Here is a 223,832-nt window from a genome sequence, read left to right as displayed (position 1 = left end):
CTGAACGCCGAGGGCGTGGCCATGCTGACCCGTCAGGTGACGCAACAGGCCAATATCCTGGCCTATAACGACGTCTTCCTGATCATCGCCGCGGCCGCCGGCCTGGGCTGCGCCTGGGTCACGGCCGTCCATCTGCATCCACGTTTCGAGGCGCGCCGCCAGGCGAAGCGCGCCGCCCGTTCCATGACCGCCGACCCAGCACCCGCCGCCGCCCCGACCGCCGCCCCGACCGCCGACTGATCCCCTGAAAGCCCCCCGCACGCCGATGACCGACACGACATCCCCCCAATCCGCTCAACCTGCGCCTTCGCCTGCGTCGCCGCCCGAGCCGGACAAACGCGTCCTCTGGGCCGTGATCGCCGCGGTGGTCGCGGTCTTCGCCGTGGGCCTGGTGCTGTACGCCTGGCAGTTGCCGCCCTTCACCGGCCATGTGCAGCGGACCGACAACGCCTATGTGCGCGGCCAGGTGACGATCATCAGCCCCCAGGTCAGCGGCTATGTGGTCCAGGTCCCGGTCCAGGACTTCCAGGCCGTTCAGCAGGGCCAGCTGCTGGCCCAGGTCGATGACCGCACCTATCGCCAGAAGCTGGAGCAGGCCGAGGCGGCGCTGCATTCCGCCCAGGCGGCCCTGTCCAACTCGACCCAGAGCCAGGCCTCGGCCCGCGGCGCGGTGGCGCAACAGCGCGCCGGCATCGCCGCCGCCCAGGCCGCCCTGACCCGCGCCCAGGCCGACGCCGACCGCGCCCGCACCCTGAAGGCCGGGGGCTGGGTGTCGCAATCCAATGTGGACATCGCCGTCGCCGCCCTGCGCAGCGCCCAGGCCCAGCTGGCCCAGGCCCAGGCCGGCGAAGGCGTGGCCCAGACCGGCGTCACCTCGGCCGTGGTCAACCGCGACAGTCTGGCCGCCGCCGTCGAGAACGCCCAGGCCGCCGTCCGCCTGGCCCAGATCGACCTGGCCAACACCCGGATCACCGCCCCCCGCCCCGGCCGCCTGGGCGAGGTCGGCGTGCGCCAGGGCCAGTATGTCACCGCCGGAACCCAGCTGATGGGCCTGGTGCCCGACGTCGTCTGGGTCACGGCCAATATGAAGGAGACCCAGATGCGCGACATCCGCATCGGCCAGCCGGTCGAGATCGCGGTCGATTCCCTGGGCGGCCGGACCCTGCGCGGGCGCGTCGAACGCATCGCCCCCGCCGCCGGCAGCGAGTTCAGCGTCATCCGCCCCGACAACGCCACCGGCAACTTCACCAAGGTCGCCCAACGCATCCCGGTCCGCATCCGCATCGAGCCGGGGCAGGCGGGCGTGGAGCGTCTCGCGCCGGGGATGTCGGTGGTGGCGAAGGTGGATACGGGGGGTGTGTAGAATAATTGTTTGGCGTCATGGTTAGCCCAAAGCGGCTCATCTCAAGCTCTTCGCCGACGCCAAAATTGCATCTCATCACGCGCGTAAGCTTCTATTTCGCCCGCAGGGCCACTGGTGAAAAATGGTCCGATGGGACGACGATCGCCGATGGATCGTTTCCGGTGTTAGGTTAGCGTGACCCCCTCTGCGATCCGTCCAGCCTGAACCTCTCGGAGAGCGAATGCCTTCGCTCCTTCGGTTAGGATTGGCATGATCTTGAGGCTGAAGGCGCGAAGGTCGTCAATTAGACTCTCCAGTTCCGCTATCGGCACGAGGGTTGATTCTAGCGTGTTAAGCTCCTCCTCGATTGGTTGACCAAGGAGTTGGCTTCGAACCGCAACCAGCGGAAACGTCGCAAAGATGGCGTCACTCATTCTGAGCAACTCTCCTGGATGGTCGTCAGAGATCGCCCACACAGCATGGACTACATCGTTGCGGCGTTTAGCTAGGGATTCAAACTCACCGACTATTTTAATGAAACTGGCCCGTTCGAGTTCGGGGAGACTAACCTTTGCGATTTCCCGTGCTGCCTGCGCCCTAGCGGTCGCGGTTCCAAACCGCTTTAGCAAGGCAATGCTGGGTTCCAAATCTGCCTTCATCATAGTAGCGAGGCAGCCAGCGAAGATGGATTCGATCATTGCCCAGTCCGCTGCGATTCTCCCCACCAAGCTCGCATGGGCAGGTAGAGCCTGCAAAACCCCGGTGCCTAGCGCATATCGCATAGCGCCATTTTCGTGGTTAATTTTCATCAACATTCAAATCTCTCCGAGATACGGCAGGCGGTCAGGGAAGATAGCAACCGGCCGGACCCTCTATTAAAAAACACCGGTCAGCTAGATGTAAATTCGCGGGCTTCGCTGGTTCAGTTGACGCCACTTTTCCGGTTGGAACCCTCCCCCTCCCCCCGCGCTCCTCTCCCAGCAAGGGAGATCCTGATGGACCGTGAACAGACCAAGGGCCGGGAGAAGAACGGCGCGGACCCGGCGGGCAAGCCCGACGGCCTGACCTCCGACGCCGATGTGAAGAAGGTCGGTCAGCAGGAGCGCCGCAGCGCGGGACCGGACGGTCCGGACGCGGCGGAGATCGGCGACACCTTCAAGCGCAAGCCCTGAACCGCCGCCGCGCGCGCCCTCACCCCCGGCTGGGCGACAACCGGGCCGCCAGCAGATGCACGTCGTGGGCCCGCATCCGCTCGAAATTGCCCAGGCCCAGGGCGAGAGCGCGCATCACCTCGGTCTGGCGCGTCTGTTCGGGATGTTCCGGCAGGGACGCCTCCGCCCGCGCCAGTTCCGCATCCAGTTCGGCCATCATATCGGCCAGGACTCCGTCGTTCATCTGTTCCTCCGTCACGCCGCCGACCGCCGCCATCGGTTAAAGCACGAATAGAACAAATCACGAACACACTGACGCATCACAGCTGTGGACGACCGCAGTCACGGCCGCCGGGCTCGGCGCCTCATGCTCAGACGAACGCCGGCGACCGTGAGGCCGCCGGCGCTTGTCATCGTCGAAGCCGTCCCCCGCCCGGGCGGGGGACGGGGGTCGGTCAGCTGTCGGCCTGCCAGCCGCCGGCGAGGGCGCGGAACAGGGCGATCTGGTAGGTGGTGACCAGGGCGTCCGACTGGGCCAGGGCGGCGTCGGCGGCGGCCTGGGTCCGTTCGGCGTCCAGCACCAGCAGGAAGCTGTCGGCGCCGGCGTTGAAACGCTGACGCGACAGGTTGGCGGCGCGGGCGGCCTGATCGCGGGCCTCGGTCAGGGCCGCGCGGCGGTCCAGTTCGTTGGCGTAGTTGCTGAGCGCCGTCTCGGTCTCTTGCAGAGCCGTCAGCACCGTCTGGTCGAAGGTTGCGAGGGCCGCGTCGGAGCGGGCGTCGGCGGCCTTGATCTGGGCGCGGGCGGCGAAGACGTTGGGGAAGGACCAGCTGATCAGCGGACCGAAGCTGAACCGGAAGTTCTGGTCGTCGCCCAGTTCGCCCGAGTCCTGGGCCGTCGAGCCGAGAGAACCGCCCAGGCTGATCTGCGGATACAGATTGGCGGTCGCCACGTTCACGCGGGCCGCGGCGGCGGCGAGGTTCGCCTCGGCCTGGCGCACGTCAGGACGTCGCGCCAGGAGGGCCGCGCCGTCGCCGACCGGGATCGGTTGGCTGAGTTGCGGCGGCCGGACGCAGGCGGCGGCGGCCTGGCTGGCCTCGGCCGGGGTGACGCCCGTCAGGGTGGCCAGCCGGTACAGGGCCTCGTTACGCGAGGCGCGCAGCGTCGGCAGGGTCGCCGCTGTCTGGGCCAGGGCCGCGCGGGCGCTGGCCACGTCCAGGCCGGTGCCCGCCCCGCCGTCGAGCAGGGTCTGTGTCAGCTGAGCCGTATTGCGTTGCAGCCCCAGCGTCCGTTCGGCCACCGCGATCTGGGCGTTGGCCGAGCAGGCGTCGGCATAGGCGCGGGCGGTCTCGGCCGCGACCGAGACCTGGACCGTGGCCAGGGCGGCCTCGGCCGCGCGGGCGTCGGCGCGAGCGGCGCGGATGGTCGATTCCACCCGGCCGAACAGATCGACCTCGTAGCTGGCCGAAAGACCGACGTCATAGGTGTCGATCTCGGGCGCCTTGCCGTCCGCCTCCAGAACCGAGGAGGTGGCGGCCGAGGCGCGGCTGCGCTGGGCCTGGGCGCTGGTGGTCGTGGTCGGGAACCGGCCCACGCGCGCCTCGGACAGCGACGCCCGAACCGCGCGCAGGTTGGCGAAGGCCGCCTCCAGCTCGTTGTTCTCGGCGAAGGCCTGACGGATCAGGCCGTCCAGGGTCGGATCGTCGTACAGCCGCCACCAGTCGTCTCGCGCCTGGGCGGTCGAGACCGTGGTCGAGGCGGAGCCGACGAAGGCGCCCGTCCCGGCCACAGGCAGGTCGGCGGCAGGCGCCTGGGGCCCGACCGCGCAGGCGGCCAGCAGGGCGCCGGATGCTGCGACGGTCAGGAAGCTGAGGGTCTTGGTGCGGGTCATCAGAAGTCCCCTCCCCGCCCGGCGGCCGGAGCCGGCGCATCGGGATCGGTCAGGCTGGAAGTTTGATCGTAGCGGACGGCTTCGGTGAGTTTCGACTTCGGCGTCGGCTTCTTGCCTTGCGGCAGTTTGGACGACAGCCAGCGGGTCACGACATAGAAGACCGGCGTGAAGATCAGGCCGAAGAAGGTCACGCCCAACATGCCGGAGAAGACCGCCGTGCCGAGCGACTGGCGCATTTCGGCGCCCGGCCCGGTCGCCAGCATCAGCGGCACGACGCCGAGGATGAAGGCGAAGGAGGTCATCAGGATCGGACGCAGGCGGGTCCGGGCCGCAGCCACTGCTGCATCGAACCGGTTCATGCCCTCGTCCTCTTCCGCCTGTTTGGCGAACTCGACGATCAGGATGGCGTTCTTGGCCGCAAGGGCGATCAGAACGACCAGACCGATCTGGACCAGGATGTTGTTGTCCAGGCCCCGCAGATTCACCCCGATCATGGCCGCCAGCAGGCACATGGGCACGATCAGGATGACCGCCAGCGGAAGCGTGAAGGCTTCATACTGGGCCGCCAGCACCAGGAAGACGAAGACCACGGCCATCAGGAAGATCATGGTCGTGCCGGAACCCGCCGCCTTCTGCTGGTAGGCCAGTTCGGTCCACTCGTAGCTGAAGCCTTGCGGCAGGGTGCTGGTCGCCATCTGCTCCATGACGCCCAGCGCCTGGCCGGAAGACACGCCCATGGCCGGGTTGCCCTGAAGTTCGGACGCCGGGAACAGGTTGTAGCGGACGATCCGGGACGGACCCGAGTCATTGACCAGGTTCGCCACAGAACCGATCGGCACCATCGCCCCGCTGGACGAGCGGGTCTTCAGGTTGGCGATGTCGGCGATGTCGTCGCGGTACTGGGGCTCGGCCTGCGCCGTCACCCGATAGGTGCGGCCCAGCATGTTGAAGTCGTTCACATAGGACGAGCCCAGATAGACCCCCAGGGTGTCGAACACCGCGCCGGGCTGGACGCCCATCATCAGCGCCTTGTCACGATCCACGTCGGCCGAGATGCGCGGCGAACCGGTGTTGTAGGTCGAGAAGACCTGGCTCACCTGATCCGGGGCCTGGGCGGCGGCGCCCATCATGGCGAAGGTCGCCCCCTCCAGCGCGCGGTAGCCGGCGCCCGAGGTGTCCTGGATCATCATCTTGAAGCCGTTGCCGTTGCCCAGGCCCTGGACCGCCGGCGGAGCGATGACGAAGATCTGCGCGTCCTCGATCTGACCCGTGGCCTGGGTGATGGCCCCGGCCAGGGCGGCGGCGGCCTCTTCCTTGGTCCGGTCCTCGAACGGGCTCAGACGCACGAAGATGGTGGCGGCGTTGGAGCCGAACGAGAAGCTGGCGCCGTCGAGACCCGCGAAGGCCACGGTGCCGTCCACGCCACCCGTATCCTGGATGATCTTGCTGGCGCGCTGCATCACCGCCTCGGTGCGGTCCAGCGAAGCGCCGGCCGGAAGCTGGATGACGCCGATCAAGAAGCCCTGATCCTGCTCGGGGATGAAGCCCGAGGGCGTGTCCACCAGACGCCAGGCGGTCAGGCCCAGCAGACCGGCGTAGATAATCAGAACCAGACCCACGGTGCGCACCAGGCGCGCCGTCAGACGGCCGTAGCGATCCGACAGCCAGTCGAAGCCCTCGTTGAACTTACGCCCGGCCCAGCCTCCGTAATAGACGACCGAACCCAGGACGCCCGGCTTGCGGTCGTTCTCGTGGTCCTTCCTGTGCGGCTTCAGCAGCAGGGCGGCCATGGCCGGCGACAGGGTCAGCGACACGAACAGCGAGATCACCGAGGCCGAGGCGATGACCACGGCGAACTGGCGATAGAAGATGCCGGGGATGCCGGGCACGAACATCGTCGGAATGAACACCGAGATCAGCACCAGGCCGATGGCGATAAGGGCGCCGGAGACCTCCTGCATCGAGCGGTAGGCGGCCTCCTTGGGAGTCAGCCCCTCGCCTATGGCCCGCTCCACATTCTCGACCACGACGATGGCGTCATCGACGACGATGCCGACGGCGAGGACGAGCGCGAACAGAGACAGGGAGTTGATCGAATAGCCCAGGGCCAGCTGCACCGCAAAGGTGCCGACCAGGGCGACCGGGATGGCCACGATCGGGATGATCGCCGCCCGCCAGGTCTGAAGGAAGATCATGACCACGATCACGACCAGGATGACGGCCTCGATCAGGGTATGCTGAACCGACTCCACCGAGGCGGCGACGAACTCGGTCGGATTATAGGGCACGGACAGGTCCATGCCGGCAGGCAGTTCGGCCTTGACGGCCTCGACCTCGGCCAAGACGCGTTCGGCGGTGCCCAGGGCGTTGGCCCCCGGTTGCTGGACGACGGCCAGGCCGACGCCGCGTTGGCCGTCGAAGAAGCCGCGGATGCCGTAATCCTGGGCGCCCAGTTCGATCCGAGCCACGTCGCGCAGATAGGTGACGCGGCCCTGGCTGTCGGTTTTCAGGACGACATTGGAGAACTGGTCGGGGTCGGTCAGACGACCTTCAACCTGAATCGGCAGTTGGAAGGCCGAGGCGCTGTTGGGGAACGGCGGCTGGCCGATCGAGCCGGCGGCGGCCTGGACGTTCTGGGCCCGCAGGGCGGCGACGATATCCGGGCCGGTCAGGCCGCGCTCGGCCGCCTTGGCCGGGTCGATCCAGATCCGCATCGAATAGTTGCCGCCGCCGAAGACCTGGACCGCACCCACGCCCTCGAGCCGCAGCAGACGGTCCCGCAGCGTCGAATTGCCGTAGTTGCCGACATAGTCGTTGCTGAGCGAGCCGTCGGGCGAGGTCAGACCCAGCACCATCAGGAAGCCGCTCTCGGCCTTGTTGACCACGACGCCGGTCTGGCGGACCGCGTCGGGAAGACGGGGTTCAGCCAGCGAGACGCGGTTCTGGACCAGCACCTGCGCGGCGTCGAGATCCGTGCCGGGCTGGAAGGTGACGGTGATGGCCACCGCGCCGTCCGAGGTGGACGAGGAGGTGATGTAAAGCATGTCCTCGACGCCGTTCACCTCCTGCTCGATGGGAGCGGCGACGGTTTCGGCCAGGGTCTCGGCCGAGGCGCCGGGATAGGCGGCGTTGATGGTGATCGTGGGCGGCGCGATCTCCGGATACTGCGACAGGGGCAGAAGCGGATAGGCGAAGACGCCGATGATGGTGATCACCACCGCAATCACGGCCGCGAAGATCGGCCGGTCGATGAAGAAGCGGGATATGTTCATGGCTTAGTCGCCGGTGGAGAGGCTGTTGGCGAACGAGCCGGTCGAGGCCGGAGCCGCCTGAGTGACCGGGGCGTCCGACGCCTGTTCGGCGACGGGAGCGATGCGGCCGTTCTTGGGCGTGACCTTGGAGCCCGGCTGGGCGGCGCGCTGAAGACCGGCGATTATCACGCGGTCGGTCGGGGCCAGACCCGACTTGATCACGCGCAGACCCTGGACGATCGGCCCCAGCTGGACGGCCTTGGCCGTGACCGAGCCGTCGGCGTTGACGACCGAGACGACGCGGCGCGACTGATCGGTGCCGATGGCGGTGTCCGGCACCAGCAGGGCGTCGTAGGAGCCGGCGCCCGCGACCTGGGCGCGGCCGAACAGGCCGGGACGCAGGAAACCGTCGCCGTTCGGCACGATGGCGCGCATGCGGATGACGCCTGACGAGGTGTCCAGCGCATTGTCCGAGAAGTCCAGGCGGCCGGTGCGGGTGAAGCCGCTCTCGTCCTGCAGGCGGATGCGGACCGGGGCGCCGTTGGCGGCGCCGCCGTCACGCAGATATTTCAGCAGGACCGCTTCCGACCCGTCGAAGACGAAGTGGATCGGGCCGCCCGAAATGATGGTGGTCAGGATGTCGCCCGCCGAGGAGCCGCCGGCGATCAGGTTGCCGGGATCGACGCGGCGATCGGAAACGCGGCCCGAGGTCGGCGCGGTGACCCGCGTATATTCCAGATTCAGCCGCGCCGTGCGCACGGCGGCGTTGGCGGCGGCGATATTGGCGGCGGCTGCATCGACGGCGGCCTTGTTGGAATCATATTCGGCCTTGGACACCGCCTGCGAGGCCAGCAGGGTCTCGCTGCGGGCCAGGTTGGCGCGGGCCAGGGTCAGTTGCGACTGCATCTGCGCGACCTGGGCCTGGGCCTGGGCCAGAGCGGCCTGGGCCGGACGCGGGTCCAGGGTGAACAGCAGTTGCCCCTTCTGGACCATCTGGCCGTCGCGGAAGTGGACGGCCTGGATATAGCCGCCGACCCGCGCCCGCACGTCGACGCTCTCGACCGCCTCGAAGCGGCCCGTAAACTCGTCCCAGTCCACCACCTTCTGCTGCAGCGGCGTGGCCACCGTCACCGGCGGGGCGCCGGGCGCCTGGCCTTCGGCCTTGGGGGAACATCCATATAGCGCGCCCGTCACCATGACGGACACGGCCGCAATCTTCAGCCCGCGCATCTGCGCAATCTCCCTGTCGGAGGTAAATCCCTGTCGTGCGGACAGAGGCCGATGGGGAGTCGGCCGTTGTCAACGCGTGGTGACTTAATGATGGGCGTCGTGGCGCTTGTCAACACGCGTTGACAAAGCCATATGGTGTCTACGGTTATTGTTCTGTGGAGTGTCATCCCCTTGTTATGTCCCGGCCCACGCCCGAGGAACGCCGCTGCGACGCGCACGGCCATTCTCGACGCAGCACGCGAAAGATTCGCGGCCGAGAGCTATGACGACGTGGGCATGCGCGACATCGCCCGCGACGTCGGCGTCGATGCGGCCCTGATCAGCCGGTATTTCGGATCCAAGGACGATCTGTTCCTGGCGGCGCTGGACAGCTGCGGCGACGGCAGCGCCCTGATGTCGGGCGAGAAATCCGATTTCGGCCGGCGCGTGGCCCATGAGATCGTGTTCGAACCCAAGAAGGCCGAGAAGCTCAAGGGCATGTCGATCATGCTGCGCTCCATCGGCTCGGCCAAGGCGGCGGACATGGTGCAGACCACCTGCACGGCCCGTTTCTTTGGCCCCCTGGAAGACTGGCTCAGCGGCCCGGACGCCACGGTGCGGGCGCGGCTGCTGGCGGGATTCATCATGGGCATGTCGGTCAGCCGCGAACTGGGCGGCGGCAGTTTCAACATCGAGCCGGCCGAATGCGAGGCGATGCGCGACCGGCTGGCGCCGATCCTTCAGTCCCTGATCGACGGCTGATCACGCCCCCGAAATGAAGAAGGGCGCGGAGGTCGCCCTCCGCGCCCTTTGTCTTGTCCGACGACCGGCCCTTAGTGCGAGGCGACCGTGGTCACTTCCGCCTTGGCCTTGGTGCGCGCGCAGGCGATGGCGAAGACGGTCAGGCCGACATAGCCCGCCATCGGCACCAGGAAGGCCGGCTGAAGGGCGCCGGCGGCGTCGGCGATGCGCGCCGCCACCTGCGGCAGCAGGGCGCCGCCGATGATGCCGAAGACCAGCAGGCCCGAGGTCGCCGAGGTCGGCGCCGTGGACCGCTCCAGCGTCAGGGTGAAGATGGTCGGGAACATGATCGAGTTGAACAGGCCGATCGACAGGACCGCATAGGCCGCCGTCGGTCCGCCGATCTGGCTGACCAGCAGGCAGAGCGCGGCCGCAGCGACGGTGCAGCAGGCCAGGACCACGCCGGGCGACACGCGCGACAGCACCCATGAGCCGATGAACCGGCCGACCATGGCACCGCCCCAGTAGAGGGCGACCATCTTGCCCGCGGTCTCGATCGGGGCGTTCAGGATGTCGGGGCTTTCCAGGAAGTTGGTCAGCATGCCGCCGATGGCCACTTCCGAACCGACATAGAGGAAGATCGCCAGGGCGCCGAAGATCGCCCAGGGCGAGGACAGGGCCTTCAGCGGCGAGACCGCCTCGGTCGCGGCCGGGGCCGCCACATTGATCTTCTTGCGGGCCGTGAAGATGAAGAAGGCCACGACGGCGAAGAAGGCGCCCATGCCCAGGAAGGCCATGTCGATGCTGCGCAGCGACTGGGTGCGGGTCGCGGCCGTGACCACGGCGCCCGCGGCGAAGACGCCCCCCGTCAGCAGCACGTGCGACCCCAGCCACGGTCCGACCGTGGTGCCCAGGGAGTTGAAGGCCTGAGACAGGTTCAGACGGCTGGACGCACCCTTGCGGCTGCCCAGTTCGGCGACCAGCGGATTGGCCGCGACCTGCAACAGGGTGACGCCCGAGGCGATCACGAACAGGGCGATCAGCACGCCGGGATACCAGTCGGCGGCCGTGGCGGCCGGCACAATCAGACAGCCCGCCACCATGACCACCAGGGCGCCGATGATCGACCGGCTATAGCCCAGCCGGCCCAGCACCGCCGCCGCCGGCAGGGACATCAAGCCATAGGCGATGAACCAGGCGAAGGTGGTCAGGAAGGCCTCGGCGTTGTTCAGATCGAACACCCGCTTCACCGCCGCGATAAGCGGATCGATCAGCGAGGTGGCGAAGCCCCAGGCGAAGAAGAGCGTGGTGACATAGGCGAAGGCCAGGGTCGTACCCTGGCGCTTGGCGGCCTCTGGAGCGGACATGAATTCCCCCTGCGGATAGAACTAAGGACGGCCGCGCTTTCCCCGCGCGGTTCTGGTCGCCTTGGTTCGGGCATCGCGGACGCGCCGTCCAGCGGAAAAACACAGGCTGTAACCAAACTTGGGCGGCGGCGACCAGCGGCGGGGGCGATAGGCCAGGGCCAAAAAGAAAGGGCCGCCTCGTTTCCGGGGCGGCCCAAGTTTGCTCAGGGGAGAAATCAGAAGCGGTAGTTCATGCCCACCGCGAAGGTCCGGCCGTAGCTCTGATAATCGATGGTCCGGCGCTCATCGCCGTTCTCGAAGGTCTTGAACGGCTCGTCGGTCAGGTTGTTGACCTGGGCCAGGATGGACAGGCCTTCCAGCGGACCCGACTGGAACTCGTAGCCGACCTGCGCGTCCACGACGGTTTCCGCCGCGACCGAGCGCAGGGTGCGGCCGTTGCCGAAGCCGGCGACCTCGCCCAGATAATCGGACCGGTAGCGCGCCGAGACACGCCCCTGGAAGCCGTAGCGCTCATAATAGAGCGTGCCGTTCATGACGGTTTCCGACAGGCCCGGCATGGTGGTCGGGGCCTGGGTCGGATCCGGCTGAACCTCGCTGTCCGTCTGTGACGCGCTGAACAGGCCGCCGAAGCCTTCCAGGGCCGGATGGATGATGTCGAAGGGCGCGGAGATCGCAAACTCCAGACCCTGGATCCAGCCGCCTTCGCCGTTGTCCGGCGCACCAACCAGACCTTGACGCAGCGCAGGCTCGGGATTGGTCGGCGTGATCAGGCCGATCGGATAGCCGGTGAAGTCGAAGATCTGGTTCCGATTGTAAACATAGGTCTCGAGGTGCTTGTAGAAGGCGGCCAGCGAGACATAGCCCTTGCGGTTGGCGAAATATTTCTCGAACGAAACATCGACCACGTCGGCGATATAGGGCTTGAGCTCCGGATTGCCGCCACCGCCGCTCCACGGCGAACGATTGACGTCCGTCGACTGGTTCAGGCTCGTGTTGTAGCTGTAGTTTCGTGAAGCGCGCATGTCGTCCATGCGCGGGCGCGCTAGGGTGCGGGCGACCGCGAAACGGGCGAACACGTCGTCGCCGACTTCCAGGATGAAGTTCGAGCTGGGCAGGATTTCCAGATATTCGACGCCGCCACTGACGGCGACGGTTTCCGACACGCCGGGACCGACCTGACGCGCCGAGAAGCCGGTCGAGCTCTGATCGGTGTAGACGAACTGCATGCCGACGTTGCCGGTCAGCGGCAGGCCGAACAGATCGTGGTCGATGTTGGCGCGGACATAGGCGGTCGAGACCTTTTCCGTCACTTCCCAGTTGCCGGCGGCGACGTCGGCGTTGGGATTGCGCACCAGATCCAGCAGACCACTGTTGACTACGCCCAGGGCGTCGTAGCTGAGCACCTGCGAGATGCCGAGGTAGCCCAGGTCGGTCGGATCCAGCAGGTATTCCGACGGAACGAACAGGTCGCCGCCGCCGGGGACGCCGATGTAATACTGGTCGTTGACGAAGCTCTTGCTGCGTTCCGAGTAGTTCACGCCGAAGTCGATCGACTTGAACGGGCTCTGGTGCAGGGTGCGGTTTGCGGTGAGACGGGCGGCCTTGATCTCGTCCTCGATGGACGGGGTGTTCATATAGCCGACCTGGCCGCCGGGAATGACGTCCGAGCCCCAGCCCTGGGCCGAGGTAATGCGGATCAGGGTCGAATCGGCGTAGTCCAGCTGGCTGGTGAAGCGGGTGACGCCGTCATCGGTCAGTTCGAAGCCCAGAGTGTCCAGCGCCCCATTGATGTTGCGGCCCGTCCCGGCGTTGGTTTCCAGGATGATGTCGTTCCGCTCGACCTTCGAATAGTTGACGTCCAGACCCAGGGTCCAGTCGTCGTTGGCGACGAACTCGGTGTTCCAGCCCAAGGCCGTGATGTTGCTGTCGCGCTTGTTCAGGTCGTTGCGGACGACGCCCTTGATGTTGTCCCAGGTGCCGGCGACGATCATGCCGTCTTCGACTGTGTATCCGGGGCGCAGCGACGGCGCCGGGCGGCAGAGCGCCGACGGCACGTTCACGGTGCAGTCCCCGGCCGAACCGCCCCAAGCCAGCGGGAACTCGATGCCACGCAGAACCTGGGTGTTCTTGAACTCGGAATAGAAGGCGTCGATCGTCGAGTGGATGCGGTCGTTCGGACGCCATTCCAGCACGCCCATATAACCGTCGCGCTCCAGCTCCGACGACATGACATAGGGTTTGACGCCGCCGGTCAGCAGATTGCCGTCGCTATAGGTCGGATAGCCCCAGCTGTTGAACCGCTCGGACTGATAGGGCGAGCTCATGTGGGCGTAGCCCAGAGCGACGCCCAGGGTCCCGTCCATGAACTGGTCGATGTAGGAGAGGGTGTAGCGGTCGCCGCTGTCGGTCGTGCCCGAGTTCAGGGCGCCGATGTCGTTCCATTCGTGGCGATAGTTCACGGCGATGGCCTGACGGCCGTAGGCCAGGGGCCGGACGGTGCGCAGGTCGACGGTGCCGGCCAGGCCCTGGCCGATCAGGGCCGAATCCGGGGTCTTGTAGACCACGACGCTGCCCAGCAGTTCCGAGGGGAACTGGTCGAACTCGACACCGCGGTTGTCGCCGGTCGTGACCAATTCGCGGCCGTTCAGCAGGGCGGTGGTGAAGTCGGGGCCGAGGCCGCGGATCGAGATGGCCTGGCTGCGGCCGTCGAGGCGCTGCGAGGTCACGCCCGGCAGGCGGGCCAGGGATTCGGCGATGGAGACGTCGGGAAGCTTGCCGATGTCCTCGGCCGAAATGACTTCCACGATAGAGGTGTTGTTGGCCTTGGCCGAGATCGAGGCTTCGATGGCGCGACGAATGCCGGTGACGACGATTTCGCCGACTTCCGCAGGCTGTTCGTCGGCCTGGGTCGTCGCCGCGGCGGATTGCGCCTGGGCGCTGCTGACGGCCACGAGCGCGGCGGCGCCGAATGCGGCGCCCGACAGCAGGCGCACGCGCCGATTAAGACGTTGAGACATTGTCATCCTCCCTGGGGCTGCCGCGATTCTGAATGTCGCAGCCGAAGCCTTCGCAAAAATATGCAAACATCTGGCATTCTTGCAAGCAGTTAATGCGAGGGGCGTAATTTCGCCGCACCAGAACCACCGCAAACAGCCCGTAAACCTTAGCGTTGCGGGAGAGTCATGCCGACTACTTGCTGCAATGCAGCATTCTAATCCGCGTTGACAGGGGCCGCCTGGACTGCAAAATCTTGCAAATCGATCTGGAAGGCTTTGCACTTTCTGGACAGGGAGAACGACAGGATGACCCTCGCCCGACAATGGAAGACCCCGGCGCGCGCCATGATCGCGGCGGCGGCGCTGTTCGCCTCGACTTCCCCCCTGCCCGTCCAAGCCCAGTCGGCCACGCCGGACGTCCTGACCGCCCTGCGCCAGCGCCCGCCCCAGGATGAGGTCATCTACTTCCTGCTGCCCGACCGGTTCGCCAACGGCGATCCCTCGAACGACCACGGCGGCTATGCGCCCGAGCGGCTCAAGAGCGGCTTCGACCCGTCCGACACCGATTTCTACCACGGCGGCGATCTGGCCGGCGTGACCCAGAGGCTGGACTATATCCAGGGCCTGGGCGCCACCGCCGTGTGGCTGGCGCCCGTCTTCAAGAACAAGCCGGTCCAGACCCACGGGAACTACACGGGCGCGGCGCATCACGGTTACTGGATCACCGACTTCACGGCCGTCGATCCGCATTTCGGCGACGAGGCGGCGATGCGCGCCCTGGTCGATGCGGCCCATGCGCGGGGCATGAAGGTCTATCTGGACATCGTCGCCAACCACACGGCCGACGTGATCCGCTATCGCGAGTGTCCCGACCGGCCGTGCGAATACCGCAGCCGGGCCGACTATCCCTACACCCGTCGCGGCGGGCTGGACGGGGCGGCGATCAACGCGGGTTTCGACGGGCGGGACTTCTCGCGCCTGACCCGGCCCGACTACGCCTACAGCCCCTATGTCCCGACGGGCGAAGAGACAGCCAAGGTTCCGGCCTGGCTGAACGACCCGATCCACTATCATAACCGGGGCGACAGCACGTTTGCGGGCGAAAGCTCGCTGGACGGGGACTTCGCCGGTCTGGACGATCTGCTGACCGAGGATCCGGTGGTGATCCAGGGCATGATCGACATCTTCGGCGGCTGGATCGACAAGTACGGGATCGACGGCTACCGCATCGACACCGCCCGCCACGTGAACCCCGAGTTCTGGCAGGCCTTCATCCCCGCCATGCTGGCGCGGGCGCAAGCCAAGGGCATCCCGAACTTCCACATCTTCGGCGAGGTCTATGACCCTGACCCGGCGGTCACGGCGCGGTTCACGCGGGTGGACGCCTATCCGGCCGTGCTGGATTTCCCGTTCCAGAAGACGGCGGTGGACGTCGCCTCGGGCAAGGCGGGGACCGATGCCCTGGCCAAGTTGTTCGCCGCCGACGCCATCTACGCCAAGGGAGCGGAGACGGCCGCCATCCTGCCGACCTTCCTGGGCAACCACGACATGGGCCGGGTCGGCTTCTTCGTGAAACAGGCGAACCCGAACGCCAGCGAGGCGGAGATCCTGGCCCGGGTGAAACTGGCCCACGCCCTGATGATGTTCAGCCGGGGCGTGCCGACCCTCTATTACGGCGACGAACAGGGCTTCGCCGGCGCCGGCGGTTACGGAAACTCGCGCCAGGACATGTTCGCCAGCCAGACGGCTGTCTATGCGGCGGAGCAGCCCATCGGCGGTCGTCAGCCGGCCTATTCGACCGAAGCCCCTCTCTATACGGCCATCGCCGAGATGGCCCGGATCCGCGCCGCCGAACCGGCGCTGCGCCGCGGGCGTCAGGTCGTTCGCGCGGCCGGCGACGCGCCCGGCCTGTTCGCCCTCTCCCGCCTCGACGAGGCCGGCGGCGAAACCCTCGTCCTGTTCAACACCTCGACCGCCGAAGTCACGGCCCAGGTCGAGGTGGAGCCCGGCTCGCGGCGGTGGCAAGCTGTTCGCGGCGACTGCGCGGCCGAGGCTTCGGCCCCAGCCAGCTACGCCGTCCGCATCGCCCCTCTCGACTATCTGATCTGCAAGAGCACGCCCCAGTGAACGCCCACACCCTCGATCTCGCGACCGCCGCCCGACCGGCGACCGCCCACACTGAATGGTGGCGGGGTGCGGTGCTGTACCAGATCTATCCCCGCAGTTTCGCCGATGCGAACGACGACGGGGTGGGCGACCTGAAGGGGATCACCCAGCATCTGGACCATGTCGCCTCGCTGGGCGTGGACGGGATCTGGCTGTCGCCCTTCTTCACCTCGCCGATGAAGGACTTCGGCTATGACGTCGCCGACTATTGCGACGTGGATCCGATCTTCGGAACCCTGGCCGATTTCGACGCCCTGGTGGCGCGGGCCCACGCGTTGGGTCTGAAGGTGGTGATCGACCAGGTCTTCTCGCACACCTCCGACGAACACCCCTGGTTCCTGGACAGCCGCGCGTCGCGCAGCGGGCCGCACGCCGACTGGTACGTCTGGGCCGACGCCAAGCCGGACGGATCGCCGCCGTCGAACTGGCAGTCGGTGTTCGGGGGGCCGGCCTGGACCTGGAACGCCCGGCGCGGCCAGTACTATATGCACAACTTCCTGGCCTCCCAGCCGCAGTTGAACGTGCGCAATCCGGCGGTTCAGGACGCCCTGATCGAGGCCGCGCGCTTCTGGCTGGATCGGGGGGTGGACGGCTTCCGGCTGGACGCCATCAACTTCTCCATCCACGATCTGAAGCTGACCGACAATCCGCCGATCAACGACGGCAAGAAACGCACCCGGCCGTTCGACTTCCAGGACAAGATCAACAACCAGAGCCAGCCGGAGATCATCGGCTTCCTGAACCGGATCCGCGCCCTGACCGACAGCTACGAGGGCCGGTTCACCGTCGCCGAAGTGGGCGGCGACCATGCCGACCGCGAGATGAAGGAATATACGGCCGGGACCGACCGCCTGCACTCGGCCTATGGCTTCCTGTATCTGTACGCCGACACGCTGAAGAGCGAACTGGTCGCCCAGGGCGAGACCATGTGGCCCGATCAACAGGGCGAAGGCTGGCCGTCCTGGACCTTCTCGAACCACGACGCGCCGCGCGCGGTGTCGCGCTGGGCCCAGGGCCGGGACCGCAAGGCCTTCGCCGAGATGGCCCTGCTGCTTCTGGTCTGCCTGCGCGGGAACGTCTTCGTCTATCAGGGCGAGGAACTGGGCCTGCCCCAGGCCGAGGTGCCGTTCGAGCGGCTGGTCGATCCCGAGGCCATCGCCAACTGGCCCGAGACCCTGGGCCGCGACGGCGCCCGCACCCCCATGCCCTGGCATGCGGACCAGGCTAACGCCGGCTTCTCGACCGTCGAGCCCTGGCTGCCGGTCGATGCGCGCCATCTACCGCTGGCGGTGGACGCGCAGGAGGCCGATCCGGCCTCGACCCTTCAGGTGGCGCGCCGGATGATCCGGCTGCGTCATCAGCATCCGGCCTTGCGCTACGGCGGCATGGCGCCGATCGAGACCTCGCACCTGCTGGTGTTCGAACGGCAGGAGCGCGGCGGGAGCGGAGAGCGGCTTCTTTGCGTCTTCAACCTGGGCCACGATCCGGTCGAATGGCGCCCGCCCGTCGACGCGACGCGGATCGAGGCGATCAACTGGACCGAGGCCGACGGCGCCACCCTGCCCCCGCTCGCCGGCCTGGTCTTCAGACTGGCATGAACCGGTCAGCCGCCACAGGTCTCGCGCACGATCAGGTCGGTGGGAACACGTTCCGACCGACCGGCCGTCGCGCCCCCGTGGTCCAGCAGTTTGGACACCATCAGCCGGCCCGCCTTCATCGTGTCCTGGGCGATGGTGGACAGGGCCGGGCGCGAGTAGCGGCTGAAGGGCACATTATCGAAGCCGATCACCGAGACGTCGCCCGGCACGGTCAGTCCGGCGTGCTCCAGCGCGCGCACCGCGCCCAGGGCGATCTGGTCGGAGGCCGCCACCACGCCGTCGAACCGCACGCCCCGGCGAACCAGGGCGTCGACGGCCGCTTCGGCGGACTCGACTTCGAAATGGGCGGGAACGATCAGGTCGGCGTCCACCGACAGGCCCGCCGTCTCCAGCGCCTCCAGATAGCCCCGGTGCCTCTGCATAGCCTCGGGCGGATCGAGGTCGCCCAGGAACACGATCCGCGAGCGCCCCAGCCGCGCCAGATGCGAGGTCGCCCGGCGACCGCCCGAGAAATTGTCCGAGCCGATGGAGCAATAGTCCTGCTCCGGCAGGTCGGCGCCCCAGACCACGAATCGATAATCGCCCGCCGCCAGCCGGTTGAAGGCGCCGTGCAGGCTGGACTGGCCCAGGAAGATCACCCCGTCGGCCCGGCTGGTGTTCATCGCCGCCGCCAGCTCGTCATAGGTGGCGGGCGAAATATGGCTCATCAGCAGGTCGCAGCCGCGTTCGCGCGCCGCCTCGCCCACCCCGGCCAGCAGCTCCAGGAAGAAGGGATCGGAGATCCGGCCTTCCCGCCCCTGGGGTCGCGGCGTCACCAGGGCGATCGTGCCCTGGGCTCCGATCGGGCCAGCCGGCATGTAGCGGCGGAACGGATAGTCGTGCTCCTTCGCCAGCTTCCAGATCAGTTGCTTGGTGCGGTCATTGACGGCGGGGCTGTCGTTCAGCGCCCGCGAGGTGGTGGCGACCGACACCCCGGCCAGGCGCGCAATGTCTTCAAGTCGAGTGGTCTTGCGGCTCAAGGTCGCGGGTCCCCAGCACAGCCTGTTCTGACTGCAAATTTTTCTGCAAACATTTCAGCCACCGTTCGCAGCGGTTGGCAAGAGGCGGCGTAACGGAGTTCACATGATGCAGCGCAGATCCTTCCTGGCCCTCGGCGGCGCCTCGATCCTGGCCTTCGGCGCGACGGGCGTTCGCGCCCAGACCACGCCGACCCACGCCCGCGCCAGCTCGCCCGGCGGCGTCCTGACGGTCGAGGCCTTCACCGACAACGACGGCCGGCCGATGTACGCCGTCCTGCGTCAGGGGCGGATGGTGGTCGCGCCGTCGAAGCTGGGCTTCCTGCTGACCGACGCCCCGGCGCTGGAGCGCGGCCTGGCGATCACCGCCGGCCAGCCCGTGACGGTGGACGAGACCTGGGAGCAGCCGTGGGGCGAGCGCCGCTTTATCCGCAACCACTACAACGAATGGCGGGTCAGCTACGCCGAGACCGCCGGCCTGCAACGCCGCGTGGACGTGGTGTTCCGCCTGTATGACGACGGCCTGGGCTTCCGCTACGAGTTCCCGGACCAGGCCGCGCTGAAGACGGTCCGCATCGGTTCGGAGATCACCGAGTTCAACCTGGCCGAAAACGGCGAGGCCCTGTGGTGCCCGGCCTGGGAATGGAACCGCGAGGAATACCTCTACAGCCGCACGCCGATCAGCGCGGTCGGCAGCGCCCAGACGCCGATGACGGTCAAGGGCCAGTCGGGCCTGCACGTCTCGATCCACGAGGCCGCCTGCATCGACTACGCCGGCATGAACCTGCGGCGGTCGGAGGAGACGAAGTTCCGCGCCCAGCTGACGCCGGGACTAACCAACGCCGCCGTAGTGCGCCAAGCGCCCTTCAACACGCCTTGGCGGACGCTGCAGGTGTCAGACAGCGCGGCCGGCCTGATAGAGTCCAGCCTGATCCTGAACCTGAACGAACCCAACAAGCTGGGCGACGTGTCGTGGTTCAAGCCGATGAAATACGTCGGCGTCTGGTGGGAGATGCACCTGGAGCTGAAGAGCTGGAACTCCGGTCCCAAACACGGCGCCACCACCGAGAACGCGATCAAACACATCGACTTCGCGGCCAAGCACGGCTTCGGCGGGGTTCTGGTCGAAGGCTGGAACAAGGGCTGGGACGGCCAGTGGTTCGCCAATGGTTCGGACTTCAGCTTCACCGAAGCCTACCCCGACTTCGACATCGAGGCGGTCTGCGCCCACGCCCGGTCCAAGGGCGTGCAACTGATCGGCCACCACGAGACGGGCGGCAACGCCTTCCACTATGAGCAGCAGCTCGAACCGGCCATGGCCCTGTACGAGCGGCTGGGCGTCCATTCGGTCAAGACCGGCTATGTCGCCGATGCGGGCGGCGCTCGCGTCGCCGGGCCGGACGGCCGGATGGTGATGGCCTGGCACGAGAGCCAGGCCATGGCCCAGCACCATATGAAGGTCGTCGAGGCGGGCGCCCGGCACAAGGTGGCGATCAACGCCCACGAGCCGTTCAAGGACACCGGCCTGCGCCGCACCTATCCGAACATCATCAGCCGCGAGGGCCAGCGCGGCATGGAATATTCGGCCTGGGGCAATCCGGGCAATCCGCCCGAGCATGAGCCGAACCTGGTCTTCACCCGCCTGCTGGCCGGACCGATGGACTATACCCCCGGCATCTTCGGCATGGAGACGCGCAGCCCCGGCGGCGTGCAGACGACCTGGGCCAAACAGCTGGCCCTCTATGTCGTCATCTACAGCCCGATCCAGATGGCGGCCGACCTGCTGGTCAATTACGAGGCCAATCCCGGCCCGTTCCAGTTCATCAAGGACGTGCCGGTCGACTGGTCCGAGACCCGGGTTCTGGCGGCCGAGATCGGCGATTACGTCGCCATTGCGCGCAAGGACCGGGCGTCGGACGTCTGGGCCCTGGGCGCCGTCACCGACGAGCATCCGCGTGTTCTGACCGCGCACCTCGACTTCCTGGACGACGGGCGCCGCTATCGCGCCGAGATCTACCGGGACGGCCCCGACGCCGACTATCGCGGCAAACGCGAGGACATCGTCATCGAGCAGCGCGAGGTGACGTCGGCGGACACGCTGACACTGGCGCTTGCGCCCGGCGGCGGCCAGGCGATCCGCTTCGTGCCGCTGGGCCGGAGCCGTCGTCGATGAGCGGCATTCAGACCCTCTCCCGCTTGCGGGAGAGGTGGCCCGTCGATCGCGAAGCGATCCAGGGTCGGAGAGGGAAGTCTTCTGATGAAAGAGGACACTTCCCCCATCGTCAGGCGTGTCGCTTCGCGCCACGGCCTGACACTTCCCCCGCAAGCGGGGGAAGGTCATGACAATCCTAGCCCACCGTCCGCGCCTGTCCGGCCTGGCGATCTGGAACATGTGCGTCGGCTTCTTCGGCATCCAGATCGGCTTCGGCCTGCAGAACGCCAACACCAGCCGGATCTTCCAGACCCTGGGCGCCGAGGTCGACAGTCTGGCGATCCTCTGGATCGCCGCGCCGCTGACAGGTCTGCTGGTTCAGCCGATCATCGGCCATTTCAGCGACCGGACCTGGACCCGGTTCGGGCGTCGCCGCCCCTATTTCCTGGTCGGCGCCATCGCCACCACCCTGGCCCTGATCGCCATGCCCAACAGCCCCGGCCTGTGGTTCGCCGCGGCTATGCTCTGGATCATGGACGCCTCGATCAATATCACCATGGAGCCGTTCCGGGCCTTCGTCGGCGACAATCTGCCGGAAGAGCAGCGCACCGCCGGCTATGCGATGCAGAGCTTCTTCATCGGCGCGGGCGCGGTGTTCGCCTCGGTTCTGCCGTGGCTGTTGTCGAACGTGTTCGGCGTGGTCTCGACGGCCGAAGCGGGGGTCGTGCCCCTGTCGGTCAAGATCGCCTTCTATGTCGGCGCCGCCGGCCTGTTCTCGGCCGTGCTGTGGACCGTGCTGAGCACCAGGGAATACAGCCCCGAACAGATCGCCGCCTTCGAGCGCGCCAAACAGGCGGCCTTGGGCGCGCCTGCCGACGACGGCCCCGAGGCGCCGGCGCGCAGCGTGCAGGGCTGGATGACGTCGGGCCTGGTCTGCGCCGTGCTGGGGGGCCTGGGTTTCGTGTTGATCGGCGCGCTGAACCTGGAAAAGGAGCTGCTGGTCCTGGCCGGTTTCTTCGCCGGTTCTGGGCTGCTGCAGATCGCGGTCGGGATGATGCAGCGCCGCCGCATCGTCAACGCCGCGACCGAGATCCTGAACGACATCTTCCGCATGCCCGAGACCATGCGCGGCCTGGCGGTAGTGCAGTTCTTCAGCTGGTTCGCCCTGTTCGCCATGTGGATCTACACCACCGCCGCCGTGACCCGTGTCCACTACGGCACGACCGACACGACCTCGGCCGCCTATGCCGCCGGGGCCGACTGGGTCGGGGTTCTGTTCGGGGTCTATAACGGCGTGGCGGCCCTGGCGGCCTTCACCCTGCCGGTCCTGGCCAAGCGCATCGGCCGCAAGGCGACCCACGCCCTGATGCTGCTGCTGGGCGCCGCGGGCCTGTTCGGGGTCTTCGTCATCCGCGATCCGGGCCTGCTGTGGCTGCCGATGATCGGCGTCGGCTTCGCCTGGGCCTCGATCGTCTCCATGCCCTACGCCATCCTGTCGGCGGCGGTGCCGGACCGGAAGATGGGCGTCTATATGGGCGTCTTCAACATCTTCATCGTCGTGCCCCAGCTGCTGGCCGCCACCGTCCTGGGCCTGATCCTGAAGACCCTGTTCGACGGCCAGGCCATCTGGGCCTTGGTGCTCGGCGCCGTCTCCTTTGTGCTGGCGGCGGCGAGCGCCCTGCTGGTGCGCGAACATTCCCCCTCCCCCACGCCCAACCCGTGAGGCTTCTCCATGCGTAAATTCAAAACCCTTTGCCTCGCCGGCGCCGCCGGTCTGGCCGTCGCCTCGGCCGCGTCCGCACAGTCGGTCGCGCCCGGCGCACCCGGCGACCTGCCGACCTGGTCCAGCGCCGCCAAGACGGGGGCCGGAGCCTCCTACGAGGCCTATGTCGACGGCCAATATCGCGACGGCGGCCCGACCGGGGCGGTGTCCAAGGTCTGGTTCTCCATCGCCGACGGCGTCCTGACCGAGACCATGTACGGCCTGATCCACGAGGCCCAGATCAAGGCCCTGCGCTTCGCCGTCGTCACGCCGGATGGTCTGGCGCTGGAAGGCGACGACACCACGGCCAAGACCGAATACCTGCACGTGGACGCCGAGGGACGCCCCCTGTCGCCCGCCTACAAGATCACGACCCGCGACAAGGCCGGCCGGTTCGAGATCGAGAAGCGCATCTTCACCGACCCCGACCGCAACGCCCTGGTGCTGCGGGTTCAGATCACCGCCCTGAGCGGCGAGGCGACGCCCTATCTGCTGCTCGAGCCGCACATCGCCAATACCGGCGTCGATGATCGCGGCCAGGTCACACGCGAAGGCTTCCACGCCTGGGAAGGCGACACGCACCTGGTGCTGAAGCCCAGCGAGGCCTTCGCCGCCGCCAGCGTCGGCTTCGTCGGCGCCTCCGACGGCCTGACCGATCTGAAGGACGGCAAGCTGGACTGGACCTACGCCTCGACAGGCGAGACCGCCGGCAACACCATGATGACCGGCGCCCTGCCGACCCTGCGCATGGGCCAGAGCCTCAGCCGCGACTTCGTCATCGGCTTCGGCGACAGCGAGGCGGCGGCCGAAGCGGCGGCGGACGGCGCCTTCGCGACCGGCCTGGACGAGGTGCTGGCCCGCTTCAACGGCGAGGGCGAGCGCGCAGGTTGGGAGGACTATGTCGCCTCCCTGACCGAACTGCCCCGCATCGCCGAACAGGCGACCGACGGGGGCAAGCTGGCCTATGCCTCGGCCCTGATGCTGAAGGTGCAGGAGGACCGCACCCACGCCGGCGCCCTGATCGCGTCGCTGTCGAATCCCTGGGGCGACACGGTGGACGCGTCGAAATCCTCGACCGGCTACAAGGCGGTCTGGCCGCGCGACTTCTATCAGGTGGCCATGGCCCTGGCGGCCCTGGGCGACAGGGAGACGCCGCTGGCGGCCTTCAACTATCTGCCCCAGGTCCAGGTCGGGCCGGACACGCCCGGCAACACCGGCGTCGGCGGCTGGTTCCTGCAGAAGACCCACGTGGACGGCGAGCTGGAATGGGTCGCGGTTCAGCTGGACCAGACGGCCATGCCGATCATGCTGGGCTATCGTCTGTGGAAGATGGGCTGGCTGTCAGACGCCGAGATGACCGAGCACTACACCGCCATGCTGAAGCCGGCGGCCGACTTCCTGGTCGACGGCGGCAAGGTCGGGCTGTTGTGGAACGAGGCCGAGATCAAGCCGCCCTTCACCCAGCAGGAACGCTGGGAAGAGCAGCAGGGCTATTCGCCGTCCAGCACCGCCGCCGTGGTCGCCGGCCTGACCGTCGCGGCCGAGATGGCCCGCGCCTCGGGCGACGCGGCGGGCGCGACCCGCTACCAGTCCGCCGCCGACAGCTATGCGTCCAAGATCGAAGAGCGGATGTTCACCACCAACGGCGACTTCGGGAACGGCCGTTACTATATCCGCATCACCCAGAACGAGAACCCGAACGACAAGGCCCCGATCGGCGCCGCCAACGGCCAGATCGCGCCCCAGGAAGACAGGGTCGTGGACGGCGGCTTCCTGGAGCTGGTGCGCTACGGCGTGCGCAAGGCGGACGATGCCCACATCGTCTCCACCCTGCCGGTCTATGACGACCAGTCGCTGGAGCCCCTGTACCGTGTCCGCTACGATTTCGGCCCCGAGGGCGACAAGACGCCGGGCTGGCGCCGGTACGGCGTCGACGGCTATGGCGAAGACCATGTCACGGGCGCCAACTATGGCGTCGGCGGCGAGATGAGCCCCGGCCAGCGCGGCCGGGTCTGGCCCTTCTTCACCGGGGAACGCGGCCATTATGAACTGGCCCGCGTCAGCCTGAACGGCGCCCCCTCCGCCGCCGAAATCGCCGCCATCCGCCAGACCTATGTGCGCGGCATGGAGCGGTTCTCCAACGACGGCCTGATGCTGGCCGAACAGGTCTGGGACGGGGTCGGAGCCCCCACGGCCCACGACTACACCCTGGGTCAGAATACGGATTCCGCCACCCCCCTGGCCTGGACCCACGCCGAATATCTGAAGCTGCTGCGGTCGCTGGCCGACGGCAAGGTCTGGGACCGGTACGATCCGGTCGAAAGCCGCTACGCCCGCTGAACGAAAAAGGCCCCGGAGATCACTCTCCGGGGCCTCCTCAGTTCAGTTCCGAAGGATCAGAACATCACTTTAAGACTGGCGACGACGCGATCCTCGGCGTTCTGAACGTTGTCCACGTCGGTGTCATGATAGCGGACATCGACTCCCAGATTGTCCGTCAGGGCGTAGGTCGCACCGAGGTTCCAGGTCGTGTACTCGTCGCTGTCTTCGTAAGTCTGCAGGCCGACCGCGCCGGACAGGGTCAGCTTGTTCATCGGCGAGAAGCTGCCGTTGATCTCATAGTACAGCGTCTGTTCGTTGAGATAGCTGGGCGAGTAGAAGACCGCCGCGCCAACCGTGGCCGGGCCGACCGCCCGCGATGCGGCGAGCTTGAACTCGGTGTAGTTATAGTCGGTGAAGCTGGGGGCGTTCACATAGCTGTAGGCGATCACGCCGCCATCGACAGCGAAGCCCTGCACCTCGGTACGGTAGCCGGCGTAGAAATCGACTTCAGCATCGGTGTCGTCGCCGAAGTCTACATTCGAGGCCCAGACGCCCGCGTAGAAATTGCCGGCCGTCAGGTCCATGCCGCCCTGGATGGCAGGATCCTCATTAGTCTGGCTGTACCCGCGGTAAACATAGTCGCTGAAGACGCCGACGTTGAACGCGACATCGACCTCAGTGTCGGCCTGGGCCGAGGCGGGAGCGGCCACGCCGATCAGACCCAAAGACACGGCTACGGCCGCGACCGAACTCAAAAACCTGACATTCATTACGCTATCCCCTTGTTTTTATAGATTTGGTTTCAAGAACCGACACGAATGCCGGAAGACCTCGGGCGCGGCCGGCGGGCCGCGCCCGAGAGCGTTAGTCAGTGGTCCAGACTCTCGCCATGCAGCGAGGTGTCCAGACCGGCGGCTTCTTCCGCCTCGCTCACGCGCAGGCCCGTGGTGAACTTGCAGATGATGAGGATGACGAAGGTGCCCACCGCGCTGTAGGCGATGGTCCAGGCCAGGCCCAAGGCCTGGGCGCCGACAGTAGCGCCTTCCGACAGGCTGTTGATCGCGGTGGTCGCGAACACGCCGGTCAGCAGGGCGCCGATCAGACCGCCGGCGCCGTGGATGCCGAAGGCGTCCAGGGAGTCGTCGTAGCGCAGCAGTTTCTTGATCCAGACCGACGAGATGTAGCAGACCGGTCCGGCGATCAGGCCGATGATGACCGCGCCCTTGGGATCGACGAAGCCGGCGGCCGGAGTGATGGCCACCAGACCGGCGACCACGCCCGACAGCATGCCGATCAGCGAGACCTTCTTCTTCTCGATCAGTTCGATGATCTTCCAGGTCAGGGCGGCGGCGGCGGCGGCCAGGACGGTGTTCAGCAGGGCCACGCCCATCAGTTCGTTCGCCGCGCCCGCCGAGCCGGCGTTGAAGCCGATCCAGCCGACCAGCAGCAGCGAGGCGCCGATCATGGTCAGCACCGGGTTGTGGGCGATGATCGGCTCGGCGCCATAGCCCTTGCGGCGACCCAGGAAGATGGCGCAGACCAGCCCCGCGACGCCCGAGTTGACGTGAACGACCGCGCCGCCCGCGAAGTCCAGCACGCCGGCGGCGCCCAGGAAGCCGCCGCCCCAGACCCAGTGGCAGATGGGCGAATAGACCAGCAGCGACCACAGGGCCGTGAACAACAGCAGACCCGAATATTTCATCCGTTCAGCGAAGGCGCCGGTGACCAGGGCCGGGGTGATGATGGCGAAGGTCATCTGGAAGGCGATGAACAGATATTCGGGAATGCCGGTCAGCAGGGTGTTCGCCGTGCCCAGGGTCACGCCGTTCAGGAACAGCATGTCCAGGCCGCCCACATAGGGCTGAAGCGCGGCGTCAGGGTTGGCGCCGAAGGCGATGCTGTAGCCGGCGATGAACCAGACCAGCGAGACCACGGCGAAGACGCCGACCGACTGGGTGATGGTGGCGATGACGTTCTTGCGGCGCACCATGCCGCCGTAGAAAAGGGCCAGACCCGGCAGGGTCATCAACAGGACCAGAGCGGTCGAGGTGCCCAGCCAGGCCGTGCCGGCGCCGTCCAGTTCCAGCACCGACTGGTGCGCCAGCAGGGCCGGCGCCGCCTCGGGCGTCTGGGCGAAGGCCCCGCCCGCATAGAAGAGACCAATGGTCAGACACAGGAGCGCGACGGCTCCCGGAAGTCGATTCCAGACACGCGACATGAGCAAAAATCCCCCTTAGCAATCTCGCAGATGCGAAGGTTTTACTGCAATCGCGTCTTACGCAAGGGGCTTGACCGTAAACGGTGCAACTTTCTTGCAACGGTCATTGAACAAAAGTTAAGCCCCGCATGATCGATGCGTCATGCGGGGCTAAAATATCAAAATCGTGTTCCCGGTAACGATGTTCGCAGTACGAATTTCGCAGCCCGATCAGGTCAGGCCCAGTGCATCTGCACCCGATGCGCCGCCGCCCAGTGGATGGCGCGGATGGCGTCGATCACGGCCTCGGTCGCCGCGCGCGTGCCCAGGGCGCCGCCCAGGTCGGCGGTGACGGCGCCGGCCGCCAGGACTGCGGCGACGGCGGCCTCGATGGAATCGGCCTCGTCCTCGAGCTTCAGGCTGTGACGCAGCAGAAGGGCCGCCGACAGGATGGTTCCGACCGGGTTGGCCCGATCCTGTCCGGCGATGTCCGGCGCCGAGCCGTGGATCGGCTCGAACAGGCCCGGCCCTTCGGTCCCCAGCGAGGCCGACGGCAACAGGCCGATCGAACCGCCCAGCACCGAGATCTCGTCCGACAGGATGTCGCCGAACATGTTCTCGGTCAGGATGACGTCGTATTCGCGCGGCTTGCGGATCAGGTGCATGGCCATGGAATCGACCAGGGCGTGCTCCAGCGCGATCTCGGGGAACTCCTCGGCGTGGATGCGGGTCACCACCTCGCGCCACAGGCGGCTGGTCTCCATGACATTGGCCTTGTCGACCGAGGTCACCTTGCCGCGCCGCTGGCGAGCGGTCTGGAAGGCGGCGCGGGTGACGCGCTCGATCTCCGGCACCGTATATTCGCACAGGTCCGTGGCGCGGTCGGCGGTGCGGGTCTTCTCGCCGAAATAGACGCCGCCGGTCAGTTCGCGGAAGACGATCAGATCGACGCCCTCGACGATCTCCTTCTTCAGCGGCGAACGGTGCGCCATCACTGGCGAGACCTGCAGTGGCCGCAGATTGGCGAACAGGCCCATGGCCTTGCGGATCGCCAACAGGCCTTCCTCGGGCCGGCGCTTGCCGCCGTCCCATTTGGGGCCGCCGACCGCGCCCAGCAGAACCGCGTCGGCGGCGACGCAGGCGGCGCGGGTCGCCTCTGGCAGGGGCTCGCCCGTCTCGTCGATGGCGGCGCCGCCGATCAGATGTTCGGAGAAGTTGAAGCTGTGGCCATAGAAGTCGCCGATCACCGCCAGGACGTCGCGCGCGGCGCGCGTCACCTCCGGTCCGACGCCGTCGCCGGGCAACAGGACGATATTATAGGTCTTGGGGGCGGTGTTGGGCATCAGACGGTCTCTCTCGAACGCTCGTAGGCTTCGATCTCAGGCAGGTTTGATTGCAGCCAGCCCAGGGTGTCCACCCCGTTCAGCAGGCATTCGCGCGCGAAGGATTCGACCGTAAACGACACGGGCTGAGCATTGCCGCGCCGGATCTGGCTGGCCTGGAGGTCGATCGTGACCGGCTGGTCCGGTTGCGACGCCAGATCGTCCCAGACGTCCTGGCTGACGACGATGGGCAGCAGGCCGTTTTTCAACGCGTTAGATGTAAAAATGTCAGCGATCTCGGTCGAGATCACCGCCCGGAACCCATAATCGTACAGGGCCCAGGGGGCGTGTTCACGCGACGAGCCGCAGGCGAAATTCTTGCCCGCCAGCAGGATACGATGCTCGGCCGGATCGATGCGGTTCAGGATGGCCTCGGGCTTCTCCGATCCGTCCGTCTCATAGCGCCAGTCATAAAAGGCCGCCTTGCCCAGCCCCTCGCGCGACGTCGTCGTCAGGAAGCGCGCGGGGATGATCTGGTCGGTGTCGATATTGGCCTGACTCAAGGTCACGGTCTTGGAGGTCAAAACCTGAAAGGGCTCAGACATTTTGCGCTCCTACCGTCTCGCGCGCGGCGCTCGACTGCTTGAGGGCGGTCGCCTCCCGCAGATAGACGCGCGGATCAGTCAGCACCCCGGCCACCGCCGTCGCCGCCGCCGTCGCCGGACTGGCCAGGATGGTGCGGGCGTCCTTGCCCTGGCGGCCTTCGAAATTGCGGTTCGAGGTCGAGACGGCCAGCTGACCCGGCGCCACGAAATCCCCGTTCATGGCGATACACATGGAACAGCCCGGAATACGCCATTCGGCCCCGGCGGCGATGAAGACCTCGTGCAGGCCCTCCGCCTCGGCGTCGCGCCGCACGGCCTCCGAACCCGGCACCACCAGCATCCGCAGACCGGGCTTGACCTTGCGGCCCCGCAGCACCTCTGCGGCGGCGCGCAGGTCGGGCAGACGGCCGTTGGTGCAGGAGCCGATGAAGACCACGTCCACCGGCTGGCTGGTCGTCGCCTCGCCGGCGGTGAAGCCCATATAGGCGATGGCCTTGCGGTCGGAGTCCGACTGGGGCTGGGGCACGGGCGTGCCGATCGGCGCGCCCGCGTCCGGCGTCGTGCCCCAGGTCGCCATGGGACGGATGGCGGCGCCGTCGATGACGACTTCCTTGTCGAAGGTCGCGCCCGGATCCGTGGCCAGCTTCAGCCATTCGGCGGTCGCCGCCTCGTAGTCGGCGGGGACATGCTTGCGGCCGCGCAGCCAGTCGATGGTGGTCTGGTCCGGGGCGATCATGCCCGCGCGGGCGCCGGCCTCGATGGACATGTTGCACAGGGTCATCCGCCCTTCCATGTCCAGCGCCCGCACCGCCTCGCCCGCGTATTCAATGACATAGCCGGTGCCCCCGCCGAAGCCGATGGCGGCGATGACGGCCAGGGCGACGTCCTTGCCCGAAACGCCGGGCTGCAGCCGGCCATCCACCGTCACCCGCATGGCCTTGGCCTTGCGCTGCAACAGGCACTGGGTCGCCAGCACATGGCCGACTTCGGACGTACCGATGCCGAAGGCCAAAGCCCCGAAGGCGCCGTGTGTGGCCGTATGGCTGTCACCGCAGACTACGGTCATGCCCGGCTGGGTCAGGCCCAGCTCCGGCCCCATGACATGGACCACGCCCCGGTCTTCGGAGCCCCAGCCCGCCAGCGGCACCCCATGAGCGGCGCAGTTCTTCTCCAGCCGATGCACCTGGGCCTCGGCCTGGGCGGTGACATAGGGTTTCAGCCCGTTCAGTCCCGCCGGCAGGGTCGGGGTCGAATGGTCCAGGGTGGCGTAGGTCCGGTCGGGACGGCGCACCTTCAGGCCGCGCGCCTCGATCTCGCTGAAGGCCTGAGGGCTGGTGACCTCATGGACCAGGTGCAGGTCGATATACAGAACCCCGGGCGTGTCGGCCGTCTCGGATCGCACGACGTGGGCGTCCCAGACCTTGTCGAACAGGGTTTTTGGATCAGGCATACTGGGCCACCGTCTCCGACACGCCGTCCACGGCGTCGATGATGGCGATCAGCTCCGCGTCGTTGATCTCGCCGATCTGGTCGGCGCGCTGCTTGAAGCCGGCGACCACCGCGACCAGACGCTCGCCCTCAATGGGACGGCCGATGGTCTCGGCGCGCTTGGCGATGGCGTGACGGCCCGAATGCTTGCCCAGCACGAACCAGCTGCCCTCGAAGCCCACGTCCTGGGGCCGCATGATCTCATAGGTGCGGCTGTCGGCCAGCATGCCGTGCTGGTGGATGCCGGCCTCGTGGGCGAAAGCATTGATGCCGACCACCGACTTGTTGCGGGCGATAACCGTCTCGGTGATCTCGCACAGGATCTTGGAGGCGCGAACCAGATGGCGGCTGTCGGCGCCGGTCGTGACGCCGTAACGGTCCTCGCGGACCTTCAGGGCCATGATGACCTCTTCGATCGAGGCGTTGCCGGCGCGCTCGCCGATGCCGTTGATCGCGCCTTCGACCTGACGCGCACCGCCCTCGACGGCGGCCAGGGAGTTGGCGACCGCCATGCCCAGGTCGTCGTGGCAGTGGGCCGAGAAGATCACATGCGGATGGCGCTTGTGGATGCGCGCCGCCAGGGCGCGGAAGGTCTCGCGCACCTCTTCCGGAGTCGCATAGCCGACGGTGTCGGGCACGTTCAGGGTCCGGGCGCCGGCGTCGGCGGCGGCTTCCAGCACATCGGCCAGGAACTCGGGCTCGGTGCGGAAGGCGTCTTCGGCCGAGAACTCGACGTCATCGAACAGGCTGGCGGCGTATTCGACCGACCGCACCGCCGTCGACAGCACCTCGTTGGTGGACATCTTCAGCTTGGCGGTGCGGTGGATCGGGCTGGTGCCGATGAAGGTGTGGCAGCGGCGATGCGACTTGGGCGCCGGCTGCAGGGCCCGGAAGCTGGCGTCGATGTCCTTTTCGTTGGCGCGCGACAGGGAGCAGAAGATCGGCCCCTCGACCTCGCCCGCCACGCGGCGGATGCAGTCTTCGTCGCCGGGCGAGGCGGCGGCGAAGCCGGCCTCGATAACGTCGACGCCCAGGTCCTTCAGGACCTGGGCCATCTTCACCTTGGCTTGGGCGCTCATGGAGAAGCCGGGCGCCTGTTCCCCGTCCCGCATCGTCGTGTCGAAGACGATGACGCGGTTGGGGTCGGCGGCGATCTCCGCGGTTCGGGATACGCCGGATACTCGTACTTTTTCGGCGGTCATTACGCGGCCTCGGATTGAATAATGTCGTTGCCGATGCGGCGCACGCCGAACAGGCGGTCGATCTGGCGGCCCAGATTCTCCATGCACCGGCCGGCGTCGCGGCCGCGCACGGTCAGGGAGATGCGGCGGAACGCCCCTTCGTCGGCCATGTTCATGCCGTCGATGTGGAAGCCGCGGCGCTCCACAAGGCCGATGAGACGCTGAAGCGAACCGTCCGCACGGTCGATCTGGATGTGGATCGTGTCGCTCATCTCAGGAGCCCTCCATCATTTCGGCGTTGCTCTTGCCCGGCGGAACCAGCGGCCAGACATTGTCTCGGGGATCGATGACCACATGGGCCAGGCAGGGGCCGTCGGCGGCCAGCAGGCGCTGGATGCCGTCCGACACCTGATCGCGGCGATCGATACGGAAGGCCTCGATGCCAAAGGCCTCGGCCACCTTCACGAAGTCCGGATTGTCGGACAGGTCGATCTCGGAATAGTTCTCGGCGAAGAACAGCTCCTGCCACTGGCGCACCAGGCCCAGCGAGGAATTGTCGATCAGCACGATCTTCAGCGGGATGCCGTAACGCTTCAGCGTCGCCAGCTCCTGGATGTTCATCATGAAGCCGCCGTCGCCGGCGATCGTGACGACGGTCGCGGACGGATCGGCCAGCTTGGCGCCGATGCCCGCAGGCAGGCCGAAGCCCATGGCGCCCAGGCCGCCCGAGGTGATGTGGGCTTCGGGCCGGGAGAAACGGCAGTGCATGGCCGCCCACATCTGATGCTGGCCCACGTCGCAGGCGGCGACGAAATCATCCCCCGCCGCTTCCGAAACCTCTTTCAGCAGGGCCGGGGCGTAGACCCCCTCGCCCGGCGCGTCATAGCGATAGGCGCCGACGGCGGCGGCCTGGGCGCATTCGACGGCCCACGGCTGGATATCCAGCGCCGGGCCGCCGGCCATGCGCGCCGTCAGGGCCTCGACCCCGTCCTTCAGCTCGCCGACGACGGCGACATTGGCCGCCCGCAGCTTGCCGACTTCCGAGGCGTCGATGTCGAAATGGACGATCCGGGCGTTGGGCGCGAACTCGGCCAGCTTGCCCGTGGCGCGGTCGTCGAACCGAGCGCCGACGACGATCAGCAGGTCGCTGTCCTGGACCGCATGATTGGCGGCGCGGGCGCCGTGCATGCCCAGCATGCCCAGCATGCCCGGCGCATCGGTCGGGATGGTGCCCAGGGCGTTCAGGGTCGAGACCTGCGGAATGCCGGTCGCGGCGACGAAGGCGCGCAGGGCCTCGGTCGCACGGCCGATCTTCACCCCGCCGCCGATATAGACCAGCGGCTTCTTGGCGGCGCGGATTGCGGCCTCGGCGGCGGCGATGGCGTCGTGGTCGATGCGCGGCGTCTCGTTGGGGATATGGAAGCCGTAGTCGTCGCTGGTCGTGGCGAACTGCACGTCCTTGGGCAGATCGACCAGAACCGGACCGGGGCGGCCCGAGGCGGCGATATGGAAGGCTTCCTCGATGGCGGCCGGAACCTCGGCCGCGTCGCGGACCAGGATCGAGTGTTTCACGATCGGCAGGGTGACGCCCAGGATGTCGATCTCCTGGAAGGCGTCGGTGCCCATCAGGCCCTGGGCGACATTGCCGGTGATGCAGACCATCGGCACCGAATCCATCATCGCATTGGCGATGCCGGTGATCAGATTGGTGGCGCCCGGGCCGGAGGTGGCCATGCACACCCCGACCTTGCCGCTCTTGCGCGCATAGGCGTCGGCGGCGAAGGCCGCGCCCTGCTCATGGCGGACCAGGATGTGTTTCAGCTTGGATCCGGCCAGGGCGTCATAGACCGGCATGATGGCGCCGCCCGGATAACCGAACACCATCTCCACGCCCAGCCGCTCCAGGGTGGAGACCAGCAGGCGCGCCCCCGATTGCGGGGCGGCCTCGGCTGAGGATTTGAAGGCGGCGGCGGTCATCAGGGTCATCCGGTCTATCGCTTACGGCTCAGGCCGCTTCGGACTTGGGGGTGTTCAGCCAGGCCATGCGCTCGCGCAGACGGGCGCCGACCTGTTCGATCTGGCTTTCGCGGTCCGCCTTCAGCCAGGCTTCGTACTGCGGCTTGCCGGCCTCGTTCTCGGCGATCCAGTTGCGCGCAAAGGTGCCGTCCTGGATCTCGTCCAGGATGGTCTTCATGCGGGCCTTGGTCTCTTCATTGACGACGCGCGGGCCGCTCGCGACGGCGCCGTATTTGGCCGTCTCGGAGATGAAGTGGTGCATCTTCGAGATGCCGCCTTCGTAGAACAGGTCCACGATCAGCTTCAGTTCGTGCAGGCATTCGAAATAGGCGATCTCGGGCTGGTAGCCGGCCTCGACCAGGGTGTTGAACCCTTGCATGACCAGTTCCTTGGCGCCGCCGCACAGGACGGCCTGTTCGCCGAACAGATCGGTCTCGGTCTCTTCGCGGAAGGTGGTCTCCAGCAGACCGCCGGTCGCGCCGCCGTTGCCCTTGGCGTAGCCCATGGCCCGGTCGCGCGCCTTGCCGGTGACGTCCTTCTCGATGGCGAACAGCGAGGGCACGCCGCGGCCGCGCTGGAATTCCCGACGAACCAGATCGCCCGGTCCCTTGGGCGCAACCAGGATGACGTCCATGTCGGCGCGCGGGGTGATGCGCTCGTAGATGATCGAGAAGCCGTGGGCGAACAGCAGGGCCGAGCCTTCCTTGGCGTTCGGTTCGATGATGTCGCGATAGACGTCGCCCTGGACCATGTCGGGGGTCAGGATGGCGATGATGTCGGCGCCCTTGACGGCCTCGGCCGGCTCGGCGGTCGGGACGCCGTCCTCGGTGGCGTGTTTCCAGCCCGTGCCGCCGTGACGGACGCCGGCGACGACGTCATGGCCGCTGTCCTTCAGGTTCTGCGCATGGGCGCGACCCTGCGAGCCATAGCCGATGATGGCGATGCGCTGGCCGGCGATGGCGCCCGGCTTGATGTCTTCGTTGGTGTAGATGGTGATGGCCATGAGAATTCAGGCGTCCTGAGCAGCAGTGGATTTGTGAGACGCCTGGCCAAAATCGGGAATTTGGGCCGGCGGCGGGTTGGGAATGGTGACCGCGCCCTGGGCCGCCGAGGCGACCGAGGCGCGGTATTTGGCGAAGACACCTCGCGCCGGACGGACCACGTGGGGCGTAAAGCCCGCCCGGCGCGTCGCCAGATCGACGTCGACGTCGATGCGGCGGTTGGTGACGTCGATGGTGATGCGGTCACCATCGCGAATGAGAGCGATCGGGCCGCCGACGGCGGCTTCCGGCGAGATGTGGCCGGCGACGAAGCCGTAGCTGGCGCCCGAGAAGCGACCGTCGGTCAGCAGGGCGACATTGTCGATCTTGCGGCCCTTCAGGGCGGCGGTGACCTGCAGCATCTCGCGCATGCCCGGACCGCCCTTGGGCCCTTCGTAGCGGATGATGATGACGTCGCCCTCGCCGACCGAGCCGTCCTGAACGGCGTGGAAGGCGTCTTCCTCGCTGTCGAAGACGCAGGCCGGACCTTCGAATCTGTCGACCTTGTGGCCCGTCAGCTTGATGACCGCGCCTTCCGGGGCGACGTCGCCATAGATGACGGCGAAGCTGCCGCGCTCCATGACCGGCGCGTCGAAGGTCGTCACCACCACCTGGCCGGGGGTCTCCTCGGCCTCTGCGGCTTCGGCGAACAGGCTGCGGCCGCTGACGGTGGGGGTGTTCACGATCTTGCCGGCCTCGGCCATACGCTGCGTGACCAGACGGGTGCCGCCGGCGGCGAACAGGTGCGAGGCCAGGAAGCGGCCGCCCGGCTTCAGGTCGCAGATGACCGGCGCCTCGACACAGGCCTGGTGGCAGTCCTCGACGCCGAAATCGACCCCGGCCTCCGCCGCGATGGCCGTCAGGTGCATGACGGCGTTGGTCGAACCGCCCGAGGCGGAAACGGCGACGGCGGCGTTCTTCAGACTGGCGCGGGTGATGTATTTGCGGGCGGTGTCGCCGGCGAACACCCGCTCGACGATCAGGCGACCGCAGCGCTCGCCCTGGGCCGCCTTGCCCGGATCGACCGCCGGCACGTCATTGGCGCCCATGGGCGAGATGCCCATGACCGACAGGGCCATGGCCATGGTGTTGGCCGTGAACTGGCCGCCGCAGGCGCCGGCGCCGGGGCAGACTGCGCTCTCGACCGCCTTCAGCCCCGCGTCGTCCAGCGTCCCGGCCGAATGGGCGCCGATGGCCTCGAACACCTCCTGGACCGAGACCTCCCTGGCCCCGATCACGCCCGGCATGATGGTGCCGCCGTAATAGACCAGGCCGGGGATATCCATCCGGGCCAGAGCCATGGCCGCCGCGGGAATGGTCTTGTCGCAGCCGACAATGCAGACCACGCCGTCCAGCTGATGGCCCTCGATGGCCAGTTCGATGGAGTCGGCGACGACCTCGCGGCTGATCAGCGAGGCCTTCATGCCCGCCGTGCCCATCGAGATGCCGTCGGTGACGACGATGGTGTTGAAATCGACCGGATAGCCGCCCGCTGCGACGATGCCGGCGCGCACATCCTTGGCCAGGCGGTCCAGGTGCATGTTGCACGGCGTGACCGTCGACCAGGTGTTGACGATGCCGATCATCGGCTTGTCGAAGTCGGCGTCCTGCATGCCGGCGGCGCGCAGATACGAGCGGGCGGCGGCCCGGTTCGGGCCATGCGTCACCGCCGCGCTGCGCGCATTGGGCTTGTTGGGTTCTGAGGTAGAATCTTGCGTCATCGGTCCGGTTCTTTTTGAACCGCCAAGCACGAAAAACCCCGCTTCCTTTCGGGAGCGGGGTGGTGCGAGGCGATCCTGAGTGTGTTTAGGTCAGGTCGCGTGCATCCACGCCGCTTGCGTAAGCAGGCCGAGAAGTACGAGGAGAATGAGGAATACAGGGCTTTCCAGACCGATCGGCGCGCGAACGGTCGCTGCCGCCTGAGCGGTGCATCCCTTCATCATGTCGCGCGTCATCGTGGCCACGGGTGGCTCCCTCTTCTGACGCCAAGAAACCATATGGACCGGGACCGCACAACCCCTGTCGCAAAAATTTTGCTCAACGAACCGAAAACCGCCTTCGGCAGAGGTGTTTCTTGCCGGACACGCCGCCACCCCCTCTAACCGTAACGCTTGCTCACGCCATGTTAGGGCTAAGGCGCGGCGGCGGGGTTGAAACCGGGGCGCGACAGTTCCATTGAGACGCCAACAACATAATCGTTCAGAGGAGCCTCCCCATGACCGTTCGCGTCGCCATCAATGGTTTCGGCCGCATCGGCCGTCTCGTCCTTCGCTCGATCATCGAGCACGGCCGCACGGACATCGAAGTGGTGGCGATCAACGATCTGGGTCCGGTCGAGACCAACGCCCACCTGTTCCGCTATGACTCGGTGCACGGTCGCTTCCCCGGCACGGTGACTTCGGGCGAAGACTGGATCGACGTCGGCACGGGCAAGATCAAGGTCACGGCCGAGCGCGATCCGGCCAATCTGCCGCATGCCGAGCTGAAGGTGGACATCGCCTTCGAATGCACCGGCATCTTCACCGCCAAGGACAAGGCCAGCGCCCACCTGAAGGCCGGCGCCAAGCGCGTCCTGGTCTCGGCCCCCGCCGAGGGCGCCGACAAGACCATCGTCTTCAAGGTCAACCACGAGACCCTGACCGCCGACGACATCGTCGTCTCGAACGGCTCCTGCACCACCAACGCCCTGGCCCCCGTCGCCAAGGTGCTGAACGACCTGTTCGGCATCGAGCGCGGCTACATGACCACCATCCACTCCTACACCGGCGACCAGCCGACGCTGGATACGATGCACAAGGATCTGTACCGCGCCCGCGCCGCCGCCCTGTCGATGATCCCGACCTCGACCGGCGCCGCCAAGGCCCTGGGCTTGGTCCTGCCGGAACTGAAGGGCAAGCTGGACGGCTCGTCGATCCGCGTCCCGACCCCGAACGTCTCGGTGGTCGACCTGAAGGTCGTCTCCGGCCGCGACACCTCGGCCGACGAGATCAACGCCGCGCTTCAGGCCGCCGCCGACGGCCCGATGAAGGGCGTCCTGTTCACGACGACCGATCCGCTGGTCTCCAGCGACCTGAACCACATCGCTGCTTCGTCCACCGCCGCCCTGCCCCAAACCCAGGTCGTCGACGGCAAGCTGGCCCGCGTGCTCAGCTGGTACGACAACGAATGGGGCTTCGCGACCCGCATGGCGGACACCGCCCTGGTGATGGCGAAGTTCCTCTGAAATGAAGCCGCGCTGGGCCCAAAAGCTTGACGCCCAGCGCGAGCCGGATCGCTCACCGTTTGCGTCTCCCGCCTCAACCGAAGCTCATGTCGGGCTACTCGGCATCGCGGCATTTTTTGGCATATGGGCAGGTCAAGCGGGTGGCTATCTGGCTATCCGCTTCCAACTCCCTGTCGCAGCGAGCCTCGTAATCGCTGGAGTGGTTGTCACCCTGATCATCTGGGCGGCATCCCTTCTAGCGCGCCGCAACGGCTATCTGGTCTTCGGTTTCAGCATCGTATTCGTCATCGCCTTGATGGGCTCAACTGTCCTCAAATTACTCCTGGCTATAAGATCATGACCTTCCGCACCCTCGACGACGCCAAGGATCTCGCCGGCAAGACGGCCCTGGTCCGCGTGGACTTCAACGTCCCGATGGAGGACGGCAAGGTAACGGACGACACCCGTCTGCGGGTCGCCCTGCCGACGATCCAGCGCCTGCGCGACGCCGGCGCCAAGGTCGCCCTGCTGGCCCACTTCGACCGGCCCAAGGGCCAGCGCGTCCCGTCGATGAGCCTGAAGCCGGTCGTGGACGATCTGGAGAACCTGCTCGGCGCCCCCGTCCGCTTCGCCGACGACTGCATCGGTCCGGACGCCGTGGACGCCATCCGCGACCTGGACGCCGGCGGCGTGGTCCTGCTGGAGAACGTCCGCTTCCACGCGGCGGAAGAGGCCAATGACCCGGTCTTCGCCGAGAAGCTGGCCGATCTGGGCGACCTCTATGTCAACGACGCCTTCTCGGCCGCCCACCGCGCCCATGCCTCGACGGAAGGGATCGCGCACCACCTGCCCGCCTATGCCGGCGAATCCATGCGCCGCGAGCTGGACGCCCTGGACGCCGCCCTGGGCAATCCGCAGAAGCCGGTTCTGGGCATCGTCGGCGGCGCCAAGGTCTCGACCAAGCTGGACCTGCTGAAGAACCTGGTCGGCAAGCTGGACCGGCTGGCCATCGGCGGCGGCATGGCCAACACCTTCCTGTTCGCCCAGGGGATCGACATCGGCGGCTCGCTGGCTGAACGCGACATGGCCGACACGGCCCGCGAGATCATGGCCGAGGCCGAGGCGAAGGGCTGCAAACTGCTGCTGCCCGTCGATTTCGTGGTGGCGACCGAGGTCAAGCCCGGCGCCGCATCCCGCCCCGTCATCGCCGGCGCCGCCCTGTCGGCCGACGACAAGATCCTCGACGCCGGCCCCGCCACGGTCGCGCGGCTGCTGGAGGCCCTGACCGCTTCGAAGACCCTGATCTGGAACGGCCCCCTGGGCGTGTTCGAGGTGCCGCCCTTCGACGCCGCCACCGTGACCGTCGCCCGTCATGCGGCGGCCCTGGCCAAGGCCGGGCTGCTGGTCGCGGTCGGCGGCGGCGGCGACACGGTCGCGGCCCTGAACCACGCCGGCGTATCGGACGACATGACCTTCGTCTCCACCGCCGGCGGCGCCTTCCTGGAATGGATGGAGGGCAAGCCCCTGCCCGGCGTCGAAGCCCTGCGCGTCTGATCGGCGGCGGTGCAGGCGGATCACGCCTGCATCCCGGCCTTCCGAATTCCCGCTGAAACGGCTGTAACGCGGCGTGACTTCGTCACGCCTCGCCGCTAGTCTCTTGCCCAATCAAAAAAGACTATTCGGCTCAGGAGACTATCCCATGGCGCGCATCACGCTGCGACAGCTGCTCGACCACGCGGCAGAGAACGACTACGGCCTGCCGGCCTACAACATCAACAATATGGAACAGGGTCTGGCGATCATGGAGGCGGCCCACGAGGTCAACGCCCCCGTCATCATCCAGGCCTCGCGCGGCGCCCGGAACTACGCCAATGACGTGGTTCTGGCCAAGCTGATCGACGCCCTGGCCGAACTCTATCCCGACATTCCGGTCTGCATGCACCAGGACCACGGCAACGGCCCCGCCACCTGCGCCACCGCCATCCAGTACGGCTTCACCTCGGTGATGATGGACGGCTCGCTGGAGGAGGACGCCAAGACCCCCGCCTCCTACGAATACAATGTCGAGGTCACGCGCCGCGTCACCGAAATGGCCCATGCCTGCGGCGTCTCGGTCGAGGGCGAACTGGGCGTGCTGGGCTCGCTGGAGACCGGCATGGGCGAGGCCGAGGACGGCCACGGCTTCGAGGGCAAGCTGGACCATTCGCAACTGCTGACCGATCCCGACCAGGCCGTCGATTTCGTCGCCGCCACCAAGGTCGACGCCCTGGCCATCGCCATGGGCACCAGCCACGGCGCCTACAAGTTCAGCAAGAAGCCGGACGGCGACATCCTGGCCATGAATGTGATCGAGGACATCCACCGCCGCCTGCCCAACACCCACCTGGTGATGCACGGCAGTTCGTCGGTGCCGCAGGATCTGCAGGACATCATCAACCAGTACGGCGGCGAAATGCCCCAGACCTGGGGCGTGCCGGTCGAGGAGATCCAGCGCGGCATCAAGCACGGCGTGCGCAAGGTCAATATCGACACGGACAACCGCATGGCCATCACCGGCGCCATCCGTAAGGCCCTGATGGAGAACCCCCGGGAGTTCGATCCCCGCGCCTATCTGAAACCCGCCAAGGCGGCCATGAAGAAGCTCTGCATGGAGCGCTACCAGCAGTTCGGCTGCGAAGGCCAGGCCTCTCGGATCCGCCCCCTGTCCACCGCCCAGATGGCCCGCCGCTACGCCTCGGGCGACCTTGACCCGTCCTTCCGCGGCGCCGCCGTCAAGGCCGCCTGATCGATCAGAAGACCGGGTAGCGGCCGCTCAGTTCGCCGCGCACCTGGCGCAGGTCCCACTCTGCGCGGTCCAGCGCGTCGCGCGCCTCACGGGCGTTGCGGCGCGCACTGCGGATTTCCCCGCGCACCTCGTCGATCCGGTCGCGAATTCGCTGTTTCTCGTCATCCGTCAGGCCGTCCGACCGGAGTTCGCGCTGCTTGGCGTCCAGCTTGTCCTCCCGGTCCTCGATGCGCGCCTCGGCGCTGCTCAGCGCGCTTTCGGCGCTTGCAACCGCCGCCTCGACCTCGTGCAGCCTGCGCCCGTCATTGTAGGCAGGCAGAAACTCCGCCTCCTCCTCGGGTCGGCAGACGCCGTAATAGGTGTTGCCCGCCCGCCCCTCGGTCCAGCCCCGCTGGAAGGTGCAATAGGTCCTGAGCCCGTCCTCGCGCGCCGATCCATAGGCCGCCGGATTGGGCCCCACCTGATATTTTTCGCAGGCCTTGGCATGATCGTCCAGCCGGCTCATCGGATAGCCTGCCGCCCCGTCGGCATAGCCCTTTTCACCCCAGGCGCCCGCCAGACATTCGTCCTTGCTCATGGTCGAGCAACTGCCCAGCAGCGCCGCTGCGGCGATCCCGCCGCCCGTGATCAGAAAACGCTTCATCGGATTCCCCTACGCCCCCCAAGCTTCACTATCGACCGACGACGGGGCCTCGCGCAAGCCGCGCGCCGTGCTAGGGAGCCCCGGTGTCCGACCCTGATCTGATCGACGAAGAAGACCTGCCCCCGCCCCTCGCCCCCGCCGAGGTGCTGGAGGCCCGCCTCGATGCGCCCGGGGTTCGCCTGGACAAGGCCCTGGCCGAGGCCTTCCCGACCCTGTCGCGCGCCCGGCTCCAGGCCCTGCTGGCGGAAGGCGCCGTCCGTCGCGACGGCCTGGTCCTGACCGGCGGCTCCGCCAAGGCCCAGCCCGGCCTCTATGTCGTCGCCCTGCCGCCCGTCGCCCCGGCCACGCCTCAGCCCGAAGCCATCCCCCTCACCGTCCTCTACGAGGACGCGGATCTGATCGTCATCGACAAGCCCGCCGGCATGGCCGCCCACCCGGCGCCGGGCTGCGAGACAGGCACCCTGGTCAACGCCCTCCTGGCCCACTGCGGCGACAGCCTGTGGGGCATCGGCGGCGTCGCCCGCCCCGGCATCGTCCATCGCCTGGACAAGGACACCTCCGGCGTCATGGTCGCCGCCAAGACCGACCGCGCCCATCAGGGCCTGTCCGCCCTGTTCGCGACCCACGACATCGAACGCACCTATATCGCCCTGACGCGCGGCGCCCCGTCACCGTCCAGAGGCCGGATCGAAACCCGCATCGGACGCTCGACGGGCGACCGCAAGAAGATGGCCGTGCTGAAGGCTGGAGGACGCGAGGCGATCACCGACTATGTCGTCCAGGCGACCTTCGGCGAACCGGCCAAAGCGAGCGGCGCGCCCCTCGCCGCCCGCGTCGCCTGCACCCTGCACACCGGCCGCACGCACCAGATCCGCGTCCACCTGTCGTCCAAGGGTTCGCCCATACTTGGAGACGCGACCTATGGCTCGGGCAGCCCTGCCGCCGCCGTCCGGGCTGCGGTCGCCGAGGCCGGCCTGGCCCGCCAGGCCCTGCACGCGGCTGTCCTGGGCTTCGTTCATCCGGTCACCGGCGAAACCCTCCGCTTCGAGACCCCGCCGCCCGCCGACATGGTGCGGCTCGAAGCCCTGCTCTCCGACCTCTGAGGCCCCCATGCTCGACCCGGACATCCGCGACAACGCCGAGCTCAACCGTTACGAACTGCCCGTCGGTGGCGAGGTGGCGGTCGTCACCTACAACCTGTCTCCGCCGAACCTGATGATCACGGAGACTCTGGTCCCCGAACGTCTTGAGGGCCAGGGCATCGCCAGCCGCCTGGCGAAACACGTCCTCGCCGACGCCAGGGCCCGCGACCTGCTCATCCTGCCGGTCTGCCCCTTCTTCTCCGCCTATCTTCAGAAACATCCCGAATACGCGGACGTCGTCCATCCAGCCTATCGAGGCTTGCTGGGAATTTGAGGCCGTGTGGCCGAGCCAGACTGCACCCGACAAGTCAGTCTTGAATTGAAACTGACTTCGGTTTATACAGGCCTCTGGCCGGCACGAGTGGCGCCCGGGCCACGGTCACGCTTTCGTGTGACCGCCCGCCCCTAAAAACGGCGGCAACCCATCGCTACTTCATCGGTTGAGGGGTGAGACGTCGGCGCACATGGGTGGCCGATGTCGAAGCGCCCGCTCGTTTTGACGGTCGGAGGGACCATATGGCTGCCAATAGTACGCTCGCGGTGATGTCGCCTGAACAAGGCCTGTCGCGTTATCTGACGGAAATCCGCAAATTCCCGATGCTGACCAAGGACGAGGAGTTCATGCTCGCCAAGCGTTGGTCGGAACACCAGGATCCCGAAGCCGCCCACCGTCTCGTGACCTCGCACCTTCGTCTCGTGGCCAAGATCGCCATGGGGTATCGCGGCTACGGCCTGCCGATCGGCGAAGTGATTTCCGAGGGCAATGTCGGCCTGATGCAGGCCGTCAAGAAATTCGATCCCGACAAGGGCTTCCGCCTGGCCACCTACGCCATGTGGTGGATCCGCGCCTCGATCCAGGAATACATCCTGCGCAGCTGGTCGCTGGTGAAGATGGGCACCACAGCCGCCCAGAAGAAACTGTTCTTCAACCTGCGCAAGGCCAAGAGCCAGATCTCGGCCTTCGAGGAAGGCGACCTGCACCCCGAACACCTCGCCGCCATCGCCACCAAACTGGGCGTCAGCGAGGAAGAGGTCACCAACATGAACCGCCGCCTCGGCGGCGACGCCTCGCTGAACGCGCCGCTGCGCGCCGATGGTGAAAGCGAATGGCAGGACTGGCTGGCGGACGACACGGCCGTCTCCCAGGAGACCCAGCTGGCCGACGACGAGGAAAAGGGCATCCGCATGAGCCTCCTGCAAGAGGCCATGGAAGAGCTGACGGACCGCGAGAAACACATTCTGACGGAACGCCGCCTCAAGGACGATCCCGTCACTCTGGAAGAACTGGCCGGCCAGTACGGCGTCTCGCGCGAGCGCGTCCGTCAGATCGAGGTCCGCGCCTTCGAGAAGCTGCAGAAAGCCATGCGCGCCGCCGCCGAGGAACGGAACCTGGTCGACGCCTGACACACGGCTGTCGCGCCTCCCGCTCAAGCGGCGGGGGGCGCGATAGGGTCTCTCAGGACGCTCGCGCCATCTGCGCCGGCGCCGGCTGAACCAGGGCCATGATCGCGCCGATGGGCTGGGCCAGACCGCCCTTTGTGACGGCGCCGGCGCCCATGAAGGCTTCCAGCCCGCCCGCTGCGATCGCCAGCTTGGCGTCGCCGGTCTTGACCGCCACGGTCTTCAGCGTCTGGGCCTGTTGGCGAATGGCGCGCATGGCCTGAGCCGGGTCCTGATCAAACTGGCTCATCGCCGCCACCAGGATGCGCAACGCCTGATCCTTGACGTCGACAGGCCCGTCTGTCGATCCGTCGGCCCGGCGCTTGCGTGCGCCTGAATATTCGCCCGAGTTGAACCGGCGCCGATCCGGCCCGACATAGCCGACCGCCTCGACCCAGGGCCGTGACTTCAATGCGACGTTCTCGACCCGTTTGAACAGGTCGCCGGTCGTATAGGGTTTGCGCAGAAACTCATGCACCCCGGCGTCGCGCGCGCCCTTGATGGCGGCGGCGGTCGCCTCGCCCGTCACCATGATGACCGGCGCCATACGGCAGCTCATCGACGACCGACGCACGCGCCGCGTCAGGGTTTCCCCATTCAAGGCCTCGCCCGAACGTTCGGTGAAGATGACGCCCGGCTCGACGTCGCGCAGCAGCTCCAACGCCCGTTCTTCATCGCTCTCGGTATAGACCTCGCGCGCGCCCAACCCCTTCATGATGTCGGACAGCAACCGCGCCGACGCCGCGTTCGGTTCGACGATCACGATCCGCCGCACAGCGGGTTCGAGACGGCTCAGGGTTCTGGCGTCGGCGGTGAACAAGGCTTCTGCTCCGGTTTCACCCGCAGGCTTACCGGTTGCTGGTTAAGGCCCGTTGAATCGGGGGTCGTTTGCCCTCAGCCCTGGAAGGGATCTCGCATCAGGATTGTGTCGTCCCGTTCCGGGCTGGTCGACAGCAGGGCCACCGGCGCGCCGATCAGTTCCTCGATCCGACGCACATATTTGATGGCGTTGGCGTTGATGTCCTTGAAGCTGCGGACCCCGGCGGTGCTTTCGCTCCAGCCTTCCAGTTCCTCGAACACCGGCTCGGCGGCGGCCTGGGCCTTCAGGCTGGACGGCAGATAGTCCAGAACTTCGCCATCGACCTTGTAACCGACGCAGATCTTCAGCGTCTTCAACCCGTCCAGCACGTCCAGCTTGGTCAGGGCGATGCCGTCGATGCCGTTGATCGCCACCGACTGGCGCACCAGCACGGCGTCGAACCAGCCGCAGCGCCGCGCCCGTCCCGTATTCACCCCCACCTCGCGGCCCACGGTCGCCAGATGCTGTCCGACCTCGTCGTCCAGTTCGCAGGCGAACGGGCCTTCGCCGACGCGGGTCGTATAGGCCTTCACGATGCCCAGCACATAGCCGACGCCGCGCGGCCCGACGCCCGACCCCGCCGCCGCCTGTCCGGCCACGGTGTTGGAGCTGGTCACATAGGGGTAGGTGCCGTGATCGACGTCCAGGAAGGCGCCCTGCGCGCCTTCGAACAGCACCCGCTTGCCGTCCTTCTGCGCCTGGTCCAGCACCCGCCAGGCCGGCTTCACATAGGGCAAGATCTTCGGCGCGATCTCCAGCAGCGACGCCAGCAGCGCCTCCGGGTCGATCGGCTCCAGCCCCAGGCCCGCGCGCAGCGGGTCATGGTGCGAGCGCAGACGCTCGATCTTGACCTTCAGGTCGTCTTCATTGGCCAGGTCGCACACCCGGATGGCGCGGCGGCCGACCTTGTCCTCATAGGCCGGGCCGATGCCCCGCCCGGTCGTGCCGATCTTGGCGCCCGGCGCGCTGGCGGCCGCTTCGCGCGCCACGTCCAGCGCCGGATGGATCGGCAGGATCAGGCAGGCGTTGTCGGCGATGGTCAGGATGTCGGGGCTGATGGCCACGCCCTGAGCCTCGATCTTCTCGATTTCGCCGACTAGGTGCCAGGGATCCACGACCACGCCGTTGCCGATGATCGACGGCTTGCCCTGAACCACGCCCGAGGGCAGCAGGGCCAGCTTGTAGACCTTGCCGTCCACGACCAGCGTATGACCCGCATTGTGACCGCCCTGGAACCGCACGACCATGTCGGCGCGGTTGGACAGCCAGTCCACGATCTTGCCCTTGCCCTCGTCGCCCCACTGGGCGCCGACCACCGCTACGTTCGCCAAAGTCCGTACTCCGCCTTAGCGTTCTCCTCGGAGACCGCGTCAAAACCAGCAGGCGCCGCGGCAACGCGACGGTCTGAATGCGGGCGCAGCCTATAGCGGGGGAATCGTCCGGTGTCGTCCCGAACTGTCGTATTTTACGACAGTTCCCCCACCGCCGTCTCGAACGCCCATTCCAGCCACGGGGTCGCCGCGACCACGTCGGCGACCTCGACCGTGCAGCCGCACCACAGCCTCAGTCCCGGCGGCGCGTTGCGGTGGGGCTCCATGTCGAACACGGCCGCCTCGCCTTCCAGCAAGGCCTTGAACCGCACGACGAAGGCCTTCTGCGCCTTGGCGTCCAGGGCCGCGATGCGCGGGTCGGTGAATTTCAGACAGACCGAGGTGGTCGAGCGGATCTCGGGCCGGTCGGGCAGGAAATCGATCCAGTCGGTCCGCGCCACCCATTCGGCCAGGGCGGCGTAGTTGGCGTCCGTCCGCCGGATCAGTTCGCTCAAGCCGCCGATCCCTTGCGCCCACTCCAGGGCGTCGATCCAGTCCTCGATGGTCAGGATCGAGAAGGTGTTGATCGCCACCCCCTGCCCCAGGGCCCGGTCGAACCCCTTGCCGTCCGTCAGCCGCAGCAGCTTGGGAATGGGCCGATCCGGCCGGTACGTGTCCAGCCGCGCCACCGCGCGCGGCGACAGGGCCATCACGCCGATGCCCGCCTCCCCGCCCAGCGCCTTCTGGAAGCTGAAGGTCACGACATCCAGCCTGTCCCACGGCAAGGCCATGGCGAAGGCGGCCGAGGTGGCGTCGCAGATGGCCAGCCCCTCACGGTCGTCGGCGATCCAGTCGGCGTCCGGCACGCGCACGCCCGAGGTCGTGCCGTTCCACGGAAACACCACATCCTTGGACCAGTCGGCCAGGCTCAGGTCCGGCAGTTCGCCCCAGGGCGCCGTCAGCGCCTCCGGCTCCAGCCCCAGATGGTCCTTCACGTCCGCCAGCCAGGTCAGGCCGAAATTCTCGAACGCCACCACCTGCACCGGTCGCGCCCCCAGCATCCCCCACAGGGCCGCCTCGACCGCCCCGGTGTCGGACCCCGGCGTATAGACCAGCACATGGCTCTCTGGCACTTCCAGAACCGCCCGCGTCAGCCGCAGGCCATGGGCGAACCGCTCCACCACCTCCGGCGCGCGAATGCCCCGCCCCAACAGGTCCTGCGGCAGGCCCGCCAGACTATAGCCGGGCCGTTTGGCCGTCGGCCCGGCCGAAAACCACGGCCGCGCCGGCTTCACATCAGGCTTTGCGATCATGGCTTTTCCCTTGTGCTGCCGCGCTTGGCGCGGCTTGAGCGCGGCTCAACGCCCCGGCGTATACGGCCGCTTGGCGCGCCAGTCTTCGGCGAATTTGACCAGGGCCGCGTCCGGCTCGTCCGGCAGGGTCACGACCAGCCGCGCCAGCAGATCCCCGCGCCGTCCTTGGGCGAAGGCGCCCCGCCCCTTCAGCCGCAACAGCTTGCCCGAGTTGGAGCCGGCCGGAATCGTCATCTGCACCGCCCCCTCGGGCGTCGGCACCCGCACTTTGGCGCCCAGCACCGCATCGGGAACCGACACCGGCAGATCCATGGTCAGGTCCGCTCCGTCGCGCTTGTAGATCGGATGCGGCTCGATCTTCAGCTCGATCAGGGCGTCGCCGTTCTCGGCCCCGCGTCCGGGCGCGCCCTGTCCGCGCAGCCGGATGGTCTGACCGTCCGCCGCCCCCTTGGGAATGGTCACGTCCAGGGTCCGGCCGTCCGAGAACTGGATCCGCTTGGTCGCTCCGGCGATGGCGTCTTCCAGACTGATGTCCAGCGTCGCCTTGACGTCCTGGCCACGCGCGGTGAAGTCCCGCGCGCCCCGCTGGCGTCCGCCGCCCCCGAACATGCCGAACAGTTCGTCCAGATCGACGCCTTCGAAATTGGCCCGGCCGCCCGGCCCGCCGCCGAACCCGCCGCCCGCGCCGCCGAACGGGCTGCCGCCCGGCCGCGCCCCGCCGCTGAAGCCGCGATATTGCTCGTTGCCGTCGTTATCCAGCTGGCCGGCGTCGTACTTGGCGCGTTTCTCGGCGTCGCCCAGGATGTCGAAGGCCGCCGTCACCCGCTTGAACTTGTCCTCGGTGATCTTGTCGCCGGGGTTCTTGTCGGGGTGCAGCTCCTTGGCCAGCTTGCGGAACGCCTTCTTGATCTCGTCCGCGCTCGCGCCCTTCGAAACGCCCAGTTCCTTGTAGGGATCGCCTGCCACGTGCGTTGCCGCTCCAACTGAAAACACCAAGAGGCCGTCAGTTAAGCCATGCTCCCGCCCCCGCAAAGGGCCGGACCCGGCATATTTGCTCAGATCAGGCCGATTTCCGCCTCCACGCCCCAGCCGAACCCCTCGCCCCACTGCGCCACGCCGATCCGCGCCGTCGGGGTCACGCCCCCAGGAAAGTCCGCCCCCATATCGGCGGCTGAATACAGAACCGCCGCCCCCTCGACCTCCATCGTTCGCCGCACGCCTTCGGCGTCCGTCACCCGCACCCGGAACCGCATCGGATCCACCCCCGCAGGCTCCCCGTCCCATCCGTCCCCATACAGGCGCACGCGCGGCGTCCACCGCACCGTCCATCCTTCCGCACCGGCCTCCACAATCAGCCCCGCCGGCGACCACGGCCGGGCGTACAGGCCCTGCAAGGTGAAGCCGGCCTCGCGAAACCCCGCCCCGCCCGGCGCCGCCCCCGCCGGTCCGACGCGACAGATCAGCGGCAGACCCCGTTCATTGCGCCCGATTTCGGCCCGCGCCAGCCGCTCGTCCAGAAACACCGCCACCGATCCCGCCGCCGCCCCGGCCTGCATCTCGACCTCGGTGCCCTGCTGTCCGCGCAACAGGCCCGTCAGCCGCCAGGTCTCCGCCCCGACCAGGGTCGCCGACCGATATTGCACCACCTCCCATCCCGCCGCCGTCTGGACCGCCAGAGCGTTTGCCCCGCCCAGCACCGCCTGCGCCGAGGCGCTCTGCGGCGCCGCCCCCTCGACCCGAACCGTCAGGGCCTGCACCTCGTCCCACCGGTAACGAATCCCCGCCCCCAGCGGCTCGACCAATACCCCGACCGTCGCCGCCGTCTCCATGTCCGCGCGCACCGTCAGGGTCTCCGCCCCGGCCCCGGCGTGCAGTCGCATCGACCGCCACGGTTCAGCCGCCGCCGCCACGACCGGCCGCCCGTCGTCCTCGCCGCCCATCAAGGGCGGCAGGTCCATCACCCGCACAAAGGGCGCCCCGACCACGGCCGGCGCCTCGCCGCCGCGCCCGCCGCCCTGATCCTCAAAGGTCCGCCTGACCCCGACCGGCTCCAGCACCGCCGACGGCGTCTCGTCCGCCGTCGTCCGCGTCACCCGCCAGTCGCCCTCGCGGCCCTCCAGCCGCACCACATCTCCCGGCTCCAGCCGCAAGGCCTCCAGCGGCCCCAGCGCCAGGGTCGTCGTCTCCGCCGCCGCTCCGTCCAGGGCCCGTTCCGCCGCCGCCCGCGCCAGGCCGCCGCCGCACGCCAGCGGCAGATCCAGATCGACCCCGCCGCCGGTCGCGGGCTCACCGATGTCCGTCCGCACGACCACCGCCCCGGTCTGATAATCCGCCGTCTCGTCGATGAACCGCACCCGCGCCTCGCCGGGTCGCGGCTCCAGCGCGCGCGTCGCCGTCTCCGCCGCCCCCTGATCCGGCAGGGCCAGCGCCTCGCGCCTCAGGTCGGCGCAAGCCGCCGTCCGCCCCAGCACCGCCACCCGCCCGTCCCGCTCGGCCGCCACCGCGTCGAACGCCGCCAGCAGCGGCTCCAGCGCATCGCGCGTCCGCATCGGCCGGTCGATCACATAGCCGGCCGCCGCCCCCTCGACGCCCTCCACCGACATTTCATCAGCCGCCAGACCGCCCCGCGCCAGCACCGCCGCGATCAGGTCGCGCCCGTCCCCCGCCAGGCGTCCATTCAGCCAGTGCCCGGCCCGCCACGCCCCCGCATCAGCCCACACATCCCCTCGCGCCGGAAAGGCCGGGTAGGGACGCGCGTCCCAGCACCAGGCGTCCGCCCCCTCCAGCATCGGCCCGCCATAAACCGCCGACACTGGATTGTTCTCAGCCGCCGCATAATGCCCCAGCACCGCCTCCAGCGCCGCCCGCTGCACCGCGTCGTCGCGCGCCCCGGTCGATCCCGGCGGCAGGCGGCTCTCGCTGCTCTTGGGGTCCTGAAACAGGTTCGGCGCATTGCCGCCCCGGTCCACCGCCGCACAGCCGAACTCCGACAACCGCACCGGCTTCATGCCGGGAACCCAGGCCGTCGGCGTCGCCGACCGCGCGCCGCCCGGCCGATCATGATGATGGTTCGACCACCACCCCTTCAGGTCCTTGGGCCGGAACAGCCAGTCTTCGCCATGCGCCGTATCGACGATGGGGGTCCTTGCCTGCGCCGCCCGGTCGGCCTCGTCTGCATAGAACCAGTCGAACCCCTCGCCGCCCGCGACGCCCGCCGCCAGATAGGCCGGGTCCGCCGCCCCATCGAACACCGCGGAATCCACCCCGCCGTCGCCCTCGCGCCAGTCGGTCAGAGGAGGATACCAGTCGATGGACACATGATCGATGTTCGGATCGGCCCACAGCGGGTCCAGGTGAAACACCACCTCCCCGCCCGTCTGCCGTCCAAAATATTCGCTCCAGTCGGCCGCATAGGACAGTTTCACCCCTGGCCCGACCACCGCCCGACACTCCGCCGCCAGCGCCCGGAACTGCGCCACCGCCGGAAAGCCCCCGGCCGCATCCCGCGTCCAGGTCACCCCCCGCATCTCCGACCCGATCAACAGGCCGTCCGCCCCCTCCTCGGCGGCGATCCGGGCATAGTGCAGCGCCATCCGCCGCAGCCCCCAATCCTCGGCCCCGCCGAACAGGGCCGCGATCTCCGCTGTCGCCCCCGCCCCATCCACGCCCGCCACCCGTCCGCGCCACGGATAGCCGGGGCAGTCCATGAAGACGAACGGATACAGCGTCACCTCCAGCCCCCGCGCCTTCAGCTCGCGGATCGCCTGCCGCACGCTCTCGTCCGACGGCGTCCCGCCATAGGCCGGGGCAGATCCTCCCCCGCTGGGGGAGGTGTCGGCGAAGCCGACGGAGGGGGCCCGACTGACCTCGTACGCCTCATGCCTTTCCACGCCCGCCACCGACCAGTCCATCGGTTCGGTCGGCTTGTCGCGCCGCTCCACCCCCGGCCGCACCCGGCAACGCCCGGCCCGCAGATCATCCCCGAACCAACCTGTCACCAGACTGACCCGTTTCAGATTCGGCAGCTGCGCCTGCAGCTGGTCCAGCGACACGACCAGGTCCGCCCGGCCCTCGCCGTTGTGGACATTCTCCGCCGCCGTCCGCGTCAACCCCTCGCGCCGCATCACCGTCTCGGTCGCCAGGGCGAACTCCCCCGCGCCGGGGATCAGACACACCCCCTCCAGCATATCCTCCAGCCGCGCCTGTTCCCCGCGCGGTCGCCGGAACACCTCGAAACTCAACTGCGGAACCCGGTCCCCGAACGGCCCCAACGGCAGGTCCTCGAACACCACATAGGCCGTGCCCCGATAGGCGGGCGCCGCCCCTTCGACCGCCTCGATCAGCGGATCGGGCGTCTGGTCCTCGCCCCCGCGATACACCCGCATCGCCACGCCGTTCAGGTCCATCAACCGCCCGTCGGCCCAGACCCGGCCGATCCCGTCGATCTCCCCCTCGCACAGGGCCACGGCGAAACTCAGCGAATAGACATAGTCGACCGTCTTCGGCCCGCCCTTGCCCGCCCGTCCCCTGGCCTTGTCCTCCAGGAACCGCGCCGCCCAGATCACCTGCCCTGTCACCCGCGCCCGCCCGAACACACAGGCCATCGGCGCCCCCTCCGCCGTCCCCTGCACCTTCAGGGCCTCCAGCCTCGGCCCGACCTGCCGCGCCGGCGACAGCGGCCCGACCACCCGATTGTCGATCGCCCGCCCGATCGTCGCCCCGATCACCCGCCCGACCGGCCCCCCGACCGACTGCCCCACCGCGCTCAGTACGACTTGCGCCATCTACGCCTCCTCAAATCGTCTCCCTCCCCCGCGGGGGAGGGGGGCCGCGCAGCGGCCGGGTGGGGGCGGCCCGGCAAGGCCGCACGGACCGAGCGTGTATCGCCTTGCCCGCCCCACCCGGTCTCGCCTACGGCTCGCCTGCCTTCCCCGGTTGGGGAGGGAGATATTCAATCCGGAAACCGGAACACCGCCGCCAAACGCCTACGCCACCACATCCCCATCCAGCTCTCCACCACCGCCCGTCCCCAATAGGCGTGGATCATCCTCGGCTCCGGCCCGCCGGTGTCGCTCAGGATGGCGCAGTGTTTCGCCGCCGCCCCCGGCGACATCCGGAACAGCAGCACATCCCCCGCCCGCATCGCCTCGACCGGGACCGGCCTCAACCACCGCCCCGCCGCCTCCATCAGGGTCTCGCGCCCGCCGGTCTCGGCCCAGTCCGGCGAATAGGCGGGCAGCCCCTCCGGCTCCTCGCCCACCACTTCGCGCCACACCCCGCGCACCAGCCCCAGACAGTCCGCCCCCACGCCCTTCATGCTGGCCTGATGCCGATACGGCGTCCCCAGCCAGGCCCGCGCAACAACCGCCGCCGCCGCACGCCCCTCTCCCTCCCCCTGCGGGGGAGGGGGGTCGAGCCGGAGGCGAGACCGGGTGGGAAGGGCCAGGCGACCCGCGTCCGCTGCCCCTGCCGCCCCCACCCCGTCATCGCTGCGCGCTGACGCCCCTCCCCCGCAGGGGGAGGGAGAAATCACCGTCGTCGCTCCCCTCACCGCCGGCTCCCGCCGTCGTTCCGCGCGCCTCCCGCCGGATAGGCCGTCAGGAAGTCATCCCCCGGCACGTCCGCGAACCCCCGGAAATTCACCCCATTCCCGAACGTCCCGACACAGGTCTCCCACCGCTTGTCACAGCGCCGTCCGGCCGCCGCGATCCCGCAGCGTTCATCCCCCAGCCGCGCGTCGCACATCCGGCCATAGGTCCGCCCGACCACCCGCTCCAGCTTCGCCAGCGGCCCTTCCAGATCGGCCAGGAACCGCCCCTCCTCGCGGCGTATCCGCGCCAGGGTTCCGGCCCACAGCCGCACCTTCAGGCTCGGCTCGGACCAGTCCACCCGCCACAGCTCGACCGCCGCCCCATCGAACCGCCCCGCCGCCACATCCGCCTCGGTGATCGCCGCGTCATCCAGCGCGCCCGCCGCCGAGACCGACCCCGCCGCCAGGCCCGCGGCGCTCTCGGCCGCCCCGGCGGTCCAGCCGCTCCCGGCCCGACAGACCAATCCGTCCACCGCCAGGTCCCGGTCGTGATCGGTGAACCCCGTCACCGCCCCGTCGGCCCGCTCCAGCCGCCAGACATGACAAAGCCGCGCCGCCCCGCTCTCGATGCGGGCGGCCATTTCGTCCGGTATGTCTCTCATCGTCACCTCTGTCGTGAGGGCGTGAATCGTGAGGGCGTGACTCGTGAATCGTGAGCGGCGGCCTGCCGAGCCACGCCGCCCTTCCCCTCACCATTCACCCGCTTCAGACCCGCACCTCGATCAGCGGAACCGCCGCCATCCGCCCGGCGTCGAAACTCTCCAGGGTCGTCTCGATCCGGTCCGTGTCGAACCGCACCGGGGTGTCGAACTGAAAGCCCGCCGTCACCGCAACGCCCGCCCCCGGCGCGACCGCCAGGCTCACCGCCCCGGTCGCCGCGTCCACCGCAAAGCCCGAAGTTTCGACGCCCCCGACCGCGACCCTGACCGTCCCCTCGACCGGCTTGACGATGGGCCGCTCCACGTCGCCATAGGCCTTGATCAGCGGGAACACCGTCCGCATCCCGTCGCCGACGCCCAGCGCCTGATCCCCCGCCGAGACCATCCCGCTGGGCGCGCACGACTTGAAATCGGCGAAGTCCTTGAACCGGAACCCGTACAGCCGCCCCCGCCGCGCCTCGAAGAAGGCGATCAGCGCCGCCATATCGTCCAGCGACCTCAGGTTCGCCCCGATCAGATACCGCCGACGCCCCATCGCCCAGGGGCTGGACCGTCGCTCGAACCCCGACCCCAGAGTGGTGATCTCCGTCCTCCGCTCGACCCCGCCGGTCGAGCCGAAGGCCAGCCGCGCGGGCAGCCGCACCTCATGGAAGGCTGTCATCTCAATCTCCTGTTGTGCTCCGCCGCGCGTCGCGCCAAATCTGGGCAGCGGCGCTTCCAGCCGCGCCTTCCCGGACACGGCCTTGCGCGGCGAAATCCTGACCTACGATCCTCAGACCGGCGCAGGCTTGGTCAGCGGCGACGACCTTCAACGCTACAGCTTCAGGTCCCACCTCTCCGGCCTCGCCGTGGGTCGTCGCATCGATTTCGTGATTGACGGCCTTGAAGCCCGCGAGCCGGTTCTGCTTCCGCCCGGCCCGGTGGCGCAACGCTTCGTGTCAAAGCCCGTCGTGTCTAAGCCCGTCGTGTCAAAGGATGCGCCGATTGCGGTGAGCGCGGCGATTACGCCACGCGACTGGAAAAGCCGCCTCTTCTCCTTGAGCGGTCGAATGGAGCGCGCCTACTTCTGGAAGGCGACCCTGATCATGACCTCGATCCACGTGATCGCATGGGGAGTCGCAATCCTATTTCCTCAAGTTCGCCAGGTTATTCCGATCACCTTTCTGGCGTGCCTCTGGCCTTATCTGGCCATCACCACCAAGCGTCTCCATGATATCGGTCGAACGGGCTGGCTCGTCGCCATCCCCCTTGGGTTGATCGTTCTGGTGCTGAAAGTCGCTTTGTTCATCGCAGTCTTGGGAGGCCTCTATGGGATACTGGCGATCAGTATCGACACGGGCCCATCCACGCAGGCATTTCAGGGCGTGGCCATGGTCGCCATCGGCGCTGTGCTGCTCATCCTCCTCATTCACCTAGCCTTCGTCATTTTGATCGGTTGTCGGAAAGGACAGCCTCACAACAATCGCTTCGGCGCGCCACCTACGGGAACGGCTCCAATCGCAATTTGAGAGAGACTCTCAGGAACCGTTTGCCAAGCTTGACCTTTCAGTCTTGCCCGGCGCACGTCGCCCGGTGATGTTCGCAAAATGCCGATTGACGGCGACAACCAAGGAGACATCCGTGCGCGGCGAAATTCTCAGCTACGACGGCGCGACAGGCGCTGGTCTAATCAGCGGCGATGACGGCGCACGCTACGACTTCACCTCGGCCGCGCTCCAGTCGCCTGCCTTCCCCGCCGCCGGCGTCCGCGTCGACTTCGTCCCCGAAGGCGGCGCCGCCACCCAGATCCTGATCCTCGCTGGCGCTGCGACGCCCACCGGCGTCGCCGGCGGCTACGTCGCCTCGGCCGCCGTCGGTTCGCCCAGCTCAGGCTTCGACTTCCAGTCCGCCATGTTGTCATTCAACGGCCGCCTGCGCCGCTCGCACTTCTGGATCGGTTTCCTGATTATCTTCGGCGCTAGTTTGGTGTTGGGCTGGATTCCCTTCCTGGGCGGGCTGATTTCGCTGGCGCTGATCTGGCCCAACCTCGCCATTTCGGTGAAGCGTCTGCACGACATGGGCAAGAGCGGCTGGTTGGTCGCTATCCCATGGGCGACCTCGACCATATTGGTCATCATCGGCTTCGTGGTAATGTTCGCTGGCATCGTAGCCAGCGGCATGGACGAGAGCTATTACGAGGATAACCCAATGGCCGCGCTGTCCATCATGGGTCCGGCCGTCGGCGCCTTCGCTATCGCTACGCTCATAAACCTCGCCTTCCTTCTGTGGATCGGCGTGACAGACAGCCAGAAGGGCGACAACCGCTTCGGCCCGAACCCCAAGAGCGAATAGCCTCATTGCCTGAGTGACTTCAGCGCCGCCCCGTCCTTGACGGGGCGGCGTTTCTACATCCGCCGCGCGCCCAGGCTGACCGCCCGCGCCAGCATCTGGGCGATCTGGGCCTCGGACCGCAGCAGGGCCGGCGCCCCGCCGTCCACCGCCACATTGACCGTCACCCCGCCGCCAGAGACGGGGCCGACCTCGCCGCCGGTCGCCGGGCGAAACACCTCCGGCCCGCGCTCCCCGACCAGATAGGCTGCACCGCCCAGCACCGGCCCCCCGTCGGCCCGCGCCCCGCCGAAACTGCTCATCGCCGCCTGGATCGCCGTGCTCAGTCCGCCGCCCGATCCGCCCGACCCCGCCGCCGCGTTCACCGCATCCAGCACCGCCTTCGCCAGTTCCGACAGCGACACCTCCCCGTCCGCCGCCGCCCGCGCCAGCGACCGGGTCAGACTGTCGCCCGCCCGTCCGAACGCCGCCTCGATGGCGTTGGCCGCATCCTCGGCCGGTCCTTTCAGCGCCTCCAGCGCCGCCCCGGCCTCAGCGGTCTTCAGCGGCAGATCCTCGATCCCGCCGCGCCCGAATTCATCCGTCATCCGGCCAGTCCTCCATCAGTTTCGTCAGCCCCGGCCGACCCATCGGCGCCGTTCCGCGCGGCGCCGCGGTCAGCATCCGCCACTCCTTCAGCGACAGCCGCCAGAAGGCTTCGGGCGCGATTCCCATCCGCATCGCCGCCCGCAGCATCTCGCCCCACGGGGTCTCCCCCGAGTTCACCGCGCCGCCGCCTCGAACGCCGCCGCCACCGCCCGCGCCGCCTCGCGCGGCTCGACCCCGGCCACATCCGGCGCCGTCTCTCCGCCCCCGCGCAGCACCGCCGCCAGCACCACCATCAGATCCCGCGCCGACAGAGCCTTCATCCGCTCCGCCGCCGCCGCCAGCCCCTCGACCGCCAACCCGGTCTCGATCTCCGCCAGCGCCCCCAGGGTCAGACACACCCGACGCCGCACCCCGCCCAGCACCACCCCCGCCTCCCCGCGCGCCCCAATCTCCCCCCCTTGGGGGGAGAGGGCCGCCCCGCGGCCCGAGGGGGGCCAGTCCCCGCCGCTCATATCGCCGAAAACCCGATCTCGCCCGCGCTGGCCAGACTCAGCGCAAAGGTCGCCTCCCCCTCGTGCTCGCCGGCGTATTCCAGCGCCGCCACCAGGAACGGCCCCTCCAGCACGCCGAAGTCCGGCACCACCAGCCGCCACCGTTTCGCCGCCTGATCGAAGAAGGCCTCGCGCACCAGGGCGTCCGACGCCGCATCGCGGAAGATCCCCTGCCCCGACACCGCCGCCGACTTGACCCCCGCGCCGGCCAGCAGTTCGCGCCACCGCCCGGCGCTGTCGCCGTCGGTCGCATCCACCGTCCGCGCATTCAGCGAAATCGTCCGCGCCCTCAACCCCGCCACCGTCGTGAACACGCCCGGCGCGCCCTCGATCTTCAGCAGCATGTCCTTGCCCGCCTGTGCGGTCATTTTCGTCCTCGCTTTGCTGTCATTAGTGAGTTGAGACTCGTGAGTCGTGATCGGCGGCCGGCCTCAATCGGGGCAAAAACCCCGAGTCACGAGTCACCATTCACGCCCCGCCCACCTCCTCCGTCACCGCCCTCAGCCGCACCACCGCATAGGTCCGCCGCCCGTCCCTCGCCCGGAACACGTCGGCGAAATTCGCCCTCAGGGTCGCCGTCCGCACCCCGTCCGCCTCCAGCACCGCCTCGTGCAGACACGCCCGCACCGCCGCCGCCACCGCCTTGGCCTCTTCCGATCCGGCGAACCGCGACACCCCGGTCAGGGTCAGCCTCTGCTCCACCCCGCCCCCGTCCGCCGCCACCGGTCGGCTCTCGCACCGGCCGATCACCAGATGCGGATGCTCCGCCCCTTCCGGCGCCTGATCGAACACCCGTCCGCCCACCAGGGCCGCGACCGCCGAATCGCCTTTCAGCGCCACCAGCACGGCCTTCTGCAGCGCGCTTTCATGATCCCTCATCGCCGCCGCTCCAGCCCCAGCTTCACCCGTCCCGGCCGCAGATCCTGAACCGACGCCACGCCCCAGTCCGCCCCGCCGAACCGCAGCACCCGACCGACCGTCAGCCGCCCGTCGGCCCGCGCCTCGGCGTCCAGGGTCTCCACCGCCCGCCTCTGATCCCCCTCGCCCCGCTCGCTCCGCCGCCGCGCCCCGCATTTCAGCCAGGCCGACCCGACCGCCTCGAACGTCACGCTCCGCCCGCCGTAAGGCGTCTCCGCCTCCACCGCCCGGAACAGCCCCGCCAGCGTCCTCATGCCGGCGCTCACAGCCGCACCACGCGATACGGCGCGACCCAGGCCTCGACCGGTTCCACCTGAATCTCGGCGTCCCCCCGCTCATAGGCCCGCAGCACCAGCATCAGGATCGCCAGCCGCAACCCCGCCGGCGAGGTGGACGTCAGGCTCAGCCCCACATCCCCCTCCACCCGCGCCTGGGCCGCCGCGATCAGGGTCTGGATCAGACCATCCTCCGCCTCGTGCTCGACCCGCAAAAACAGCTTCGCCTCCGCCACCGTCACCGGCTGCGCCATGGCAGTCTCCCATTTCGAATTCAGAACTCTCCCTCCCCCACGGGGAGGGGCGTCGCGCAGCGACGGGGTGGGGCGGGCCAGGCGACCCGGGCTCGGTTTCCCTGCCGCCCCCACCCGGCCGCTCACGCGGCCTGCCCTCCCCCGCAGGGGGAGGGAGAAACGAGCGTCACGATCAACCCGCGCTGAACTTCATCACCTTGATCGCGTCGAAGTTCTGCACCCCGCCGCCGACGCGCTTGGTGGTGTAGAACAGCACATAGGGCTTGGCCGAATAGGGGTCCCTCAGCACCCGCACCCCCGCCCGGTCCACGATCAGATACCCCCGCTGGAAGTCCCCGAAGGCGATGGACAGACTGTTGGCCGCCACATCCGGCATGGTCTCGATCTCCGTGACCGGATAGCCCAGCAGCGACGCCGTCTCGCCCAGCCGCGTCGCCGGCTGCCAGATGTAGTTGCCGTCCGCGTCCTTGAACTTGCGCACGGCCGAGACCGTCTTGCGGTTCATCACGAACCGCCCGTTCGGCCGGTACTGGGCCTTGGGCGCATAGACCAGGTCGATCAGCCGGTCCGCCGGACTGGTCGGCGCAAACCCGCCCGCCGCGCCCGACGCCACAGAACCGATCTGCCCCCAGGCCTGATCCGTGTCCGCCACGGTCGGATAGGTCAGGAAGCCCTTGGGCTTGTTCACCCCGTCGCCGTTGACGAAGGCCTGGGTCTCCTGGGCCGCGAAGGCGTCCTCGACCTCGGCCGCCAGCCATTCGTCCAGATCGACCACGGCGTCGTCCAGCAGGGCCTGGGTCGCCGCCGGATTGGCGTACAGATCGGCCGAGGGGAACTCCAGCAGGGCCAGGGTCGCCGGGTCCGTCTCGGGCCGCGCCGCCGTCTCCGCCACCCAGCCGCAGGCCACGCCCGCCGTCGACACCGGCTTTCTGAACACCCCGGCCGCCACCGTCCGCACCGTGGCGATCTCGCGCATCGGCGACGCCGCCATCAGCCGTCGCTCGATGGCCCGCTCGGTCTCATAGGGCACGACATAGCCGCCCGAGGTCGCCCCGCCCGACAGCCCCGCCTTGACCTCCAGCGCGCCAGCCAGTTGAGACGAGTGGCCGGTCTTCAGATACCCGTCCCACGCCGCCTTCGCCTCCGGCGCGCTCGCCGGCTCGACCGGCTCGCCGCCGATAGTCGGACGCCTGGTCTGGCTCATCACCCGATCCAGCCGCGCCTGCGCCGACGCCACCGCCTGGTCGATGCGCGCCACCTTCTCCTCCAGCAGCACATCGGCCGCCGCCTTCTTCTCGATCTCGCCCAGCCGGGCGTCGTTCGCCCCTTTGAACGCCTCGAAGGCCGCCATCATCTCGCGCACGACAGCCTGCGCCTCCGGCGAGCCGGAAGCCTGTTTGGTCTCTTTCATGATGTCTCCGTTGAATGCGCCCGTCGTCGGCGCCTTGTGATCCGGGCTCGCCCGAAACCTGTGATTGACGGCTGCCGCCCGTCAAAAAGCGTGCTACGCCCCGGTCAGATCGGGGAGTTTCACGCATGTTCAGTCTTGTTCTGGCCTTTTCCGGCGCTCTGGCGTTTCAAACCCCGCCTGACGTGTCCACCCTGCCGCCCGAACAGGCCGCGCAGGTCAGCAAGGTCTTCGCCGGCATGACCCGCATGTTCGAAACCCTGGGGACCTGCGAACGTCAGTTCCCACCCGAAATCGGGGCTCGCATCCGCGCCTCGATGACCGCCGAGACCGACGACCCGGACAAGAAGGCCGCAGCGGCCTTCTTCCTGGACGCCTATGACAAGGGCAAGGCGTCCCCGCGCGCCGCCACCATCTCATCCGACGAATGCACTGCGGAAATGCAGGCCATCACCGCCGAGATGCAGGCGCTCCAGACCGAAATCGAAGCCGCCGCGCCCAAAGACTGAAGGGTCTGAAACGCGAAACGTCTATCATCTTCGAGACGACGGTCCGGTCTGAACAGCCCTAAACCGCGCCCCCGGCAGCATCGGGAAGGTCACCAGCGACACCTCCCACAGTTCCACCCCGCTCAGCACCCGCAGCCGGCCCTGACGCCGCGCCCGCGCCGTCCGGTATCCGATCGACAGCCCGTCCATCGCCCCCGCCCGGCTCAGGGCGGCGGCGAAGCGGGCTTCGGGCGACCAGTCCGCGATTCGTCCACGCACGAACAGGCCGCGCGCGTCCTCCATGATCCGGTCCCAGACGCCGACCGGCGCCCGGCCGTCGTGCTGGCTCAGCATCCGCACCCCCTCGGCGCCCGTCTTCGCCAGACTGTCCGCAAACGCCCCCGCCTGCACCACATCCCCGTTCAGATCGGCCACGCCCCACAGGGAGGCGTAGCCTTCGATAAGTAGCGACCCGCCGCCTCTCCCTCCCCCTGCGGGGGAGGGGGGTCGAGCCGCAGGCGAGACCGGGTGGGAAGGGCCAGGCGATGCATTCCCCGTCTGTGCGCCCTTGCCCTGCCGCCCCCACCCGGTCGCTTCGCGACCCCCCTCCCCGGAACGGGGAGGGAAAAGATCGTGCGCCAATCCCCTCATCCGCCCTCCAGCCTCCGCTCGATCCGCTCCACCGCCGCCGCCGTCGCCTCCCCTTGCGTCTCCAGCCGCGCCAGCCGTTCGGCCACCAGCCTCTGCTCCCCGACCCTCTGTTCCAGGGTCGCGATCCGCGCCGCCGCGCCCCCGGCCCAGACCAGCCCCCCGACCGTCTGCACCGCCAGGGCGGCGATCAAGGCCGCGACGGCCTTCTTCACCGCATCGCTCATTCGCCCACCCCCGCCATCCGCCGCCGCTCCTCCTCGGTCAGGAAGCTCGCCGCCTCCAGCCGCGCCCACAGACTGTCGCGTTCGGCCTGAAGGGCCGGCACGGCCTCAAGGTCAGCCCGCACCTCGCAGCCGGGGAACCGCCCGCCCAGCCAGCCCGTCATCGCCCCCGCGGCCTTGCGCACCAACGGCACGACCGTCTGCCGCCAGAAGGCGGTGTTGGCCTCGCGATAGTTGGCGTAGGTCGCGTCCCCCGGTATCCCCAGCAGCTGCGGCGGAACCCCGAAGGCCAGGGCGATCTCGCGCGCCGCCGCATGTTTGCCGGCGACGAAATCCATCTCGGCCGGCGTCAGGCTCAGCGGTTTCCAGTCCATCCCGCCCTCCAGCAGGATCGGCCGCCCGGCGTTCTCGGTTCCGGAATAGGCGGACGACAGCTGATCCTTCAGCGCCTCGAACTGCCCGGCCGTCAGCCGCTCGCCCTTCTGCGCCCCATAGATCAGCGCCCCCGACGGCCGCGCCGCATTGTCCAGCAGGGCCTTGTTCCAGGCGCCCGCCGCATTGTGCGCGTCCACCCCCTGCGCCGCCGCCTCCAACGGCGACAGCCCGTACCAGTCGTCCAGCGGGTGCCACAGCTTCAGCTGCATCACCGGCGCCCAGCCGTCGGCGGCCCGCCCGATCCGCGCCGACCGCCCGTCGACGCAATACTCCCACGCCTCGGGCCAGCCCGACCGGCCGGGGACCACCTTCACCCGGTCCGACCTCAGCGCCCACAGCTCTTCGGGGGCCTCGTCCCCGACCGCCTCGACCCAGGCGTTGCCCGACACCTGCAGCGCCCCATAGACCGCCTCCATCAGCTCCGCCCCCGACTGTTCGGGATTGGGCCGGTGGATCAGCCGCGCCAACGGATGGGCCTCGTCCCGCACCCCCTCGACAAAGACCGCAAAGGGCGCCGAGGCCGCCGCCTCCGCGATCATCCGGATGCAGCGATAGGCCACCGCATTCTTCTGATACCCCTCGCGCGCCAGGCTGGCGTAGTCGTTGGGCGTCCACCGCGCCCGCCCCACGCCCGACAGCAGCACCGCCGCCCGACTGGCCTTTTCTTCAGGCGCCCCCCGATTTGGCGCACGCCCGCGCCCGCCCTGGCCGAACGGCCACCGGATCGAAACCATCACACTCTCCCTGAAACCTATTTCCCCCGACGAGGTGGAGCCGCCGGATCGGCGCTCAGTTTCGGCCCGCCCCGTGTCGTGCTAGTCTTCACCCATGACGATCCACGTCGACATCGCCCGGTCGCACGCCACCCTGGCCGAACTCGCCGCCCAGGCCGAGAACGGCGAGGAAATCGTCCTGTCCCGCGACGGTCACGCGGTCGCCGTCATCCGCGCCGCAACGGCCCCTGAAACGCCCCGCCCCAGCTTCCGCATCGGCGCTCTCGCCCACCTCGGCCCGCTGACGGACGAAGAAGCGACCCTCTTCCTTCAGCCGGACCCAGAGATGGAGCGCCTGGCTCGTTCGGAAGACGAAGATCATTTCTACCGCTGAATGGCGGTTCTGCTCGACACTCAAGCGCTGATCTGGGCCCTATTCGACGACGCCCGGCTGTCACCCGCCGCCTCACGGCTTATCGCCGACAGCGACCTCGCCTACGTCAGCGTCGCCAGTATTTACGAGATCGACTTCAAACGACGCGACCCTAGCCGCGCCCGCGCGCAACGTGACGACCTTCTCCTGAGAGTGCCGCATGACTTACCGGCCTTCTTGCCGACCCGTGACTACAGGCTTGTGCCCATCGGCGCCGAAACGGCGCAGCTGGCCGCAGGCCTGCCTATTGATCATGGAGATCCGTGGGACCGCATCATCCTGGCCCAGGCCCTTCTCCTCGGCGTGCCGTTGATAAGCGCCGACCGCGCCTTGGAGCGCTCAGCCGCTGTTCATCCCCAAACATCCGGCGTCATAGTCTTCTGATCCTCGGCCCCTCCGCCGCCTTCCCCAGCATCAGCCGCGACACCGCCCACACCAGGGCGTCGGCCCGGTCCGGGCTCGGCCCGCCGTCGCACCCCAGGGCCAGCATCTCCTCCTCCAGGGCCGGGAAGTCCCCGCAATGCACCACCCGCCCCTGCTCATAGAGCAGGGCCACCGGCTCGGCCCGCGCGGCCTTGGACCGCGAGGCGTGCATCAGTTCGACCGGCGCCGGACAGTCGGATTGTCTCAGGACGTTGCGCACCATCTCCCCGCCCTGGTTGGCCTCGGCCGCCACCTCCTGGGCGTCGAAATCCCGCGCCGCCCGACACACCGCCGCCGCCCAGCCGCCGGGCGACAGTCCCCGCACCGTCCGGTCGGCCAGGATGAAGGCCCGCCGGTCCTTGCGCCCCGCCACCACGATGCCGCAGGCGTCGCCGTGCGCGCTGGCGGGCGGATCGACCGCCACGATCACCCGGTCCAGTTCGGCCGGCCGGCTTCCCCGCGCCCGTTTCAGATCCTCGACCCCGAACAGGGCGCCCTCGCCTTCGACCACCTGTCCCTCCAGCTCCTGCGCCGCCAGCCGGGTCCCGCCGTACACATCGGTCAGATGAGCCAGAAACCCCGGCGACAGATTCTCGGCGTTCAGGGCCGTGGCCGCCCGATCCACTCGTGTCCCCGCCTCGGCCATCAGCCGCCGCAGCGCGGGGATCGGCCGGGGCGTCGTCGTCACCGCCAGCCTGGGGTCATCGCCCAGACGCAGGCCGAATCTCAGGTTCGACAGCACCGCCTCGGGCTTGCGCCAGACGCAGAATTCGTCGGCCCAGGCGGCGTGGAACTGCGGCCCGCGCAGACTGTCCGGATCCTCCGCCGAAAAGGCGTAGGCGGCCGAGCCGTTCTTCCACAGCAACCGCCGCCGCCCCGCCTCCCAGCGCGGCCGGTCGCCCGGTTCGGCCAGGGCCTTGATCCCCGACGCGCCCTCGACCATCACCTCGCGCACATCGTGCAGGGCGGGGCCGACCAGGGCCAGATTGACCTTGGACTTGCGCGCCAGGGTGTCGATCCAGACCGACCCGGCGAAGGTCTTCCCCGATCCCCGCCCGCCCAGCAGCAGCCAGGTGGCCCAGCCGGGTTCAACCGGTTCGATCTGGTGACGGTTCACCAGGGCCTTGCGGGCTTCCCGTCTCAGGATGGCCCCCTCCAGCTTGTCGATCTCGCTTGCTCTCGATGATCGCTTCGATCCGATCGCAGTTAGCGGCCAACTCGCGTCGCAGTCGCTCGTCCTCTTCGGGGTCGTAGATCCGTCCACCCATCCCGTCCTCTTCGCTGTCTTCGGCCTCGACGCGCGGGCGGATCGCGTCCACCAGCTTGGCGGCGCGCGCGATCACCCCGGCGCGACGCGCCAGCTTTTCCGCCTCGTCCAGGGTCTCGGGTTCCTCGCTGCAGATCATGTCGGTCGCACGCTCGACCGCTGTCTTCAGCCGTTCGAACAGGGCCGCCAGCCAGCTGCCGCCCGTTCCGCTCTCTTCGCCTTTTCCCGCCATGCCCAAACCATAACGCACCAGCGTCCTCAGGCTGGAAACTCGCCCCGAGAAAAGCATAAGCGTTTGTATTTAAGCGATTTTGACCAGCGTCATTGTAACAGTTGACGCCGAAAGCCCGACATAACCGGCCTCAGGCAGCGCGAAGCGCGGTAGGCCCAGAAACGCGGCCTCAAGCAGCGCAAAGCGCGATAGGCCCAGAAACGCGGCCTCAAGCAGCGCGAAGCGCGGTCGGCCCAGAAACGCGGCCTCAAGCAGCGCAAAGCGCGATAGGCCCAGAAACGCGGCCTCAAGCAGCGCGAAGCGCGGTCGGCCCAGAAACGCGGCCTCAAGCAGCGCGAAGCGCGGTCGGCCCAGAAACGCGGCCTCAAGCAGCGCGAAGCGCGGTAGGCCAGCAAAAAGCCTCTACCCGCGTTCGACCGCCCACTCCGGCGCCTCGAAATCCAGCGCATCCTCCGGCTCGGCCAGCGACAGCTCCGAGATGGTCTGCCCCCGCACCGACACCCCGGCTGTATGCACCGTCTCCGGATCGCCCGAGACCAGCGGATGCCAGGCCGCCAGCGGCCGCCCCTCGTGCAGCCGGCGATAGGCGCAGGACTTGGGCATCCACGCCAGGGCCTGGATATTGTGCGGCGTCAGCTTGATGCAGTCCGGCACCTGGGCCTTGCGGTTCGCATAGTCGGCGCAGGTACAGGCGGCGGAATCGAACAGTTTGCAGTGGACCCGCGTCGGGATCACCGCGCCCGAATCCTCGTCCTCGAACCGGATCACGCAGCACAGGCCGCACCCGTCGCACAGTCCCTCCCACTCGGCCGTGGACATCTCGACCAGGGTCTTGGTTTCCCAATAGGGCTGAAGCGGGGACGGAACGGGGATCATGGGACGGCGCGCCTAATCGGTGGATGCGGCGATCAGATGGCGGCCGCGACTTGGACCGGCCCATAGCATCCCTGTTTCGACAGGTCTCTCCGTTCGCCCACGCCCTCGGCTCAGTGACCAACGGTCTTTGAGAACAGGTTGATCACCACCACCCCGCCGATGATCATCGCCAGGCCCGCGATCGCCGGCCAATCCAGCCTCTGGCGCAACGCGACCACCCCGATCACCGAGATCGCCACCACCCCCAGACCGCTCCAGATCGCATAGGCGATCCCCACCGGCATCTGTTTCAGCGCGACCGACAGCAGATAGAAGGCCAGGCCGTAGCAGACCGCCATCCCCGCCGTCGGCCAGACCCGGGTGAACTGCTGGCTCTGCTGCAACAGGGTCGTGCCCACGACCTCCAGCCCGATGGCCCCCAGCAGGGCGGCCCAGGTTATGGGGCTCACGCCTCGTTGGCCGTGATCAGATGGCCGGGCGTCAGCAGCGACAGCAGGGCCCGCCGCTGGTCCAGCGACACCGCATGCGTGCCGAAGATGTCCGACATCCACAGTCCGTCCGCGATAAGCCTTAGCATCAATGCGTCGTCCGCGCCGACCGGGTCGCTGGGATCGTCGATCTTCACCTTGGCGATCCAGCCGTTCCAGCGTTGCGCCAGTGTGGGTTCGATGGCGCAGGCGGCCATGACAACCCGTCCGATGCTGATGTCCTGAGGCGTGAAGGGCTCGATCACCGTGGCCCGCAGATAGGCCCGCGCATTCCGACCATAGGGCTCCGGGTCCCGGGCCGCCTCGGCCAGGACGCTGTCGGTGTGCATTTCCCCCAGATGGTCGATCATCCCCTCCAGCAAGGCGATCTTGCTGGGGAAATGGTGCAGCAAGGCCCCCTTGCTGACCGTCGTCCGCGCCGCCACCGCATCCAGGGTGAAGCCCGACGCCCCCAGTTCGGCGGCGACTTCCAGCGCCTTTTCGATGATTTCGGCCCGGGTGTCGTCGGGGGCGCGGCGGCGTGTCGTGATGTCCATGACCGTTACATACCGTCTGGACGGTATCTGTCAAATCCCAAAGGCCGTGGCGGATCGACCGTCCCTCCTCTATATGGCCGCCAATGGCAGCCAGACCCCCCCTCGTCGCACTCAAGGACGTCCGCCTTCAGGACGGCCAGCGCCCCCTCTTCGACGGCGTCGACCTCGCGGTAGAACCGCGCAGCCGCGCGGCCCTCGTCGGCCGCAACGGCGCCGGCAAGTCCACCCTGATGAAGGTGGTCATGGGCCTGATCGAGCCCGACAGCGGCGACCGTTCGGTCCAGTCCGCCGTCCGTTTCGCCTATGTGCCGCAGGAACCGGACATCACCGGCGAAACCCTTCTGGACTACGCCTCGTCCGGCGAGGCCGAGACCTGGACGGCCGAGAGTTGGCTGGCCACCTTCGGTCTGGACCCCGAAAAATCCACGCAAGGCCTGTCCGGCGGCGAGACCCGACGCGCCGCCCTGGCCAAGGCCTTCGCCGAAGAGCCCGACCTGCTGCTGCTGGACGAGCCGACCAACCACCTCGACATCCTGGCCATCGAACTGCTGGAGAACGAGCTGATCCAGGCCCGGTTCGCCCTGCTGGTCGTCAGCCACGACCGCGCCTTCCTGAACCGCGTCACCAATACGGTCCACTGGCTGGAGAACCGCCGCGTCCGCACCCTGAACAAGGGCTTCGTCGAGTTCGACGAATGGTCGACCAAGGTGCAGGAGGAGGAAGCCGAGGCCCTGCGCCGCCTGACCAAGACCATCGAGCGCGAGACCGTCACCTTCTACAGCTCCATCACCGCCCGCCGCAGCCGCAACGAGGGCCGCGCCCGCTCGCTGGACGCCCTGCGCGCCGAACGCGCCGAAAAGATGAAGGACGCCCCGCGCGAACTGTATCTGGGCGTCGATTCCGGCGGCACGTCGGGCAAGCTGGTCGCCGAGATCAAGGGCGTGTCCAAGGGCTTCGCCGGCCGCACCCTGTTCAAGGACCTGACCACCCGCATCATGCGCGGCGACCGCCTGGGCGTCGTCGGCCCCAACGGGGCGGGCAAGACCACCCTGGTCAAGACCCTGCTGGGCGAACTGGCCCCGGACGAAGGCACCGTCCGCATGGGCTCCAATCTGGAATCCGTCTATCTGGATCAGTCGCGCGAGGGGCTGAAGTCGGACATGACCCTGTGGGACGCCCTGACGCCGGGCGGCGGCGACAGTATTCTGGTGCGCGGCGTGTCCAAACACGTCGCCGCCTACGCCAAGGACTTCCTCTTCTCCGAGGCCCAGCTGCGCCAGCCGATCTCGACCCTGTCGGGCGGCGAGCGCAACCGCCTGCTGCTGGCCCGCGCCCTGGCCAAGCCGGCCAATCTGCTGATCCTCGACGAACCGACCAACGACCTGGACATGGACACGCTCGACAAGCTGGAAGAGCTGCTCGAGAACTATGACGGCACCCTGATCCTGGTCAGCCACGACCGCGACTTCATCGACCGGCTTTCCACCTCGACCCTGGCCCTGAACGGCCGCGGCGACATCGTCGAGACCCCCGGCGGCTGGACCGACTTCATCCGCCAGAACCCCGGCTTCCTGCGCCCCGGCGCCAATCCCCGCCCTCAGGACAAGGCCGCCGCCCAGCGCGCCGCCGAGGCCCCGCCCCCCGCCGTCGCCGCCAAGAAGGTCGGCAAGCTGACCTTCAAGGACGCCCACCGCCTGAAGGAGCTGGAGGCCCTGATCGACGCCCTGCCCGGCCAGATCGCCAAACACGACGCGACGCTGGCCGACCCGGGCCTCTACGCCCGCGACCCCAAGGCCTTCGACGCCGCCATGAAGGCCGCCGACAAGGCCCGCGCCGACCTGGAATCCGCCGAACTGGAATGGCTGGAGCTGGAAGAGAAGAAGGCGGCCCTGGCGGGCTAGCCTTCCTTTTCGTCGTCGCCTTCCGCGGGGGTCTTTGATCCCCCGCGGCGGTTCTGAGCCACGCCCACGGCGATGAAGGCGACGAGGCCGAAGGCGAACCACAGGCCGAAATCCTTGGTCAACAGGCCGATCAGCCCGAAGATCAGAAGCACGCCGAACGGAGTGAGCTTTTTCATGGCGTCGACCTTATGGCGGATTTCAGCGTTTGGCGAGTTGGCCGGCGCCGCCGCCCCTTGAAACCAAACCCGCTGTCACCCACTCCACTGACATGACCCTGCGCACCCATGTCGTCGACTTCGCCCCCGCCCAGCAGGCGGCCGTGCGGCGGATCAACGCTGTCCTGGCCCGGGCGCCGCGCCTGCGCACCGACGCCTGGCGGATCGACGCCGGCCAGCGGCTGTCGCTGTGGCTGGACGCGGCGGCCGGGGCGATCACCGTGCCGCGTCTCAGGAAGCGCGGCGTCACGGTCGAGATCGTGCAGACGGAAGGCGACCAGCCCGTCCCCTTGCGCATCCTGCGGCCCGAAGGTCCGCCTCGCGCCGTCATCCTGGACATCCATGGCGGCGGCTGGGTGCTGGGCAGCGCCGGGCTGAACGACCGGCTGAACGCCCATCTGGCCCGCCACGGCTTCTGCGTCGTCTCGGTGGACTATCGCTTGCTGTCCGAGCGGCGCGGAATCTATATCGAGGCCGCCATATCCGACTGTCTGGCCGCCGCCCACTGGGCCGTGACCAATGTGGACCGGCTGGGCGCGGCGACCGTCTTCCTGACCGGCGAATCCGCCGGCGCCCATCTGGCGGCCCTGACCGCCGTGGCCCTGCGCGACCAGGGGCTGATCGACCTGGTCAAGGGTTGCGTCTTCACCTACGGCGTCTTCGACCTGTCGGGCACGGAAAGCGTCCGCTCGGCCGACCCCGACACCCTGCTGTTCAACGGTCCCACGATGCAGGCCGACCTGGCCCGCCTGGCGCCCGAGCGCGACGAGGCGGGCCTGCGCCGTTCCGACGTCTCGCCCCTGTACGCCGACCTGACCGGCCTGCCGCCCGCCCTGTTCCTGGCCGGCGAATACGACCCGCTGTTCGAGGACAGCCTGTTGATGGCGACCCGCTGGGGCGAGGCGTCCGACACCGACCTGATCCGCGTTCCCGAAGTCCCCCACGGCTTCCTGCATTTCGGCGGCCCCGCCGCGCGGGGCGCGCGGGGGGCGATCCGGCATTGGCTGGACGCCCGGCTCGCCCCGGAGGCGTCCTAGTTCGCTTTCGCATTGTCGCTGGGCGCGATTGCGACTACCGCAATAGGAACGTCACGTCGGCGGTACGGATCGGGGAGCGGTTCTTGAGCCCAGCGTGGTTTCGCAGCAATCCGGCCTATGGCTACGGACTGGCGATCTGCGCCTGGCTGACGGCCTTCTGCGTCCGCCTGGCGCTGGCCGACTGGTTTCCGCCCGGCTTTCCCTACCTGACCTTCTTCCCGGCCGTTGTCGTCGCCGCCTATTTCGCAGGCCTGTGGCCGTCGGTGCTGACTGCGGTCCTGTCGGGCCTGACCGCCTGGTGGTTCTGGATCGGCGCGCCCGGTTTCGACTGGAGCACGGCGACAGGCCTGGCCCTGGCCTTCTACGCCTTCGTCATCGCCGTCGACATCTTCTTCATCGTCGGCATGAACTCCGCGACCGACAATCTGCGGCGCGAGGTGGCGCGCAACGCCGCCCTGGCCGAGAGCCGCGACCTGCTGCTGAAAGAGGTCCAGCACCGCGTCTCCAACAATATCCAGGTGGTCAGCGCACTGCTGCGGCTCGAAGCCGGGATGTCGAAGGATCCCGCCGCCCGCCGCGCCCTCTCCGACGCCTCGGCGCGCACCGCCATGATCGCCAATGTGCAGCGCAGCCTGCTCGACGCCGACGGCGCGGCGGCGCCCTTCGACGACCTGGCGCGCCGGCTGGTCTGCGACGCCCTGAACGCCGCCGGCCGCACCGACGTGGCCGTCGTAGTCGAGGAAGCCCGGCACGCCCTGACGGCGGACGAGGCCACGCCGGTCGTCCTGATCCTGTTGGAATGCGTCAACAACGCCCTGGAACACGCCTTCCCCGACCGTCCCGGCCGCATCCACGTCCGCCTGTATGAGCAGGGGGCGGAACGCCGCCTGGAGGTGCGCGACGACGGCGCCGGACCGCCGCCGGGCTTCGATCCCGCCAAGGGACGCAGCCTGGGCCTGCGCATCGTCCTCGGCCTGACGGATCAGCTTCACGGCCGCTTCAGCATCGTCGACGCCGCCCCCGGCGCCCTGTGCGTTCTCAGCTACCCAAAGCCCGCCGCGCACTGACGTCGCGTTTCTGTGGACAATACAAACCGCTGATACGCCAAGGCGAATTTGATCCGTCCACCGATGTTCACAGACTTGTCCACCGCCGCCGGGCCAATCGTGCACATCGGGGCGAGTTCGGGCGCTTGCCTCATACCGGGTTTCGCGAGAACGTCAACGGGCCGAGGGACACGGCGGCGCGGAAATCGGGGGAGACCCCGGCCTCAAGCGAACCGGCCCGGCTCTCCGACCCGGCGTGATCGGGCGATCTTCGGATCGTAACGTGCGCCAGGCGGGATCCACGGCCCCGGTCTTCGACGGTCTCAGGATCGACGAAAGGCGGGGAACCGGATCGGGATCGACGGACGACGCGGCCGCAAGGCCGTGGAACGCCAGAGACCCGGAGCGCGACAGGATACAGCCGACCGCCCTTTCGGGTTCGCTCGAAACGGCGCTGAGGCCAGGGTCCGACCCAGCTGGCCAAGTCCAACCCGGACTTGGCGAGGGGACGAAGTCGACGGGTTTCCCGAACGCTTCGTCCCCTCGCTCAATTGGGGCCGAATTCACAGACTTACGCTAGACAGACGCCGCCCCATCTGCACCCATGCCGTGCAGTTGGAGATCGTCATGCGCGCATTACAGACCGCCCTGTGCATCCTGGCCGCCGGCGCCGTAACGACGGCCGGTTCGGCGAAGGCCGACCCACGGCTGCAGGACGCGGGGCCGCCCCCACCGACGCCCTCGCCCATCAGCGTCAGGCCCGGCGTCCTGATCGGGCCGGCCCCGTCGGTCGAGAACACCATCCTGCAGCTGCCACAGGCCGAAGCGACGTGCGAAGGCCTCACGGTTCAGCCCCTCTACGCCGACGACCTGCCGGCGCAGCAGGCCGCGCGACGGGGGATGTCCGACGCAGAGACGATCCTGGCCTTCTCGGTCGCGTCGGATGGGCGCACGGTGGATATCCGTCCCGCCGACGCAGCCCCCGCAGCCTTCGACACCCTGCAGGCCGGTCTCGCCGCCTGGCGGTTTCCCGCCCAAGCGCGCAAGGATTGCCGCCTGACGATCCGCTGGCGCAGCGTTCGACTGGACGAGGCGGAAGTCCCGGACCTGCTGAACTATTTCGCCGTCACCCGGGCCACCGGGGCCCTGCGCGACGCCGTGGCGAAACGCCTGGGCGGACAGGGCGCCGACTGCGGCGACCGGTTCGGCGGCCGCCGACCGGACACGGTTGTGTTTCCCGACTTTGAAAAAGGGCGCAAGCCCCCGCCCGGCGGCCGCAGTTGGTCCGTGACCCGCTGGAACATCGACGCCGATGGCCGCGCGACCGACGTCGAGACTCTCGGCTCGTCGGGCGACGTAGACCTGGACTCCGAGGCTCGCCGTGCGGCGGCCGAGACCCGGATGCAGCCCGGACCGGCCCGGACCGGCTGTGTCTACAATCTCTATCGCTCGGGCGGGACCCTCGCGGCTCCGCCGCTGACGCCGGAAGATCAGCGTGAAGACCCGCTGCAGCAATGCCCGCCGGCCGTCGCAGACCGGTTCGCCGTTCGGGCCAATCCCGTATTTCCGACCGTCTTCAACGAGCGCTCCATCGAGGGCTGGGCGTTGATCCGCTTCGACATCGCCCCCTGGGGCCAGATCGGCAACGTCTCGGTGATCGAGGCCCAGCCGGCCGCCGCCTTCGGCGTCGACGCCCTGCGGCTGGTGCAGTCGAGCCAGGCCACGCCGGGGTTCGAGGCCGGCGTCCGGTGCGTTGTTCCCGTCCGCTACAAGCTGCAGGACGAGACGGCCGCGCCCGACGTGGATCAGAACTGAACCCCCGCCTTCCCAAGGCCTGCATCCCCTCGTAAAGCAGGGCCATGATCCAGCTTGGGAATCGCCTGCTGACCCGTCGCCGCGCCCTGCTCGCGGGCGGCGCGGCCGTGGTCGGGGGCGCGGCGCTGGGCCTGCGCGCCTGCGACCGATCAGAGGCGCCGGTGGATGAACAGGGCCGGGTGCGGCTGCGTTTCGCCACCGACTGGCGGGCTCAGGCCGAACAGGGCGGCTTCTATCAGGCCCTGGCGACCGGCGCCTATGAGAAGCGCGGCCTGAACGTCCAGATCGTGCAGGGCGGGCCGGGCGTGAACGTGCCGCAACTGCTGGCCTCGGGCGCCGTCGAACTGGGCATGGGGTCCAACAGCTTCATCCCGATGAACCTGGTCGCGGCCGGGGCGCCCGTTAAGGCCGTCGCCGCCTTCTTCCAGAAGGACCCCCAGGTCCTGATCGCCCACCCGGACCCCGCGCTGGAGACCATCGCCGATCTGAAGGGCCGGCCCTTCCTTCTGGCCGACGCCTCGATCAACGCCTTCTGGGGCTGGCTGAAGGCCAAATACGGCTTCACCGACGACCAGGTGCGCAAATACACCTTCAACCTGGCGCCCTTCCTGGCCGACGAGCGGGCGGTGCAGCAGGGTTATCTGACCAGCGAACCCTACACCATCGAACAGGAGGCCGGGTTCGAGCCCAAGGTCTTCCTGCTGGCCGACGAAGGCTATCCCTCCTACGCGGCCATGGTCCTGGCGCCCAACGCCTTCGCGCGGGACAACGCCACGGCCCTGCGCAGCTTCATCGCCGCCTCGGCCGAGGGCTGGCGCGACTATCTGCGGGGCGATGCGGCGCCGGGCGACGCCCTGATCCGCAAGGACAATCCGGAAATGACCCAGGCCATCCTGGACCAGGCCCGGCAGAAGCTGCGCGACAACGCCATCGTCGACGGGGGCGACGCCGCCCTGTACGGCCTGGGCGCTATGACGGCCGACCGCTGGCAGGCCTTCTTCGAGGTGGTCAGCCAGGCGGGGGTGTTCGACCCCGGCCTGAACTGGCGCGAGGCCTTCACCGACAACTATCTGCCGGGCCGTGGCTGATCCCATCGCCGCGCTGCGGGGGGTCGTCGTCGACTGGCCCGGCCGCGCGCCGCTTGGCCCCATCGACCTGAGCGTGGCGCGGGGCGAGATCGTCGCCCTGGTCGGGGCCTCGGGCGCCGGCAAGTCCACCACCCTGCGCCTGCTGGCCGGGCTTCAGACGCCCAGCCGGGGCGAGGTGATCCGCGCCCTAGGGGTCGGCCGCACCGGCTTCGTCTTCCAGAGCCCGACCTTGATGCCCTGGGCCGAGGCCCTGACCAATGTCGCCCTGCCGCTGGAGCTGGCGGGCGTGGCCCGGCCCCAGGCCCGTTCGCGCGCGGCCCAGGCCCTGGGCGCGGTCGGCCTGGGCGACCGGCCGGACGCCCGGCCGTCGCAGCTGTCCGGCGGCATGGCCATGCGCGTCGCCCTGGCCCGCGCCCTGATCACCGCCCCGGACCTGCTGTTGCTGGACGAGCCCTTCGCCGCCCTGGACAGCGTCACCCGCCGCCGCCTGATCGAGGATCTGCACGCCCTTTGGGCCGCCGCCGAGCCCCGGCCCGCCATGGTCTTCGTCACCCATGATGTCGAGGAGGCCGTCTATCTGGCCCAACGGGTCGTGGTGCTGGCCGCCGCGACCGGGCGGCCCGTCGCGGACCTGCCGACGCCCGGCCCCCTGCCCCGCCCCGCCCGCTGGCGCGCCGATCCCGCCTATCGCCAGACGGTCGAGGCGATCGCAGACGCGCTGGAGGCGGCCATGCGCCCAGAGGCCGCGCCATGAGACGCCTGACCGAACTGGCGCCGCCCATCGGCCTGGCCATCCTGCTGCTGGCGGTGTGGGAGGCGGCCTGTCGCCTGCTGGACCTGCCCGTCTATTTCCTGCCGCCGCCCAGCGCGGTGGCCGTGGCCCTGGTCGAGGCGGGGCCGCGTCTGGCCGCCTCGGCCTGGATCACCTTCGGCATGGCGGTTCAGGCCCTGGTCCTGGCCGGGCTGGTCGGCGGGGGGCTGGCCCTGGCGGTGTCGCTGCACCCGGCGGCCGAGCGGGCCGTGCGGCCCCTGGCCGTGGCGCTTCAGGTCACGCCGGTCGTGGCCGTCGCCCCCCTGGTGCTGATCTGGGCCGGGCTGGACCACGCCGACCGGGCCGTGGTGGCCCTGGCGGCCGTCGTCGCCTTCTTCCCGCTGTTCTCGGGAATTCTGACCGGGCTGAAGTCGGCCGATCCCGACCTGGAGCGGCTGTTCGACCTGTATGGCGCCACGCCCCTGCAAAGACTGTGGCGGCTGCGCCTGCCCTCGGCCCTGCCGTTCGCGCTGGAGGGTCTGCGGGTCGCGGCGGGCCTTGCGGTCATCGGCGCTGTGGTGGCCGAATTCGTCTCGGGCTCGGGCGCGACCCAGGGTCTGGCCTGGCGGCTGCTGGAGGCGGGCAACCGCCTGCGCACGGCGGAAATGCTGGCCGGGGTCCTGTGCCTGACCCTGCTGGGCCTGGTGCTGAACGCCGCTGTCGGGGTGATCGGACGATTCCTGTTGCGCCGTTAGCGACGGGTTAAGCGATATCCGCCTAGGCTGGGGTTGTCTTTTTGTTCGTGCGAGACCCGCCCCTTGCGACACGCCCTGATCCTGTCGACCGCCCTGATCGCCGCCTGCGCGGCGTCGGGCGCCGCCATGGCTCAATCTTCGGCGAGCGGCGCAGGCGGCCTGCGCTACCTGTCCTGGCCGGGCAAGCCGCCGGTGGCGCAGGGCGCTGCGCCGACGCTGCGCCGCATCCCGCAGCCGACCCCGGTCGCCGCCGCCGTCGATACGCCCGTCAGCTTCATCCCGCCGGCCCGCCTGTCGGCCCCGGCGCCGGCGTCGAAGCCCACGCCCCATCGTGGCCTGACGCCGGCCAGCGACTGGATCGCGCCCGTGCCGACGATGGCGACGACGCCCCAGCCCTATGTCGCCGCGCCCGCCCCCGTCGAGGCCGCGCCGTCCCCTGTTCAGGCCGAAACCGTCGTCGCAGCCCAGGACCCGGCGCCCGCACAGTCGCCGCCACACACCCAGACTCAGGCCCAGGCCGAAGCCGCGCCTGAGCCCGCCTTCGATCCGATGGCCCCGCGACGCGACGCGCCGATCTTCCGCCTCCAGCGCCAGACGACCGCCCAGACCGCGCCCGAAACTGCGGCCCAGGCCCAGGGCGGGACCAAGGGTGAGACCGGGGCTGAGACCGCCTCCGCCGCGCCGCCCGCCATGCTCCAGGCGGCCCTCGCCCCGGTCCAGGGCGCGCGCTTCTATTCAGTCCATCGTCAGGCCGGCCATCAGCCGGACCGGATCAACCCGGTCCAGCCCATCTATCTCGACGCCCTGCCGGTGGCGATGACCCAGACCCCGTCGTCCGCCGACCTGGCGCAACCCGACGGTCCGCCCGCCCTGCAGCGCAACAGCGACGGCTCGGTCCGGGCCATGCCCCAAACCACGGGGGACGACCTGCCATGACCGAACCCTCCGCCGAAGAACGGGCCATCATCATGGGCTCGCGCCTGCCCGATCTGATCGCCCTGGCCAACGAGGCCTCCAGCGAGAAGCGCCGGCTGCTGCTGCGCGAACTGACCGACCACTTCCTGGGCGGCGTCGAGCACAGCGTGGCCGAGACCGAGCTTTACGGCTCCGTCCTCGAAACCCTGTCGGAGGAGATGGAGACGGCCGTCCGCGCGGAACTGGCCGCCCGTTTCGCCGAGGCGCCCAACGCCCCGGCCAGCCTGATCCGGCGCCTGGCCGAGGATCAGATCGACGTCGCCGGGCCGGTCCTGCGCGCCTCGACCGTCCTGACCGACGCAGACCTGATCGACGTGGTCAGCCGCCAGGGCCAGGACCACATGCGCGCCGTCTCCGGCCGTACCGAGGTGTCCGAGGCCGTGTCCGAGATCATCGTCGAACGCGGCGACGACCACACCCTGGGCGTCCTGCTGCGCAACGACGGCGCCCAGCTGTCGCGTGCCGCGTCCGAGACTGCGGTCGAGCGCGCCAAGAACAACCCCGACCTCCACGCCCCGGCGGTCGAGCGCAAGAGCCTGCCCGCCGACCTGCTGAACGACATGTATTTCGTCGTCGAGGCCCGGCTGCGTCACCAGATCCTGGAACAGAACGCCCAGATGGATCCGGACCTGCTGGAGGCCGCCCTGGCCGCCGGTCGCGCCCGTGTCGCCACCGACGACGGCGCCCTGCCGGCCGACTACGCCGAAAGCCTGGCCTATGTCGACGAGCTGCACGCCGCCAACCAGCTGACGCCGCAGGTGCTGATCCGCTTCCTGCGCTCCAAGGGCCGCACGGCCTTCCTGGTCGCCCTGTCGCGTCTTTCGGACGTCGATTTCCACACCGCCCGCAACATCGTCGATCGCCGCGACCTGGACGCCCTGTCGATCATCTGCAAGGCGGCCGACATCGATCGGGCGATCTTCCTGACCTACGCCGTGTCGCTTCTGGGCGGGGATTCCAATCCGATGGGCCGGGCCGCCGCCTATGGCCGGATGTACGGCGAACTGACCCGCGACGCCGCCCAGCGCACCCTGCGCTTCTGGCGCATGCGCCGCGTCGCCCAGGCGGCCTAAAACGCACGATTTCTCCCTCCCCCTGCGGGGGAGGGAGATCAAACAAAAACGCCCGCCTCCTTGCGGAAGCGGGCGCTTTCCACCGGTAAGGACCGGGCTTATTTCTTGGCGCGGGCGACGCGGGCCGGCTTGCGGCCGCCCTGGCCCAGGCCCATCTGCTTGGCCAGTTCCGAACGGGCCTTGGCGTAGTTCGGGGCGACCATGGGATAGTCTTTCGGCAGACCCCATTTGGCGCGATAATCTTCGGGGCTCATGTCGTACTTGGTGCGCAGGTGGCGCTTCAGCGACTTGAACTTGCGACCGTCTTCCAGACAGATCAGGAAGTCGGCGTTGATCGACTTGCGGATCGGCACGGCCGGTTCCTTGGGTTCCGGCGGAACCTCCACGGGACCGTTGGAGACGCCCGACAGAGCGGCGTGAATATTGGCGATCAGCGCCGGCAGGGCTTCCGCCGTCACCGTGTTGTTGCCGACATAGGCCGACACGATGTCAGCGGTCATTTCCAGCAGTTCGGGCTTCTCGTCCATTCGCGGCGTCTCTTTCATAATCTATTTGCTTCGACTGAAACGCCAGCCGAACCTACCCTTCCGGCTCTTAGGGTTGTTTGAATGCAAAAGCAATCCGGGCGTTATGCGAACGACAAGGCTCTATATAACCACACTTGTGGTCATGCTGACCTAGCGTTTCAAGTCTTCGGTCAGGACCATCATGGCTGCACGTTCCGGCGCCGAATATTCATCGATCACCTCATCCTCGCCCTCACGAATCGCACGCAGGAGACTGGGGGTCAGGGCCGATGACAGAGACCAGTTCCAGTAACGCAATACGGTCTGCGCCCGATCCACGGCCAACATTTCATAGGTGATCTGCACACGTTCAAGGTCAGGATGCAGGCCGCCGTCGGCCGTCGTCTCCGGCCGACGCATCGAGCGCCACAGATTCAGCAGGTCCGCACGCGACAGACCCGTCGCCTTGCACAGGATCGCCAGGGGTTCGCCGCCCGGATCCCCCAGGATCTTTGCGCCGGTCAAGGGTTTGACGCCCGCCAGGAAGGCGATCTCCGACGCCGTCTCGCGCGACAGGCCGTCTTGCGCCGCCACCGACAGGGCGTGTTCCAGCCCGTCAAAGGGGCTCTTGTCGATGGCCGCGCGGTTGCGCTGGCGTCGCTCGATGAACTGCAGGGCCTTGCGCGCGACGGGGTCCGACCAGCCCTCGGCCGCGGCCATGGCGAAGACGTCCTCGGTCACCTCCTGCATCACCTCGCGCGACACGGCGAACCGCTGCAGGATGGTGCGCCGGTCGTCCGGGCCGCACCACCAGAACATCACATAGGCGCCGGCCGGTCTCAGCTCGGGCCGTTTCAGCAGCAGGCCGGACAGTTTCGGATGCGTCCGGCTGAGGCCGACCACGGCCTCGACCCCGACCTGGGACAGGCGGGCGGTAGGGTTGCGCAGCACCGCCTCCATCACCTCCATCTCGCCGAAGCCGAACAGGGTTTCGGTGACGATCTCGGACAGACCGCGACGCTCGGCCATGATCAGCCGATGCTCGGGTCCCGCGTCCCGCGCACACCCGACCAGATCCGCGTCGCTCAGCGACGCGCACTGTTCGATCAGCAGACGGGCGACCTCGGGCTCGTCGCGCAGCAGCAGGCGCGCGACGCTGCTGGGCAGTTCGGCCAGGGGCGCCAGCCGCGCCGCCACGCGCCGACGCTCCTCTGTCGATCCCAGCCGCAGCATCTCGACCAGCAGGTCGCCGGTCACGGCCCGTTCGAAAGCGTTGATCCGGCTGGCCGGCAGGGAGACGACGTCGGCCAGCCGCTTCAGCAACGCATGGCGCGCCTTCAGCGACGGCGGAGCCGCCTCTTCGTCATTCAGGGCCGACGCCTGGGTCATGGCGCCAAGACTAGGGTCTCAGAGTTAACCCGACGTATCAGCGACGCTCGGCTTTACAGGCCCTCGAAAAGCGCCGTCGACAGGTAGCGTTCGGCGAAGGACGGGATGATGACCACGATGGTCTTGCCCGCATTCTCGTCGCGGGCGGCCAGGCGGAAGGCCGCCGTCAGGGCCGCGCCCGAACTGATGCCGACCGGGATTCCCTCGACGCGGGCCGCCTTGCGGGCCATGTCGAAACTCTCGTCGTTCGACACCTGTTCGATCCCGTCCACGACCGAGGCGTCATAGATGGCGGGGGTGAAGCCCGCGCCTATGCCCTGGATCTTGTGCGGGCCGGGCGCGCCGCCCGACAGGACCGGCGAAGCCTCGGGCTCGACCGCGATCATCCGGATCGAGGCCTTGCGGGCCTTCAGCGCCTGGCCGACGCCCGAGATGGTGCCGCCGGTGCCGACGCCGGCCACCACCATGTCCACGGCGCCGTCGGTGTCGTTCCAGATCTCCTCGGCCGTGGTCGCGCGGTGGATGGCGGGATTGGCCAGGTTCTCGAACTGCGACGGGATCACCGCATTGGGGGTGGTCTCCAGCAGTTCCTGGGCGCGGGCGATGGCGCCCTTCATCCCCTTCTCGGCCGGGGTCAGCTCCAGTTGGGCGCCCAGCAGGGCCAGCATCTTGCGCCGTTCGATCGACATGCTCTCGGGCATGCACAGGATCAGTTTCAGACCCTTGGCGGCGGCGACGAAGGCCAGGGCGATGCCGGTGTTGCCGCTGGTCGGTTCGATCAGCACGGTGTCGGCCTTGATCCTGCCCGCATCCTCCAGCGCCTCGACCATGGCGACCCCGATCCGGTCTTTGACCGAGGCGATCGGGTTGAAGAACTCCAGCTTGGCCAGCACGGTGGCCTTGGCCCCGTATTCGGCCGACAGGCGCGGCAGCCGCACCAGGGGGGTGTCGCCGATGGTGTCGATGATCGAGTCATAGACCTTGCCCCGCCCCTTCTTCAGATGGCGGGACGCGTCGTAGCTGAAGTCGGACATGGGGGCTCCGGTAAGGTCGGGTCGTTCAGGGTGCGTAACAGACAGGCGGCGAGATCGATCCGCAAGGGGGCGACGACGATGATTTCTGTCCGCCAGGATCAGATCCGGCGCCGCCGACATCCTGGATCTTCGCAAACATCCGCTGCACTGGGCGCCTCCAGCAACCGACGCAACTCACTCCTGGACCTTCACCGATCAGCAGTCGTCTCACTCTGAGCGGCGCGCCTTTCACGCAAACGTTAAGAGCATTGGAGATTATTGTGGGTTGCATCGCATTCGGGTCAGCTGTCCTCTCCAGGTGGGAGATAGGCTCCCCTGGAGGTTTACGATGAAGCTGAAATCGACCGTCCGTCTCGTCGCCTTGGGAGCCGTTCTCGGGGCTTCCGCATTCGCCGCCGCCGCGACCGCGAAAGCGCCCGGAATCATGTATTTCCGGACCTTCTACAGTGATGCCACCCTGACCACTCAGGTGGGCTTCTACAGGGACCGGTGTTCGAACGGGAATGTCGTCGCCTCGCCTGTGAATGGCACGACTTCGCCCTTTTACACCTTGGAAGCCATCGGGTCCTGCCCCGGCGGATACTGGTAACCATCATAGAGCTCGAACGCCGCCGCCCCCGATTCGGCGGCGTTCGTTCGTTGGGTTTTGCAATGACAGCGGGGCTCCAGGGCGGATCGTCGGCCCTCCAGAAGCGCCTCAATCCCGGGGTCGGTTCTTCCGCCGGCCTCTGTAACGGCGGCGAAGGAGACGCCTAGAAGGACTCCCACCCGTCCGCGTCGGGCTCCGACGCCGGCGCCAGGGCCGCGCCGCCGCGGCCGACGGTCTTCAGGGCGGCCACGGTGCGGGCGGAAGAGGCGGCGGGCCGGGCCGGAGCGGGGGCTGAGGCGGCGGGGCGCGCGCCGACACGGAAACGGGACACGGCGGCGGCCAGACCGTCGGCTTCCTGGGACAGGGAGTGGCTGGCGGCGGTGGACTGTTCGACCATGGCCGCATTCTGCTGCGTCATCTGGTCCATCTGATTGACCGCCGTATTGACCTGCTGCAACCCTGTCGCCTGTTCGGCGGCGGACGAGGAGATCTCCGTCACCAGGCCTTCGATCTGGGCGACATGGGCCACGATCCGGTCCAGCGCCTGACCGGTCTCGGTCACCAGTTTCACGCCCGACCCGACCTGTACGGTCGACTGGGTGATCAAGCCCTTGATCTCCTTGGCCGCATCGGCCGAACGCTCGGCCAGGGCCCGCACTTCCGACGCCACCACGGCGAAGCCCCGGCCGCTTTCGCCCGCCCGCGCCGCCTCGACCCCGGCGTTCAGGGCCAGCAGATTGGTCTGGAAGGCGATCTCGTCGATCACGCCGATGATCTGGTTGATCTGGGCCGACGAGCGTTCGATCTCTCCCATGGCGGCGACGGCGTCGCGCACCACCGCGCCGCTCTTGTCGGCGTCGTCGCGCGCCGCCTGGACGGCGCCGGCGGCCTGGATCGCCCCTGCGGCGGTGGCTTTGACGGTCGCTGTGACCTCGTCCAGGGCGGCGGCGGTCTCTTCCAGACTGGCCGCCTGTTGTTCGGTGCGGCGCGACAGGTCGTCGGCGGCCTTGGCGATCTCGGCGGCGCCGGCGTTGATCGCGCCCGTATTGGCGGCGATGGTGCCGATGGCCTCCTGCAAACCCTCGACGGCGGCGTTGAAATTAGTCCGCAGCTGTTCGTAGGCGGGCGGGAAGGCGTCGGTGATGCGCACCGTCAGATCGGCCTGGGCCAGGGAGTCCAGCCCGCGGGTCAGTCCGGTGACGACGATCGCCTGCTCCCGGGCGGCGGCCTCGCGCGACTGGTCGCCGACCGCGCGGTCCTCTTCCTCCTTCGCCCGGCGCCGGCCGGCCTCGGCCGCCTCGGCCTCGGCGCGGGCGACGATCAGGGCCTGGATGTCGACGACGGCGCGGGCGATGTCCCCGATCTCGTCCTTGCGGCGGGCCTCGCCCAGCTTCACCTCGGTCTGGCCCTGGGCCATGGCGCGCAGGCCCCCGGTCAGGCGGCGGATCGGCGCCACCAGGCCGCGCGACCCCGCCAGGATCAGGCTGATGCTGATCAGCAGGCTGGCGAGCACGGCGGCCATCATCACCATCTGTCCCGTCCTGGCCTCAGCCTCGGCGGCGGCGCGGTTCTTCTCGGCCGCGGCTTCGATCCTGTCGGCCGCCGCGCTCATGGCGGTCTCCAGGGCCGTGAACTGGGTCAGGAAGTCGGTCATGCCGCCCTGGGCCGCGACCGGATCGTTGGCGGCGAGTTCGACCATCCGGGCCGCCGCCGCGATATAGGCCTGAAGCGGCGCCTCGACCGCCTTCAGGGCCGCCTGGATCTCCGGGTCCGTCGCCAGGGCGTTGTTTTCCGCAATGGCCTGTTCGAAGATTTCGCGGTGCTCGGCCAGATCGGCCGTCACCGCATCGATATCGACGCCGTTGGCGGGATCCTTGGCCAGCATGGCGCCGAACACATCGGAGCGCAGGGCGTCATGCATCATGTCGGCCTGCATGTGGTTGCGCAGCACGCTCGACGACACCGACGCCCGATCCAGCGCCCCGGCCAGCTTGGCGTTCATCACCAGACCGACGCCCGCCGTGCCCACGGACAGCAGCAGGACGATGATCCCCGTGGCCGTGACCTTCTTGCCTATCGTCCAGATCATGACCGCTCCCGCCAACCTGACATTCCTTCGAACGGCGGTACACGAATTCTGGTTAATGCAAGATTTTCGGCCGCCTACGTCGTTTCCTCATGGCCGCTTAAGGACGATTTTCATTCCGCCGGGATTACGCCGCTCTTTGAACAGAACGGACGTATGGCCATGCAGAACGCTAAGCCCTCGGTTTTCAAACCCCTCGTCGCGGCGGTCGCCGCTGCCTGCGCCGCAATGGGCGCCGCAATGGGCGCCGCCCCGGCCCACGCCCAGGACCAGGCCCAGGACCAGGCCCGCGCGGCGGAGCCGGACTGGACCCTGTCGGCGGAATATACGGCCGATGTTTCGGGCGTGGTGTCAGGCGGCGCGCAACGGGCGGGCCGATATCTGGACAATCTGAGCGTCGAACTGGACGGCGATCTGGAACAGGCCTGGGGCTGGCGCGGGGCGCGGCTGCACATGTCGGGCCTGTATAACGGCGGGGGCGAGCCCAACGCCCTGGCCGGCACTCTGCAGGGCGTGGACAATATCGAGGTCGGGGCCCAGGGCGCCCGCCTGTTCGAGGCCTGGATCGAACAGGATCTGGGCGGATCGGCCACGCTTCTGGCCGGCCTGTACGACCTCAACAGCGAATTCTACGCCACCGAGGCCTCGGGCCTGCTGATCTCGCCACCGTTCGGCATCGGCTCCGAACTGGCCTCGACCGGCCCCAACGGCCCGGCCATCTTCCCCTCCTCGTCCCTGGCCGCGCGGCTACGGGTCGGCGACACCGACGGAACCTATGTCCAGGCCGCCGTCGTCAACGCCGACGCCCGCACCTTCGGCGATCACGGCGGGGTGGACACGGACCTGGACCACGGCGTCCTGGCCATCGCCGAGTTCGGCAGCCACGCCCCCTTCCGCTACGCCTTCGGCGTCTGGCGCTACAACCAGCGTCAGGACGACATCCGCGACCTGACCCCCGACGGCGACCCCGCCCACAGCATCGCCCAGGGCGCCTACGTCCTGGCCGAGGGTCCGGTCTGGGGCGCCGCCGCCCCCGACGGCCCCCAGATCGACGCCTTCGCCCGCCTGGGCGTGTCCGACGGCGACACCACCGACTTCAAGGGCGGCTGGCAGGCCGGCGTTCTGGTGCGCCAGGTCTTCGCCGCCCGTCCCGACAGCCAGCTGTCCTTCGGCCTCCACCAGGGCTGGCTGTCCGACAAGGCCCGCGCCAACCTGACCGACACGCCCGCCGACCCCGCCCGCTACGAAGAGGGCCTGGAGCTGACCTACGCCGACCGCATCGGCCGTTTCACGATCCAGCCCGACATCCAGCTGATCCGCGATCCCGGCGGCCTGAAGGACGTCGATGACGTGGTGGTGGTGTCCCTGCGCGTGATCACGCCGCTGTTCTGAGCCTCTAGCGTTCCAGCGCCACGCGGGCGGGATCGAAGCCGACGACTTCGCGGATCACGATCATGCTCTTGAAGCCGCGCACACCCTTTTCGGGGATCAGTTCGCGGATGCCGAAGGCTTCGTAATCCTGCATCGAGCGCACGGCGACGGTCAGCAGATAGTCGGTTTCGCCCGTCACGTCCCAGGCGCCCTGGACCTCGGGACTGGCCCTCATGGCGTGCTGGAAGGCCTCCATCACCTTGCGGTCCTGGGTGTTCATCTCGACCTGGACATGGAGGACGATGCGCGGCTCGACGCGAGCGGGATCAATCACGGCGACGTCGGCGACGATGACGCCCTCGGCCCGCAGCCGACGCAACCGGCGCAGCACGGCGGATTCCGACAGGCCCACCGCCTCGGCCGTCACCCGCGCCGGCTCAAGATTGTTGCGCCGGACGCGCGCCAACAGCCTATGGTCGAAATCGTCAAGGGTGACGAAATTCGTCATTTCATGGCCTTTCATGACGAAATCCGGCGCATGAAAGCCGAAAATCGCCGGGAAGCGCAAGCTGAATTGCAATAGGTTCAGGCCATGACCTCCGTGGCCCTGAAACAGCACCTGACCTCGCCGCTGGCGATGCGCCTGATCCCCTATCTGGCGCTGTTTGCAGGCATGGTGACGCTGGCGGGCGGCACCTCCTTCGCCAAGACCCTGTTCCCGCTCATCGGGGCGCAGGGGACATCGGCCTATCGCGTCGGGATTTCAGCGGTTCTGCTGGTGGCGGTGTTCCGCCCCTGGCGATTCCGGCTGAGCCGCGCGGATCTGGGGGCCATCGCGCTGTACGGCGTCGTGCTGGGGGCGATGAACCTCAGCTTCTACATGTCGCTGCGGACCATTCCGCTGGGCCTGGCCATCGCCATCGAGTTCATGGGGCCGCTGACCCTGGCCCTGATCCATTCGAGAAAGCCGATCCATTTCGTCTGCGTCGGCTTTGCGGTCCTGGGCCTGGGCCTGCTGCTGCCGCTGAAGGCCGGAACGGGTGCGCTGGATCCGGTCGGCATGGCCCTGGCCGCCTTCGCAGGCCTGTGCTGGGCCCTCTACATCGTGTTCGGCAAGCGGCTGTCGCACATCCATGCGGGCCAGTCCGTGGCCCTGGGCATGAGCGTTGCGGCCATGGTCGTCGTGCCTTTCGGCGTGGCCCATGCCGGCGCGGCCCTGCTGAACCCGGCCATCATCCTGGCCGGGGTGGCGGTGGCGATCTTCTCCAGCGCCCTGCCCTATTCGCTGGAGATGGTGGCCCTGCGCGGCATCCCCAAACGCACCTTCGGCGTGGTGCTCAGCGCCGAGCCGGCGGTCGGCGCCCTGGCGGGTCTGATCGTGCTGCACGAACACCTGACCGGCCAGCAGTGGCTCGCCATCGCGGCCATCGTCGTCGCCTCGGTAGGGGCCATCGCGACGACGCGGGAGACGCCGGTCGCCGCAGAACCGGTTTAACCGCCTTCACCCCCCGTTAACCACGATGGCCCATCTGGTTAACGCCTGTTCCTGGGGTCCGTCTTGCACACTCTCGTCGCCGCCGTCGAAGCGATCGATCCGCTGGTCGTCACCGGCAAGGTCGCGGGCGTCTCGGGCCTGCTGATCGAGTCGCGCGGCGGCCTGTCGCGCCTGGCGGTCGGGGCCCGGGCCGAGATCAGCCGGCGCGGGCAGACGGCCCTGCCGGCCGAGGTGGTGGGGTTCCGCGACGCCAAGGCTCTGCTGATGCCGTTCGGCCCTGTCGAGGGGGTGGCGCCCGGCGCCGAGATCCGCATCATCGACCAGGCCGCCAGCGTGCGCCCGACCACGGCCTGGCTGGGCCGGATCATCGACGCCTTCGGCAATCCCATCGACGGCAAGGGCCCCCTGCCCCAGGGGCCGGTCCCCTATCCGCTGCGCGCCCCCCCGCCCCCGGCCCATTCGCGCGGCCGGGTGGGCGAGCGGCTGGACCTGGGGGTGCGGGCCATGGACGTCTTCACCACCACCTGCCGGGGCCAGCGTCTGGGCATCTTCGCCGGCTCGGGCGTGGGCAAGTCGGTGCTGCTGTCCATGCTGGCCAAACAGGCCACCTGCGACGCCGTCGTGGTCGGCCTGATCGGCGAACGGGGCCGAGAGGTGCGCGAGTTCGTGGAGGAGACCCTGGGCGAAGAGGGGCTGAGACGCGCCGTCGTCGTGGTCGCCACCTCGGACGAGCCGGCGCTGAAACGCCGCCAGTCGGCCTATATGACCATGGCCATCGCCGAATATCTGCGCGACCAGAACCTGGAGGTGCTGTGCCTGATGGACAGCGTCACCCGTTTCGCCATGGCCCAGCGCGAGATCGGCCTGGCGGCGGGCGAACCGCCGACGACCAAGGGCTACACCCCCACCGTCTTCACCGAACTGCCCAAGCTGCTGGAGCGGGCCGGGCCGGGTCCGGTGCGGCCCGACGGCACCACGGCGGCCCCCATCACCGCCCTGTTCACCGTCCTGGTGGACGGCGGCGACCATGACGAGCCCATCGCCGACGCCGTGCGCGGTATCCTCGACGGCCATATCGTCATGGACCGCAAGATCGCCGAACGCGGCCGCTTCCCCGCCATCGACGTGCTGAAGTCCGTCAGCCGGACCATGCCCGGCTGCCAGACCCCGCCCGAGCGCGAGCTGAACAAGCGCGCCCGCCAGGCCCTGTCGGCCTATGCGAACATGGAAGAGCTGATCAAGATCGGCGCCTATCGCACCGGGGCCGACCCCATCGTGGACCGCGCCATCGCGCTGAACCCCGCGCTGGAAGATTTTTTGAGCCAGGACAAGGACGACGCCACGCGTCTTACCGATTCCTTTACCCGGCTCGAGCACATCCTGAACCAAGGCATGATCAGAGAGTGACGAAATGACCGCTTGGGCCCAATCCCTGATCCGCATCTCCAACTACGAAGTCGAGACCCTTCAAAAACGCCTGGCCGAGATCACGTCCCGCCGCGCCACCGCCGAGATGCGCCTGGCCGTTCTGGACGCCGAGGTCGAGATCGAACGCGAGCGCGCCCGCGCGGACGCCGACGCCGGCATGATGCTGGCCGCCTATCTGAACGGCTGGAAGGCCCGCAAGGCCGCCGCCGAGGGCGACCTGACCGTGGTCGAAGCCGAGGAGGCCGGGGCCCGCGACGCCCTGACCGGCGCCTTCGAAGAGCTGAAGAAGTTCGAACACGTCGCCGAAACCACCCGCCTGAACAAGCTGCTCGCCGTCGCCAAGCGCGAAACCGCCGCCTTCGACGAGCTGGGCCTGCGGAAACGTGCGGTCTGACGACCGACATGCGTCTCCCTCCCCCTGCGGGGGAGGGGCGTCGCGTAGCGACGGGGTGGGGACGGCAAGGCGCCGTCGCACGGATTTGAGGCAAGCCAAGTCAGTGGGGCATTGCCCGGCCCGCCCCACCCGGCTTCGGCTACGCCTTCGCCCCCCTCCCCCGCAGGGGGAGGGAGAATAGAATGTCGATCTCGCGCCGCACTGTTCTCGCCTCGGGCCTCGCGCTTCCTCTGGCTGCGCCCCTGGCCGCCTGCGACCGCATCTCGGCCGAACCGACCCCGCCTGCCATCCCTCCGCTGAAATCCGTCGCCCCCTGCCCGTTCGGCGCGGCGATCAAGGCGATGCAGATCGACGACCCCGACTGGGTCGCCCTGGCCCGCGCCAATGTCTCCCAGCTCACGCCCGAGTGGGAGATGAAGATGGAATATGTCCTGGCCGACGGCCTGGACCGGCCGAACTTCGACCGCTCGGACGCGATCGCCGCCTTCGCCCAGGCGAACGGCATGGCCCTGCACGGCCACACCCTGATCTGGTACTCGCAGGGCAAGGAAGCGTTCGCGGGCCTGTCCGGCGCCGCCTTCGACCGCGCCTTCGACGGCTATATCGCCGCCCTGGCCGGCCGGTATCGCGGCAAGGTCCGCAGCTGGGACGTGGTCAATGAGCCGATCCTGGACGACGGTTCGGCCCTGCGCGACTGCCACTGGAGCGCCCGCTACGGCCACGACGGCTATATGCTGCGCGCCTTCGAACAGGCCCGGATCGCCGACCCCGACGCCGTCCTGTTCCTGAACGAATACAACCAGGAATCCGTCCCGGCCAAGGGCGCCCGGTTCCTGAAACTGGTCGAACGCCTGCTGAAGGCCGGCTGTCCGCTCCAGGGACTGGGGCTGCAGTCCCACCTGTGGATCGACATCCCCGACGGCGTCATCGCCGCCTATATGCGCGAGATCGCCCAGTTCGGCCTGCCGATCCATGTGTCCGAGCTGGACTGCACCCTGCGGACGGACAACCCGCTGGATCTGCGGTCCCAGGCCGACCGGCTGGCCCGCCAGTCCGCCCGCGTCACGGAACTGGCCGAGGCCTTCACCGCCCTGCCCCCGGCCCAGCGGTTCGCCTTCACCGTCTGGGGCCTGCGCGACACCGACAGCTGGTATCGCCAGGGCGACAAGGACGACGGCCGCGACAAACCGCTCCCCTTCGACAGTTTCGGCCGGCCCAATCCGATGGCGGCGGCCCTGGCGGAAGCCTTCAGGGCCTAGACGCAGCGACGCCCGCCGGCCTGGGGCCGACGGGCGCTGTACGACGGAGGTGGGGGCGTGCGTCCGTCTTACTTCCTGCCGGGCTTGGCCGGCTTCACCTTGGCCGGGGTTTCGGCGCGGTGGTGACGGGCGCTGCGGGTCTGGTGCTGCGGACGGGCGCTCGAGGTCGCGGCCGGGCGGGCGGTCGCGGCGGATGCGGTCGAGGCAGGCACGGTTCCGGCGAAGGCGGCGCCGCTGGTCAGCAGGACGGTGGCGACGGCGCCCAGGATGGCGGGGGTGCGGAAGGATTTCATTTCAGGTCTCTCTGGTTGAGAACGTCCGGCCTCGTGTCGGACAGTCACTGTTTCGCGCCGCCCTCGGGCGGGTTCGCGTCCGTTCGGTGTCGCCGCATGTCGTCGGCGAACAGATTTGTGTCCGACTGTATCCGCCGCGCTTTGGCCACGAGCCGGGACGACAGATCGCCGTCCTTTCCTGCGCCGAACGCCCATGTCCCAGACCGCCGTCTTTCCCGTCCTGCTGGTCGTCGACGACGACCGCGACATCCGCAATCTGTTGTCGGAACACCTGGAACAGCAAGGGTTTCGCACGGTGAAGGCGGCCGACGGGCGGGCGATGCGGGCCGCGCTGGAGGCCGGGCCGGTGGATCTGGTGGTGCTGGACCTGAACCTGCCCGACGAAGACGGACTGAGCCTGTGCCGCGCCATCCGCGCCACGTCGCGCACCCCGGTCATCATGCTGACCGCGCGCGGCGATCCCATCGACCGGATCGTCGGGCTGGAGATGGGCGCCGACGACTATATGGCCAAGCCGTTCGAGCCGCGCGAACTGGTGGCGCGCATCCGCACGGTCCTGCGCCGCGCCGGCCCTGACCGCGGCAGGATCGAGGGCCGCCACGCGGACTTCTCAGGGTGGTCGCTGGACATCGCCGCGCGCGCCCTGACGGCGCCCGACGGGCGGCTGGCGCCCCTGTCCAGCGCCGATTTCGACCTGTTGCACGCCCTGGTGCGAAACGGCGGCCGGCCCCTGTCGCGCGAGCGGATCCGCGCCCTGTCCACCGTGGCCGACGCCGACGACCGCGCCATCGACCTGAGGGTCAGCCGCCTGCGCCAGAAACTGGGCGACGACGCCCGCAACCCGGCCCTGATCCGCACGGTGCGCAGCCTGGGCTATATGCTGTCGGGACCGGTGACATGGCGCGCCTGAGCCGCGACGTGGGCCGCGCCGCCGATGGATCGACCGTGCGGCTGTTCCTGCTGCTGCTGGTGGGGGCGATGACGGCGGCGGCGGTCACGTTTCTGGCGCTTCAGGTCGGTCACCATCGTGGACTGAAGCGGGCGCACGAGTTCACCACGGCCGAGCGGATCGGCGACCTGGCCCAGTCGGACGACGATCCGGCCGCGGGCGTGGCCGCCGGCCTGCCCCCGGCGCGGGGCCAGAGGCTGGGACCGCCCGACGCGGCCCTGACCCAGGCGGTGGCGGCGGCGCTGGACCGGCGCGGCGTCAGCGGCGTGACCGTGCGGGCCTATGAGGCGGCGGACGCCGTCTGCGGAGCCGATCCGGGCGAGCGGCTGCGCTGCCGCATCCTGACCCTGACGCCCGACGGCGGCCCGGCCATGGCCCCCGTAGCCGTCAGCCTGCCCGCCGCGCCGCGCCCCTGGAGCCTGGGGCGCGAGAGCGCCGCCCTGCTGGCGGCGGGTCTGGCGGCGGTGATCGCCACGGCCTGGCTGGCCTCGCACCGCGCCGCCGCCCCTCTGGCGCGGCTGTCGGCCGGCGCCCTGGCCCTGGGCCGCGACCTGGACCAGCCGCCCCTGGTCGAGGAAGGCGCGCGCGAGGTGCGCCAGGCGGCGGCGGCCCTGAACGTCATGCAGACCCGGCTGCGGGCCATGATCGCCGAGCGCACCCGGGTCCTGGCCGCGGTGGCCCATGACCTCCAGACCCCGCTGACCCGGATGCGGCTGAGGGTCGAGAAGATCGGCGACCACGGCCTGCGCGCCCAGTTGATCGCCGACCTGGCGGCCATGCAGCATCTGGTGCGCGAGGGGCTGGACCTGGCGCGGATCGAGACGGCGCCCGAACCGGTGGTTCCCGTCGATCTGGACGCCCTGTTGTCGGCCCTGTGCGAGGACGCGGCCGACGCCGGCCAGCCGGTCGTCTTCGCCCAGGGGTGCGGCGCCGTCCTGCCCACCCGCCCCCAGGCCCTGCGCCGCTGCCTGACCAATCTGATCGACAATGCGGTGCGCCACGGCGGGGGCGCGACGGTCTCGGCGATGGTCGAGGGGACGACGCTCCGGCTGATCGTGCGCGACCACGGGCCAGGCGTGCCCGAGGATCGGCTGGAGGCCCTGTTCGAACCCTTCTACCGGCTGGACCCGTCCCGGTCGCGCGACAGCGGCGGCACGGGCCTGGGCCTGACCATTGCGCGGCGCATGGCCGAGGTCGCGGGCGGGCGGCTGACCCTGGCCAACGCCGGGGACGGCGGCCTGGAGGCGGTCGTGGCGTTCGACGCCCCCTGACGCAAAACGCCCGCCGTTTCCGGCGGGCGTTTCAGGATCAGGTGTCGGCGGCTTTTCAGGCGGCGACGCTGTTGGCGCCTTCGGCCGGGTCGCGCAGCACATAGCCGCGGCCCCAGACGGTCTCGATATAGTGTTTGCCGTCGGCGGCGGTGGCCAGCTTCTTGCGCAGCTTGCAGATGAAGACGTCGATGATCTTCAGCTCGGGCTCGTCCATGCCGCCGTACAGGTGGTTCAGGAACATTTCCTTGGTCAGGGTGGTGCCCTTGCGGAGCGAGAGCAGCTCCAGCATCTGGTATTCCTTGCCCGTCAGGTGGACGCGGTGACCGTTCACCTCGACCGTCTTGGCGTCCAGGTTCACGGCGATCTCGCCGGTGTGGATGATCGCCTGGGCGTGACCCTTGGAGCGACGGACCACGGCGTGGGTGCGCGCGATCAGCTCGTCCTTGTGGAAGGGCTTGGTCAGATAGTCGTCGGCGCCGCCGCCGAAGGTCTTGACCTTGGTCTCGATCTCATGGCTGCCCGAAAGGATCATGACCGGCGTATTGATCTTGCCGACGCGAAGCTGGCGCAGGACCTCCAGGCCGCTCATGTCGGGCAGGTTCAGGTCAAGCAGAATGAGGTCGTAGTCATAGATCTTACCCAGATCGATGCCTTCTTCACCCAGATCGGTCGTATAGACATTGAAGCCTTCCGACTTGAGCATCAATTCGATGCTTTGGGCAGTTGCGTGATCGTCTTCAATCAACAGGACGCGCATTCGTGCCCCTCCAGGCAAAAGCTTTGCGGTAACCACCCAGCCACACGGTTGGGTAACCTTGTTCGCAGGTTAAGACCCGAAAACCTTAAGAAGGGTTAACGCCGAGCCATTGAGTCGTTCCTAAGCTGATTTGCGAATCGCCGTCGAGAGTCTGGAGTCAACGATTCGAAATTAATTAACCATGTTTCCCTCCCGCCCCCCCCCGCGCCGGCCCCGGTTTCGCATTCGCGGCTCCGAGGCCCAGGTCGCCGACCGGGCCGATCACAACCCCAAGGCGGTTCTGGCTTCACGTCCGCTTCTGACGTCGAATAGGATCATATTCCTATCACAGGCGCCACGTCGATCTAGGATGGCGCATCAGGTTTGTGATGGGAGAGAGTGATGCTGGAGGATTACAGGGCGCCGGTCGGCGAGGAGGACCGGACCAAGGCCGGGCTGGCGGTGCATCTGGTGGCGGCGCGCACCGGCGCCCTGCCCGATCGGATGACCGCGCGCGGACGGCTCGACCCGCTCAGTTCACGCGCACGCTGGCTAGCCATGTACCTGTCCCATATCGCCTTCGGCTGGACGCTGGAACGGGTCGGCCATGTGTTCGGCATGAACCGCACGACGGTCAGTGCGGCCTGCCGCTGGGTGGAGGACGAACGCGACAGCCGCGCCATCGACGACCTGCTGGAACAGCTGGAGGCCTGTATCGCGGGCCTGTACGACGCGCCGCGCTGGGAGATGCCGCAATGAGCCGCGCGGTCGAACGCGCCCGCGACCTGCTGGTCCGGTCCGGCGCCTGGCTGTCGGCCGAACACGGGGTCTATGCGCTGCGGCTGGGCGCCGACCGGCGCGGCCGCGTCAGCCTGACCCTGGCCGAGCCCGAGTTCCGCGCCCTGATCGACCGGCCCGGCCTGCGCCGTCGCCCCCAGGGCGGCTGGGTCGCGCGCCCGTCCGGCTGCGAAGGCCCTTCCGCCCCGCCGGGCCGACCCGGCGTCATCGACGGCCAGCGCACCCTGATCGACGCAGAGGGCCGCATGATCCGTCACGCCGCCAACCTGGGCGAAAGCCCCATCGCCTGGCTGGCGCGCCGCCGGGACGCGGCCGGCCGACCCTGGCTGACCCCGGCCGAGGCCGCCGCCGGCGAACGCCTGCGCACCGAGGTGGAACAGGCCCGCGCCGGCCCGTCCCTGACCATGCGCTGGGACGCCCTGCCGCGCGCCGGAGCCGGTTCTGCGGCGCGGGTCGAACCCGGCGACCGCGCCCTGTCGGCCGGCCGGCGCGTCGAAGAGGCCCTGACCGCCGTCGGCCCGCGCCTGCGCCCCATGCTGACGCGGATCTGTGTTCACGGCGACAGTCTGAAACTGGCCGAAACCGGCCTGGGCCTGCGCCGACGCCAGGGCAAGACCCTGCTGAAACAGGCGCTACAGGCCCTGGCGGACCACTATGGGATCGGTTGAGGTCACAGGTATTTCATCCAGGCGTGCGGGCTACGCCGTTTGACGCCGGCGAACCAGCGGCAGGCGTACCAGCAGGGGACGGCGACCCCGGCGGCCAACAGCCACAGCCAGGCGACGTTCGGCACGCCGAAGCCGTCGCCCTGGTTGGCGCCGAACAGGGCCAGGGCCGACAGATAGACCAGGTGCAGCCCGTAGATGTGGATCAGATAGAAGAACAGCGGCGCCCCGCCGAACACGGCCAGAACGCCCGTCAATCGGGACGGCGCCTGTTCCAGGCCTGCGAGAAACAGGGCGCCGAGGCCCAGCGTCAGCAGGATGAAATCGGCCGACGGTGGATATTTGGTCAGGTTCAGCACGCTCATGACGGTGTGCAGCGGCGTGGCCTGGACGGCCCAGGGCGTCGGGTCGCCGTAGACATTGAGGCCCCGTAGCACGATCAGCAGCGTCAGGGCGGTCAAGCCGGTCAGGACCAGTCGCCGCAAACGCAGCGACGCATCCCCGACGAACCACGGTCCGATCCCGTACCCCAGGGCCGCCACCCCGATCCAGGGCAGCAGGGGATAGGAGGTCCGCACCTGACCGCCCCAGGGCAGGTCGATCAGGGTGCGGTCGTGCAGCACCGCCCACAGGACATGACCCGGTTGGCCCGCTGCGATCGTGATGGGATCCAGCAGATTGTGGCCCAGGACGATGACCAGCCCCACGGCGATCAGGGCCGGACGCGGCAGACGCACCAGGGCGGCCAGGGCGATCATCGACAGGCCGATGGCCCAGATGACCTGAAGATAGATGATCTGGGGCGTGAAGGAGAAGCTCCAGCCGAAGCCGACCAGCGTCAGCTCCAGCACTACCAGAAACAGGCCGCGTTTCAGCAGGAAGTCGGACGCCGCCCGCGCGCCGACCGCCCCTCCCCCTCGGCCGTTGCCGTACAGCCAGGCGCCCAGTCCCGTCAGGGCGATGAACACCGGCGCGCACAGATGGGCCGACAGCCGGGTGAAGAACAGGGCCGGAGACGTCGTCTCCAGGTTCATCGGGTCCGAGACCTGGGCGTGGATGAAGAAGAACTCCCGCGCATGGTCCACCAGCATCAGCAGGATGACCAGGCCGCGCAGGGCGTCGATGGAACGGATACGGCCGCCCGAACGAACCTGTTCGGGCGGGGCGACGGAAGCGGGCGCAAGCGTTGCGGCGGTTGACATCATCAGGCGGAAGCGGATAGCCGATACTTTATAACGTTTCAACGGAGTATCACGTGTCCCTGCTTTCGAGCTGCGCCAGCCTGTGCCTTCTGGCCGCCGCCAACGCCGAAGCCGTCCCTGTTCTGGAAGCGGCGCCGGAACCCGCAGAAGCCACGACGGTGGGCGAGATCGTGGTTCTGGGTCGTCGCACGGCTCCGCACGACCGGACCCTGGGCGTCGGCGCCGTGACCGAGCGGATGTCGCCGTCCAGCCGCTCGATCGAGACGGACCTGCTGCACGCCGTCGGCGCCACACGCCTGTCCGACGCCCTGGAGCTGGTCAGCGGCGTCAGCCAGCAGAACAACCGCGGCGGGGTGATGGACAATTTCGCCGTCCGCGGCTTCCTGGGCACGCCCGACGGCGGGGCCGAATATTATGTCGATGGCTTCCTGGCCAACCGGGGCATGGCGCCGCCGCGCGACCCGGCCACGGCAGAGCGGATCGAGGTGCTGAAGGGGCCGGCCGGCGCCCTGTTTGGCGACATCGACCCGGCGGGCCGGATCAATATCGTCTCAAAGACCCCGCGCTTCACCCCCGATGCGGTCTTCACCGGCACGGTCGGCTCCTTCGGCCTCAGGCGCGGCGAACTGGACGTGACCGGCCCGATCTCGGACAGCCTGGCCGGGCGGCTGGTGCTGGCGGGCGAGACCAGCAGCGGCTGGCGCGACCATGTCGGGATGGATCGCACCTCGGTCGCCCCGTCCCTGACCTGGCGGCCCCATGACGCCCTGCGCCTGACCTATGTGGGCGAGTTCACCGTCTTCTCGACCCTGTTCGACCGAGGCATGCCGGCGGTCAACGGCGACGCCCTGGCCCTGCCGGAGTCGAACTACTACGGCGAGCCCAGCGACGGCCCGACGCGGTTCCGCAACGAACGGCACCAGATCACGGGCGAATACCAGATCAGCGACGGCTGGAGCCTGAACGGCGGCGTGGCCTGGCGCGGCGGTTCGCTGCGCGGCCTGTCCAGCGACCATTCGCGCCTGGTCGGCGAGACGCTGTGGCGCCAGCGCCGGGGTCGCGACTTCACCGTCGAGGACCTGTCGGCCCGGCTGGAGTTGAACGGCGTGGTGGCGACCGGCCTGGGCGTGCACACTCTGGGCTTCGGCGTGAAGGCCTATCAGCTGACCTATGGCGAGAAGTGGCTGCGGATCAATCCGACGGCGGCCAACCCCTATCCGATCGACCTGTTCAACCCGGTCTATGGCGCGGTCGCCAGCCCCACGCCCCTGCCCTTCACCGACAATCTGGAAACGCGCGAGGTCGTCACCCTGTACGCCCAGGACCTGTGGGAGGTGAACGACCGCCTCAGCCTGGTCGCGGGCCTGCGCTGGGACGACTACAGCCAGACCATCCGCAACAACCGCACCGGCGCCGTGGGCGAGACCAAGGACAGCCCGGTCGATTATCGCTTCGCCGCCCGCTATCGCCTGACCGACAATCTTACGGCCCACGCCAGCTATGGCCGGTCCTTCGTGCTGAACTCGGGCACGGGCCGGACCGGCGCCGGCTTCGCCCCGGAAGAGGGCAAGGGCTACGAGATCGGCCTGTCGGGCGCCTGGGAGGGAATCGACCTCGCCGCCACCGTCTTCGACATCGAGAAGACCAATATCCTGACCAGCGACCCGGTGGACGCCAACTATCTGGCGCCGGTCGGCAAGCTGACCTCGCGCGGGATCGAGCTGGACGGGTCGGTGCGGATCGGCGAGGCGTGGCAGGTGGTCGCCAACTACGCCTGGACCGACGCCAAGGCCGACGACAAGGCCTTCGCCACCGACAATGTGCTGAACGTGCCGGAACATTCGGGCTCGCTGTTCGTGGTCGGTCGTTTCGCCACGACCCACGGCACGGACTGGTCGATGACGGCCGGCGCCGCCTATGTCGGCGACCGGGCCGCGACCCTGACCACCGACGGGGTGCGGCTGCCCGCCTACTGGAAGGCCAAGGCGGCGGTAGAATATGGCCTGACGCCCCAGGTCACGGCGCGGGTCGAGGTCGACAACCTGTTCGACGAACGCTACGCCGCCAGCTCCTACAGCGCCCTTTGGATCTTCCCCGGCGCCCCCCGCAGCCTGCGCGCCTCGCTGCGGATCGCGCTATAGGCTTTCCGCCTCCCGCTCTCGTTGGAGAGGGTGGGGCGGCCCATCTGATCTCCGGTGCGTTGTGAAAGATGGGCGTGCGTTGAAGGCTTTCGACCTCAACCGCATGAGGACGCCATGAGCACCCGAACCATCAAGGCCATCGCTGGCCAATACGTCGTGATCTACCGCGGGTCGGTAGAGAAGCGATTTCCGTCACTGGCCGAAGCCGAGGCCTACGTCCGAGCAGGCAAGTTTCCGTCGGTATTCACTAGGCGCGGCCCGTCACCATTCCGGCGCCGCTGATCCAGCCATTCCGGCAGGGACGCCCCCGATCAGTGAGCACGAAACCCCGACCGTGCGGGTCGGGGCTGATCGGGCGCGTTCTACGCTAATGGCGTGCTCGGGCCAGCCATTGGCAGACCGGGGCGCGGCCGCTAACAGCGGTAGGATACGGTTCAGGGGAGGCGCGAATGGGACTGGGAGCACGAATCAGAGGCTGGTTCGGGGCGCGCTCCGCCAAGGCGCGGCGGATTCGCGGCCTGCCGGATCGGCGTGTGATGGCCGAAAGCTATGTGCCCGCCCTGGCCGCCGACGGCGGACGCATCCTGTGGGTCGGGTGTCGCGAATATACGCTGGACGACTATGCGGCGCTGGAGGCGAACGGCGGCGAGGTCTGGACCACCGACATCGACCCGTCCGCCGAACGCTGGGGCCGCCAGGGCCGCCACCGCACCGGCGACGTCTGCGAGGCCGACGCCCTGTTCGGCGACCTGACGTTCGACGCCGTCGTCTGCAACGGAGTGCTGGGCTATGGGGTGGACAGCCCCGAGCAGCAGCAGCAGGCCCTGGCGGCCCTGGCGGCGGTCTTGCGTCCCGGCGGGCGGCTGTTGCTGGGCTGGAACACCGACAAGATCGACGACCCGGTGGCGGCGGGCCTGACCGCCCCCGCCTTCGCCCCCGCCCCCCTGGGCGATCGGCCGACGCGGGTGGGGTTCGACGCGGTGACCCACGTCTACGACAGTCTGATCCGCCGCGCCTGATCCGGCGTCAGGGGAAGGAGCGGCCCCTGCGCGACACGCCCAATCCGGGCAGCGCCGACGGCCAGAACCGCCGCTTCCGGTGCTGGCCGGCGCCGGACCGGTCCGCCAGGGTCTCGCGCAGGGCGTCCAGTTCCGCCGCACGGGCGGCCGGAGAATGGACCTGTTCGACGAAGGCCTGGCCGCCGCGCGCCAGGGCCAGACGCGCCTGCGGGTCCTCGATCAGCCGGTTCATGGCGTCGGCCAGGGACCGGGCGTCCTCGACCCCGACATAGACCGCATGGTCGCCGCTGGCCTCACGCAGGCCGCCGCGTCCCGACGAAATCAGGGCCGCCCCGGCCGCGTGCGCCTCGAGCGCGGTCAGCCCCATGGCCTCGCGGACGCGCGACGGCGTGGCGGCGATGGCGGCGCGGCGCGTCACGGCCTGCACCTGGACCAGCGACGCCGACTTGTGGATCTCGACCCGATCGCCGAACCGGTCCAGCAGCCGCACATGGGGCTCGGCCCAGTCGCTGTTCCGGTCCCATTCGCCCAGCATCAGGGCGCCGCGCCAGTCGGGATGACGGTCCAGCGTCTCGGCCAGAGCCTGGCAGAACAGGTCCAGCCCCTTTTCCGGCAGGGCGCGGCCGCAGAACAGGATCAGTTTCTCGCGCGTCTCGGGATCGGCCCGCCAGGCCTCGACGTCGATGGGATTGGACACGACCGCCACCCGGTCCGCCAGGCGGGGATAGTCGGCCGCGAACTCCTGACCCGCGGCCTCGCTGACGAAGACCAGACGGTCGAAACGGGCCAGCCGACGGCCGTAGCGCCAGGCGTCGATCGGATTGTGCGCGGGTCGGATCCGCGTGTGGCGGTACAGGACATGGGTCGCCTGGGGCAGGCTGCGGGTCATTTCGGACGCCGCCTTGAGCTGCTGGTGGTATTCGACGACGGCCGGGTTCAGGGTCGTCAGAATCCGCCCCACCGCGGCATTGCGCGCCTTGCGCCCCAGGCCCGCCGGAACGGTCAGGGTGTGCGTACCCGCCGGCGTCGGGCCGCCCGCGTCGCAGATCAGGGTCACGGCCGCCTGAAGCCGGCTGTAGCCCGACAGGGTGCGGACCACGGTTTCCATCGAATTGCCCTTCTCAGGGCAGAAGTCGCAGCCTCGCGGCAGGATGACGGCGATACGCATGGCCTCAGTCTTCCTTCCGACCAGGGGACGCCGTGAACATCTCGGGGTAGGCGACGGCCCCCGTGGCGCGCCGCCCGCGCGGGCCGTTCACGCCCAACAGACGCCGCAGCTTGAAACTGGCCTTCAGCCAGGGCTCGACGGCGGACCGGCGCTCGGCCTTGACGTCGATACAGGTGACGCCGCCCAGGCCGGACAGGGTGTGCAGCCCGTCGGAGAAGCCCGGCGACAGATCGCCCGGCTCGAACCGCCGCACCGTCGAGGCCGCGAACGTCCGGGGCGACAGGGCGTCGATCCGCAGCAGATTGATCGCCACGCCATAGGCGGCGGCGCAATCCTGAACCGGCAGATGGACGGCGCCGTCCTGCACGAAGGCCGTGCCGCCCGGACGCGAGACGTCCAGGCCGCGCATCACCGGATTGCCGGGATGGGGCGTCCAGGGACCGGTCGGGGTCTCGGCCCAGGCTACATGGAGTTCACGCATCGCCCGGTCTTCCGGCCCGGCCAAGGCGTAGAACAGCCACCACCGGCCGTCGTGGCGAACCACGGTCGGGTCGATGGCCGCCGCCTCACCCAGGCGCGCGACGGCCTGCCACTGATCGGGAAACCGGACGCAGCGATACAGGATCAGGCCGCCGCTCTTGTAGCCCTCAGGCAGCATATAGAGGGCGTCTCCGTCCTGGATCAGGGTCGGATAGGACAGGTGCCAGGGCTCCGACAGGGCCAGGCCCTGGTCCACCAGACGGTCATCGGCGTCGTACCGATAGAAGCGGATCCGGCCGCGACGGAGGTGATAGTCGAACGCCTCGACGAAGACGGTCAGCCCGCCGTCCCGCTGGATCGCAAACGGATCGGCCAGATAGGCGTAGGGGCCGACATCCGGCAGCCAGACGATCTCGTCCGGGCGAGGCGGGCGATCCACGACATCGGCCAGGGGACGTCGGATGAAACCGGAACGCCACAGGTCGAACATGACGCGGTCCTCAGCCGGCTTGAGGCGGCGGGGCGGCCGACCGGTAGTGTTCTGAAATCACGCGCATTCTGGTTCCGGCCCGACATTCCTGGACGCTCTCGATCAAGCTTTACCTTAGGAAAGGAGTCGAGAACGAGGCGTGGGGCGAAATAAATCCGCGCGGCCTCACCCCGCCGCCCCGTTCGCGATCTGGGCCGCCTCTCGGATCCGGCCGACCATGCTGTTCAGGCCGTTGGCGCGCTGGCGCGTCAGGGCCGAGGGCAGGCCCAGACGGTCCAGGGCGGCCTTGGCGTCGAAGGCCAGGATCTCGGCCGGGGTGCGGCCGGAATAGAGTTTCAGCAGCAGGGCGATATTGCCCTTGGACAGGGCGCTGTCGCTGTCGGCGGCGAACCACAGGCGGTCGCCCTCGACCTGGGTCGCCAGCCAGACCCGGGCGGCGCATCCGGGCACCTGGTTGGCCTCGATACAGTCGGCCGGGTCCAGCGGGGCCAGGCCCTTGCCCAGTTCGATCACATATTCGATCCGCTGCTCCCAGTCGCCCAGCAGGTCGAAATCCTCGGCCAGTTCGGCCAGGGTCTGGTCAAGACTGTCGGTCGGGGGCGTGCGCTGGGTCATGGCCGCCAGATAGGCCGCGCGGCCGTTAACGACAACCGGCTGTTTTGTCCCCCGATATTCATGGTGAACGCGGGTTCGGATATCGCCTGGAACGGGAGCGGCCTCGCACCGACTCGGCGGCCGGTTTAGGCTCCAGACGAGCAACAACGGCCAGAACGCTTGTACGTCCACCCGCCACAGTCACGGCAGACCCCCTCCACGACGAACGCCGCGCGTTCGGCGACAGCGGTCCCGTCATCGCTGTTGGCCCTGTGGCACGCCTGCTGGGCGGTGGCGGCCAGCGTGACCGCCTTTGCGGCCCAGAGCCTCGGCGGACTGCCGGACAATGTGCTGGCCGCCCTGCTGCTGACGGCCCTGCCCGGCATCGGCGGGGTGATGCTGATGGTGCGCGATTCCATCGGCCTGAGATTCGTCCTGATGGGAAGCTGGCTGCTGGCGTCGGTGGCGGCGGCCGGCCTGACCGGCGGGGCGACCGGGGCGGTTCCCGGCCTGCTGGTCATGCCCCTGGCCGCGGGCATCGTGCTGGACCACCCGCGGATCGGCGACGACCGTCTGACCCGGCTGGGGATCGCCGCCCTGGTGCTGCCGCTGGTTTCGGGCCTGATCTCGTCGCTGCTGAACGGCGCCGAGGCCCAGCCGCCGGTCCTGGCCGCCGTCTCCGGCCTGCTGGCCGTGGCGGCCACCGCCTCGGCCATCGGCCTGACCTGGAACGAACGCCGCAAACGCCTGACCCTCGCCGAGGCGAACAGCCGCCGGGTCGAGGCGGTGCTGAACGCCCAGCCCGGCCTGACCCTGCTGCTCGATCCGGCCGGCCGCGCCGTCGCCGCCTGGGGCGCGCCGCCGCCGTCGGTCTCCATCGACGCCCTGGTGAACCAGGGCCTGATCGCCGCCGTCCACGCCCCCGACCGCCCCGCCGTCGCCGCCGCGCTTCAGCGGGCCGCCGCCGGCCAGACGGCCGAGATCCTGTTCAGCCCGCGCCTGGCCCTGGACCGGCGCGTCGTCATGATCCTGCGGCGGTTCGACCACGGCCAGGATTCCGGCGGCGATTCCGGAGGCGACCCGCCGCGCCTGATCGCCCAGGCCTTCGACGGCACCGCCCAGTTCGCCCGTGAACTGGGCCTGGAGAGCGCCCGCGCCGAGGCCGAGGCCCAGAGTGCCGGCAAGACCCGCTTCCTGGCCAATATGAGCCACGAGCTGCGCACCCCGCTGAACGCCGTGATCGGTTTCGCCGACATCATGCGTCAGCGCCTGTTCGGCCCCCTGCCCGACCGCTACGCCGGCTACGCCGACTCGATCCATCAGGCGGGCGGCCATCTGCTGGACCTGATCAACGACGTGCTGGACCTGTCGAAGATCGAGGCCGAACGCTACGAACTGGCCCTGGAGTCCCTGGACGCGCGCGACCCCGTGTCGGCCGCCGTCGCCCTGGTCCGCGTCCAGGCCGACGACAAAGGGGTCGATCTGGCGCCGGTCCTGCCGTCCATTCCCCTGACGGTCCAGGCGGACGCCCGCGCCCTGAAGCAGATGGCGCTGAACCTGTTGTCGAATGCGGTCAAATTCACCCCGACCGGGGGGTCGGTCACCCTGACCCTGGACGGGGTCGGCCCCTATCTGGAGCTGGTGGTGTCGGACACCGGCGTCGGCATCGCGCCGGAGGATCTGCGACGGGTCGGCCGTCCGTTCGAACAGGCCGGGGGCGCCGACCAGAAGGCCCAGGGCACCGGCCTGGGCCTGTCGCTGGTCCGGTCCCTGACCGAGCTGCACGGCGGCCGGATGAGCATCGACAGCACCCTGGGCGAAGGCACGGCCGTGATGGTGCGTCTGCCGGTCATCCCCATCGAACCGGTTGAGACGCGGGGCGAGGCGCGGGGCGAGGCGCCGGTCGAAGACCTCGTCGCGCCCTGACCGTCTAGGTCTGCCCCATCGACAGGAAGGCGCGGCCGGCGGCGAAGTCGCCGGTTTCGAAGGTCGAGCGGGCCACGCTGCCGTCGCGGAACAGGAATTCGACGGTGAAGATCTCGCGCGGATCCAGGGCCGACAGGGCGTCGGCCGCCGAGGTCGGGAAGACCCACATCTGGCCCGCCTCTCGCCCCTCGACCAGCAGACCGGCGTCCGCCGCCGAGACGCCCGAGGCCCAGACGGCGCGCCGCTGGGTCTGGGGCGGCAGTTCGCGCGCCAGCCAGGGCCGCGGCGCCACGGTCGCGTCGCGCATGACGATCCGCACCCCGGTCGGCCGTGACCGGCCCTGCCAGGACACCACGGCCGCCAGCTGGTCCGACCGGCCCGTCCCGCCGACCATGCCGAACCGCACCGGCGAGGCGCCCGTTCGCGTCGCCTGCATCAGCCGCCAGGTGGGCCGGGCGTAGGCGGCGCGATCAGCGCTCCAGCCCGCCCGTTCGCCGGGAAAATTCATCCGCGCCATCCGCGACCAGCCGGAGAAGGCGTCGCGCACCCGGCCGCTGACCGTCTTCAGATCGGCGGAGTCGCACCGGGTCGCCGCCGCCCGCGCCCGGGCCCGCGCCGCCGTCTCGGCCAGGTCTCGGTCATTGCCCCCCGCCCGCAGCGCCGCGCCCCGCGCCTGCCAGGCGGCGGCGGTCAGGGCGGCGGTCAGTTGCGGCTGGAACAGACCGCAGCGGGCGTTGGCGGCCAGGACGAAGCTGCGCTCATAGTATCGATCCGTCGGAGCCGCGCCCGCCATGCCCGGACCCGCCGCCACCGGGGCGGCGATCAGGGCGGCGGCGATCAGGGCTTGGGTTCGCCGGGTGGAAGAGCCTATTCTCATCCCCTCACCCTGGCACGTCCCGCCTTTGGGTCTGGTTTCCGTACAGGGTTAGCGAATTGCTTCTATCCAGCGACCTGTGGGTCAGCGCCCTGATCCGCCGCGCCGAGCTCGAGGGCGCCTACGCCACCGTGGTCAAGAAGGGCGACGACCGCGCCGGCTCGGTCATCGTCAAGGCCTACGACACCTCGACCCGCACCGCCAAACTCTACACCGAGGCCTTCGGAAACGACGGCGAACCCCTGTGGATCCAGCCGGTGACCAGCGACAGCGAAGCCGAACTGGACGCCTATATCGCCCGCCAGCGCGGCTACGACCCCGACCTCTGGGTGGTCGAGATCGAAGACAGACAGGGCCGGCATTTCATCACCGAGAAGGTGCAGGGCTAAGGCGCGAAATCACCCGGCCGCTTTCTCCTCAGCGGTCGCGAGGGTCTGGTTCTATGGCGGGCCCCTGTTGCATAAACCGGCCCTTGGCAGACTCAATTTGCATGCGATTGCGGTGTAAGGCCTCCGAATGACCAGCGAAACAGTCACCCTCGCCGAAGCCGATCCCGCCGAGTTCGCGATCTTCAAGAAAGAGTTGCAGGACGCGTTCGCAGTGGCGGTCGTCGATGAGTTCGGCGACCTTCCAGACGGGCCGATCCCCTCGGACGAGGTGTTGGACGGCGCCGTCAAATCCCCTGGCGCGGTGGCGCTGCGCATATTGTGCGATGGCCGGAAGGTCGGCGGCGCCGTCGTCACAATCGACCCCGTGACCCACCGCAACTCTCTCGACCTCTTCTTCCTGAAGGTCGGCGAGGAGGGTCGGGGGCTCGGCCTCAAGGCCTGGCGCGCCATCGAGGACCGTTTTCCCGAGACGATCGCCTGGCAGACGCACACGCCGTATTTCGAGAAGCGGAACATCCACTTCTACGTCAACAAGTGCGGCTTCAGGATCATCGAGTTTTTCAACAAATATCACTCCGACCCTAACAATCCTGAGGCGCAAGACGATCTTCCCGGAGACGGGGACGCTTTTCAGTTCGAAAAGATCATGAGAGCGTCAAGTTCAGAGCTTTGAGCAGGTGGGGGTGGACAGCTCCCTCTCGGACCTTGCGTCGCCCGCTCTGCATCGGCCCCTACCCCTTTCGCGCGTCGAACGCCGCCCGCGCCGTCTCGATCCGGTCGATATTCTTCTCCGCCCACGTCCACACCCCGCAAAACGCCTCGGCCAGGGTGAAGCCCAGGTCGGTCAGCCGGTATTCGACCTTGGGCGGGATGACCGGATGGACCGTGCGCACCACCAGGCCGTCGCGCTCCATCTGACGCAGGGTCTGGGTCAGCATCTTCTGGCTGATGCCGCCGACCAGTTCGCCCACGCGCGTGAACCGGGTCTCGCCGTGTTCGGCCAGGACCTCCAGGATCAGCATGGTCCACTTGTCGGCGACCCGGCCGATCACCTCGTTGACCAGGGCCTCGACGCGCGGATCGGCGACCTCGCCGGTCTCGGGGTGTAAAATTCTTGCGGGCGGAACAGCCGTCATATCCATTTCTTCCTTCGCGGTAAGTATGGCGGTTTTCAGTGCCTACTTTCCAATGGAGAGTGACCGTCATAACTGAGTTTCCGCACTGACGCACCCCTGAGGAGAGCCCCATGAACATCAGCGGAAACACCATCCTGATCACCGGCGGCGGCACCGGCATCGGCCGCGCCCTGGCCGAGGCCCTGCACGCCCGCGGCAATCAGATCATCATCACCGGCCGTCGCGAAGACGTGCTGAAGGACGTCGCCGCCGCCAATCCCGGCATGGCCTGGGCCGCCCTGGACGTCGCCGATCCCGCCGCCGTCGCCGCCTTCGGCGAACAGGTGGTCAGGGATCACCCGACCCTGAACGCGGTCATCCTGAACGCCGGGATCATGAAGGTCGAGGACCTGAAGGCCCGCCCCTTCGACTTCGCCACGGTCGAGGCGACCATCGCCACCAATCTGCTGGGTCCGATCCTACTGACCGCCGCCCTGTTGCCCCACCTCCAGGCCCAGCCCGCCGCAACGATCATGACCGTCACCTCCGGCCTGGCCTTCATCCCCCTGGCGGCGACCCCGACCTACAACGCCACAAAGGCGGCCATCCACTCCTGGACCGAGTCCCTGCGCCATCAGCTGCGGGACACGGCGATCGAGGTGCTGGAGCTGGCCCCGCCCGCCGTCGCCACCGACCTGATGCCGGGCCACGCCGAGAACCCCGCCTCCATGCCCCTGGCCGACTATACGGCTGAGGTGATCGGCCTGATCGAGCGCGGAGACACCCCGCGCGGCGAGATCCTGGTCGAACGGGTCAAGCCCCTGCGCTTCGCCGAGGTCAACGGCTACGCAGCGGTGTTCGAGATGCTCAACGGCTGACGCATTCTCCCTCTCCCTCCCCCTGCGGGGGAGGGGGGCGGAGGCGGAGCCGACGCCGGGTGGGAAGGGCCGGGCGACGCATCACAGCTTGCAAAAACAGGTGCGCCCGCGCCCTGCCGCCCCCACCCCGTCGCTGGCGCGACGCCCCTCCCCCGCAGGGGGAGGGAGAGGCCGTCTAATCTCCCACCGTGATCTCCAGGGGCCGCGACATGAACAGGCGCGGCCCGCCCAGGTCCAGCGCCAGCCGCCGATCCTCGAACGCCCCCATGCCGATCAGGGCCTTGGGAAAGCCCGGCACGGGCACGTCGTCATAGATGGCCACCTCCGCATTGCGGTACAGCTCGTCGGCGAACGTCAGCGTACGGACCGTCACCGCCTCGGCCCGCACCACTCCGCCCAGCACCAGGCTCTGCCCCGGCCGCCGTTCTCGCCCGTCCAGCAGGCCCGCCGCCTGGGCCGTCTCGCGCGTCACGGCCAACACGGCCGAGGCGCCGGTGTCGATCACCGCCTCCACCGTCGCCCCCTCGACCGTGATCCCCGCCTGCAGCGCCTTGCCCGCACGGCTCACAGCGACGGCGGCCATGTCCGGGGTCGGCGTCCAGACCTCGTGCTTCAGGAACCGCATCCGCCGTCGCCCGGTGTCCAGCTCCAGCACCAGTTCGCGCAGCACGTCCTGCCCCAGGATCAGCGGAGCCCCCAGCCCCTGATCGCCCGCCAGCGGCCCCAGGTCCAGTATCGCCGCCCGCAACCCGTCCAGCCTCAGCCGCCCGACCTCGACATCCAGGGCCGCGCCCCGTCCCATCTGCGGCTCGCCCCCGACGCCGTAGGCCACCATCGGAATATTGAAGACATCGGTCAGCCCCAGGGTCTGCACCAGCGACCGGTCGATCACCGAATACTGGGCCCCGGAATCGACCAGGGCCCGCACCGGGGTTCCGTTCACCGTCACGGCGACCGTCGGGGTGACGGCGCGGCGTGCGGCGTAATCCAGCCAGCCCGACGCGCCGTCCGCCGGAAACCCGACGCCCGGCGCCTTCCACAGCACATGGTCGCGCAGCCACCAGGCCCCGCCCACGGCGCCGGCGACCAGGCCCAGCCGGATCAGAAGATCGCGTCGTCTCATCCCCCAGACATGGACCGTCCGGCGCTCAGGCGCCAGCGGGGACGATGGTCGCAGGAGCGCGCCCGAGCGCCCAGGCGGCATGAATTTGTCGCACGGGCGCATCTCCGCCGCCCACCCGACAATTTCCTCCCCCGAACGACCAGAAACCGGGTGACGCCGCCGCCCCGGCTGGTTACGACCAGACTATCATGAGCACCTCCAGCGCCCGTTACGTCTCCACCCGCGGTCAGGCCCCCGAGACCGACTTCGCCGACGCCCTGCTGCGCGGCATCGCCCCCGACGGCGGCCTCTATATGCCGACCGCCTGGCCGACGTTGTCACCCTCGGCCTGGGACGCGACCGCCGATTACAAGTCCATCGCCCTGGCCGCCGTCGCACCCTTCATCGGCGACGCCCTGCCCGCCGGCGCGCTCGACCGCGCCCTTGACCGCCTGGCCGCCGGCTTCGCCCACCCGGCCGTCACCCCCCTGGTCGAGCTGGAGCCCGGCCTGTTCGTGCTGGAGCTGTTCCACGGCCCCACCGCCGCCTTCAAGGACCTGGCGATGCAACTGGTTGCCGCCCTGACGGACGAGGCCCTGGCGGCTTCCGGCGAGCGTCTGACCATCCTCACCGCCACCTCGGGCGACACCGGCGCCGCCGCCGTCCGCGCCTTCGCCGGCGCCCAGTCGGTCGATCTGGTCGTGCTCCATCCGCTGGATCGCGTCTCGCCGGTGCAGCGCAAGCAGATGACGACGGTTCAGGCCGACAATGTGCTGAACCTGGCCGTGCGTGGCGACTTCGACGACTGCCAGCGCCTGGTGAAGGGCCTGCTGGCCGAGGAGTCCCTGCGCGAACGCGGCCGTCTGTCCTCGGTCAATTCGATCAACTGGGCCCGGCTGGCCGGCCAGATCCCCTATTATGTCTCGGCCACGGCCCAGCTGGGCGGCCCGGCCACCTTCGTCGTCCCCACCGGTAATTTCGGCGACGCCTTCGCCGGCATCGCCGCCACCAAGATGGGCCTGCCGTGCAACGGCTTCGTCGCGGCGGTGAACCAGAACGACGCCCTGGCCCGCGCCATCAACGACGGCCTCTATTCACGCCGTCCTGCGGTGGAAAGCGGCAGCGTCTCCATGGACGTCCAGGCCCCGTCCAACTTCGAACGCCTGGTCTATGAGGCCACCGGCCGCGACGGCGACCGCACCCGCGCGGTGTTCGAAACCTTCGCCCGCGACGGCGCCGTCGCCTTCGATCCGGATCTGCTGGCCGCCCTGCGCGCCGCCGTCTCGGCCGTCTCGGTCGATGAGATGGAAACCCGCGCCGAGATCGCCCACGCCCACGAGACCTGGGGCCGCGTCGTCTGCCCGCATACGGCTGTTGCGCTGGCCGCCGCCCGCCGCGTCGATCGCTCGACCGGCCCGGTCGTCGCCCTGTCCACCGCCCACCCGTCCAAGTTCGGCGCCTTCGTCTCCGCCGTCCTCGGCTTCGAACCCGAGCCCGCGCCCGTCATCGCCGCCCTGGGCGACCAGGCCGAACGGATGACGATCATCGACGGCACGATGGACGCGGCCCTGGCGGCGATCCGCGCGCGCTGACCCATAAATCTCCCTCCCCCGCGGGGGAGGGGCGTCGCACAGCGACGGGGTGGGGCGGCAGGGCGACAACGCACCGACCCAATCTAACAGATATCTGTGGGCCCTTGCCTTGCCCGCCCCACCCGGCTCCGCGTCGCTTCGCCCCCCTCCCCCGCAGGGGGAGGGAGAGCGTTTTATTACCTACCGCCGCCGCGTCAGCATCCCGAGCAGCATCAGGCCGACGCCCGCCACCGACAGGGTCGTCACCAGCGGCCGCTTGCGCGCTTCGCCGGCCACGGCCCGCGCCTTATCGCGATAATCGACCGGGGTTTTCTCGACCAGCCGATCCACCGCGTCCATCGCCTTGCCGAAGGTGTCCAGCGACCGGCCCTTGGCGTCCTCGAACGCCCCCTCGACCTGCAGCTTCTGGTCGCCGACCAGCTTGCCGAAACCCTTTTTCGTCTTACCGGTCGCCTCATACGCGGCGCCCTCGATCCGTTCGTCGGTCATATTGAAATCTCGTCCTCGGGGAGCGCGACCCTCATGGCCGCGTAACCAAGAAAATCCCGGAACCCTCTTCCGTTCCAGCGACAAGGCGGCGCAGGCGCGGCTGTTCGGCTTTTCGATCCGACAGCCGGTTCCCGCCAGCCTTCGCTAGGCGCTCGGTGCAAAATCCAGCTGACCCGACGACTGCGGGGGCAGCCTTCATTTGCAAAGAGAATTCTCCATGTATCACCTCAAAGACAAAGTCGCCGTCGTGACGGGCGCCAGTTCGGGCATAGGTCACGCCGCCGCCCGACTGTTCGCCGCGCTCGGCGCCAAGCTCGTGGTCTCCGGCCGTCGTGACGCCGAACTCGCCGACCTGGTCACGATGATCGAGGCCGAAGGCGGGGAAGCGGTCTCGGTCGTCGGCGACGTCCGTGACGAAGCGACGGCCGTCGCCATGGTCCAGGCGGCAAAGAACCGGTTCGGCGGCCTGGACATCGCCTTCAACAACGCGGGGATCCTCTCCGAGATGGCGCCGACGCCGGACCTGTCCCTCTCCGGCTGGCGCGACGCTCTCGACGTCAACCTGACCGGCGCCTTTCTGTGCGCCAAGCATCAGATTCCCGCCATGCAGGCGCGCGGCGGCGGTTCGATCATCTTCACCTCGACCTTCGTCGGCCACACCGTCGGATTTCCGGGCATGGCGGCCTATGCCGCCTCCAAGGCCGGACTGATCGGTCTGACCCAGGTCGTCGCAACCGAATTCGGTGCGCAGAAGATCCGCGCCAACGCCCTTGTTTGTGGCGGCGCAGACACCCCGATGGGCCGCAGCGTTGCCGACACGCCCGCAGCCCTCGACTTCATATCTGGGCTCTACGCCCTCAAACGGGTCGCCCAACCCGAAGAAATCGCCCGCGCGGCCGCCTTCCTCGCCTCCGACGCCTCCAGCTTCATGACCGGAACGGCGACCCTGGTGGACGGCGGCGTGTCGATCTGCCGGACCTGATCGGGCCCATGTTGATCGCCTCTCCCCGTCAAGGGGAGGGGCTGCGCCCGCCGCCGCCCCGGCGAACTTGCACTCTTTTGCACGTTGCACCGTCTTTTCCGCCCGATGCAATTTCATCGCCGCGCGAAACATTAGACGAAAATAGACTCCATTTTCTTGAGCCTAATCAGGCCGTCTCCAGCGCCCGCCAGTGGTCCATGCGACGCAGGAAGACCGCCGGATCCTTGGGCGTCACCAGTTTGGACGGGTCGTGGAAGATGCGGTCGTGCAGGCGGGTGACGGTGAACCTCAGGGCCGCCGCCTCGCCCAGGCGCGGCAGGGCCGACCGTTCGGCCTCGCTCAGCGGCCGCACCGCCTCATAGCCGCGCTGGAAGGCGGCCAGGGCGTTGGGCATGGCCCGGCCCTCGGCGTCGAACCCCCAGGCCGACAGGGCGATGGCCAGGTCGTAAACCAGGGGGCCGGTGCAGCCGAAATAGAAGTCGATCACGGCTGAAACAGCGCCGTCTTCGAACAGGATGTTGTCGGGGAAATAGTCCGCATGGATGGCCCCGACCGGCAGATCGTCCGCAAACGGATCATCCAGCCGCGCCAGCGCCGCCTCGACCTGGTCCAGCAGCAGCCGGTCCTCGCCCGAGGCGCCCGCCGCGCACCGGTCCGCCAGCCGTCGCCACATGGCCGGACCGACCGGGTTCTCCCGCCGCCCGGCGAACCCGGACGCCGTCTGGTGCAGCCGCGCCAGCACCGCCCCCGCCGCCGCCTGATCGGCCTCTGACGGGTTCCTCAGCCAGGCGCCGGTCTTCCACTCGATCACCGCCGCCGCCCGGCCGTTCAGCCGCCCCAGCCAGCCGCCGGACCGGTCCTCGATCGGGGTCGGACAAGGAAAGCCCCGCCCCGCCAGATGGGCCGTCAGCCCCAGGCAGAAGGGCAGCGACGCCTCGTCCGTCCGCGCCTCGAACAGGGTCAGGACGAACCGCCGGCGGGCTGCCCCCTGCCGGGTCTCCAGCCGGTAGTTGGTGTTCTCCACCCCCTCGGCGATGGCGGTCAGTTCGGCCACCTCGCCCAGGTCGTAGCCGGCCAGGAACCGCCTGGCCTCGTCCAGCGATACGGGGGTGAAGACGGCCATGGCCTAGTTCAGGCCCGCGTCGGCGCGGCGGGCGCGCACGATCTCGGCCAGGTCGGCCATGATGCTCTCGGTCGTGGACCAGCGGCCTGCGCCCCGGCCCCGGCAACGCCACACCCGACCGTCGGCGCCGTAGACCTTCAGCGCATTGCCCTCGCCGCGCAGGCTGGAGAACAGCGGGTCGCCGTGTTCGCCCGTCAGCCTGACCGACGGCGCGATGACCCCGTCCTTCAGATGGGCGGCGCCGATCTGGCGCACCCCGCCGTCGGCCGATGTAGCCTCGGACAGATGGTCGCGCGGCACCTCGCCGTCGGGCGAACGGCCGAAGGCCTCGTGGCACAGCAGTCGCACCTTGGCGGCGGCGTCCAGACCCTCCAGGTCCGCCGACGGATCCTCCTCGGCGAAGCCCGCCGCCCGGGCGTCGGCCAGGGCCTCGGCGAAGGCCGCGCCGTCGCCCAACCGCTCCAGCATGAAGTTGACCGTGCCGTTCAGCACCGCCTCGAACCCGACCACCTCGCCGGCGGCGCGGGCCGCGCGCACCGTCTCGATCATCGGCGCGCCGCCCCCGACCGAGGCCGACCAGAAGATCCGCCGGCCATGGGCCTTGGCCAGATCCTGCAAGCCGCCGGGATCGCGGCTGACCGCCTGTTTGTTGGCGCTGGCCACGTCGCAGCCGGCCTCCAGCGCGGCGCGGATGACCGCATGGCCCGCCTCGCCTTCCGACAGGGCCTCCAGCACGATGTCCGGCTTCTTGGCCCAGAGGACGGCAGGATCGGCGGTGAACAGGGACTGGGGACAGGCGACGTCGCGGACCTTCTTCGGATCGCGCACCAGCACCCCGACCACGTCATAGCGCGGGTCGCTGAGCAGCCGGGCCAGGACCCCGCCGCCCACCACGCCGCAGCCGGCGACCGCCACCTTCAGCGGCGGCAGGGCCGGGGCCGGTCCGGGCGGCGCCGACTTCTTGCCGATGACCGTGCCGTCGGCCCTGTCCAGGGCCGCGACCTCGATCTCCACGCCCCGGCTTTCGCCCAGGTCGATGGCGTCGTGCTGGACCAGGGCGCCGCCCAGCTTGCGCGCCACGTCCCAGGACGCCCGGCGATAGCGCAGGGCCGGGGCCGTCCGATCGTTCGGATCATGGTCGTACAGGCCGTCGACATCCTTCACCAGACGCACCTTCTTCAGGCCCAGTTCCGCCGCGAGGAAGACCGCCGTCAGGTCCGAACCGCCCCGGCCCAGCAGGGCGATCCGCCCGTCCGGCCGCACCGCGCCGAAGCCGGGCACCACCACCACCTCGTGTCGGTCCAGCGCCTGTTTCAGATGGTCGGGCCGCAGGCCGCAGGGGCGCGAATGCTCGGGCTCGCCCTCGGCGACGATGCCCAGTTCCCGCACCGACAGGGCGCAGGCGTCCAGGCCGATCCGGTCGCAGGCGATGGCCACCAGGGCCGCCGACTTCTCCTCCCCCAGGGCCACATAGCCGGGCAGCAGGTCGTTGGAATGGGCCAGGCCCAGCGCCCGCGCCTCGCCCAGCATCTGGTCCGTCGCCCCGCCGAAGGCCGAGACCACCGCCACCACCTTGCGCCCCGCCCGCACATGGCCATAGACGGCCGAGGCCACCAGCGGCGCCTCCGCCGGGCTGCGCAGGATGGACGAGCCGAACTTCAGCACCACCACTTCGGCGGCGGCTGCGGCGGGCCGACTGCTGGGATCGGGGTTCTCGGATTTCTCTACGACGGCGAGGGAGGCGGACATTGGGGTTTCTCGGGAATGTTCGGAAGGGGTGGGGTGAATAGAAAAACCCCGCCAGGCGGACCGGGCGGGGTTCGGGTTCTGCGGTTGCCGGGGTTCGGCGCGCTAAACTCGTCCCGCCCGTGAGGGCATGGTGATGGTGGTGGTTCCGCCGGTGGTAATCATGCCGAAGCCCGTCGCGGCGAGGCCGGCGACGGTCGAAAGTTCGGCGATGAGGAAGCGCTGTTGCACAGGGCTGGTCCGGTTGAAATCTGCCCCTAGGGTGGTCGGGGCGCCCCCACACTGTCAAGTCGCATTGGATGATTTTTTCACGACAGACGGTTTTTGGTCCGATTCAAGCCCGACGCCCGCAGCGGCCGTCGCGACCGGGGTCGAATTTTTCGCTTGACCGGCGCCATGGGTTTCATCAACGTAAAGTCACTCATCAAGACCGGCTGAGGGATTAGGCCCTTTGACGCCGGGGCAACCATCGGGTTTCACCACCCGAAACGGTGCCAACTCCTGCGGGGTCCTTCGGGGTCGCGAGAGATGAGTGGAGCATCGGTCGAGTCGACGCTCCACGATCTGTCACCGCATCGAGCCTTGCTGAGGCGAGACCGATGCGGAAGACGATTGATGACCCTGGCTGAAACATCCCTGCTTGAAGAGCCCGCCTGTCGGCCCGCGCCGTCGGCTGCGCCCGTTCGTGAACGCGGCGGCGCCCGCGACGTCATCGTCTCCATTCCCGCCGACTTCCGCCTGGCCTCGGGCGAAAAACTGAGCCAGCCCAATATCGTGGGCCGCATCCACGGCCGCGCCGGCGCCCCGGTCGTCGTCGTCGCCGGCGGCATCTCGGCCGGCCGCTTCGTGCACCGGACCGAGACCAACGGCCTGGGCTGGTGGTCGGGCGCCGTGTCGGTGCGCGGCCCCATCGACCTGTCCCGCCTCCAGGTGCTGGCCGTCGATTTCGCGCCGGGCGCCGAGTTCTCGGACACCCCCGTCACCATCACCACCCACGACCAGGCGCGTCTGCTGGCCCTGGTGCTGAACCACCTGAAGGTCGAGCGGGTCGCCGCCTTCGTCGGCTGCTCCTACGGCGGCATGGTCGGCCTGGCCTTCGCCGAACTGTACCCCGACTGGGCCGAGCAGCTGATCGTGGTCTCGGCCGCCCACCGCGCCCATCCGCAGGCCACCGCCTGGCGCGGCATCCAGCGCCGCATCCTTCAGTTCGCCGTCGCCGCCGGCCGCCCCGAGGAAGGCGTCGCCCTGGCCCGCGAACTGGCCATGACCACCTATCGCACGGCCGAAGAGTTCAACGACCGGTTCGAGACCACCGCCCCAGACGCCGTCGGCGGCGCCTATCCCGTCTGCGACTATCTGACCGCGCGGGGCCAGGCCTACCGCACCCACACCACCCCGGCCCGCTGGCTGTCGATGTCCGATTCCCTGGACCGCCACAGCGTGACGCCCGAGGCCATCTCCACCCCCGTCACCCTGATCGGTTTCACTTCCGACCGGCTGGTGCCGATCGACGACATCCGCGAACTGGCCGCGCGGTTGCCGACCCTGTGGCGCTTCGTCGAGGCGCCCTCCCTGTATGGCCACGACGCCTTTCTGAAGGAGGACGCCTTCGTCGGCGACATCCTCCGCGCCGCTTTCAAGGACATCAAAGCATGACCGCCCGCCGCCCTGCCGACCCGCACACCATCGCCGCCCGCACGGGCGTGGATACGGACACGGCCCACGGCGCGGTCATGCCGCCGCTCTATCTGTCGTCCAACTATTCCTTCGCCGGTTTCGAACAGAAGCGGAAATACGACTACAGCCGCTCGGGCAACCCCACACGCGACGTCCTGGCCGAGACCCTGGCCGAGCTGGAGAGCGGCGCCGGTTGCGTCATCACCGCCACCGGCATGGCGGCGGTCGATCTGCCCCTGGCCCTGCTGGAGCCGGGCGACCTGCTGATCGCGCCGCACGACTGTTACGGCGGCACCTGCCGCCTGCTGAACGCCCGCGCCAGGAAGGGCCATTTCGACCTGCTGCTGGTCGATCAGGGCGATCCTGTCGCCTTCGAGGCCGCCCTGGCGCTGAAGCCCAAACTGGTCCTGGTCGAGACCCCGTCCAACCCCCTGCTGCGCCTGGTCGATGTCGCCGAGATCTGCGCCCGCGCCCATGCGGCGGGGGCCAAGGTGGTGTGCGACAACACCTTCCTGTCGCCGGCGCTTCAGAACCCGATCAAGCTGGGCGCCGACTTCGTCGTTCACTCGACGACCAAGTTCATCAACGGCCATTCCGACGTGGTCGGCGGCGCCGTGATCTCGGCCGACGCCGAGGATCATCAGACCCTGGCCTGGTGGGCCAACTGCACCGGCGTGACCGGCTCGCCCTTCGACGCCTATCTGACCCTGCGCGGGGTGCGGACCCTGTTCGCCCGGATCGAGCGGCAACAGGCCACGGCGGGCAAGATCGCCGAACGGCTGGCCGCCCACCCGGCGGTCAAGGTGGTTCACTATCCGGGCCTGGCGTCCCACCCCAACCACGCCCTGGTCGCCGCGCAACAGGCGGGACCGGGCGCCATGCTCAGCTTCGAGCTGGAAGGCGGCACGGACGCCGTGCGCGACCTGGTCGAGGCGCTGGAGATCTTCACCCTGGCCGAATCCCTGGGCGGGGTCGAAAGCCTGATCGCCCACCCCGCCACCATGACCCACGCCGCCATGACGCCCGAACAGCGCGCGACCGCCGGCATAAGCGACGGCCTGTTGCGGCTGTCGGTCGGGCTGGAACATGTCGAGGACCTGATCGCCGACCTCTTCCCCGCCCTGGACGCCGTCATTCCGGCCAAGGCGCAGGCCGCCTGATTTTTTGCTTGCAGAGGGGGCCGAACCGGGGCAAATGCGCCGCCCCGGCCGCGGTCCCTTCGTCTATCGGTTAGGACGTCAGGTTTTCAACCTGAAAAGAGGGGTTCGACTCCCCTAGGGACTGCCACCGGGTTTAAGGCGTTTGCAGGCGGGTGCGCCGCGTCGAGATCGGCAACCTCAGCTCAGTTCGCGGGCCAGGCGTGCCGCATCGTCTGACAGCTCAATCCTGACCGCGGACGAAGCCTCTTCGAAGGGGGACTTCCCCTTGGCGGTTCCGGTTCCGACAGCGCTTTGATCTTCCGGCTTCAGCGCGTCCGAGTGATCCTTGGCGTTCAGCAGCAGGGTCAGGGCGGTGCTGGCCCTGTCCGTCGGGTTTTGCGCCATAAGGGCCTTGGCGTCCTCAGAAAGGTCGATCTTGACCGCCGCCGGGCGGTCGTCGAACAAGGCGTTGGCCTTGGCGACCCAAGCCTTGGTCGCATTCCGATCCACCTTGTCGAGTTTGTCGAACTGATCGCTGAGCTCGATCAGCGCGGTCAAGGCGGCGCTGCCCTTCCCCGTGGGCCTGCCTTCAAAACTCAGTTCGCCGCTTTCACGCGCCGCTTCGATCCGCTCGACCATCTTAAGCTGAGCCTCAACCCTCGCCAGCCAGTCGCCGGGCGTATCGCTGTAACCCATTGTGTAGGTGAGCTTGTCGTCATTCGACATGGATTTGAAATGACTGATCTGAAGCTTCAGCCTGTTTGAATATCCATGAGCCGAGTCTTCCGGAAGCGACTTGGACATTTGATGAATCTGGGCTCTTAGTTCGGATCCACGCTTTACGAAACTTCCAGAGGTAAAACTGTTGCTTCGCATGTAATCTAACGTCGCGGCGTTGTATTTGGCCTTAAAATTCCACCCTAGCTTGGTGAAGCTCTGGTAAGCGGCGGCCTTCTCCTCCGCAGTCACCGTCCCGGTCTCGTCATTCATGGTGTCGAGCATCGATTTTACGGCAGGATCGACCTTGCCATTGTCGCCCCAGGTCGGCGCAACGGTTGTGGCGCTTGTAATCGTGGTCATCACGAAGCCTCGCTGTCGAAATCAGGCGCTGGCGCGCAGTGCTGCGACCATAGACCTCAGGTTGCGCTTCGAATGTTAAAAGGAAATGATCGGATCTGAATTCGGCGGCGTAACTGCGAGTGCGTTCGCGGACGTCCTGACGACGCACTCTGCAATCCCTCCGACCACGGTTAATCAATCCCCAACCCCTTTGGCCGGATTGAGGCAGCAAGCCTTTCGATTCGCGGACCTTTTTCGGACACGCTCGGGAACTATCCACAGAGGGAGTGGTTCATCCACAGACCCCTGGTGCAGAAGCGCCCCCTCTCCTCATCCCCAAGAGTGGTTCATGTTCATCGCCATCGCCCGTCCGGCGGTGGAGCCCCAAGGCCCCGATCTCGTCGCTGTCCCCGGCTCTTCCGCCATCCCCGAACCGACGCCCCGCGCCCTGCACGCGCGCCTTCTGGAAAACGCCGCCCTGAGACGGATGCGTGGCCAGGAACGCCGCCGCGAGCAAAGGCTCGATGACGCCGACTACTGGCTGCACGCCGCCCCCATGGCGGTGCAGAAGGCCAGCGCCCTGCGCGAGGACAAGAGTTTCGCGCCCCTGCCCTAACAGAAAGCCCTAACGCAGTTCCGGCGTCCGCCGCCGCAGCGAGGCCGTCAGCTTGGCCAGCTTCTGGCCGGCCGACTTGGGCCGGACCCGTTTGCGGTGTTCCAGTCCGCCGCCCCAGCGGTCGTGAACGGCCGTGTCCAGGTGGGGATGGCGGTCGTGCTGGTGGACGATGGGGCTGATCGTCCCGTCCGGATTGACCACCTGGCCGTCGCGGAAGCCCAGAGCCTCGCCGGGCGTCAGGCCCAGGGTGGCCGCGCGGCCGTAGTTGGGCCGGAGGATCGCGGCCGTCAGCCCCTGATGGATCGCCATGTTGAAGGCCGCCTGGTCGGCGCCGAAGGCCCCGCCGATCTCGGACCGGGGCGTGGCCGCCAATGACAGGATCAGCCGCGACAGACGCGCGACCTCGGCCCGAGGCCCCAGCACGGTCCCGACGCACAGACAGGGTTTGTCGCCCAGTTGCGCAGCCTGGGCCTCGCCGAACAGGGCGCGCAGATATTTCATGTTGAAGCCGTGGTCGGCCAAGGGCGTCTCGGCCTCGATGAAGGCTTCCAGCCCGTGCGGCGCGGGCGAAAAGGGCGCGGCCTGGAAGATGACGTCACGCACGTCGCAGGCCAGGCCCGCGCCGGGCCGGTCGCCCAGCAGGCCGGCGAAGGCGACGAACCTCTGCATCACCGGATGGGGCGCCCAGCCCCGCCACACCGGCGCATCGACGGCGGTCACGTCATTCTGGGCCAGGAAGGCGCGCAGGTCGGGGTCGGCGTCGACCACCAGAGCGACCGGGCCGTCGAACACCGCCCGCAGGGACAGGACGAAGGGGGCGATGTCGGCGGCGTCATAGCCGGTGGCGTAGCCGACCACCGCATCCCCGTCAGGCAGGGGTTCGGTCCGGCGTCCGACCTCCAGCGCCTGGGCCAGCCAGTCCAGATAGTGCGACCGGACCGCCCCCCGTCTCATGACATCAGCTTCATGGCGTCAGCGCGGACCCATCAGGTCGGCGAACCGGTCGAACAGATACAGGCTGTCGGCCGGACCCGGCGAGGCCTCGGGGTGGTGCTGGACGCTGAAGATCGGCTTGTCCTTGACGGCGATGCCGCAGTTGGTGCCGTCGAACAGGCTGACGTGGGTTTCGGTCACGGCGTCGGGCAGGCTGTCGCGATCCACGGTGAAGCCGTGGTTCATCGACACGATCTCGACCTTGCCGGTGGTCAGATCCTTGACCGGATGGTTGGCGCCGTGGTGGCCCTGTTCCATCTTCACCGTCCTGGCGCCCAGGGCCAGGGCCAGCATCTGGTGGCCCAGGCAGATGCCCATCAGGGGCTTGCCGCTGGCGACCAGTTTCTGGATTTCAGGCACCGCGTATTCGCCGGTCGCGGCCGGATCGCCCGGTCCGTTCGACAGGACGACGCCGTCGGGATTGCGGGCCAGAACCTCTTCCGCCGTCGTCGTGGCGGGGACCACGGTGATCTTCGCGCCGGTCGAGGCCAGGGCGCGCAGGATGTTGCGCTTCACCCCATAGTCGATGACGACCACCTGCTTGCGGCCTTGGGTCTTCGGGTGGCCCTCCGGCCATTCCCACAGACCCTCGTCCCATTCAAACGCTTGCAGCGTCGAGGCGGGCTTGGCCAGGTCCAGACCGACCAGGCCGGTCCAGGCGCGGGCCTGGGCGACCAGGGCGTCCAGGTCGAACTCGCCGTTCGGGTCATGGGCGATGACCGCGTGCGGCGCGCCCTTGTCGCGGATGATCTTGGTCAGGGCGCGGGTGTCAACGCCGGCCAGGCCGACGACGCCGCGCCGCTTCATCCAGTCGTCGAAACTGGCGTCGGACCGATAGTTGGCCGGATCGGTCGGCACGTCGCGGAAGATGGCGCCCCGCGCCGAGGTGTCCGAACCGCCGCCCATCTGCTCGATGTCTTCGACGTTCGTCCCCGTATTGCCGACATGCGGGAAGGTGAAGGCCAGGATCTGGCTCATGTAGGACGGGTCGGTCAGGATTTCCTGATAGCCGGTCATGGCGGTGTTGAAGACCACCTCGCCCAGGGCCGATCCGACCGCTCCGACGCCGATTCCCTGCAGGACCGTGCCGTCGGCGAGCGCGAGGACGCCAGTTGCGCCCGGAAGAATCTTGGTCGTCATGGGCGCGCTCCTACACACGAATCCCGCCCATATGGAGGCGGAAGACAAACGGCGGGGTCGTTAAGCCCTGCCGTGCGCCGGGTCAACGACCATCCGCATTCTACGCCGGGCCGACCAGACGGAACTGGGCCGCCGAACCGCCCTGGGCATGGGGCGCCAGCCAGAGATCGAACAGGCCCGGCTCGATCCGATACGTATTGTCCTCGCCGATGAAGCCCAGCTGGCGGGTGTTCAGGGTGAAGCGCACCGTCTCGCTCTGGCCCGGCCGCAGCGTCACCCGCTTGAAGTCCTTCAGCAGCCGCCCCGGCTGGGTCAGGCTGGCGACCCGGTCATGGATATAGAGCTGGACCAACTCCTCGGCGACATGGGCGCCCTGGTTGGTGACGGTCACGGCCACGTCCAGCGTGCCGGCCCAGGCCAGCTGGTCGCTCGCCATCTCGACCGGACCATAGGCGACCTCGCCATAGGTCAGGCCGTAGCCGAACGGATACAGGGCCGTATTGGTCGTCTCGCGATAGCGGGCCTTGTATTCCTCGATCGGCAGGTCCGGATTGGCCGGGCGGCCGGTGTTCTTGTGGTCGTAGGAATAGGGCTGCTGGCCCGACTTGTGCGGGAAGCTGACCGGCAGGCGGGCCGAGGGGCCGTGTTCGCCGAAGACGACGTCGGCGACGGCGTTGCCCATCTGCTCACCCAGGAACCAGGTGACGACGATGGCCTGGGCGTTCTTGACATTGCCCTCCAGCGCCAGGGCCCGGCCGTTGCGCAGCAGGATGACCATGGGCTTGCCCGTGGCGGCCATGGCGTCGACCAGGGCCTGTTGCGGGGCCGGGACGACGATCTCGGTGCGCGACTGGGCCTCGCCCGACATCTTCTGGCTCTCGCCGATGGCCAGGACGATGACGTCGGCGTTGGCGGCCGCACGGACGGCCTCTTCGATCCCGCCGTCCAGCGGGGTCTCGACGCCCGAGCCGCGCGCGACGGTCAGGGCTTGCGGATCGGTCATGGCGGCGCGGAAGCCGGCTTCCAGCGAGACGCGGCGTTCGGGCGCGCCCCAGATGGTCCACGGCCCCCAGACATTGTCCACGTCGTCGGCGAACGGGCCGACCAGGGCGATCTTCTGGCTCTTGTTCAGCGGCAACAGCTGATTGTCGTTCTTCAGCAGGACCACCGACTTGCGGCCCGCCTCGCGCGACAGGGCGATGTGTTCGCGCGACCCCACCACGGCCTTTTCACGCACCGGATCCGTGCCGCGATAAGGATCGTCGAACAGGCCCAGGGCCGCCTTGGTGGTCAGGAGACGGCGCACCGCCTCGTCCAGCCGGGCCATCGACACCTCGCCGCTGGCCACCAGGCTGGGCAGGTGTTCCAGATACAGGCCCGAGACCATGGACACGTCCACCCCGGCGTTGAAGGCGAGGCGGGCGGCGTCGCGGCCGTCCTCGGCGAAGCCGTGGGCGACCAGTTCCTGTTCGGAGGTGTAGTCGGAGACCACGAAGCCCTCAAAACCCCATTCGCCGCGCAGGATGTCGGTCAGCAGCTTGCGGCTGCCCGAGGCGGGCACGCCATTGACGTCGTTGAAGGCGCTCATGATCGACAGGGCGCCGGCGTCCACCGCCGCCTTGAACGGCGGCAGATAGACCCCGCGCAGCGTCTGTTCGCTCATGTCGGTGGTGTTGTATTCGACCCCGCCGATGGCGCCCGAATAGGCGGCCATGTGTTTGGCGGTGGCCAGGACGGCGTCACGGTCGTCCAGTCCCTTGTCGCCCTGGAAGCCGCGCACCCGGGCGGCGGCCAGCAGGTTGTTCAGCAGCACGTCCTCGCCGGCGCCTTCGACATTGCGGCCCCAGCGCTGGTCGCGGGCCACATCCACCATGGGGGCGTAGGTCTGGTGCACGGCCGAGGCGGCCGTCTCGACCGCAGCGGCGCGGGCGGTGCGATAGGCCAGATGGGTGTCGAAGGCCGCGGCCTCGGCCAGGGGCACGGGGAAGATGGTGGACAGGCCGTGGATCACGTCCGCCGCGAACAGCAGCGGGATCTTCAGCCGGCTTTCCTCCATCGCCACCTGCTGGATGCGGCGGCCGGTCTCGGCGCCGATGCCGTTGAACAGGCTGCCGACCTTGCCTTCGCGGATCAGGGCGGTGACGCGCGCGGGGTCCCCCGTGCCGTCCAGCGGGTTGACTGCGGTCGGCATCCAGCGGAACGGGTCGGCCAGCAGGTTCAGCTGGCCCGCCTTCTCCTCTACGGTCATGGCCGCGATCAGATCTTCGATCCGCTGGCGATGACGCTGAACGGCGCGGGCGGTTTCGGCGGTAGCAGGCATGGGGAAGACTCCGGCGCCCATCAGGGCGAGAAGCCCGAGGCCAGACAAGAAGTTTCGACGGGAAGCCGAAGGTTTTACAGGTCGCGTCTTCATGGGGCGCTCCTTCGGAAGGTCGGGCGGAAGATCGGCGGCGAGATCGACGGATCAGGCCGGGGAGGCATGTGGCCTAACCTCTGGCGCATGCCCCCGTCCAGACCCGCGCCGGATGTAAATGATGTAACTGACACGTCGGCGACCACCGCGCGCCCGTCAACCCAGGGCGATATCCAGGAACATCATGCCCACCAGGCCGATCATCAGACCGATCATCGAGCCGTCCCCCTTGGACTGTTCGCGGGTCTGGGGAATGATCTCGGCGGTGACGACATAGATCATGGCGCCGGCCGCCAGGCCCAGGCCCCACGGCAGGGCGCCGGGCGACGCTCCCACGACTCCGGCCCCGATCAGACCGCCGACAGGCTCGACCAGACCCGACGCCAGCGCGGCCAGGAAGGCGGCGCCGCGACCATAGCCCAGCGAGGCCATGGCGGCCGAGACGGCCAGGCCTTCGGGCATGTTCTGGATGCCGATGCCCAGGGCGGTGGCCAGGCCCTGGTGCATGTCGCCGCCGCCGAAACTGACGCCGACGGCCGCGCCTTCGGGGAAGTTGTGCAGGGTGATGGCGATGATGAACAGCCAGATGCGACGGGCGAGATGCTTGGACTGGGCCGGGCCTATGGCCAGCATGTCCACGGGCGCGAACCGGTTCATCAGGCCGATCACCGTGGCCCCGATCAGCACCGCCGCCGCCATGGTCCCCGCCGCCCAGCCCTGGGACGCGCCCCCGGCCTGAAGCACGTCGACGCCCGGAATGATCAGCGAGAAGAAGGAGGCCGCCAGCATCACCCCGGCGGCGAAGCCCAGCAGGACGCTCTGGGTCTGTTGTCCCGGCCGTTTGACGAACAGCATGGGCGCCGCGCCGACCGCCGTCATCATGCCCGCCGCCAGACTGCCCAGGGCGCCGGCCGCGATCGGGGAAAGGGATTCCATCATCCGCCTGCTGTGGCGGTGGATACGGCAAGAGACAAGCCCGAACAGTCGCGTTAGAGAAACCTTCATGTCCCAGGCCGCCGCCCTCCCCCCGCGCCCAGACTCCGCCGCCAGCGCCGCGTCGGCCCTGGGGGCGGCGCGGCGCATCGTGGTCAAGATCGGATCCTCGCTGCTGATCGACGCCGAAACGCGGCGGCCGACCCGCGACTGGCTGGCGGCCGTGGCGTCGGATCTGGCCGCGCTGAAGGCCGAGGGGCGCGAGGTCATCGTGGTCTCGTCCGGCTCCATCGCCCTGGGCCGGGGGCGTCTGCCGAAACTGGGGGCGCGGCTGGAGGACAAGCAGGCGGCGGCCTCGGTCGGGCAGTCGCTGCTGATGGCCGCCTGGTCCGAGGCCCTGGCGCCCCACGACCTGGTGGTCGGCCAGGTGCTGCTGACGCGCGACGACACCGAACGGCGCCGCCGCTGGCTGAACGCCCGCGCCACGGTCGAGGCCCTGCTGGGGCACGGGGTCATCCCCGTCGTCAACGAGAACGACACCGTCGCCACCGAAGAGATCCGCTATGGCGACAACGACCGGCTGGCGGCGCGGACGGCCCAGCTGGCGCGGGCGGATCTGCTGATCCTGCTGTCGGACGTGGACGGCCTCTACACCGCCGATCCGCGCCGCGATCCCAGCGCCGCCCACCTGCCCCTGATCGAGACCCTGAGCCCCGACATCCTGGCCATGGGCGAGGGCGCCAACGCCCAGGCCGGGGTCGGAACCGGCGGCATGGCGACCAAGCTGGCGGCGGCCCAGATCGCCCGCTCGGCCGGGTGCGCCACCATCATCGCCTCGGGCCAGGCGCTGTCGCCGCTCAGCGCCGTCCGGGCGGGCGCCCGCGCCACCCTGATCGCCGCCCCTGACGGACCGATGGCCGCCTATAAGCAGTGGATCGCCGGTAGTCTGTCGCCGGCCGGATCCCTGACGCTGGACGCCGGAGCCGTCACGGCGCTGAGGGCTGGCAAGAGCCTGCTGCCCGCCGGGGTCACGGCCGTCAGCGGCGACTTCGAAAAAGGCGACTGCGTGCGCCTGATCGACCCCGAGGGCCGGGCCGTAGGCGTGGGCCTGGCCGCCTACGCCGCCGACGAGGCCGCCCGCATCCGCGGCCGCCGCTCGGACGAGATCGAGGCCATCCTCGGCTATCGCGGCGCCTCGGTTCTGATCCACCGCGACGACATGGTTCTGGACGACCGATGACCGATCTTGAGACCCGAATGATGGACCTGGGCCGACGCGCCCGCGCCGCCGCCGTCGCCCTGCGTGACGCGCCGGCCGGCGCCCGCACCCGCGCGCTGGAGGTGCTGGCGCAAAAGCTGACGGCGGCCGAGGCCCAGATCCTGGCCGCCAACGCCCGCGACGTGGACGCCGCCCGCGCCAATGGCATGACCGAGGCCCTGATCGACCGGCTGGCCCTGACGCCCGCCCGCGCCAATGGCATGACCGAGGCCCTGATCGACCGGCTGGCCCTGACGCCCGCCCGCGTCGCCGGCATGGCCCAGGCTGTGGCAACCATCGCCGCCGTGCCCGATCCCCTGGGCGTCGAGACCGAACGCTGGACCCCCGCCAACGGCCTGGACATCGCCCGGGTCCGCACCCCTATCGGCGTGCTGGGCGTCATCTATGAGAGCCGACCCAACGTCACCGCCGACGCCGCCGCCCTGTGCATCCGCTCGGGCAATGCGGCCATCCTGCGCTGCGGCTCGGACTGTCTGCAGTCGTCGCTGGCCATCGCGGGCCTGATCGCCCAGGCGCTGGACGAGGCCGGCCTGCCCGCCGATGCGGTGCAGCTGGTGGACACGCCCGACCGCGCGGCGGTGGGGCTGATGCTGACCGGGCTGGACGGTGCCATCGACGTGATCATTCCGCGCGGGGGCAAGAGCCTGGTCGCGCGGGTCCAAGCCGAGGCCCGGGTGGCGGTGCTGAGCCATCTGGAAGGGCTGAACCACACCTATCTGCACGAAGCCGCCGATCTGGCGGTGGCGCGGGCCGTGGTGGTGAACGCCAAGATGCGGCGGGTGTCGGTCTGCGGCGCGACCGAGACCCTGCTGGTGGATCGGGCGGGGGCGGAACGCCTGCTGCCGCCCGTCGCCGCCGACCTGATCGCCGCCGGATGCGAACTGCGCGGCGACGCCGAAGCCCTGGCCCTGGTTCCCGCCGTGATCCCGGCGACGGAGGCCGACTGGACCACCGAATATCTGGCGCCCATCCTGGCGGTGCGGATCGTCGATGACCTGGACGGCGCCGCCGACCATATCGCCCGCTACGGCTCGGGCCACACCGAGGCGATCATCACCACAGACTCAGACGCCGCCGAACGATTTGCGGCGCGGGTGGACAGCGCCATCGTCCTGATCAACGCCTCGACCCAGTTCGCCGACGGGGGCGAGTTCGGCTTCGGCGGCGAGATCGGCATCTCCACCGCCCGCCTGCACGCTCGCGGCCCGGTAGGGGCCGAACAGCTGACCACCTACAAATACGTCGTGCGCGGCCAGGGCCAGATCAGACCCTGACCTTCTCCCTCCCCGTCCGGGGAGGGTGGCTGAGCCGCAGGCGAAGCCGGGTGGGGCGGCCCAGCAAAGCATCCCTGAACGAAAAGAGGCGGCTCGTTTCCGAGCCGCCCCCACCCGGTCGCTGGCGCGACCCCCCTCCCCCGCCGGGGGAGGGAGAAAACGCCTCAACCGCGTTGCGGCAGGGCATAGGCGATGACGTAGTCGCCCCGCGGCGTCTCCATAAAGTGGTGGCCGCCCGCCATGATGACGAGATACTGGCGGCCGTTCTGCTCATAGATCATCGGATTGGCCTGACCGCCGGCCGGCAGGACGTCGGACCAGACCGTCTCGCCCGTCTCGATGTCGATGGCGCGGATCAGGTCGTCGGTGGCGGCGGCGATGAAGATCAGTCCGCCGGCCGTGACGACCGAACCCCCGTTGTTCGGCGTGCCGATCTCCAGCGGCAGGTGCGAGGGAATGCCCCACGGCCCGTTCTTGCGCGCCGTGCCGAACGGACGATCCCACAGGGTCTGGCCCGAGCGCAGGTCGATGGCGGTGATGCCGCCGTAGGGAGGCTCCTTGCACAGCAGGCCCGTCCACTTCACGCGCCAGCCGGCGTTGACGTCGATCGCGTAGGGCACGCCGATCTGCGGATCGCCGGCGCCCTCGCCCTTGGACAGGCTGCCGCCGCGCACGGTCGCTTCCTCCTGCTGGGCGATGTAGCGGGGGTCGTCGCGCGGGAACCAGCCCTTCTCGTTGGCCTCTTCACGCGGCACCAGGCGGTTGTAGTTCGGCATGTCGTTGTAGTTGGCGATGATCACGCCCCGCACCGGATCGACCGCCACGCCGCCCCAGTCCGAACCGCCGTTGTAGCCCGGATAGTTGATGTAGTGATTGGTCGAGGGCGGGGTGTAGTAGCCCTGGTAGTTCGCCTTCTTGAAGTTGATCCGGCACATCATCTGGTCGATGGGGGACATGCCCCACATGTCGCGCTCTTCGAGGTTCGGCTTGCGCAGGGTGGCGAACAGCGAGAACGGCTGGGTCGGGGCGCGCTGGCCCTGTTCGGTTCCGCCCGTGGTCGGGACCGGGCGTTCCTCCATCCCGTGCAGCATCTGGCCGGTGGCGCGGTTGAACACATACATGTCGCCCTGTTTGGTGGGCAGCAGCAGGGCCGGCACGACGCCGCCCGCCGTGGGATAGTCGATCAGGGTCGCCTGCGAGCCCAGGTCGAAGTCCCAGACATCCTTGTGAACCGTCTGGAAATGCCAACGCGGCTTGCCCGTCGTCACATCGAGCGCGACCAGGGCGGTGGAGTATTCATTCTCCTGCGGGCGACGCGAGCTGGACCAGTAGTCGGCCGCCGAATTGCCCATGGGCAGATAGACCAGACCCAGGGCCTCATCCCCCGTAGCCGTGGTCCACATATTGGGCGTGCCCGGCGTATAGGTCTCGCCCTCGGGCGGCAGACCGGTGCGGTCGGGGCGCATCATGTCCCAGGCGAAGCGGAGTTCGCCGGTCTCGACGTCAAAGCCCTGGATCACGCCTGAGGCGTTCCATCGCTTCTGGCCGTCCAGCACCTGATGCCCGGTCACGATCACGCCCCGCACGATGACGGGGGGCGAGGTGATCGACACCATGCCGGGATAGGGGTCGCCCATGCCGCGCTTGATGTCCACGGCGCCGTTCTGACCGAAGGCTTGGCAAGGCCGGCCGGTCTGGGCGTCGACGGCGATGATGCGGCCGTCCAGGGTGCCTTCGATGATCTTGGTGGCGCAGGGCTGGGCCGGTTGGGCGTCGGCGCGGACATGATAGGTCACGCCGCGGCAGGCGGCCGTATAGGGGATGTTCTCGTCCGCGACCTGGGGATCATAGGCCCATTTCTGCTGGCCGGTTGCGGCGTCCAGCGCGAACAGCTTGTTGCGCGCGGAACAGAGATAGACGGTGTTCCCGATCTTCAGCGGTGTGGTCTCGGCGCCCCAACGCTCCTCCGGCAGATCGCCGGTGCGGAAGGTCCAGGCGCGTTCCAGCCGGCCGACATTGTCCTTGTTGATCTGGGTCAGCGGGGAATAACGCTGGGCGCTGTCGGTGCCGCCCCAGGCGGGCCAGTCGGCGCCGGTTTTCAGCAGGGCCGGATCATTATAGGCGCCGCGCGGTCCCGGCAGCCGGTTCTCGACGCCGGCCTGGTTGGCCTGGGCGACGACAAACCCGAACACCACGGTCAGAACCGCCAGCCCCAGGGCGCCGCCCCCGGCCAGACGCCCGCCGCCGTGCGGCTTCAGCACCGGCAGGGTCGCCAGAACCAGGACCATCAAGACCAGAGGCCCCACCAGCCGGGGCACCAGGGCCCAGCCGTCCAGACCCGTCTCCCACAAGGCCCACACGAGGGTGAAGAGGAAGGCCGCGCCATAGACCCACGCGCCCCTGACGTCCCGCAACACCAGCAGGGCGCCGGCGACGATCAGCATCAGGCCCACGACCAGATAGTACCAGGAACCGCCCAGGCTCAGGAGCTGAACGCCGCCGACGGCGAGGATCCCGCCGATCAGAAAAATCAAAACACCCAGGAGGAGGGTCAACCACCCACCCCATCCGCTCGGCGTGGTCCATCGCGGCATGGCGGTTCCCTTGAGAAATTAGAATGGAAAGCCAACGACCGCGAGCCGGGGAGGTTCCGGCAAAGATTGGAGACGCCTGAAACCTGTTTCCCCAACCCTACCGATAGCGCAATTTGCTGTCGCGAATTTCGACATATCAGGATGTATATTGCAACTTGAGCAGCCGCGAACGGGTCTCAGCAATAATATTTGCCTAGGCCGGACCATTCGCGGCATAAGCGCGTCATGCACAAGACCCTGAAGCAAGGCGGGACTTTCGTCGTCGAACCACGCCGCCTCTCGAAGGCCACAGCCGAACTGCGCGCACGCGGGTTCGGCGAGATCACGATTCCGCCCTCGACCGAGACGGCCGAGAAACAGGCGTCGCGCTGCACCGACTGCGGCGTGCCGTTCTGCCAGAACGCCTGTCCGCTTCAGAACAATATTCCCGACTGGCTGCGCCTGTCGGCCGAGAACGAGCCGCGCGAGGCCTGGCGCGTCGCGTCCCTGACCTCGACCATGCCCGAGATCTGCGGCCGCATCTGTCCGCAGGACCGGCTGTGCGAGGGCGCCTGCACCCTGAACCAGTCCGGCTGGGACGCCGTCACCATCGGCTCGGTCGAGGCCTGGCTGGGCGACCAGGCCTTCGCCAACGGCTGGGTCGAACCGATCCGCCCGGCGGCCGAACGCGGCGAGAGCGTCGGCATCGTCGGCGCGGGTCCGGCCGGCATGGCCGCCGCCGACCGTCTGCGCAGCGAGGGCTATCAGGTCACGGTCTATGACCGTCACGACCGGGCCGGCGGCCTGCTGATCTACGGCATCCCCGGCTTCAAGCTGGAGAAGCACGTGGTCCAGCGCCGCGTGGACCGTCTGACCGACGGCGGCGTCCAGTTCGTCCTGGGCTGCGAGATCGGCAAGGACGTGACCCTGGCCGAACTGCGCGAGCGTCATGACGTGGTCCTGCTGGCCATGGGCGTCTATCAGCCGCGCATCCTGTCGGCGCCCGGCCGGGGTCCGGATTCGACCGTCGCGGCCCTGTCCTATCTGACGCACCAGAACCGGCGCGACCTGGGCGACGCCGAGGAAGACGGTTGGCACGAGGCGCGCGGCAAGCGGGTGGTGGTGATCGGCGGCGGCGACACGGCCATGGACTGCGTCCGCACCGCCGTTCGCCAGGGCGCGGCGTCCGTCACCTGCCTGTATCGGCGCGATCGCGAGAACATGCCCGGCTCGGCCCGCGAAGTGGTCAACGCCGAGGAGGAAGGCGTGGTCTTCGAATGGCTGGGCGCGCCCAAGGCCCTGCTGTCCCAGGGCGACCGCGTCACCGGCGTGCGCGCCGCGCGGATGCAGCTGACCGAGGCGGCCCCCGGACAGCGTCGCGATATCGTGCCCGTCCCCGGCGCCGACTTCGACATTCCGGCCGACATCGTCATCGAGGCCCTGGGCTTCTCGCCCGAGCCGTTCGCGGCGCATGAGCCAAATCTGCGCCTGCGCGACGACGGCACGATCAAGGTCGGCTCCGTCAGTTTCGCCACCAGCCTGCCCGGCGTCTTCGCCGCCGGCGACGCGGTGCGCGGCGCCTCACTGGTCGTCTGGGCCGTGCGCGAGGGCCAGGACGCCGCCGCCGAAATCGACCGTTACCTGAAGACCCGCACCGAGGAGGTCGCGGCATGACCGATTGGCTGAACAAGTACGAAGAAACCCGCGAACGCCTGGAAGCCGGCCACGCCTATGACCGCGCCTCCGAGCGCGACGCCTGCGGCGTGGGCCTGGTCTGCTCCATCGACGGCAGCCCGCGTCGCGACGTGGTGGAATATGCGATCCGCAGCCTGAAGGCCGTGGCTCACCGCGGCGCGGTCGATCCCGACGGCCTGTCGGGCGACGGGGCCGGCATCATGGCGGAACTGCCCCAGGGCTTCTTCGCCGAACAGGTGGCCTCCATCGGCCAGTCCCTGCGTCCCGGCCCGATCTGCGTCGGCCAGGTCTTCCTGCCGCGCACCGACCTGGGCGCCCAGGACCGCGCCCGCGCCATCGTCGAGACCGAGGCCCTGCGCGCCGGCTTCTGGATCTACGGCTGGCGTCAGACGCCCATCGACCTGTCGGTGGTCGGGACCAAGGCCGGGGCGACCCGGCCCGAGATCGAACAGATCATGCTGGCCCCGCCCCTGGACGACGCCGGTCAGCCGCTGGACGGCGAGGCGCTGGAGCGCGAGCTGTATCTGTGCCGTCGCCGCATCGAGAAGACGGTCAAGACCGAGAACCTGGCCGCCGTCTACATCTGCACCCTGTCCGCGCGCTCCATCGCCTACAAGGGGATGGTGCGCGCCGAACTGCTGGGGAACCTGTACCCCGACCTGGAGGATCCGCGCTTCGTCTCGGCCTACGCCGTCTTCCACCAGCGCTATTCGACCAACACCTTCCCCGAATGGAAGCTGGCCCAGCCCTTCCGGATGATGGCCCACAACGGCGAGATCAACACGCTGAAGGGCAATCTGAACTGGATGAAGTCGCACGAGATCCGCATGGCCGCCCAGGCCTTCGGCGACCGCGACCGCGAGGTGAAGCCGGTGGTCCAGCCGGGCGGATCGGACTCGGCCGCCCTGGACAATGTGATGGAGGTGCTGGTCCACGCCGGGCGCCCCGCGCCGATGGCCAAGGCCCTGCTGATCCCCGAAGCCTGGGCCAAGGACGATGTGGTCATGCCGCCCGAACACCGGGCCTTCTACGCTTACTGCAACGCGGTCATGGAGCCGTGGGACGGCCCGGCCGCCATCTGCGCCGCCGACGGCCGCTGGATCGTGGCGGGCAAGGACCGCAACGGCCTGCGCCCCCTGCGCGCCGTCGAGACCGTCGACGGCCTGCTGATGGCCGGGTCGGAAGCCGGCCTGGTGCCGATCCCCGAGAGCCGGGTGAAGCGCCGCCTGCACATCGGCCCCGGCAAGCTGATCGCCGTCGATATGAAGCACGGCCGTCTGTACGACGAGCACGAGGCCATCGACGCCCTGGCCGCCGCCCACCCCTATACAGAGTGGCTGGACAATATGGTCGATCTGGAGCCGATCATCGGCCCCGGACCCGAACCGCGCTCGACCTCGGGCGAGGACCTGACGCGCCGTCAGATCGCCGCCGGCTTCAGCCGCGAGGATCTGGACCTGTTGCTGGACGCCCTGGTGCGCGACGGCAAGGAGGCGGTCGGCTCGATGGGCGACGACGCCCCGCCGGCGGTGCTGTCGGCCCTGCCCCGCCCGCTGAGCCACTATTTCCGCCAGAACTTCAGCCAGGTGACCAATCCGCCCATCGACCCGCTGCGTGAAGCCGGGGCCATGAGCCTGAAGACCCGGTTCAAGAACCTGGGCAATATCCTGGCCCAGGAAGCGGCCCAGACCGACGTCTTCGTGCTGGACAGCCCGGTGCTGACCAACGGCATGTATGAGCGGATGGTCGAGACGGTCGGGGCGGGTTCGACCGTGGTCATCGACTGCAGCTATGACACCCCGTCCGAGGACGCGCGGCCCGGCGCCGGCCTGCGCGCGGCACTGGACCGGATCATGGACGAGGCCGAGGCCGCCGCCCGCGACGGCGCGGCCCTGATCGTGCTGACGGATCAGCAGGGGTCGGCGGGGCGTCTGGCCGCGCCGATGATCCTGGCCACGGCCGGGGTTCACGGCCGCCTGACCCAGGCGGGTCTGCGCTCCTATTGCTCCATCGTGGTCCGCACGGCCGAGACCCTGGACCCGCACGGGTTCGCGGTCCTGGTCGGGGTCGGCGCCACCACCGTCAACGCCTGGCTGGCCCAGGACCTGTTCCAGGAGCGTCTGGACCGGGGCCTGTATCCCGGCCTGACGCTGCGCGACGCCTGCCTGAACTACAAGAAGGGCATCGAGGCGGGCCTGCTGAAGACCCTGGCGCGCAAGGGGATCAGCGTCATCTCCGCCTATCGCGGCGGCTGCGAGTTCGAGGTGCTGGGCCTGTCGCGCGCCCTGACGGCCGAGTTCTTCCCCGGCGCCCCGTCGCGCATCTCCGGCATCGGCCTGGCCGGTCTGGAACAGGCGGCGATGAAGCGGCACACGGTCGCCTGGGGCGAGGCCCGGCCCTCGCCCGCCATCGGCGGCTTCTTCAAGATCCGCTCGGGCGGCGAGGCCCACGCCCACGAGGCCAAGACCATCCACCTGCTGCAGGACGCCTGCAACCGCGGCGACTATCGCCGGTTCAAGCAGTTCTCGGAGGCCGTCAGAAACCAGCCGGACCTGTCATTGCGCGATCTGCTGGACTTCCGCGAGGGCGTCGCCATTCCGGTGGACCAGGTCGAGAGCGTGTCGGACATCCGCCGCCGCTTCCTGACCCAGGCCATGTCCCTGGGCGCACTGGGCCCCGAGGCGCACGAGACGCTGAACATCGCCATGAACCGCATCGGCGCCCGCTCGGTCTCGGGCGAGGGCGGCGAGGATCCGGAACGCTATCACCCGCGCGCCAACGGCGACGACGCCAACTCGGCCGTCAAACAGGTGGCCTCGGGCCGGTTCGGCGTCACGGCCGAATATCTGAACCAGTGCCGCGAGATCGAGATCAAGGTGGCCCAGGGCGCCAAGCCCGGCGAGGGCGGGCAACTGCCCGGCTTCAAGGTGACCGAGTTCATCGCCCGGATGCGACATGCCGTGCCCGGCACCACCCTGATCAGCCCGCCGCCGCACCACGACATCTATTCGATCGAGGACCTGGCCCAGCTGATCTATGATCTGAAGGCCATCAATCCCGACGCCAAGGTGACGGTGAAACTGGTGTCCGCCTCGGGCATCGGGGCCATCGCGTCCGGGGTGGCCAAGGCCAACGCCGACGCCATCCTGATCGCCGGCCACAACGGCGGCACCGGCGCCTCGCCCCAGACCTCGATCAAGCATGCCGGCCTGCCGTGGGAGATCGGCCTGGCCGAGGCCCATCAGGTGCTGACGCTGAACAATCTGCGCGGCACGGTGACGCTGCGGACCGACGGCGGGGTCCGCACCGGCCGCGACGTCGTCATCGCCGCCATGCTGGGCGCCGAGGAGTATGGGATCGGCACCGCCGCCCTGATCGCCATGGGCTGTCTGATGGTGCGCCAGTGCCATTCGAACACCTGCCCCGTCGGCGTCTGTTCCCAGGACGAGCGGCTGCGCGAGAAGTTCACCGGCACCCCGGACAAGGTGGTCAACCTGTTCACCTTCATCGCCGAGGAGACGCGTGAGATCCTGGCGTCGATCGGCGCGCGGACGATGGACGAGATCATCGGCCGCACCGACCTGCTGCGTCAGGTCCGGCGCGGCGGCTCGCACCTGGACGACCTGGACCTGAACCCCCTGCTGGTCCAGGTGGACGAGGGCGCGGCCGGCAAATGGGCGGACAAGGGGCGCAAGCCCATCGCCGACAGCCTGGACGCGCGGGTGCTGAAGGATGCGGTCCGCTTCCTGGATCGCGGCCAGACGCTGGAACTGTCCTATCCGCTGAACAACACCCAGAGGACGGTCGGCGCCGCCGTGTCGTCCGCCATCGTGCGGCGATTTGGGGCGCAAGGGCCGGCCGGGCGGCTGAAGCTGCGTCTGGAAGGCATCGCCGGCCAGAGCTTCGGCGCCTTCGCCGCCAAGGGGCTGGAACTGCATCTGACCGGCGAGGCCAACGACTATGTCGGCAAGGGCCTGTCGGGCGCCGAAATCTCGATCCGCACGCCGGAATGGCGCGAGGACCAGCTGATCTGCGGCAACACCACCCTGTACGGCGCGACCTCGGGCCGGCTGTTCGTCGCCGGAGCGGCGGGCGAGCGGTTCGCGGTGCGCAACTCGGGCGCCGAGGCCGTGGTCGAGGGCCTGGGCGCGCATGGCTGCGAGTATATGACCGGCGGCCGGGTGGTCGTGCTGGGCGGGGTCGGATGGAACCTGGCGGCGGGCATGAGCGGCGGCGAACTGTTCGTGCTGGATCAGCCGGGCTTCGCCGAACGGGCCCTGAACGGCGACCTGGCGGGCGTGGCCGACATCGACGAAGCGGCGGCCGAACGGCTGCGCGGACTGGTCGAGGCCCATCTGGCCGCGACCGGTTCGCCGCTGGCCCGCCGACTGCTGGGCGACTGGGACAACACGCTTGACCGTTTCGTGCGCATCCTGCCGCTTACGGACATTGTCAGAACGGAGGAACGGCTTAAGACTTCGGCCTGAGACCCTGGCCTGAGCCGTTCCTTCCTCTCCTTCCCGAGACGCATGAAATGACCCGACACGCCGCCCTGTCCGCCATCGCTGTTGCCGGGGCGGCGTCGCTCGCCTCTCCGGCCCTGGCGGCGGCCCCCGCCCTGCTGGCCCATCAGGCGCCCCTGGTCATCGACAATGCGGCGACGGCCTGGATCCTGACGTCCACCGCCCTGGTGCTTCTGATGACCCTGCCGGGTCTGGCGCTGTTCTACGGCGGCATGGTGCGCAAGAAGAACATCATCAGCGTCATCGCCCAGTCGGCGGCGGCCTTCGCCATCGTCTCGGTGCTGTGGTTCCTGGTCGGCTACAGCCTGTCGTTCGGCAAGGGGCCGGATGCGGTGAACGGTCTGATCGGCGGGGTCCAGGCGGCCTTCCTGAACGGGGTGACGATGGAGACGGCGCACAGCCTGCTGCCCGGCCTGCCGGAACTGCTGTTCGTCAGCTTCCAGATGACCTTCGCCATCATCACCCCGGCCCTGATCGCCGGCGCCTTCGCCGAGCGGATGAAATTCTCGGCCAGCCTGCTGTTCTTCGCCCTGTGGCACCTGATCGTCTATGCGCCGATCTGTCACCAGGTCTGGGGCGGCGGCTATCTGGGGAGCCTGGGCGTGCTCGACTTCGCGGGCGGGGCGGTGGTCCACGTCAATGCGGGCGTCGCCGGCCTGGTCTGCGCCCTTGTGCTGGGGCCGCGTCACGGCTTCGGTCGCGACAATATGGCCCCCGCCAATCTGGTCTACAGCGCCATCGGCACCGGCCTGCTGCTGGTCGGCTGGATCGGCTTCAACGCCGGGTCGGCCGGCGCGGCCGATGCCCTGGCCGCCACCGCCGCCTTCAACACCATCCTGGCCGCCGGGGCTGCGGCCCTGGGCTGGATGGCGGTGGAATGGTTCGACCGCAAGCGCCCGACCCTGCTGGGCCTGTTATCGGGCGTCGTCGGCGGCCTGGTGGCCATCACCCCGGCGGCCGGCTTCGTCGATCCCAAGGGCGCCTTCTTCATCGGCCTGATCGCGGGCCCTGCCTGCTACGCGGGCGCCGTCTGGCTGAAGCACGCGCTGAAGTACGACGACAGTCTGGACGCCTTCGGCGTGCACGGGATCGGCGGCATCGTCGGCGCCCTGCTGACCGGGGTCTTCGCCACCACCAGCATCAACGCCCTGTCCGAGGGCGCGACGGTGTGGAAACAGGCGCTGGGCCTGGGCGGCGCCATCGTCTGGAGCGCGGTCGGCACCTTCGTGGTCCTGATGATCTGCAAATTCACCACGGGCCTGCGCGTCACCAGGGACGAAGAGGTCGAGGGGCTGGACTATACCCAGCATGGCGAAGCCATCCACTGAGGTCATGGACGGGGGCGGTTGATCCCGTCCCCGTCCGCCCCCATCTTCATCTGTGACCGGGAGCCTTGCCGATTGCGGGAGGCCTGCGGTCGGTCGCTTTTCCGAGGACCCAGATGACGACGACCCGCACCATCCTGTTCGACAGCCCGTTCCTGCTGGGCTTCGACCACACCCGCGCCCTGATCGACCGCGCCGCCAAGGCGGCGGCCGAGAGCTATCCGCCCTATAACGTCGAACAGATCGGCGAGGCGGGGGTCCGCATCAGCCTGGCTGTGGCCGGGTTCGCGCCTGACGAACTGGCCATCACCCTGGAAGGGCGGCAGCTGACCATCGCCGGCAAGCGCGACGACGCGGGCAAGAGCGAACAGGCCTTCCTGCATCGCGGCATCGCGGCGCGAGGCTTTGTACGCAGCTTCGTCCTGGCCGACGGGCTGGAGATCGAGGGCGCGCGGCTGGAACACGGCCTGCTGCATGTCGATCTGATCCGGCCCGAGGCCGAGCGCCAGGTGCGGCGCATTCCCATCACGGCCGGCTGAAAAGCGCAGCCGTTCGAACCGCCCGGCGATCCGGGCGTTGTCAAAGCGAAGGAGGCGGTCCTATGACGCCGATGATGATGACCAAGGAAGATTTCGCCGGACTGGGCGCCCCCGATCTCGTCTATGTGCGCGAGGTGAAGGCGTCCGACCTGCTGGAAGAGGCGGTCGAGATGAAGGACATCGCCTTCGACCCGAATCAGTCCCTCTACGCCGTTCACAGCGCGGACGGGGAACGGCTGGCCGTCATGCTGGACCGCGACACCGCCTTCGCCGCCGCTGTGGCGCACGAGCTGGAGCCGGTCTCGGTTCACTGAACAAGGGAAAGGGCGGCCGGGCGCCGCCCTTGACCGCCGGCCTCTCAGGCGGCCGTGGCGGGCGCCTGGTCCTTGACGAACAGGGCCTTGATCGCATCGACCGTCCGGGCCTGACGCAGCTGCTCACGCAGTTCCGGCGACCGCAGGGCGCGCGAGACCGCCGCCAGGGCGCGCAGATGTTCGGCGCCGTCCTTGGGCGGGGCGAACAGGGCCAGCAGCAGATCGACCGGACGATCATCGACCGCTTCATAGGCCACAGGCGTATCCAGGCGCACGAAGACGGCCGTGACCCGGTCGATCTCCTTCAGACGGGCGTGCGGCACGGCCACGCCGGAGCCCAGGCCGGTGGAGCCCAGGGCTTCGCGTTCCAGCAGGGCCTCGAAGATACGGCCCTGGTCCACGCCCAGAGCCTGGGCCGCAGCCTCGGCCACGGCATGAAGCGCCTGACGTTTCGACGAGGCGCCGCCACGCAGCACCACGCCGTTCGGCGCGAGCAGATCTGCGATATCCATGGGTAGCCCAACTCTAGATAAGCGACTGGCGGCCGCGGGCGCCCCTTTAGAGGCTCCCGCGGCAAAGTCAAACTAAGCCGTAGTCTAATGCCCGTTCGACTTCTTCGTGCGCTCGGGGTCGATCCAGCCGACATTGCCGTCTGGGCGGCGATAGACGACGGACAGGCCGCCGTGCGCCGCATTGCGGAACAGCACCACCGGATAGCCGGTCATATCCAGTTCCAGGACCGCGCGACCGACCGTGATGGAGCGGATCTCGTGCTCGGTCTCGGCGATGACCATGCCCACGGGCGGCGGGCCGTCGTTTTCGCCGGTGTCGCCGAAGACGTCGTCCTCGACGCTGTCGGGATCCCGCAGCACGATGCTGCGAGCGACTTCGCGGGCGGCGTTTTCGGTTTTTTCAGGCGACAGGCCCTTGGGCCCGATGTGGTGATCCTTGAGCCGGCGCTTGTAGCGACGGACCCGCTTTTCGAGACGATCCAGCGCCTCGGTGAAGGCGGAATGGGCGTCGCCGCCCATGCCCGTCGTCACCAGGGTCTGGCCCGACGCGAGGCGGACCCAACAGTCCACCTTGAAGTTGTGGCCGTCCTTGGACACCACGACCTCGGCGTCTTCACCGCCGCGGGCGAAGTATTTTCCGACCCCGTCTTCGAGTTCCTGGGAGATGCGCGAGCCTAACGCTTCGCCGACATCCACTTGCTTGCCGCTGACTTGGACTTGCATACGAATAGAACGCTCCCGCCCGCATTTGGTGTCAATCGGGATCACCGATTTGTGGTCACGCTTCAGCCGGTCTTAAGCATCCTGCGGCGCTCGACGGAGGACGGAATCCTCAAGGCTTCCCGATACTTGGCGACCGTTCTACGGGCTATATCTATGCCCGCCTCCTTAAGGATTTCGACGATCCGATCATCGGACAAAACGTCGCCCCCCACCCCTTCCCCATCGATCATGGTTTTTATCCGATGGCGGACCGCCTCGGCCGAATGAGTCGATGCGCCGTCCACCGATTGGATGGCGGCGGTGAAGAAGAATTTCAGCTCGAACACCCCGCGCGGGGTCGAGACATATTTGTTGGAGGTGACGCGGCTGACCGTCGATTCGTGCATGCCGATGGCGTCGGCGACCGTCTTCAGATTCAGCGGGCGAAGGAATTCGACGCCGAAGGCCAGGAAGGCGTCCTGCTGGCGCACGATCTCGGACGAGACCTTCAGAATGGTCTTGGCGCGCTGGTCCAGCGACTTGACCAGCCAGCTGGCCTGGGCGGCGCATTCGGCGACGAAGGTCTTTTCGGTCTCGGACCGGGCGCCGGCCTGAACCAGGCCGTGATAGCGTTTGTCGATCAACAGACGCGGCAGGGTGTCGGCGTTCAGCTCGACCCGCCAGCCCCCGGCGGGATCGGGCCGGACATGGACGTCGGGCACCACGGTCTGGGCCGGTTCGCCGCCGAATCCGGCGCCGGGGCGGGGCGTCAGGGCCTTCAGCTCGGCGATCATCTCGGCCAGATCCTCGCCGTCGACGCCGCAGATCTTCTTCAGGCCCGCCAGGTCGCGCCGGGCCAGCAGGTCCAGATGGTCGAGCAGGGCGCCCATGGCCGGGTCGAACCGATTGCGCTCGATCAGCTGCAGCTTCAGGCATTCGGGCACCGAACGGGCCATGACGCCGGTCGGCTCGAACCCCTGGCAGACGGCGACGACGGCCTCGATCCGGTCCAGGCTGACGCCGAGGCGATCGGCGAACTCGGCCATTTCGCCGCGCAGATAGCCGCCCTCGTCGGTGGCGTCGATCAGGGTCAGGGCGATGGCGTGGTCGGCGGCCGAGAGGCCGGCCGAGGAGGCCTGGGCCTGCAGATGCTCCCACAGGGTGAGTTCATGGGCGTCGGGGCGTTCGCCGTCGCCTTCGAAGACCTGGCCGCCCTTGCCGGCGCTGGACCAGTCGGACAGGCCCGGCTGGGCCTCGTCCGTCATGCGGTCGCTGGTGCGTTCGCCGGGCGCGGCGTCGCCGTAGACGTCGTCGGACCCGGCGTCCATCGAGGCCACGGAATCCTGGCCGACCCCGTCGCCGAAGGACATTTCACCGTCCGGGGCGGCGTCGGAAACCGAAACCGGGGCCTCGGGGCCGTCGCCCTCGGGCTCGTCGCGTTGCAGCAGGGGATTGCGCTCCAGCTCGGCCTCGACGAACTCCTCGAGCTCGAGGTTCGACAGTTGCAGCAGCTTGATCGCCTGCTGCAGCTGGGGCGTGATGACCAGCCCCTGTCCCTGTCTGATCTCTAGACGTTGCCCGATCACGTTCGAAAAATCCTGCCGGCGCGCCAACTGGCCCGGAACTTGCTGTCAGCATGGATCGAGAGTGGTTAACGCCCGACAAACAGCGGTTCGCGTGTCGCCCGAACGCGGGCGTCGGAACACGGATGTGCAGAAGCCCCCTCGCGCTTTCGCTGCGAAGTTCGGAGGGCTGGGCGGGGCGCCGGGCCTTCGCCCGGGGTTGGTTTAGTGTTTACCGTTTCGACGAAGGTTTGACGCCCCGCGCGAATGGTTGGCCTGCAAGCTCGGGGCGCCGAGCGGTGGCGGTCTTATCGCCTAACCCCATAAGCCTGCGACGGGTCGGCAGGGTCTGCGCAACCCCGTCCCGAGTGCGGCCGAGTATCCCCCTCGACCCTGCGACACGGCTTCAGACGCCGGGGCGATCCCCGACCGATAAGCTGCGCCGCCGCGGAGGGATTTCACCCCCGCTCCCGTTCCATCCGCTCCCGCCGCCGCAAGGTCGCAGGCCTTACGAGCCCTCCAAGCGACGAGACCGTGCGTGATTATAGGGGACGGGGAAACCCTGGCGGGGAAGTCGGGGCGAGAAACTGACAAGCCCTTGGAATCATTACGGCAGGACCAGCGTCATTGTGACAGTTGGCCGTTCGGGCCCCCTCCGTCTCGCCGGCTTCGCCGGCGATCCACCTCCCCCAAGGGGGGAGGATTTCGGTGTTCGCATTCCTCCCCCCTTGGGGGAGGTGTCGCGGCGCAGAGCGCCGTGACGGAGGGGGCGCGTCAGGCGTAGTTTTCGCCCAGATAGACCCGGCGGACCTCGGCGTCGTTGACGGCCTCTTCAGCCGTGCCTTCGAACAGGACCGACCCGCCCGAGATGATCGAGACCCGGTCGGTGATGTCCAGGGTCTCACGGACATTGTGGTCGGTGATCAGCACACCGATGCCCTGGTCGGCCAGATAGCGGATGACCGAGCGGATGTCGGCGATGGCCAGGGGGTCGATGCCGGCGAAGGGTTCGTCCAGCAGGATGAAGGACGGCCGGCCCGCAAGCGCGCGGGCGATCTCGACCCGGCGACGCTCGCCGCCCGACAGGCCGGTGGCCGGGGCGTGACGCAGATGGTCGATGTGAAGCTCGTTCAGCAGGCGGTCGGTCTCGGCCTGAAGCTGATCGCGCGGATAGTTGAGCTCGACCACCGCCATGATGTTCTGCTCGACCGTCATGCCGCGGAAGATCGAGGCCTCCTGGGCCAGGTAACCCAGGCCCATGCGGCTGCGCTGGTACATGGGCTGGCTGGTGATGTCCTCGCCGTCCAGCCAGATCGTGCCGGAATCGGGCGGGATCAGGCCGGTGATCATGTAGAAACAGGTGGTCTTGCCGGCGCCGTTGGGGCCGAGCAGGCCCGCGACCTCGCCGCGCTGAACCGTCAGGGAGACGTCGCTCACCACCTGGCGCTGGCCGAAGGCGCGGGCGATGTTGCGCACCCGCAGGCCTTTTTCAGCAGCCGAGACCGCCGGTTCCGGCGTCGCCGCCGGCCGGTCGGACAGGTTCAGGGCGGAGAGTTCCTTGCGCGCCAAATCCTCAGATCCCGTTCTTACGTCCTGGGCCGGGCGGCCTCAGTTGGTTCCGTTGGGATAGAAGACGCCCTGGATGCGGCTGCCGGCGGTCCCGCCACGCGGGGCGCCCGACATATTGGCCGCGTCGGTGTTGACGTTATAGACCAGCCGCCCGCCCGTCAGGACGTTCTTGCCCTGGTTCAGGATGACGTTGCCGGTCACGACCAGTTCGCCGTTCGACAGCGTATAGACGGCGCGGTCGCCGCGCATCGACTGGGTCGGGGTGACGAAATAGACCGTGCCCGTCGCCTCGACCCGTTCCGGATCACCCGCGGCGTTGCGGAACAGGGTGATGGCCTCGGCCCGCAGGCGGTTCTGACCCTGGGTCACTTCGGCCCGGCCGCGCAGGCTGATGCGTTCGGCGGACTGTTCGCCCGTGTCGGCGCCGAAGGCGATGGGCTGGTTCGAGCTGGTGCGCGCGCTCTGGGCGTCGCCCACGGCCGGCAGGGCCAGCAGGGTCAGGGCCGCCAGCGCCGCAACCGTCCGGGCGTAATGGGTTTTCGCTGTCATCGCCGTCATTCGCCTGATCCCGAGGGATTGATGGTCCCGCTTATCTTGGTGTCGCCAGAGCCCTTGAACACCACGCGCTCGCCCTGATCATAGATCGCATAGGACGAAGCGTTGATGGTTCCAATAGGGCCGGCCCCCTGAACGCCCCGTGAACCCGTGATGATTCCGGTCGAGGTGTCGACCACCGCCTCGGGCGTGGTCAGGACGAAGCCGGAGCCGCCGTCCGAAATCCGCACGTTCGGACCGATGGTCACGGTCTTGGCCTGTTCGTTGTAGGTGCCGCCGTCGGCGGTCATTTCGGTGACCTTGCGGCCGCCCAGGTTCAGCTTCAGCGCTGGGCCGACCAGGCGGAAATGGCCGGTGGCCGGGTCGCGGACGGCGCCCTGGGCGCCGACGGTGAAGGCGCGGCCTTGCGCGTCCTGGCCGTGGAACAGGGGCTTGTCCAGGCGGACTTCCTGACCCTGGCTGGCCTTGCGCTCCACCCCCGACATGACGGTGCGGAACACGGTCCAGGTCAGGACGCCGCCCGCCAGCACCAGGATGATGATCGGCAGGACGCGGCGGTACAGTTTGACGCGCCGCGAACGCGCCCGCCAGCGCGCACCGGCCAGGACCACCCGGGCCTCGTCCGCGGCGTCCGCCTGGATCCGTGTCTGTTCGCCGGGGTCGGTCAAGCGCGCCTCAGCTATGGGCGAAGATGTCGATCTCGTCCCAGCCGGCGAGATCGAGCGCCGAACGGGTCGGCAGGAAGTCGAAGCAGCGGGCCGCCAGTTCGGTGCGGCCCTCGCGCGCCAGCATCATGTCCAGCTTGGCGCGGGCGGCGTGCAGATAGAGGACGTCCGAGGCGGCGTAGTCCAGCTGGGCCTGGGTCAGTTCGGCCGCGCCCCAGTCGGACGACTGCTGGGCCTTGGACAGGTCGACGCCGACTGTCTCGCGCACCACGTCCTTCAGGCCGTGGCGGTCGGTGTAGGTGCGGGCCAGTTTGGAGGCGATCTTGGTGCAATAGACCGGCCGGGTCTCGACCCCCAGGTGCAGCAGGAACATGCCGATGTCGAAACGGCCGAAGTGGAAGATCTTGGTCACCGCCGGATCGGTCAGCAGCCGCTTCAGGTTTGGGCAGTCATAGGCGGGGCGGTTCAGCTGCACGACGTGGGCGTTTCCGTCGCCGGCCGACAGCTGGACCACGCACAGGGGGTCGCGGCGGAAACGCAGGCCCATGGTCTCGGAATCGATGGCGACGTCCGGTCCCAGGTCCAGATCGTCGGGCAGGTCGCCCTCGTGCAGGTAAACGGTCATGGGCAGGTTCTTACACGGCTGGGGGACGGGACGAAACGGCTTACCGCGCGACGGACGGGCCTCAAGCAGGCGAGCGCCGCGCGCGAGGCGATAGGCCCCAAAACGAAGATGGCCTCAAGCAGCAGAGCGCCGCGCGCGATGCGATAGGCCGAAAAAGCAAACGGCGCCGTGTCCGAAAACACGACGCCGTCTATAATATGGTGCCCAGAAGAGGACTCGAACCTCCACGGCCGTTAAGCCACTGGCACCTGAAGCCAGCGCGTCTACCAATTCCGCCATCTGGGCCCCGTCGGCAGCGCCTTGCGGCGTTTCCATCGGGAAGGCGCGGACCTCTAAGGGAGGGTCCGGGCGGGGTCAACAGGGATTTTTCGTCGGAGGTCGGTTTTATTTCGCAAGCGAGGCGGGAGGCCGCGACGCGGGCGTCAATCGGACAGGGTTGCGGCCCGTTAAGCCTGTTCGCTTACCTCGCTTTGAGAGCCGGTCCCCTATCTGGAGGCGATGGCGGATCCGTCCCGAGTTCCCAAGGCGCACGAGCGGCGCACGACCCCTCGCGCGACCTATCGCAAGCGTCGGCGTCGGCGCGAGCGCGTCCACATGTTCGGCCAGCTGGTCGATCTGGTGAAGCCCGAGGAAGTGCTGCATCACGTCCAGGACGCCGTGGCCGAGGGCCGCAAGAGCGTGGTGGCCAACCACAATCTGCACAGCCTCTACCTGCTCCAGAAACATCCGGAGATGCGGGCCTTCTACGAGATGGCCGAGCTGATCGAGGTCGATTCGACGCCGATGATCTGGTTCTCCCGCGCCCTGGGGCTGCACAGCCGGGGCTTTCATCGCTGCACCTATCTGGACTGGCGCGACCATTTCTGGAGCGTCGCGAACCGCAAGGCCTGGCGGGTCATGGCGGTCGGCGGCGCGCCGGGCGTGGGCGAAGAAGCGGCGCGCCGGTTGGGCGCGCGCTATCCCAAGACCGAGATCCGCACCCGTCACGGCTTCTTCGACGCCCGGGCAGGTTCCGCCGACAACGCCGAAATCGTTGCGGAGATTCAGGCCTTTCAGCCGCATATCCTGTTCGTCGGCATGGGCATGCCCCGCCAGGAGCTGTGGACCCTGGCCGTGTTCGACGCCCTGCCCGACTGTGTCATCCTGTCGGTCGGCGCCGCCTTCGACTATGAGGCGGGCACCCAGAATCCCGCGCCGCGATGGATGGGGCGCGCCGGGATCGAATGGGCCTATCGGCTGTCGCAGAACCCCCGCCGTCTGTTCCACCGCTATTGCATCGAGCCCTGGACCCTGGCGCCCCTGGCGATCCGCGACCTGCGCGCGGCGCGGCGCCGCATGTCCGGCAAGACGGCCGCCCGGGGCGCGGATTTCGGCGCGCCGCCGACCCGCAATTTTCCGCACGGAACCTGAAGGACCTGGGCCGCGCTCCGGCGGATCAGATCGGCATGGCCATGATTTCCTTGTAGGCGGAAATCACCTGGTCGCGGACGGACATCACGGTTTCCAGCGACGCCTCGGCCGAGCTGAGGGCCGTGACCACGTCGATCAGATTGCCGTTGCCCTGGATCGACTGGGTCATCTGGGTCTCGGCCGCGCGCGACTGCTGGGTCATGTCGGTCATGGCGTTCTTGACCAGGTCGGCGAAGCCGTTGTCGCCGGAGGCGGGCGGCTGCGCCGCCGTGGGCATGGCGCTGCCCTGAACGGCGGCGTAGGCGCGGGCGGCCATCATCGGGTTCATGGCCTAGTCCTCAGCGTTTGATGATGTCGAGGGTGCGGCTGTCCATGGACCGCGCCGTCTCGATGACGTTCAGATTGGCTTCGTAGGCGCGCTGGGCTTCGCGCATGTCCATGGCTTCCACCAGGGTGTCGACATTGGGCCGCATCACATAGCCCTGGGCGTTGGCCGCCGGGTGCGAGGGGTCGTAGTCCATCTTGAACTCGCCCTGGTCGGGCCGGACCTCGGCCAGGGTCACGCCGGTCGCGCCGTCGACCTCGCGCGCCTGGAAGACCGGGATCTGGCGGCGATACGGCTCGCCGCCGGGGGTGCGGGCGGTGGACTGGGCGTTGGCGATGTTCTCGGCGATGACGCGCATGCGCGACTGCTGGGCCTTGAGAGCCGAGGCCGCCACGGCCATGGCGCTGTTCGAGGGGGGGATGGGATCAGGCATGGATCAGTCCTTCATCTCAGCCCGCGCCAGGCTTGCGCGCGGCCATGCGGAGCATGGACATGGATTTCTGGTAGAAGCCGATGGCGGCGTCATAGGCCATGCGGCTCTCGGCCATCTTCAGCATCTGCTCCTCGACCACCACCGAGTTGCCGTCCAGCGTGGTCTCGGAGTCCGGCGACTTGGTCGGATCGAACCGAGGCGCGCTGACGGCCGGGGCGATATGGGCGCGGTTGGTGCGGACCACCTGAAGCCCCCCGCCCGTACGCAGGGCGGCGGCGAAGTCGGTCGGCTGTTTCAGATCGCGGCCGACGAAGCCGGGCGTGTCGGCGTTGGCGACGTTTTCGGCAATGAGCTTCTGGCGCTCGTCCAGCCAGCCCAGCCGGCCCTTGATCTGCCCCAGCAGCGGTATGTCGGCGACGCCCATGGCGATCTCCCGTGCGACGCGGATGCGCGCGATGGGCAGAAAATGCCGCCTCCATGGTTAACAGGCCGTTATCTAAACCCATCGTTAACCGTGGTGGTTAAGACTTGAGGAACAGCGCCGACTGCGCGGGGCCTTAAGCGTATGAATTTCCTCGATCTCGCCCGCGCCGTCTTCGGCCTGGCCTTCACCCTGGGCCTGATCGGCCTGGCCGCCTATGCGGCGCGTCGCTATGCGCCGCAGCTGATGGCCAAGCTGAACGCCCAGCGCGGCGAACGGCGGATGCAGGTGGTCGAGACCCTGGTGCTGGACCCCGCGCGCCGGCTGGTCCTGGTGCGGATCGATGCGGAAGAACGACTGATCCTTCTGGGCGAAGGGCGCGAACTGATCGAGCCGCGCCAGCCGGAGATCTTCAAGTGAAGGGGTCAAGGGGCGAGCGCGAGCTTCTCCCTCCCCCTGCGGGGGAGGGAGGCGAAGGCCTAGCCGAAGCCGGGTGGGAAGGGCTGGCCCAAACACGCACCGGTCCTGTCTCAGTTCAGTGCGACGTCGCCTTGCCGCCCCCACCCCGTCGCTACGCGACGCCCCTCCCCCGCAGGGGGAGGGAGAAAGTCTTCACGATCCCCACGGGCGCCGAGCTGAAGCGCGCGGCCCTGCTGTCGCTGTTCACCACCCTGGTGTGCCTGGCCTGGCCTCTTGCGGCCTTCGCCCAGGACGCGGCGGCGGGCGGGTCGGCGATCAATATCGACCTGGGCAGCGGCGCGGGGCTGACGCAGCGGGTGGTGCAGCTGGTCGGGCTGATGACCGTGCTGTCGCTGGCGCCCTCCATCGTCATCATGACCACCAGCTTCGTGCGAATCGTCGTGGTCCTGTCGCTGTTGCGGACGGCGCTGGGGATGCAGCAGTCGCCGCCGAACGCCGTTCTGGTGTCCCTGGCCCTGTTCCTGAGCGCCATCGTCATGGCCCCGACCTGGCAGGACGCCTATGATTCGGGCATCCGTCCGCTGCTGGATCAGCAGATGGAATTGCCCCAGGCCTTCGATGCGGCGTCGGAACCTGTGAAAACCTTCATGCTGGCCCAGGTGGACCGCGGAGACCTGGCCCTGTTCACTCGTCTGAGCCGCGTGGAGGCCCCGGCCAACCTGCAGGAGCTGCCCCTGCGCGTGGTCACGCCGGCCTTCATGATCAGCGAGCTGAAGAAGGCGTTCGAAATCGGATTTCTCCTTTTCGTTCCGTTCCTTGTGATCGATCTGGTGGTCGCCAGCGTGCTGATGTCCATGGGTATGATGATGCTGCCTCCGGTGGTGGTGTCCCTGCCGTTCAAGTTGATCTTCTTCGTGCTGGTGGACGGCTGGAGACTGGTCGCCGGCAGCCTGGTCGAGAGCTTCCAGCGGGCGTCCGGAACCGGATAATCCCCGCCCCATAAGGCTTTGCGCCTTTTACCCGCTTGCAATGCCGGACGAAATCCGTGTTGATCCCCCAGTCCTCGCCCTGAATCGGGCGACTAACACTGGAAACGCTTCTTATGACCACTCAAGCCGAACTGATCGCCGCCGTCGCCAAGGACGCCGGTGTCTCGCAGGCCGACGCCGGCAAGGTGCTGACCGCCATCGTCGAAAACATCCACGCCAGCCTGAAGGCCGGCGGCGACGTGCGCATCTCGAACCTGGGCGTCTTCGACACCGCCGCCCGCGCCGAGCGTGAAGGCCGCAACCCCGCCACGGGCGCGACCATCAAGATCGCCGCCTCGAAGGCCGTCCGCTTCCGCGTCTCCAAGCCGCTGAAGGACGCCGTCAACGGCTAAGGTTTTTCCGGTCCCCTCGGGGACCGATCAACCGATTCAACGGGCGGGGGTCGCAGGGCGATTCCCGCCCGTTTCCTTTCGGAAGTCCTGTTTGGCGGCGTTGACCCAGCCAACGAAGGTGTCGGCGTTGGCCGACAGGGCGGCGAAGTCGTTCGCCCCGGCCAGACCCGCCAGATTGTCATCCAGGGCCACGCGGATCGCATTGGCAGACCGGGCCCGGGGGATGAAGGGCGAATACTGGCCGCGCAGACGATCCAGGGCGGCGGGGTTTCCACTCAGCGAATAGCCCACGCCGGCGCGAATCAGCCAGCTTTCCTCGGACGGGGTCAGGGGCGCCTCCGCCTGCTTGTAGCGGTCGCCCAGACGCGCTTCGTACAGGGGCGCGGCCTCGGCCCACTTCTGCTGTTTCCACAGGATGTCGCCGCGCACCTCGCGCGCCGGGGCGGACTGGTCGCGGTCCAGAACCTCCAGGGCGTGATCGTAGCGGCCCAGATCCATCAGGGCGCGGGCCTCCAGCGCCCGACGCTCGCTGTTGATGGCGTTGGGCAGCAGGGTGGTGCGCGAGCCCCAGATGGCCTGCAACGCCTTCTCCGGCTGACGGTCCATCAGATAGACGGTGGCCAGATCGGTGGCGACCTGGGCCTTGGCCACCCCGTCCAGCCGCTCGTCCACCTGGTGTTTCAGCAGTTCGGCGGCCTGGTCCAGCAGATCGACGTCGATCAGGCGGCGCGACAGACGGCGCACCATCTCGTCGCCGTCGGCGCCGATGGGGGTCAGTTCGCGGAAATCATAGAACAGGGCCAGGGCCTGAACCGGCTGCAAGCCGTCGGCCGCGCCTTCCAGGAACAGGGCGCGGAAGGCGTTGGACTGGTCGGCGTAGATCTCGGCGGCGCCGGGCACCCCGGACATCCGCTTGCCGGCGCCGCGCAGGGCGTCCAGGGCCTCGCGATAGCGGCCCTGCTGAAGATAGAGGTTGGCCAGTTTGCGGATGACGGCCAGTTCGGTGGCGTCGCCGCGCCAGCGCCACTTCAACTGCTCAAGCTGCTGGGCCGCCTGATCCGGCGTCAGGACGCCCTTGTCCAGCTCCAGACCGATGGCGCCCAGTTTGGCGGGGGTGGCGATGCCGTCCAGCGGCGCGCGGGCCACGGCCTTGTACACAGCCAGCGCCCGGTCCTTGTCGCCGGACAGTTCAAACAGCCGCGCCTGGACCACGCGCGCGGTCAGCTGATCGGCGGCCGAGGCGTTCTGGCTGAAGACATAGGCCAGCAGCTGGCGCGCGGCCGGCAGATCGTTGGTCTGGATGGCGGCCAGGGCGTGGGCGGCGCCGAAGCGGGCGCGCCATTCCTTGGGGAAGTCGTCGATGACCGAGGCCCCGGCGGCGAAGGCGCGGCGCGCCCCCTCCCAGTCGCCCTGTTCGGCGGCGATATAGCCCTGCCAGACCTTGGCGGCGGGATCGTTCGACAGGGCCGAGCCGGCGAAGTCGGCCTGGGCCTCCTCCAGACGGCCGACGCCGACGCGGGCGGCGCCGCGCAGGCCGCGCACCTCGGGCTCGCCCTGCATGTTGGGGGCCTTGGCGACCAGGGCGTTGATGACCCCGATCGCCTCATAGTTCAGGCCCGACCCGACCAGGAACCGGGCCAGGGCCATGCGCGCCGCGATGGGCGCGCGGGGATTGTCGGTTCCGGCGATGGTTTCCTGAGCCGCCGCGTCCTGAAGGCGGCGATAGCGTTGCGAGAAGCCGTCCTCGCCTGCGGTCGCCCATTCCTCCAGGATCAGGGCCGGATAGGCCGCCGGCTTCGGCGCGTCATCCTCATGGGCGGCGGCCTCCAGCGTCGCCGACGGCGGCGACAGGGTCAGGCCCTGCGGGCGGCTGAGGGTGACCAGATCGCCCGCCGCCTCGATCTTCAGATCGTCGGTCGTGGTCTCGACCGCCAGGCCCTGGGCGGTGGGGATCAGGCTGAGATCGACGGTGCTGCGCGTGCCCGAGAACCCCTTGCCGGGCGCCAGGGCGGTGACGGCGGCGAAACGGTCGCCGACCAGGGGATCCGTCAGCCAGACGGTCTTGGTCGCGCCCGCCATCCGCGCCACCAGGGTGGCCGAGCCGTCGTCCGAGCGGTCGATCTCGACGCCCGAGGCGCCGGCGGGCGGACCGCCGATGGTCACGGTCCAGGTTCCGCCCTGCCCTTCGGCCGCCACGGGCAGGCCGTCGGGAGCGGCGATGCGGACGGCGGTGTAGTCAGGGCCGGCGGCCCAGCGGGCGTCCTTGGCCGGACCCAGGGCCTTGGCGCCGGTCAGGTCCATCTTGGCGGCGGTGTCGAACACGACCCAGACGGCCTCGCCCCGCCGGAAGACGGCGGCGCCCACCGGCGCGCCCCACTGGAAGGTCAGGACCGTCTTGTCCGGCGTCGAGACGGCGCGGACGGGCACGACGGAATTGATGGCCGCCGCCCGTTCTTCCGACGTCGGCTCGGGCGCCTTGCCCGGCGCATAGAGGTTCAGCCAGACCGCGCCGTCAGCCGCGCCGGACCGGGCGTCGGCGCCCTCGGCCAGGGTGATGACCAGATCGGTCGTTCCGCCCCGCGCCAGCCGCGTCTCGACGGCCTTGACCCCCTCCGGCGGATCGACGCGCAGGCGCGAGACGTCAGGCGCGGCCGAGACGCCCAGGCGGACGATCACCTTGTCGCCCTCGCGCCGGACCTGGCTGCGCGCGCCGATGACGCCGCCGAATTCGACACGGGTGAATTCGCTGGATTGGCCGATGCTGATCGACAGCGGATCGCGCGACCGGCCGGCTTCCTGGGCCAGCGGCGCCAGTGGCGCGAACACGACCGCGCCGGCCGCGGCGGCGGCCACGGTCGACTTCAGGATACGCTTGCTGTGCGGGGTCCCGGACATATCCGTCGAGCCTTGCCCCACAAGCTCTTTAATCACGGTTAACCGACATTGACCGGGATTCTACGGATAGGACGGTTCGTCCGGCGACAGGCGGCGCGATCCGGCCCATGATGGGGCCATGACCGATTACCCGCGCCTGAGCACCTTGAAGACCGGCCTGGCCTGTCGCTGTCCCCGCTGCGGCGAGGGGGCGCTGTTCAAGGGCTATCTGACCCTGCGCGAATCCTGCCCGAAATGCGGGCTGAACTATGGGTTCGCCGATCCGGCCGACGGCCCCGCCTTCTTCGTCATGACGGCGGTTGGCCTGGTCGGGATGATCCTGCTGATGGTCTTCGACTTCAGCGTGAAGCCGCCCATCTGGGTGCACGCGGTTGTGACCCTGCCGATCCTGGTGATCATGTGCCTGGGCTGCCTGCGGCCGTTCAAGGCCTGGCTGGTGGCGGAGCAGTTCATCCACAAGGCCGCCCCGCCGGAGTTCTCCAGCAACGGCAAGCACGGGGATTGAGGGCGGGGGCGCAGCCCCCCCCCCTCTCACGCCGTCATCCTAGGGCTTGTCCCTAGGATGACGGTCTTATGGGATAGGGCGGTCTTCGCCCTGAACCTTACGTCTCAGTCGATGCAGAGCGTCGGGCCGGCCTTGCCGTCCTCGACCGGCGTATTGCAGCCGAAACGGTCGCTGTCAGCCTGGCAGACGCCGGTCGTGGCCGCGCCCGGCGCGAGGCCGCTGTTGCCTTCGACGCGGCAGTCGCCCTGGCATTGGTCGCCGTCGGTGCAGGACTTGCCGGCGTCGGCGTAGCTGATCACGCACTGCCAGGACTGCATCCGGCCGACCTGTTTCATCGTGCCGCCCCGCGTGGCGCAGGCCGAGGCGTCGGCGCTCTGCATCGGGGCGTCGGAGCCGGCGCCTGTCGTCTGAGGGGTGCAGGCGGCGGCCATCAGGGCGGCGGCGGCGATGAGAGCGATACGGATCATTTGACCTGTCCTTTTGCGAAGCCCGACCAGATGTCGTCGTAGTCGAGCTGCATCTGCGGTGATTCCGACGCCCATTTCGTGACCCGGATCGGCGCCCGGGTCTCGAACATGAAGGCCAGGGTGTCAGTGATCTTGTGCGGTTTCAGTTCCGCCTGGATCGCGCCCTCATAGCTGGCCTGATCCGGGCCGTGGCCGCTCATCCGGTTGTGCAGGCTGGCGCCGCCGGGGGCGAAACCGCCGGCCTTGGCGTCATAGGCGCCGGTCACCAGGCCCATGAACTCGCTCATGACGTTGCGGTGGAACCAGGGCGGACGGAAGGTGTGTTCGGCCACCATCCAGCGCGGCGGGAAGATGACGAAGTCGATATTGGCCGTGCCCGGCGTCTCGGACGGGCTGGTCAGGACCGTGAAGATCGACGGATCGGGGTGGTCGTAGCTGACGGTGTTGATCGTGTTGAACCGCGCCGTGTCATAGCGGCAGGGCGCCAGATTGCCGTGCCAGGCCACCACGTCCAGCGGGCTGTGCGCAAAGGTCGTGGCCCACAGACGGCCGCCGTACTTCTGGACGCACTGGGTCGGGCGATCGACGTCCTCGAACGCCGCGACCGGGGTTTCGAAATCGCGCGGATTGGCCAGGCCGTTGGCGCCGATGGGACCGAGGTCCGGCAGGCGGAACGGGCTGCCGTAGTTTTCGCAGACGTAACCCCGAACGGGTCCGTCGATCTCGACGCGGAAGCGGACGCCGCGCGGGATCAGGACCACGTGGCCGGGCTGGGCCTCGATCACCCCCATCTCGGTGACGAAGCGATGGGCGCCCTGTTGCGGCACGATCAGCAGTTCGCCGTCGGCGTCGTAGAAGACGCGGTCGATCATCGAGCGATTGGCGACATACAGGTGGACGCCCGCCCCGCCCCCGGCGTCGGGATCGCCCGCCCCGCCATAGGTGACCAGGCCTTCGACCCAGTCGGTCGGCGCTTCCGGGATGGGCAGCGGGTCCCAACGCATCCGGTTGGGATTGGGCGGGGTCTCGTCGAACGGGCCCGACCGCACCCGACCCTGGTCGAAGGCGACATAGGGGCCGTGCTGGGCCGAGGGGCGCAGGCGGTACAGCCAACTGCGCCGGTTCTCGGCGCGCGGGGCGGTGAAGGCCGTGCCCGACAGCTGTTCGGCGTACAGGCCCATCGGCGTCTTCTGCGGCGAGTTCTGGCCCTGCGGCAGGGCGCCGGGCACGGCCTCGGTCGCGAAATGATTGCCGAAGCCGGTCAGATAGGCGGGCGCGTTGGATCGCGTCATGTGTGTGGTCTCCCTATTTCGCTGGTTTAGCGCCGCCGCCGGCCATCGTCACCCCAAGCCGTCATCCACCGAGCGGTGCAACAGCTTCGCCGTTCGCGCGTTCAGGGCCGCCAGGAGACGACCGTCATGACCTATCTGACCCGCGCGGTCTTCGCCTTCGCCAGCCTGCTGCTGCTGTTGTCGGCCTCGGCCCTGATCGGGTTCGGCCTGATGGACGCCATCCACACCATTCGGTCCCCGGGCAAATCCGGAGCGGACGCGGCGCTGGACATGCTGGGCTATGTCATCGTCGCCATCGCCGTCTTCGACGTGGCCAAATACATCTTCGAGGACGAGGTGCGGCGCGGCAACGAACGGCGCAGCGCGGCCGAGGCCCGGCGCAGCCTGACCAAATTCCTGTCCACCATCGTCATCGCCCTGTTCCTGGAGGCCCTGGTGGTGGTGTTCAAGACGGCGCGCCAGGACGTGGCCCTGCTGATCTATCCCACCGCCCTGCTGATCGCGGCGGTGCTGGTCCTGGTCGGGCTGGGCGTGTTCCAGCGCCTGTCGGCCACGGTCGAGGAGAAGGTCGGCGACGACGACGACGCCGAAGAACGCAAGGACAAGGTCAAGCGCAAGAGCGCCTAGCCGCCCTTGGGCAGGAAGGGCGAGAAGGTGATGACGGTGAAGGTGTCGCGGACATGCGGCCGGGTCTGGACCTGTTTGGTGACGAAGGTCCCGATGTCGGCGTCGCGCGGCAGGTTGAACTTGGCCAGCAGGTCGTGCTGGCCCGAGGTGGAATAGACCTCCGACACGTTCTCGACATTGTCCACGATGTCGGCCGCCACATCGTTGGCGTAGCCCAGCTCGGTTTTGATGAAGACGAAGATGGCGGTCATCATGGGCGGGGGCTCCTGTTGCTGGCCCGCGTCCTAAACCGTTTTGGACGCGGCGTCGAAGACGTCGGATGAAACAATATGTTCCGCCGCAGCGCCATGAACCCGGCCGCGCGGCTTTCGCTTTCGGCGGCGGCTGGGATAAGCAGGGGGCGAGGCCGGGCGACCGGTCGGTGCAACACAGGCGTTCCGGCGCGGCTCGGGACAGGCGGAGATTAAGACATGGCCCATGATCGCGTCAGCGTGCTTCAGGCGCTCGAGACCCAGGGCGTCTGCCCCGTCTTCTATCATCCCGATCCCGAGGTCAGCCTGAACGTCATCCGCGCCTGCGCGCGCGGCGGGGCGCCGGTGGTCGAGTTCACCAATCGCGGCGACTTCGCCTGCGACCTGTTCGGCGAGATCAATCGCGAACTGATCAGGACCGACCCGGACGTGGTGCTGGGCATCGGTTCGGTGGTCGACAGCGGCACGGCCTCGCTCTACCTGAACCGGGGCGCGCGCTTTGTCGTCAGCCCCTGCCTGGTCCCCGACGTGGCCAAGGTCTGCAATCGGCGCATGGTCGCCTATTTCCCCGGGTGCGGCTCGGTGACGGACATCGGCGAGGCGCACGAGCTGGGCTGCGACATCGTCAAACTGTTTCCGGGGTCGTCGGTCGGCGGCCCGGACTTCGTCAAGGCGGTCAAGGGGCCGATGCCCTGGGTCAAGATCATGCCCACGGGCGGCGTCGATCCCGATGAGGCCTCCATCGCCAAATGGTTCGGCGCCGGCATCGTGGCGGCGGGCATGGGATCGAAACTGGTGACGGACGAAGCCGTCAAGTCGGGCGACTGGGCCGCCATCGAGGCCAAGGTGCGCGCCACCGTGGACGCCGTCGCCGCCTATCGGGCGTCGAACAAGGGCTGAACCCGCCTCAGCCCGGACCGTCGGGGCCGTCCGGTCCCGGCGGCCGGGGCGCGGCGTTGCGGCCGGCGTCGGGCGTCCTGGGACCGGACCGTGGCCCACGCCGCATCAGCAGGCCGGACAGGACCTTGCGGTCCTCGACGTCCAGTTTTTCCAGCATGGCGATGGCCTCGCCTTCCAGACGGGCGCGACCGCGCATCTCGGCCGTGCGCGACTGATCCAGCAGGGCCTGGACGCGGGCCGCGTCCATCCGGGGCTGGGACGCCGCCTGGACCGCCTGGGCCCGCGCCGCGCGAGCGGCCTCGAAATCGGGCCGGGCCGCGAGCGCAGCAGCCCGCATCCTGGCGCGAACGTCGCGCCGGACTTCAGGCTGCAGCTGGGCGATCACCTCGCGGAAGGGACCGTGGCGCGCGGTGCGGCGCAGGTCGGCGACCCGTTCGTCCACCCTGGCCCAGCTGACCGCGAAGGCGACCCCGCCGGCCAGGGCGAACAGGTTCAGGGCCACCGACACCGCCAGGGCGATCTTCAGGCTGCGTCCGCTCATCCCAGAACCTCCGTATCGTCCACCTCGACCAGGGTGGATTGGTAAAGCACCGCGTCGGCCCGCTCGTCGGCGGTGACATGGGTGGTCAGACCCACGCCAGCGACCACGCCGGCGCAGGCCGCCGCCGCCCAGCCCGCGCCCAGGAAGAGGGCGATCCGGTCCAGATGATAGCGACGGGTCTTCGCTTTCGGCGCGGCGGCCAGCAGGCGCGCCGTCAGGTCGGCCGAGGGCGTCGGGGCGGGCGAGGCGTCCAGCAGGGCGTCCAGCGCCGCCGCCTGGGCCAGCGCCGTCTTCAGCGACGGATCGGCGGCGATCAGGCTTTCGGCGAAGACGCGTTCAGACGCGGGCCACCGACGCAGGTCGGCGCCGTAAGCCTCCGCCAGAGCGTGCAACCGATCCGCCTTCATCGTCCGACTCCCTTAGTCATCCCTGGCTTCATCCCCGGCGCGAGGTCCGCCAGGGCTAGACGCAATGCGCGGCGTCCGCGCGACAACAAACTCTCCAGCGCCTCGACGCTGATGCTCATCAGGGCGGCCGCCTCGATATTGGACAGCTCCTGATAATGACACAGGACCACCGCCTCGCGCTGACGGTCCGGCAGGCGTTTCAGCGCCCCGTCGACCTGAGCCCCCGTCTCGGCCGCCAACAGGGCGCGATCCGGCGCCGGGCCGTCATCGGGGCGATCCGGCGGCGTCTCCATGGGTATTTCGCGCCGTCGCCGCAGCCGATCGTAGCAGAGATTCAGCGCCACCCGGTGCAGCCAGGTGTCGAACCGGGCCTTGCCGGGGGTCCATTTCGGCGCCTGTCGCCAGGCCTTGAGCAGGGTCTCCTGGGCCACGTCCTCGGCCTCGGCGGCGTCGCCCAGCATGCGTTGGGCCAGGGCCAGGATGCGCGGCAGCTTGCGCGACACAAGCGTCTGCGCGGCCGCCGGGTCGCCCTGACCCACGCGGCGCACCAGATCCTCGTCGGGGTCGACGATCGCGACCAAACCCGCCTCTTCCGCTGCTGACGAAAGGGACCGATTCGCCCAGGACGGCCGACCCCGACACCGTTCTTACTCCGAAGCCGGAGCCGGGGAAGCGGGTTGTTGCACCGGACGGACGGCGCGGCGTTGCTGACCTTGGCCTCCCCGTTCGGCTCGGCGCTCGGCGCGATTGGCGGTCATGGCGGCCCGGCGCTCGTCGGCGGTGACGACGCCGTTCTTGTCAGCGTCCATCTTGTCGAACTGTTCGCCCAGTCTGGCGGCGGCCTCGGAGATCACCACGGGGCCGCGTTCCCGACCTTCCGGACCGCGCATGGCGTGGCGGGGACCGCCGCGCTGACCCGAACGGGCGCGCTCGGGGCGATCAGGACGGGCGGCGTGACCGGCGTCGAACTCAGCGCGGCTGATGGAGCCGTCGCCGTTGGCGTCCAGCGTGGCGAAACGGTCGTCGGCCCGCTCGGCGCGCTTGGCCTGCATGGCGGCCTGACGCTCGGCCACGCTGACCGTGCCGTCGCGGTCGGCGTCCAGCGCGGTAAGGCGGGCGACGCGAGCCTCGACGAAGGCGGCGCGGGTCAGGTCGGCGTTCCGGTCGGCCAGGCCGCGCGCATGGGGCGGCGGGGGACCATCCGCCGGGGGCGGCGGAACCTGGGCCGTGGCGACCCCGGCGCCGGCGCCGAGGACGGCGGCCAAGGCCATGGCGCTGAAGCCGTTCAGAACGATGTTTCTCATCTCGATAATCTCCTCGAACCGCCTTGAGCGGTCGTTGACGACCCTGTCAGGAGATTGAACGCGGCTCCTCGGACTCTCCGTCGCGACTGATCTCCTCGCGCGTGAGCGGGACCGCCCGTTCGAAGGCCTTGCGCGCCCGCGCCCGCAGTTCCGTCAGTTCGGTCTTCAGCGACTCGAAGTCCTGAGCCCCCGCCGCCTCGGCCAGCCGCAGCCGGAAGACCGACGGCTCGGCCTCGGGATCGACCCGGCCCTCGAAGGCGGCGGCCAGCAGATGAGCCAGCCGCTGCTGCACCCGCCAGGCCTCGGCCAGGACCGGGTCGTCGTGCAGGGCCTCCAGCGTTGACAGGGTCAGGGGCTCGCCCGCGACGGCGGCCTGGAGCTGGCGGTACTGGGCCGCGAACTCGGCGTCCACCTGGCCGCCCGGCGACAGTTTCAGATCCCAGAAGCCGTGGGGGCGGCGCTCGCGATCCATCAGGGCGCGCATTCTGCGGACATCGGCGGCGACATCGACGCCGGGACGGGGCCGACGCAGGGCCGCCTCGATCGCCGCGGAGACCCGGTCGCCGAAGACCGGATCGCTGGCCCAGACGACGCGGGCGCGGGTCAGGACCATGAACTCCCAGGTCTCGGCCTCGCCTGCGTAATAGTCGTCGAAAGTGGACAGCCGCACCGAGACCGGCCCCTTGGACCCGGTGGGGCGCAGCCGCATGTCCACCTCGTACAGACCGCCCTCGGCCGTATGGGCCGACAGGGCGGCGATCAGCCGCTGGGTGAACCGGGCGTAGAAGACGTCGGCGGTCCAGCCCTTGATTTCGGACACCGTCTCGGGCGGGGCGTCGTACAGGGTCATCAGGTCCAGGTCGGACCCGGCCGTCATCTCGCGCGAGCCGGCCTTGCCCAGGGCCACCACGGCGACCGCGCCGGGGAAGGCGCCGCCCAACCGTTCGGTCTCGGCCAGGGCGGCGGGCGACAGGGTCCGCATGGCGGCGTCGGCCAGGGCGGCGTAGGCGCGGCCGGCGGCCTCGGGGCCGGCGCGGCCGGTCATGGCGTGGATGCCGATGCGGAACATCTGTTCGCGGTGCAGGCGGCGCACGGCGTTCATGGCGCCTTCGAAATCCTCGGTCTCGCCGGCTTCACGCAGGATCTGTTCGGTCAGGCCGGTCTCGTCCGACAGGTCGGCCAGGAAGCGGGCGTCCAGCACCCCGTCCAGGGCCGCCGGCTGACGCCCCAGGGTCCGGGCCAGACGAGGCGCGAAGGCCATGACGCCCAGCACCATCTCGAACAGTTTGGGCTGGTTCAGGAACAGGGCCTGGACCTGAACCCCGGCGGCCAGGCCCGAGAAGAAGACGGCGAACCGGCGAAAGGCGTCGTCGGGCGCGCCCGACCGGGCCAGGGCCTCCAGCAGGCGCGGCGCCAGGCGGGTGAACAGTTCGCGCCCGCGCTCGGTCCGGGTCGCCGGGATGCGGCCGTGGTGCCAGGAGCGGATGGTGTCCGCCACCGACGGCGCCTCGGAAAAGCCCATGCGACGCAGGGTGTCCAGGGTCTCGGGATCGTTCTCGACCCCGGTGAAGACCAGGCTGCCATAGGCGGAATCCAGCTCCTCCCCGCCTTCGAACAGTTCGCCGTAGCGGGTGTTGACCCGGACCAGCAGGGCCTCGACATGGGCGTCGAAGGCCGCCAGATCGGTCCAGCCGGCCAGGGCGGCGACGGCGGCGCGGCGCTGGGGATCCTCGGGCAGGCGGTGGGTCTGTTCGTCGTCCAGCATCTGGACCCAGTGCTCCAGGCCGCGCAGTTCGACATAGGCGGCGGACATCTCGTCGGCGACGGCGGCGGGGATGTGGTCGGCCTGGGCCAGGGCCGCCAGGGCGTCCAGGGTGCGCGTCGCGCGCAGGGCCGGGTCGCGACCGGCCAGGATCAACTGCTGGGTCTGGGCGTAGAATTCGATCTCGCGGATGCCGCCCCGGCCCAGTTTCAGATTGGCCCCGGCGGCCTGCAGCCCCTCGCCGGTCTTGTGGACGTGGATCTGTTTCTTGATCGACTGGATGTCGAGGACGGCGGCGTAGTCCAGGCTGCGGCGCCAGATGAAAGGGCGCAGGGCTTTCACGAACCGGGCGGCGGCGCGCGGGTCGCCCAGCACCGGCCGCGCCTTGATGAAGGCCGCCCGCTCCCAGTTCTGACCGACGCTTTCATAATAGGCCAGGGCCATCGGGCCCGACACCACCGGGGGGGTCGAGGACGGGTCGGGCCGCAGCCGCAGATCGACGCGGAAGACATAGCCGTCGGCCGTCCGTTCGGTCAGCAGGGTCGCGATCCCCTTGCCGACGCGATTGGCGAAGTCCTGCATCTCCTCGCCCTCGCGCAGGGCCAGGCCCAGCAGGCGCGGCTCGAAGAAGAGCGAGATGTCGATGTCGGACGAATAGTTCAGCTCGTTCGCGCCATGCTTGCCCATGGCCAGGCCGAACAGGCCGGGGATGGGGCCGCGCGAATCGTCGGGCGGCGAGACCAGGCGACCCCGCGCGCGCTGTTCGGCGGCGACGGCGCGCAGGGCGGCGCGGCAGGCGGCGTCGGCGAAGCTGGACAGGGCGCCCGTCACCTGGTCCAGGTCCCAGACCCCGCCCAGATCGGCCAGGGCCGTCAGCAGGTGCAGATCGGCCTTCAGCACCCGGAGCGGCGCGCGGACATCGTCGGGTTCGGCGTCCAGGGCGTCGGTCTCGGCGAGGATGCGGATCAGGCTCGAGGTCGGGTTGGCCTCCAGCAGGCGGCGCAGGTGGGCCGGGCGGCGACGCATCAGGCCGGCGAGATAGGGCGAGGCGCCGGCCACGGGCGCCAGGGCGGGCCAGGCGGCGTCCAGGGTGTCGCGCCAGCCGTCGGCGTCGGCGGCCTCGATCAGGGTCTCAAGCAGGCGTTCGGCGGCGGCGGGGTTCGCGACAGGGCCGGCGGCCTTGATCCGCTGGCCCAGCGGGATCGTCGCGGAGGTTTCAGTATCGGCCATCAATTTATCCGCTCATCCCGGCGAAAGCCGGGACCCAGTGCTTTCGCTCGGCGCCGCCGTTGGACCACAATCCTGACACGCGCCACAAGGCCGCGCGCCCAAAGAACTGGGTCCCGGTTTTTCGCCGGGATGAGCGGAAATCTCTAAGTCTGCCCAGCGGGCGGCAGCACCAGGGCCACCCGCAGACCCGGCCCGAAGCCGCCATAGGCGCCGGGGCCTTCGTCCAGCACCACCCGGCCGCCGTGGGCCTCGGCCACCGCCGTCACCAGCGACAGGCCCAGGCCCGAGCCCGGTTCCGTGCGGCTGTTGTCCAGGCGCACGAACCGCTGAACGACGCGCTCGCGGTCCTCTTCCGGCACGCCGGGGCCGGTGTCGGTGACCGAATATTCGATCTCGCCCGACGACCGCCGCCGCGCCCGCAGCTTCACCGCCCCGCCGGCCGGGGTGTATTTGATGGCGTTGTCGATCAGATTGGCCAGGGCCTGGGCCAGGAAGGGCTGGTTGCCCTCGATCATCAGGCCGGTTTCCACCTCGGACGAGAAGTCGATCGACTTGTCCTCGGCCGCCGGTTCGTACAGTTCGGCCATGTCGGCGGCCAGTTCGCCCGCGTCCATCGGCTTGGGGTCCGGCGCTCCGCCAGCCTGAAGCCGGGCGATGGCCAGGACGGTGTTGAAGGTCTTCAGCAGGTGATCGGCCTCGTCCAGGGCGATGCCCAGGGCGTCCACCCCGTCGATCTTGCCCGCCTCGGCGTCGATCAGGGCCACCTCCAGCTTGGCCCGCATCCGCGTCAGGGGCGAGCGCAGGTCGTGGGCGATGGCGTCGCCGGCGTGGCGAATCGAGGCCATCGACCCCTCCAGCCGGTCCAGCATGACGTTCAACCCCTGGCCCAGTTCGTCCAGTTCGTCGCCCGAATTGCGGATGGGGGCGCGGACCTTCAGGTCGCCGTCCTGCACCGCCTGGACCACGCGGTTCAGCCCGGCCATGGCGCTTTCGACCCGGCGGCTGATGTAGAGACCGCCCGCCAGGCCCAGCAGCATGACCAGGGCCATCGCCCCCCACAGGGCCTGGGTCAGGCGCGACAGATATTCCTCGATCCCGCCGATGTCCTCGCCGACGAACAGGGTGTCGCCCCCCGCCAGCGGCATGATCACCCCGATGGAGCGGCGGGTCTGGACCCGGCCGTCGGGATCGGTGCTGGTCAGGCGGAAGGTGCTCCATTCGCCGGTCCCTGGGCGGCGCGCCTCCTTCAGGTCGAACGGCATGACCGACAGATTGCCGGTGACGATCTTACCGTCCGGGCCGGTCAGCAGATACAGATAGGGACCGCCCCGGATCGTGCGTTCCACCAGGGCCTGGTTCAGGGCGTCGATCCCGCGCGTGCGGTGGACGGCGGTCAGGGCGGCCAGCTCCGTCTCGACATCGGTCCGCGCCCGCGTCTGGGCCTCGGACGCCGAGGCGAAATAGACATAGGCCAGGATCGCCCCCGCCGCCGCCACGAACAGGGCCAGGAACAGCAGGGTCAGCCGGAAGGGCGTGCGGCGAAGGAGGGAGGGAAGACGCATGGGGGTTAGAGGTGAGTCGTGATTTGTGAGTGGTGACGCAGAAGTGGAGTGCGTGAACAGGCTGACGGATGAACATCCAGGGTCTTCGCGCCCACGTCTCGCCCCAGATTCTATCTAATCACCATTCACCATTCACCATTCACATCAAGCCTCCAACCGATACCCCGCGCCGCGCACCGTCTGCAGCATCGCCCGGTCGAAGCCCTTGTCGATCTTGGAGCGGAGGCGGCTGATGTGGACGTCGATGACGTTGGTCTGGGGGTCGAAATGATATTCCCACACCTTCTCCAGCAGCATGGTGCGGGTCACCGACTGGCCGGCGTGGCGCATCAGGAACTCCAGCAACTGGAATTCGCGCGGCTGGAGATCGATCTCGGTGGTTCCGCGGTGGACGGTGCGGGCGATCAGGTTCATCTCCAGGTCGCCGACCTTCAGCACGGTCTGGACGCCGCCGGTCTCGCGACGGCGCGACAGGGCCTCGACCCGGGCGATCAGTTCGGCGAAGGCGTAGGGCTTGACCAGGTAGTCGTCGGCGCCCGCCTTCAGGCCCGTGACCCGGTCCTCGACCTCGCCCAGGGCCGACAGGAACAGGACCGGGGTCTGGTCCCCGCCCTTGCGGACCGTCTCGACCATGCCGACGCCGTCCAGGCGCGGCATCATCCGGTCCACCACATAGACGTCGTAGCCGCCCTTTTGCGATTCCAGCAGGCCGAAGGCCCCGTCCACGGCATGGGTGACGTCATGCCCGGCTTCGGACAGGCCCCGCACCATGGCGGTCGCCGCCTCCGCGTCGTCTTCGACCACCAAAATCCGCATGGAACCCCTCCCGGAATCAAAATCGCCGCCGATGGTAGCGCATCGGCGGCGATTGACGAGTTAAGGCTTGGTCAGAATGCCGATCATTCTTCCGTGGCGAAGCGGAGCGGCACCGGGCTGGTGCCCTGGGGCGTGCGGACGAACAGCAGGATGCTGGGACGTCCGGCCGACTTGGCTTCCTGAACCGCCGTCCGCAGATCCGCCGCCGAGGCGATGGCGCGGCCGTTGGCGCGGGTGATGACGAAGCCGGGCTGGAAGCCCAGACGCGCCGCCGAAGTTCCCTGGGCGACATTGGTGATGACAACCCCGTTCACGCTTTCGGGGATGTTGAAGCGCGACCGCGCAGCGGCGCTGAGCGGGGTGACCGCCAGGCCCTCGATGGTTTCGCTCTGGCCGGGTTGAGCCTGACCGGGCGCGGAGGAGCCGCCCTCCTCGCCGGCGTTCAGTTCTTCGTCTGACGGGCGGACGCCGGAGCGGACGTTCAGCGTCTGGCGACGGCCGTCGCGGATGACCTCCAGGCGGATGGTGTCGCCGGGCTTGGCCGCGCCGACCCGACGGGTGGCCTCGGCGCTGCTGTCGATGGCCTCGCCGTTCACGGCAACCAGGATGTCGTTGACCTTGACGCCCGCGCGGGCGGCGGGGCCGTCCTCGGTGACGGTCTCGACATAGGCGCCCTTGAAGTCCTTGGGCTGGCCGAGGGCTTCCCAGGAGTCGGGGGACAGGCTGCGCAGGCCCAGGCCGACGTAGCCGCGCTCGATCGCCTGGCCGCGCATCAGCCGCTCGGTGATCGACTTGGCGGTCTCAGCCGGAATGGCGAAGCCGATGCCGACCGATCCGCCCGTGGGCGAATAGATGGCCGAGTTCACGCCGATGACGCGCCCGTAGATGTCGAAGGTCGGGCCGCCCGAGTTGCCCCGGTTGATGGCGGCGTCGATCTGGATGTAGTCGTTATAGCCGGACGGATCGATGTCGCGGGCCTTGGCCGAGACGATCCCGGCGGTCGCCGTACCGCCCAGGCCGAACGGGTTGCCGACCGCGATGACCCAGTCGCCGACGCGCGGCTGGGCGGTCTCTTCGAAGCTGACGTATTTGAAGTCGTTCCCCTCGACCTTGATCACGGCCAGGTCCGTGCCGGGGTCGCGGCCGATCAGGCGGGCCGGCAGTTCGCGGCCGTCCGACATCTTGACCTTGATCTCGGTGGCGTCGGCGACGACGTGGTTGTTGGTGACGATGAAGCCGTCCTGGGAGATGAAGAAGCCGGAACCGGCGCCCTGGGTCGTCTGAGGCTCGTCCTCCTCGCCCTGGCCGCCGCGCCCCTGGGGCGGAACGAACTGGAACGGCAGGCCGGGGATCTGGAAGGCGCCGCCCTGGGGCTGTTCGACCTTCACCGTCACGTCGATCTGAACGACGGCGGGGGCCACCTGTTCGAAGATGTTGGCGAAGCTGTTGGGCGCGCCCGGCGGGGGCGAAAAGCTGTTTCCGTTGGCCGGCACGGGGGTGAGCCGGTTCACCGCCTGGGGGTCGGCGTGCGCGCCGGGCCAGTTGATGACCCCGCCTGCGGTCGCCGCCGCCGCCAGGGTCAGGCCGGCCGCGGCCCCGAGAATGAACTCTTTGCGCTTCAGCATCTTGGTCCTTGCGATCCTCTCGGGGCGACGCCCCGTCTTGGCTCTTGATATAGGCCGAACCGGCGCGACGCCAATTCCGGTGTTCGATGGATGATCTCGACTAGCGCCCGTCGTGAGGCGAGGTTGCGTCCAGATCACGGCGAAGCTTCTCATTTGCGAGAATGTCTTGCAGTCGACGTTCCTCATCCGGGGAAAGGGGCTGCGCCTCGACGGCGCCGCGACCTGCGCGGACCAGGATGACCAGCAGCGCCAGGGCCGCCAGAGCGAACGGCCCGAACCACAGCAGCCAGGTTCCAGCCCGCACCGGCGGGGTGAACAGCACATAGTCGCCGAACCGGCGCACCAGGTCGTCGCGCACCGCCTGATCCGTGGCGCCGGCGGCGATCTCTTCGCGGATCAGACGGCGCATGTCGCCGGCGACGCCCGCCGGACTGTCGGCGATGGCCTCATGCTGGCAGACGACGCAGCGCACGTCCTTGAACAGGGCCTGGGCGCGGGCCTCCTGAGCCGGGTCGGCCAGGGGCCGGTCGGGCGCGGCGGCGGGCTCGGCCGCCGTCAGCATCAGCGCCAGAACGGGCGCGATCAGCAGGATCAGCCGCCGCCTCATGGGGCCTTCCTCCGACGCGGCCCGACGCCCAGCCGCAGCCGGCGGTCCAGCAGGGACAGAAGCCCCCCGAACGCCATGATCATCGGCCCCAGGAAGATCAGCCGCGCCCAGGGGTTCCAGTACAGGCGCACGACCCAGGCAGGCTCGGCCGGGCTGCCCGCCCGTTCGCCCATCACCACATAGACGTCGTCCAGCCCGCGGAAATCCAGCCCGACTTCGGTCGTGGTCTGGCCGCCGGCGGGGAAGAAGCGGCGCTCGGCCGTGACGGACTTCGCCCGGCCCCGGTCGTTCGACGGCCGCACGGTCAGCCGGCCCTGTTCGGCCAGATAGTTGGGACCTTCGACCACCCGGACCTGATCCAGGGTCACGGTCCAGGGGCCGGCGGAGACGCTCGAGCCCAGGGACAGGGCGCGCGCGGCCTCAGCCTTGAAGCCGGTCTCGACCACCGCCCCCAGGATGAAGACGCCCAGGCCCAGGTGGGCCAGGCTCATGCCCCAGGCGCCCAGCGGCAGACCTTTCAGACGACGCATCGTCTCGGCGCCCGAGGCGCGGAACAGGCGCGCCCGCTCCGCGACCTCGGCCAGCGAACCCAGGATCAGCCAGGCGCCCAGGCCGATCCCGGCGGCGGCGAAGGCCTTTCTGGGCTCCCACAGGGCGTAGGCGGCCAGGGCCGAAACCAGGGCCAGGCCCGCCGCGACGGCCAGCCTCTGCATCGCCCCGGTCAGGTCGCCCCGCTTCCACGCCAGCAGAGGCCCGGCGGGCAGGATGATGAAAGCCACGGTCATCAGGGGAACGAAGGTGGCGGCGAAATAGGGCGGGCCGACCGAGATGGTCGCGTCGGACGCGGCCTCCAGGATCAGGGGATAGAGGGTGCCCAGCAGCACGGTCGCGGCGGCGGCCGTCAGGAAGAGGTTGTTCAGCACCAACGCGCCCTCGCGGCTGACGGGGGCGAACAGGCCGCCGCCCTTCAGCTGGGGCGCGCGCCAGGCGAACAGGGCGAAGGCGGCGCCGGCCGTGACCCCCAGAATGGCCAGCAGCATCAGCCCGCGCTGGGGATCGACGGCGAAGGCGTGGACGCTGGTCAGAACGCCGGAGCGCACCAGGAAGGCGCCCAGCATGGAGAAGCTGAAGGCCAGCAGGGCCAGGAAGACCGTCCAACCCGCCAGCGCCCCGCGCCGCTCGGTCACCACCGCGCTGTGCAGCAGGGCCGCGCCCGCCAGCCACGGCATGAAGCTGGCGTTCTCGACCGGATCCCAGAACCACCAGCCGCCCCAGCCCAGCTCATAATAGGCCCAGAAGGAGCCCAGGGTGATGCCGACGGTCAGCAGGGCCCAGCTGGCCAGGGCCCAGGGCCGCACCCACCGGCCCCAGGCGGGCCAGAAGGCGGTCTGGGCCCGCCCCTCGATCAGGGCCGCAACCGCCAGGGAGAAACAGACGGAGAAGCCGACATAGCCGGCGTAGAGCAGCGGCGGATGCACGGCCAATGCCGGATCCTGAAGCAGCGGGTTCAGCGACGCCCCCTGGAAGGGCGCCGGGTCCAGGCGGGTGAAGGGGCTGGAGGTGAAGACGGCGAACGCCAGGAACAGCGAGCCCAGCGCCCCTTGCGTCGCCACGGCCGAGGCCTTCAGCCCGAACGGCAGGCCGCGGGCTCGAGCCAAGGCTCCGCCGAAGACGGTCAGGACCAGGCACCACAGCAGCAGCGACCCCTCGTGACTGCCCCAGGCGCCGGCGACCTTGTACAGCATCGGCTTGTCGGTGTGGCTGTTGGCCGCGACGTTGGACACCGAGAAGTCCGACACGACGAAGGCGTAGATCAGGGCCGCGAAACTGAGGGCCACAGCGCCCGCCGCCGCCAGGGCCGCCCCTTGCGCCGCGCCCGCCAGCACCGGACTGCGCCGCCAGCGCCCTGCCGCCGACAGCGCCGTCTGCAGGATCGACAGGGCCAGGGCCAGGGATAGGGCGAAGGCCCCGAGTTCGGCGATCATAGACTGTTCGTTGCGCTATCGGCCTGCGGCCTGCTTGAGCGCGTGTTCTTGGTCACAGTTTCCGGCCGCCATTCGCCCTTGGCCTTGATGCGGTCGGCGACCTCGCGCGGCATATAGTTCTCGTCGTGCTTGGCCAGGACCTGACTGGCGTGGAAGACGCGGTCGGCGCCGAACGACCCCTGGGCCACGATCCCCTGCCCCTCGCGGAACAGGTCGGGCAGGTCGCCGTGATACTGGACCTGGGTCACAGCGATATTGTCGGTGACGGTGAAGACCACGAGCCCGTCGCCGGATTTCCGCACGCTGCCGGTCTCGACCAGACCGCCCAGACGGATGTCGCGGCCTTCCGGCGCCTTGTCGGCGGTGGCCTCGGACGGGGAATAGAAGAAGGTCACGCTGTCCTGCATGGCCCACAGCGACAGGCCGACCGCCAGGGCCAGGATCGGGGCCACGGCGGCGACGACCCACAGACGACGGCGCGCCTTCGGCGATTTCGGCAGCCAGCTCATGACTTGGCGGTTCCGCTCCCCGACGGAATTTTTCTTGGGTCTATAGCGGCCGGGGCCGGCCGCCAATGTGTCATTGCGCCTTATCCGCAGGCAGGCGCCGTTCCAGGTCGATCCGGCGGGGGTCGGCCGGGTCCAGGGCGGCGATCAACGGCGTCCATTGCGCGCGCGTCGTCGTCGTATCGCCCCGCTCCAGCGCCGCCTGGCCCAGAAAGAAGCGAGCGCCCAACTGGTCCGGGTCCAGGTTCACCGCCTGGCGGAAGGCGGCCTCGGCGTCGCCGCCGATCCGGCCGTCATCGGCCCGCACCAGGCTTTCGCCCAGCCGCGCCCATGCCTGGGCGTCGGTCGGCTCCAGTTCGATCAGCCGGCGAAAGGCCGAGGCGGCGCCCAGCGGATCGTCGGCGGCGAACCGGGCCGCGCCCAGCATGGCCAGGGCCTGACGGTCCTGCGGATTGTCCCGCGCCACCCGCGCCGTCACCGCCGCCAGCTGCGCCGGCTCCAGGGCTTCCAGCTGGGTGGACCATTGATCGACCCGCCGCTCATAGGCCTGGTCCGGCAGACCCGGCGACCCGGTCAGGACATAGAGGGCCAGCGCCCCCGCCGTCGTCGCGGCGATCCCGCCCAGAACCCAGAAGCGGTCATGCCGGCCGGCCACGGGCGTAGCCGCAGCCACGGCCTGACCCGCCAGCAGCCGCCGCCCCGCCTCGGCCCGTGCGGCGGCGTGGGCCGTTTCGTCCAGCAGGCCGCGCGCCTTCAACCGGTCCAGTTCGTCCAGTTCGCGACCGCCGACATCGGCGTCGGCGCCGGCCGCATCAGCCCCGCGTCGCGCCCCGGTCAGCACCAGCAGGCCGGCCATCGCCGCCGCCAGGCCGGTCATTATCCAGAAGACGATCATCCCCGCCGTCTATCGCATCAGACGACGCCGGGCGAGGCCCCAGTCGTGGCCCCAGTCGTCACACCTGTCGTCGCCCTTGCGGCCTCGGCGGCGGCCGCGCGTCGTCGCACCGCCCGCGCCGCCTCCAGCGCCTCGACCAGGGTCAGGAAACGGGCCGCCGTTCCGACCAGACGCAGGGCCTGATCGGGATCGGCCACATCGCCGTCGGCGATACTGTCCAGCGCCTCATTGGCCCAGGTGGACAGATAGTCGGTCAGCTCGGTCTTCAGCGCCATCCGGTCCGCCTCGCAGCCGAAGGTGTTGGCCGCGCCGCGCAGGCCCGAAACCGCCCCCAGCAGGGCGGCCGCCGCCTCGATGGGTTCGCCCTTGGCCGGCGCCTCCAGCCAGGGGCACAGGCGCGTCATCCGCCCGGTCAGGACCTGACGCTTCATCGGCAGGGCGGCGTGGACGGCGGCCGAGGTCGATTTCATCAGGCCCGACAGCTGGCCGGCCACCTGGACCCGCGCCATCCGCGCCGTCTTGCCCCAGGGCGAATCGGGCCGGACCATCAGGGTCATGTCCATTTCGGCCAGCACCCCGGCGCACCAGGTCGCATCCTCCACCGCCTGGGTCATGTCCGGCCCGTCGCGGGGCGACAGACAGGCGGCGATGCGCTGGACACGGCTCTGGACCGACGTCAGCAGCCGTTCGACGAAGACGCCCATTTCGGAATGGCTGAGAATGGCCTCGGTGTCGGCCAGGCGGCTGGTGCGCGTGACGATCCGCAGCATCCGCTCAGCGTCGGCGACATGGGCGAACAGAATGTCGATCATCCGCCGCCCGCCCTCGGGCGATATCGCCAGACAGTCCTGGATCAGCAGCCGCAGCCCCGCCAACTGATTGTCGTCGGGCCGCTCCAGCCAGACCGACAGGCGGGCCACGGCGGATCGCGCCAGGGGCGCCAGGTCGAAACAACCGGCCAGTTCCGCCGGGCTGGCGGCCGGGGTTTCAGCCTGGCCGGCCGTCGGGTCGGGCCATTGGTCGTCCGGCCAGACGTCGCGAGGCCGGTCCCGCAGCACCGCAGCCGCCCGCGCGCACAGCCGATCCGCCGCCAGGGTCCATTCCCCCTCGCCGACGCCCGCCCCGTCCAGCAATCCCAGGAAGGCCTCCTCGCCCGTCCGCGCCTCGCGCCAGACCCGCGCCAGCACGGCCGGCGGAAAGATCAGGGCCGGAGTTCGGTCGGCGCGGGGTTGGAACAGGGGCAGAAGGGGGGCGAAGGCCAGGTCGCGCCGGGCGCGGTCGCGCGCCTCCTGCACGATCATGGCGGTCAGTTCCGCCGCCTTGTCCCCGCCCAGGGACGGAACGGCCGCACGCAGCTGCGTCAGGACCGAGTCAGGCGCGGCCTGGACGACCGCCTGCAGGGCGGCGCGGTGGGGGACGGACAGCGAGGACAAGAGGCACTCCCGTCTGCAGGCGACGAAGACGCCACCGTGCCGTCTTTGGGTTAACAACGGCTTCTCGTCCCTGCAGAGACCGGCGCCCCTTGAGCCCAGCCGATGGCACGCCATATTCCCGCCACGACGACGCCAGGCGTTTCCGCCTCGGATCAGGAGCGCCCATGCCGGTTATCGAGATCGAAGACCTGACCAAGACCTACAAGTCGGGGCTTCAGGCGCTGAAACGCGTGGACCTGACCATAGAGAAGGGCGAGATTTTCGCCCTGCTGGGTCCGAACGGAGCGGGCAAGACCACCCTGATCTCCATCGTCTGCGGCATCGTCAACGCCACGACGGGCACGGTGATCGCCGACGGCCACGACATCAGGAAGGATTTCCGCGCCGCCCGCACCAAGATCGGCCTGGTGCCGCAGGAACTGACCACCGACGCCTTCGAGACCGTGCTGGCCACCGTCACCTTCAGCCGGGGCCTGTTCGGCAAGGCGGCGAACCCGGCCCTGATCGAGCAGATCCTGAAAGACCTGTCCCTGTGGGACAAGCGCGACGCCAAGATCATGACCCTCTCGGGCGGGATGAAGCGCCGGGTGATGATCGCCAAGGCCCTGAGCCACGAGCCGGACATCCTGTTCCTCGATGAACCCACAGCCGGGGTCGACGTCGAACTGCGCCGCGACATGTGGGCCATGGTGCGCAAGCTGCGCGAGCGGGGCGTCACCATCATCCTGACCACCCACTATATCGAGGAGGCCGAGGAGATGGCCGACCGGGTGGGGGTGATCCTGAACGGCGAACTGATCCTGGTCGAGGAAAAGACCGCCCTGATGAAGAAGCTGGGCAAGAAGACCCTGACCCTGCACCTGACCGATCCTCTGGCCGCCCTGCCGGCCGACCTGTCCGATTGGGAGCTGACGCTGAAGGCCGATGGAAGCGAGCTGGAATACAGTTTCGACGCCAACGCCGACGACACCGGCGTGCCGTCGCTGATCCGCCGTCTGGAGCGGCTGAACATCGGCTTCAAGGATCTGAACACCCGCCAGAGCTCGCTGGAGGACATCTTCGTCAGCCTGGTCCACCGCGATGGGGAGACCGTCTGATGAACTTCAACGGACATGGCGTCTGGGCCATCTATCGCTTCGAGATGGCCCGCGCCCTGCGCACCATCTGGCAGAGCGTGGTCACGCCGGTGATCACCACCGCCCTCTATTTCATCGTCTTCGGCAGCGCGATCGGCAGCCGGATGGAGGCGATCGACGGCGTGGCCTATGGCGCCTTCATCGTGCCGGGCCTGATCATGCTGAGCCTGTTCACCCAGTCGATCTTCAACGCCTCCTTCGGCATCTATTTCCCGAAATTCACCGGCACCATCTACGAGATCCTGTCGGCGCCCGTGTCGTCGCTGGAGGTGGTGATCGCCTATGTCGGGGCGGCGGCGACCAAGTCGGCGGCGCTAGGCCTGATCATCCTGGCCACCTCGACCCTGTTCGTGCCGCTGCAGGTGCTGCACCCTGTAGGCATGCTGGCCATGCTGGTGCTGATCTCGGTGACCTTCAGCCTGTTCGGCTTCATCATAGGCATCTGGGCCGGCAGTTTCGAACAGCTGAACTTCATCCCCATGCTGATCGTGACGCCCCTGACCTTCCTGGGCGGCTCCTTCTATTCGATCAACATGCTGCCTGACGTCTGGCGCGCGGTGGCCCATTTCAATCCGGTGGTCTATCTGATCTCGGGCTTCCGCTGGACCTTCTATGGCCAGGGCGACGTTCCCATCGGCATCAGCGTGGCCGCCACCATGGGCTTCTTCGTCGTCTGCCTGGCCGTGGTCATGTGGATGTTCAAGACCGGCTACCGCCTCAAGAGCTGAGCCGTCACGAAACCGGCCAGATCGCCAGCGATTAGAGTATCATGTCCGACGACGCCAAGATCACCCCCGCCACGCCGCCCGCCTCGAACGGTCCATCGGGAGGACCGCCGGAGCCGTTCGTGCGCAAACAGGTGACCTGGGGGCGCATGCCCACGACCACCTTCCACGTCGGCCCGGTGCCGGTCGCGCCCAATCCGCTGGACCGGATTCCCAATCGCCCGCCGCGCACGACGCCGCTGGGCCAGACAGGCCCGAGCGGGGGCCAGGTTTCGGGACAGGTTCAGGAGCCGCCGCGCCGAGTCCCTGCGCCGCGCGCCGGCGGCAATATCCTGAGCGGATCGCTGATCCCCCAGGCGCGTCCGGGCGCCGGTCCGGTGACGCCTGCGCCACAGCCCAAGCCCGCTCCCGCGCCCGCGCCCAGCGCCGACACGACCGTGCGGCCCCTGCCCGGCGCGGGTCTGACCAACGCCCCTTCGACGCCTGTCGATCAGCCTGATGTCGCCGAACAGGTCGCTGCGGCGCCTGTGGTCGCGGCCCCCGCCCTGGCCCCGCTTGAGCCGTCTCCTGCTGTTGAGGCCGCCCCTTCGGTCACGCCCAGTTTCGCGCGCGCCGCGACCCGACGGCCGTCGCGCCTGCCGCGGTACATCGGCGTCGGGGTGCTGGCGGTTCTGGCGGTCGGCGGCGGCCTGTGGTTCGCCCTGCGTCCCGCCCCTGTGGCCGCACCGGTTGCCCCCGCCCCGGCGGCGGCGCCCGAAGCCGTTGCGCCTGAAGCCCTGACGCCGGCCGCCGCGCCCGTGGAGACGCCGGTCGAGACCGCAGCGCCCGTCGAAGCCGCACCGGTCGAGGAAACACCCGCGGGTGCGGCCGTCCGGCCAGCGGCGGCCCCGGCTCCGACCACGGCCCGGACCACGCCCCAAACCACGGGCCAGGCCACGGCCCGGACCTCGTCCGCTCGCCCCGCGACGACGATGCGTCCCCAGACGCCGGCGCAATCAACGACGCAAACCCCGGCGCCCCGGGTCCCGACGGCTCAGGCCCCGGCGGCCGTCTCGACGCCCCCCTCCGCAACGCCGGCGCCGGTCGTCGTCGTCGCGCCCGCACCGACCGCCGCGCGCCCGGCCCAGACCGACCCGAACGCTCCGGTCGTGACCCGGCCCCAGCCGCTGGACTGAAGCCGCTTCCGCCCCCGCGCCCCGGCGTGTGGGGCGGTTAGGCCGTGCGGATGACGCCGCCGCTGGTCGTCACCGGCCAGGGCGTCAGTCGCCCGCCGGCGCAGGGGCCGCCCTTGCATTCGCCGGTCAGGGGTTCGAACACCGCCCCGTGCCAGCCGCACAGGATCAGGGCGCCGTCCGGCGTCAGATAACGGTCGATCTCCATGGCGATGGGAAAACCGGCGTGCGGACAGCGATCGACCCAGCCGGCCACCGCCCCGTCCTTGCGCACCACGAAACCGTGGAAGAAGGCCTCGCCGATCTGAAGCACGAAGCCGCGCGCGCCGGGCTCGGCGATGTCGGCCTCGGCGCACAGGGCCACGTTCGGCGGCGTCTTCCAGACCCGTTTGCGCTCGGTCGGCGCCTCGTCAGACACGCTCGGCCTTCAGCGGGCGCGACAGCAGGCCGTCGATCAGGCCATCCACGGTGATCTCGCCGGCCAGCAGGGCGGCGATGCCCTCGGCGATGGGGGTCTCGACGCCCAGGCGCGCGGCCAGGGCGCGCACGGCCGGCGCGCTCTCGTAGCCTTCGGCCACCGAACGTTTGCCGGCCAGGGCCTGTTCGACCGTCTGGCCCTGGCCCAGGGCCAGACCCAGGCTCATGTTGCGCGACTGGGGGCTGGAACAGGTCAGGACCAGGTCGCCCAGGCCGCACAGGCCCGCCACCGTCTCGGCCTGTCCGCCCATGGCGACGGCGAGGCGGGTCATTTCCGCAAAACCGCGCGTGATCAGGGCGGCGTGAGCGCTGCGGCCCAGCTGACGCCCCTCGGACACGCCGCAGGCGATGGCCAGCACATTCTTCAGCGCCCCGCCCGCCTCGGCCCCGACCAGGTCGGTGGCCAGATAGGGCCTGAAGCCCGGCGCCGACAGGGTGTTCAGCAGGGCCTGACCCAGGACCGAATCGGCGCAGGCCAGGGTGACGGCGGTCGGCAGGCCGCGCGCCACCTCGCCGGCGAAACTGGGGCCGGACAGGACCGCCGCCGGGGCGTCCGGCAGGGTTTCGGCCAGCACCTCGGTCATCAGTTTCATCGTGCCGCGCTCGACCCCCTTGGAGCAGAGCACCACCGGCACGCCGGCGCGGTGATGGGGCGCAAAGGCCGTCAGGGTCGCCCGCATATGCTGGGCCGGGGGCACGGCCAGGATCAGGTCGCAGTCGCGCAGATCGGCCAGATCGGCGGTGAATTTGAGATCCTCGGCCAGGGTGACGCCCGGCAGATACAGGTCATTGGCCCGCGTCGTCGCCAGGGTCTCGACCAGCTGGGGCTCGCGCGCCTGAAGCGTCGTGTCCAATCCGGCGCGGACGCAGACCTGGGCCAGGGCGGTGCCCCAGGCGCCGGCGCCGATAACCCCTGCGGTGCGGAATTCCATGCGCCCTCCCGAGGCGGTCTCGTTGGTCATGCTTTCGCGCCCTTGCGGCCCGGCTTGTGCGAAGGATCGGCCAGGGCGCGGGCTTCGTCCAGCGGCCATCGCGGCCGGGCGACCACGTCGATGTCGCTGGTCAGCCCCAGAGCCAGGCGCTCGGCTCCCGCCAGGGCGATCATGGCGGCGTTGTCGGTGCAATAGGCCATGGGCGGCGCCAGGAAGTCGAAGCCGTGTTTCTCCGCCGTCGCCTGCAGGGTCGCACGAATGGTCTTGTTGGCGGCCACGCCGCCCGCGACCACGAACAGCCGGTGATCGTGGGTCTCGGCATAGGCGGCCAGGGCCCGCTCGGAGCGATCCGACAATTGCCGGGCGATGGCGGTCTGGACCGCGTCGGCCAGATCGGCCTTGTCCTGCTCGGTCTCGCAGGTCTGGGCGATGCGGAAGGCGGCCGTCTTCAGACCCGAGAAGGAGAAGTCGCAGTCCTTGCGGCCCAGCAGGGCGCGCGGAAGATCGATCTTCGATCCGTCGCCTTGCGCCGCCAACCGTTCCAGCGCCGGCCCGCCCGGATAGCCCAGGCCCAGGGCCTTGGCGATCTTGTCGAAGGCCTCGCCAGCCGCGTCGTCGATGGTGGCGCCGATCCGGCTCATGTCGCCGACGCCGCGCACTTCGAGCAGTTGGCAGTGACCGCCGGAGACCAGCAGCAGCAGGAAGGGATAGGCGACCTCCTGCCCCAGCCGGGCCGAGACCGCATGCCCCTCCAGGTGATTGACCGCCACCAGGGGCAGGCCCCGCGCCAGGGCCGCCGCCTTGCCGAAGCTGAGGCCCACCATGACGCCGCCGACCAGGCCCGGCCCGGCCGTCGCGGCGATTCCGTCCAGGCCGTCATAGCCCAGGCCGGCTTCGGCCATGGCGCGGCGCGTGACCCCGGCGATCATCTCGACATGGCTGCGGGCGGCGATTTCGGGGACGACGCCGCCATAGGCCGCATGGTCGTCGATCTGGCTGTGGACGACCGAGGACAGGACCTCGGCCCGGCCGCCCCGTTCGGACGGGTGCAGGCGCACCACCGAGGCGGCGGTCTCGTCGCAGCTGGTCTCGAGACCCAGCACCGTCAGGGGTCGGACATCGCGTCCGGTTGCCGCTGCGGCGCCGCTGCTATAGTCGGCGGAACTCTCCATCGGGTCGAGGTAGCGATCCGGCGTCCGGTAAGCAACGATCATGAACCTTCCTCTCCGCATCGGCACCCGGCGGTCCAAGCTGGCCCTGGCCCAATCGGGCATGATGCAGCGGGCCATCGGCCGGGCGCTCGGCGTGGCCGAGGCCGAGATCGAGGCCGCCGTGCCCCTGGTCGAGATCGTCACCACCGGCGACCGGATCCAGGACCGCCGCCTGATGGAGATGGGCGGCAAGGCGCTGTTCACCAAGGAGATCGAGGAGGCCCTGCTGGACCGGCGAATCGACATCGCCATCCATTCGATGAAGGACGTGCCCGCCGAACAGCCCGAGGGCCTGTGCATCGCCGCCATCCCGGAACGCGAGGACGCCCGCGACGCCTTCATCAGCCGCGACTTCGACAGTTTCGACCAACTGCCCTTCGGCGCGCGGCTGGGCACCGCCAGCCTGCGGCGCCAGGCCCAGGCCCTGGCCCTGCGGCCCGATCTGAAGGTCGAGATGCTGCGCGGCAATATCGACACCCGGCTGCGCCGCGCCGCCGAGGGGGATTTCGACGCCATACTGCTGGCCGTCTCGGGCATGACCCGGCTGGGCGTGACCGAACATATCCGCGAGAAACTGTCGCTGGACGCCTTTTTGCCGGCGCCGGGCCAGGGCGCCCTGGCCATCCAGACCCGCGCCGACGACATCGACGCCCCCTGGGTCGCCGCCCTGAACCACCCGGAGACCGCCGTCGCCGTGGCCGCGGAGCGGGGGGCCATGACCGCGCTGGAGGGATCGTGCCGCACCGCCGTCGGCGCCTACGCCCTGATCGAGGGCGACACCCTGCGCCTGACCACCGAAATGCTGAGCCCCGACGGCTCGGCCCGCTGGCGCCGCGTCGGCGAACTGTTCCAGCCCACCGAGGCCGACGCCCGCGCCCTGGGCGAACGGCTGGGCGGCGAGGTCCACGCCTTCGCCGGCGATCAGGAGGTCGATCCGGCGAGCCTGGACGGATGACGGCCCCAGGCGCCGCGGATCAGAGCCCCCGCGTCTGGATCACCCGCGCCCAGCCCGGCGCGTCGCGCACCGCCGCCCGTCTGCGCGACATGGGGTTCACGCCCCTGATCCAGCCCCTGCTGGCGGTGGAGACCCTGAGCCCGCCCGTCCCGGATCTGGATCGGTTCGCGGCCCTGGCCTTCACCAGCCGGAACGGCGTCGCCGCCTTCGCCGCCCTGACGTCGCGGCGCGACCGGCCGGTCTTCGCCGTCGGCGACGCCACCGCCCAGGCGGCGCGCGAGGCCGGCTTCGTCGCCGTCCGCTCCGCCTCGGGCGACCTGACCGCCCTCGCCCGCCGGATCGCCGCTGAACTGAGCGACGCCGCCCTGCTGGCGCCCCAGGCCGAGACGCCCGCCGGCGACCTCGCCGCCGCCCTGGCCGCCGCCGACGCCCGCGCCGTCAGCCTGCACCCCCTGAGCGTCTATCGCACCGCCCCGACCGCCGCCGCCGCGCCGCCAGAGGCGTTCGACGCCGTGCTGATCCACTCCCCGCGCGCGGCCCTGGCCCTGGCCGCCCTGGTTCCCGTCTCCCTGCCGGCGGCGCGCCTGGCCGGCGTCGTGATCGCCTGTATCTCGCCCGCCGCCGCCGCGCCCCTGAGCGCCGTCGGCCTGACGCCGGCGGTGGCGGACGCCCCGGACGAAGCCACATTGCTCGCGACCTTGAAAGCGGCGCTTGGCAAGCGCGATACGCCCGTATAAAGAGCCCCTCTCGCGCGGGCTGCTTCGCCTTCGCAACCGGGCCGCTTTAGCTCAGCCGGTAGAGCACCTCATTCGTAATGAGGGGGTCGCGTGTTCGAGTCACGCAAGCGGCACCACCGTTTCCGGGCCTTCAAATAGAAGAGTGTTCACCCTGAACCTGGGTGCGAGGCCCAGTATCGGGTCGCTGCGGGCGTATCGATTTCGGATCCGGATGGTAGTTTCAGGCTTCCCTTGGGTCAGTTTTCAGTCCCTTGAAACGGCCTCATAAGGTATCCTGTTCACCTGAGGCGAGCTTGAGACTCCAGTATCGACTGGAACAGTCTTGGTTACTTTCGTTTCAGTTGCGAAGGATTCGCTTGCAACCTCTCCCTCAAGTTGAATATTTACCTATTCTCGGTACGTAGGATTCCCGTATCGTCGAGCTTTGGCTTGACGCCCTTGTCATTTTCAGGCCTGACGCAGGTATTCTCGCACGCCCGAAGGCCAAGATGAACGACGCAGTCGACCCAGTAGACATCGCAATCGGCGCCCGCATTCGCGCCCGTCGCGAGGAACTCCGCATCACCCAGGCGCAACTGGCCGCCGGCGCCGGCGTGACTTTCCAGCAAATTCAAAAGTATGAGCGGGGCGTCAACCGCGTCTCGGCCGCACGCCTGCTGCAGATCGCAGCGGTGCTGAAGTCCACGGGCGCGGCTCTGCTGGGCGAACTCGAGACGGCCGAGGGCGACGAACTGGCTCTGGCCGCGCCGGGCGTGGCGGAACTGTTGTCCGCCTTCCGCAGCATCCGGGACGCTGAAAAGCGCGACGCCCTCCTGGTCGTGGCCAAGGGCCTGCGCGACTGATCCGTCAGACCTGAGTCTGTCTCAACACCCGCTCCACCGGTTCGCCGCCCCGCGCGCCGGCCGAAGCATCGGCGAGCCAGGTCTGGACCGCGACGATCGCACGAAGATCGAGACCGTCGGAGCGTCCCGCATCGGCGATGTTCTGGCGCACGACCTCAAGCAGACAGGCGGCCTCCGCAGCGTTCGCGGGCTGGTGGTTGAGCAGGCTCGTCTCCGCCTCGACCATCGGCCCGAGATCCAGGTCGGCCAGCAGATTGTCCTCGCTGCCCGAGAGTCCCGCTCCGCCGAGTTTTTCGGCCAGTCGGGTCGTGTCGAACCATGACCGGAAAAGCGGCATGAAGGTCTTCGGAGGTTGGGTGTTCACGCTGTGATGTCCTTGTAGATTTCAGGCGATGCGCGACTTGGCGCTGAGGGATCGAGATCTGGCGTAGGGGGCCGAGGTCGCTTCCCAGACGCCGATCAGACCGAGGATCATGATCTCCACCCAGACCACCATCCGCGTCGTCACGATCGACCAGGTGAGGACGTCGGATCCGAACAGAGATGCGACGTGAGTGCCGAGCGCGAGAAGCTGGGCCCCGGCCGCGAACAGCAGCCACCAGCGGTCGTAGCGAAGGCTGAGTCGGACGAACCAGACCAGAAGACTGACGGAAACGGCGGCCACCGCCCATCGGAACTGACCACCGATGACGAGGTGATCGACCCAGCCCGAAACCAGTTGCACGACGAAAAGCCCTGCGGCGGCCTCCCGTTCGGGGCGCCCCCCCTTCCAGAGGAGCAGCCCGAGCGCCAGAATGGTCAGGGCCGTGCCGAAGATCCAGAGCGGCGAAGGCATTCCGTCAGAACCGATCAGGCGGCCAGGTGCAACACGCCGGACGGCGCCGACGCCTGGGCTTTGCCCTTGTCCTCGCCCATGCCGTCCAGACGCCAACCGATCGCGTGGTCGTCCGCCACGATCGACAGCCCCGCGTGGCCGGCGGCGACCGCCGCACGAACCGTCGTGAGCCGGTTCAGACCGGTCACGATGTCCTCCAGCGCCGCCTGACCGACCTCGGCCGCCAGACGCGCCTCGAGCCGCCCCTCGAGCGCGGTCTGGATCAGCTTGCAGACCTCGATCATGGCCTGGTCGATCGCGTGTTCGGCGGTCCTGACCTGGCGAGCGACTTTCACCCCGACGTTCATGTTTCGCATTCTGCCGTCCTCCAAAAGGATCCCCGCGTCAGCGAGCCCATTCGGGAGCGATACGGTCGAACAGGGAGGGAACCACCATGCCTGCCGTCACGATCCCGATGGCGAGCAAGAGGGCGACGGCGGCCCCCGCCACGATGACCGCCAGTCGTGCGCCGACGCCGCGAGGCGGAGCCGGCAAGGACCAGGCGGACCGAACGAGCGGGCCGTCGTCGTCCGATTGTCCGGCCGACGCCGCATCACCAAGCCCGTCTTCCGCCGGTTCGGGAATGAGTATCGGCTCCCCTGAGTAGCCGTTACTCAGCCGCCGGGCCGCCAGTCTGCGGTCCGAGACCTTCAGTTTGACGTAGGCGCGATGCAGGTGGTTGCCGACCGTGCGGGGGGAAATGCCCAATCGCGCAGCGATCTCCTTGTCCTCAAGGCCCAGGCCGGCCAGGCGAACGCACTCGATCTCTCTTGGCGACAGGCTTTCAGGCATTCACGCGCTCCCCGCCTCGTCATAGCGGATTTCACCGGCACGACCAGACACGGCGTGGTTCCTGCGAACCAAAGACGGGAAGATCACTTGAACATATAAGCATGTCTTTATATGTTTGCCGGGCTGACATTGACAGGAGCCTCTTTTGGCCGCTCGTTCTTCCTTCCTCTTCACCTCGGAAAGCGTCTCCGAGGGCCACCCCGACAAGGTCGCCGACCGTATCTCGGATACTGTCGTCGACGCCTTCCTGTCGAAGGATCCCGAGGCCCGCGTGGCCTGCGAGACCCTGGTCACGACCCAGCGGATCGTCCTGGCCGGCGAGGTCCGCGCGACCCAGCCGGGCAACACCAAGGAACAGAACGAGGCCTTCACCCAGTCCATCATCGACAGCCTGGAGCCTCTGGTCCGCGCCGCGGTCAAGGACATCGGCTACGAGCAGGACGGCTTCCACTGGGAAACGGCGGAATACGCCTGCCACCTGCACGCCCAGTCGGCCGACATCGCCGTCGGCGTCGACTCGACCAATGAAAAGGACGAGGGCGCCGGCGACCAGGGCATCATGTTCGGCTATGCGTCGAACGAGACGCCGGAGCTGATGCCGGCCACCCTCCAGTACAGCCACAACATCCTGAAACGCCTGGCCGACGTCCGCCACGCGGGCGGCTCGCAACTGGAGCCCGACGCCAAGAGCCAGGTGACGATCGAATACGAGGATGGCAAACCCAAGCGCGCCGCCTCAATCGTCCTGTCGACCCAGCACGCCAAGGGGCTGAGTTCGGAACAGGTCGCCGAAATCGTCAAACCCTATATCCTGGAAGTCCTGCCCGAGGGCTTCACCGACGAGAACACCGTCTGGCACATCAATCCGACCGGCATCTTCGAGATCGGCGGGCCGGACGGCGACGCCGGCGTGACCGGCCGCAAGATCATCGTCGACACCTACGGCGGCGCGGCGCCCCACGGCGGCGGCGCCTTCTCGGGCAAGGATCCGACCAAGGTGGACCGTTCGGCCGCCTACGCCTGCCGCTACCTGGCCAAGAACGTGGTCGCCGCCGGCCTGGCCGACCGCTGCACCATCCAGATTTCCTACGCCATCGGCGTGGCCAAGCCCCAGTCGATCCACGTCGATCTGCACGGCACCGGCAAGATTTCCGAGACCCTGCTGGAAGAGAAGCTGCTGGGCCTGATCGGCGGGGCGACCCCGCGCGCCATTCGTAGCCATCTGGGGCTGAACAAGCCCATCTACGCCCGCACCGCCGCCTACGGCCATTTCGGCCGTGAGCCGGACGCCGACGGCGGTTTCAGCTGGGAAAAGACCGATCTGGTCGAGCAGTTGAAGGCGCTGGCCTGATCGCTCAGGCGGCCTGATCGTCCAGGGTCAGGCCGCGAACGCCCGTCAGATTGGCGCCCGTAAGGTCCAGCTGACGGGTTTGGGCGCCGTGCAGGGTCGCCCGGCCGAGGTCCGCGCCGGTCATGACGGCCCGGCGCAGATCCGCGCCCGACAGGTCCGCTCCCCTCAGCACCGCCCCGGTCAGGTCCGCCGACAGCAACCGGTCGGCCGCGATCAGCAGGGGACCGAGTTGGGCGCCGCGCAGATCGGCGCCGTTCAGCTTGGCGTTCTTCAGGCGTGCGCCGCGCAGGTCGGCGCGATGAAGGTTGGCCGAACGCAGGTCGGCGTTCTCCAGATGCGCGCCCTGCAACTGCACCCCCTCCATATCCAGCCCGTAGAAGATCGCGCCCTTGGCCGAGAGGGCGGTCAGGTTCAGGCCGGTGATCGACTTCAGCGGTCGCAGATCCACGCCGTCGAACACCGAGGGCTGGCCCTCGCTTCCGCCCGTTTCGCACCAGCGGGCGTGTTCGCGCAGCATTTCGGCCGCCGGCATCCGGGCCACGGACTCGCCGACCGTGCTCTTGTCCGTCAGGGCGCCTTCCATATTGGCGCCGTCGGCGCACCACATGGTCATCTTGCAGCCCACCAGAATGGCGTCGCGCATGTCGGCGCCCGACAGATTGGCGCCCGAGAGGTCTGCGCCCGCCAGGTCGGCGCCGCGGAAATCGGCCTGTTTCAGGTTGGCGCGGACCATCTTGCAGTCCTTCATCACCGCGCCGGAGAAGTCGGCCTTGATGGCGATGACGCCCGACATCTTGGAGCGTTGCAGGTTGGCGCCGGCCAGACAGGCGCCCGTCGCCTCGGTCTCCTCGCGCTGGCGCGGCTCGATCACCTTGAAGCCCAGTTTGGCGTCGGCGGCGGCGATGGTGCCCTCGCGCAGGTCGGCCTCGAACAGGTCCGCGCCGGACAGGTCGGCCCCGCGCAGACAGGCGCCGCGCAGGTCGGCGCGACGCAGGCTGGCGTCGGCCAGGACGGCGTCCTGCATGTCCGCGCCGAAGAAGATGGCGTTGTCCAGCTTCGCCCCGGTCAGGTCGCACCCCTCAAGACAGGCGGCGGCGAAGTCGGCGTCGGCCAGGTTGCGTCCCTTCAGGCTCAGACCGGAGATGTCGAGCCAGGCGAAGACCGCGCGGGCGCCGCCGGGGCGGGCCTGGAACAGACGGTCGTGCCGGGCGCAGACGAGGTCCAGCTCCGCCTGGGTGAGGCGCTTGCGTACAAGGGGTTCAGCAGCCTGGACCATTCAGCCAGATTAACCGCAACCGGCTTAAGAAAGCCTTGCGCAACAGGCGGTTGTCACTCGGTCAGCAGACCCTGTTCGCGAAGGGCGTCGGCCAGATCCCCCGCAGATGTCCAAAGGCGGGTGTAGCCCGCCTCGCCCAGCCGCTTCAGTTCGGTCACCAGATCGGCCTTGGCCGCAGCGACGAACCGACCGTCAAAGCCCACGCCGTCCGTGCTGATCCGCACCATGGGCCGCCCCGTCTCCAACCGGTGCAGGAAGCCCTCGCACAGGGCCGCCCCCTCGTCGCACATCAGGCCGGTCTCGACCGTCAGACCCTTCGCGCGCAGACGTTCGGTGCCGCGCCCGGCGGCGAAGGGCGAGGGGTCCAGACAGGCGATGACGACCCGCTCCACCCCCGCCTCGGTCAGGAAATGGGCGCAGGACTGGCGGCCCGACGACCGGGCGCCGCAGGGCTCCAGCGTGACATAGACGGTCGCGCCTTCGATCTCGGCCCCGGCGGCCGGCACGGCCTGTTCCTCGGCATGGGGACGCCCGCCCGGCGCCGTGGCGGCCTGGGCGATGATCCGACCGTCCTTGACGATGACGCAGCCCACGGCCGGATTCGGCCAGGTCTCGCCCATGCGGGCGGTGGCCAGATCGATGGCCTGGGCCATGAAGGCGCGGTCGGCGTCGGTCCAGCTCATGCGACGGTCGGCAGCTCTTCGGCGCGGGCGGCGTCGAGATAGCGGGCGGCGGTCGGCTTCAGATCGGCGTCCAGATCGATCTCCAGCGGATTGCCCGTCGGGATCTCCACGCCCACGATCTTGTCGTCCGGCACGGCGAACAGGAGTTTGACGATGGCCCGCAGGGAGTTGCCGTGGGCGGCGATCAGCACGTCCTCGCCCGCCTTCAGGCGCGGGGCGATCTCGGCGTTCCAATAGGGTTCGACCCGCTCCAGCGTGGTCTTCAGGCTTTCGGTGTCCGGGATGGGCTTGTCGGCGTAGCGCGGGTCGGCGTTGAAATCGAATTCGCCGCCCGGCGCCAGCGGGGGCGGCGGCACGTCATAGCTGCGGCGCCAGATCTTGACCTGATCCTCGCCGTGCTTCTCGGCCGTCTCGGCCTTGTTCAGCCCGGTCAGACCGCCGTAGTGGCGCTCGTTCAGGCGCCAGTCCTCGATCACCGGGATATCGGTCAGACCCGCCGACTGCAGGGCCAGGGCGCCGGTGCGCTTGGCGCGCGTCAGAACCGAGGTGAACATGACCGCAGGGGTGAACCTGGACTCGGCGATCAGTTCGCCGCCGCGACGCGCCTGGGCCTCGCCTTCCGCCGTCAGATCAACATCGACCCAGCCGGTGAAACGGTTTTCAAGGTTCCACTGGCTCTGGCCATGGCGGAGCAGGATCAGGCGCGGCATTCGATCAGTCCTCGGCAAAACAGTCTGTCCGGGTAAGCCGCAGTCATGAGCCGGTCAAGGCTTGCGCGCCCCGCCGTGTTGCAACGCACAGCCCAGGCGCCGCGCGCTCGGCTTGTGGCGGCCTGGGGCGGCCGCTAGGCTGTCGCCATGTCCGACCGTCTGTTCTTTCCCCTGGCCTTCGTCGCCATCGCCGTCCTGATCGCCCTGGCGGTGGTCTGGCCCTGACAGGTCGGAGGGCCGACAGGGCGGAACGGCGTGGTCCCCGCCCTGCCCCTCGGATCAGTACAGGATCTTGCGCAGGTTGATCCGGAACACCCGCCCCTGCGGGTCCAGATAGTCGCGCTGATAATTGACCGGCGTCGCCCCGTCGCTGCTGGTGACGGACGTCCGGTCGTCGAAGATATTCTGCACCCCCAGACCGACACGTGATCCCTTCAGGAAGGGAAAACGTTCGACCCAGGCGGTGCGCTGGGTCAGATCGGCGAAGGCGAACAGATTGACCGTCGTGCGGTCCGAGAAGTCCAGATCGGCCGAACCCGCGGTGTCGCCCTCGACCGTCGTGCCCGACCGCCAGTTGGCGTTGACGAAGGCGCCGAAGCCGTTCTTGAACAGGCCGGTCTGCACCTGGACCTCGTGACGCGACTGGCCGCCCGAGCCGGAGATGGAATCCCCGTCCAGCAGGTTCAGGGGCGCCAGGCCGTCGCGGATCACCACCTCGTCCTGGACGCGCCAGGTGTGCGTCAGGGAGAAGTTGAACATGCCCTGGCCGGGTTGCATGCCGGGAGCGGCGGAGCCGCGCAGCCGCCCGCCGCCAGGACCGCCTGGACCGCCCGGCCCGCCGCCCATACGCATCGCCCCCCCGGGGGGCCGGCCGCCTGGGCCGCCCGGCCTCTGACCCATCATGGCCGGATTGGGCTTGCCGAAGGGCTTGGAGAAGTTGAAGCCCCACTGGACGTCCTGCTGCTCGCGGCTGGCGAAGTTCAGCGGACGGGCGTCGATGGACTGAAGCGTGCCGTCGTCGGCGCGTGTGAACCGCTCCGGCAGGGCGGCTTCGAGGTCGGGGGTGATGGCGGGGAAGCCGGAAATCTCATCCTCGACCTTGGTGCGGGTATAGGCGAGGTTCAGGCGCAGATCGGTGGCCGAAAGCGGTTGCCAGTTGACGCCCAGCTTCAGGATTCGACGGTTCTCCGCCTTCAGGTTCGGATCGCCGCCGGTGATCTGGACGACCTGGACGGTCTGGCCGGTCGAATAGTCGAAGACGGCGGTGTTCGGCGTCGAGATGGTGGGATCGTTCAGTTGCTGGATCGTCGGCGCCTTGTCCTCGTCCGAATAGTTGGCCGACAGGGACAATCGGGCGACCGGCGACCAGTTCAGGCCGCCGCCCAGCGTCGAGACGCCGCCGAAGTCCGACAGTTCCTGATAGGCCAGGTTCATATTGGCCGACAGATCGCCGATCCTGGGCAGGACGCCGCGATCGACGCTGGAGATCGGAAGATCGAAATTGGCCTGCATGCTGCCCAGGTCGCGCGACTGGGACCGGTCGGTCGTCACGCCTGAACGGACGCTTTCGGAATCCAGGGACTGATGTTCGCCTCCGACCTTGAAGGTCGTGGTGACGCCGCCGGCCGGCAGTTCCCAGGCCGTGCCGTTCAGCACCAGTTCGGCTTCCGCCGACTGGGAGATCGAATTGGCGGTGTCGCGGGCGGACGTCGTCACCGCGCCGGTCAGGTCGCCGAACGGGTTCACGGTCGTGTCGCCCGCCGTGATCGCGGCCTGCAGGGCGGCGGCGCTGACGCCGCGTCCGGTGGTGGTGTCCGTCTCTGTGCGGCTGTATTCGCCCGTGGCGGTCCAGCGCCAGTCCCCGAGGTAGCCGTCGAACACCGTGCCCAGTTCCGCAGCGCGCGTATTGGTCTGGCGCTGCAGGGCGTCCGGCAGGCCGACGTAGCGATACAGATCGGCCGCCGCCCCGCCGGGCGACCAGGGGTTGCCGGCCGGCAGGCTCAGACTGAAGCCGGGCAGACCCGAGTAGCTGCGGCTGCTGCTGTCCTCCAGGCTGCCGCTCAGGGTCATGCCGACCTTGTCGTTCAGGTCGTGCTTGTAGGTCCCCGCGACCGACGCCTCGGCCGCGCGCGGCAGCAGGGTGCGATAGGCGTTCCGCTCGCCGTTGTCGCCCGCCGAGTCGACCCTGTTCGAGTCGGTGCGGTCGATATTGCGTTCGGTCTCGTACAGGGCGTTGCTGCTCTCGCCGTTGATGTCCAGCGACCAGCGGTCGGCCCCGGCGATCTTGAGAAGGTTGTTCTCGCTTGCCGTCGTCGTCCGGCCGCCCTGGTCCGACCGGCTGACGTTGACCGAGGCGGTCAGCGAGCGGAAGTCGGCCTTCAGCACGATGTTCACGACGCGCTGGTTGGCGCTGTAGCCGTAGGACAGGGCCGTCTCTTCCGGCAGGACGTCGAACCGCTCGATGGCCTCGGGCGGAATGCCGCGGATTTCACGGAAGCCGGAGATGCGACGGCCGTTGACCAGGAAGACCGGGGACCCGCCGCGCGCGCTGCGGGTCTGGGCCTCCAGCAGGGTCACCAGTTCGCCGATATTGGTGGCGCCGAAGGCCTGGATCTGGGCGGCGTCATACGAGACGATCGGTTCCTGCCCGCCCAGGGCCACGCCGCGCTTGGCGGCCGTCACCTCGATGTCGGGCAGGACCGTCGTCACCTCTTCCTGCTGCAAAGGCTGGATATCGGCGGCGCTGGCGGTCGGAGCCAGTGCGAGCAGCATGAGCGCGGTCGGAGTCATTAAAACCGTGGTCCAGAATGTAGATTTCAGGCCCTTTGGGCGTGAAAAACATGGCTGGAAAGCGGCGGAATTCATGACGTTTTGGAAAGCGTTGCATGCACCCCACACAGCCTGAACTTGTGCGACGGAAACGGATCGACGGCGCGTTCAACAGGGTTGGACTCGGGTCTTGCACGTCCGAAGACAGGGCGAGACGGAACCTTGGTCCCGCCCCCTTCTGATCAGAATTCTTCCCAGCCGTCGTCGTTCGAACCGACCGTCATGTCGCGGCCGTTGGCGACCTTGACCACGCGCTGTTCCGCACGCGGGGCCGGGCGAGGGGACGGGCGGGGCGCAGAGCGCGCGGACGGGGCTGCGGGCGCGGCTGAGACCGGCTTTCCGCCCGAGACCTGGAAGAAGGACACCTGGGCCGACAGTTCGGCGGTCTCCTGGCGCAGGGCGTTGCTGGCCGCCGTCGCCTGTTCGACCATCGCAGCATTCTGCTGAGTGACCTGGTCCATCTGGTTGACGGCGACATTGATCTCGTGAAGGCCGGTCGCCTGCTCCTTGGCGGAGGCGGCGATCTCGACCACCAGATTGCTGATGTCGTTGACCTGGGACGCGATGGCCTGCAGGGCCGAACCGGCCTCGCTGACCAGGCGCACGCCGTTCTCGACCTCGGCGCCCGAACTGTTGATCAGGGTCTTGATCTCCTTGGCGGCCTCGGCCGAGCGCTGGGCCAGGGCCCGCACTTCAGAGGCGACCACCGCGAAGCCGCGTCCGCTCTCGCCGGCCCGCGCCGCCTCGACCCCGGCGTTCAGGGCCAGGAGGTTGGTCTGGAAGGCGATCTCGTCGATCACGCCGACGATCTGGCTGATCTGGCGTGAGCCGTCCTCGATCTTCTGCATGGCCTGGACGGCGTTCATCACGACCGCGCCCGAGGCCTCGGCGCTCTGGCGGGCGCCGCTGGTGACCGTGGCGGCCTGGGTGGCGCCCTCGGCGGTCTTGCGGACCGTGACCGTGATCTCGTCCAGGGCCGCGGCGGTTTCCTCCAGGCTGGCGGCCTGTTGTTCGGTGCGGCGCGACAGGTCGTCGGAGGCCTGGCTGATCTCGCCGGCGCCGGAGTCGATGCCGCGGACCGAGCCGAGCACGCCGGTGACCGTCTCTTCCAGACGGGAGATCGAACGGTTGAAATCGGTTTTCAGGACCTCGCTGCGCGCCGGGAAGGGCGCGTCGATGCGGTAGAGCAGATCGCCGTCCGCCAGGGCGGACAGCCCCTTGCCCAGGCTTTCGATCACGACCGCATTCTCGGCCGCTTCCTGCGCGGCGGCGGCTTCGCGGCGCCGACGCTCGACTTCCGACTCGTCGCGCATCGTTTCCGTTTCGAGCTCCAGCGCCTTGGCGCGCAGGCTGTTGTCGCGGAAGATCTGCATGGCCTGGGCCATGGCGCCGACCTCGTCCTTGCGGTCGGTGTCGGGGATGGCGACGTCCAGCTTGCCGTTGGCCATGATCGACATGGCACCGGTCATGCGGCGGACGGGCGCGACCATCAGGATGGACAGTTGCACGCCCAGGAAGACGGCGGCGGCGACCAGGATCAGCCCCCCGACCGCCAGGGCAATGAAGGAGGCGGTGATCGCCGACGCCTGTTCGGCGTCGCGCACGTTCATCCGCTCGATCTCCATATCGCGGATTTCGGTGACGGCCTTGGTGATGTGGGTGACGCGCACCCGATCGCCGGAATCGATCACCACGCGGCGCGCGGCCTCGATACGCGAAGGATCCAGCGCCGCCTCGGTCAGCGGCGTGCCGAACTCGGCGCGCCAGGCGGCCGCGTCGGTCTTGGCCTTATCGACCAGCGCCTGCTCTTCCGGCGTCAGGTTGGCGGCGCCCAGAGCGGCGACCGAGGCTTCGAACTGTTCCCAGCCCTTGCGGTAGACTTCGAGATAATCGGCGTTTCCGGTCAACAGCACGCCGCGCATCTGTGAGTTCAGGCGGATGAAGCCCTTCTCGGCCACATGGGTGTGGTCGATGATCGACTTGCTCTCGGCGTTCAGTTCGGCGGCTGTCTTCATCTCCGACAGCTGGAAAAAGACCGCCCCGATCATGGCGGCCGCTACGGTCAGCAGAAGGGCGAAGGCGATCGCCAGTTTCCGCTGCATCGGGATGTTCTTCGGGTTCATGCGATCATCTCGGCGGCTTTGGGGCGCAAGCCCGGAACGGCGGACCGTTCCGGGCGGGTTTCAGGTCTAGAAGGCGGTCTGGACGCGGACGGTGGCGGTGTTGCCGCTGTCGTCGCCGACGAAGGTCCCGGTGCGGTTGTCGACCGACCAGGCGCTCCAGTGGGCGGAGACGCGGGTGGTGTTCGTGGGATACCAGTTGACGCCCAGCAACCAGGTGTCGCCTTCGCCGCCGGTCGGGTTGTCGCTGTAGTCGGCGGTGTCGTAGCGGCCGACGATCTCGACCGCGCCGTAGCCGTCGGTTCCCAGCGGGTTCAGAACCTTGGGACGGCCCCATGTGCCGGTGCGGGGCGAGAGGGGCGGCTTCTCGCCGGTGATGAAGAAGCCGGCGGAGATGCTGTAGGCGTCCTGATCGAAGTCGCGCGCGGCGGTCTCGACGACGCGCTTGCCGCCTTCGGCCATCAGCCAGCCCGAACGGTGCACGCCGCCCAGTTCCAGCCCCAGACCCTTGCTGCCCTTGGGATCGGCGTAGGTTCCGCCCGAGAGACGAAGATTGTCGTTGCCGCGCGACGAGACGACCAGGCTGCGCGAAGCCACGGAAGCATTGGGCGTCAGATCCTCGACAAAGCCCCAAGCGCCGAGATGCAGGAAGCCGGCGTCGGTCTTGAACGGCGACCAATGGGTGCGGCCCATCAGGGTGACGGAGTCGTTGGCCGTGCCGGTGCTGATGGCGTCGCCGGTCACCGACAGCGAGGCGTGCCAGACGCTGCCCGTCAGCTTGGACGACAGGCCGACGCCGTAGGCGCCGCGCTCGGGGCCGATGGTCGAGACCATCAGGCTGCGTTCCAGGAACGGGGTGACGTCTTCGGCGGTGCCGCCTTCGACGCCGCGGTCGTTCAGGCGTTGGCCGGCGGAGATCTCCAGATCACGACCGCCCAGCTTGCGGTTATAGGCCATGAAGGCGTTGGCGACGCTCATCGCATTGTCGGCGATGTCGCCTTCGATCCAGTAGCTGAAGCCCCCGGGGGTCTTGCCCTGGGCGCCCAGGCGCAGGCCGCGCAGTTCGGTGGTGGTCAGGTTGCGGCCGTCGAAGTCCGAACCGAAGGTGTTGGACAGGTCGGCCGTGACGCGGATGCGCGGCTTGAAGGTGAAGCCGCCGTCCGGGCTGCGCAGTTCGGGAAGGCCGCTCGACCAATCGACGCTGGAGGGCGCGCTGGCGGCCTGGACGACCGGGCGCGGCGCGGCGGCGGCGGCCGGAGCCGGCGTTCCCGCGGCAGCGGGCGCGGCGACGGCCGTCTGAGCGTGGACCTGCGACTGGGCCTCAAGCTGTTCGAGGCGCGCGGACAGGGCCTGCACCTGGGCGCGCAGGGCGGCGATTTCTTCCGCCGTCGGCGTTGACGACTGGGCGAAGGCGGAGGTGGCGAGCGCGGCGAGGCCGACACCCGCTGCGAGGGAGCGGTGAATAATCATGAATAACGCTCATAGGGTGCGACTGTTAAGGAAGGCCCAAATGGCTATAAGCAGAAATGCGTATCAGCGTTGGGCAAGCGCCGGATGCAGTACAGGCGCCGCGCTTTCGCGACGGCGCCTGTGCAGGAAGGAACTCAGTCGGCGGTGACCAGCTCTTTGTCGCCGGGGCCGGCCGCCGGATCGGGCTGGGCCGCGATCGGCTGCGACGGACCGTTCAAGGCCGCGTGCAAGGCGTCCCGGTCCAGTTCGCCCTCCCACCGGGCGACGACGATGGTGGCCACGGCGTTGCCGATGAAGTTGGTCAGGGCCCGGCACTCGCTCATGAACCGGTCGATGCCCAGGATCAGCGCCATGCCCGCGACCGGAACGGTAGGAACCACCGACAGGGTCGCCGCCAGGGTGATGAAGCCGGCGCCGGTGATGCCGGCCGCCCCCTTGGAGGACAGCATGGCGACCAGCAGAAGCAGGATCTGTTGCTGCAGGGTCAGCTCGATGTTCAGGGCCTGGGCGATGAACAGGGCCGCCATGGTCATGTAGATGTTGGTGCCGTCCAGATTGAACGAATAGCCGGTCGGGACGACAAGGCCGACGACCGACTTGGAGGCGCCGGCGCGTTCCATCTTGCTGAGCAACGACGGCAGGGCGGCTTCCGACGACGAGGTGCCCAGGACCAGCAGCAGTTCCTCCTTCAGATAGCGGATCAGCTTCAGGATGTTGAAGCCGTTGGCCCAGGCGACCAGGCCCAGGATGCCGACCACGAAGATGACGGCGGTGAGGTAGAAGGTGGCGACCAGCGCGGCCAGATTGGCGATGGAGCCGATCCCATATTTGCCGATGGTGAAGGCGAAGGCGCCGAAGGCCCCGATGGGCGCGGCCTTCATCAGGATGGCCACCAGCTTGAAGAAGGCGTGGCTGATCGATTCCAGGAAGCTCAGCACCGGCTTGCCGACGTCGCCGACCAGGGCCAGGGCCAGGCCGAACAGGACCGAGACGAACAGGACCTGGAGGATATTGCCCTCGGAGAAGGCGGAAACCATCGTGTCCGGGATGATGCCCATCAGGAAGCCGGTGATGGTCGTCTCATGCGCCTGTTCCGAATATTTGGCGACGGCGCCGACATCCAGGGTGGCCGGATCAATGTTCAGGCCGCGTCCCGGCTGGACCAGGTTGGCGATGATCAGGCCGACGATCAGGGCCAGGGTCGAGAAGGTCAGGAAATAGGCGAAGGCCTTGGCCGCCACGCGCCCCACGCGGCCGAGGTCGCTCATGCCGGCGATGCCGGTGACGATGGTCAGGAAGATGACCGGGGCGATGATCATCTTCACCAGCTTGATGAAGGCGTCGCCAAGCGGCTTGAGGCTTTCGCCGAAGCTGGGCCAGAAATGGCCGATGATCGCGCCGGCCACGATGGCGGTCAGAACCTGGAAATACAGATGCCGGTAGAAGGGCCGACGCACGGCCGGTTCTGCGGTGGAGGGAAGCGCGATCACGGAAGGCTCCTGTCACTGCGGGACCATCCCGCGGTTTCCTCGACGGGCCCCACGTCTGCGGCGAGGCTCCGAGGTCCAGTGTCCGGCAGGGTGAAGCCGCCTCCAAACCCCTTCGAAATACGGTTTAGAAAGCTGTTTTCTCAGCATAATATTCCCAGGATACGTCGAGAATCGGGATCGACAGTGCGGCTGGACGCACAAGGCGATGGCCTAGTCGTGCGAAATATCGCACAGATAGGCGTATGACTCGTTCGTCGCCGCCTCTGACTATCGAAGGACTTTCGAGTATCGCTCGACAGCCCTGGGTCCTGCTGACGCTTGGCTGGCTGGCGGCGAGCGCCGTGCTGGCGGGCGTGGCGGGCGAGGCGGCGCGGCGCGATGCGACCGGCGAACTGGAACGCCAGGCGACGGCCGGCGCCGCCCTGCACGCCGCCGTGCTGCGCAGCGAACTGGACAAGCAGCGCGCCATCCCCATCGTCCTGGCCGGCGATCCCGATGTGGCCGCCCTGCTGACCACGCCCAGCGCCCAGGCCGTGAACGGGGTGGACCGCAAGCTGGAGCGGCTGGCGTCCCAGACCCGCGCCGCCGTCATCTATGTGCTGGACGCGCGGGGCCTGACCCTGGCGTCCAGCAACTGGCGGGCCTCGACCAGTTTCGTCGGTTCGCGCTACGAGTTCCGGCCCTATTTCATCAATGCGATGCGCGACGCCGAAGGCGAGTTCTACGCCCTGGGCACCCGCAGCGGCCGCCCCGGCCTCTATCTGTCGCGCCGCGTGGACTCAGCGGACGGCGCGCCCCTGGGCGTGGTTGTGCTGAAGGTCGAGTTCGACGACCTGGAGGCCGAATGGCGCGGCTCGGGCGAGCCCGCCTGGGTGGCGGATCCCGGCGGCGTCGTCCTGGTCACCAGCATCCCGGAATGGCGCTTCCGCTCGACCGAACCGATGGACGAGCGACGGCGTCGCCTCAGCCTGACCGACCTCACCCTCCACCCCGGCGCCCTGTCCCCCCTGCCCTTCCGGACGCCGAACGGCGACCGGCCCCGGCTGGTGCGGACGGCCGTCGGCGACGGCCGTCCGCAGACATGGGTGCATTCGGAGACGGATACGGCCGCGCCCGACTGGACCCTGCATCTGCTGACGCCCGAACGGGGGGTGATCGGGGCGGCGGTGGCGGGCGCGCGCGGTCTGGCCCTGTTGATCACCAGCCTTCTGGCCCTGGGCGTGGCCGTGCTGCTGCGCCGGCGTCATCTGGCCCGCGCCAAGGCTCAGGCGGAGGAAGAAGGCCGGCTGGAGCTGGAGCGCCGCATCCACGAACGCACCCGCGAACTGCACGACGCCAATCTGGCCCTGAACCGCCAGATCGAGGAGCGCCGCCGCGCCGAAGCCGCGCGGGAGCTGCTGCGCGACGAACTGGTCCAGGCCAGCAAGCTGGCCGCCCTGGGCCAGATCGTCGCCAGCGTGGCGCACGAGATCAACCAGCCCGTCGCCGCCATCCGGACCTATGCAGAGACCGCGAAACTGTTGCTGAGCCGCGACCAGCCCGACAAGGTCGGAGACGTGCTTCAGCGCATCGGCGGTCTGACCAAACGGATCGGCGCCATCACCCAGGATCTGCGGCTGTTCTCACGCAAGGCCACGCCGACCATCGACGCCATCCGGCTGGAGGACGCCATCCAGGGCGGGCTGGAACTGACGCGCGGGCGGGTGGAGGAACGCGGGGTCAGACTGGAGCGGATCGGCGACGGCGACGTGCAGGTCCGCGCCGACCAGTTCCGTCTGGAACAGGTCATCGTCAATCTGATCAAGAACGCCGCCGAGGCGATGGAAGGCCAGACCGACGCCCGCCTGACCCTGGCCGTGGCGCGCGACGGCGAGCGGGTGCGGCTGATCTTCGCCGACAACGGGCCCGGCGTGGCGCCCGATGTGGCGCGTCAGCTGTTCACGCCCTTCATCACCACCCGCGCCAACGGTCTGGGCCTGGGGCTGGTCATCTGCCGCGATATCGTCGCCAGTTTCGGGGGCGAGCTGGATCTGGTCCCCGCCGAACGGGGCGCGACCTTCGTCGCCGTCCTGAAGGCCGCTTGATGCGCCCGCTCCTGCCGCAGACCGTCGCCTTGATCGAGGACGACGCCGACTTCCGCCAGGCCCTGGTCGAACGCCTGACGCTTGAAGGGCTGGAGGTGCGCGCCTTCACGGCGGCCGAGCCCGCCCTGAAGGCGCTGGACGCAGACTTCCCCGGCGTGGTCGTGACCGACCTGAGGATGCCGGGCATGGACGGCCGCCAGCTGCTGACGCGGCTGCAGGCCCTGGACCCGAGTCTGCCGGTCATCATGATCACCGGCCACGGCGACATCGCCGACGCCGTGGCCGCCATGCATGACGGCGCCTATGATTTCGTCGCCAAGCCCTTTCCGTTCGAGCGGCTGCAGGACAGCCTGAACCGGGCGCTGGAGAAGCGCAGTCTGGTGCTGGAGAACCGCCGCCTGGTCGCCATGGCCGCCGAAGGCGGGCACGAACTGCCGCTGGCCGGATCGTCGCGCGCCATCACGGCGCTGCGGGCCACCATCGCCCAGATCGCCGACGCCCGAATGGACGTGCTGATCGAAGGCGAGACCGGGGTCGGCAAGGAGGCGGTCGCGCGCGCCCTGCACAACGGGGGCCGGCGCCGGCTGGCGCCCTTCGTCGCGGTCAACTGCGGCGCCCTGCCCGACGGCCTGATCGAGAGCGAACTGTTCGGGCATGAACTGGGCGCCTTCGCCGGGGCCATGCGGCGACGGGTGGGGCATGTGGAGCGCGCCCACAACGGCTCGCTGTTTCTCGACGAGGTCGAGAGCATGCCCCTGGCGGTCCAGGTCAAGATGCTGCGGGTGCTGGAGGAGCGGGAGATCCATCCGATCGGCGCCAATGAGCCCCGGGTGCTGGACCTGCGCATCCTCGCCTCGGCCAAGATCGACCTCAGCGAGGCGGCGCGGCGCGGCGATTTCCGCGAAGACCTCTATTATCGCCTGAACGTGGTGCGGCTGCGCGTGCCGCCGCTGCGTGAGCGGCGCGAGGACATCCCCCTGCTGTTCGCCCATTTCCTGCGTCGCGCCGCAGACCGCCACGGCGTCGAGCCGCCGAGCGTGACCGACGGCGTCCGCCGCCGTCTGCTGGAAGAGGACTGGCCCGGCAATATCCGCGAACTGGCCCATTTCGCCGAACGCGTCGTCCTGGGCCTGGACGAGGGGTCCGGCGGCGCCGAGGCCGATCTGAGCCTGCCGGACCGGATGCATCGTTTCGAGGGCGAGCTGCTGCGCGGCGCGCTTCAGACCCATAGGGGCGACATCGTCTCGGTGCTGGAGGAGATGCGGATTCCGCGCAAGACCCTGTACGACAAGCTGCAGCGCCACGGACTGAAACCCGCCGACTTCCGCGCCTGACCCTCAAGCGGCGCCGCCTCAAGCAGCCCCCCCCCCCCCTCAAGCAGCGACGGGGTTTTCCCGCCGTTCAGCCGCAGCCAGGGCCGCCGCCACGCCGTCGAGCAGGCCGACCAGGGTGATCGGCTTGGACAGATGGCCGTCCGCGCCCGCGACCCGTCCCGCTTCCACATGGTCGGGCAGGGCGTTGGCGGTCAGCATGATGATCGGCGTGCGCACGCGGTTCTCCCCGGTCTCCAGGGCGCGAATGGCGGCGGTGGCCGTCAGGCCGTCCATCACCGGCATCTGCATGTCCATCAGCACCATGTCGAAGCCGCCCTTTCGGAAGGCCTCCACGGCCTGCCGCCCGTCCTCTACCGCCACCAGTTCGGTCGGCATGTCGGCCAGCATGATCTCGACGACCTTGCGGTTCGCCGGATGATCGTCGGCCAACAGGATCCGCGCAGGGAAGGCGCGCGCGTCAGTCTCGCCGGCGTCGCCCGGGCCGAAGGGCGCGGATGGCGACTGGACGCCCCCCACCCTGGTCAGCGGGATTTCGAACCAGAAGTCGGCGCCCTCGTCGGGCCGGCCGTCGCAATCCAGCACGCCGCCCATCAGCGCGACCAGATCTCGCGAAATGGCCAGGCCCAGGCCCGTGCCGCCGAACCGGCGGGTAATGGAGCCGTCGGCCTGCTGGAAGCGATTGAAGATCCGCCCCTTCTGGCCCGCATCAAAGCCGCAGCCGGTGTCGCTCACCGTGAACCGGACCCGATCTTCATCCACCGCGACGGCGGCGACGACGACGGATCCCGTTTCGGTGAACTTCAAGGCGTTGGAGATCAGGTTCGACAGGACCTGGCGCACCCGGACCACGTCGCCCTCGACGGCGCCTTCGATGGTCGGCTCGACCTCAACCCGCAGGGCGACGCCCTTTTCATCGGCGCGCGGCCGGTAGAGGGCCGCCGCGCCGCGCACCGTGTCGCCCAGATCAAAGACCGACCGTTCCAGAACGATCTGGCCCGCCTCGATCTTGGACGTGTCCAGAATGTCGGACAGCAGCCGTTCCAGGGTCACGGCCGAGGACCGGATCACTTCGACCATCTCGCGTTCACGCGGCTCCAGCCCGGCGCGCGACAAGGCGTCGGCCATGGCCACGACCCCGTTCAGGGGCGTGCGGATCTCGTGGCTCATATTCGCCAGGAATTCCGACTTGGACCGGCTGGCTTCTTCCGCGCGGCGACGGGCGATGCGCAGATCCCGGGCCTGGCTTCCCATCCACAACAGGGCGGCCAAGGCCGACAGGATGAAGATTGCGGCGATGGTCAGGATCAAGCCCTGCAATCTTGTGTTCGAGCGCGCGGTCTCCAACTGGGCGCGACGTTCGGTCAGCTTGTGCTGCATGTCGCCGGTGACCTGGCGGATCCCTCCGCTGAAGACGCGGGCTTCGGCGACGCGCTCGGCGCTGTTGTAGGCGCGAAGCTTGACGTAGGCTTCCGCAGCCCGGCCCTCGGCGAACAGGATCTCGGCCTCGACATGCGCCACCTCCAGCCGCGCTTCCTCTCGGTAACGGTCTACGGTGATGCGACGGCGGATTTGCGCAAGGTCGCGCCGCGCCGACTCGATCTGTCCGGTCTGGGCGCGGGCGATGGCGCGAGCCGGCAGCAATTGCGTCGCCAGGAAGGAGGCGTCCCCCAGATTCTCGCCATAGGGCGCCAGACATCGCAGCACGTCCTGCGGCGCCTCTGCGGCCTGGGCCACCATGGCGCAGAGGCGGGCGTCATAGACCCCCAGGCTGGGCAGGCCTGCGCGCAGCGTCAGCCGGTGATGAACCTGATACAGGCGTTTCGCCTGTTCGACATCGCCCAATTGGGTCGATAGCCGGGCCAGATTGTAGACGGCGTCGAAGTCCGGCCGGGGGTAGTCCGGATTGGCCAAGTCGATCTCGAACCGCCCGAAGGCGGCGGTGGCCCCATCGATGTCGTTCAGCCTCATCAGGCCGATGCCGGTCATTTCCCACAGGCCCGCCTGCGCAATCCGCGCATAGGCGTCGCCCTCGGGGATCAAGGCGTCGGCGTCGGTCAGCAGCTTCAGCCCCTCACCGATCTGATCGCGATCCATCAGGGCCAGCGCCCACAGTCGGGTGGCGTGCGTGCGCGCGAACCAGTCGGGCTCCATCGACGCGAGCCGGCGCATCTCGTCGGCGGCGGCCGTCTCGCCCTCGTCGTACCGCAGGGCCAGGGCGTTCAGCCGGGCGATCTGGATATAGCGGTGGGAGCCCTGGTGACGCGCGCCTTCCATGAGCCGGTCGTTCCAGATCCTGGCCGTGTCGAACTCGCCCTGGTTCAGAAATATCCAGGCGACATGATAGAGGCGTTGCAGACCTTCGCGGTCGTTACGGCGTATCGCCTCGCGGCCGAACGCCTCAAGCGCCCTGAAATCCGTCGTGCCGGCCCTCCGTTCGACAGCCTCTGCCAGTTGAAGGGGCGTCCGCGATTGCGCCGCAGGCTGAGCTGAGACGTCCTGTACGAAAAACGCCGACAGGACGAGGGCGAGGGCAAAGGCTGCGGCTTTTATAGGCATACGGCTTCCGATCTGATCGGAAGCTGCCATGTTTTGGTTGAATAAGGTTTATCGACCCGGTGCGGGTTGCACCTCACCTGACTTTGTCGGAACTGCGCGTTGACCACCTCCGGGCTTTCGGCTATAGGCCCGCCCTCTTGAGATTTCCGCGCCGTGGACGTGTGCTCCGCGGCGTTTTCCGTTCGAAGGTTTGAAATGGCTAACAACCCCGGCGCCCGCAAGGCGATCCGCAAGATCGAAGCGCGGACCGAAGTGAACAAGGCGCGCCGTTCGCGCGTCCGCACCTATCTGCGCAAGTTCCAAGAAGCTCTGGCCGGCGGCGACGCCACGGCCGCCAAGACCGCCTTCGTGGAAGCCCAATCCGAGCTGATGCGCGCCGTCTCCAAGGGCGTCGTTCACAAGAACACCGGCTCGCGCAAGGTGTCGCGTCTGGCCGCCCAGCTGAAGAAGCTGTCGGCCGCCTAAATCCTTTATGGATTTCCCGGATACGGAACGGCTGTCGCTGTTCCGTTACGGGATTTTGCAGACTTTTCAACGGCGAAGGGGCATATGCTCCTTCGCCGTTTTGCGTTTGGCCGTTAACCCTCTCTACGCAGGAATACGGACTTCGGGGCGCCTGGAAGGCGAATTTCTCAAGCAGGATTAGCGTTTGACGGAGTCAAACAATTTAACTGCGAATCGACCAACGAATCAGCGTTGACCCAACCGGCTCGCAGCGTAAGTTTTGGCCTCTAACGCACTTCCATCCCAACACGGATGAAGACGGCGCGGGACGATAGTTTCGCGTTGGCGGGAGATGTCTGTCCAGGAGCTCGGCCCCGCCCGAAAAGCATCGCTTTTCGGGGCAGGAGAAGTCGTCCCTGAACCGTCGCCCTGAAGTGCCGAAGGTCGGAATGGTTTTTTGAAGCGGGTGGCTGAACAATGGTTGGGGGTGCGACGGCGATGGCGGGCGGCGTGAACGGATCGAACATGACGGATCCGGATCGCATCTGGAATGAGGCCTCGGTGCGCCTGCGCGCCGAGATCGGCGACGGTCCCTTCTCGTCCTACATCGCCCCTTCCGCCGTTCGCGTGGATTCCTCCGGCCAGCTGATCCTGGTCACCCCCACCGCCTATGCCCGAGACTGGGTCCGCAAGAACGCCCTGCGTCGCATGAACGAGCTGTGGCTGGGCCTGGACGGCCTGAACCGCCGCCTGGACGTGCGCTGCCGCGCCGAGGTGGGCTCGGCCCCTCCGGCCTCGGCCGTGATCGCGGGCAATGTCCTGGACGCCACCCCGCGTCTGGCGGCCTTCGCCAGCCCGACCGTGCCCCCCATCGCCGACGGCGCCCGCGCCGTGCGCGCCGCCGGCCTTCAGGACCGCCTGACCTTCGACAGCTTCGTCGAGGGTCAGGGCAACGCCTTCGCCCTGGCCATCGCCAAACAGGTGGCCAGCTGGGCCGACGGCCACTTCAACCCGGTCTTCTTCTGCGGCCCCTACGGCTACGGCAAGACCCACCTGCTGAACGCCATCGCCTGGGAGGCCCAGCGTCTGCGGCCCGAGGCCAAGGTGGTCTATCTGACCGCCGAACGCTTCCTGTCGACCTTCGTCAAGGCGATGCAGGACCGTTCGACCGCCGCCTTCAAGGAAAGCCTGCGCTCGGCCGACATGCTGCTGCTGGACGACGTCCAGTTCGTCGGCGGCAAGACCTCGACCCAGGAAGAACTGCTGTCGACCCTGACCGCCCTGATCGAGGACGGCAAACGGATCGTCTTCTCGGCCGACCGCGCCCCCATGGCCCTGACCGAGGTCGAGCCGCGCCTGCGCAGCCACCTGGCCGCCGGCCTGACCTGCCCGGTCGAGGCGGGCGACCGCGAGCTGAAGATCGCCGTGGCCCAGAACCGTCTGAAGGCCCTGTCGGCCCTCGGCGTCGTCCAGGGCGAGGCCGCGCCCGAGGTGCTGGCCCAGTTGGTGGACCGCACGCCGGGCTCGATGCGCGAGCTTGAGGGCGCCGTGAACACCCTGGCCGCCGCCGCCGGTTCGCGTCTGGCGACCGTCTCGGTGGACGAGGCCTCGATCCTGCTGGGCGCCGCCCTGCGCGGCGGCCCCGAGCGCCGCATCACCGTGGACGAGATCCAGAAGACGGTGGCCGACCACTTCAACCTGAAACAGGCCGACCTGCTGAGCGAGCGCCGCACCCGTTCGGTGGCCCGCCCGCGCCAGATGGCCATGTATCTGTGCAAGCAGCACACGACCCGCTCCTATCCCGACATCGGCCGTCGCTTCGGCGGTCGCGATCACACCACCGTCCTGCACGGTGTGCGCAAGATCGAGGAGCTGATGGCCCAGGACGACCAGATCGCCCGCGACGTCGAGGCCCTGACCCGCAAGCTGCGGGGCTGAACAATCTCCCTCCCCCATGAAGGGGGCGGGAGAAACAGAAATCTGTGAACGGCTTCCGTCGCCTTCCTTGCTCCTTGCGCCCAATCCGCTAGTGTCCAAGGCCCTCTATCGCGGCGCTCCAGCCTGAGTCGCCGCATCCGGGCGAGACGACATGCAACTGACCATCGAACGATCCGCGCTCCTGAAGGCCCTGGGCCATGTGCAGAGCGTCGTCGAACGCCGAAACACCATCCCGATCCTGTCCAACGTCCTGCTCAGCGCGGGCCGGGACCGGTTGGCCTTCGCGGCCACCGATCTGGACATGGAGATGGTGGACGAGGCCGAGGCGACGGTGAACGTCGAGGGCCAGATCACCGCCCCCGCCCATACCCTGTACGAAATCGTGCGCAAGCTGCCGGAAGGCGCCGAGGTGTCGCTGCTCTATTCGGGCGACGATCCCCGGCTGGTGGTCTCGGCCGGCCGGTCGCGCTTCAACCTGCCGGTCCTGCCGGCGGGCGACTTCCCCATCATGTCCACCGACAGCGCCGGCGCCTCCTATGTCATGCCCAAGGAAGACCTGGCGCGGCTGATCGACAAGACCCGGTTCGCCGTCTCGACCGAAGAGACCCGCTATTATCTGAACGGCCTGTACCTGCACACGGTGGCCGAGGCCGGCGTCGCCCTGCTGCGCGCCGTGGCCACCGATGGCCACCGCCTGGCCCTGGCCGAGACCCCGGCGCCCGAGGGCGCGGCCGGCGGCCCCGGCGTCATCGTGCCGCGCAAGACGGTGGATCAGGTCCGCCGCCTGCTGGATGACGCCGCCGGCCCGGTCGAGATCACCGTCTCGGCCCAGAAGATCCGCTTCCAGATGGGCGAGGCGTCCCTGACCTCCAAGGTCATCGACGGCGCCTTCCCCGACTATCTGCGCGTCATTCCCAAGGGCAATGACAAACAGGCCGACATCGACAACGCCCTGTTCGCCAAGGCCGTGGACCGGGTCGCCACCATTTCGGCCGAGAAGAGCCGTTCGGTGAAACTGGCCTTCGACAACGACCGGGTGAAGCTGACCGTCCGCAACATGGAAGCTGGCCAGGCCGAGGAAGAGGTCGAAATCGGCTATTCCGACGAACCGTTCGAGATCGGCTTCAACGCCCGTTACCTGCTGGACGTCGCCGGCCAGATCACCGGCGAAAACGCCGCCTTCCGCTTCGCCGACCCGGCCTCTCCGACCCTGGTGCTCGATCCCGGCGATCCGGGCGTGCAGTATGTGCTGATGCCGCTGCGGGTGTAGGCGAGAGATTTCCGCTCATCCCGGCGAAAGCCGGGACCCAGTTCTTTCGTTCGCACCGGAGACTGGCCTTGGCGTTCTTCACCTACATCATCGCCAGCCGCCGCAACGGCACGGTCTACACCGGCTCGACCGACGATCTGATCAAGCGAGTGGCGGAGCATCGCGACAAGTTACGTCCGGGCTTTACACGCCGATATGGCGTCGCGCTCCTGGTCTGGTACGAGGTGCACGAGACACGCCACGCGGCCTTCGTGCGCGAACGACAGATCAAGGAATGGAAACGGATCTGGAAGCTGGAACTGATCGAGCGCAAGAACCCGGCATGGGCGGATCTGTTTCCAACGCTGCTCGGTTAGATCGTGCCGAGCGAAAGGACTGGGTCCCGGCTTTCGCCGGGATGAGCGGAAGAACTTGATCACCTCCCTCACCCTCACCGACTTCCGCTCCTATGCGAGCGCACGGCTGGAGCTCGCCTCCGGCCCGGTGGTGCTTCACGGCCCGAACGGGGCGGGCAAGACCAATCTGCTGGAGGCGATCAGCCTGCTGACCCCCGGCAAGGGGCTGCGGGGCGCGACCGCCGCCGAGATGGGCCGGCGCGAGCCCGGCGAGGCGGTCGGCCGCGCCTGGGCCGTCATGGTCGAGCTGGACGACGAAACGCGTCTGGGCACCGGCGTCCAGACGGCGGGCGCGGCGCGGCGCATCGTCCGCATCGACGGCGAGACGGCCCAGCCCGGGCGGTTGCTCGATTATCTGCGGCCCGTCTGGGCGACGCCCGAGCAGGACCGACTGTTCTCCGACGCGCGGGCGGAGCGGCTGAAATTCTTCGACCGGCTGGTCTTCGCCGCCGATCCCGACCACGCCGCCGCCGTCTCCGCCTACGAAAAGGCCCTGCGCGAACGGCTGCGCCTGTTGAACGACGCACAGGACGGACGCGAGGCCGACCCCGTCTGGCTGGACGCCCTGGAGGCCCGGCTGGGCGAGGCGGGCGCCCGCGCCGCCCTCGCCCGCGTCGCCGCCCTGCACGCGCTCCAGGCCGCCATCGACGCCCGCCGCGACCGCCCCTTCCCCCAGGCCGACCTGGGGCTGGACGGTCCCGCCGAACAGATGGCCGAGGCCGGCGCCGAAGAAGACGAGATCGCCGCCGCCATCCGCGAGGGCCTGGCCAAGGCGCGCGCCCGCGACGGCGCCGCCGGCCGGTCCCTGTTCGGCCCGCACCGCACCGACCTGACCGCCCTTCACCGCGAGAAGAACCGGCCCGCCGCCGAGGGCTCGTCCGGCGAGCAGAAGGCCCTGGTCCTGAACCTGATCCTGGCCCAGATCAGCCGCCTCGCGCACCAGTCGGCCCGCCCCGTCCTGCTGCTGGACGAGGCCCCCGCCCACCTGGACGAAGCCCGCCGCGCCGCCCTGTTCGACGAGATCGTCGCCCTGGACCTGCAAGCCTTCATGACCGGCACCGAACGCAGCCTGTTCGCCGGCCTGGACGGCCGCGCGCAGTTCGTGCGCGTCGCCGGTGGAGCGCTGGAGAGCGACTAGGATTCCGGCACGGAATTCCTCGCTTTTTCGTCGGAAATTCCTATATGTTGCGGGCTTCGATGCGGTGCGATCCCGTCGTCGATTCGAGCGCCCGACGCGGCGCTCAATCCCCGTCCCGGTCGGGACTTCAGAGCTACAGATTTCATGACCGATCCGATTGCCGAAATGCCCGAATACGGCGCCGATTCCATCAAGGTTCTCAAAGGCCTGGACGCGGTGCGCAAACGTCCCGGCATGTATATCGGCGACACGGACGACGGCTCCGGCCTGCACCACATGGTCTATGAGGTGGTGGACAACGCCATCGACGAGGCCCTGGCCGGCCACGCCGACCTGGTCCAGGTCATCCTGAACGCCGACGGCTCGGTCACGGTGACCGACAACGGCCGCGGCATTCCCACCGGCATCCACGAGGGCGAAGGCGTTTCGGCGGCCGAGGTCATCATGACCCAGCTGCACGCCGGCGGTAAGTTCGACCAGAACTCCTACAAGGTCTCGGGCGGCCTGCACGGCGTGGGCGTGTCGGTGGTCAACGCCCTGTCCGACTGGCTGGAGCTGAAGATCTATCGCGACGGCAAGGCGCACCAGATGCGGTTCGAGCGCGGCGACACGGTCAAGTCGCTGGTGATCACCGGCGACGCCCCGATCCGCGAAGACACCGGCAAGCCGCTGAGCGGCACCGAGGTCACCTTCTATCCGTCGGTCACGACCTTCAGCCACATCGACTTCGATCTGAAGACGCTGGAACACCGGCTGCGGGAACTGGCCTTCCTGAACTCGGGCGTGGTCATCAAACTGGCCGACCAGCGCAGCGCCGAGCCGACCGAAACCATCCTGCACTACGAGGGCGGGGTCGAGGCCTTCGTGCGCCACCTGGACAAGTCCAAGGCGCCGATCCTGAAGGACGTCATCGTCATTCGCGGCAAGAAGGAAGGGATCGAGCTGGATCTCGCCCTGTGGTGGAACGACTCCTATCACGAGACCATGCTGTGCTTCACCAACAACATCCCCCAGCGGGATGGCGGCACCCACCTGTCGGCCTTCCGCGCCAGCCTGACGCGCGTCATGGGCGGCTATATCGAGAGCTCGGGCGCCGGCAAGAAGGAGAAGGTCTCCGTCACCGGCGAAGACGCCCGCGAAGGCCTGACCTGCGTCCTGTCGGTCAAGGTGCCGGATCCCAAGTTCAGCAGCCAGACCAAGGACAAGCTGGTCTCGTCCGAAGTGCGCCCGGCCGTCGAGGCCCTGTGCTCCGAGGGGCTGGCCCAATGGTTCGAGGAACACCCGGTCGAGGCCAAACAGGTCGTCGCCAAGATCATCGAGGCGGCGTCCGCGCGTGAAGCCGCGCGCAAGGCGCGCGATCTGACGCGCCGCAAGTCGGCGCTGGAGATCAGCAGCCTGCCGGGCAAGCTGGCCGACTGCCAGGAGCGGGATCCCGCCAAGTCCGAACTGTTCATCGTCGAGGGCGATTCCGCCGGCGGCTCGGCCAAACAGGCGCGCAACCGCGAGAACCAGGCCGTCCTGCCGCTGCGCGGCAAGATCCTGAACGTCGAGCGGGCGCGGTTCGACCGGATGCTGTCGTCAGACCTGATCGGCACCCTGATCCTGGCCCTGGGCACCGGCATCGGCCGCGACGACTTCAACGCCGACAAGCTGCGCTATCACAAGATCATCCTGATGGCGGACGCCGACGTCGACGGCGCCCACATCCGCACCCTGCTGCTGACCTTCTTCTATCGGCAGATGCCCGAGCTGATCACGCGCGGCCACGTCTATATCGCCCAGCCGCCCCTCTATAAGGTCTCCAAGGGCAAGCAGTCTCGCTACCTGAAGGATCAGGCCGAGATGGACTCCTATCTGATCGAGGAGGGCTCGTCCGAGGCCGAGTTGGACCTGTCGACCGGCGAACGCCGCCTGGGTCTGGACCTGCAGGCCCTGGTGCGCGAGGCCAAGGCCTTCAAGGGCGGCGTCGATCGCCTCAGCCAGCGCGCCCCCGCCTTCGCCATCGAACAGGCGGCCCTGGCCGGCCTGTTCGCCGAAAACGCCGACATGACCCAGGCCTCGGCCGCGGCCGCCGTGCGTCTGAATCTCTATGCCGAAGAAGGCGACGGCGACTGGACCGGCGCGCCGGGCGAACAGGGCGCGGTCGTCTTCACCCGCACCCGGCGGGCGGTGCAGGAAACCATCGTGCTGGAAGAAACCCTGCTGCGTTCGCTGGACGCGCGTCGTCTGGCCGAGCGCGCCGCCGCCTTTGACGGCGTCTTCTCCGCTCCGGCCACCTATCGCCGCAAGGAAAAGTCCACCACCATCCGCGGGCCGCTGGACCTGCTGAACGCCGTGCTGGACGCGGGCAAGAAGGGCCTGGCCATCCAGCGCTACAAGGGTCTGGGCGAGATGAACCCCGAGCAGCTGTGGGAGACCACGCTGGACTCCAACGCCCGCACCCTTCTGCAGGTCTCGGTCGAGCACGAGGAAGACGCCAACGACCTGTTCGCCAAACTGATGGGCGACGTGGTCGAGCCGCGCCGCGAGTTCATTCAGGAAAACGCGCTGGACGCGGCGGTGGACGTCTAAACCAGTTCGACGCCCATGGCGGTGGCCTCGCCACCGCCGATGCACAGGGCGGCCATGCCACGCGTCTTGCCGCGCGCCTTGAGCGCCGACAGCAGAGTCGTCAGGACCCGCGCGCCCGAGGCGCCCAGCGGGTGTCCCAGGGCGCAGGCGCCGCCGTTGACGTTGATCTTGCCATGCGGGACGCCCAGTTCCTGCATGGCGATCATCGGCACGATGGCGAAGGCCTCGTTGACCTCCCACAGATCGACGTCGTCGGCGGTCCAGCCCGCCTTGGCCAGAGCCTTCTTCAGGGCGAAGACCGGTGCGGTGGTGAACAGGCTGGGTTCATGGGCGTGGGCGGCCTGGCTGACGACGCGGGCGACCGGGGTAAGGCCCAGGGCCTGGGCCGTCGATTGGCGCATCATGACAAGGGCTGCGGCGCCGTCCGAGATCGAGGCGGCCGAGGCGGCGGTGATGGTGCCGTCCTTGCCGAAGGCGGGCTTCAGATTGGGGATCTTGGACGGGTCGGACTTGGTCGGCTGTTCGTCGCGATCGACCACAACCACGCCCTTGCGGGTCTTCACCTCGACCGGCGTGATCTCGGCGTCGAAGGCGCCGCTGTCCTGGGCGCGTTTGGCGCGACCGGCGCTTTCGGTCGCATAGGCGTCCTGCTGCTCGCGAGTGAACTGATAGGCCTTGGCCGTGTCCTCGGCGAACTGACCCATCAGCTTGCCGGGCTCATAGGCGTCTTCCAGACCGTCCAGATACATGCTGTCGGAGATGACGTCGTGGCCGATCCGGGCGCCGCCCCGGTGCTTCTGCATCAGATACGGCGCATTGGTCATCGACTCCATGCCGCCCGCCACGATCACCTCGGCCGAACCGGCCAGCAGGGCGTCATGCGCCATCATCGCGGCCTGCATGCCCGAGCCGCACATCTTGTTGATCGTGGTCGCCTCGGTCGAGATCGGCAGGCCCGCGCCCATCCCGGCCTGACGGGCCGGGGCCTGGCCCAGGCCGGCGGGCAGGACGCAGCCCATGATGATCTGCTCGACCTTGTTCGGGTCCAGGCCGGCTCGCTCCAGCGCCGCCTTCACCGCCGTCGCGCCCAGGTCGGTGGACTTGGCGTCGGACAGCGCGCCCTGGAAACCGCCCATCGGCGTGCGGGCGTAGGAGACGATGACGACGGGATCGGCGGACATGGCGGGTTTCCTCTTGCTTTGGGCTCTGAGATAGCGATCCGACCGCCCGATGTGAACCGGGCGCCCTGCTGCAATCAGGCGAAGTGAAGTCGACGGTAGCGGCCTCGGAAATAGAGCAGCGGGTCGCGGCGCGGCTCGAACCGGGCGCGCGTGACCCGGCCGATGAAGACCAGATGGTCCCCGGCCTCGACCACCTGATGGGTCGCGCATTCGAAACTGGCCAGAGAACCGGACAGGATCGGCGCGCCCGTGTCCCAGGTCTCCCAGGCCACGCCGTCGAACCGTTCGGCCGAGGACCGGGCGAAGGCGCCCGACATCGGCTGCTGGCCGATGTGCAGCACATTGATGGCGAAATGCGCCGCCCGCTGGAACCGCTCCAGATTGGACGAACTGCGGGCCAGGCAGAACAGGATCAGCGGCGGATCGAGCGACACCGAGGAGAAGGAGTTGGCCGTCAGGCCCACCGGCTGCCCCGCCTCATCCAGGGTCGTCACCACCGTCACCCCGGTGGCGAAACAGCCCAGGGCGTCGCGCAGGGTGCGGGGATCGGAACCGGCCTGGTAATACAGGGCCTCGCGCGGGGCCTGGCGTTCCAGGAAGGCCAGGATGACGGCGTCGGCCGTCTCGCCCGGATCGGCGAGGGCGTCGGGATCCAGCGTCAGGATCGGCAGGCCGTCCAGCGGCGCGGTCGCCTCGACCGGCGCCTCGCCCGCCACGATCAGGCAACTGGCCAGGGCCGGGCCGGTGACGACCAGAGCCGGGACGACGGCGGCCAGGGTCTGGGCCGAACACAGGATGGCGGGCCGCGACGAGATGTCGGTCAGCAGGCGGCGCAGGCCGGCCGCTTCTTCGCCGGCTTCCGGAGCTTCGGCCAGCAGGACGTGCCGCCCGGCCTCGACCAGGGCCCGCACCCAACGCCGCCAATCGGGCGAGAGACCCTGGGGCGCGCCGATCAGCAGGACGACCGGATCCTGGGGATCGCCCCAGCTCTGGACGTCCAGACCTCCGATCCGGGGCGGCGATGCGATCATGAGGCGGGACGGTCCAGTGCGGAGGGGAAGAGGCGTCTCATAGAGGAAGTCCGCCCCTTGAGACCATGGCTTACGATCTCGGGGCTGCGTCGGATCATCCGGCGTCCAGATCCGCCAGCCGTCCGCGCAGCATCTGGAGCATGGCGGAAAAGTCCCGGCCCCCGTGGCCCAGACCGTCGAACAGGGCGTACATCGCCTCGGCCTGGGCCCCCAGAGGAGTGGAGGCGCCCGATTTGGCCGCCGCCTCCTGGGCCAGTTTCAGGTCCTTCAGCATCATGGCCGTGGCGAAGCCGCCCTGATAGTCGCGGTTCGACGGCGCCGTCGGCACCGGGCCGGGCCAAGGATAATAGCTGGTCACGCTCCAGCACTGGCCCGAGGATTTGGACGCGATCTCGAAGAAACGCTCCGGCTCCAGCCCCAGCTTCTCGGCCAGGGCGATCGCCTCGCACGTGCCCAGCATGGAGACGCCCAGCAGCATGTTGTTGCAGATCTTGGCCGCCTGACCGGCGCCGTGATCGCCGGCCCGGATGGTGATGCGGCTCATGGGTTCCAACGCGGCCTCGACACGGGCGAAATCGCCTTCGTCGCAACCGACCATGAAGGCCAGGGTTCCGGCATCGGCCGCCGCCGTTCCCCCTGACACCGGCGCGTCAGCGAAGGCGTAGCCGGCGTCCCGCGCCAGCCCCGCCACCTTGCGCGCCGTCTCCACGTCGATGGTCGAACAGTCCAGCAGCAGGGCGCTGGACGGCGCCGCGCCGATGATCTGTTCGGCATAGACCTTATGCACATGGGGGCCGGCGGGCAGCATGGTGATGACCACCTCGGCGTCGCACACCGCCTCGGCGACCGAGGCCGCAGGCGCGCAGCCCGCCGCCGACGCCCGCTCCAGCGCTGCGGCGCTCAGATCGAAGGCGGCGACCGCGTGGCCGGCCTTGGCCTGATTGGCGGCCATGCCGCCCCCCATATTGCCCAGGCCGATGAAGGCGATCTTGGTCATGGTCTCTCTCCCTTTGGTCGGCGTCGCTGTCAGGGCAGCGGCGTCCATTTTTCATTGTCCGGCAGCGGCGCGAACAGCGCGTCCAGCGTCGCCTCCGTAACGCCCGACAGGTCCGCAGGGGACCATTGGGGCGCATTATCCTTGTCGACGATCACGGCCCGCACGCCTTCCTGGAAGTCGTGGGTCCGCACCACCCGCCCGCCCAGGGCGTATTCCATCGCCATGTTCTCGGCGAAGCTGGCGAGCGTCGCCCCGGTCCGCAGCTGGCGCAAGGTGACCTTCAGCGATTGCGGCGACTTGGTCTTCAGGATCGCCAGCTGGGCCAACGCCCAGTCGGAGCCTTCGGCGTCCAGCGCCGAGAAGATTTCCTCGACCGTATCGAAGGCGAACAGCCGGTCGATGGCCTCCCGGCGGTCTTCCAACCCAGGCGGAATCCTGAAGTCGTACCGGCCTGCCACCTCAATCGGTTCGCCCCCGTCGAGGATTTCAGACTTCAGCGCCTCCAGGCTTTCGGACGGGACATAGTGGGTGTGGATGCCCAGTTCGATCGTGGCCGCCGCCTTCAGCCGCGCGCCCGTCAGCGCCAGCCAGACGCCGGTCTGGCCCGGCAGGCGCGGCAGGAACCAGCCGCCGCCGACATCGGGGAACAGGCCGATGCCCGTCTCCGGCATGGCGTAGGTCGTCCGCTCGGTGGCGATGCGGATGGGGGCCGGCTCCGAAATCCCGACGCCGCCGCCCATGACGATCCCGTCCACGATGGCCGTGATCGGCTTGGGATAGCCGAACATCAGATGGTTCAGCCGGTATTCCGCCAGGAAGAAGGCCTTGGCCTCTGACGCGTCGCCCGCTCCGCTCTCGGCGATCATGCGGATGTCGCCCCCGGCGCAGAAGCCGCGCTCGCCCGCATGGTCGATCAGCACCGACTGCACCGCAGCGTCCTCACGCCAGGCCAGCAGGGCCTCGGTCATCGCCTCGCACATCGCCCGGTTCAGGGCGTGTATCGCCTTGGGCCGGTTCAGGCTGATACGGCCGACGCCGTTTTCGACGCGGGCGATGATTTCGGGTTCGGTCATGAAAGGTCCTTCTCCCTGAGATCAACAACATCCTGCCCGGCGGCCGCTGCAGCCTTCAGCAGGTCGGCGTCGCGCGACGCCAGGCCGGCGTCCCGTTCGAGCGTCAGCCACAGATAGGCCGCGTCGAACAGGCTCAAACCCCGCCCCTGGGCCAGAAGGGCGATCCGACGCACCTCGCGAGCGGACAGGGCCGGGGCAAGACCGATCTCGTACTCGTCCAACCGCACAAAAGCTTCAGACAGGTCGAAACCCGCGTCGCGTCGCGCCTGGCGCACCAACAGATTGGCCACCTCCCACTGGAAGACATCGGGCGCGATCAGTTCATAGTCGTCGAGCGCCGCCAACAGACGACGCGCGGGAGCCGTGGATTGGCTGGCCAGCAGCCAGGACGCCGCCGCCGAGGCGTCAACGACCAGGGTCTTCATCGCGCGCAATCGCCTTCAGCTCGTCCCAGCTCATTCGCGCCCAATCGGCATCCGCCGCCTGCCCGGCCATAAAGGCCTGAGACCGTGCGGCCAGTTCGGCGCCGGACAGTCGGCGACGACGCGGCTCGGGCGTCAGACGCGCCACCGGTCGCCCGTGCCGGGTGATGACGATGGTCTCGCCGGAGGTCTGGACCTCGTCCAGCAAGGACGACAGCGACGTCTTGGCTTCGAGAACTCCGATGGAACGCATGGCCGAAATCCTGATCAGAATTCTGGTCAGAATAACAGATCGCGGCGCCGACCGCCATCATCCCCGCGCCATCTCCCGCGCGATGATCACCCGCATGATCTCGTTGGTCCCCTCCAGGATGCGGTGGACCCGCAGGTCGCGCACGATCCGTTCCAGCGGATAGTCCTTCAGATAGCCGTAGCCGCCGTGCAACTGCAGCGCCTCGTCGGCGATCTGGAAACAGGCGTCGGTGGCCAGCCGCTTGGCCATGGCGCACCACTTCGTCTTTTCCGGATGGTCGGTGTCGATGGCCCAGGCCCCGCGCAGCACCATCAGGCGCGCCGCCTCCAGATCGGTCGCCATGTCGGCCAGACGAAACTGAAGGGCCTGGAACTCGCCGACCGGACGACCGAACTGTTTGCGGGTGGCGACGTAATCCTGGGCCGTTTCCAGCGCCAGACGCGCGCCGCCCAGAGAACAGGCGGCGATGTTCAGCCGCCCGCCGTCCAGGCCTGCCATCGCATAGCGGAAGCCCGCCCCCTCTTCGCCCAGCAGATTGGCGGCCGGCACGCGACAGTCGTCGAACTGGACGATGGCGGTCGGCTGGGCGTTCCAGCCCATTTTCCGCTCCTGGGCGCCGAAGGACAGGCCGGGCGTCCCGGCCTCGACGACAAGGGCGGAAACTCCCTTTGCCCCCTCCCCGCCCGTGCGGACCATGACGACATAGAGGTCGCTGGTCCCCGCACCGGAAATGAAGGCCTTGGAGCCGTTCAGCACATAGTGGTCGCCGTCGCGCACCGCCGTGGTCCGCAGCGCCGCCGCGTCGGAGCCGGAGCCCGGCTCGGTCAGGCAGTAGGAGGCGATCTTCTCCATGCCGACCAGATCGGGCACGAACCGGGCGCGCAGAGCGTCCGACCCGAACCGGTCGATCATCCAGGTCGCCATATTGTGGATCGAGATGAAGGCCGCCGTCGCCACGTCGCCGCGCGACAGCTCCTCGAAGATCACGGCCGCCTCGACCCGGCCCAGCGCCATGCCGCCGTGTTCCTCGCCGGTGTAGATGCCGCAGAAGCCCATCTCGGCCGCCTGTTTCATCACATCGACGGGGAAGTGCTTCTCCTCGTCCCAGCGGGCGGAGTGGGGCGCCAGCTCGGCGTCGGCGAAGGCGCGCGCCGCGTCCTGAATGGCGCGCTGGTCGTCGGTAAGGGCGAAGTTCATCGGGTCAGCACCATGAGATCAGACGTGTTCTGGTCTGAATCTATGTTGAAACGGGTAGACGCCGAGCCGAGACCGCCCGCAGTTCGGGCACTCGGTCGGCAATGGCTGTAAGCTCGGAAAAACGAGCGGCCGGGTATCGCGTCGTGTGAGATGAAGCCCGCAGCGAGGACATTTCAGCTCAACCAGCCCCCAAAATGCGAGTAAGGAAACCCCTCCGCAAACAGTCGCCCCTAGAGGCGCCTCGACTACAGTGAATCCGATCAGAGCCACCAACATGGCGGCGTGGGTTATGATCTGCAGCGGAACGATCCAACGCACACCCTACCTCATCGTCGGAATGACAAACGAACTGTCCGAATGCTCCAGCGCCGAATCCGGCCACCGCGCCGTCACGGTCTTGGTCTTGGTCCAGAAGCGGACGCCCTCCATGCCGTGCTGGTTGATGTCGCCGAAGGCCGAGCGCTTCCAGCCGCCGAAGGTGTGATAGGCGACCGGCACCGGGATCGGCACATTGATGCCGACCATGCCGACATTGACCCGGGCGGCGAAGTCGCGGGCCGCACGGCCGTTCTGGGTGAAGATGGCGACGCCGTTGCCGTACTGGTGGTTCGACGGCAGGGCCAGGGCCTCTTCGAAGGTCTCGGCGCGGACGATCTGCAGCACGGGCCCGAAGATCTCCTCCTGATAGGACGACATGTCCGCCGTCACGTGGTCGAACAGCGACGGGCCGATGAAATAGCCCTTCTCGTGCCCCTGCAGGCTGAAGTCGCGGCCATCGACGACCAGTTCGGCGCCTTCCTGCACGCCTTTTTCGATCCAGCCCAGAACGCGGTCCTTGTGGGTCTGGGTGACGACGGGACCGTAGTGGGCCTCGCTATCGGTGGAGACGCCGACCTTCAGGCTGGGGATTTCGGCGACCAGTCGCTCGCGCAGTTCGTCAGCGGTCTTCTTGCCGACCGGCACGACCACCGGCAGGGCCATGCACCGTTCGCCGGCCGAGCCGAAGGCGGCGCCGGTCAGATCCTTGACCACCTGGGCCATGTCGGCGTCGGGTAGGACGATGCCGTGGTTCTTGGCCCCGCCCATGGCCTGGACCCGCTTATGGTTGGCGGCGCCGGTCTGATAGACATAGTGGGCGATGTCGGACGAGCCGACGAAGCTGACGGCGTGGACCAGCGGATGGGTCAGGATGGCGTCGACCGCCGTCTTGTCGCCATGCACCACGTTCAGCACGCCGTTGGGCGCCCCGGCCTCCAGCATCAGTTCGGCCAGACGCACCGGCAGGGACGGATCCCGCTCGGACGGCTTCAGCACGAAGGTGTTGCCGACCGCGATGGCCACCCCGAACATCCACATCGGGATCATGCCGGGGAAGTTGAACGGCGTGATGCCCGCCACTACGCCCAGCGGCTGGCGCATCGAATAGACGTCGATGCCGGGGCCGGCCCCTTGGGTGTATTCGCCCTTCAGCGCGTGGGGGATGCCGCAGGCGAACTCGATCACTTCCAGCCCGCGCTGGATGTCGCCCCTGGAGTCGGCGATGACCTTGCCGTGCTCGCTGCTGAGCAGTTCGGCCAGTTCGTCCATCCGCGCCTCGACCAGGCGTTTGAAGTCGAACATGACGCGGGCGCGGCGCTGGGGATTGGTGCTGGCCCAGCCGTCGAAGGCGTTCTGAGCGGCCTGGGCGGCGCGATCGACCTCGGCCGTCGTGGCCAGGTGGACGCGGGCCTGAACCTGACCCGTATTGGGGTCGAAGACGTCGCCGAAACGGCCGGAGGCCCCATCGAAGGCCACGCCGTCGATGAAGTGGCGAATGTCGCGCACCATACCTGAGATTCCCTATGTGCTTATTGCTATTGCCCCCGTCATAGCAGGCAGGATCGGCCTCTTGCAGCCCCAAAGACGAAATGAAAGCCCTTGACGGCGCCACTCCAGCCTCACCGCGGCGGGACCCGAAATGTTCGAATCCGGACACAGTCATTAATAATCGAAATCAGGTTGTACATAATAACAACCACGTCCGTCGCAGTGCTATTGACTGTCAAGTCATCAGCCCAGACTAATACTAAGGTCTTATTTTTGCTTTCCCTGACAATTTGAGTAGACTTAATTATGTCAAATTCGCCACAAGAGACGTGAAACTCCCCGCAGAGGCGAGGCGTCAACGGCGAACGGGGTGGGAGACGACCAGTGGAGGCCTTTGCTGAGAGCATATTGTCGGATGCGCCCATGGCGATCATCGCGCTGGACGAGGCGGGTTTCGTCTGTTGCGCGAACGCGACGGCGGATCGGTTCTTCGGCCGCCCTCTGACCCCGCCGAACGCGGCCGCCATCAGCGATCTGATCGAGGGTTTCGACAGGGCGGCTCTGCAGTCCCCGACATGGGTCGAAGACCTCAATGCGCGCGCCCGAAACGCCGGGGAGGATCCTCTGTGGCGGGCGCGGCGGCATGACGGCGTTCACGCCTTCGTCGACGTCCAGGCCGCGCGGTTCTCCGCCCGCAACGGCAAGTTCGTGACTCTCTTCATTCAGGACATGACCACCGCCGTCACGGCGGAAACCGCACTTCTGGAAGTGAGGCTCCAGATCATTCACAACTGGCGACTGAGTTCGTTGGGGGAAATGGCCTCCATGGTGGCGCACGAGGTCAATCAGCCCCTCTCTGCGGCCATCAACTATCTGGCCGCCGCAGAGACGGCCGTGAAAAAGCCGGGTCCGAACACGGCGAACGCCCCCGAACTCATGGCGGCGGCGCGAGCCCAGGTGAAACGCGCGGCCGACATCATCCTGCGTCTTCGCGCATTGATGATCCACGAGAAGCGCTATCAGGCGCGCGAGCAGGTCGCCGGGGTGATTGAGGAGATCATGCCCATTCTCATCAGCCATGCCCGCGAGACGAAGGCGGAAATCTCCTGCCGGATCGACCCGGCCGCCTACACCTACTGCGACCGCGTTCAGCTTCAGCAAGTCATCCTCAATCTGGCCCGAAACGCCATGGAGGCGCCCCCGAACGGCGTCCCGCGCAGGGTGGAGATCTCAGGACGGCAGACGTCGCAAGGTTATCAGATTCTCGTCAGCGACAACGGTCCCGGCGTGCCGGCGGACATGGCCGGCAAGCTTTTCGACCCCCTCGTCAGCAGCAAGTCCGGCGGAATGGGACTGGGCCTCTCGATCTGCCGCACGATCGTAGAGGCGCATGGCGGCGTCATAGAACTTGTCCCGAGCGCGCTTGGAGGCGCGCGCTTCGCGTTCACACTGAACGCCAATGTCCACGATCTTTCCACGCAAGGCGACGCGTCCGGGGGGCGTAAACGCCCCAGGTTGAACCCGGGCGTCGCCGAACCTGACGACTGGGACAGAGTCCGCGCTCAGTTCGTCAACGCGGATGAATACGGATGCGACAGTCTAGAGGCCAATCGACATCGCGGTTGATCGTATCAAACCCCGTGCAAGGCTTGATCACGCGACGATTCGACACTCAGATTTTCAGAAATCTTCGGTATTCGTGGGAGCGCCATTCAATCTCAGAGCGTGCGCCGCAATAGGGACTTTCAGTCCTATTGAAAGTTGGATCAGCAGGATTAGAACAAATCCATGGGCCATCGTGGAATCATCACAGCGGAACGTTTGACCACGGTCGATGAGAACGCCGTCGCACTGATCGGTCTGGACGCCCGGATCCAGCAGATGGACCAGATGCTTGATCGTCTTCTGAGCGACGACGACCTGACCGGACCGGCTGTTCAGGCGCTGCAGATCGTCGAGGCCGCCGGACGTCGAGGTTTGCGGCAATGCGCTCTGGCCGAGTCGGTCAGCCTGCCGGCGGGCACGGTCTCGCGCCTGGTCGACACCCTCGTCAAAGGTGATCTGGTCAGCCGGAGGCCGCACCCGACCGATCGGCGCGTGACAATGCTGGCGCTCACGGCGGCGGGCGGCCGACGACTGGACCGTCGGCGGGCGGATTACGGCCGGCTCGCCGAAGCCCTCACGCCCCAGGCCGCCGAAGCCCTGCGGGTCGTAAACCCGCTTCTCGACGTCATAGCTGAAACCCTCGCCCGATCCGCAAAATCAAAGGCTGCCTGAGCGTCCCGCAGGGGTTGTTGTTGCAGCGCGAAACTGTTCCAACGCCCAACAATGTTCAACCATGGCTTAGGGCTAATGAAAGACTGTGCTCCCAGGGCTGGAGTGCAAGATGTCGAAAAATATGGATATTCAGGAACGGCTTGCGTTCCTGAAGCTGGATGATGAGGCGCGCGCCGCTTTGGCAGACACGCGTCCGGTCGTTGAGGCCGCCCTGTCCCAGACCCTCGACGCCTTCTACGATCAGGTGCGCGCGACGCCCGATGTCGCGCATTTCTTCAACAGCGAGACCCATATCTCCGGGGCCAAGAGCGCCCAGGCCAAACACTGGTCCCTGATCGCATCGGGGGACTTCACCCCTGACTATGTCGAGGGCGTCCGACGAATCGGCCGGACCCACGCCCGGATCGGCCTGGAGCCGCGCTGGTACATCGGCGGCTACGCCCTGGTGCTGGAGGGGCTGATCAAGGCCATCGTCAAGGCGGACGCCGGCAAGCGCAGCCTGTTCGGCCGCAAGGACAAAGGCGACGCCCTGGGCGCCGCCCTGGCCAGCGTGGTCAAGGCGGCCCTGCTGGACATGGATTTCGTCATCTCGCTTTACCTCGAGGCCGCCGAGGACGGACGGCGTGAGGCGGACGAGAAACGCGCCCTGGCCGAGGCCGAACAGACCCGGGTCGTTCAGGCCACCGCCGAGGCCCTGACCGCCCTGGCCGAGGGGGATCTGACGACACGCATCCATGCGGATTTCCCCGGCAGCTACGCCCGGCTGAAGGCCGACTTCAATACGGCCATGACGCAACTGGACGCAGCCATGGCGGAAATTTCCGGCAATACCGAAGCCATGCAGGCCGGCGCCGGAGAGATCAGCGAGGCCGCCGACGACCTGTCTCGCCGCACCGAGCAGCAGGCGGCCACTCTGGAAGAAACCGCAGCCGCCCTGGATCAGATAACCGCCACGGTGAAGAAGACCGCCGAGGGCGCGACCCAGGCGGCGACCGTCGTCGAGACCTCGCGGGTCGCCGCGGAAAAGTCGAAGGACATCGTCGAACGCGCCGTCAAAGCCATGAGCGCGATCGAAACCTCCGCCGAAAAGATCAGCCTGATCATCGGCGTGATCGACGAGATCGCCTTCCAGACCAATCTTCTGGCCCTGAACGCCGGCGTCGAGGCCGCCCGCGCCGGGGAGGCCGGTCGTGGCTTTGCGGTCGTCGCTTCGGAAGTGCGCGCCCTGGCCCAGCGTTCTGCGGACGCGGCCAAGGAGATCAAGTCCCTGATCACCGCCTCCTCGGTCCAGGTGAAGTCCGGGGTCGATCTGGTCGGCGAGACGGGCGACGCCCTGTCTTCAATCGTCAGCCGCGTGATGGAGATCGACCAACTGATGGTCGAGATCACGGCCTCCACCCAGGAGCAGTCCACGGCCCTTCACCAGGTCAATACCGCCGTGAATCAGATGGACCAGGTCACGCAACAGAACGCGGCCATGGTCGAGGAGTCGACGGCCGCCAGCCACAATCTGACCCAGGAAGGGCAAAGGCTGGCGTCTCTGGTCACCCGGTTCCGGGTCACGCAGGACGGCGGCCGGAGAACGGAGCAGACGGAAAGCCGGGTGGAACGTCCCGCGCCCCGCGCCCCGGCACGCGCCTTCCGTCAGGTCGGTTCAGCCGCCCTGGCGACTTCGGCCCCGGCGAACGAATGGGAAGAATTCTGACGCAGGGCACCATGCCGCGTCCCGCACGGGTCAGTCCTCCGAGAGGATCGTCTCCACGCGCTGCGCCAGTTGCTTCAGTTCGAACGGCTTGGTCAGGATCCGCATGCCGGCCTCCAGATCGCCTCCGCTGAGGACCGACGTCTCGGCATAGCCGGTGATGAACAACACCTTGAGCCCCGGCTGCCGCGCCCGCGCGGCGTCCGCGAGCTGGCGGCCGTTCATCCCGCCCGGCAAGCCGACGTCGGTGATCAGGAGATCGATCCCCCGCCCCGAACCCAGGACCGCCAGTCCCGCCCGCGCGTCCTCGGCTTCGATGAAATCATAGCCGAGTTCGGACAGGCCTTCCGACACCAGCATGCGGATCGTGGCCTCGTCATCGACGATCAGCACGGTATAGCGCCGTCGTGGCGCGCCCGACGGCGCGGGTTCGTCGACCGTCTGACCGAGCTCGACCTGGCCATGGTGGCGCGGCAGATAGAGGCCGATGGCGGCGCCCTGCCCCGGCGCGGACCGAATCCGGACCTGGCCGCCGGACTGCTGGACGAAGCCATAGATCATCGACAGCCCCAGGCCCGTGCCCTGACCGATCGGCTTGGTGGTGAAGAAGGGATCGAACGCCCGGGCGATGACCTCCTCGTTCATGCCGACGCCCGTATCGGCGACGCTGAGGCGGACATAGTCTCCGCTGGGCAGGCCCAGGTCCGACGCTTCCGCGCGATCCAGCACGACATTGTCCGTCTCGATGGTCAGCCGCCCTCCGTCGGGCATGGCGTCGCGGGCGTTGATGCACAGGTTGAGAAGCGCATTCTCTAGCTGGCCCGGATCGACCAGCACCGGCCACGTCCCGGCCTGGTATCGGGTTTCCAGACGAATGGCCGGCCCCATGGTCTGGCGGATCAGATCCTCCATGCCGCGCGCCAGGGTCTCGACGTCCATGGCCTTGGGCTCCAGCGTCTGACGCCGTGAAAAGGCCAGGAGGCGATGGGTCAGGGCGGTCGCCCGCTGGGCGGCCGCCTGGGCCGCCGCGATGAACCGTCCCACCTCGGAGGCGCGCCCCTCGGCCAGACGCTTGGCGACGATCTCGAGACTGCCGCTGACGCCGGTCAGCAGGTTGTTGAAGTCGTGGGCTATGCCGCCGGTCAGCTGGCCGACGGCCTCCATTTTCTGCGACTGGCGAAGCGCGGCCTCGCTGGCCATCAGTTCGGCGGTGCGCTGCTCCACCGTCCGCTCCAGCGACGCCGCCAGCCTGGCGAGATGCCGCTCGGCCCGACGACGCTCCCGCGCCGCCAGGGTGCGTTCGCCGACGTCCCGGAGAAATCGGATCTCGTCCTCCTGCCAGGCGCGCACGGAGGCGTGGTTCAGATAGGCCAGGGCGACCATGCCTCCCTGTTCCGTCAGGGGCATGTTGATAACGGCGCGGGCGGCGATGGTTTCCAGCACGGCCGCAGTCTCGCGTGTGCGCGGATCCTCGCGCGCGTCGGCGAAGGCGACGGTGTCGCCCCGCTTCAGATCCTCGACGTAGGAACCATAGTCCCGGAAACTCAGGACGCCCGCGATGGTCTCGACTCCAGGCGCGTTCCAGTCGCGGCTTATGGTGATGGTTTCCCCGTCCTGGTCCACGATGCCGAAACCGGCGCGGCTGACCTCGAGCGTCCGGCCCAGAATCTCGGCTGCGGCATAGGTGATGTCCTCGGGATCCTCGAGATCGCGCAGGACGTCCGACAGCTCCACCATGGCCGAACTCAGGCGTTCGGACCTCACCCGATCGGTGATGTCGGTCGTGACCCCCGAGATGCGCAGCGGAGCGCCCTCGGCGTCCGACACCAGTATCCCCCGGGCCTCCATCCAGCGCACGCCGCCCAGGGGCGTGATGACGCGGTGGGTGATATGATAGTCCGCGCCGTCCTGGATCGTCGCATCGCTCTGCGCGCGCACCGCCTCCCGGTCGTCGGGATGGATCATCTTCTGGCGGTCTTCGTAGGTGAAGGGCGTCTCGACCGGCCAGCCCATCAGGGTCTTGTAGGCGTCGGAGGCCATCAGGGTCCGGGTTCGGACATCGACGCTCCAGGCCCCCAGCCCGCCGGCCCGCATGGCCAGATCCAGTTCCCGGTCGCGTTCGTGGTCCACGCGCTCGCGCGCATCCAGTTCGGCCTTCAGCACGGCCTTGTCCGTCTGGAGTCCCGCGAGCCGCTCGCGCTCGATCGTGACATCGACCTGGCTGGCGAAGAAATAGGCCAGCACGCCGTTCCCGTCGAACACCGGCGCCATCAGGAGGCGATTCCAGAACGGGACGCCGTCCTTGCGATGATTGCGGATGTCGATCTCGATTGGCCGGGCCGCATCGACGGCGGCGCGAATGCGGCTGACCGCTTCGGGATCGGTCTCCGGCCCCTGCAGGAAGCGGCAGTTGCGTCCGAGGATCTCCTCGCGGGCGTAGCCGGTCAGGCGGCAGAAGGCCTCGTTCGCAAACACGACCGGATTGTCGGGCCGGCGCGGATTGGTGATGACCATGGGCATGCGGGTCGCGCGGACCGCATTGACAAAGGGGTCGGAGCTGTCATCGAGCCCCAGCACCTCCGCCTCGATCCGCTCGGCGTCCAGGCTGACCCGATCAGGGCCCCGATCAGGGCGATGCGCGCCGTCGGATCCGGATCCAGTCAATCGCTTACCTTTCCTGCCTCCCCGACCTTGGGGGCGGCGTAATCAACACGCGAGCCGCTTTCCGGTTCATCGCCGAGGGGACGCTTCGCAGAGCCCCCGTCAGCGACACGAAAGGCCGTCGCGCCCCCCGCTATAAAGGCGCGCTGCCGGTGACGAAACCCGCAGATGGGGATTGGATCCGATGGCCGCGCGGACAGGCGGCGCAACTGAGCGAATTCGTACATAACCAGGCCCGGCTCCTGATCATAAGCCACCGGAACCTCTAAAGAATTTCCATCCAGGAAAGGAACTGGAACCTTCTCGGAACATTGATGTGTTCGGCCCGGCTGAACGGGTCGGAGCAAACATCATGAAGATCGCGCAGGTCACCCCGCTTTACGAGGCCGTTCCTCCGAAGCTCTACGGCGGAACCGAGCGCGTCGTGGCGCATCTGACCGACGCCCTGATGGACCTGGGCCACGACGTCACCCTGTTCGCCAGCGCCGACGCCCAGACCAAGGCGCGACTGGTGCCGGTGCGCGACCAGGCCATCCGCCTGGACCCCGCGCCCCTGAAATCCGACCTCGCCGCCCACCTGTCCATGCTGGGCGAAGTGCTGGACCGGGTGGACGAGTTCGACGTCATCCACTTCCACACCGACATGATCCATTTTCCGCTGTTCCGGCCCTATGCAGACAAGACCGTGACCACCCTGCACGGGCGTCTGGACATGAAGGATCTGCCCGGCGTCTATGCGCGGTGGAGCGAGTTCGGCCTGATTTCGATATCGGACGACCAGCGCAAACCGCTCCAGTTCGCCAACTGGACGGCCACCGTCCACCACGGCATGCCGGGTGAGCAGTATCTGTTCTCGCCGAAGTCCGAGGGCTATCTGGCCTTCCTGGGCCGCATCTCGCCCGAGAAGCGGCCGGATCGCGCCATCGAGATCGCGACCCGACTGGGCAAACGCCTGAAGATGGCCGCCAAGGTGGACGCCGCCGACAAGCGGTACTGGGAAGAGACCATCCGCCCGCTGATCGAGGGCAACCCCCTGATCGAATTCATCGGCGAGATCGGCGACCATCAGAAGTCCGCCTTCCTGGGCGGAGCCGACGCCCTGCTGTTCCCCATCGACTGGCCCGAACCCTTCGGCCTGGTGATGATCGAGGCCATGGCCTGCGGCACGCCTGTCGTCGCCTTCCGCTGCGGCTCGACGCCCGAGATCATCGAGGACGGGGCGACCGGCTTCCTGGTGGACACCCTGGAACAGGCCGTCGCCGCCGCCGGCCGGGCGCATCTGCTGGACCGCGAAACCGTGCGGGCGCGGTTCGACCTGCGCTTCTCGGCCACGGCCATGGCGCGCCGCTATCTGGACGTCTACGGCGACCTCCTGGCGCGCCGTCCCTTCGCCGAGGCCGCCTCCAACGACGCGATGAAGCCGCTGCGGCCGCTTGGAGAAGATCGCAGCTTCGCCGCCCTCGCCTGAAAGCGCTCCACTGATTTCCGAGGAAACAGGGCGGCGGAGGTGAACCCTCCGCCGTCTGCGCCATTTGATCCTGCAAGCGGCTCCTCAAGGCCGCATTCGGGCAGGATAGGTTCGGGACAAGCCTCACGAACGGACGGGGAAGAGACTGTATGGACGACGCCTACACCACCCAGCTGACGGCGGGCGATTCCGTCGAGGCTTCCGGTCTCGAACAGCTGATGGCGCTCAAGGAGGGCGACACCTTCCTGGTCGCCGACGGGTGGGGCGACATGAGGGGCGGAGCCGACGGCCTGTTCGCGGGCGACACCCGCGTCCTGTCGCGCTGGACCATGACGGTCGGGCTGCTGAAGCCGTCGCGACTGTCTTCCGGCGTCAGTCAGGACAATGTCTTCTTCTCCTGCCACACCACCAACCGCCCCCTGCCCCCGATGGGCGGGCGTTCGGCGCCGGCCGGGGTGCTGCACATCGAACGGCGCCGCTTCCTGTGGGGGCGGCGAATGTTCGAACGCATCCGGATGGTCAATCACGGGATCGAAGACATCCTGCTGCCCCTGGCCTTCGACTTCGGCGCGGATTTCCACGACATCTTCCAGGTGCGCGGCACGCACCGGGCCAAACGCGGGACCGTCCACACCCCGACCACCGACGGCCGTCGCGTCACCTTCCGCTATATCGGCCTGGACAAGGTCGAACGCTCCAGCTGCCTGGCCTTTTCCGAGCCGCCGGCCCGCCTGACCCACCAGCGCGCCGAGTTCATGTTCAGCCTGCCCAAGGGCCGGTCCATGGACCTGTTCATCGAATGCGGCGTCGATTCCTGCGAGACGCCGGACGCGCGACGCTGGCGCGAGAACGCCGTCCAGGCCCGTCTGGCCATGCGCGCCAAACGCCGCCGCGGCGCCTCGGTGCGGGGGCCGCGCAGCCCGCGGTTCAATGACTGGCTGGACCAGTCGCGCGCGGACATGGCCCTGCTGACCACCGACCTGGCGACCGGCCCCTATCCCTATGCCGGCACGCCCTGGTTCTCGACCCCGTTCGGCCGCGACGGCATCATCGCCGCCTGGCAGATGCTGTGGCTGGATCCGTCCCTGGCCAAGGGCGTCCTGACCTATCTGGCCTCGCGCCAGGCGACCGAGACCTCGCTGTTCCAGGACAGCCAGCCCGGCAAGATCATGCACGAGACGCGCGGCGGCGAAATGAGCGCCCTGCATGAGGTGCCGTTCGGCCTCTATTACGGCGGCGTCGATACGACCTGCCTGTTCATCGCCCTGGCCGGCGCCTACGCCAGCCGCACCGGCGACCTGGATCTGATCCGCGCGCTGTGGCCGAACCTGATCGCCGCCGCCGACTGGATGCGCGACTATGGCGACAGCAATGACGACGGGCTGATCGACTATCAGCGCGGGGCCGAGACCGGCCTGTCGAACCAGGGCTGGAAGGATTCCGAGGACGCCATCTTCCACGCCGACGGCCGTTTCCCCAAGGGCCCCATCGCCCTGCTGGAGGTCCAGGGCTACGCCTTCGCCGCCTGGCGCGCCCTGGGCGATCTGGGCGAACGGCTGGGCGACGATCGCGCGCCCGAATGGCGTGACCGGGCCGAACAGGTCCGCGCCCTGGTCGAGGACAAGTACTGGATGGAGGACGAGGGCTTCTACGCCGTCGCCCTGGACGGCGACGGGGAACAGTGCCGCGCCATCGCCTCGAACGCCGGCCATCTGCTGTTCACCGGCCTGCCGTCGGTCGAGCGGGCGCGACGGGTGACGAAACGCCTGCTGTCGGCCGAGTTCCGCACCGGCTGGGGCATCCGCACCCTGGAGCTGGGCCAGGCGCGGTTCAATCCGATGAGCTATCACAACGGCTCGGTGTGGCCGCACGACACCGCCATGGCCGCCGCCGGCATGGCCAATTACGGAGAGCGCGAGGCGGTCGCCCAGATCCTGGCCGAAATCTACGCCGCCGCCGCCCATTTCCATCTGCGCCTGCCGGAACTGTTCTGCGGCTTCCCGCGTGAGCCGGGCGAACCGCCCATCGCCTATCCGGTCGCCTGCCTGCCCCAGGCCTGGGCGGCGGGATCGGTCTTCCTGATGCTGCAGGCCTCGCTGGGCCTGTCCATCGACGCCTGGACCGGAACCATAGACATTGCGGACCCCTTCCTGCCCACCGGGCTTGAACGGTTGAAGATCACCGGGTTGAAGGTCGGCGACGCCCTGGTCGATCTTTCGATCCGGCATGTCGACGGCCGCGCCGTGGTCATCCCCAATCACCGCCAGGGCCGGCTAGCCGTCCGGACCCTGCGTTGACCGTCCGATGATCCTCGCCGCCCTCATCAATCCCGGTCTCGAGCGCCGCTACCTCCGGGACCTCGGGCGGGCGTTCGCCGGGGCCCTCGTGTTCAGCATTCCCCTGCTGATGACGATGGAGATGTGGGAGGCGGGGACAGCGATGGACCGGTGGCGACTGCTGCTGTTCGTCGGCGCCGGACTGCCGCTGCTTTACGGCCTGGCCCACTACGCCGGTTTTTCAGACCGGCGGGGGCTGCGCAACGACCTGCTGGACACGGCCGTCGCCCTGGCGGTCGGTTTCATCACCGCCTCGGTGCTGTTGATCCTGTTCGGCGTGGCGGACTGGAACGCATCGCCGCGCGAAGCCCTGGGCATGGTCACGCTCCAGGCCCTGCCGGGCGCCATGGGCGCCCTCCTGGCCCGCAAGCAACTCAGCGGCGACGGAAAGGGCGACACGAAGGAGGCGCAGGCCTCCTATGTCGGCGAACTGTTCCTGATGGCGGCAGGGGCCCTGTTCTTCGCCCTCAATGTCGCGCCGACCGAAGAGATGATCCTGATCGCCTACAAGACCACCACCGTCCATGCGCTGGGCCTGATCGCCCTGTCCGTCCTGCTGCTGCACCTGATCGTCTTCAAGGCCGGTTTCGCGGGACAGGAAGAAGCGGATCGCCCCGTCGAGGCCTTCCTGTATTTCACCCTGCCCGGCTACGCCGTCGCCCTGGGGGTCAGTCTGTTTGTCCTGTTCGTCTTTGGCCGAACGGACGGACATGCGCTCGGCGGGGTTCTGCACATCATGATCGTCCTGGGCTTTCCCGCCTCCATCGGCGCGGCTGCGGCCCGCCTGTTGGTCTGAGCCATGAACACGAATTCGACCCACCCGAAGCGACCCGTGTTGCAGTGGAGCATGGCCGCCCTGGGCGGAGCCGTGACGGTTGCGGCCATCAGCGTCATGGTCTGGGAGGGTTTGCAGCCCAGCGCGCCGCCCATGCTCAGGGCTCGCATCGTCGAGATCGAGGCCACGGCGGCGGGCCACGTCGCCATGGTCCAGGTGACGAACGACGGTGACGAGACCGCCGCAGCCGTAAAAATCGAGGCGGTGCTGGGCGATCAGACCGCCACGGCGACGTTGGACTATGTGCCCGGCCACGGCGAGGCCAAGGCCTATTTTCGTTTCGACGCGAACCCCCGCACGGCCGTCGTCAGGGTCCAGGGCTGGTCCGCCC

206 protein-coding genes, 3 tRNA genes and 1 riboswitch (2 of these 210 only partly in view) are annotated in these 223,832 nt (G+C 68.6%); of the genes, 89 read left to right on the top strand and 120 right to left on the bottom strand.

What is annotated here, in order from left to right; genetic code table 11:
• Positions 1-240, top strand: the 3' end of a protein-coding gene (locus ACP7CK_RS15940) for an MFS transporter (RefSeq protein ID WP_426026646.1). The gene continues 1,485 nt to the left of window position 1, outside the view; 240 of the gene's 1,725 nt are visible here — the last part of the coding sequence; its start codon lies off the left edge, out of view; its stop codon occupies positions 238-240.
• A 25-nt stretch (positions 241-265) separates the two neighbouring features.
• Entirely contained in the window at positions 266-1,363 is a 1,098-nt protein-coding gene (locus ACP7CK_RS15935; protein WP_426026645.1) for an HlyD family secretion protein, read from the top strand.
• A 164-nt stretch (positions 1,364-1,527) separates the two neighbouring features.
• Here ACP7CK_RS15935 and ACP7CK_RS15930 read toward each other — a convergent pair whose 3' ends face one another.
• Positions 1,528-2,040 (bottom strand): hypothetical protein, encoded by a 513-nt coding sequence (locus ACP7CK_RS15930; protein WP_426026644.1) that lies wholly within the window; start codon positions 2,038-2,040, stop codon positions 1,528-1,530.
• Between the two features lie 297 nt (positions 2,041-2,337).
• On the opposite strand from ACP7CK_RS15930, the gene ACP7CK_RS15925 reads away from it, so the two are divergent.
• Positions 2,338-2,514: a hypothetical protein gene (locus ACP7CK_RS15925; protein WP_183196064.1), complete on the top strand. Its 177-nt coding sequence runs from the start codon at positions 2,338-2,340 to the stop codon at positions 2,512-2,514.
• 19 nt (positions 2,515-2,533) lie between these two features.
• Here ACP7CK_RS15925 and ACP7CK_RS15920 read toward each other — a convergent pair whose 3' ends face one another.
• The 4 genes from ACP7CK_RS15920 to ACP7CK_RS15905 form a co-directional block, all read right to left on the bottom strand.
• Complete coding sequence (locus ACP7CK_RS15920; protein ID WP_426026643.1) at positions 2,534-2,737, bottom strand: hypothetical protein; 204 nt, start codon at positions 2,735-2,737, stop codon at positions 2,534-2,536.
• A 211-nt stretch (positions 2,738-2,948) separates the two neighbouring features.
• A complete protein-coding gene (locus ACP7CK_RS15915) occupies positions 2,949-4,382 on the bottom strand; it encodes an efflux transporter outer membrane subunit (protein ID WP_426026642.1) in 1,434 nt (477 codons plus the stop codon).
• Positions 4,382-7,654 carry an efflux RND transporter permease subunit gene (locus ACP7CK_RS15910; RefSeq protein ID WP_426026641.1) on the bottom strand — a complete coding sequence of 1,091 codons (3,273 nt, stop codon included), beginning with the start codon at positions 7,652-7,654 and terminating at the stop codon, positions 4,382-4,384. The genes ACP7CK_RS15915 and ACP7CK_RS15910 overlap by 1 nt, the downstream gene beginning before the upstream one ends.
• A gap of 3 nt (positions 7,655-7,657) precedes the next feature.
• On the bottom strand, positions 7,658-8,863 hold the full coding sequence (locus ACP7CK_RS15905; protein ID WP_426026640.1) for an efflux RND transporter periplasmic adaptor subunit: 1,206 nt from the start codon (positions 8,861-8,863) through the stop codon (positions 7,658-7,660).
• 132 nt (positions 8,864-8,995) lie between these two features.
• Between ACP7CK_RS15905 and ACP7CK_RS15900 the strand changes: the two genes are divergently transcribed.
• Positions 8,996-9,604: a TetR/AcrR family transcriptional regulator gene (locus ACP7CK_RS15900; protein WP_164952606.1), complete on the top strand. Its 609-nt coding sequence runs from the start codon at positions 8,996-8,998 to the stop codon at positions 9,602-9,604.
• Between the two features lie 71 nt (positions 9,605-9,675).
• Here ACP7CK_RS15900 and ACP7CK_RS15895 read toward each other — a convergent pair whose 3' ends face one another.
• Both ACP7CK_RS15895 and ACP7CK_RS15890 read right to left on the bottom strand, forming a co-directional pair.
• Positions 9,676-10,950 carry a sugar MFS transporter gene (locus ACP7CK_RS15895; RefSeq protein ID WP_008259895.1) on the bottom strand — a complete coding sequence of 425 codons (1,275 nt, stop codon included), beginning with the start codon at positions 10,948-10,950 and terminating at the stop codon, positions 9,676-9,678.
• Between the two features lie 215 nt (positions 10,951-11,165).
• On the bottom strand, positions 11,166-13,967 hold the full coding sequence (locus tag ACP7CK_RS15890) for a TonB-dependent receptor (protein ID WP_197019711.1): 2,802 nt from the start codon (positions 13,965-13,967) through the stop codon (positions 11,166-11,168).
• Positions 13,968-14,252: 285 nt separating this feature from the next.
• Between ACP7CK_RS15890 and ACP7CK_RS15885 the strand changes: the two genes are divergently transcribed.
• Positions 14,253-16,073: an alpha-amylase family glycosyl hydrolase gene (locus ACP7CK_RS15885; protein WP_426026639.1), complete on the top strand. Its 1,821-nt coding sequence runs from the start codon at positions 14,253-14,255 to the stop codon at positions 16,071-16,073.
• On the top strand, positions 16,070-17,710 hold the full coding sequence (locus ACP7CK_RS15880) for an alpha-amylase family glycosyl hydrolase (RefSeq protein WP_372705226.1): 1,641 nt from the start codon (positions 16,070-16,072) through the stop codon (positions 17,708-17,710). Before ACP7CK_RS15885 ends, ACP7CK_RS15880 begins: the two co-directional genes overlap by 4 nt.
• A gap of 5 nt (positions 17,711-17,715) precedes the next feature.
• Here the strand turns inward: ACP7CK_RS15880 and ACP7CK_RS15875 are convergent, their stop codons facing one another.
• On the bottom strand, positions 17,716-18,768 hold the full coding sequence (locus ACP7CK_RS15875) for a LacI family DNA-binding transcriptional regulator (RefSeq protein ID WP_426026676.1): 1,053 nt from the start codon (positions 18,766-18,768) through the stop codon (positions 17,716-17,718).
• 64 nt (positions 18,769-18,832) lie between these two features.
• On the opposite strand from ACP7CK_RS15875, the gene ACP7CK_RS15870 reads away from it, so the two are divergent.
• From ACP7CK_RS15870 to ACP7CK_RS15860, 3 genes are all read left to right on the top strand, one after another.
• Positions 18,833-20,899 (top strand): glycoside hydrolase family 97 protein, encoded by a 2,067-nt coding sequence (locus tag ACP7CK_RS15870; RefSeq protein ID WP_426026638.1) that lies wholly within the window; start codon positions 18,833-18,835, stop codon positions 20,897-20,899.
• Between the two features lie 166 nt (positions 20,900-21,065).
• Complete coding sequence (locus ACP7CK_RS15865; protein WP_426026637.1) at positions 21,066-22,601, top strand: MFS transporter; 1,536 nt, start codon at positions 21,066-21,068, stop codon at positions 22,599-22,601.
• 9 nt (positions 22,602-22,610) lie between these two features.
• Positions 22,611-24,980 (top strand): glucan 1,4-alpha-glucosidase, encoded by a 2,370-nt coding sequence (locus ACP7CK_RS15860; protein ID WP_426026636.1) that lies wholly within the window; start codon positions 22,611-22,613, stop codon positions 24,978-24,980.
• Between the two features lie 56 nt (positions 24,981-25,036).
• Here ACP7CK_RS15860 and ACP7CK_RS15855 read toward each other — a convergent pair whose 3' ends face one another.
• From ACP7CK_RS15855 to ACP7CK_RS15805, 11 genes are all read right to left on the bottom strand, one after another.
• Positions 25,037-25,732 (bottom strand): TorF family putative porin, encoded by a 696-nt coding sequence (locus ACP7CK_RS15855; protein ID WP_372705230.1) that lies wholly within the window; start codon positions 25,730-25,732, stop codon positions 25,037-25,039.
• Positions 25,733-25,830: 98 nt separating this feature from the next.
• Positions 25,831-27,180, bottom strand: a complete 1,350-nt coding sequence (locus tag ACP7CK_RS15850) for an ammonium transporter (RefSeq protein WP_292148622.1) — start codon at positions 27,178-27,180, stop codon at positions 25,831-25,833.
• Positions 27,181-27,395: 215 nt separating this feature from the next.
• Positions 27,396-28,502, bottom strand: a complete 1,107-nt coding sequence (gene leuB / locus ACP7CK_RS15845; RefSeq protein ID WP_426026635.1) for a 3-isopropylmalate dehydrogenase — start codon at positions 28,500-28,502, stop codon at positions 27,396-27,398.
• Positions 28,502-29,086 (bottom strand): 3-isopropylmalate dehydratase small subunit, encoded by a 585-nt coding sequence (gene leuD, locus ACP7CK_RS15840; protein WP_035306557.1) that lies wholly within the window; start codon positions 29,084-29,086, stop codon positions 28,502-28,504. The genes leuB and leuD overlap by 1 nt, the downstream gene beginning before the upstream one ends.
• Complete coding sequence (gene leuC, locus ACP7CK_RS15835; RefSeq protein ID WP_426026634.1) at positions 29,079-30,536, bottom strand: 3-isopropylmalate dehydratase large subunit; 1,458 nt, start codon at positions 30,534-30,536, stop codon at positions 29,079-29,081. The genes leuD and leuC overlap by 8 nt, the downstream gene beginning before the upstream one ends.
• The gene (locus ACP7CK_RS15830; protein ID WP_426026633.1) at positions 30,529-31,776 is read right to left on the bottom strand and encodes a 2-isopropylmalate synthase; all 1,248 of its coding nucleotides are present in this window, start codon (positions 31,774-31,776) and stop codon (positions 30,529-30,531) included. The genes leuC and ACP7CK_RS15830 overlap by 8 nt, the downstream gene beginning before the upstream one ends.
• Positions 31,776-32,027 carry an ACT domain-containing protein gene (locus ACP7CK_RS15825; RefSeq protein WP_008261070.1) on the bottom strand — a complete coding sequence of 84 codons (252 nt, stop codon included), beginning with the start codon at positions 32,025-32,027 and terminating at the stop codon, positions 31,776-31,778. The genes ACP7CK_RS15830 and ACP7CK_RS15825 overlap by 1 nt, the downstream gene beginning before the upstream one ends.
• Before the next feature lies 1 nt (position 32,028).
• Positions 32,029-33,741 carry an acetolactate synthase 2 catalytic subunit gene (gene ilvG, locus ACP7CK_RS15820; RefSeq protein ID WP_426026632.1) on the bottom strand — a complete coding sequence of 571 codons (1,713 nt, stop codon included), beginning with the start codon at positions 33,739-33,741 and terminating at the stop codon, positions 32,029-32,031.
• A gap of 19 nt (positions 33,742-33,760) precedes the next feature.
• A complete protein-coding gene (gene ilvC / locus ACP7CK_RS15815; RefSeq protein ID WP_287928430.1) occupies positions 33,761-34,774 on the bottom strand; it encodes a ketol-acid reductoisomerase in 1,014 nt (337 codons plus the stop codon).
• A gap of 6 nt (positions 34,775-34,780) precedes the next feature.
• Positions 34,781-36,532, bottom strand: a complete 1,752-nt coding sequence (locus ACP7CK_RS15810; RefSeq protein WP_426026631.1) for a dihydroxy-acid dehydratase — start codon at positions 36,530-36,532, stop codon at positions 34,781-34,783.
• Positions 36,533-36,622: 90 nt separating this feature from the next.
• The gene (locus ACP7CK_RS15805; protein ID WP_154725852.1) at positions 36,623-36,775 is read right to left on the bottom strand and encodes a hypothetical protein; all 153 of its coding nucleotides are present in this window, start codon (positions 36,773-36,775) and stop codon (positions 36,623-36,625) included.
• 251 nt (positions 36,776-37,026) lie between these two features.
• Between ACP7CK_RS15805 and gap the strand changes: the two genes are divergently transcribed.
• The 4 genes from gap to fba all read left to right on the top strand — a co-directional run bounded on the left by gap (position 37,027) and on the right by fba (position 40,798).
• A complete protein-coding gene (gene gap / locus ACP7CK_RS15800; protein ID WP_426026630.1) occupies positions 37,027-38,034 on the top strand; it encodes a type I glyceraldehyde-3-phosphate dehydrogenase in 1,008 nt (335 codons plus the stop codon).
• A gap of 1 nt (position 38,035) precedes the next feature.
• The gene (locus tag ACP7CK_RS15795; protein ID WP_292148604.1) at positions 38,036-38,374 is read left to right on the top strand and encodes a hypothetical protein; all 339 of its coding nucleotides are present in this window, start codon (positions 38,036-38,038) and stop codon (positions 38,372-38,374) included.
• Positions 38,371-39,567, top strand: a complete 1,197-nt coding sequence (locus tag ACP7CK_RS15790) for a phosphoglycerate kinase (RefSeq protein ID WP_426026629.1) — start codon at positions 38,371-38,373, stop codon at positions 39,565-39,567. Before ACP7CK_RS15795 ends, ACP7CK_RS15790 begins: the two co-directional genes overlap by 4 nt.
• A gap of 145 nt (positions 39,568-39,712) precedes the next feature.
• Positions 39,713-40,798, top strand: coding sequence for a class II fructose-bisphosphate aldolase (gene fba / locus ACP7CK_RS15785; RefSeq protein WP_008259251.1), 1,086 nt, complete (start codon positions 39,713-39,715; stop codon positions 40,796-40,798).
• 4 nt (positions 40,799-40,802) lie between these two features.
• Here the strand turns inward: fba and ACP7CK_RS15780 are convergent, their stop codons facing one another.
• The gene (locus ACP7CK_RS15780) at positions 40,803-41,441 is read right to left on the bottom strand and encodes a DUF2799 domain-containing protein (RefSeq protein WP_426026628.1); all 639 of its coding nucleotides are present in this window, start codon (positions 41,439-41,441) and stop codon (positions 40,803-40,805) included.
• Between the two features lie 83 nt (positions 41,442-41,524).
• On the opposite strand from ACP7CK_RS15780, the gene ACP7CK_RS15775 reads away from it, so the two are divergent.
• From ACP7CK_RS15775 to rpoH, 3 genes are all read left to right on the top strand, one after another.
• Positions 41,525-42,544 (top strand): RluA family pseudouridine synthase, encoded by a 1,020-nt coding sequence (locus ACP7CK_RS15775; RefSeq protein ID WP_426026627.1) that lies wholly within the window; start codon positions 41,525-41,527, stop codon positions 42,542-42,544.
• Positions 42,545-42,551: 7 nt separating this feature from the next.
• Positions 42,552-42,857 (top strand): GNAT family N-acetyltransferase, encoded by a 306-nt coding sequence (locus tag ACP7CK_RS15770; RefSeq protein ID WP_372705239.1) that lies wholly within the window; start codon positions 42,552-42,554, stop codon positions 42,855-42,857.
• Between the two features lie 242 nt (positions 42,858-43,099).
• Entirely contained in the window at positions 43,100-43,987 is an 888-nt protein-coding gene (gene rpoH / locus ACP7CK_RS15765; RefSeq protein ID WP_081836252.1) for an RNA polymerase sigma factor RpoH, read from the top strand.
• Positions 43,988-44,039: 52 nt separating this feature from the next.
• Here the strand turns inward: rpoH and ACP7CK_RS15760 are convergent, their stop codons facing one another.
• The 8 genes from ACP7CK_RS15760 to ACP7CK_RS15725 form a co-directional block, all read right to left on the bottom strand.
• A complete protein-coding gene (locus tag ACP7CK_RS15760) occupies positions 44,040-44,843 on the bottom strand; it encodes a response regulator (protein ID WP_008264315.1) in 804 nt (267 codons plus the stop codon).
• A gap of 74 nt (positions 44,844-44,917) precedes the next feature.
• Positions 44,918-46,213: an adenylosuccinate synthase gene (locus ACP7CK_RS15755; RefSeq protein WP_035310453.1), complete on the bottom strand. Its 1,296-nt coding sequence runs from the start codon at positions 46,211-46,213 to the stop codon at positions 44,918-44,920.
• A gap of 134 nt (positions 46,214-46,347) precedes the next feature.
• The gene (locus ACP7CK_RS15750) at positions 46,348-47,505 is read right to left on the bottom strand and encodes a phosphoserine transaminase (protein ID WP_426026626.1); all 1,158 of its coding nucleotides are present in this window, start codon (positions 47,503-47,505) and stop codon (positions 46,348-46,350) included.
• Positions 47,506-47,550: 45 nt separating this feature from the next.
• Positions 47,551-48,471 (bottom strand): DnaJ C-terminal domain-containing protein, encoded by a 921-nt coding sequence (locus ACP7CK_RS15745; RefSeq protein WP_008264337.1) that lies wholly within the window; start codon positions 48,469-48,471, stop codon positions 47,551-47,553.
• 89 nt (positions 48,472-48,560) lie between these two features.
• On the bottom strand, positions 48,561-52,289 hold the full coding sequence (locus tag ACP7CK_RS15740; protein WP_426026625.1) for a baseplate multidomain protein megatron: 3,729 nt from the start codon (positions 52,287-52,289) through the stop codon (positions 48,561-48,563).
• A 167-nt stretch (positions 52,290-52,456) separates the two neighbouring features.
• Entirely contained in the window at positions 52,457-52,984 is a 528-nt protein-coding gene (locus tag ACP7CK_RS15735; RefSeq protein ID WP_426026675.1) for an NlpC/P60 family protein, read from the bottom strand.
• 68 nt (positions 52,985-53,052) lie between these two features.
• Positions 53,053-53,697 (bottom strand): baseplate hub protein, encoded by a 645-nt coding sequence (locus tag ACP7CK_RS15730; RefSeq protein WP_426026624.1) that lies wholly within the window; start codon positions 53,695-53,697, stop codon positions 53,053-53,055.
• Between the two features lie 103 nt (positions 53,698-53,800).
• Entirely contained in the window at positions 53,801-54,415 is a 615-nt protein-coding gene (locus tag ACP7CK_RS15725) for a phage distal tail protein, Rcc01695 family (RefSeq protein WP_426026623.1), read from the bottom strand.
• Positions 54,416-54,497: 82 nt separating this feature from the next.
• Between ACP7CK_RS15725 and ACP7CK_RS15720 the strand changes: the two genes are divergently transcribed.
• Positions 54,498-55,262 carry a DUF805 domain-containing protein gene (locus ACP7CK_RS15720; protein ID WP_426026622.1) on the top strand — a complete coding sequence of 255 codons (765 nt, stop codon included), beginning with the start codon at positions 54,498-54,500 and terminating at the stop codon, positions 55,260-55,262.
• 112 nt (positions 55,263-55,374) lie between these two features.
• Positions 55,375-56,085: a DUF805 domain-containing protein gene (locus ACP7CK_RS15715; protein ID WP_292150892.1), complete on the top strand. Its 711-nt coding sequence runs from the start codon at positions 55,375-55,377 to the stop codon at positions 56,083-56,085.
• 53 nt (positions 56,086-56,138) lie between these two features.
• On the opposite strand, the gene ACP7CK_RS15710 is transcribed toward ACP7CK_RS15715, so the two are convergent.
• The 8 genes from ACP7CK_RS15710 to ACP7CK_RS15675 all read right to left on the bottom strand — a co-directional run bounded on the left by ACP7CK_RS15710 (position 56,139) and on the right by ACP7CK_RS15675 (position 60,079).
• Positions 56,139-56,669: a phage tail tape measure protein gene (locus ACP7CK_RS15710; protein WP_426026621.1), complete on the bottom strand. Its 531-nt coding sequence runs from the start codon at positions 56,667-56,669 to the stop codon at positions 56,139-56,141.
• Complete coding sequence (locus ACP7CK_RS15705) at positions 56,659-56,847, bottom strand: phage tail assembly chaperone (RefSeq protein ID WP_426026620.1); 189 nt, start codon at positions 56,845-56,847, stop codon at positions 56,659-56,661. The genes ACP7CK_RS15710 and ACP7CK_RS15705 overlap by 11 nt, the downstream gene beginning before the upstream one ends.
• Complete coding sequence (locus tag ACP7CK_RS15700; RefSeq protein ID WP_426026619.1) at positions 56,844-57,182, bottom strand: GTA-gp10 family protein; 339 nt, start codon at positions 57,180-57,182, stop codon at positions 56,844-56,846. The genes ACP7CK_RS15705 and ACP7CK_RS15700 overlap by 4 nt, the downstream gene beginning before the upstream one ends.
• The gene (locus ACP7CK_RS15695) at positions 57,179-57,589 is read right to left on the bottom strand and encodes a phage major tail protein, TP901-1 family (RefSeq protein ID WP_426026618.1); all 411 of its coding nucleotides are present in this window, start codon (positions 57,587-57,589) and stop codon (positions 57,179-57,181) included. Before ACP7CK_RS15695 ends, ACP7CK_RS15700 begins: the two co-directional genes overlap by 4 nt.
• A 100-nt stretch (positions 57,590-57,689) precedes the next feature.
• A complete protein-coding gene (locus ACP7CK_RS15690; RefSeq protein WP_426026617.1) occupies positions 57,690-58,100 on the bottom strand; it encodes a DUF3168 domain-containing protein in 411 nt (136 codons plus the stop codon).
• Complete coding sequence (locus tag ACP7CK_RS15685) at positions 58,097-58,393, bottom strand: phage head-tail adapter protein (protein WP_426026616.1); 297 nt, start codon at positions 58,391-58,393, stop codon at positions 58,097-58,099. The genes ACP7CK_RS15690 and ACP7CK_RS15685 overlap by 4 nt, the downstream gene beginning before the upstream one ends.
• A gap of 8 nt (positions 58,394-58,401) precedes the next feature.
• Entirely contained in the window at positions 58,402-58,668 is a 267-nt protein-coding gene (locus ACP7CK_RS15680; protein WP_426026615.1) for a head-tail connector protein, read from the bottom strand.
• Positions 58,669-58,840: 172 nt separating this feature from the next.
• Positions 58,841-60,079: a phage major capsid protein gene (locus tag ACP7CK_RS15675; protein ID WP_426026614.1), complete on the bottom strand. Its 1,239-nt coding sequence runs from the start codon at positions 60,077-60,079 to the stop codon at positions 58,841-58,843.
• A gap of 125 nt (positions 60,080-60,204) precedes the next feature.
• Here ACP7CK_RS15675 and ACP7CK_RS15670 point away from each other — a divergent pair, with 125 nt between their 5' ends.
• Positions 60,205-60,585 (top strand): hypothetical protein, encoded by a 381-nt coding sequence (locus ACP7CK_RS15670; protein WP_287928477.1) that lies wholly within the window; start codon positions 60,205-60,207, stop codon positions 60,583-60,585.
• A 24-nt stretch (positions 60,586-60,609) separates the two neighbouring features.
• Here ACP7CK_RS15670 and ACP7CK_RS15665 read toward each other — a convergent pair whose 3' ends face one another.
• The 3 genes from ACP7CK_RS15665 to ACP7CK_RS15655 form a co-directional block, all read right to left on the bottom strand.
• A complete protein-coding gene (locus ACP7CK_RS15665; protein ID WP_426026674.1) occupies positions 60,610-61,026 on the bottom strand; it encodes an HK97 family phage prohead protease in 417 nt (138 codons plus the stop codon).
• 185 nt (positions 61,027-61,211) lie between these two features.
• Positions 61,212-61,439, bottom strand: a complete 228-nt coding sequence (locus ACP7CK_RS15660) for a hypothetical protein (protein ID WP_008260383.1) — start codon at positions 61,437-61,439, stop codon at positions 61,212-61,214.
• Positions 61,436-62,605 carry a phage portal protein gene (locus ACP7CK_RS15655; RefSeq protein ID WP_426026613.1) on the bottom strand — a complete coding sequence of 390 codons (1,170 nt, stop codon included), beginning with the start codon at positions 62,603-62,605 and terminating at the stop codon, positions 61,436-61,438. The genes ACP7CK_RS15660 and ACP7CK_RS15655 overlap by 4 nt, the downstream gene beginning before the upstream one ends.
• Before the next feature lie 94 nt (positions 62,606-62,699).
• Between ACP7CK_RS15655 and ACP7CK_RS15650 the strand changes: the two genes are divergently transcribed.
• Both ACP7CK_RS15650 and ACP7CK_RS15645 read left to right on the top strand, forming a co-directional pair.
• A complete protein-coding gene (locus tag ACP7CK_RS15650) occupies positions 62,700-62,978 on the top strand; it encodes a type II toxin-antitoxin system Phd/YefM family antitoxin (RefSeq protein WP_426026612.1) in 279 nt (92 codons plus the stop codon).
• Complete coding sequence (locus ACP7CK_RS15645) at positions 62,979-63,401, top strand: type II toxin-antitoxin system VapC family toxin (RefSeq protein WP_426026611.1); 423 nt, start codon at positions 62,979-62,981, stop codon at positions 63,399-63,401.
• Here ACP7CK_RS15645 and ACP7CK_RS15640 read toward each other — a convergent pair.
• The 5 genes from ACP7CK_RS15640 to ACP7CK_RS15620 form a co-directional block, all read right to left on the bottom strand.
• The gene (locus ACP7CK_RS15640; RefSeq protein WP_426026610.1) at positions 63,388-64,557 is read right to left on the bottom strand and encodes a DNA-packaging protein; all 1,170 of its coding nucleotides are present in this window, start codon (positions 64,555-64,557) and stop codon (positions 63,388-63,390) included. The two genes, ACP7CK_RS15645 and ACP7CK_RS15640, sit on opposite strands and share 14 nt — an antisense overlap.
• Positions 64,529-64,957, bottom strand: a complete 429-nt coding sequence (locus ACP7CK_RS15635) for a hypothetical protein (protein WP_426026609.1) — start codon at positions 64,955-64,957, stop codon at positions 64,529-64,531. Before ACP7CK_RS15635 ends, ACP7CK_RS15640 begins: the two co-directional genes overlap by 29 nt.
• A gap of 384 nt (positions 64,958-65,341) precedes the next feature.
• Positions 65,342-65,815: a YcgN family cysteine cluster protein gene (locus ACP7CK_RS15630; RefSeq protein WP_008259885.1), complete on the bottom strand. Its 474-nt coding sequence runs from the start codon at positions 65,813-65,815 to the stop codon at positions 65,342-65,344.
• Positions 65,816-65,925: 110 nt separating this feature from the next.
• Entirely contained in the window at positions 65,926-66,264 is a 339-nt protein-coding gene (locus ACP7CK_RS15625; protein WP_426026608.1) for a DMT family transporter, read from the bottom strand.
• The gene (locus ACP7CK_RS15620; RefSeq protein ID WP_008262040.1) at positions 66,261-66,839 is read right to left on the bottom strand and encodes a TetR/AcrR family transcriptional regulator; all 579 of its coding nucleotides are present in this window, start codon (positions 66,837-66,839) and stop codon (positions 66,261-66,263) included. The genes ACP7CK_RS15625 and ACP7CK_RS15620 overlap by 4 nt, the downstream gene beginning before the upstream one ends.
• Positions 66,840-66,922: 83 nt before the next feature.
• Here ACP7CK_RS15620 and ACP7CK_RS15615 point away from each other — a divergent pair, with 83 nt between their 5' ends.
• Complete coding sequence (locus ACP7CK_RS15615) at positions 66,923-68,740, top strand: ABC-F family ATP-binding cassette domain-containing protein (RefSeq protein WP_372705259.1); 1,818 nt, start codon at positions 66,923-66,925, stop codon at positions 68,738-68,740.
• Here the strand turns inward: ACP7CK_RS15615 and ACP7CK_RS15610 are convergent.
• Positions 68,737-68,916 (bottom strand): hypothetical protein, encoded by a 180-nt coding sequence (locus tag ACP7CK_RS15610; protein WP_008264376.1) that lies wholly within the window; start codon positions 68,914-68,916, stop codon positions 68,737-68,739. The two genes, ACP7CK_RS15615 and ACP7CK_RS15610, sit on opposite strands and share 4 nt — an antisense overlap.
• A 92-nt stretch (positions 68,917-69,008) precedes the next feature.
• On the opposite strand from ACP7CK_RS15610, the gene ACP7CK_RS15605 reads away from it, so the two are divergent.
• The 8 genes from ACP7CK_RS15605 (at position 69,009) to ACP7CK_RS15570 (ending at position 77,495) form a co-directional block, all read left to right on the top strand.
• Positions 69,009-69,992, top strand: a complete 984-nt coding sequence (locus tag ACP7CK_RS15605; protein ID WP_426026607.1) for an alpha/beta hydrolase — start codon at positions 69,009-69,011, stop codon at positions 69,990-69,992.
• Between the two features lie 83 nt (positions 69,993-70,075).
• Positions 70,076-71,059 carry a sensor histidine kinase gene (locus tag ACP7CK_RS15600; RefSeq protein ID WP_426026606.1) on the top strand — a complete coding sequence of 328 codons (984 nt, stop codon included), beginning with the start codon at positions 70,076-70,078 and terminating at the stop codon, positions 71,057-71,059.
• 606 nt (positions 71,060-71,665) lie between these two features.
• Positions 71,666-72,853, top strand: coding sequence for a TonB family protein (locus ACP7CK_RS15595; protein ID WP_426026605.1), 1,188 nt, complete (start codon positions 71,666-71,668; stop codon positions 72,851-72,853).
• A gap of 44 nt (positions 72,854-72,897) precedes the next feature.
• A complete protein-coding gene (locus ACP7CK_RS15590; RefSeq protein ID WP_426026604.1) occupies positions 72,898-73,941 on the top strand; it encodes an ABC transporter substrate-binding protein in 1,044 nt (347 codons plus the stop codon).
• Positions 73,934-74,695, top strand: coding sequence for an ABC transporter ATP-binding protein (locus ACP7CK_RS15585; protein ID WP_426026603.1), 762 nt, complete (start codon positions 73,934-73,936; stop codon positions 74,693-74,695). The genes ACP7CK_RS15590 and ACP7CK_RS15585 overlap by 8 nt, the downstream gene beginning before the upstream one ends.
• Positions 74,692-75,447, top strand: a complete 756-nt coding sequence (locus ACP7CK_RS15580) for an ABC transporter permease (RefSeq protein WP_426026602.1) — start codon at positions 74,692-74,694, stop codon at positions 75,445-75,447. The genes ACP7CK_RS15585 and ACP7CK_RS15580 overlap by 4 nt, the downstream gene beginning before the upstream one ends.
• 63 nt (positions 75,448-75,510) lie before the next feature.
• Positions 75,511-76,383, top strand: a complete 873-nt coding sequence (locus ACP7CK_RS15575; protein WP_426026601.1) for a hypothetical protein — start codon at positions 75,511-75,513, stop codon at positions 76,381-76,383.
• Complete coding sequence (locus ACP7CK_RS15570; protein WP_426026600.1) at positions 76,380-77,495, top strand: DUF2336 domain-containing protein; 1,116 nt, start codon at positions 76,380-76,382, stop codon at positions 77,493-77,495. Before ACP7CK_RS15575 ends, ACP7CK_RS15570 begins: the two co-directional genes overlap by 4 nt.
• A gap of 98 nt (positions 77,496-77,593) precedes the next feature.
• Here the strand turns inward: ACP7CK_RS15570 and ACP7CK_RS15565 are convergent, their stop codons facing one another.
• From ACP7CK_RS15565 to cysK, 3 genes are all read right to left on the bottom strand, one after another.
• The gene (locus ACP7CK_RS15565; protein WP_008260928.1) at positions 77,594-78,022 is read right to left on the bottom strand and encodes a MucR family transcriptional regulator; all 429 of its coding nucleotides are present in this window, start codon (positions 78,020-78,022) and stop codon (positions 77,594-77,596) included.
• A gap of 150 nt (positions 78,023-78,172) precedes the next feature.
• Positions 78,173-79,390, bottom strand: a complete 1,218-nt coding sequence (locus tag ACP7CK_RS15560; RefSeq protein ID WP_426026599.1) for a DUF2336 domain-containing protein — start codon at positions 79,388-79,390, stop codon at positions 78,173-78,175.
• A gap of 53 nt (positions 79,391-79,443) precedes the next feature.
• The gene (gene cysK, locus ACP7CK_RS15555; protein ID WP_008264403.1) at positions 79,444-80,424 is read right to left on the bottom strand and encodes a cysteine synthase A; all 981 of its coding nucleotides are present in this window, start codon (positions 80,422-80,424) and stop codon (positions 79,444-79,446) included.
• A 328-nt stretch (positions 80,425-80,752) separates the two neighbouring features.
• On the opposite strand from cysK, the gene ACP7CK_RS15550 reads away from it, so the two are divergent.
• Complete coding sequence (locus tag ACP7CK_RS15550; protein WP_008261155.1) at positions 80,753-81,013, top strand: hypothetical protein; 261 nt, start codon at positions 80,753-80,755, stop codon at positions 81,011-81,013.
• A 163-nt stretch (positions 81,014-81,176) separates the two neighbouring features.
• Here ACP7CK_RS15550 and ACP7CK_RS15545 read toward each other — a convergent pair whose 3' ends face one another.
• Positions 81,177-83,102 (bottom strand): HAMP domain-containing methyl-accepting chemotaxis protein, encoded by a 1,926-nt coding sequence (locus ACP7CK_RS15545; RefSeq protein WP_426026598.1) that lies wholly within the window; start codon positions 83,100-83,102, stop codon positions 81,177-81,179.
• Positions 83,103-83,261: 159 nt separating this feature from the next.
• Between ACP7CK_RS15545 and ACP7CK_RS15540 the strand changes: the two genes are divergently transcribed.
• Entirely contained in the window at positions 83,262-84,491 is a 1,230-nt protein-coding gene (locus ACP7CK_RS15540; protein ID WP_426026597.1) for a carbohydrate porin, read from the top strand.
• A gap of 4 nt (positions 84,492-84,495) precedes the next feature.
• Here the strand turns inward: ACP7CK_RS15540 and ACP7CK_RS15535 are convergent, their stop codons facing one another.
• Positions 84,496-84,993 (bottom strand): Lrp/AsnC family transcriptional regulator, encoded by a 498-nt coding sequence (locus tag ACP7CK_RS15535; protein WP_050771691.1) that lies wholly within the window; start codon positions 84,991-84,993, stop codon positions 84,496-84,498.
• Between the two features lie 69 nt (positions 84,994-85,062).
• Between ACP7CK_RS15535 and ACP7CK_RS15530 the strand changes: the two genes are divergently transcribed.
• The 4 genes from ACP7CK_RS15530 (at position 85,063) to ACP7CK_RS15515 (ending at position 89,046) form a co-directional block, all read left to right on the top strand.
• Positions 85,063-85,965: an EamA family transporter gene (locus tag ACP7CK_RS15530; RefSeq protein ID WP_426026596.1), complete on the top strand. Its 903-nt coding sequence runs from the start codon at positions 85,063-85,065 to the stop codon at positions 85,963-85,965.
• A gap of 63 nt (positions 85,966-86,028) precedes the next feature.
• Entirely contained in the window at positions 86,029-87,372 is a 1,344-nt protein-coding gene (fliI, locus tag ACP7CK_RS15525; RefSeq protein WP_426026595.1) for a flagellar protein export ATPase FliI, read from the top strand.
• Between the two features lie 4 nt (positions 87,373-87,376).
• Positions 87,377-87,787 carry a flagellar export protein FliJ gene (locus ACP7CK_RS15520; protein ID WP_008262669.1) on the top strand — a complete coding sequence of 137 codons (411 nt, stop codon included), beginning with the start codon at positions 87,377-87,379 and terminating at the stop codon, positions 87,785-87,787.
• Between the two features lie 182 nt (positions 87,788-87,969).
• Positions 87,970-89,046 carry an endo-1,4-beta-xylanase gene (locus tag ACP7CK_RS15515; RefSeq protein ID WP_426026594.1) on the top strand — a complete coding sequence of 359 codons (1,077 nt, stop codon included), beginning with the start codon at positions 87,970-87,972 and terminating at the stop codon, positions 89,044-89,046.
• 68 nt (positions 89,047-89,114) lie between these two features.
• Here the strand turns inward: ACP7CK_RS15515 and ACP7CK_RS15510 are convergent, their stop codons facing one another.
• Positions 89,115-89,339 (bottom strand): hypothetical protein, encoded by a 225-nt coding sequence (locus ACP7CK_RS15510; RefSeq protein ID WP_008262985.1) that lies wholly within the window; start codon positions 89,337-89,339, stop codon positions 89,115-89,117.
• A gap of 193 nt (positions 89,340-89,532) precedes the next feature.
• On the opposite strand from ACP7CK_RS15510, the gene ACP7CK_RS15505 reads away from it, so the two are divergent.
• Together ACP7CK_RS15505 and ACP7CK_RS15500 are read left to right on the top strand one after the other, a co-directional pair.
• Complete coding sequence (locus ACP7CK_RS15505; RefSeq protein WP_426026593.1) at positions 89,533-90,249, top strand: response regulator; 717 nt, start codon at positions 89,533-89,535, stop codon at positions 90,247-90,249.
• Entirely contained in the window at positions 90,237-91,559 is a 1,323-nt protein-coding gene (locus tag ACP7CK_RS15500; RefSeq protein WP_426026592.1) for a sensor histidine kinase, read from the top strand. Before ACP7CK_RS15505 ends, ACP7CK_RS15500 begins: the two co-directional genes overlap by 13 nt.
• Positions 91,560-91,614: 55 nt before the next feature.
• Here ACP7CK_RS15500 and ctrA read toward each other — a convergent pair whose 3' ends face one another.
• A complete protein-coding gene (ctrA, locus tag ACP7CK_RS15495; protein ID WP_008260932.1) occupies positions 91,615-92,316 on the bottom strand; it encodes a response regulator transcription factor CtrA in 702 nt (233 codons plus the stop codon).
• Positions 92,317-92,697: 381 nt separating this feature from the next.
• Between ctrA and ACP7CK_RS15490 the strand changes: the two genes are divergently transcribed.
• Positions 92,698-93,054 carry a helix-turn-helix domain-containing protein gene (locus tag ACP7CK_RS15490; protein ID WP_050771595.1) on the top strand — a complete coding sequence of 119 codons (357 nt, stop codon included), beginning with the start codon at positions 92,698-92,700 and terminating at the stop codon, positions 93,052-93,054.
• Entirely contained in the window at positions 93,051-93,761 is a 711-nt protein-coding gene (locus ACP7CK_RS15485) for a DUF6456 domain-containing protein (protein ID WP_292148124.1), read from the top strand. Before ACP7CK_RS15490 ends, ACP7CK_RS15485 begins: the two co-directional genes overlap by 4 nt.
• A 2-nt stretch (positions 93,762-93,763) precedes the next feature.
• Here ACP7CK_RS15485 and ACP7CK_RS15480 read toward each other — a convergent pair whose 3' ends face one another.
• Complete coding sequence (locus ACP7CK_RS15480) at positions 93,764-94,963, bottom strand: DUF1624 domain-containing protein (RefSeq protein ID WP_426026591.1); 1,200 nt, start codon at positions 94,961-94,963, stop codon at positions 93,764-93,766.
• Positions 94,964-95,013: 50 nt separating this feature from the next.
• Here ACP7CK_RS15480 and ACP7CK_RS15475 point away from each other — a divergent pair, with 50 nt between their 5' ends.
• Both ACP7CK_RS15475 and ACP7CK_RS15470 read left to right on the top strand, forming a co-directional pair.
• The gene (locus ACP7CK_RS15475) at positions 95,014-97,101 is read left to right on the top strand and encodes a TonB-dependent siderophore receptor (RefSeq protein WP_426026590.1); all 2,088 of its coding nucleotides are present in this window, start codon (positions 95,014-95,016) and stop codon (positions 97,099-97,101) included.
• A 449-nt stretch (positions 97,102-97,550) separates the two neighbouring features.
• Positions 97,551-98,120, top strand: coding sequence for a methyltransferase domain-containing protein (locus ACP7CK_RS15470; RefSeq protein ID WP_426026589.1), 570 nt, complete (start codon positions 97,551-97,553; stop codon positions 98,118-98,120).
• Between the two features lie 7 nt (positions 98,121-98,127).
• On the opposite strand, the gene ACP7CK_RS15465 is transcribed toward ACP7CK_RS15470, so the two are convergent.
• From ACP7CK_RS15465 to ACP7CK_RS15455, 3 genes are all read right to left on the bottom strand, one after another.
• Positions 98,128-99,288, bottom strand: a complete 1,161-nt coding sequence (locus ACP7CK_RS15465; RefSeq protein WP_426026588.1) for a glycosyltransferase family 4 protein — start codon at positions 99,286-99,288, stop codon at positions 98,128-98,130.
• Positions 99,289-99,292: 4 nt separating this feature from the next.
• Positions 99,293-100,258: a glucosamine inositolphosphorylceramide transferase family protein gene (locus ACP7CK_RS15460; RefSeq protein ID WP_426026587.1), complete on the bottom strand. Its 966-nt coding sequence runs from the start codon at positions 100,256-100,258 to the stop codon at positions 99,293-99,295.
• Positions 100,259-100,423: 165 nt separating this feature from the next.
• Entirely contained in the window at positions 100,424-100,873 is a 450-nt protein-coding gene (locus ACP7CK_RS15455; protein ID WP_008259705.1) for a SufE family protein, read from the bottom strand.
• Positions 100,874-101,116: 243 nt separating this feature from the next.
• Here ACP7CK_RS15455 and ACP7CK_RS15450 point away from each other — a divergent pair, with 243 nt between their 5' ends.
• Positions 101,117-102,778, top strand: coding sequence for a sensor histidine kinase (locus ACP7CK_RS15450; protein ID WP_426026586.1), 1,662 nt, complete (start codon positions 101,117-101,119; stop codon positions 102,776-102,778).
• Positions 102,779-102,782: 4 nt separating this feature from the next.
• Here the strand turns inward: ACP7CK_RS15450 and ACP7CK_RS15445 are convergent, their stop codons facing one another.
• Positions 102,783-103,655, bottom strand: a complete 873-nt coding sequence (locus ACP7CK_RS15445) for a hypothetical protein (protein WP_426026585.1) — start codon at positions 103,653-103,655, stop codon at positions 102,783-102,785.
• A 56-nt stretch (positions 103,656-103,711) separates the two neighbouring features.
• On the opposite strand from ACP7CK_RS15445, the gene ACP7CK_RS15440 reads away from it, so the two are divergent.
• Positions 103,712-104,041, top strand: a complete 330-nt coding sequence (locus ACP7CK_RS15440) for a DUF1491 family protein (protein ID WP_426026584.1) — start codon at positions 103,712-103,714, stop codon at positions 104,039-104,041.
• A 127-nt stretch (positions 104,042-104,168) separates the two neighbouring features.
• Complete coding sequence (locus tag ACP7CK_RS15435; RefSeq protein ID WP_426026583.1) at positions 104,169-104,714, top strand: GNAT family N-acetyltransferase; 546 nt, start codon at positions 104,169-104,171, stop codon at positions 104,712-104,714.
• A 58-nt stretch (positions 104,715-104,772) separates the two neighbouring features.
• Here ACP7CK_RS15435 and ACP7CK_RS15430 read toward each other — a convergent pair whose 3' ends face one another.
• Positions 104,773-105,177, bottom strand: coding sequence for a winged helix-turn-helix transcriptional regulator (locus ACP7CK_RS15430; RefSeq protein WP_426026582.1), 405 nt, complete (start codon positions 105,175-105,177; stop codon positions 104,773-104,775).
• Between the two features lie 110 nt (positions 105,178-105,287).
• Between ACP7CK_RS15430 and ACP7CK_RS15425 the strand changes: the two genes are divergently transcribed.
• Positions 105,288-106,034 carry an SDR family oxidoreductase gene (locus ACP7CK_RS15425; RefSeq protein WP_426026581.1) on the top strand — a complete coding sequence of 249 codons (747 nt, stop codon included), beginning with the start codon at positions 105,288-105,290 and terminating at the stop codon, positions 106,032-106,034.
• Positions 106,035-106,209: 175 nt separating this feature from the next.
• On the opposite strand, the gene ACP7CK_RS15420 is transcribed toward ACP7CK_RS15425, so the two are convergent.
• Complete coding sequence (locus ACP7CK_RS15420; protein WP_426026580.1) at positions 106,210-107,157, bottom strand: aspartyl protease family protein; 948 nt, start codon at positions 107,155-107,157, stop codon at positions 106,210-106,212.
• Positions 107,158-107,345: 188 nt separating this feature from the next.
• Here ACP7CK_RS15420 and thrC point away from each other — a divergent pair, with 188 nt between their 5' ends.
• Positions 107,346-108,728 (top strand): threonine synthase, encoded by a 1,383-nt coding sequence (gene thrC, locus ACP7CK_RS15415; RefSeq protein ID WP_426026579.1) that lies wholly within the window; start codon positions 107,346-107,348, stop codon positions 108,726-108,728.
• A gap of 180 nt (positions 108,729-108,908) precedes the next feature.
• On the opposite strand, the gene ACP7CK_RS15410 is transcribed toward thrC, so the two are convergent.
• Positions 108,909-109,217 carry a CsbD family protein gene (locus ACP7CK_RS15410; protein WP_035310390.1) on the bottom strand — a complete coding sequence of 103 codons (309 nt, stop codon included), beginning with the start codon at positions 109,215-109,217 and terminating at the stop codon, positions 108,909-108,911.
• Between the two features lie 217 nt (positions 109,218-109,434).
• Between ACP7CK_RS15410 and ACP7CK_RS15405 the strand changes: the two genes are divergently transcribed.
• Positions 109,435-110,199, top strand: a complete 765-nt coding sequence (locus ACP7CK_RS15405; RefSeq protein ID WP_426026578.1) for an SDR family oxidoreductase — start codon at positions 109,435-109,437, stop codon at positions 110,197-110,199.
• A gap of 166 nt (positions 110,200-110,365) precedes the next feature.
• Here ACP7CK_RS15405 and thrB read toward each other — a convergent pair whose 3' ends face one another.
• Positions 110,366-111,322: a homoserine kinase gene (thrB, locus tag ACP7CK_RS15400; protein ID WP_426026577.1), complete on the bottom strand. Its 957-nt coding sequence runs from the start codon at positions 111,320-111,322 to the stop codon at positions 110,366-110,368.
• A gap of 3 nt (positions 111,323-111,325) precedes the next feature.
• Positions 111,326-113,071, bottom strand: coding sequence for a homoserine dehydrogenase (locus tag ACP7CK_RS15395; protein WP_372705295.1), 1,746 nt, complete (start codon positions 113,069-113,071; stop codon positions 111,326-111,328).
• Between the two features lie 415 nt (positions 113,072-113,486).
• A riboswitch (SAM riboswitch) is annotated at positions 113,487-113,603 on the top strand.
• An 80-nt stretch (positions 113,604-113,683) separates the two neighbouring features.
• Between ACP7CK_RS15395 and metX the strand changes: the two genes are divergently transcribed.
• From metX to ACP7CK_RS15380, 3 genes are all read left to right on the top strand, one after another.
• Positions 113,684-114,724, top strand: a complete 1,041-nt coding sequence (gene metX, locus ACP7CK_RS15390; RefSeq protein ID WP_008262267.1) for a homoserine O-succinyltransferase MetX — start codon at positions 113,684-113,686, stop codon at positions 114,722-114,724.
• Positions 114,721-115,905, top strand: coding sequence for a cystathionine gamma-synthase (metB, locus tag ACP7CK_RS15385; RefSeq protein ID WP_426026576.1), 1,185 nt, complete (start codon positions 114,721-114,723; stop codon positions 115,903-115,905). Before metX ends, metB begins: the two co-directional genes overlap by 4 nt.
• A gap of 52 nt (positions 115,906-115,957) precedes the next feature.
• A tRNA-Glu gene (locus ACP7CK_RS15380) sits at positions 115,958-116,032 on the top strand.
• Between the two features lie 50 nt (positions 116,033-116,082).
• On the opposite strand, the gene ACP7CK_RS15375 is transcribed toward ACP7CK_RS15380, so the two are convergent.
• Positions 116,083-116,964 carry a hypothetical protein gene (locus tag ACP7CK_RS15375; protein WP_426026575.1) on the bottom strand — a complete coding sequence of 294 codons (882 nt, stop codon included), beginning with the start codon at positions 116,962-116,964 and terminating at the stop codon, positions 116,083-116,085.
• A gap of 328 nt (positions 116,965-117,292) precedes the next feature.
• On the opposite strand from ACP7CK_RS15375, the gene ACP7CK_RS15370 reads away from it, so the two are divergent.
• Positions 117,293-117,559: a hypothetical protein gene (locus ACP7CK_RS15370; RefSeq protein WP_008262121.1), complete on the top strand. Its 267-nt coding sequence runs from the start codon at positions 117,293-117,295 to the stop codon at positions 117,557-117,559.
• A gap of 9 nt (positions 117,560-117,568) precedes the next feature.
• On the opposite strand, the gene ACP7CK_RS15365 is transcribed toward ACP7CK_RS15370, so the two are convergent.
• The 4 genes from ACP7CK_RS15365 to ACP7CK_RS15350 form a co-directional block, all read right to left on the bottom strand.
• On the bottom strand, positions 117,569-118,513 hold the full coding sequence (locus ACP7CK_RS15365; RefSeq protein WP_426026574.1) for a hypothetical protein: 945 nt from the start codon (positions 118,511-118,513) through the stop codon (positions 117,569-117,571).
• Positions 118,514-118,531: 18 nt separating this feature from the next.
• On the bottom strand, positions 118,532-119,692 hold the full coding sequence (gene carA / locus ACP7CK_RS15360; RefSeq protein WP_426026573.1) for a glutamine-hydrolyzing carbamoyl-phosphate synthase small subunit: 1,161 nt from the start codon (positions 119,690-119,692) through the stop codon (positions 118,532-118,534).
• A gap of 100 nt (positions 119,693-119,792) precedes the next feature.
• Positions 119,793-122,012 carry a glycoside hydrolase family 3 N-terminal domain-containing protein gene (locus ACP7CK_RS15355; RefSeq protein WP_426026572.1) on the bottom strand — a complete coding sequence of 740 codons (2,220 nt, stop codon included), beginning with the start codon at positions 122,010-122,012 and terminating at the stop codon, positions 119,793-119,795.
• A gap of 249 nt (positions 122,013-122,261) precedes the next feature.
• Positions 122,262-123,041 (bottom strand): ZIP family metal transporter, encoded by a 780-nt coding sequence (locus tag ACP7CK_RS15350; protein ID WP_035310226.1) that lies wholly within the window; start codon positions 123,039-123,041, stop codon positions 122,262-122,264.
• A gap of 67 nt (positions 123,042-123,108) precedes the next feature.
• On the opposite strand from ACP7CK_RS15350, the gene proB reads away from it, so the two are divergent.
• Entirely contained in the window at positions 123,109-124,278 is a 1,170-nt protein-coding gene (gene proB, locus ACP7CK_RS15345) for a glutamate 5-kinase (protein WP_426026571.1), read from the top strand.
• Complete coding sequence (locus tag ACP7CK_RS15340; RefSeq protein ID WP_426026570.1) at positions 124,275-125,591, top strand: glutamate-5-semialdehyde dehydrogenase; 1,317 nt, start codon at positions 124,275-124,277, stop codon at positions 125,589-125,591. Before proB ends, ACP7CK_RS15340 begins: the two co-directional genes overlap by 4 nt.
• 164 nt (positions 125,592-125,755) lie before the next feature.
• On the opposite strand, the gene ACP7CK_RS15335 is transcribed toward ACP7CK_RS15340, so the two are convergent.
• Positions 125,756-128,146 (bottom strand): membrane-bound PQQ-dependent dehydrogenase, glucose/quinate/shikimate family, encoded by a 2,391-nt coding sequence (locus ACP7CK_RS15335; protein WP_426026569.1) that lies wholly within the window; start codon positions 128,144-128,146, stop codon positions 125,756-125,758.
• 264 nt (positions 128,147-128,410) lie between these two features.
• Here ACP7CK_RS15335 and ACP7CK_RS15330 point away from each other — a divergent pair, with 264 nt between their 5' ends.
• From ACP7CK_RS15330 to ACP7CK_RS15310, 5 genes are all read left to right on the top strand, one after another.
• Positions 128,411-129,838, top strand: coding sequence for an NAD(P)-dependent oxidoreductase (locus ACP7CK_RS15330; protein ID WP_426026568.1), 1,428 nt, complete (start codon positions 128,411-128,413; stop codon positions 129,836-129,838).
• A complete protein-coding gene (gene gltB / locus ACP7CK_RS15325) occupies positions 129,835-134,346 on the top strand; it encodes a glutamate synthase large subunit (RefSeq protein WP_426026567.1) in 4,512 nt (1,503 codons plus the stop codon). The genes ACP7CK_RS15330 and gltB overlap by 4 nt, the downstream gene beginning before the upstream one ends.
• Positions 134,347-134,393: 47 nt before the next feature.
• Positions 134,394-135,710, top strand: coding sequence for an ammonium transporter (locus tag ACP7CK_RS15320; RefSeq protein WP_426026566.1), 1,317 nt, complete (start codon positions 134,394-134,396; stop codon positions 135,708-135,710).
• A 113-nt stretch (positions 135,711-135,823) separates the two neighbouring features.
• Positions 135,824-136,246, top strand: coding sequence for an Hsp20 family protein (locus tag ACP7CK_RS15315; protein ID WP_008260227.1), 423 nt, complete (start codon positions 135,824-135,826; stop codon positions 136,244-136,246).
• 62 nt (positions 136,247-136,308) lie between these two features.
• Entirely contained in the window at positions 136,309-136,560 is a 252-nt protein-coding gene (locus ACP7CK_RS15310; RefSeq protein ID WP_008260703.1) for a DUF1150 family protein, read from the top strand.
• A gap of 44 nt (positions 136,561-136,604) precedes the next feature.
• Here ACP7CK_RS15310 and ptsN read toward each other — a convergent pair whose 3' ends face one another.
• The 8 genes from ptsN to ACP7CK_RS15270 all read right to left on the bottom strand — a co-directional run bounded on the left by ptsN (position 136,605) and on the right by ACP7CK_RS15270 (position 143,035).
• Complete coding sequence (ptsN, locus tag ACP7CK_RS15305) at positions 136,605-137,072, bottom strand: PTS IIA-like nitrogen regulatory protein PtsN (RefSeq protein WP_008262263.1); 468 nt, start codon at positions 137,070-137,072, stop codon at positions 136,605-136,607.
• 84 nt (positions 137,073-137,156) lie between these two features.
• Positions 137,157-137,795, bottom strand: a complete 639-nt coding sequence (gene hpf / locus ACP7CK_RS15300; protein ID WP_008260210.1) for a ribosome hibernation-promoting factor, HPF/YfiA family — start codon at positions 137,793-137,795, stop codon at positions 137,157-137,159.
• A 62-nt stretch (positions 137,796-137,857) separates the two neighbouring features.
• Positions 137,858-139,360, bottom strand: coding sequence for an RNA polymerase factor sigma-54 (rpoN, locus tag ACP7CK_RS15295; protein WP_426026565.1), 1,503 nt, complete (start codon positions 139,358-139,360; stop codon positions 137,858-137,860).
• Between the two features lie 750 nt (positions 139,361-140,110).
• The gene (lptB, locus tag ACP7CK_RS15290; RefSeq protein WP_008262903.1) at positions 140,111-140,905 is read right to left on the bottom strand and encodes an LPS export ABC transporter ATP-binding protein; all 795 of its coding nucleotides are present in this window, start codon (positions 140,903-140,905) and stop codon (positions 140,111-140,113) included.
• Between the two features lie 39 nt (positions 140,906-140,944).
• Positions 140,945-141,463, bottom strand: a complete 519-nt coding sequence (locus ACP7CK_RS15285) for an LptA/OstA family protein (RefSeq protein WP_052005177.1) — start codon at positions 141,461-141,463, stop codon at positions 140,945-140,947.
• Positions 141,460-142,128 (bottom strand): LPS export ABC transporter periplasmic protein LptC, encoded by a 669-nt coding sequence (lptC, locus tag ACP7CK_RS15280; RefSeq protein WP_426026564.1) that lies wholly within the window; start codon positions 142,126-142,128, stop codon positions 141,460-141,462. Before lptC ends, ACP7CK_RS15285 begins: the two co-directional genes overlap by 4 nt.
• 7 nt (positions 142,129-142,135) lie before the next feature.
• Positions 142,136-142,750 carry a ribonuclease D gene (locus ACP7CK_RS15275; protein WP_426026563.1) on the bottom strand — a complete coding sequence of 205 codons (615 nt, stop codon included), beginning with the start codon at positions 142,748-142,750 and terminating at the stop codon, positions 142,136-142,138.
• A 198-nt stretch (positions 142,751-142,948) separates the two neighbouring features.
• A tRNA-Leu gene (locus tag ACP7CK_RS15270) sits at positions 142,949-143,035 on the bottom strand.
• A 213-nt stretch (positions 143,036-143,248) separates the two neighbouring features.
• On the opposite strand from ACP7CK_RS15270, the gene ACP7CK_RS15265 reads away from it, so the two are divergent.
• Positions 143,249-144,160, top strand: coding sequence for a WecB/TagA/CpsF family glycosyltransferase (locus tag ACP7CK_RS15265; protein WP_426026562.1), 912 nt, complete (start codon positions 143,249-143,251; stop codon positions 144,158-144,160).
• Between the two features lie 25 nt (positions 144,161-144,185).
• Here the strand turns inward: ACP7CK_RS15265 and fliE are convergent, their stop codons facing one another.
• The 3 genes from fliE to flgB are packed head-to-tail and all read right to left on the bottom strand — an operon-like array spanning position 144,186 to position 145,342.
• A complete protein-coding gene (gene fliE / locus ACP7CK_RS15260) occupies positions 144,186-144,488 on the bottom strand; it encodes a flagellar hook-basal body complex protein FliE (protein WP_008262620.1) in 303 nt (100 codons plus the stop codon).
• A gap of 10 nt (positions 144,489-144,498) precedes the next feature.
• A complete protein-coding gene (flgC, locus tag ACP7CK_RS15255; RefSeq protein ID WP_008261179.1) occupies positions 144,499-144,885 on the bottom strand; it encodes a flagellar basal body rod protein FlgC in 387 nt (128 codons plus the stop codon).
• A 49-nt stretch (positions 144,886-144,934) separates the two neighbouring features.
• Entirely contained in the window at positions 144,935-145,342 is a 408-nt protein-coding gene (gene flgB, locus ACP7CK_RS15250; protein WP_426026561.1) for a flagellar basal body rod protein FlgB, read from the bottom strand.
• A gap of 141 nt (positions 145,343-145,483) precedes the next feature.
• Between flgB and ACP7CK_RS15245 the strand changes: the two genes are divergently transcribed.
• From ACP7CK_RS15245 to ACP7CK_RS15235, 3 genes are all read left to right on the top strand, one after another.
• Entirely contained in the window at positions 145,484-145,759 is a 276-nt protein-coding gene (locus ACP7CK_RS15245) for a flagellar biosynthetic protein FliO (protein WP_008260176.1), read from the top strand.
• Positions 145,760-145,956: 197 nt separating this feature from the next.
• Complete coding sequence (fliP, locus tag ACP7CK_RS15240) at positions 145,957-146,748, top strand: flagellar type III secretion system pore protein FliP (protein WP_035310672.1); 792 nt, start codon at positions 145,957-145,959, stop codon at positions 146,746-146,748.
• Between the two features lie 113 nt (positions 146,749-146,861).
• Positions 146,862-147,140: an HU family DNA-binding protein gene (locus tag ACP7CK_RS15235; protein WP_008263548.1), complete on the top strand. Its 279-nt coding sequence runs from the start codon at positions 146,862-146,864 to the stop codon at positions 147,138-147,140.
• A gap of 36 nt (positions 147,141-147,176) precedes the next feature.
• Here the strand turns inward: ACP7CK_RS15235 and ACP7CK_RS15230 are convergent, their stop codons facing one another.
• Entirely contained in the window at positions 147,177-150,035 is a 2,859-nt protein-coding gene (locus tag ACP7CK_RS15230; RefSeq protein WP_426026560.1) for a tetratricopeptide repeat protein, read from the bottom strand.
• A gap of 118 nt (positions 150,036-150,153) precedes the next feature.
• Between ACP7CK_RS15230 and ACP7CK_RS15225 the strand changes: the two genes are divergently transcribed.
• Positions 150,154-150,540, top strand: a complete 387-nt coding sequence (locus tag ACP7CK_RS15225) for a DUF983 domain-containing protein (protein WP_008260146.1) — start codon at positions 150,154-150,156, stop codon at positions 150,538-150,540.
• 104 nt (positions 150,541-150,644) lie between these two features.
• Here ACP7CK_RS15225 and ACP7CK_RS15220 read toward each other — a convergent pair whose 3' ends face one another.
• Both ACP7CK_RS15220 and hmgA read right to left on the bottom strand, forming a co-directional pair.
• Entirely contained in the window at positions 150,645-151,007 is a 363-nt protein-coding gene (locus ACP7CK_RS15220) for a hypothetical protein (RefSeq protein WP_372705312.1), read from the bottom strand.
• Positions 151,004-152,299: a homogentisate 1,2-dioxygenase gene (hmgA, locus tag ACP7CK_RS15215; protein WP_426026559.1), complete on the bottom strand. Its 1,296-nt coding sequence runs from the start codon at positions 152,297-152,299 to the stop codon at positions 151,004-151,006. Before hmgA ends, ACP7CK_RS15220 begins: the two co-directional genes overlap by 4 nt.
• A 126-nt stretch (positions 152,300-152,425) precedes the next feature.
• On the opposite strand from hmgA, the gene ACP7CK_RS15210 reads away from it, so the two are divergent.
• On the top strand, positions 152,426-152,926 hold the full coding sequence (locus ACP7CK_RS15210; RefSeq protein ID WP_426026558.1) for a GNAT family acetyltransferase: 501 nt from the start codon (positions 152,426-152,428) through the stop codon (positions 152,924-152,926).
• On the opposite strand, the gene ACP7CK_RS15205 is transcribed toward ACP7CK_RS15210, so the two are convergent.
• The gene (locus ACP7CK_RS15205; RefSeq protein WP_008262170.1) at positions 152,923-153,180 is read right to left on the bottom strand and encodes an Lrp/AsnC ligand binding domain-containing protein; all 258 of its coding nucleotides are present in this window, start codon (positions 153,178-153,180) and stop codon (positions 152,923-152,925) included. The genes ACP7CK_RS15210 and ACP7CK_RS15205 overlap by 4 nt on opposite strands.
• Before the next feature lie 216 nt (positions 153,181-153,396).
• Between ACP7CK_RS15205 and ACP7CK_RS15200 the strand changes: the two genes are divergently transcribed.
• Entirely contained in the window at positions 153,397-154,077 is a 681-nt protein-coding gene (locus ACP7CK_RS15200) for a bifunctional 4-hydroxy-2-oxoglutarate aldolase/2-dehydro-3-deoxy-phosphogluconate aldolase (protein WP_008259465.1), read from the top strand.
• 7 nt (positions 154,078-154,084) lie between these two features.
• Here ACP7CK_RS15200 and ACP7CK_RS15195 read toward each other — a convergent pair whose 3' ends face one another.
• The 13 genes from ACP7CK_RS15195 to ACP7CK_RS15135 all read right to left on the bottom strand — a co-directional run bounded on the left by ACP7CK_RS15195 (position 154,085) and on the right by ACP7CK_RS15135 (position 168,750).
• A complete protein-coding gene (locus ACP7CK_RS15195; RefSeq protein ID WP_426026557.1) occupies positions 154,085-154,618 on the bottom strand; it encodes a periplasmic heavy metal sensor in 534 nt (177 codons plus the stop codon).
• Positions 154,615-155,025 (bottom strand): hypothetical protein, encoded by a 411-nt coding sequence (locus tag ACP7CK_RS15190; RefSeq protein ID WP_154727038.1) that lies wholly within the window; start codon positions 155,023-155,025, stop codon positions 154,615-154,617. The genes ACP7CK_RS15195 and ACP7CK_RS15190 overlap by 4 nt, the downstream gene beginning before the upstream one ends.
• Positions 155,022-155,606, bottom strand: a complete 585-nt coding sequence (locus tag ACP7CK_RS15185; protein ID WP_035310165.1) for an RNA polymerase sigma factor — start codon at positions 155,604-155,606, stop codon at positions 155,022-155,024. Before ACP7CK_RS15185 ends, ACP7CK_RS15190 begins: the two co-directional genes overlap by 4 nt.
• Before the next feature lie 66 nt (positions 155,607-155,672).
• Entirely contained in the window at positions 155,673-156,329 is a 657-nt protein-coding gene (locus ACP7CK_RS15180; RefSeq protein WP_426026556.1) for an EF-hand domain-containing protein, read from the bottom strand.
• A 46-nt stretch (positions 156,330-156,375) separates the two neighbouring features.
• Positions 156,376-159,321 carry a bifunctional [glutamine synthetase] adenylyltransferase/[glutamine synthetase]-adenylyl-L-tyrosine phosphorylase gene (locus ACP7CK_RS15175; RefSeq protein ID WP_426026555.1) on the bottom strand — a complete coding sequence of 982 codons (2,946 nt, stop codon included), beginning with the start codon at positions 159,319-159,321 and terminating at the stop codon, positions 156,376-156,378.
• A 143-nt stretch (positions 159,322-159,464) separates the two neighbouring features.
• Complete coding sequence (locus tag ACP7CK_RS15170) at positions 159,465-160,883, bottom strand: ATP-binding protein (RefSeq protein WP_426026554.1); 1,419 nt, start codon at positions 160,881-160,883, stop codon at positions 159,465-159,467.
• 144 nt (positions 160,884-161,027) lie between these two features.
• Positions 161,028-161,699: a response regulator transcription factor gene (locus ACP7CK_RS15165; protein WP_372705320.1), complete on the bottom strand. Its 672-nt coding sequence runs from the start codon at positions 161,697-161,699 to the stop codon at positions 161,028-161,030.
• Positions 161,700-161,782: 83 nt separating this feature from the next.
• Positions 161,783-163,324 (bottom strand): Do family serine endopeptidase, encoded by a 1,542-nt coding sequence (locus ACP7CK_RS15160; RefSeq protein ID WP_292147214.1) that lies wholly within the window; start codon positions 163,322-163,324, stop codon positions 161,783-161,785.
• A 100-nt stretch (positions 163,325-163,424) separates the two neighbouring features.
• Positions 163,425-163,931, bottom strand: coding sequence for a cytochrome c-type biogenesis protein (locus ACP7CK_RS15155; RefSeq protein ID WP_426026553.1), 507 nt, complete (start codon positions 163,929-163,931; stop codon positions 163,425-163,427).
• Positions 163,928-165,916, bottom strand: coding sequence for a heme lyase CcmF/NrfE family subunit (locus ACP7CK_RS15150; protein WP_426026552.1), 1,989 nt, complete (start codon positions 165,914-165,916; stop codon positions 163,928-163,930). Before ACP7CK_RS15150 ends, ACP7CK_RS15155 begins: the two co-directional genes overlap by 4 nt.
• Positions 165,913-166,425, bottom strand: a complete 513-nt coding sequence (gene ccmE / locus ACP7CK_RS15145; protein WP_292147217.1) for a cytochrome c maturation protein CcmE — start codon at positions 166,423-166,425, stop codon at positions 165,913-165,915. The genes ACP7CK_RS15150 and ccmE overlap by 4 nt, the downstream gene beginning before the upstream one ends.
• 70 nt (positions 166,426-166,495) lie before the next feature.
• The gene (ccmI, locus tag ACP7CK_RS15140; RefSeq protein ID WP_426026551.1) at positions 166,496-167,317 is read right to left on the bottom strand and encodes a c-type cytochrome biogenesis protein CcmI; all 822 of its coding nucleotides are present in this window, start codon (positions 167,315-167,317) and stop codon (positions 166,496-166,498) included.
• A 17-nt stretch (positions 167,318-167,334) separates the two neighbouring features.
• A complete protein-coding gene (locus ACP7CK_RS15135; RefSeq protein WP_426026550.1) occupies positions 167,335-168,750 on the bottom strand; it encodes a hypothetical protein in 1,416 nt (471 codons plus the stop codon).
• Positions 168,751-168,914: 164 nt separating this feature from the next.
• Here ACP7CK_RS15135 and ACP7CK_RS15130 point away from each other — a divergent pair, with 164 nt between their 5' ends.
• The 3 genes from ACP7CK_RS15130 to ACP7CK_RS15120 are packed head-to-tail and all read left to right on the top strand — an operon-like array spanning position 168,915 to position 171,786.
• Positions 168,915-169,847 carry an ABC transporter ATP-binding protein gene (locus ACP7CK_RS15130; RefSeq protein WP_426026549.1) on the top strand — a complete coding sequence of 311 codons (933 nt, stop codon included), beginning with the start codon at positions 168,915-168,917 and terminating at the stop codon, positions 169,845-169,847.
• Complete coding sequence (locus ACP7CK_RS15125) at positions 169,847-170,614, top strand: ABC transporter permease (RefSeq protein WP_154726713.1); 768 nt, start codon at positions 169,847-169,849, stop codon at positions 170,612-170,614. The genes ACP7CK_RS15130 and ACP7CK_RS15125 overlap by 1 nt, the downstream gene beginning before the upstream one ends.
• Before the next feature lie 41 nt (positions 170,615-170,655).
• On the top strand, positions 170,656-171,786 hold the full coding sequence (locus ACP7CK_RS15120) for a hypothetical protein (protein ID WP_426026548.1): 1,131 nt from the start codon (positions 170,656-170,658) through the stop codon (positions 171,784-171,786).
• A 37-nt stretch (positions 171,787-171,823) separates the two neighbouring features.
• Here the strand turns inward: ACP7CK_RS15120 and ACP7CK_RS15115 are convergent, their stop codons facing one another.
• The 3 genes from ACP7CK_RS15115 to tsaD are packed head-to-tail and all read right to left on the bottom strand — an operon-like array spanning position 171,824 to position 174,406.
• A complete protein-coding gene (locus ACP7CK_RS15115; protein ID WP_008262825.1) occupies positions 171,824-172,201 on the bottom strand; it encodes a Rieske (2Fe-2S) protein in 378 nt (125 codons plus the stop codon).
• Positions 172,194-173,192 carry an NAD(P)H-dependent glycerol-3-phosphate dehydrogenase gene (locus ACP7CK_RS15110; RefSeq protein ID WP_426026673.1) on the bottom strand — a complete coding sequence of 333 codons (999 nt, stop codon included), beginning with the start codon at positions 173,190-173,192 and terminating at the stop codon, positions 172,194-172,196. Before ACP7CK_RS15110 ends, ACP7CK_RS15115 begins: the two co-directional genes overlap by 8 nt.
• 26 nt (positions 173,193-173,218) lie before the next feature.
• A complete protein-coding gene (gene tsaD, locus ACP7CK_RS15105; RefSeq protein ID WP_372705329.1) occupies positions 173,219-174,406 on the bottom strand; it encodes a tRNA (adenosine(37)-N6)-threonylcarbamoyltransferase complex transferase subunit TsaD in 1,188 nt (395 codons plus the stop codon).
• On the opposite strand from tsaD, the gene hemC reads away from it, so the two are divergent.
• The 4 genes from hemC to ACP7CK_RS15085 all read left to right on the top strand — a co-directional run bounded on the left by hemC (position 174,405) and on the right by ACP7CK_RS15085 (position 176,937).
• A complete protein-coding gene (gene hemC, locus ACP7CK_RS15100) occupies positions 174,405-175,358 on the top strand; it encodes a hydroxymethylbilane synthase (RefSeq protein WP_008260252.1) in 954 nt (317 codons plus the stop codon). The two genes, tsaD and hemC, sit on opposite strands and share 2 nt — an antisense overlap.
• Positions 175,355-176,095: a uroporphyrinogen-III synthase gene (locus ACP7CK_RS15095; protein ID WP_292147228.1), complete on the top strand. Its 741-nt coding sequence runs from the start codon at positions 175,355-175,357 to the stop codon at positions 176,093-176,095. The genes hemC and ACP7CK_RS15095 overlap by 4 nt, the downstream gene beginning before the upstream one ends.
• 40 nt (positions 176,096-176,135) lie before the next feature.
• Positions 176,136-176,211: transfer RNA gene (locus ACP7CK_RS15090), tRNA-Thr, on the top strand.
• Between the two features lie 372 nt (positions 176,212-176,583).
• The gene (locus ACP7CK_RS15085) at positions 176,584-176,937 is read left to right on the top strand and encodes a helix-turn-helix domain-containing protein (RefSeq protein WP_008262454.1); all 354 of its coding nucleotides are present in this window, start codon (positions 176,584-176,586) and stop codon (positions 176,935-176,937) included.
• A gap of 4 nt (positions 176,938-176,941) precedes the next feature.
• Here ACP7CK_RS15085 and ACP7CK_RS15080 read toward each other — a convergent pair whose 3' ends face one another.
• From ACP7CK_RS15080 to ACP7CK_RS15065, 4 genes are read right to left on the bottom strand one after another with little or no spacing between them, the layout of a single operon-like run.
• The gene (locus tag ACP7CK_RS15080) at positions 176,942-177,301 is read right to left on the bottom strand and encodes a hypothetical protein (protein WP_426026547.1); all 360 of its coding nucleotides are present in this window, start codon (positions 177,299-177,301) and stop codon (positions 176,942-176,944) included.
• A 21-nt stretch (positions 177,302-177,322) separates the two neighbouring features.
• Entirely contained in the window at positions 177,323-177,772 is a 450-nt protein-coding gene (locus ACP7CK_RS15075) for a hypothetical protein (protein WP_426026546.1), read from the bottom strand.
• A gap of 14 nt (positions 177,773-177,786) precedes the next feature.
• Entirely contained in the window at positions 177,787-178,128 is a 342-nt protein-coding gene (locus ACP7CK_RS15070) for a hypothetical protein (RefSeq protein ID WP_426026545.1), read from the bottom strand.
• Positions 178,129-178,156: 28 nt separating this feature from the next.
• Complete coding sequence (locus ACP7CK_RS15065) at positions 178,157-178,603, bottom strand: helix-turn-helix domain-containing protein (protein WP_292147236.1); 447 nt, start codon at positions 178,601-178,603, stop codon at positions 178,157-178,159.
• A gap of 145 nt (positions 178,604-178,748) precedes the next feature.
• On the opposite strand from ACP7CK_RS15065, the gene metK reads away from it, so the two are divergent.
• A complete protein-coding gene (metK, locus tag ACP7CK_RS15060; protein WP_035307925.1) occupies positions 178,749-179,954 on the top strand; it encodes a methionine adenosyltransferase in 1,206 nt (401 codons plus the stop codon).
• 4 nt (positions 179,955-179,958) lie between these two features.
• Here the strand turns inward: metK and ACP7CK_RS15055 are convergent, their stop codons facing one another.
• The 7 genes from ACP7CK_RS15055 to ACP7CK_RS15025 all read right to left on the bottom strand — a co-directional run bounded on the left by ACP7CK_RS15055 (position 179,959) and on the right by ACP7CK_RS15025 (position 190,532).
• Positions 179,959-181,230: a pentapeptide repeat-containing protein gene (locus tag ACP7CK_RS15055; protein WP_292147237.1), complete on the bottom strand. Its 1,272-nt coding sequence runs from the start codon at positions 181,228-181,230 to the stop codon at positions 179,959-179,961.
• Between the two features lie 53 nt (positions 181,231-181,283).
• Complete coding sequence (locus tag ACP7CK_RS15050; protein WP_008263703.1) at positions 181,284-181,913, bottom strand: bifunctional diaminohydroxyphosphoribosylaminopyrimidine deaminase/5-amino-6-(5-phosphoribosylamino)uracil reductase RibD; 630 nt, start codon at positions 181,911-181,913, stop codon at positions 181,284-181,286.
• Complete coding sequence (gpmA, locus tag ACP7CK_RS15045; RefSeq protein WP_372705334.1) at positions 181,910-182,623, bottom strand: 2,3-diphosphoglycerate-dependent phosphoglycerate mutase; 714 nt, start codon at positions 182,621-182,623, stop codon at positions 181,910-181,912. The genes ACP7CK_RS15050 and gpmA overlap by 4 nt, the downstream gene beginning before the upstream one ends.
• A gap of 279 nt (positions 182,624-182,902) precedes the next feature.
• A complete protein-coding gene (locus ACP7CK_RS15040; RefSeq protein WP_426026544.1) occupies positions 182,903-185,395 on the bottom strand; it encodes a TonB-dependent receptor plug domain-containing protein in 2,493 nt (830 codons plus the stop codon).
• 239 nt (positions 185,396-185,634) lie between these two features.
• Entirely contained in the window at positions 185,635-187,575 is a 1,941-nt protein-coding gene (locus tag ACP7CK_RS15035; RefSeq protein WP_426026543.1) for a methyl-accepting chemotaxis protein, read from the bottom strand.
• Between the two features lie 66 nt (positions 187,576-187,641).
• Entirely contained in the window at positions 187,642-189,042 is a 1,401-nt protein-coding gene (locus tag ACP7CK_RS15030; RefSeq protein WP_426026542.1) for an OprO/OprP family phosphate-selective porin, read from the bottom strand.
• 134 nt (positions 189,043-189,176) lie between these two features.
• Positions 189,177-190,532, bottom strand: coding sequence for a dicarboxylate/amino acid:cation symporter (locus tag ACP7CK_RS15025; RefSeq protein ID WP_035307914.1), 1,356 nt, complete (start codon positions 190,530-190,532; stop codon positions 189,177-189,179).
• Between the two features lie 242 nt (positions 190,533-190,774).
• On the opposite strand from ACP7CK_RS15025, the gene ACP7CK_RS15020 reads away from it, so the two are divergent.
• Positions 190,775-192,616 (top strand): sensor histidine kinase, encoded by a 1,842-nt coding sequence (locus ACP7CK_RS15020; protein ID WP_426026541.1) that lies wholly within the window; start codon positions 190,775-190,777, stop codon positions 192,614-192,616.
• On the top strand, positions 192,616-193,950 hold the full coding sequence (locus tag ACP7CK_RS15015; protein ID WP_426026540.1) for a sigma-54-dependent transcriptional regulator: 1,335 nt from the start codon (positions 192,616-192,618) through the stop codon (positions 193,948-193,950). The genes ACP7CK_RS15020 and ACP7CK_RS15015 overlap by 1 nt, the downstream gene beginning before the upstream one ends.
• A gap of 39 nt (positions 193,951-193,989) precedes the next feature.
• Here ACP7CK_RS15015 and ACP7CK_RS15010 read toward each other — a convergent pair whose 3' ends face one another.
• Complete coding sequence (locus tag ACP7CK_RS15010) at positions 193,990-196,506, bottom strand: ATP-binding protein (protein ID WP_426026539.1); 2,517 nt, start codon at positions 196,504-196,506, stop codon at positions 193,990-193,992.
• A gap of 195 nt (positions 196,507-196,701) precedes the next feature.
• Here ACP7CK_RS15010 and rpsT point away from each other — a divergent pair, with 195 nt between their 5' ends.
• The 6 genes from rpsT (at position 196,702) to gyrB (ending at position 204,262) form a co-directional block, all read left to right on the top strand.
• The gene (rpsT, locus tag ACP7CK_RS15005) at positions 196,702-196,971 is read left to right on the top strand and encodes a 30S ribosomal protein S20 (protein WP_008262250.1); all 270 of its coding nucleotides are present in this window, start codon (positions 196,702-196,704) and stop codon (positions 196,969-196,971) included.
• 477 nt (positions 196,972-197,448) lie between these two features.
• Positions 197,449-198,888, top strand: a complete 1,440-nt coding sequence (gene dnaA, locus ACP7CK_RS15000) for a chromosomal replication initiator protein DnaA (protein ID WP_008258751.1) — start codon at positions 197,449-197,451, stop codon at positions 198,886-198,888.
• Positions 198,889-199,039: 151 nt separating this feature from the next.
• Positions 199,040-200,158 (top strand): DNA polymerase III subunit beta, encoded by a 1,119-nt coding sequence (gene dnaN, locus ACP7CK_RS14995; RefSeq protein ID WP_154726893.1) that lies wholly within the window; start codon positions 199,040-199,042, stop codon positions 200,156-200,158.
• Positions 200,159-200,226: 68 nt separating this feature from the next.
• Positions 200,227-200,514, top strand: a complete 288-nt coding sequence (locus ACP7CK_RS14990; RefSeq protein ID WP_426026538.1) for a GIY-YIG nuclease family protein — start codon at positions 200,227-200,229, stop codon at positions 200,512-200,514.
• Between the two features lie 55 nt (positions 200,515-200,569).
• On the top strand, positions 200,570-201,691 hold the full coding sequence (recF, locus tag ACP7CK_RS14985) for a DNA replication/repair protein RecF (protein WP_426026537.1): 1,122 nt from the start codon (positions 200,570-200,572) through the stop codon (positions 201,689-201,691).
• 144 nt (positions 201,692-201,835) lie between these two features.
• Positions 201,836-204,262 carry a DNA topoisomerase (ATP-hydrolyzing) subunit B gene (gyrB, locus tag ACP7CK_RS14980; protein ID WP_426026536.1) on the top strand — a complete coding sequence of 809 codons (2,427 nt, stop codon included), beginning with the start codon at positions 201,836-201,838 and terminating at the stop codon, positions 204,260-204,262.
• On the opposite strand, the gene ACP7CK_RS14975 is transcribed toward gyrB, so the two are convergent.
• From ACP7CK_RS14975 to ACP7CK_RS14940, 8 genes are all read right to left on the bottom strand, one after another.
• Positions 204,259-205,443 (bottom strand): acetyl-CoA C-acyltransferase, encoded by a 1,185-nt coding sequence (locus tag ACP7CK_RS14975; protein WP_426026535.1) that lies wholly within the window; start codon positions 205,441-205,443, stop codon positions 204,259-204,261. The two genes, gyrB and ACP7CK_RS14975, sit on opposite strands and share 4 nt — an antisense overlap.
• Before the next feature lie 74 nt (positions 205,444-205,517).
• On the bottom strand, positions 205,518-206,474 hold the full coding sequence (locus tag ACP7CK_RS14970; RefSeq protein ID WP_426026534.1) for a flavin reductase family protein: 957 nt from the start codon (positions 206,472-206,474) through the stop codon (positions 205,518-205,520).
• 94 nt (positions 206,475-206,568) lie between these two features.
• Positions 206,569-207,471, bottom strand: coding sequence for a 3-hydroxyisobutyrate dehydrogenase (gene mmsB / locus ACP7CK_RS14965; protein ID WP_426026533.1), 903 nt, complete (start codon positions 207,469-207,471; stop codon positions 206,569-206,571).
• A gap of 29 nt (positions 207,472-207,500) precedes the next feature.
• Positions 207,501-208,544, bottom strand: a complete 1,044-nt coding sequence (locus tag ACP7CK_RS14960; RefSeq protein ID WP_426026532.1) for an enoyl-CoA hydratase/isomerase family protein — start codon at positions 208,542-208,544, stop codon at positions 207,501-207,503.
• Positions 208,541-208,969 carry a PIN domain-containing protein gene (locus ACP7CK_RS14955; protein WP_426026531.1) on the bottom strand — a complete coding sequence of 143 codons (429 nt, stop codon included), beginning with the start codon at positions 208,967-208,969 and terminating at the stop codon, positions 208,541-208,543. The genes ACP7CK_RS14960 and ACP7CK_RS14955 overlap by 4 nt, the downstream gene beginning before the upstream one ends.
• Positions 208,950-209,219, bottom strand: a complete 270-nt coding sequence (locus ACP7CK_RS14950; RefSeq protein ID WP_035306346.1) for a type II toxin-antitoxin system Phd/YefM family antitoxin — start codon at positions 209,217-209,219, stop codon at positions 208,950-208,952. The genes ACP7CK_RS14955 and ACP7CK_RS14950 overlap by 20 nt, the downstream gene beginning before the upstream one ends.
• 57 nt (positions 209,220-209,276) lie before the next feature.
• On the bottom strand, positions 209,277-210,416 hold the full coding sequence (locus ACP7CK_RS14945; RefSeq protein WP_426026530.1) for an isobutyryl-CoA dehydrogenase: 1,140 nt from the start codon (positions 210,414-210,416) through the stop codon (positions 209,277-209,279).
• Between the two features lie 321 nt (positions 210,417-210,737).
• Complete coding sequence (locus ACP7CK_RS14940; RefSeq protein WP_426026672.1) at positions 210,738-212,240, bottom strand: CoA-acylating methylmalonate-semialdehyde dehydrogenase; 1,503 nt, start codon at positions 212,238-212,240, stop codon at positions 210,738-210,740.
• A 405-nt stretch (positions 212,241-212,645) separates the two neighbouring features.
• Here ACP7CK_RS14940 and ACP7CK_RS14935 point away from each other — a divergent pair, with 405 nt between their 5' ends.
• The 3 genes from ACP7CK_RS14935 to ACP7CK_RS14925 all read left to right on the top strand — a co-directional run bounded on the left by ACP7CK_RS14935 (position 212,646) and on the right by ACP7CK_RS14925 (position 216,204).
• Complete coding sequence (locus ACP7CK_RS14935) at positions 212,646-213,848, top strand: sensor histidine kinase (RefSeq protein WP_426026529.1); 1,203 nt, start codon at positions 212,646-212,648, stop codon at positions 213,846-213,848.
• Between the two features lie 162 nt (positions 213,849-214,010).
• Positions 214,011-214,499 carry a MarR family winged helix-turn-helix transcriptional regulator gene (locus ACP7CK_RS14930; RefSeq protein ID WP_426026528.1) on the top strand — a complete coding sequence of 163 codons (489 nt, stop codon included), beginning with the start codon at positions 214,011-214,013 and terminating at the stop codon, positions 214,497-214,499.
• A gap of 109 nt (positions 214,500-214,608) precedes the next feature.
• Positions 214,609-216,204: a methyl-accepting chemotaxis protein gene (locus ACP7CK_RS14925; RefSeq protein ID WP_426026527.1), complete on the top strand. Its 1,596-nt coding sequence runs from the start codon at positions 214,609-214,611 to the stop codon at positions 216,202-216,204.
• 30 nt (positions 216,205-216,234) lie between these two features.
• Here ACP7CK_RS14925 and ACP7CK_RS14920 read toward each other — a convergent pair whose 3' ends face one another.
• Positions 216,235-218,865 carry a PAS domain-containing protein gene (locus ACP7CK_RS14920; RefSeq protein ID WP_426026526.1) on the bottom strand — a complete coding sequence of 877 codons (2,631 nt, stop codon included), beginning with the start codon at positions 218,863-218,865 and terminating at the stop codon, positions 216,235-216,237.
• 349 nt (positions 218,866-219,214) lie between these two features.
• On the opposite strand from ACP7CK_RS14920, the gene ACP7CK_RS14915 reads away from it, so the two are divergent.
• The 4 genes from ACP7CK_RS14915 to ACP7CK_RS14900 all read left to right on the top strand — a co-directional run.
• Entirely contained in the window at positions 219,215-220,330 is a 1,116-nt protein-coding gene (locus ACP7CK_RS14915; RefSeq protein ID WP_426026525.1) for a glycosyltransferase family 4 protein, read from the top strand.
• A gap of 149 nt (positions 220,331-220,479) precedes the next feature.
• Complete coding sequence (locus ACP7CK_RS14910) at positions 220,480-222,627, top strand: glycogen debranching N-terminal domain-containing protein (protein WP_426026524.1); 2,148 nt, start codon at positions 220,480-220,482, stop codon at positions 222,625-222,627.
• A gap of 7 nt (positions 222,628-222,634) precedes the next feature.
• The gene (locus ACP7CK_RS14905) at positions 222,635-223,462 is read left to right on the top strand and encodes a TIGR02587 family membrane protein (RefSeq protein WP_154725735.1); all 828 of its coding nucleotides are present in this window, start codon (positions 222,635-222,637) and stop codon (positions 223,460-223,462) included.
• A gap of 3 nt (positions 223,463-223,465) precedes the next feature.
• Positions 223,466-223,832: the 5' portion of a hypothetical protein gene (locus ACP7CK_RS14900; RefSeq protein ID WP_154725736.1), read on the top strand. The gene runs 5 nt beyond the window's last position; 367 of the gene's 372 nt are visible here — the first part of the coding sequence; the start codon lies at positions 223,466-223,468; its stop codon lies off the right edge, out of view.

It is taken from the genome of Brevundimonas sp. TSRC1-1, from assembly GCF_049898245.1.
GTDB classification, from domain to species: domain Bacteria; phylum Pseudomonadota; class Alphaproteobacteria; order Caulobacterales; family Caulobacteraceae; genus Brevundimonas; species Brevundimonas mediterranea_A.
The sequence above is the reverse complement of the archived record's forward strand: the minus strand, read 5'-3'. Positions and strand labels throughout refer to the sequence as shown.

What these genes read in the sequence shown, in the direction of transcription:
- ACP7CK_RS14910 (WP_426026524.1), top strand. Translation starts at nt 220,480, where the DNA reads ATGGACGACGCCTACACCACCCAGCTGACGGCGGGCGATTCCGTCGAG.
- carA (WP_426026573.1), bottom strand. Translation starts at nt 119,692, where the DNA reads ATGACGACCAAGATTCTTCCGGGCGCAACTGGCGTCCTCGCGCTCGCC.
- ACP7CK_RS15730 (WP_426026624.1), bottom strand. Translation starts at nt 53,697, where the DNA reads ATGAGAGACATACCGGACGAAATGGCCGCCCGCATCGAGAGCGGGGCG.
- ACP7CK_RS15015 (WP_426026540.1), top strand. Translation starts at nt 192,616, where the DNA reads ATGCGCCCGCTCCTGCCGCAGACCGTCGCCTTGATCGAGGACGACGCC.
- ACP7CK_RS15485 (WP_292148124.1), top strand. Translation starts at nt 93,051, where the DNA reads ATGAGCCGCGCGGTCGAACGCGCCCGCGACCTGCTGGTCCGGTCCGGC.
- ACP7CK_RS15740 (WP_426026625.1), bottom strand. Translation starts at nt 52,289, where the DNA reads ATGGCGCAAGTCGTACTGAGCGCGGTGGGGCAGTCGGTCGGGGGGCCG.
- ACP7CK_RS15605 (WP_426026607.1), top strand. Translation starts at nt 69,009, where the DNA reads ATGACCCTGCGCACCCATGTCGTCGACTTCGCCCCCGCCCAGCAGGCG.
- ACP7CK_RS15595 (WP_426026605.1), top strand. Translation starts at nt 71,666, where the DNA reads ATGCGCGCATTACAGACCGCCCTGTGCATCCTGGCCGCCGGCGCCGTA.
- ACP7CK_RS15350 (WP_035310226.1), bottom strand. Translation starts at nt 123,041, where the DNA reads ATGGAATCCCTTTCCCCGATCGCGGCCGGCGCCCTGGGCAGTCTGGCG.
- ACP7CK_RS15365 (WP_426026574.1), bottom strand. Translation starts at nt 118,513, where the DNA reads ATGAGACGGGGGGCGGTCCGGTCGCACTATCTGGACTGGCTGGCCCAG.
- leuD (WP_035306557.1), bottom strand. Translation starts at nt 29,086, where the DNA reads ATGTCTGAGCCCTTTCAGGTTTTGACCTCCAAGACCGTGACCTTGAGT.
- ACP7CK_RS15110 (WP_426026673.1), bottom strand. Translation starts at nt 173,192, where the DNA reads ATGGAATTCCGCACCGCAGGGGTTATCGGCGCCGGCGCCTGGGGCACC.
- fliE (WP_008262620.1), bottom strand. Translation starts at nt 144,488, where the DNA reads ATGAACCCGATGATGGCCGCCCGCGCCTACGCCGCCGTTCAGGGCAGC.
- flgB (WP_426026561.1), bottom strand. Translation starts at nt 145,342, where the DNA reads ATGGGCGTCGCCGACATACCGCTGCTGGGGCAGATCAAGGGCCGGCTG.
- leuB (WP_426026635.1), bottom strand. Translation starts at nt 28,502, where the DNA reads ATGCCCAACACCGCCCCCAAGACCTATAATATCGTCCTGTTGCCCGGC.
- rpoH (WP_081836252.1), top strand. Translation starts at nt 43,100, where the DNA reads ATGGCTGCCAATAGTACGCTCGCGGTGATGTCGCCTGAACAAGGCCTG.
- ACP7CK_RS15430 (WP_426026582.1), bottom strand. Translation starts at nt 105,177, where the DNA reads ATGACGGCTGTTCCGCCCGCAAGAATTTTACACCCCGAGACCGGCGAG.
- hmgA (WP_426026559.1), bottom strand. Translation starts at nt 152,299, where the DNA reads ATGACGCGATCCAACGCGCCCGCCTATCTGACCGGCTTCGGCAATCAT.
- ACP7CK_RS15690 (WP_426026617.1), bottom strand. Translation starts at nt 58,100, where the DNA reads ATGAGGGATCATGAAAGCGCGCTGCAGAAGGCCGTGCTGGTGGCGCTG.
- ACP7CK_RS15160 (WP_292147214.1), bottom strand. Translation starts at nt 163,324, where the DNA reads ATGCTGAAGCGCAAAGAGTTCATTCTCGGGGCCGCGGCCGGCCTGACC.
- ACP7CK_RS15655 (WP_426026613.1), bottom strand. Translation starts at nt 62,605, where the DNA reads ATGGTTTCGATCCGGTGGCCGTTCGGCCAGGGCGGGCGCGGGCGTGCG.
- ACP7CK_RS15120 (WP_426026548.1), top strand. Translation starts at nt 170,656, where the DNA reads ATGTCCGACGACGCCAAGATCACCCCCGCCACGCCGCCCGCCTCGAAC.
- ACP7CK_RS15650 (WP_426026612.1), top strand. Translation starts at nt 62,700, where the DNA reads ATGACGATCCACGTCGACATCGCCCGGTCGCACGCCACCCTGGCCGAA.
- ACP7CK_RS15040 (WP_426026544.1), bottom strand. Translation starts at nt 185,395, where the DNA reads ATGCTGCTCGCACTGGCTCCGACCGCCAGCGCCGCCGATATCCAGCCT.
- gltB (WP_426026567.1), top strand. Translation starts at nt 129,835, where the DNA reads ATGACCGATTGGCTGAACAAGTACGAAGAAACCCGCGAACGCCTGGAA.
- ACP7CK_RS15070 (WP_426026545.1), bottom strand. Translation starts at nt 178,128, where the DNA reads ATGCGAAACATGAACGTCGGGGTGAAAGTCGCTCGCCAGGTCAGGACC.
- dnaA (WP_008258751.1), top strand. Translation starts at nt 197,449, where the DNA reads ATGGCGGGCGGCGTGAACGGATCGAACATGACGGATCCGGATCGCATC.
- ACP7CK_RS15470 (WP_426026589.1), top strand. Translation starts at nt 97,551, where the DNA reads ATGGGACTGGGAGCACGAATCAGAGGCTGGTTCGGGGCGCGCTCCGCC.
- ACP7CK_RS15510 (WP_008262985.1), bottom strand. Translation starts at nt 89,339, where the DNA reads ATGAAATCCTTCCGCACCCCCGCCATCCTGGGCGCCGTCGCCACCGTC.
- gyrB (WP_426026536.1), top strand. Translation starts at nt 201,836, where the DNA reads ATGACCGATCCGATTGCCGAAATGCCCGAATACGGCGCCGATTCCATC.
- ACP7CK_RS15935 (WP_426026645.1), top strand. Translation starts at nt 266, where the DNA reads ATGACCGACACGACATCCCCCCAATCCGCTCAACCTGCGCCTTCGCCT.
- fba (WP_008259251.1), top strand. Translation starts at nt 39,713, where the DNA reads ATGGCGCGCATCACGCTGCGACAGCTGCTCGACCACGCGGCAGAGAAC.
- ACP7CK_RS15035 (WP_426026543.1), bottom strand. Translation starts at nt 187,575, where the DNA reads ATGAACCCGAAGAACATCCCGATGCAGCGGAAACTGGCGATCGCCTTC.
- ACP7CK_RS15505 (WP_426026593.1), top strand. Translation starts at nt 89,533, where the DNA reads ATGTCCCAGACCGCCGTCTTTCCCGTCCTGCTGGTCGTCGACGACGAC.
- ACP7CK_RS15310 (WP_008260703.1), top strand. Translation starts at nt 136,309, where the DNA reads ATGACGCCGATGATGATGACCAAGGAAGATTTCGCCGGACTGGGCGCC.
- ACP7CK_RS15670 (WP_287928477.1), top strand. Translation starts at nt 60,205, where the DNA reads ATGTTCAGTCTTGTTCTGGCCTTTTCCGGCGCTCTGGCGTTTCAAACC.
- ACP7CK_RS14950 (WP_035306346.1), bottom strand. Translation starts at nt 209,219, where the DNA reads ATGCGTTCCATCGGAGTTCTCGAAGCCAAGACGTCGCTGTCGTCCTTG.
- ACP7CK_RS14970 (WP_426026534.1), bottom strand. Translation starts at nt 206,474, where the DNA reads ATGATCGCATCGCCGCCCCGGATCGGAGGTCTGGACGTCCAGAGCTGG.
- hemC (WP_008260252.1), top strand. Translation starts at nt 174,405, where the DNA reads ATGAACCTTCCTCTCCGCATCGGCACCCGGCGGTCCAAGCTGGCCCTG.
- ACP7CK_RS15750 (WP_426026626.1), bottom strand. Translation starts at nt 47,505, where the DNA reads ATGATCGCAAAGCCTGATGTGAAGCCGGCGCGGCCGTGGTTTTCGGCC.
- ACP7CK_RS15680 (WP_426026615.1), bottom strand. Translation starts at nt 58,668, where the DNA reads ATGGCGCAGCCGGTGACGGTGGCGGAGGCGAAGCTGTTTTTGCGGGTC.
- ACP7CK_RS15405 (WP_426026578.1), top strand. Translation starts at nt 109,435, where the DNA reads ATGTATCACCTCAAAGACAAAGTCGCCGTCGTGACGGGCGCCAGTTCG.
- ACP7CK_RS15205 (WP_008262170.1), bottom strand. Translation starts at nt 153,180, where the DNA reads ATGATGACCGCCATCTTCGTCTTCATCAAAACCGAGCTGGGCTACGCC.
- ACP7CK_RS15710 (WP_426026621.1), bottom strand. Translation starts at nt 56,669, where the DNA reads ATGACGGATGAATTCGGGCGCGGCGGGATCGAGGATCTGCCGCTGAAG.
- ACP7CK_RS15370 (WP_008262121.1), top strand. Translation starts at nt 117,293, where the DNA reads ATGTTCATCGCCATCGCCCGTCCGGCGGTGGAGCCCCAAGGCCCCGAT.
- ACP7CK_RS15695 (WP_426026618.1), bottom strand. Translation starts at nt 57,589, where the DNA reads ATGACCGCACAGGCGGGCAAGGACATGCTGCTGAAGATCGAGGGCGCG.
- ACP7CK_RS14955 (WP_426026531.1), bottom strand. Translation starts at nt 208,969, where the DNA reads ATGAAGACCCTGGTCGTTGACGCCTCGGCGGCGGCGTCCTGGCTGCTG.
- ACP7CK_RS15065 (WP_292147236.1), bottom strand. Translation starts at nt 178,603, where the DNA reads ATGCCTGAAAGCCTGTCGCCAAGAGAGATCGAGTGCGTTCGCCTGGCC.
- ACP7CK_RS14905 (WP_154725735.1), top strand. Translation starts at nt 222,635, where the DNA reads ATGATCCTCGCCGCCCTCATCAATCCCGGTCTCGAGCGCCGCTACCTC.
- ACP7CK_RS15355 (WP_426026572.1), bottom strand. Translation starts at nt 122,012, where the DNA reads ATGCCTGCTACCGCCGAAACCGCCCGCGCCGTTCAGCGTCATCGCCAG.
- ACP7CK_RS15490 (WP_050771595.1), top strand. Translation starts at nt 92,698, where the DNA reads ATGCTGGAGGATTACAGGGCGCCGGTCGGCGAGGAGGACCGGACCAAG.
- ACP7CK_RS15175 (WP_426026555.1), bottom strand. Translation starts at nt 159,321, where the DNA reads ATGGCCGATACTGAAACCTCCGCGACGATCCCGCTGGGCCAGCGGATC.
- ACP7CK_RS15770 (WP_372705239.1), top strand. Translation starts at nt 42,552, where the DNA reads ATGCTCGACCCGGACATCCGCGACAACGCCGAGCTCAACCGTTACGAA.
- ACP7CK_RS15550 (WP_008261155.1), top strand. Translation starts at nt 80,753, where the DNA reads ATGAAGCTGAAATCGACCGTCCGTCTCGTCGCCTTGGGAGCCGTTCTC.
- ilvC (WP_287928430.1), bottom strand. Translation starts at nt 34,774, where the DNA reads ATGGCCATCACCATCTACACCAACGAAGACATCAAGCCGGGCGCCATC.
- proB (WP_426026571.1), top strand. Translation starts at nt 123,109, where the DNA reads ATGTCCCAGGCCGCCGCCCTCCCCCCGCGCCCAGACTCCGCCGCCAGC.
- ACP7CK_RS15810 (WP_426026631.1), bottom strand. Translation starts at nt 36,532, where the DNA reads ATGACGCAAGATTCTACCTCAGAACCCAACAAGCCCAATGCGCGCAGC.
- ACP7CK_RS15565 (WP_008260928.1), bottom strand. Translation starts at nt 78,022, where the DNA reads ATGGACGAGAAGCCCGAACTGCTGGAAATGACCGCTGACATCGTGTCG.
- ACP7CK_RS14925 (WP_426026527.1), top strand. Translation starts at nt 214,609, where the DNA reads ATGTCGAAAAATATGGATATTCAGGAACGGCTTGCGTTCCTGAAGCTG.
- ACP7CK_RS15085 (WP_008262454.1), top strand. Translation starts at nt 176,584, where the DNA reads ATGAACGACGCAGTCGACCCAGTAGACATCGCAATCGGCGCCCGCATT.
- ACP7CK_RS15920 (WP_426026643.1), bottom strand. Translation starts at nt 2,737, where the DNA reads ATGAACGACGGAGTCCTGGCCGATATGATGGCCGAACTGGATGCGGAA.
- ACP7CK_RS15315 (WP_008260227.1), top strand. Translation starts at nt 135,824, where the DNA reads ATGACGACGACCCGCACCATCCTGTTCGACAGCCCGTTCCTGCTGGGC.
- ACP7CK_RS15055 (WP_292147237.1), bottom strand. Translation starts at nt 181,230, where the DNA reads ATGGTCCAGGCTGCTGAACCCCTTGTACGCAAGCGCCTCACCCAGGCG.
- ACP7CK_RS15500 (WP_426026592.1), top strand. Translation starts at nt 90,237, where the DNA reads ATGGCGCGCCTGAGCCGCGACGTGGGCCGCGCCGCCGATGGATCGACC.
- ACP7CK_RS15545 (WP_426026598.1), bottom strand. Translation starts at nt 83,102, where the DNA reads ATGATCTGGACGATAGGCAAGAAGGTCACGGCCACGGGGATCATCGTC.
- ACP7CK_RS15870 (WP_426026638.1), top strand. Translation starts at nt 18,833, where the DNA reads ATGATGCAGCGCAGATCCTTCCTGGCCCTCGGCGGCGCCTCGATCCTG.
- ACP7CK_RS15395 (WP_372705295.1), bottom strand. Translation starts at nt 113,071, where the DNA reads ATGTCCGCCTCCCTCGCCGTCGTAGAGAAATCCGAGAACCCCGATCCC.
- ACP7CK_RS15540 (WP_426026597.1), top strand. Translation starts at nt 83,262, where the DNA reads ATGCAGAACGCTAAGCCCTCGGTTTTCAAACCCCTCGTCGCGGCGGTC.
- ACP7CK_RS15590 (WP_426026604.1), top strand. Translation starts at nt 72,898, where the DNA reads ATGATCCAGCTTGGGAATCGCCTGCTGACCCGTCGCCGCGCCCTGCTC.
- metX (WP_008262267.1), top strand. Translation starts at nt 113,684, where the DNA reads ATGACCCTGGCTGAAACATCCCTGCTTGAAGAGCCCGCCTGTCGGCCC.
- ACP7CK_RS15865 (WP_426026637.1), top strand. Translation starts at nt 21,066, where the DNA reads ATGACAATCCTAGCCCACCGTCCGCGCCTGTCCGGCCTGGCGATCTGG.
- ACP7CK_RS15660 (WP_008260383.1), bottom strand. Translation starts at nt 61,439, where the DNA reads ATGAGCGATGCGGTGAAGAAGGCCGTCGCGGCCTTGATCGCCGCCCTG.
- ACP7CK_RS15410 (WP_035310390.1), bottom strand. Translation starts at nt 109,217, where the DNA reads ATGACCGACGAACGGATCGAGGGCGCCGCGTATGAGGCGACCGGTAAG.
- ACP7CK_RS15685 (WP_426026616.1), bottom strand. Translation starts at nt 58,393, where the DNA reads ATGAGGACGCTGGCGGGGCTGTTCCGGGCGGTGGAGGCGGAGACGCCT.
- cysK (WP_008264403.1), bottom strand. Translation starts at nt 80,424, where the DNA reads ATGTCCGACTTCAGCTACGACGCGTCCCGCCATCTGAAGAAGGGGCGG.
- ACP7CK_RS15165 (WP_372705320.1), bottom strand. Translation starts at nt 161,699, where the DNA reads ATGCGGATTTTGGTGGTCGAAGACGACGCGGAGGCGGCGACCGCCATG.
- ACP7CK_RS15825 (WP_008261070.1), bottom strand. Translation starts at nt 32,027, where the DNA reads ATGAGCGACACGATCCACATCCAGATCGACCGTGCGGACGGTTCGCTT.
- ACP7CK_RS15220 (WP_372705312.1), bottom strand. Translation starts at nt 151,007, where the DNA reads ATGATCCGTATCGCTCTCATCGCCGCCGCCGCCCTGATGGCCGCCGCC.
- ACP7CK_RS15230 (WP_426026560.1), bottom strand. Translation starts at nt 150,035, where the DNA reads ATGTCCGGGACCCCGCACAGCAAGCGTATCCTGAAGTCGACCGTGGCC.
- hpf (WP_008260210.1), bottom strand. Translation starts at nt 137,795, where the DNA reads ATGCAAGTCCAAGTCAGCGGCAAGCAAGTGGATGTCGGCGAAGCGTTA.
- ACP7CK_RS15265 (WP_426026562.1), top strand. Translation starts at nt 143,249, where the DNA reads ATGGCGGATCCGTCCCGAGTTCCCAAGGCGCACGAGCGGCGCACGACC.
- ACP7CK_RS15570 (WP_426026600.1), top strand. Translation starts at nt 76,380, where the DNA reads ATGACCGAACCCTCCGCCGAAGAACGGGCCATCATCATGGGCTCGCGC.
- ACP7CK_RS15860 (WP_426026636.1), top strand. Translation starts at nt 22,611, where the DNA reads ATGCGTAAATTCAAAACCCTTTGCCTCGCCGGCGCCGCCGGTCTGGCC.
- ptsN (WP_008262263.1), bottom strand. Translation starts at nt 137,072, where the DNA reads ATGGATATCGCAGATCTGCTCGCGCCGAACGGCGTGGTGCTGCGTGGC.
- ACP7CK_RS15245 (WP_008260176.1), top strand. Translation starts at nt 145,484, where the DNA reads ATGAATTTCCTCGATCTCGCCCGCGCCGTCTTCGGCCTGGCCTTCACC.
- rpsT (WP_008262250.1), top strand. Translation starts at nt 196,702, where the DNA reads ATGGCTAACAACCCCGGCGCCCGCAAGGCGATCCGCAAGATCGAAGCG.
- ilvG (WP_426026632.1), bottom strand. Translation starts at nt 33,741, where the DNA reads ATGACCCTGATGACCGCCGCCGCCTTCAAATCCTCAGCCGAGGCCGCC.
- ACP7CK_RS15890 (WP_197019711.1), bottom strand. Translation starts at nt 13,967, where the DNA reads ATGTCTCAACGTCTTAATCGGCGCGTGCGCCTGCTGTCGGGCGCCGCA.
- ACP7CK_RS15630 (WP_008259885.1), bottom strand. Translation starts at nt 65,815, where the DNA reads ATGATCCCCGTTCCGTCCCCGCTTCAGCCCTATTGGGAAACCAAGACC.
- ACP7CK_RS15010 (WP_426026539.1), bottom strand. Translation starts at nt 196,506, where the DNA reads ATGCCTATAAAAGCCGCAGCCTTTGCCCTCGCCCTCGTCCTGTCGGCG.
- ACP7CK_RS15905 (WP_426026640.1), bottom strand. Translation starts at nt 8,863, where the DNA reads ATGCGCGGGCTGAAGATTGCGGCCGTGTCCGTCATGGTGACGGGCGCG.
- thrB (WP_426026577.1), bottom strand. Translation starts at nt 111,322, where the DNA reads ATGGCCGTCTTCACCCCCGTATCGCTGGACGAGGCCAGGCGGTTCCTG.
- ACP7CK_RS15020 (WP_426026541.1), top strand. Translation starts at nt 190,775, where the DNA reads ATGACTCGTTCGTCGCCGCCTCTGACTATCGAAGGACTTTCGAGTATC.
- ACP7CK_RS15460 (WP_426026587.1), bottom strand. Translation starts at nt 100,258, where the DNA reads ATGTTCGACCTGTGGCGTTCCGGTTTCATCCGACGTCCCCTGGCCGAT.
- ACP7CK_RS14945 (WP_426026530.1), bottom strand. Translation starts at nt 210,416, where the DNA reads ATGAACTTCGCCCTTACCGACGACCAGCGCGCCATTCAGGACGCGGCG.
- ACP7CK_RS15675 (WP_426026614.1), bottom strand. Translation starts at nt 60,079, where the DNA reads ATGAAAGAGACCAAACAGGCTTCCGGCTCGCCGGAGGCGCAGGCTGTC.
- ACP7CK_RS14960 (WP_426026532.1), bottom strand. Translation starts at nt 208,544, where the DNA reads ATGACCGAACCCGAAATCATCGCCCGCGTCGAAAACGGCGTCGGCCGT.
- ACP7CK_RS15855 (WP_372705230.1), bottom strand. Translation starts at nt 25,732, where the DNA reads ATGAATGTCAGGTTTTTGAGTTCGGTCGCGGCCGTAGCCGTGTCTTTG.
- ACP7CK_RS15520 (WP_008262669.1), top strand. Translation starts at nt 87,377, where the DNA reads ATGACCGCTTGGGCCCAATCCCTGATCCGCATCTCCAACTACGAAGTC.
- ACP7CK_RS15790 (WP_426026629.1), top strand. Translation starts at nt 38,371, where the DNA reads ATGACCTTCCGCACCCTCGACGACGCCAAGGATCTCGCCGGCAAGACG.
- ACP7CK_RS15900 (WP_164952606.1), top strand. Translation starts at nt 8,996, where the DNA reads ATGGTGTCTACGGTTATTGTTCTGTGGAGTGTCATCCCCTTGTTATGT.
- ACP7CK_RS15445 (WP_426026585.1), bottom strand. Translation starts at nt 103,655, where the DNA reads ATGAGAATAGGCTCTTCCACCCGGCGAACCCAAGCCCTGATCGCCGCC.
- ACP7CK_RS15095 (WP_292147228.1), top strand. Translation starts at nt 175,355, where the DNA reads ATGACGGCCCCAGGCGCCGCGGATCAGAGCCCCCGCGTCTGGATCACC.
- ACP7CK_RS15455 (WP_008259705.1), bottom strand. Translation starts at nt 100,873, where the DNA reads ATGACCCAGCGCACGCCCCCGACCGACAGTCTTGACCAGACCCTGGCC.
- ccmE (WP_292147217.1), bottom strand. Translation starts at nt 166,425, where the DNA reads ATGAGCTGGCTGCCGAAATCGCCGAAGGCGCGCCGTCGTCTGTGGGTC.
- ACP7CK_RS15885 (WP_426026639.1), top strand. Translation starts at nt 14,253, where the DNA reads ATGACCCTCGCCCGACAATGGAAGACCCCGGCGCGCGCCATGATCGCG.
- ACP7CK_RS14915 (WP_426026525.1), top strand. Translation starts at nt 219,215, where the DNA reads ATGAAGATCGCGCAGGTCACCCCGCTTTACGAGGCCGTTCCTCCGAAG.
- ACP7CK_RS15225 (WP_008260146.1), top strand. Translation starts at nt 150,154, where the DNA reads ATGACCGATTACCCGCGCCTGAGCACCTTGAAGACCGGCCTGGCCTGT.
- ACP7CK_RS15580 (WP_426026602.1), top strand. Translation starts at nt 74,692, where the DNA reads ATGAGACGCCTGACCGAACTGGCGCCGCCCATCGGCCTGGCCATCCTG.
- ACP7CK_RS15850 (WP_292148622.1), bottom strand. Translation starts at nt 27,180, where the DNA reads ATGTCGCGTGTCTGGAATCGACTTCCGGGAGCCGTCGCGCTCCTGTGT.
- ACP7CK_RS15190 (WP_154727038.1), bottom strand. Translation starts at nt 155,025, where the DNA reads ATGAAGGCGGATCGGTTGCACGCTCTGGCGGAGGCTTACGGCGCCGAC.
- ACP7CK_RS15830 (WP_426026633.1), bottom strand. Translation starts at nt 31,776, where the DNA reads ATGACCGCCGAAAAAGTACGAGTATCCGGCGTATCCCGAACCGCGGAG.
- ACP7CK_RS15895 (WP_008259895.1), bottom strand. Translation starts at nt 10,950, where the DNA reads ATGTCCGCTCCAGAGGCCGCCAAGCGCCAGGGTACGACCCTGGCCTTC.
- ACP7CK_RS15780 (WP_426026628.1), bottom strand. Translation starts at nt 41,441, where the DNA reads ATGAAGCGTTTTCTGATCACGGGCGGCGGGATCGCCGCAGCGGCGCTG.
- ACP7CK_RS15235 (WP_008263548.1), top strand. Translation starts at nt 146,862, where the DNA reads ATGACCACTCAAGCCGAACTGATCGCCGCCGTCGCCAAGGACGCCGGT.
- ACP7CK_RS15700 (WP_426026619.1), bottom strand. Translation starts at nt 57,182, where the DNA reads ATGAGCGGCGGGGACTGGCCCCCCTCGGGCCGCGGGGCGGCCCTCTCC.
- ACP7CK_RS15435 (WP_426026583.1), top strand. Translation starts at nt 104,169, where the DNA reads ATGACCAGCGAAACAGTCACCCTCGCCGAAGCCGATCCCGCCGAGTTC.
- ACP7CK_RS15210 (WP_426026558.1), top strand. Translation starts at nt 152,426, where the DNA reads ATGACCTATCTGACCCGCGCGGTCTTCGCCTTCGCCAGCCTGCTGCTG.
- ACP7CK_RS14975 (WP_426026535.1), bottom strand. Translation starts at nt 205,443, where the DNA reads ATGTCCGCCGATCCCGTCGTCATCGTCTCCTACGCCCGCACGCCGATG.
- tsaD (WP_372705329.1), bottom strand. Translation starts at nt 174,406, where the DNA reads ATGATCGTTGCTTACCGGACGCCGGATCGCTACCTCGACCCGATGGAG.
- ACP7CK_RS15330 (WP_426026568.1), top strand. Translation starts at nt 128,411, where the DNA reads ATGCACAAGACCCTGAAGCAAGGCGGGACTTTCGTCGTCGAACCACGC.
- ACP7CK_RS15125 (WP_154726713.1), top strand. Translation starts at nt 169,847, where the DNA reads ATGAACTTCAACGGACATGGCGTCTGGGCCATCTATCGCTTCGAGATG.
- ACP7CK_RS15420 (WP_426026580.1), bottom strand. Translation starts at nt 107,157, where the DNA reads ATGAGACGACGCGATCTTCTGATCCGGCTGGGCCTGGTCGCCGGCGCC.
- metB (WP_426026576.1), top strand. Translation starts at nt 114,721, where the DNA reads ATGACCGCCCGCCGCCCTGCCGACCCGCACACCATCGCCGCCCGCACG.
- mmsB (WP_426026533.1), bottom strand. Translation starts at nt 207,471, where the DNA reads ATGACCAAGATCGCCTTCATCGGCCTGGGCAATATGGGGGGCGGCATG.
- gap (WP_426026630.1), top strand. Translation starts at nt 37,027, where the DNA reads ATGACCGTTCGCGTCGCCATCAATGGTTTCGGCCGCATCGGCCGTCTC.
- ACP7CK_RS15480 (WP_426026591.1), bottom strand. Translation starts at nt 94,963, where the DNA reads ATGATGTCAACCGCCGCAACGCTTGCGCCCGCTTCCGTCGCCCCGCCC.
- ACP7CK_RS15615 (WP_372705259.1), top strand. Translation starts at nt 66,923, where the DNA reads ATGGCAGCCAGACCCCCCCTCGTCGCACTCAAGGACGTCCGCCTTCAG.
- ACP7CK_RS15925 (WP_183196064.1), top strand. Translation starts at nt 2,338, where the DNA reads ATGGACCGTGAACAGACCAAGGGCCGGGAGAAGAACGGCGCGGACCCG.
- ACP7CK_RS15560 (WP_426026599.1), bottom strand. Translation starts at nt 79,390, where the DNA reads ATGACCCAGGCGTCGGCCCTGAATGACGAAGAGGCGGCTCCGCCGTCG.
- ACP7CK_RS15535 (WP_050771691.1), bottom strand. Translation starts at nt 84,993, where the DNA reads ATGAAAGGCCATGAAATGACGAATTTCGTCACCCTTGACGATTTCGAC.
- ACP7CK_RS14930 (WP_426026528.1), top strand. Translation starts at nt 214,011, where the DNA reads ATGGGCCATCGTGGAATCATCACAGCGGAACGTTTGACCACGGTCGAT.
- gpmA (WP_372705334.1), bottom strand. Translation starts at nt 182,623, where the DNA reads ATGCCGCGCCTGATCCTGCTCCGCCATGGCCAGAGCCAGTGGAACCTT.
- flgC (WP_008261179.1), bottom strand. Translation starts at nt 144,885, where the DNA reads ATGGCCGTGGCGGCCTCGGCTCTCAAGGCCCAGCAGTCGCGCATGCGC.
- leuC (WP_426026634.1), bottom strand. Translation starts at nt 30,536, where the DNA reads ATGCCTGATCCAAAAACCCTGTTCGACAAGGTCTGGGACGCCCACGTC.
- ACP7CK_RS15910 (WP_426026641.1), bottom strand. Translation starts at nt 7,654, where the DNA reads ATGAACATATCCCGCTTCTTCATCGACCGGCCGATCTTCGCGGCCGTG.
- ACP7CK_RS15180 (WP_426026556.1), bottom strand. Translation starts at nt 156,329, where the DNA reads ATGAGAAACATCGTTCTGAACGGCTTCAGCGCCATGGCCTTGGCCGCC.
- ACP7CK_RS15275 (WP_426026563.1), bottom strand. Translation starts at nt 142,750, where the DNA reads ATGACCGTTTACCTGCACGAGGGCGACCTGCCCGACGATCTGGACCTG.
- ACP7CK_RS15340 (WP_426026570.1), top strand. Translation starts at nt 124,275, where the DNA reads ATGACCGATCTTGAGACCCGAATGATGGACCTGGGCCGACGCGCCCGC.
- ACP7CK_RS15465 (WP_426026588.1), bottom strand. Translation starts at nt 99,288, where the DNA reads ATGCGTATCGCCGTCATCCTGCCGCGAGGCTGCGACTTCTGCCCTGAG.
- ACP7CK_RS15425 (WP_426026581.1), top strand. Translation starts at nt 105,288, where the DNA reads ATGAACATCAGCGGAAACACCATCCTGATCACCGGCGGCGGCACCGGC.
- ACP7CK_RS15320 (WP_426026566.1), top strand. Translation starts at nt 134,394, where the DNA reads ATGACCCGACACGCCGCCCTGTCCGCCATCGCTGTTGCCGGGGCGGCG.
- ACP7CK_RS15285 (WP_052005177.1), bottom strand. Translation starts at nt 141,463, where the DNA reads ATGACGGCGATGACAGCGAAAACCCATTACGCCCGGACGGTTGCGGCG.
- ACP7CK_RS15170 (WP_426026554.1), bottom strand. Translation starts at nt 160,883, where the DNA reads ATGCGTCTTCCCTCCCTCCTTCGCCGCACGCCCTTCCGGCTGACCCTG.
- ACP7CK_RS15050 (WP_008263703.1), bottom strand. Translation starts at nt 181,913, where the DNA reads ATGAGCTGGACCGACGCCGACCGCGCCTTCATGGCCCAGGCCATCGAT.
- ACP7CK_RS15150 (WP_426026552.1), bottom strand. Translation starts at nt 165,916, where the DNA reads ATGATCGCCGAACTCGGGGCCTTCGCCCTATCCCTGGCCCTGGCCCTG.
- ACP7CK_RS15795 (WP_292148604.1), top strand. Translation starts at nt 38,036, where the DNA reads ATGAAGCCGCGCTGGGCCCAAAAGCTTGACGCCCAGCGCGAGCCGGAT.
- ACP7CK_RS15075 (WP_426026546.1), bottom strand. Translation starts at nt 177,772, where the DNA reads ATGCCTTCGCCGCTCTGGATCTTCGGCACGGCCCTGACCATTCTGGCG.
- ccmI (WP_426026551.1), bottom strand. Translation starts at nt 167,317, where the DNA reads ATGATCGTCTTCTGGATAATGACCGGCCTGGCGGCGGCGATGGCCGGC.
- ACP7CK_RS15195 (WP_426026557.1), bottom strand. Translation starts at nt 154,618, where the DNA reads ATGAGCGGACGCAGCCTGAAGATCGCCCTGGCGGTGTCGGTGGCCCTG.
- ACP7CK_RS15375 (WP_426026575.1), bottom strand. Translation starts at nt 116,964, where the DNA reads ATGACCACGATTACAAGCGCCACAACCGTTGCGCCGACCTGGGGCGAC.
- ctrA (WP_008260932.1), bottom strand. Translation starts at nt 92,316, where the DNA reads ATGCGCGTCCTGTTGATTGAAGACGATCACGCAACTGCCCAAAGCATC.
- ACP7CK_RS15530 (WP_426026596.1), top strand. Translation starts at nt 85,063, where the DNA reads ATGACCTCCGTGGCCCTGAAACAGCACCTGACCTCGCCGCTGGCGATG.
- ACP7CK_RS15930 (WP_426026644.1), bottom strand. Translation starts at nt 2,040, where the DNA reads ATGATCGAATCCATCTTCGCTGGCTGCCTCGCTACTATGATGAAGGCA.
- ACP7CK_RS15515 (WP_426026594.1), top strand. Translation starts at nt 87,970, where the DNA reads ATGTCGATCTCGCGCCGCACTGTTCTCGCCTCGGGCCTCGCGCTTCCT.
- dnaN (WP_154726893.1), top strand. Translation starts at nt 199,040, where the DNA reads ATGCAACTGACCATCGAACGATCCGCGCTCCTGAAGGCCCTGGGCCAT.
- thrC (WP_426026579.1), top strand. Translation starts at nt 107,346, where the DNA reads ATGAGCACCTCCAGCGCCCGTTACGTCTCCACCCGCGGTCAGGCCCCC.
- ACP7CK_RS15620 (WP_008262040.1), bottom strand. Translation starts at nt 66,839, where the DNA reads ATGGACATCACGACACGCCGCCGCGCCCCCGACGACACCCGGGCCGAA.
- ACP7CK_RS15915 (WP_426026642.1), bottom strand. Translation starts at nt 4,382, where the DNA reads ATGACCCGCACCAAGACCCTCAGCTTCCTGACCGTCGCAGCATCCGGC.
- ACP7CK_RS14935 (WP_426026529.1), top strand. Translation starts at nt 212,646, where the DNA reads ATGGCGATCATCGCGCTGGACGAGGCGGGTTTCGTCTGTTGCGCGAAC.
- ACP7CK_RS15645 (WP_426026611.1), top strand. Translation starts at nt 62,979, where the DNA reads ATGGCGGTTCTGCTCGACACTCAAGCGCTGATCTGGGCCCTATTCGAC.
- ACP7CK_RS15200 (WP_008259465.1), top strand. Translation starts at nt 153,397, where the DNA reads ATGGCCCATGATCGCGTCAGCGTGCTTCAGGCGCTCGAGACCCAGGGC.
- ACP7CK_RS15155 (WP_426026553.1), bottom strand. Translation starts at nt 163,931, where the DNA reads ATGAGGCGGCGGCTGATCCTGCTGATCGCGCCCGTTCTGGCGCTGATG.
- ACP7CK_RS15030 (WP_426026542.1), bottom strand. Translation starts at nt 189,042, where the DNA reads ATGATTATTCACCGCTCCCTCGCAGCGGGTGTCGGCCTCGCCGCGCTC.
- ACP7CK_RS15725 (WP_426026623.1), bottom strand. Translation starts at nt 54,415, where the DNA reads ATGACAGCCTTCCATGAGGTGCGGCTGCCCGCGCGGCTGGCCTTCGGC.
- ACP7CK_RS15610 (WP_008264376.1), bottom strand. Translation starts at nt 68,916, where the DNA reads ATGAAAAAGCTCACTCCGTTCGGCGTGCTTCTGATCTTCGGGCTGATC.
- ACP7CK_RS15130 (WP_426026549.1), top strand. Translation starts at nt 168,915, where the DNA reads ATGCCGGTTATCGAGATCGAAGACCTGACCAAGACCTACAAGTCGGGG.